The organism is Acidovorax sp. T1 (genome assembly GCF_002176815.1).
GTDB lineage: Bacteria > Pseudomonadota > Gammaproteobacteria > Burkholderiales > Burkholderiaceae_C > Acidovorax.
This window is the reverse complement of the sequence record NZ_CP021648.1, coordinates 3,406,776-3,631,329: the sequence shown is the minus strand read 5'-3', so window position 1 is coordinate 3,631,329 and position 224,554 is coordinate 3,406,776. Positions and strand designations below refer to the sequence as shown.

The 224,554-nt window shown below is 65.2% G+C and carries 212 protein-coding genes and 4 pseudogenes (2 of these 216 only partly in view); 103 read left to right on the top strand and 113 right to left on the bottom strand.

What is annotated here, in order from left to right; all coding sequences use genetic code 11:
- The 7 genes in view from CCX87_RS16920 to CCX87_RS16890 are tightly spaced (at most 16 nt apart) and all read right to left on the bottom strand, a layout consistent with a single transcriptional unit that may run on beyond the window.
- Positions 1-796 carry the 5' portion of a TIGR03752 family integrating conjugative element protein gene (locus CCX87_RS16920; RefSeq protein ID WP_003050111.1) on the bottom strand. 623 nt of this gene lie to the left of the window's left edge, so only the first 796 of its 1,419 coding nucleotides appear in the window; it begins with the start codon at positions 794-796; the stop codon falls past the left edge of the window.
- A complete protein-coding gene (locus tag CCX87_RS16915; RefSeq protein WP_003050114.1) occupies positions 786-1,697 on the bottom strand; it encodes a TIGR03749 family integrating conjugative element protein in 912 nt (303 codons plus the stop codon). Before CCX87_RS16915 ends, CCX87_RS16920 begins: the two co-directional genes overlap by 11 nt.
- The gene (locus CCX87_RS16910; RefSeq protein ID WP_003050116.1) at positions 1,694-2,386 is read right to left on the bottom strand and encodes a PFL_4703 family integrating conjugative element protein; all 693 of its coding nucleotides are present in this window, start codon (positions 2,384-2,386) and stop codon (positions 1,694-1,696) included. Before CCX87_RS16910 ends, CCX87_RS16915 begins: the two co-directional genes overlap by 4 nt.
- The gene (locus CCX87_RS16905; RefSeq protein WP_003050133.1) at positions 2,383-2,781 is read right to left on the bottom strand and encodes a TIGR03750 family conjugal transfer protein; all 399 of its coding nucleotides are present in this window, start codon (positions 2,779-2,781) and stop codon (positions 2,383-2,385) included. Before CCX87_RS16905 ends, CCX87_RS16910 begins: the two co-directional genes overlap by 4 nt.
- A gap of 11 nt (positions 2,782-2,792) precedes the next feature.
- Positions 2,793-3,152 carry a TIGR03745 family integrating conjugative element membrane protein gene (locus CCX87_RS16900; protein WP_020307818.1) on the bottom strand — a complete coding sequence of 120 codons (360 nt, stop codon included), beginning with the start codon at positions 3,150-3,152 and terminating at the stop codon, positions 2,793-2,795.
- A gap of 16 nt (positions 3,153-3,168) precedes the next feature.
- A complete protein-coding gene (locus CCX87_RS16895) occupies positions 3,169-3,402 on the bottom strand; it encodes a TIGR03758 family integrating conjugative element protein (RefSeq protein WP_003050225.1) in 234 nt (77 codons plus the stop codon).
- Positions 3,399-3,782 carry an integrative conjugative element protein, RAQPRD family gene (locus CCX87_RS16890; protein ID WP_003050229.1) on the bottom strand — a complete coding sequence of 128 codons (384 nt, stop codon included), beginning with the start codon at positions 3,780-3,782 and terminating at the stop codon, positions 3,399-3,401. Before CCX87_RS16890 ends, CCX87_RS16895 begins: the two co-directional genes overlap by 4 nt.
- 203 nt (positions 3,783-3,985) lie before the next feature.
- Between CCX87_RS16890 and CCX87_RS16885 the strand changes: the two genes are divergently transcribed.
- The 8 genes from CCX87_RS16885 to CCX87_RS16850 are packed head-to-tail and all read left to right on the top strand — an operon-like array spanning position 3,986 to position 11,222.
- Positions 3,986-4,456, top strand: coding sequence for a helix-turn-helix domain-containing protein (locus CCX87_RS16885; protein WP_003050245.1), 471 nt, complete (start codon positions 3,986-3,988; stop codon positions 4,454-4,456).
- A complete protein-coding gene (locus tag CCX87_RS16880) occupies positions 4,453-5,028 on the top strand; it encodes a PIN domain-containing protein (protein ID WP_003050248.1) in 576 nt (191 codons plus the stop codon). Before CCX87_RS16885 ends, CCX87_RS16880 begins: the two co-directional genes overlap by 4 nt.
- Positions 5,029-5,045: 17 nt before the next feature.
- Entirely contained in the window at positions 5,046-5,960 is a 915-nt protein-coding gene (gene cap6, locus CCX87_RS16875; protein WP_003050256.1) for a CBASS system CD-NTase-associated protein Cap6, read from the top strand.
- Positions 5,957-6,427 carry a type III CBASS phage resistance system CD-NTase-associated protein Cap8 gene (gene cap8 / locus CCX87_RS16870; RefSeq protein WP_003050260.1) on the top strand — a complete coding sequence of 157 codons (471 nt, stop codon included), beginning with the start codon at positions 5,957-5,959 and terminating at the stop codon, positions 6,425-6,427. The genes cap6 and cap8 overlap by 4 nt, the downstream gene beginning before the upstream one ends.
- On the top strand, positions 6,424-6,924 hold the full coding sequence (gene cap7, locus CCX87_RS16865) for a type III CBASS phage resistance system CD-NTase-associated protein Cap7 (RefSeq protein WP_003050262.1): 501 nt from the start codon (positions 6,424-6,426) through the stop codon (positions 6,922-6,924). Before cap8 ends, cap7 begins: the two co-directional genes overlap by 4 nt.
- On the top strand, positions 6,924-7,826 hold the full coding sequence (locus tag CCX87_RS16860; RefSeq protein ID WP_003050264.1) for a CBASS oligonucleotide cyclase: 903 nt from the start codon (positions 6,924-6,926) through the stop codon (positions 7,824-7,826). Before cap7 ends, CCX87_RS16860 begins: the two co-directional genes overlap by 1 nt.
- 36 nt (positions 7,827-7,862) lie before the next feature.
- Positions 7,863-8,588 (top strand): CBASS effector endonuclease NucC, encoded by a 726-nt coding sequence (gene nucC / locus CCX87_RS16855; protein WP_003050273.1) that lies wholly within the window; start codon positions 7,863-7,865, stop codon positions 8,586-8,588.
- 9 nt (positions 8,589-8,597) lie between these two features.
- Positions 8,598-11,222: an ATP-binding protein gene (locus CCX87_RS16850; protein WP_003050276.1), complete on the top strand. Its 2,625-nt coding sequence runs from the start codon at positions 8,598-8,600 to the stop codon at positions 11,220-11,222.
- Positions 11,223-11,262: 40 nt separating this feature from the next.
- On the opposite strand, the gene CCX87_RS16845 is transcribed toward CCX87_RS16850, so the two are convergent.
- Genes CCX87_RS16845 through pilL2 form a run of 7 tightly spaced genes read right to left on the bottom strand, consistent with a single transcriptional unit; the run spans position 11,263 to position 17,313 of the window.
- Entirely contained in the window at positions 11,263-12,012 is a 750-nt protein-coding gene (locus CCX87_RS16845; RefSeq protein ID WP_003050279.1) for a TIGR03747 family integrating conjugative element membrane protein, read from the bottom strand.
- The gene (traD, locus tag CCX87_RS16840) at positions 12,009-14,201 is read right to left on the bottom strand and encodes a type IV conjugative transfer system coupling protein TraD (protein ID WP_003050282.1); all 2,193 of its coding nucleotides are present in this window, start codon (positions 14,199-14,201) and stop codon (positions 12,009-12,011) included. The genes CCX87_RS16845 and traD overlap by 4 nt, the downstream gene beginning before the upstream one ends.
- Positions 14,202-14,205: 4 nt before the next feature.
- The gene (locus CCX87_RS16835) at positions 14,206-14,754 is read right to left on the bottom strand and encodes an integrating conjugative element protein (protein ID WP_003050285.1); all 549 of its coding nucleotides are present in this window, start codon (positions 14,752-14,754) and stop codon (positions 14,206-14,208) included.
- Positions 14,751-15,341 (bottom strand): transglycosylase SLT domain-containing protein, encoded by a 591-nt coding sequence (locus tag CCX87_RS16830; protein WP_003109780.1) that lies wholly within the window; start codon positions 15,339-15,341, stop codon positions 14,751-14,753. Before CCX87_RS16830 ends, CCX87_RS16835 begins: the two co-directional genes overlap by 4 nt.
- Positions 15,323-16,060 (bottom strand): TIGR03759 family integrating conjugative element protein, encoded by a 738-nt coding sequence (locus tag CCX87_RS16825; RefSeq protein ID WP_003050292.1) that lies wholly within the window; start codon positions 16,058-16,060, stop codon positions 15,323-15,325. Before CCX87_RS16825 ends, CCX87_RS16830 begins: the two co-directional genes overlap by 19 nt.
- 12 nt (positions 16,061-16,072) lie before the next feature.
- Positions 16,073-16,717 carry a hypothetical protein gene (locus CCX87_RS16820; RefSeq protein WP_003050295.1) on the bottom strand — a complete coding sequence of 215 codons (645 nt, stop codon included), beginning with the start codon at positions 16,715-16,717 and terminating at the stop codon, positions 16,073-16,075.
- Complete coding sequence (pilL2, locus tag CCX87_RS16815; protein ID WP_020307822.1) at positions 16,714-17,313, bottom strand: PFGI-1 class ICE element type IV pilus protein PilL2; 600 nt, start codon at positions 17,311-17,313, stop codon at positions 16,714-16,716. Before pilL2 ends, CCX87_RS16820 begins: the two co-directional genes overlap by 4 nt.
- Positions 17,314-17,556: 243 nt before the next feature.
- On the opposite strand from pilL2, the gene CCX87_RS16810 reads away from it, so the two are divergent.
- A complete protein-coding gene (locus CCX87_RS16810; RefSeq protein WP_228480065.1) occupies positions 17,557-19,323 on the top strand; it encodes an ATP-dependent nuclease in 1,767 nt (588 codons plus the stop codon).
- The gene (locus tag CCX87_RS16805) at positions 19,307-21,124 is read left to right on the top strand and encodes an ATP-dependent helicase (protein ID WP_023656982.1); all 1,818 of its coding nucleotides are present in this window, start codon (positions 19,307-19,309) and stop codon (positions 21,122-21,124) included. The genes CCX87_RS16810 and CCX87_RS16805 overlap by 17 nt, the downstream gene beginning before the upstream one ends.
- 66 nt (positions 21,125-21,190) lie before the next feature.
- Here the strand turns inward: CCX87_RS16805 and CCX87_RS16800 are convergent, their stop codons facing one another.
- The 33 genes from CCX87_RS16800 to CCX87_RS20950 all read right to left on the bottom strand — a co-directional run bounded on the left by CCX87_RS16800 (position 21,191) and on the right by CCX87_RS20950 (position 48,974).
- Positions 21,191-21,964 carry a competence protein CoiA gene (locus CCX87_RS16800; RefSeq protein ID WP_003050307.1) on the bottom strand — a complete coding sequence of 258 codons (774 nt, stop codon included), beginning with the start codon at positions 21,962-21,964 and terminating at the stop codon, positions 21,191-21,193.
- A 144-nt stretch (positions 21,965-22,108) separates the two neighbouring features.
- Positions 22,109-24,388 (bottom strand): helicase-related protein, encoded by a 2,280-nt coding sequence (locus tag CCX87_RS16795; protein WP_003050309.1) that lies wholly within the window; start codon positions 24,386-24,388, stop codon positions 22,109-22,111.
- A gap of 132 nt (positions 24,389-24,520) precedes the next feature.
- Positions 24,521-24,826 carry a hypothetical protein gene (locus tag CCX87_RS16790; protein WP_003050312.1) on the bottom strand — a complete coding sequence of 102 codons (306 nt, stop codon included), beginning with the start codon at positions 24,824-24,826 and terminating at the stop codon, positions 24,521-24,523.
- An 89-nt stretch (positions 24,827-24,915) separates the two neighbouring features.
- Entirely contained in the window at positions 24,916-25,236 is a 321-nt protein-coding gene (locus tag CCX87_RS16785) for a hypothetical protein (RefSeq protein WP_033972366.1), read from the bottom strand.
- 49 nt (positions 25,237-25,285) lie between these two features.
- The gene (locus tag CCX87_RS16780; RefSeq protein ID WP_257789735.1) at positions 25,286-26,434 is read right to left on the bottom strand and encodes a DUF6094 domain-containing protein; all 1,149 of its coding nucleotides are present in this window, start codon (positions 26,432-26,434) and stop codon (positions 25,286-25,288) included.
- A 25-nt stretch (positions 26,435-26,459) separates the two neighbouring features.
- Positions 26,460-27,110 (bottom strand): hypothetical protein, encoded by a 651-nt coding sequence (locus tag CCX87_RS16775; protein WP_003050322.1) that lies wholly within the window; start codon positions 27,108-27,110, stop codon positions 26,460-26,462.
- Between the two features lie 76 nt (positions 27,111-27,186).
- Positions 27,187-27,447: a hypothetical protein gene (locus tag CCX87_RS16770; protein ID WP_003050326.1), complete on the bottom strand. Its 261-nt coding sequence runs from the start codon at positions 27,445-27,447 to the stop codon at positions 27,187-27,189.
- A 16-nt stretch (positions 27,448-27,463) separates the two neighbouring features.
- Entirely contained in the window at positions 27,464-27,871 is a 408-nt protein-coding gene (locus CCX87_RS16765; RefSeq protein WP_003050329.1) for a hypothetical protein, read from the bottom strand.
- A 106-nt stretch (positions 27,872-27,977) separates the two neighbouring features.
- On the bottom strand, positions 27,978-28,316 hold the full coding sequence (locus tag CCX87_RS16760; RefSeq protein WP_003050341.1) for a hypothetical protein: 339 nt from the start codon (positions 28,314-28,316) through the stop codon (positions 27,978-27,980).
- A gap of 94 nt (positions 28,317-28,410) precedes the next feature.
- Positions 28,411-29,100, bottom strand: coding sequence for a DUF3275 family protein (locus CCX87_RS16755; RefSeq protein WP_003050344.1), 690 nt, complete (start codon positions 29,098-29,100; stop codon positions 28,411-28,413).
- A 94-nt stretch (positions 29,101-29,194) separates the two neighbouring features.
- The gene (locus CCX87_RS16750; protein WP_003050347.1) at positions 29,195-30,022 is read right to left on the bottom strand and encodes a DUF932 domain-containing protein; all 828 of its coding nucleotides are present in this window, start codon (positions 30,020-30,022) and stop codon (positions 29,195-29,197) included.
- Between the two features lie 144 nt (positions 30,023-30,166).
- Positions 30,167-31,072, bottom strand: coding sequence for a DUF3577 domain-containing protein (locus tag CCX87_RS16745; protein WP_003050351.1), 906 nt, complete (start codon positions 31,070-31,072; stop codon positions 30,167-30,169).
- Positions 31,073-31,300: 228 nt separating this feature from the next.
- Positions 31,301-31,837: an XF1762 family protein gene (locus tag CCX87_RS16740; protein ID WP_003050355.1), complete on the bottom strand. Its 537-nt coding sequence runs from the start codon at positions 31,835-31,837 to the stop codon at positions 31,301-31,303.
- Between the two features lie 150 nt (positions 31,838-31,987).
- A complete protein-coding gene (locus tag CCX87_RS16735; RefSeq protein ID WP_003050357.1) occupies positions 31,988-32,341 on the bottom strand; it encodes a DUF3085 domain-containing protein in 354 nt (117 codons plus the stop codon).
- 124 nt (positions 32,342-32,465) lie between these two features.
- Positions 32,466-33,290, bottom strand: coding sequence for a hypothetical protein (locus tag CCX87_RS16730; protein ID WP_003050359.1), 825 nt, complete (start codon positions 33,288-33,290; stop codon positions 32,466-32,468).
- Positions 33,291-33,578: 288 nt separating this feature from the next.
- Complete coding sequence (locus CCX87_RS16725) at positions 33,579-33,857, bottom strand: hypothetical protein (RefSeq protein ID WP_003050361.1); 279 nt, start codon at positions 33,855-33,857, stop codon at positions 33,579-33,581.
- Between the two features lie 96 nt (positions 33,858-33,953).
- On the bottom strand, positions 33,954-34,685 hold the full coding sequence (locus CCX87_RS16720) for a DUF5983 family protein (RefSeq protein ID WP_003050363.1): 732 nt from the start codon (positions 34,683-34,685) through the stop codon (positions 33,954-33,956).
- Between the two features lie 83 nt (positions 34,686-34,768).
- Positions 34,769-35,455 carry a hypothetical protein gene (locus CCX87_RS16715; RefSeq protein WP_003050366.1) on the bottom strand — a complete coding sequence of 229 codons (687 nt, stop codon included), beginning with the start codon at positions 35,453-35,455 and terminating at the stop codon, positions 34,769-34,771.
- 180 nt (positions 35,456-35,635) lie between these two features.
- Positions 35,636-36,028 (bottom strand): hypothetical protein, encoded by a 393-nt coding sequence (locus CCX87_RS16710; protein ID WP_003050375.1) that lies wholly within the window; start codon positions 36,026-36,028, stop codon positions 35,636-35,638.
- 21 nt (positions 36,029-36,049) lie between these two features.
- A complete protein-coding gene (locus CCX87_RS16705) occupies positions 36,050-36,271 on the bottom strand; it encodes a hypothetical protein (RefSeq protein WP_003050378.1) in 222 nt (73 codons plus the stop codon).
- Between the two features lie 333 nt (positions 36,272-36,604).
- On the bottom strand, positions 36,605-37,162 hold the full coding sequence (locus tag CCX87_RS16700; protein WP_003050381.1) for a hypothetical protein: 558 nt from the start codon (positions 37,160-37,162) through the stop codon (positions 36,605-36,607).
- Between the two features lie 929 nt (positions 37,163-38,091).
- On the bottom strand, positions 38,092-40,125 hold the full coding sequence (locus CCX87_RS16695) for a DNA topoisomerase III (RefSeq protein WP_003050384.1): 2,034 nt from the start codon (positions 40,123-40,125) through the stop codon (positions 38,092-38,094).
- A gap of 276 nt (positions 40,126-40,401) precedes the next feature.
- Positions 40,402-40,854: a single-stranded DNA-binding protein gene (locus tag CCX87_RS16690; RefSeq protein WP_003050391.1), complete on the bottom strand. Its 453-nt coding sequence runs from the start codon at positions 40,852-40,854 to the stop codon at positions 40,402-40,404.
- A gap of 73 nt (positions 40,855-40,927) precedes the next feature.
- Positions 40,928-41,455 (bottom strand): DUF3158 family protein, encoded by a 528-nt coding sequence (locus CCX87_RS16685; protein WP_003050393.1) that lies wholly within the window; start codon positions 41,453-41,455, stop codon positions 40,928-40,930.
- Complete coding sequence (locus CCX87_RS16680) at positions 41,452-42,246, bottom strand: PFL_4669 family integrating conjugative element protein (RefSeq protein ID WP_003050396.1); 795 nt, start codon at positions 42,244-42,246, stop codon at positions 41,452-41,454. The genes CCX87_RS16685 and CCX87_RS16680 overlap by 4 nt, the downstream gene beginning before the upstream one ends.
- Before the next feature lie 419 nt (positions 42,247-42,665).
- On the bottom strand, positions 42,666-43,898 hold the full coding sequence (locus tag CCX87_RS16675) for an STY4528 family pathogenicity island replication protein (protein ID WP_003050398.1): 1,233 nt from the start codon (positions 43,896-43,898) through the stop codon (positions 42,666-42,668).
- A 3-nt stretch (positions 43,899-43,901) separates the two neighbouring features.
- Entirely contained in the window at positions 43,902-44,462 is a 561-nt protein-coding gene (locus CCX87_RS16670) for a DUF2857 domain-containing protein (RefSeq protein ID WP_003050401.1), read from the bottom strand.
- 14 nt (positions 44,463-44,476) lie between these two features.
- Complete coding sequence (locus tag CCX87_RS16665) at positions 44,477-46,150, bottom strand: ParB family protein (protein WP_003050404.1); 1,674 nt, start codon at positions 46,148-46,150, stop codon at positions 44,477-44,479.
- The gene (locus tag CCX87_RS16660; RefSeq protein ID WP_003050422.1) at positions 46,143-46,412 is read right to left on the bottom strand and encodes a hypothetical protein; all 270 of its coding nucleotides are present in this window, start codon (positions 46,410-46,412) and stop codon (positions 46,143-46,145) included. Before CCX87_RS16660 ends, CCX87_RS16665 begins: the two co-directional genes overlap by 8 nt.
- Positions 46,396-47,271 carry a ParA family protein gene (locus tag CCX87_RS16655; RefSeq protein WP_003050424.1) on the bottom strand — a complete coding sequence of 292 codons (876 nt, stop codon included), beginning with the start codon at positions 47,269-47,271 and terminating at the stop codon, positions 46,396-46,398. The genes CCX87_RS16660 and CCX87_RS16655 overlap by 17 nt, the downstream gene beginning before the upstream one ends.
- Before the next feature lie 42 nt (positions 47,272-47,313).
- Entirely contained in the window at positions 47,314-47,526 is a 213-nt protein-coding gene (locus CCX87_RS16650; protein WP_003050427.1) for an AlpA family transcriptional regulator, read from the bottom strand.
- A 119-nt stretch (positions 47,527-47,645) separates the two neighbouring features.
- Positions 47,646-48,392, bottom strand: a complete 747-nt coding sequence (locus CCX87_RS16645; protein WP_003050429.1) for a hypothetical protein — start codon at positions 48,390-48,392, stop codon at positions 47,646-47,648.
- Positions 48,393-48,620: 228 nt separating this feature from the next.
- On the bottom strand, positions 48,621-48,974 hold the full coding sequence (locus CCX87_RS20950) for a hypothetical protein (protein ID WP_128457255.1): 354 nt from the start codon (positions 48,972-48,974) through the stop codon (positions 48,621-48,623).
- A gap of 540 nt (positions 48,975-49,514) precedes the next feature.
- Between CCX87_RS20950 and CCX87_RS16640 the strand changes: the two genes are divergently transcribed.
- The 4 genes from CCX87_RS16640 (at position 49,515) to CCX87_RS16625 (ending at position 52,827) form a co-directional block, all read left to right on the top strand.
- Positions 49,515-50,099, top strand: coding sequence for an anthranilate synthase component II (locus tag CCX87_RS16640; RefSeq protein ID WP_087747797.1), 585 nt, complete (start codon positions 49,515-49,517; stop codon positions 50,097-50,099).
- Between the two features lie 85 nt (positions 50,100-50,184).
- On the top strand, positions 50,185-51,216 hold the full coding sequence (gene trpD / locus CCX87_RS16635) for an anthranilate phosphoribosyltransferase (protein WP_087748436.1): 1,032 nt from the start codon (positions 50,185-50,187) through the stop codon (positions 51,214-51,216).
- 20 nt (positions 51,217-51,236) lie between these two features.
- Entirely contained in the window at positions 51,237-52,037 is an 801-nt protein-coding gene (trpC, locus tag CCX87_RS16630) for an indole-3-glycerol phosphate synthase TrpC (protein WP_087747796.1), read from the top strand.
- Between the two features lie 58 nt (positions 52,038-52,095).
- A complete protein-coding gene (locus CCX87_RS16625) occupies positions 52,096-52,827 on the top strand; it encodes a uracil-DNA glycosylase (RefSeq protein ID WP_087747795.1) in 732 nt (243 codons plus the stop codon).
- Positions 52,828-52,891: 64 nt separating this feature from the next.
- Here the strand turns inward: CCX87_RS16625 and CCX87_RS16620 are convergent, their stop codons facing one another.
- From CCX87_RS16620 to purU, 3 genes are all read right to left on the bottom strand, one after another.
- Positions 52,892-54,391, bottom strand: coding sequence for an FAD-linked oxidase C-terminal domain-containing protein (locus CCX87_RS16620; protein ID WP_087747794.1), 1,500 nt, complete (start codon positions 54,389-54,391; stop codon positions 52,892-52,894).
- 153 nt (positions 54,392-54,544) lie between these two features.
- On the bottom strand, positions 54,545-55,450 hold the full coding sequence (locus CCX87_RS16615) for a LysR substrate-binding domain-containing protein (protein ID WP_087747793.1): 906 nt from the start codon (positions 55,448-55,450) through the stop codon (positions 54,545-54,547).
- Between the two features lie 10 nt (positions 55,451-55,460).
- Positions 55,461-56,309, bottom strand: coding sequence for a formyltetrahydrofolate deformylase (gene purU / locus CCX87_RS16610; RefSeq protein WP_087747792.1), 849 nt, complete (start codon positions 56,307-56,309; stop codon positions 55,461-55,463).
- A gap of 51 nt (positions 56,310-56,360) precedes the next feature.
- On the opposite strand from purU, the gene CCX87_RS16605 reads away from it, so the two are divergent.
- The 16 genes from CCX87_RS16605 (at position 56,361) to CCX87_RS16530 (ending at position 79,915) form a co-directional block, all read left to right on the top strand.
- On the top strand, positions 56,361-59,024 hold the full coding sequence (locus CCX87_RS16605) for an EAL domain-containing protein (RefSeq protein ID WP_087747791.1): 2,664 nt from the start codon (positions 56,361-56,363) through the stop codon (positions 59,022-59,024).
- A 109-nt stretch (positions 59,025-59,133) separates the two neighbouring features.
- Complete coding sequence (locus CCX87_RS16600; RefSeq protein WP_087748434.1) at positions 59,134-61,059, top strand: type IV pili methyl-accepting chemotaxis transducer N-terminal domain-containing protein; 1,926 nt, start codon at positions 59,134-59,136, stop codon at positions 61,057-61,059.
- On the top strand, positions 61,059-61,760 hold the full coding sequence (locus tag CCX87_RS16595; RefSeq protein ID WP_369825302.1) for a response regulator: 702 nt from the start codon (positions 61,059-61,061) through the stop codon (positions 61,758-61,760). The genes CCX87_RS16600 and CCX87_RS16595 overlap by 1 nt, the downstream gene beginning before the upstream one ends.
- A 157-nt stretch (positions 61,761-61,917) precedes the next feature.
- Positions 61,918-63,210, top strand: a complete 1,293-nt coding sequence (locus CCX87_RS16590) for an MFS transporter (RefSeq protein ID WP_087747790.1) — start codon at positions 61,918-61,920, stop codon at positions 63,208-63,210.
- A 17-nt stretch (positions 63,211-63,227) separates the two neighbouring features.
- The gene (locus CCX87_RS16585) at positions 63,228-64,640 is read left to right on the top strand and encodes a NarK family nitrate/nitrite MFS transporter (protein ID WP_087747789.1); all 1,413 of its coding nucleotides are present in this window, start codon (positions 63,228-63,230) and stop codon (positions 64,638-64,640) included.
- Between the two features lie 171 nt (positions 64,641-64,811).
- Entirely contained in the window at positions 64,812-68,615 is a 3,804-nt protein-coding gene (locus CCX87_RS16580) for a nitrate reductase subunit alpha (protein ID WP_087747788.1), read from the top strand.
- Between the two features lie 17 nt (positions 68,616-68,632).
- Positions 68,633-70,156, top strand: coding sequence for a nitrate reductase subunit beta (narH, locus tag CCX87_RS16575; RefSeq protein ID WP_087747787.1), 1,524 nt, complete (start codon positions 68,633-68,635; stop codon positions 70,154-70,156).
- Between the two features lie 21 nt (positions 70,157-70,177).
- Entirely contained in the window at positions 70,178-70,879 is a 702-nt protein-coding gene (gene narJ, locus CCX87_RS16570; RefSeq protein WP_087747786.1) for a nitrate reductase molybdenum cofactor assembly chaperone, read from the top strand.
- Positions 70,876-71,607, top strand: coding sequence for a respiratory nitrate reductase subunit gamma (gene narI / locus CCX87_RS16565; protein WP_087747785.1), 732 nt, complete (start codon positions 70,876-70,878; stop codon positions 71,605-71,607). The genes narJ and narI overlap by 4 nt, the downstream gene beginning before the upstream one ends.
- Before the next feature lie 25 nt (positions 71,608-71,632).
- Positions 71,633-72,574, top strand: coding sequence for a peptidylprolyl isomerase (locus CCX87_RS16560; RefSeq protein ID WP_232476427.1), 942 nt, complete (start codon positions 71,633-71,635; stop codon positions 72,572-72,574).
- Positions 72,575-72,599: 25 nt separating this feature from the next.
- Positions 72,600-73,280, top strand: a complete 681-nt coding sequence (locus tag CCX87_RS16555; RefSeq protein ID WP_087747784.1) for a carbonic anhydrase — start codon at positions 72,600-72,602, stop codon at positions 73,278-73,280.
- Positions 73,281-73,337: 57 nt separating this feature from the next.
- Positions 73,338-76,913, top strand: coding sequence for an LAGLIDADG family homing endonuclease (locus CCX87_RS16550; RefSeq protein WP_087747783.1), 3,576 nt, complete (start codon positions 73,338-73,340; stop codon positions 76,911-76,913).
- Between the two features lie 68 nt (positions 76,914-76,981).
- On the top strand, positions 76,982-77,653 hold the full coding sequence (locus CCX87_RS16545; protein WP_087747782.1) for a nitroreductase family protein: 672 nt from the start codon (positions 76,982-76,984) through the stop codon (positions 77,651-77,653).
- 33 nt (positions 77,654-77,686) lie between these two features.
- On the top strand, positions 77,687-78,100 hold the full coding sequence (locus CCX87_RS16540) for a ribonucleotide reductase subunit alpha (RefSeq protein ID WP_087747781.1): 414 nt from the start codon (positions 77,687-77,689) through the stop codon (positions 78,098-78,100).
- 8 nt (positions 78,101-78,108) lie between these two features.
- Positions 78,109-78,651, top strand: a complete 543-nt coding sequence (locus CCX87_RS16535) for a hemerythrin domain-containing protein (protein ID WP_087747780.1) — start codon at positions 78,109-78,111, stop codon at positions 78,649-78,651.
- A 193-nt stretch (positions 78,652-78,844) separates the two neighbouring features.
- A complete protein-coding gene (locus CCX87_RS16530; protein ID WP_087747779.1) occupies positions 78,845-79,915 on the top strand; it encodes an AbrB family transcriptional regulator in 1,071 nt (356 codons plus the stop codon).
- 103 nt (positions 79,916-80,018) lie between these two features.
- Here the strand turns inward: CCX87_RS16530 and CCX87_RS16525 are convergent, their stop codons facing one another.
- On the bottom strand, positions 80,019-80,315 hold the full coding sequence (locus CCX87_RS16525) for a BTH_I0359 family protein (protein ID WP_087747778.1): 297 nt from the start codon (positions 80,313-80,315) through the stop codon (positions 80,019-80,021).
- A 179-nt stretch (positions 80,316-80,494) separates the two neighbouring features.
- Positions 80,495-81,697 (bottom strand): DUF3108 domain-containing protein, encoded by a 1,203-nt coding sequence (locus tag CCX87_RS16520; protein WP_232476600.1) that lies wholly within the window; start codon positions 81,695-81,697, stop codon positions 80,495-80,497.
- A gap of 199 nt (positions 81,698-81,896) precedes the next feature.
- On the opposite strand from CCX87_RS16520, the gene CCX87_RS16515 reads away from it, so the two are divergent.
- From CCX87_RS16515 to CCX87_RS16505, 4 genes and pseudogenes are all read left to right on the top strand, one after another.
- Complete coding sequence (locus CCX87_RS16515) at positions 81,897-82,931, top strand: fumarylacetoacetate hydrolase family protein (protein WP_087747776.1); 1,035 nt, start codon at positions 81,897-81,899, stop codon at positions 82,929-82,931.
- A gap of 110 nt (positions 82,932-83,041) precedes the next feature.
- A complete protein-coding gene (locus tag CCX87_RS16510) occupies positions 83,042-84,205 on the top strand; it encodes an iron-containing alcohol dehydrogenase (RefSeq protein WP_087747775.1) in 1,164 nt (387 codons plus the stop codon).
- Positions 84,206-84,218: 13 nt separating this feature from the next.
- Positions 84,219-84,314, top strand: a pseudogene (locus CCX87_RS20945) (type 1 glutamine amidotransferase domain-containing protein); the annotation flags it as partial.
- A 149-nt stretch (positions 84,315-84,463) separates the two neighbouring features.
- Complete coding sequence (locus CCX87_RS16505) at positions 84,464-85,549, top strand: IS630 family transposase (protein WP_087748270.1); 1,086 nt, start codon at positions 84,464-84,466, stop codon at positions 85,547-85,549.
- Between the two features lie 76 nt (positions 85,550-85,625).
- Here the strand turns inward: CCX87_RS16505 and CCX87_RS16500 are convergent, their stop codons facing one another.
- Positions 85,626-87,731: a molybdopterin-containing oxidoreductase family protein gene (locus CCX87_RS16500; protein ID WP_087747774.1), complete on the bottom strand. Its 2,106-nt coding sequence runs from the start codon at positions 87,729-87,731 to the stop codon at positions 85,626-85,628.
- Positions 87,732-87,851: 120 nt separating this feature from the next.
- On the opposite strand from CCX87_RS16500, the gene CCX87_RS16495 reads away from it, so the two are divergent.
- From CCX87_RS16495 to CCX87_RS16480, 4 genes are all read left to right on the top strand, one after another.
- Positions 87,852-89,000: an ABC transporter substrate-binding protein gene (locus CCX87_RS16495; RefSeq protein WP_087747773.1), complete on the top strand. Its 1,149-nt coding sequence runs from the start codon at positions 87,852-87,854 to the stop codon at positions 88,998-89,000.
- 149 nt (positions 89,001-89,149) lie between these two features.
- Positions 89,150-90,355, top strand: coding sequence for a M20 aminoacylase family protein (locus tag CCX87_RS16490; protein ID WP_087748430.1), 1,206 nt, complete (start codon positions 89,150-89,152; stop codon positions 90,353-90,355).
- A 105-nt stretch (positions 90,356-90,460) separates the two neighbouring features.
- Entirely contained in the window at positions 90,461-91,561 is a 1,101-nt protein-coding gene (locus tag CCX87_RS16485; protein ID WP_087747772.1) for a M14 family metallopeptidase, read from the top strand.
- A gap of 86 nt (positions 91,562-91,647) precedes the next feature.
- Complete coding sequence (locus CCX87_RS16480) at positions 91,648-91,902, top strand: acyl-CoA-binding protein (RefSeq protein WP_087747771.1); 255 nt, start codon at positions 91,648-91,650, stop codon at positions 91,900-91,902.
- A gap of 78 nt (positions 91,903-91,980) precedes the next feature.
- Here the strand turns inward: CCX87_RS16480 and CCX87_RS16475 are convergent, their stop codons facing one another.
- The 3 genes and pseudogenes from CCX87_RS16475 to CCX87_RS16465 all read right to left on the bottom strand — a co-directional run bounded on the left by CCX87_RS16475 (position 91,981) and on the right by CCX87_RS16465 (position 94,244).
- Positions 91,981-92,697, bottom strand: coding sequence for a nitroreductase (locus CCX87_RS16475; RefSeq protein ID WP_087747770.1), 717 nt, complete (start codon positions 92,695-92,697; stop codon positions 91,981-91,983).
- 1 nt (position 92,698) lies between these two features.
- Positions 92,699-93,103 carry a polyhydroxyalkanoic acid system family protein gene (locus CCX87_RS16470; RefSeq protein WP_087747769.1) on the bottom strand — a complete coding sequence of 135 codons (405 nt, stop codon included), beginning with the start codon at positions 93,101-93,103 and terminating at the stop codon, positions 92,699-92,701.
- Positions 93,096-94,244: pseudogene (locus tag CCX87_RS16465) on the bottom strand (aminopeptidase). The gene CCX87_RS16470 and the pseudogene CCX87_RS16465 overlap by 8 nt, the downstream one beginning before the upstream one ends.
- Before the next feature lie 108 nt (positions 94,245-94,352).
- Here CCX87_RS16465 and CCX87_RS16460 point away from each other — a divergent pair.
- Complete coding sequence (locus tag CCX87_RS16460; protein WP_087747768.1) at positions 94,353-95,012, top strand: DNA-3-methyladenine glycosylase I; 660 nt, start codon at positions 94,353-94,355, stop codon at positions 95,010-95,012.
- Positions 95,013-95,036: 24 nt separating this feature from the next.
- Here the strand turns inward: CCX87_RS16460 and arsC are convergent, their stop codons facing one another.
- Positions 95,037-95,513, bottom strand: coding sequence for an arsenate reductase (glutaredoxin) (arsC, locus tag CCX87_RS16455; RefSeq protein WP_087747767.1), 477 nt, complete (start codon positions 95,511-95,513; stop codon positions 95,037-95,039).
- A gap of 307 nt (positions 95,514-95,820) precedes the next feature.
- Here arsC and CCX87_RS16450 point away from each other — a divergent pair, with 307 nt between their 5' ends.
- Entirely contained in the window at positions 95,821-97,140 is a 1,320-nt protein-coding gene (locus CCX87_RS16450; RefSeq protein WP_087747766.1) for a class I SAM-dependent methyltransferase, read from the top strand.
- Positions 97,101-97,418: a DUF1840 domain-containing protein gene (locus CCX87_RS16445; protein ID WP_087747765.1), complete on the top strand. Its 318-nt coding sequence runs from the start codon at positions 97,101-97,103 to the stop codon at positions 97,416-97,418. Before CCX87_RS16450 ends, CCX87_RS16445 begins: the two co-directional genes overlap by 40 nt.
- 152 nt (positions 97,419-97,570) lie before the next feature.
- Here the strand turns inward: CCX87_RS16445 and CCX87_RS16440 are convergent, their stop codons facing one another.
- From CCX87_RS16440 to CCX87_RS16405, 8 genes are all read right to left on the bottom strand, one after another.
- On the bottom strand, positions 97,571-98,557 hold the full coding sequence (locus CCX87_RS16440) for a tripartite tricarboxylate transporter substrate-binding protein (protein ID WP_087747764.1): 987 nt from the start codon (positions 98,555-98,557) through the stop codon (positions 97,571-97,573).
- A 240-nt stretch (positions 98,558-98,797) separates the two neighbouring features.
- Positions 98,798-100,045, bottom strand: coding sequence for a phenylacetate--CoA ligase family protein (locus CCX87_RS16435; protein WP_087747763.1), 1,248 nt, complete (start codon positions 100,043-100,045; stop codon positions 98,798-98,800).
- Between the two features lie 223 nt (positions 100,046-100,268).
- Positions 100,269-101,081 (bottom strand): ABC transporter ATP-binding protein, encoded by an 813-nt coding sequence (locus tag CCX87_RS16430; RefSeq protein ID WP_087748428.1) that lies wholly within the window; start codon positions 101,079-101,081, stop codon positions 100,269-100,271.
- A gap of 222 nt (positions 101,082-101,303) precedes the next feature.
- Positions 101,304-102,632 (bottom strand): ABC transporter substrate-binding protein, encoded by a 1,329-nt coding sequence (locus CCX87_RS16425; protein ID WP_087747762.1) that lies wholly within the window; start codon positions 102,630-102,632, stop codon positions 101,304-101,306.
- A gap of 46 nt (positions 102,633-102,678) precedes the next feature.
- Positions 102,679-103,755: a branched-chain amino acid ABC transporter permease gene (locus CCX87_RS16420; protein WP_087747761.1), complete on the bottom strand. Its 1,077-nt coding sequence runs from the start codon at positions 103,753-103,755 to the stop codon at positions 102,679-102,681.
- Between the two features lie 31 nt (positions 103,756-103,786).
- On the bottom strand, positions 103,787-104,716 hold the full coding sequence (locus CCX87_RS16415) for a branched-chain amino acid ABC transporter permease (protein ID WP_087747760.1): 930 nt from the start codon (positions 104,714-104,716) through the stop codon (positions 103,787-103,789).
- 16 nt (positions 104,717-104,732) lie between these two features.
- Positions 104,733-105,518, bottom strand: coding sequence for an ABC transporter ATP-binding protein (locus CCX87_RS16410; RefSeq protein ID WP_087747759.1), 786 nt, complete (start codon positions 105,516-105,518; stop codon positions 104,733-104,735).
- Between the two features lie 17 nt (positions 105,519-105,535).
- Positions 105,536-107,470, bottom strand: coding sequence for an AMP-dependent synthetase/ligase (locus CCX87_RS16405; protein ID WP_087747758.1), 1,935 nt, complete (start codon positions 107,468-107,470; stop codon positions 105,536-105,538).
- A gap of 266 nt (positions 107,471-107,736) precedes the next feature.
- On the opposite strand from CCX87_RS16405, the gene CCX87_RS16400 reads away from it, so the two are divergent.
- The 8 genes and pseudogenes from CCX87_RS16400 to CCX87_RS16365 all read left to right on the top strand — a co-directional run.
- Complete coding sequence (locus CCX87_RS16400; protein ID WP_087747757.1) at positions 107,737-108,459, top strand: Crp/Fnr family transcriptional regulator; 723 nt, start codon at positions 107,737-107,739, stop codon at positions 108,457-108,459.
- Between the two features lie 262 nt (positions 108,460-108,721).
- On the top strand, positions 108,722-109,615 hold the full coding sequence (locus CCX87_RS16395) for a DUF4394 domain-containing protein (protein ID WP_087747756.1): 894 nt from the start codon (positions 108,722-108,724) through the stop codon (positions 109,613-109,615).
- On the top strand, positions 109,612-110,265 hold the full coding sequence (locus tag CCX87_RS16390; RefSeq protein WP_369825232.1) for a methylamine utilization protein: 654 nt from the start codon (positions 109,612-109,614) through the stop codon (positions 110,263-110,265). Before CCX87_RS16395 ends, CCX87_RS16390 begins: the two co-directional genes overlap by 4 nt.
- A gap of 44 nt (positions 110,266-110,309) precedes the next feature.
- Entirely contained in the window at positions 110,310-112,595 is a 2,286-nt protein-coding gene (locus CCX87_RS16385) for a putative bifunctional diguanylate cyclase/phosphodiesterase (RefSeq protein ID WP_087748425.1), read from the top strand.
- A gap of 338 nt (positions 112,596-112,933) precedes the next feature.
- Positions 112,934-113,800 (top strand): pseudouridine synthase, encoded by an 867-nt coding sequence (locus CCX87_RS16380; protein ID WP_255378688.1) that lies wholly within the window; start codon positions 112,934-112,936, stop codon positions 113,798-113,800.
- A gap of 138 nt (positions 113,801-113,938) precedes the next feature.
- A complete protein-coding gene (gene htpG, locus CCX87_RS16375; protein ID WP_087747754.1) occupies positions 113,939-115,912 on the top strand; it encodes a molecular chaperone HtpG in 1,974 nt (657 codons plus the stop codon).
- Between the two features lie 44 nt (positions 115,913-115,956).
- The gene (locus CCX87_RS16370) at positions 115,957-116,376 is read left to right on the top strand and encodes a hypothetical protein (protein ID WP_232476426.1); all 420 of its coding nucleotides are present in this window, start codon (positions 115,957-115,959) and stop codon (positions 116,374-116,376) included.
- A 290-nt stretch (positions 116,377-116,666) separates the two neighbouring features.
- Positions 116,667-116,776: pseudogene (locus tag CCX87_RS16365) on the top strand (transposase domain-containing protein); the annotation flags it as partial.
- A gap of 156 nt (positions 116,777-116,932) precedes the next feature.
- Here the strand turns inward: CCX87_RS16365 and CCX87_RS16360 are convergent.
- On the bottom strand, positions 116,933-117,820 hold the full coding sequence (locus tag CCX87_RS16360) for a LysR substrate-binding domain-containing protein (RefSeq protein ID WP_015913025.1): 888 nt from the start codon (positions 117,818-117,820) through the stop codon (positions 116,933-116,935).
- Between the two features lie 189 nt (positions 117,821-118,009).
- Here CCX87_RS16360 and phnC point away from each other — a divergent pair, with 189 nt between their 5' ends.
- Genes phnC through CCX87_RS16340 form a run of 4 tightly spaced genes read left to right on the top strand, consistent with a single transcriptional unit; the run spans position 118,010 to position 121,486 of the window.
- On the top strand, positions 118,010-118,831 hold the full coding sequence (gene phnC, locus CCX87_RS16355) for a phosphonate ABC transporter ATP-binding protein (protein ID WP_035242057.1): 822 nt from the start codon (positions 118,010-118,012) through the stop codon (positions 118,829-118,831).
- On the top strand, positions 118,825-119,700 hold the full coding sequence (gene phnD / locus CCX87_RS16350; protein WP_082763075.1) for a phosphate/phosphite/phosphonate ABC transporter substrate-binding protein: 876 nt from the start codon (positions 118,825-118,827) through the stop codon (positions 119,698-119,700). The genes phnC and phnD overlap by 7 nt, the downstream gene beginning before the upstream one ends.
- Positions 119,697-120,497, top strand: a complete 801-nt coding sequence (phnE, locus tag CCX87_RS16345) for a phosphonate ABC transporter, permease protein PhnE (RefSeq protein WP_066698153.1) — start codon at positions 119,697-119,699, stop codon at positions 120,495-120,497. The genes phnD and phnE overlap by 4 nt, the downstream gene beginning before the upstream one ends.
- 20 nt (positions 120,498-120,517) lie before the next feature.
- Entirely contained in the window at positions 120,518-121,486 is a 969-nt protein-coding gene (locus CCX87_RS16340; RefSeq protein ID WP_232476424.1) for a phosphonate dehydrogenase, read from the top strand.
- A gap of 503 nt (positions 121,487-121,989) precedes the next feature.
- Here CCX87_RS16340 and CCX87_RS16335 read toward each other — a convergent pair.
- From CCX87_RS16335 to CCX87_RS16310, 6 genes are all read right to left on the bottom strand, one after another.
- Positions 121,990-123,030 carry a serine/threonine protein kinase gene (locus CCX87_RS16335; protein ID WP_087747752.1) on the bottom strand — a complete coding sequence of 347 codons (1,041 nt, stop codon included), beginning with the start codon at positions 123,028-123,030 and terminating at the stop codon, positions 121,990-121,992.
- A gap of 221 nt (positions 123,031-123,251) precedes the next feature.
- The gene (locus CCX87_RS16330) at positions 123,252-124,688 is read right to left on the bottom strand and encodes a serine/threonine protein kinase (protein WP_087747751.1); all 1,437 of its coding nucleotides are present in this window, start codon (positions 124,686-124,688) and stop codon (positions 123,252-123,254) included.
- Positions 124,685-125,452 carry a metallophosphoesterase family protein gene (locus CCX87_RS16325; protein ID WP_087747750.1) on the bottom strand — a complete coding sequence of 256 codons (768 nt, stop codon included), beginning with the start codon at positions 125,450-125,452 and terminating at the stop codon, positions 124,685-124,687. Before CCX87_RS16325 ends, CCX87_RS16330 begins: the two co-directional genes overlap by 4 nt.
- Positions 125,453-125,583: 131 nt before the next feature.
- On the bottom strand, positions 125,584-126,000 hold the full coding sequence (locus tag CCX87_RS16320; protein ID WP_087747749.1) for an organic hydroperoxide resistance protein: 417 nt from the start codon (positions 125,998-126,000) through the stop codon (positions 125,584-125,586).
- A gap of 67 nt (positions 126,001-126,067) precedes the next feature.
- Positions 126,068-126,529 (bottom strand): MarR family winged helix-turn-helix transcriptional regulator, encoded by a 462-nt coding sequence (locus CCX87_RS16315; protein ID WP_087747748.1) that lies wholly within the window; start codon positions 126,527-126,529, stop codon positions 126,068-126,070.
- A gap of 142 nt (positions 126,530-126,671) precedes the next feature.
- Positions 126,672-127,520, bottom strand: coding sequence for a 3-hydroxybutyryl-CoA dehydrogenase (locus CCX87_RS16310; RefSeq protein ID WP_087747747.1), 849 nt, complete (start codon positions 127,518-127,520; stop codon positions 126,672-126,674).
- 116 nt (positions 127,521-127,636) lie between these two features.
- Between CCX87_RS16310 and CCX87_RS16305 the strand changes: the two genes are divergently transcribed.
- Positions 127,637-129,226: a GMC family oxidoreductase gene (locus CCX87_RS16305; protein WP_087747746.1), complete on the top strand. Its 1,590-nt coding sequence runs from the start codon at positions 127,637-127,639 to the stop codon at positions 129,224-129,226.
- 334 nt (positions 129,227-129,560) lie between these two features.
- Positions 129,561-130,325, top strand: a complete 765-nt coding sequence (locus CCX87_RS16300; RefSeq protein ID WP_143218319.1) for a hypothetical protein — start codon at positions 129,561-129,563, stop codon at positions 130,323-130,325.
- A gap of 73 nt (positions 130,326-130,398) precedes the next feature.
- Here the strand turns inward: CCX87_RS16300 and CCX87_RS16295 are convergent, their stop codons facing one another.
- On the bottom strand, positions 130,399-131,238 hold the full coding sequence (locus tag CCX87_RS16295) for an ABC transporter permease (protein ID WP_087747744.1): 840 nt from the start codon (positions 131,236-131,238) through the stop codon (positions 130,399-130,401).
- A 92-nt stretch (positions 131,239-131,330) separates the two neighbouring features.
- Here CCX87_RS16295 and CCX87_RS16290 point away from each other — a divergent pair, with 92 nt between their 5' ends.
- From CCX87_RS16290 to cynS, 6 genes are all read left to right on the top strand, one after another.
- Complete coding sequence (locus CCX87_RS16290; RefSeq protein ID WP_087748423.1) at positions 131,331-132,539, top strand: sensor histidine kinase; 1,209 nt, start codon at positions 131,331-131,333, stop codon at positions 132,537-132,539.
- On the top strand, positions 132,536-133,231 hold the full coding sequence (locus tag CCX87_RS16285; RefSeq protein ID WP_087747743.1) for a response regulator: 696 nt from the start codon (positions 132,536-132,538) through the stop codon (positions 133,229-133,231). The genes CCX87_RS16290 and CCX87_RS16285 overlap by 4 nt, the downstream gene beginning before the upstream one ends.
- A 146-nt stretch (positions 133,232-133,377) precedes the next feature.
- Positions 133,378-134,784, top strand: coding sequence for a CmpA/NrtA family ABC transporter substrate-binding protein (locus CCX87_RS16280; protein WP_087747742.1), 1,407 nt, complete (start codon positions 133,378-133,380; stop codon positions 134,782-134,784).
- Between the two features lies 1 nt (position 134,785).
- Positions 134,786-135,655: a nitrate ABC transporter permease gene (ntrB, locus tag CCX87_RS16275; RefSeq protein ID WP_087747741.1), complete on the top strand. Its 870-nt coding sequence runs from the start codon at positions 134,786-134,788 to the stop codon at positions 135,653-135,655.
- The gene (locus tag CCX87_RS16270) at positions 135,645-136,508 is read left to right on the top strand and encodes an ABC transporter ATP-binding protein (protein WP_087747740.1); all 864 of its coding nucleotides are present in this window, start codon (positions 135,645-135,647) and stop codon (positions 136,506-136,508) included. The genes ntrB and CCX87_RS16270 overlap by 11 nt, the downstream gene beginning before the upstream one ends.
- 174 nt (positions 136,509-136,682) lie before the next feature.
- The gene (gene cynS, locus CCX87_RS16265) at positions 136,683-137,126 is read left to right on the top strand and encodes a cyanase (protein WP_087747739.1); all 444 of its coding nucleotides are present in this window, start codon (positions 136,683-136,685) and stop codon (positions 137,124-137,126) included.
- A gap of 508 nt (positions 137,127-137,634) precedes the next feature.
- Here cynS and CCX87_RS16260 read toward each other — a convergent pair.
- The 5 genes from CCX87_RS16260 to CCX87_RS16240 form a co-directional block, all read right to left on the bottom strand.
- Entirely contained in the window at positions 137,635-138,966 is a 1,332-nt protein-coding gene (locus CCX87_RS16260; protein WP_087747738.1) for an FAD-dependent oxidoreductase, read from the bottom strand.
- Positions 138,963-140,120, bottom strand: coding sequence for an acyl-CoA dehydrogenase family protein (locus tag CCX87_RS16255; RefSeq protein WP_087747737.1), 1,158 nt, complete (start codon positions 140,118-140,120; stop codon positions 138,963-138,965). The genes CCX87_RS16260 and CCX87_RS16255 overlap by 4 nt, the downstream gene beginning before the upstream one ends.
- Positions 140,121-140,168: 48 nt before the next feature.
- Entirely contained in the window at positions 140,169-140,738 is a 570-nt protein-coding gene (locus tag CCX87_RS16250; protein WP_008905298.1) for an OsmC family protein, read from the bottom strand.
- Positions 140,739-140,828: 90 nt separating this feature from the next.
- The gene (locus CCX87_RS16245; protein WP_087747736.1) at positions 140,829-141,734 is read right to left on the bottom strand and encodes a sulfurtransferase; all 906 of its coding nucleotides are present in this window, start codon (positions 141,732-141,734) and stop codon (positions 140,829-140,831) included.
- Between the two features lie 233 nt (positions 141,735-141,967).
- Positions 141,968-143,593 carry a sigma-54 interaction domain-containing protein gene (locus CCX87_RS16240; protein WP_232476423.1) on the bottom strand — a complete coding sequence of 542 codons (1,626 nt, stop codon included), beginning with the start codon at positions 143,591-143,593 and terminating at the stop codon, positions 141,968-141,970.
- A 108-nt stretch (positions 143,594-143,701) separates the two neighbouring features.
- On the opposite strand from CCX87_RS16240, the gene purT reads away from it, so the two are divergent.
- A complete protein-coding gene (purT, locus tag CCX87_RS16235; protein WP_087747734.1) occupies positions 143,702-144,904 on the top strand; it encodes a formate-dependent phosphoribosylglycinamide formyltransferase in 1,203 nt (400 codons plus the stop codon).
- 119 nt (positions 144,905-145,023) lie between these two features.
- Here purT and CCX87_RS16230 read toward each other — a convergent pair whose 3' ends face one another.
- Together CCX87_RS16230 and CCX87_RS16225 are read right to left on the bottom strand one after the other, a co-directional pair.
- On the bottom strand, positions 145,024-145,959 hold the full coding sequence (locus CCX87_RS16230) for an ATP-binding cassette domain-containing protein (protein WP_087747733.1): 936 nt from the start codon (positions 145,957-145,959) through the stop codon (positions 145,024-145,026).
- 240 nt (positions 145,960-146,199) lie between these two features.
- Positions 146,200-147,681, bottom strand: a complete 1,482-nt coding sequence (locus CCX87_RS16225; protein ID WP_087747732.1) for an AMP nucleosidase — start codon at positions 147,679-147,681, stop codon at positions 146,200-146,202.
- A gap of 111 nt (positions 147,682-147,792) precedes the next feature.
- Here CCX87_RS16225 and CCX87_RS16220 point away from each other — a divergent pair, with 111 nt between their 5' ends.
- From CCX87_RS16220 to mgtA, 5 genes are all read left to right on the top strand, one after another.
- Positions 147,793-149,067 (top strand): MgtC/SapB family protein, encoded by a 1,275-nt coding sequence (locus CCX87_RS16220; RefSeq protein WP_087747731.1) that lies wholly within the window; start codon positions 147,793-147,795, stop codon positions 149,065-149,067.
- 56 nt (positions 149,068-149,123) lie between these two features.
- The gene (gene dbpA, locus CCX87_RS16215; RefSeq protein ID WP_087747730.1) at positions 149,124-150,533 is read left to right on the top strand and encodes an ATP-dependent RNA helicase DbpA; all 1,410 of its coding nucleotides are present in this window, start codon (positions 149,124-149,126) and stop codon (positions 150,531-150,533) included.
- A complete protein-coding gene (dtd, locus tag CCX87_RS16210; protein ID WP_087747729.1) occupies positions 150,530-150,997 on the top strand; it encodes a D-aminoacyl-tRNA deacylase in 468 nt (155 codons plus the stop codon). The genes dbpA and dtd overlap by 4 nt, the downstream gene beginning before the upstream one ends.
- A 96-nt stretch (positions 150,998-151,093) precedes the next feature.
- Complete coding sequence (locus CCX87_RS16205) at positions 151,094-151,540, top strand: universal stress protein (RefSeq protein ID WP_087747728.1); 447 nt, start codon at positions 151,094-151,096, stop codon at positions 151,538-151,540.
- 69 nt (positions 151,541-151,609) lie between these two features.
- On the top strand, positions 151,610-154,168 hold the full coding sequence (gene mgtA, locus CCX87_RS16200) for a magnesium-translocating P-type ATPase (RefSeq protein ID WP_087747727.1): 2,559 nt from the start codon (positions 151,610-151,612) through the stop codon (positions 154,166-154,168).
- Between the two features lie 18 nt (positions 154,169-154,186).
- Here the strand turns inward: mgtA and CCX87_RS16195 are convergent, their stop codons facing one another.
- The 8 genes from CCX87_RS16195 to cyoA all read right to left on the bottom strand — a co-directional run bounded on the left by CCX87_RS16195 (position 154,187) and on the right by cyoA (position 161,937).
- Positions 154,187-154,927, bottom strand: a complete 741-nt coding sequence (locus CCX87_RS16195; RefSeq protein ID WP_087747726.1) for a sulfite exporter TauE/SafE family protein — start codon at positions 154,925-154,927, stop codon at positions 154,187-154,189.
- A gap of 167 nt (positions 154,928-155,094) precedes the next feature.
- On the bottom strand, positions 155,095-155,628 hold the full coding sequence (locus CCX87_RS16190; RefSeq protein WP_087747725.1) for a response regulator transcription factor: 534 nt from the start codon (positions 155,626-155,628) through the stop codon (positions 155,095-155,097).
- A complete protein-coding gene (locus tag CCX87_RS16185; RefSeq protein ID WP_087747724.1) occupies positions 155,618-156,955 on the bottom strand; it encodes an ATP-binding protein in 1,338 nt (445 codons plus the stop codon). The genes CCX87_RS16190 and CCX87_RS16185 overlap by 11 nt, the downstream gene beginning before the upstream one ends.
- Positions 156,939-157,718, bottom strand: coding sequence for an SURF1 family protein (locus tag CCX87_RS16180; protein WP_087747723.1), 780 nt, complete (start codon positions 157,716-157,718; stop codon positions 156,939-156,941). The genes CCX87_RS16185 and CCX87_RS16180 overlap by 17 nt, the downstream gene beginning before the upstream one ends.
- 70 nt (positions 157,719-157,788) lie before the next feature.
- Complete coding sequence (gene cyoD / locus CCX87_RS16175) at positions 157,789-158,229, bottom strand: cytochrome o ubiquinol oxidase subunit IV (protein ID WP_232476422.1); 441 nt, start codon at positions 158,227-158,229, stop codon at positions 157,789-157,791.
- Entirely contained in the window at positions 158,230-158,865 is a 636-nt protein-coding gene (gene cyoC / locus CCX87_RS16170) for a cytochrome o ubiquinol oxidase subunit III (RefSeq protein ID WP_087747722.1), read from the bottom strand.
- Positions 158,858-160,861 (bottom strand): cytochrome o ubiquinol oxidase subunit I, encoded by a 2,004-nt coding sequence (gene cyoB, locus CCX87_RS16165; protein WP_087747721.1) that lies wholly within the window; start codon positions 160,859-160,861, stop codon positions 158,858-158,860. Before cyoB ends, cyoC begins: the two co-directional genes overlap by 8 nt.
- A gap of 8 nt (positions 160,862-160,869) precedes the next feature.
- A complete protein-coding gene (gene cyoA / locus CCX87_RS16160; RefSeq protein WP_087747720.1) occupies positions 160,870-161,937 on the bottom strand; it encodes a ubiquinol oxidase subunit II in 1,068 nt (355 codons plus the stop codon).
- Positions 161,938-162,224: 287 nt separating this feature from the next.
- Here cyoA and CCX87_RS16155 point away from each other — a divergent pair, with 287 nt between their 5' ends.
- The gene (locus CCX87_RS16155) at positions 162,225-163,559 is read left to right on the top strand and encodes an MFS transporter (protein WP_087747719.1); all 1,335 of its coding nucleotides are present in this window, start codon (positions 162,225-162,227) and stop codon (positions 163,557-163,559) included.
- Between the two features lie 71 nt (positions 163,560-163,630).
- Here the strand turns inward: CCX87_RS16155 and ybeY are convergent, their stop codons facing one another.
- Together ybeY and CCX87_RS16145 are read right to left on the bottom strand one after the other, a co-directional pair.
- Entirely contained in the window at positions 163,631-164,089 is a 459-nt protein-coding gene (ybeY, locus tag CCX87_RS16150) for an rRNA maturation RNase YbeY (protein ID WP_087747718.1), read from the bottom strand.
- Positions 164,090-164,143: 54 nt separating this feature from the next.
- Complete coding sequence (locus tag CCX87_RS16145; protein ID WP_087747717.1) at positions 164,144-165,103, bottom strand: PhoH family protein; 960 nt, start codon at positions 165,101-165,103, stop codon at positions 164,144-164,146.
- Between the two features lie 81 nt (positions 165,104-165,184).
- Here CCX87_RS16145 and ruvA point away from each other — a divergent pair, with 81 nt between their 5' ends.
- The 3 genes from ruvA to ruvB are packed head-to-tail and all read left to right on the top strand — an operon-like array spanning position 165,185 to position 168,383.
- The gene (gene ruvA / locus CCX87_RS16140) at positions 165,185-165,757 is read left to right on the top strand and encodes a Holliday junction branch migration protein RuvA (RefSeq protein WP_087747716.1); all 573 of its coding nucleotides are present in this window, start codon (positions 165,185-165,187) and stop codon (positions 165,755-165,757) included.
- 33 nt (positions 165,758-165,790) lie between these two features.
- Positions 165,791-167,284 (top strand): trypsin-like serine peptidase, encoded by a 1,494-nt coding sequence (locus CCX87_RS16135; protein ID WP_087747715.1) that lies wholly within the window; start codon positions 165,791-165,793, stop codon positions 167,282-167,284.
- Positions 167,285-167,321: 37 nt separating this feature from the next.
- Positions 167,322-168,383: a Holliday junction branch migration DNA helicase RuvB gene (ruvB, locus tag CCX87_RS16130; protein WP_087747714.1), complete on the top strand. Its 1,062-nt coding sequence runs from the start codon at positions 167,322-167,324 to the stop codon at positions 168,381-168,383.
- Here ruvB and CCX87_RS16125 read toward each other — a convergent pair.
- From CCX87_RS16125 to CCX87_RS16095, 7 genes are read right to left on the bottom strand one after another with little or no spacing between them, the layout of a single operon-like run.
- On the bottom strand, positions 168,340-170,139 hold the full coding sequence (locus CCX87_RS16125; protein ID WP_087747713.1) for a lysoplasmalogenase family protein: 1,800 nt from the start codon (positions 170,137-170,139) through the stop codon (positions 168,340-168,342). The two genes, ruvB and CCX87_RS16125, sit on opposite strands and share 44 nt — an antisense overlap.
- Positions 170,140-170,176: 37 nt before the next feature.
- Positions 170,177-171,364 (bottom strand): DSD1 family PLP-dependent enzyme, encoded by a 1,188-nt coding sequence (locus tag CCX87_RS16120; protein ID WP_087747712.1) that lies wholly within the window; start codon positions 171,362-171,364, stop codon positions 170,177-170,179.
- Positions 171,348-171,986, bottom strand: coding sequence for a histidine phosphatase family protein (locus CCX87_RS16115; protein WP_086926488.1), 639 nt, complete (start codon positions 171,984-171,986; stop codon positions 171,348-171,350). Before CCX87_RS16115 ends, CCX87_RS16120 begins: the two co-directional genes overlap by 17 nt.
- 17 nt (positions 171,987-172,003) lie before the next feature.
- Positions 172,004-172,591, bottom strand: a complete 588-nt coding sequence (locus CCX87_RS16110) for a DUF4136 domain-containing protein (RefSeq protein WP_087747711.1) — start codon at positions 172,589-172,591, stop codon at positions 172,004-172,006.
- Between the two features lie 37 nt (positions 172,592-172,628).
- Positions 172,629-173,573: a tRNA 2-thiocytidine(32) synthetase TtcA gene (gene ttcA / locus CCX87_RS16105; RefSeq protein WP_198314806.1), complete on the bottom strand. Its 945-nt coding sequence runs from the start codon at positions 173,571-173,573 to the stop codon at positions 172,629-172,631.
- A 14-nt stretch (positions 173,574-173,587) separates the two neighbouring features.
- Positions 173,588-173,959, bottom strand: a complete 372-nt coding sequence (locus CCX87_RS16100; RefSeq protein ID WP_087747710.1) for a dihydroneopterin aldolase — start codon at positions 173,957-173,959, stop codon at positions 173,588-173,590.
- 21 nt (positions 173,960-173,980) lie between these two features.
- Positions 173,981-174,766 carry an SDR family oxidoreductase gene (locus CCX87_RS16095; RefSeq protein ID WP_087747709.1) on the bottom strand — a complete coding sequence of 262 codons (786 nt, stop codon included), beginning with the start codon at positions 174,764-174,766 and terminating at the stop codon, positions 173,981-173,983.
- Between the two features lie 9 nt (positions 174,767-174,775).
- Between CCX87_RS16095 and CCX87_RS16090 the strand changes: the two genes are divergently transcribed.
- From CCX87_RS16090 to trxC, 3 genes are all read left to right on the top strand, one after another.
- The gene (locus CCX87_RS16090; RefSeq protein WP_087747708.1) at positions 174,776-175,891 is read left to right on the top strand and encodes a class I SAM-dependent methyltransferase; all 1,116 of its coding nucleotides are present in this window, start codon (positions 174,776-174,778) and stop codon (positions 175,889-175,891) included.
- A gap of 21 nt (positions 175,892-175,912) precedes the next feature.
- Positions 175,913-176,107, top strand: a complete 195-nt coding sequence (locus CCX87_RS16085; protein WP_087748420.1) for a DUF2905 domain-containing protein — start codon at positions 175,913-175,915, stop codon at positions 176,105-176,107.
- A 74-nt stretch (positions 176,108-176,181) separates the two neighbouring features.
- Positions 176,182-176,622 carry a thioredoxin TrxC gene (gene trxC / locus CCX87_RS16080; RefSeq protein ID WP_087747707.1) on the top strand — a complete coding sequence of 147 codons (441 nt, stop codon included), beginning with the start codon at positions 176,182-176,184 and terminating at the stop codon, positions 176,620-176,622.
- An 8-nt stretch (positions 176,623-176,630) separates the two neighbouring features.
- Here trxC and CCX87_RS16075 read toward each other — a convergent pair whose 3' ends face one another.
- Positions 176,631-177,938: a multifunctional CCA addition/repair protein gene (locus CCX87_RS16075; protein WP_087747706.1), complete on the bottom strand. Its 1,308-nt coding sequence runs from the start codon at positions 177,936-177,938 to the stop codon at positions 176,631-176,633.
- Between the two features lie 46 nt (positions 177,939-177,984).
- On the opposite strand from CCX87_RS16075, the gene CCX87_RS16070 reads away from it, so the two are divergent.
- The gene (locus CCX87_RS16070) at positions 177,985-178,446 is read left to right on the top strand and encodes a hypothetical protein (RefSeq protein WP_087747705.1); all 462 of its coding nucleotides are present in this window, start codon (positions 177,985-177,987) and stop codon (positions 178,444-178,446) included.
- Positions 178,447-178,458: 12 nt separating this feature from the next.
- Here CCX87_RS16070 and CCX87_RS16065 read toward each other — a convergent pair whose 3' ends face one another.
- Positions 178,459-179,142 carry a glutathione S-transferase family protein gene (locus CCX87_RS16065; protein ID WP_087747704.1) on the bottom strand — a complete coding sequence of 228 codons (684 nt, stop codon included), beginning with the start codon at positions 179,140-179,142 and terminating at the stop codon, positions 178,459-178,461.
- 162 nt (positions 179,143-179,304) lie between these two features.
- Here CCX87_RS16065 and CCX87_RS16060 point away from each other — a divergent pair, with 162 nt between their 5' ends.
- Positions 179,305-180,504, top strand: coding sequence for a hypothetical protein (locus tag CCX87_RS16060; protein ID WP_087747703.1), 1,200 nt, complete (start codon positions 179,305-179,307; stop codon positions 180,502-180,504).
- Positions 180,505-180,552: 48 nt separating this feature from the next.
- Here the strand turns inward: CCX87_RS16060 and CCX87_RS16055 are convergent, their stop codons facing one another.
- On the bottom strand, positions 180,553-181,125 hold the full coding sequence (locus tag CCX87_RS16055; RefSeq protein WP_087747702.1) for a 5-formyltetrahydrofolate cyclo-ligase: 573 nt from the start codon (positions 181,123-181,125) through the stop codon (positions 180,553-180,555).
- A gap of 14 nt (positions 181,126-181,139) precedes the next feature.
- On the opposite strand from CCX87_RS16055, the gene CCX87_RS16050 reads away from it, so the two are divergent.
- Entirely contained in the window at positions 181,140-183,125 is a 1,986-nt protein-coding gene (locus CCX87_RS16050; protein ID WP_087747701.1) for a lytic transglycosylase domain-containing protein, read from the top strand.
- Positions 183,126-183,249: 124 nt separating this feature from the next.
- On the opposite strand, the gene CCX87_RS16045 is transcribed toward CCX87_RS16050, so the two are convergent.
- The gene (locus CCX87_RS16045) at positions 183,250-184,176 is read right to left on the bottom strand and encodes an MBL fold metallo-hydrolase (protein WP_087747700.1); all 927 of its coding nucleotides are present in this window, start codon (positions 184,174-184,176) and stop codon (positions 183,250-183,252) included.
- A gap of 26 nt (positions 184,177-184,202) precedes the next feature.
- Complete coding sequence (locus CCX87_RS16040; protein WP_087747699.1) at positions 184,203-185,888, bottom strand: AMP-binding protein; 1,686 nt, start codon at positions 185,886-185,888, stop codon at positions 184,203-184,205.
- 269 nt (positions 185,889-186,157) lie between these two features.
- On the opposite strand from CCX87_RS16040, the gene CCX87_RS16035 reads away from it, so the two are divergent.
- Complete coding sequence (locus tag CCX87_RS16035) at positions 186,158-187,075, top strand: esterase/lipase family protein (protein ID WP_087747698.1); 918 nt, start codon at positions 186,158-186,160, stop codon at positions 187,073-187,075.
- Positions 187,076-187,145: 70 nt separating this feature from the next.
- On the opposite strand, the gene phhA is transcribed toward CCX87_RS16035, so the two are convergent.
- A complete protein-coding gene (gene phhA / locus CCX87_RS16030; protein WP_087747697.1) occupies positions 187,146-187,997 on the bottom strand; it encodes a phenylalanine 4-monooxygenase in 852 nt (283 codons plus the stop codon).
- A 13-nt stretch (positions 187,998-188,010) separates the two neighbouring features.
- Positions 188,011-189,132: a 4-hydroxyphenylpyruvate dioxygenase gene (hppD, locus tag CCX87_RS16025; RefSeq protein WP_087747696.1), complete on the bottom strand. Its 1,122-nt coding sequence runs from the start codon at positions 189,130-189,132 to the stop codon at positions 188,011-188,013.
- 252 nt (positions 189,133-189,384) lie between these two features.
- On the opposite strand from hppD, the gene CCX87_RS16020 reads away from it, so the two are divergent.
- The 6 genes from CCX87_RS16020 to fabB all read left to right on the top strand — a co-directional run bounded on the left by CCX87_RS16020 (position 189,385) and on the right by fabB (position 195,313).
- Complete coding sequence (locus CCX87_RS16020; protein ID WP_087747695.1) at positions 189,385-189,867, top strand: Lrp/AsnC family transcriptional regulator; 483 nt, start codon at positions 189,385-189,387, stop codon at positions 189,865-189,867.
- Positions 189,868-190,047: 180 nt separating this feature from the next.
- A complete protein-coding gene (locus tag CCX87_RS16015) occupies positions 190,048-190,776 on the top strand; it encodes a GNAT family N-acetyltransferase (protein ID WP_087747694.1) in 729 nt (242 codons plus the stop codon).
- A gap of 100 nt (positions 190,777-190,876) precedes the next feature.
- A complete protein-coding gene (locus CCX87_RS16010) occupies positions 190,877-191,752 on the top strand; it encodes an HlyC/CorC family transporter (RefSeq protein WP_087747693.1) in 876 nt (291 codons plus the stop codon).
- A complete protein-coding gene (lnt, locus tag CCX87_RS16005) occupies positions 191,752-193,344 on the top strand; it encodes an apolipoprotein N-acyltransferase (RefSeq protein ID WP_087747692.1) in 1,593 nt (530 codons plus the stop codon). Before CCX87_RS16010 ends, lnt begins: the two co-directional genes overlap by 1 nt.
- A 215-nt stretch (positions 193,345-193,559) precedes the next feature.
- Positions 193,560-194,099, top strand: a complete 540-nt coding sequence (gene fabA / locus CCX87_RS16000; RefSeq protein WP_087747691.1) for a 3-hydroxyacyl-[acyl-carrier-protein] dehydratase FabA — start codon at positions 193,560-193,562, stop codon at positions 194,097-194,099.
- Positions 194,096-195,313: a beta-ketoacyl-ACP synthase I gene (gene fabB, locus CCX87_RS15995; protein WP_087747690.1), complete on the top strand. Its 1,218-nt coding sequence runs from the start codon at positions 194,096-194,098 to the stop codon at positions 195,311-195,313. Before fabA ends, fabB begins: the two co-directional genes overlap by 4 nt.
- 110 nt (positions 195,314-195,423) lie before the next feature.
- On the opposite strand, the gene CCX87_RS15990 is transcribed toward fabB, so the two are convergent.
- The 4 genes from CCX87_RS15990 to CCX87_RS15975 form a co-directional block, all read right to left on the bottom strand.
- Positions 195,424-196,377 (bottom strand): N-carbamoyl-D-amino-acid hydrolase, encoded by a 954-nt coding sequence (locus CCX87_RS15990; protein WP_087748419.1) that lies wholly within the window; start codon positions 196,375-196,377, stop codon positions 195,424-195,426.
- An 87-nt stretch (positions 196,378-196,464) separates the two neighbouring features.
- Entirely contained in the window at positions 196,465-197,703 is a 1,239-nt protein-coding gene (locus CCX87_RS15985; protein WP_087747689.1) for a Zn-dependent hydrolase, read from the bottom strand.
- Complete coding sequence (locus tag CCX87_RS15980; protein ID WP_087748417.1) at positions 197,700-198,932, bottom strand: diaminopropionate ammonia-lyase; 1,233 nt, start codon at positions 198,930-198,932, stop codon at positions 197,700-197,702. Before CCX87_RS15980 ends, CCX87_RS15985 begins: the two co-directional genes overlap by 4 nt.
- Before the next feature lie 65 nt (positions 198,933-198,997).
- A complete protein-coding gene (locus CCX87_RS15975) occupies positions 198,998-199,870 on the bottom strand; it encodes a MurR/RpiR family transcriptional regulator (RefSeq protein WP_087748415.1) in 873 nt (290 codons plus the stop codon).
- 329 nt (positions 199,871-200,199) lie between these two features.
- Between CCX87_RS15975 and CCX87_RS15970 the strand changes: the two genes are divergently transcribed.
- From CCX87_RS15970 to CCX87_RS15955, 4 genes are all read left to right on the top strand, one after another.
- Complete coding sequence (locus CCX87_RS15970) at positions 200,200-201,000, top strand: transporter substrate-binding domain-containing protein (RefSeq protein WP_087747688.1); 801 nt, start codon at positions 200,200-200,202, stop codon at positions 200,998-201,000.
- Between the two features lie 111 nt (positions 201,001-201,111).
- Positions 201,112-201,774, top strand: a complete 663-nt coding sequence (locus CCX87_RS15965) for an amino acid ABC transporter permease (RefSeq protein ID WP_087747687.1) — start codon at positions 201,112-201,114, stop codon at positions 201,772-201,774.
- A 14-nt stretch (positions 201,775-201,788) separates the two neighbouring features.
- Entirely contained in the window at positions 201,789-202,439 is a 651-nt protein-coding gene (locus CCX87_RS15960; RefSeq protein WP_087747686.1) for an amino acid ABC transporter permease, read from the top strand.
- A 58-nt stretch (positions 202,440-202,497) separates the two neighbouring features.
- On the top strand, positions 202,498-203,289 hold the full coding sequence (locus CCX87_RS15955; protein WP_087747685.1) for an amino acid ABC transporter ATP-binding protein: 792 nt from the start codon (positions 202,498-202,500) through the stop codon (positions 203,287-203,289).
- A gap of 195 nt (positions 203,290-203,484) precedes the next feature.
- Here the strand turns inward: CCX87_RS15955 and CCX87_RS15950 are convergent, their stop codons facing one another.
- Together CCX87_RS15950 and CCX87_RS20940 are read right to left on the bottom strand one after the other, a co-directional pair.
- Positions 203,485-205,299 (bottom strand): choice-of-anchor I family protein, encoded by a 1,815-nt coding sequence (locus CCX87_RS15950; RefSeq protein ID WP_442857474.1) that lies wholly within the window; start codon positions 205,297-205,299, stop codon positions 203,485-203,487.
- 99 nt (positions 205,300-205,398) lie between these two features.
- Positions 205,399-205,608: a hypothetical protein gene (locus CCX87_RS20940; RefSeq protein ID WP_143218318.1), complete on the bottom strand. Its 210-nt coding sequence runs from the start codon at positions 205,606-205,608 to the stop codon at positions 205,399-205,401.
- Here CCX87_RS20940 and glyQ point away from each other — a divergent pair.
- From glyQ to CCX87_RS15915, 8 genes and pseudogenes are all read left to right on the top strand, one after another.
- Positions 205,607-206,527 carry a glycine--tRNA ligase subunit alpha gene (glyQ, locus tag CCX87_RS15945; RefSeq protein ID WP_087747683.1) on the top strand — a complete coding sequence of 307 codons (921 nt, stop codon included), beginning with the start codon at positions 205,607-205,609 and terminating at the stop codon, positions 206,525-206,527. The genes CCX87_RS20940 and glyQ overlap by 2 nt on opposite strands.
- Before the next feature lie 11 nt (positions 206,528-206,538).
- Entirely contained in the window at positions 206,539-208,680 is a 2,142-nt protein-coding gene (gene glyS, locus CCX87_RS15940) for a glycine--tRNA ligase subunit beta (RefSeq protein ID WP_087747682.1), read from the top strand.
- 43 nt (positions 208,681-208,723) lie between these two features.
- Positions 208,724-209,341, top strand: coding sequence for a D-glycero-beta-D-manno-heptose 1,7-bisphosphate 7-phosphatase (gene gmhB, locus CCX87_RS15935; protein WP_087747681.1), 618 nt, complete (start codon positions 208,724-208,726; stop codon positions 209,339-209,341).
- Positions 209,342-209,409: 68 nt separating this feature from the next.
- On the top strand, positions 209,410-210,156 hold the full coding sequence (locus tag CCX87_RS15930; protein WP_087747680.1) for a lysophospholipid acyltransferase family protein: 747 nt from the start codon (positions 209,410-209,412) through the stop codon (positions 210,154-210,156).
- A 10-nt stretch (positions 210,157-210,166) separates the two neighbouring features.
- Complete coding sequence (locus CCX87_RS15925; protein WP_087748413.1) at positions 210,167-211,153, top strand: M48 family metallopeptidase; 987 nt, start codon at positions 210,167-210,169, stop codon at positions 211,151-211,153.
- Positions 211,154-211,247: 94 nt separating this feature from the next.
- Positions 211,248-211,952 (top strand): annotated as a pseudogene (locus CCX87_RS21390) (MBL fold metallo-hydrolase); the annotation flags it as partial.
- Positions 211,950-212,360, top strand: a complete 411-nt coding sequence (locus tag CCX87_RS21385) for a rhodanese-like domain-containing protein (RefSeq protein ID WP_335622393.1) — start codon at positions 211,950-211,952, stop codon at positions 212,358-212,360. The pseudogene CCX87_RS21390 and the gene CCX87_RS21385, both read left to right, overlap by 3 nt.
- Positions 212,361-212,470: 110 nt before the next feature.
- A complete protein-coding gene (locus CCX87_RS15915; protein WP_087747679.1) occupies positions 212,471-213,235 on the top strand; it encodes a type III pantothenate kinase in 765 nt (254 codons plus the stop codon).
- A gap of 134 nt (positions 213,236-213,369) precedes the next feature.
- Here CCX87_RS15915 and CCX87_RS15910 read toward each other — a convergent pair whose 3' ends face one another.
- The 3 genes from CCX87_RS15910 to CCX87_RS15900 all read right to left on the bottom strand — a co-directional run bounded on the left by CCX87_RS15910 (position 213,370) and on the right by CCX87_RS15900 (position 215,674).
- Positions 213,370-214,146, bottom strand: coding sequence for a tetratricopeptide repeat protein (locus CCX87_RS15910; protein ID WP_087747678.1), 777 nt, complete (start codon positions 214,144-214,146; stop codon positions 213,370-213,372).
- Between the two features lie 37 nt (positions 214,147-214,183).
- Positions 214,184-214,846 carry a TetR/AcrR family transcriptional regulator gene (locus tag CCX87_RS15905; RefSeq protein ID WP_087747677.1) on the bottom strand — a complete coding sequence of 221 codons (663 nt, stop codon included), beginning with the start codon at positions 214,844-214,846 and terminating at the stop codon, positions 214,184-214,186.
- Between the two features lie 240 nt (positions 214,847-215,086).
- Positions 215,087-215,674 carry a phasin family protein gene (locus CCX87_RS15900; protein WP_087747676.1) on the bottom strand — a complete coding sequence of 196 codons (588 nt, stop codon included), beginning with the start codon at positions 215,672-215,674 and terminating at the stop codon, positions 215,087-215,089.
- A 352-nt stretch (positions 215,675-216,026) separates the two neighbouring features.
- Here CCX87_RS15900 and rfbB point away from each other — a divergent pair, with 352 nt between their 5' ends.
- From rfbB to CCX87_RS15865, 7 genes are all read left to right on the top strand, one after another.
- A complete protein-coding gene (rfbB, locus tag CCX87_RS15895) occupies positions 216,027-217,100 on the top strand; it encodes a dTDP-glucose 4,6-dehydratase (protein ID WP_087747675.1) in 1,074 nt (357 codons plus the stop codon).
- On the top strand, positions 217,097-217,987 hold the full coding sequence (gene rfbD / locus CCX87_RS15890; protein ID WP_087747674.1) for a dTDP-4-dehydrorhamnose reductase: 891 nt from the start codon (positions 217,097-217,099) through the stop codon (positions 217,985-217,987). The genes rfbB and rfbD overlap by 4 nt, the downstream gene beginning before the upstream one ends.
- Before the next feature lie 8 nt (positions 217,988-217,995).
- Entirely contained in the window at positions 217,996-218,892 is an 897-nt protein-coding gene (gene rfbA, locus CCX87_RS15885; RefSeq protein ID WP_087747673.1) for a glucose-1-phosphate thymidylyltransferase RfbA, read from the top strand.
- 7 nt (positions 218,893-218,899) lie between these two features.
- A complete protein-coding gene (gene rfbC / locus CCX87_RS15880; RefSeq protein ID WP_087747672.1) occupies positions 218,900-219,442 on the top strand; it encodes a dTDP-4-dehydrorhamnose 3,5-epimerase in 543 nt (180 codons plus the stop codon).
- 2 nt (positions 219,443-219,444) lie between these two features.
- Positions 219,445-220,608 (top strand): DUF1972 domain-containing protein, encoded by a 1,164-nt coding sequence (locus CCX87_RS15875; RefSeq protein ID WP_087747671.1) that lies wholly within the window; start codon positions 219,445-219,447, stop codon positions 220,606-220,608.
- A complete protein-coding gene (locus CCX87_RS15870; protein ID WP_087747670.1) occupies positions 220,605-221,543 on the top strand; it encodes a glycosyltransferase family 2 protein in 939 nt (312 codons plus the stop codon). Before CCX87_RS15875 ends, CCX87_RS15870 begins: the two co-directional genes overlap by 4 nt.
- 76 nt (positions 221,544-221,619) lie before the next feature.
- Positions 221,620-224,554 carry the 5' portion of a glycosyltransferase gene (locus CCX87_RS15865; protein WP_198314727.1) on the top strand. Its footprint extends 101 nt past the window's final position, so the window shows 2,935 of its 3,036 coding nt (coding positions 1-2,935); its start codon is at positions 221,620-221,622; its stop codon lies off the right edge, out of view.

Sequence of the window (224,554 nt, the reverse complement as noted above, 5' to 3'; positions counted from 1 at the left end):
TGAACGGATAGGGATCGTTCACCGTGCCGTCGATCGGCACACGGCCGATCAGCGCCGTCATCGCGACCGAGCCCATGAGCGTGGAGTTGGTCGGCACGGTATAGACGGGCTTCGCGGTCTTGACGCCCGCGACTTGCGCGCCCGCGTTCGCCACGGTTTCCGCGGTGGTTTCGAGCGTGCTCTGCGCCGGGCCGAAGCTCGTGGGGAAGCTCATTCCGCCGCTCGCGCCACGACCGGCGTTGCGCCCCTCGGCGGGCTTTGCGTCGTCCGGCTCGACCCACCGCACGCCGCCCTCCATGCCGGCCTCGTCGCCGCCCTGCAGCCCCAGGCCCACGGGCAGGTCCGCATGGCCGCCGCCGCGCCCGCCGATGCTGTCCAGGCGCCGCTGCAGGTCGGCGAGCAGCCCTTCGGTCTGCTGGCGCGCGCTGGCCGCCTGCTCCTGGTCGCGGCGCAGGTTGGACCGCTCGGATTCGAGCGCCGAGTTGATGCGCTGGTCGATGGAGTTCTCGCGCTGGCGCAGCCGCTGGTTCTCTTCACGCTGCGACTTGTTGTCCGAGAGCGCGGTCTGAAGCTCGGTGCGCAACTGCTTCACTTGGGCAACGAGCGTCGCCACGGTGTCGCGCGGGGTGTCGCCTTCGATGCCCAGCGCCTTCATTTCCTCGGGCGTGAGCTGGGCGCCGTTGTCCGCCGCGGGTGGCGCCGTGCTGCCGCCACCCGAGAACAGCCGGATACCGACGAACAGCACCAGGATGGCGACAGGGATCATCAGCCACTTGAGCAGGCCGTTACTGCGCATGGCGGGCCTCCTCGACGTTCTCGTCGCCGTCCGGCTGCGGCAGATGCACGGCAGGGTCGAAGCGGTGAATCGCCGGCAGCAGCGACTGCGCGAGGCCGCGGCCGCGCGTGACCAGGTAGAGGACGGTCGTGTCCTCGGGCGTGCCGCGCGGACCCAGCGCCTCGTGCTGGAAGGTGGCGGTGAGGAAATCGCCTTGCAGCACGCGCGGGTCGAGCGCGACCCAGTCGGCGCCGGTGTTGGTGAGGCGCACGGCAGTCACCCATTGGTCTTCCAGGCGCCACGACGCGAGCGCGACCGCGCGCACCGGCAGCGTTGGCATCAGTGTGTCCAGGTCGAGGTCGCGGGGCAGGTTGGCCCGCATGACGCCCGGAAGCGGCTCGACGGTGCGCAGCGGTGCGTAGAGGTTCTGCGCGGCGAAGCGCGTCAGCACGACAGGGACCGGAGTTTCGCGCCGCGCGGTCCGCGCACCTGCCTGGCCCTGGGCGCGTGCCGGGGCCTCGGCACTGTCGGCTTGCTCGCCATAGCGTCCCGGTGCGCTGTCACCCTCGACGATGCGCACCGGCTCCAGCTCGGCTTCCCCGTCCTTGGGCAGTTCAGCTGCGATGTCCAGCAGGATCAGCGCGCCCGTGTCGGCGTCCTGCAGTTGCAACCGCGTGGGCTCGATCGGCTCGCTGGCGCGCAGGTACACCGCGCCGCCCGCACTCTGCACGCGCAGGCGTTCGCCCACGCCCGCGGGCACGCCCACGCGCACGTTCCGGTTGATGAACACGATGCGTTCCTGACCGACCTTCAGCGGCACTGCCAGTGGCATGCGTTCCCAACGCAGGATCTCCACCGCCTGGGCGACGGGTGCCGCGGCCACGGCCAGTAGCCCCAGCAGCGCGAGTACAGGATGCTTCATGGGGTGTTTCCTCCTTGAGGCGCTTGCGGAGAAAGGCCACTCGGCGCCGGGCGCGCCGGCTCCGGTGCACTGATGCGCTGGGGCGCGCCCTCATAGCAGTCCAGCGCCAGGCCGAACGGGTTGCGGGCGGGATCGACGTCCACCCGCGTGACCTTGATCGGATAGCGCACCAGGGCGCGTTTAACCTGCTCGGCGCCGTAGTACTCGTCCGCCGTGATGTCCAGCGTCACCACCCAGTCGCGATCGGATACGGTGCGCACGCGCGCCGTGGGGTCGTCGCCATAGCCGCGGCCGGGAATCTCGTAGATGCCGCGCACGCGCTGACGCAGCTCGCCCGTGGAGCGGCGGTAGTCATAGTCCGCCCGCAGGAAGGCCTGGCAGGACGGGGTGAGGTACGGCGAGAGCGTGTGGAGGTTGCGCGAGTAGTCTTCTTCGCCATTGGTCGGCCAGCGGTTCAGCGTCTGGAACACGTAGAACGTGAACGCATAGACCGATTCGGGCGGCACTTCCCACCACTTGCGGGTACTGCCAGAGCGCAGGTCGGGCGGGACGTGGATGGTCAGGTCGCGCGGCGCGCTCCACCAGCCGCCGCCCATGACCAGGGCGACGACGACCAGCGCGCCCGCGCCCAGCCGCAAGGTCTTGATGTGCGCCTGCAGGTGGGTAACCTCGTTTTTGAAGCGGCTCATCGCATGCTCCTGCGGGTGGACCAGAAGCCCGAGCGCGAGATCAGCACATGGCCACCGACCCAGCCAGCCATCAGCGGATGGCGCGTGGCGATGCGCCATTGCAGTTGCCGATACAGCCAGGTGTCGGGGCGCCCACGCTTGAGGCGGCGCAGGATGCCGCCGCCGATGAACACGCCCAAGGCCACGCCCAGGACGACGAACGTCGGCGCCAGCGCGATCGTGCGGAACACCCAGGACAGCGGCGCGCCGACCAGCAGGCCGGCGGCGCCGGACAGGCCGCAGCAGATCCACAGCTCGTCGGCGGTGAGGCCGCGCACGACAACGGGATGGCGGTTGAGCCGGTGCGGAAGGAAGGTGACCGTTCCGTCCGCACGGACGTGCTGCTGCTCGGACATACCGGCCTCGCTTACAGGATGCCGGTGGCTTCGGTGAGCAGCCAGATGCCGATCACGAGCAGCACGGCGCCGATGGCGACCGTGAGGCCGAACTGGCCCCAGGTCTTGCGGCCGGTGTGGATTTCCGCGTAGGTGCCGTAGGCGTGGTAGCACACGCCGATGAACATCGACGCCACCACCAACAGGGCCACGAGCATGATGATGTCGTAGCCGTAGTTGCGGATCGTCTCCATGATGCCGTTGCCGGTGCCGCGCGTCGGGTTCTCCAACTGCGGCAAGCCTTGCGCGAACGACAGCGCGGGCAGCGCGGCGGCGCCCAGGGCCACGGCGGCGCGCTGGGCAAAACGGGAAGTGAAGATGCGGTTGTGCATGGTCGGGCCTTTCAGGTCAGGACAGGAGGAAGAAACTCAGGACGAGGTACATCGCGACGAAGCGGATGCAGACGCCGAGGAACTGGCGCTGGTTGAGGCGGCTCTCGGACCACCCCACGTAGGCCGTTCGGATGGCCCAGACGCCCCACACGAGCAGGACCGCGAACACGACGCCGACCAGGACGGTCGCCATCGCGGAAGGCGCGATGCCGCTGTTGGCTTGAAATGCTGAGACCTGGGCGCCGTTCATGGCTTGCCCTCCGCAGTCGTCGCCGGCAGCGGCTCGGTCGCCCGCTCGGTGCGGTAGTCGCCGGCCAGTTCGGAGGGGTCGCGCGGCTGGGCGCGCGATGGCGTCAGATGGAACTGGATGCCGGCGCGAACACGCGCCAGGTCAGCCAGCAGCCGCGGGTAGTCGAAGTGGTAGCGCTCGCCCGGCTGGATGGGGGCATGCGCGGCGCTGTCCGCGACGGTGCGCTCCAGCGCGTCGAGCTGGCGCAGTGCGGCGACCAGCTCCTGGCGCTGCGCAGGGGACTCGGCCAAGGCCATCGGGGACTGACCCAGCAGGAGGGCCGTCACGAGAAGAGTGGGTACGCCGCGATGCGCGGCGCGCAGCCAGATCGAAGCCACCATCGCGCCATTCCTGTGTGATCAGCAATGGGGTGATCGTGGAGATCAGGGCTGTTTTAGGCCGCAAACAATAGGAACTGGCGGACGACCGGATTGGGCATGCCGCGAGCGAACCTACAAAAGCCCGGGTCGCGTTTCGATTATTGCGTTTTTCGAGTGTTTCGAATATGATCGGCTCTGCAACCGTTTTCGCTTAGGAGCTACCCATGACCACCGCCACTGCCCAATCCAAGATGACCCTTCCCGCCGCGGGAGAGGTTAAGGCAGCCGTCCAGGGTCAACGTGCCTTGGCGGCTTACCTCGCAACCCAGTTCGAGACGCAGCACATCCAGATCTTTGATGACCACAAACAGGCTCATCAGGTGGAACTGCCTACCTCGGCGTTGCGCCTGCTGGTCGACATCCTGGCCGAGTTGGCCGATGGCAATGCAGTAAAGGTGGTGCCCGTCCATGCAGAGCTGACGACCCAAGAGGCGGCGGACTTGCTCAACGTGTCCCGTCCCCATTTCGTCAAGCTGCTAGAAGATGGGGTGTTGGCATTTCATCGCACCGGCAAGCACCGCAGGGTGAGGTTCGCCGATCTGATGCAGTACAAGGAAGCGCGCGAGCGCGCCAGTGAGCAGGCGATGGCCGAACTCGCTCAGCAGTCGCAAGAGTTGGGAATGGGATACGAATGAGGCATTCCCCATTCACCGCCGTCTACGACGCGTGCGTTCTATATCCCGCGCCACTGCGGGATTTCCTGATGTGGCTCGGCCTGTCTGGCCGCTTCCGGGCGCGGTGGAGCCAAGCCATTCATGAGGAGTGGAAACGCAACCTGTTGATCAACCGCCCCGATCTCACCCGGGTTCAGGTCGACAGGACGTCGGATCTCATGGACAGGGCCATTCCGGACGGCTTGGTGGAGGGCTACGAAGCGCTCGTGGCAGGCCTGACATTGCCCGATCCGGACGATCGGCACGTCCTGGCTGCGGCGATTCGCTGCGGTGCGAGCGTGATTGTGACGTTCAACGAACGGGATTTCCCGAACGATCTGCTGGCTCCGTACGGCATCGAATCGCAGCACCCCGATGAGTTTGTGGACAACCTGCTGGATCTGGATGCGGCCGCCGTAGTGTCGGCTGCGCAGCGCCAGCGTGCCCAACTCAAGCATCCGCCGATCGATGTGGACCGCTATCTCGAAATCCTGCTGCGCCAAGGCCTTGTGCAAACGACCAAGGTGCTGGCGACCTATCGCACCATTCTCTGACCCGCCGAGAGCCACGGATGACCAAGAATCCTTCATCAGACGCCACTTTGCCGAAAGGCATCCATCGAAGCTGGAAGCTGCCGGACAAGTCGCTGGGTGACTTGTGGGATTCGATCGTGATGGACGAAGCCATCAAAAAACAGTTGCTGTCACAAGCGATCGTCAACTTCACGGTGCGCCCCAAGGTGGAGCGCACGGTACTCCCCCTGCACGGCGTGATCTTGTTGGTCGGCCCACCGGGGACTGGGAAGACCTCCTTGGCACGGGGCTTGGCGCATCGTGTGGCCGAATCTTTTTCTTCTGCGAAGTTTCGATTGCTGGAAGTGGAGCCTCACACGCTGACGAGCTCTGCAATGGGAAAGACTCAACGCGCCGTGGCAGACCTGTTCTCGCAATCGATCGCAGAATCCGCAGCGGCGGGCCCGACGATCGTCCTTCTGGACGAGGTCGAAACGCTTGCGGCTGATCGAGCCAAGCTCAGCCTGGAAGCCAACCCGGTTGATGTGCACCGGGCCACCGATGCGGTGTTGGTGCAGTTGGACATGTTGGCCGAACGCAACCCGCATCTGCTGTTCGTGGCCACCAGCAACTTCCCACAGGCCGTCGACAGTGCCTTCCTGTCTCGTTGCGACATGGTGATGGAGGTGCCACTGCCCGGCAAGGATGCCTGCAAGCAGATCCTGGTGGACTGCCTGAATGGCCTGGCAAAGACATTTCCGGGGATTGGCAAGCTTTCCTCGGCTCACCAGTTCGACGCGTGTGCTGGCGAGTGCGTCGGATTGGATGGTCGGGCCATTCGCAAGGTCGTAGCCAACGCCCTCGCGGCCGACCCGCAAGTGGCTATCGATCCGAACAAGCTTTCCGTAGAGCACCTGCGCAGTGCGATACGACAGGCAAAGCAAATGCGCCTTCAAGGAGGGAAGCAAAAATGACCACCGTTGTCAGCCGGACGTTTCGCAGTTCGCCGCACCGCGATGCGTTGCAGACGTGGGATGCCATTGTCGAACTGCTCACTCAGGGCAAGGACGGCACGGCTCGCTCTGAACTCAGGGCCGTGGCGGGCGTGGCCGCCAGCTTGATCGCCGACCAGGCACCCAAGAGCGCGCCCATCGTTGCGACATGCGATGGACCACGGACCAGGATCTACTGCCTCTTCGACGAAGACGCGATCGATGGTGATGATGCCAACGAAGAAGTCTTGGGGTTCGAGCCGTTGAAGGGAGACTGGGGAGTCTCGCTGCCGTGTCCGAAGGAGCAGCTCGGCTGGGTGCAAACCGCGCTCAAAAAGCACTGTTCTCGCATCATTGCACGGGACTTGAGCCAAGGAATTGCCACGCAGGCGCAGGACGATGCTGGGCAAGCGCTGTCGCTCGACCTCGGAGGTTTCCTCAAGTCATGAGCACCGTCGCCACCTACTCGTACACGCACTCGGTTACCTATGTGACCGACAACATCCTCAAGAGCTTGAAAGACATCATCCTGCTCAGTGGGCTGGACCCTGAGCACTTTGCGGATCGCTGGGAGAGCAATACCCGAGCCATCAAGACGTGGCTCGGGACCGGTGATCTGCGCAAGGTGATTCTGGAGATCTACAACCCGGCAACCGACAAGCTTGTGACCCGATGGGATATCGACATCGTGTATGGGTGGTCCGATGGCGACGGCAGCTTCTGGACAGATACCGAGCAGTTGAAATACGCGATCAAGAAGGCTGGGCTGTTGCCATCGCAGGCTAAGTACAAAGTCATGCTTGATACAAAGCCCGGGCGGCCTGACGTGGATGGGTGGAGCAAAGGAAGCTATCGCTCGACGGATGGGATGGTCAAGCAGAGCCTGGGCTCGACTGTGGAACACAGCGGCCTGGCGGGTCAGGCTGGATATTGGAGGCAACGCTGATGCTGTCGATCGATGAAGCTTTTCGCAAGTTCAAGTCGCGCCTGGAACTCAACGAGCGCGAGCAGAAGAATGCCTCGCAGCGCCAGAACGAAGTGCGAGACTACCTGCAGACGAAATTCGGTATTGCGCGCAGCTTCCTGACCGGCTCCTATGCTCGATACACGAAGACGAAGCCGCTCAAGGATATCGACATCTTCTTCGTGCTGAAGGACTCGGAGAAGCATTACCACGGCAAGGCCGCATCGGTAGTGCTGGATGATTTCCACTCTGCATTGGTGGAGAAATACGGTTCGGCAGCCGTGCGCAAACAGGCGCGCTCGATCAACGTGGATTTCGGTGTTCACATCGACGCGGAGGACAACACGGACTACCGGGTGGTCAGCGTGGATGCGGTGCCCGCATTCGACACCGGCGACCAGTATGAGATCCCCGATTCGGCGTCCGGAAAGTGGATCAAGACGGACCCGGAGATCCATAAGGACAAGGCGACCGCAGCGCACCAAGCCTATGGCAATGAGTGGAAAGGTCTCGTGCGCATGGTGAAGTACTGGAACAACAATCCCAAGCACGGCGATCAGAAGCCGGTGAAGCCCTCATTCCTTATCGAGGTGATGGCACTGGAATGTCTCTACGGCGGCTGGGGTGGATCGTTCGATCGCGAGATCCAGTCATTCTTTGCCACGCTCGCTGATCGTGTCCATGACGAGTGGCCTGACCCGGCCGGCCTCGGGCCGGCGATCAGCAACGACATGGACGCTGCGCGCAAGCAGCGCGCGCAGCAACTGCTGTCGCAAGCGAGCCAGGACGCAAGTGTCGCCATCGACCACGCGCGTCGCGGTCGCAATCTCGAAGCGCTTCGAGCCTGGCGTGCGCTGTTTGGCCCCAAGTTCCCGCTTTCCTGACCCCGTCGGCTGCCATACGTCCAATCGAGGTACAACATGTCCCAGTGGTCGCTTTCCCAACTCTTGTCGTCCTTGCACGAGGACATCCAGCAGCGCCTGTCCGTAGTACGCAAGACCTTCGGTCACCCGGGCACGAAGGGGGATGCGAGCGAGAACGTCTGGATCGACATGCTGGATACCTATCTGCCCAAACGGTACCAGGCGGCCAAGGCGCATGTGGTGGACAGCCTGGGGAACTTCAGCCAGCAGATCGATGTGGTGGTGTTTGATCGGCAATATTCGCCTTTTATCTTCACCTACGAGAACGAGACGATCATCCCAGCCGAAAGCGTGTACGCCGTGTTCGAGGCCAAGCAGACGGCTGACGCGGGGCTTGTGGCCTATGCCCAGGAGAAGGTCGCCAGTGTGCGCAGGCTGCACCGCACGAGCCTGCCGATCCCGCACGCTGGCGGGACCTACCCAGCGAAGCCGTTGATTCCGATTCTGGGTGGCTTGCTCACCTTCGAGAGCGAATGGAGTCCAGCATTGGGCCCATCCATGGACAAGGCGCTGAACGCAAACCTCACCGAGGGGCGTCTGGACATCGGATGCGTTGCCGCCCACGGGCACTTTTTCTATGACCAAGCCAGCGGCGCGTACAGCTACACCAACGAAAACAAGCCGGCGACCGCGTTTCTTTTCAAGCTGATCGCGCAGCTTCAGTTCAGTGGAACGGTCCCCATGATCGATGTGGAGGCTTACGGTCAGTGGTTGACCAAGTGAGGGGTCGCTGTGGCAAGCATACGTTCGGAGTACCACCGGTTCCTAGCGCACTTGGCGCAGCGGCACGTGCACGACGACGTGCGCCGGCTGGCGCACCTGGTGCTCGATCACCTGCAGCCACTGGCCGAGGTCGGTGCTGCACGCCGGGGGCGCTCCACGCGCTTGGCGCCGCTGGCCATCGCGCATCTGGCGCAGATGCCTGTCGCCTACAACGGGGACGCGCGCGGCCCCGAAAACGGGCCGGCGCTCGGGCGACTGCACCAGCTCGAAGTCGGGCCGTTTCGAGGATTCATGCGGCAGGAGACGTTCGACCTCAGCCATGACATCACCTTGGTCTACGGTGCCAACGGCACCGGCAAGAGCAGCTTCTGCGAAGCCTTGGAAGTGGCGATGCTCGGTTCGATCAGCGAAGCGCAGGCCAAGCGGGTCGACCAGCGGACGTACTGCAACAACGCTCGCCTGCGCCGTCATGTCGCGCCTGTCCTATCGTCCCGGGCGGAAGACCAGCCCCAGGCCGTCCAGCCAGATGAAGCCGAATACCGCTTCTGCTTCATCGAGAAGAACCGCCTTGACGACTTCGCCCGCATCGCCGCGCGGACGCCGGGCGACCAGCGGCAACTGATCGCAACCCTGTTCGGCGTGGACCAGTTCAGCGAATTCGTGCGGGGCTTCAACCCTTTGCTTGATCAGGACCTGATGCTCACCGGTGTCCAAGCTGCGCAGCTGGCACAACGCCGCGTACAGTTGGCGAACTCCGAGCAGACGATCGCCGCCTATCCGCAGAAGATTGCTGCGGTCGAGGCCCTAGAGCAGGCCTTGGCGCAGCGCATGTGGCCTGGCGCGACCTACCAGGCCTGCGTCGACTGGCTGCTCGGCACACCGCAGCAACAAGGGCGGCTGCCGTACGTCCAGGCACAACTGGACGCCAACCCGCCTGCCATTTATGAAGTGACGCAGGCCCGTCTGCAGGCGTTGCTGGCAGAGGCTTATCGGATCCAGGGACTGTGGCGGGCGTCTTCCGGGCAGCTTGCCGCCCGCGCCGGCGAGGTGTCATACGCGAAGCTCTACGAGGCCGTGTTGGCGCTGGCGGACGGGGCGACGGCTTGCCCCGCCTGTGGAACTGCACTGGCCGCTGTGGCGCAGGATCCGTTCGCGAAGGCACGCGCGGGCCTGGAGCAGCTTGCTCAACTGGCTGCCCTCCAACAGCAGGAGACCGGACATCGCACGCAGTTGAGCGAGGCGGTCCGAGTTCTGTGGGAGGAGATGCGCCGCGTGGTAACGGCGGGTGCCGTTGCCTGTCCGGCCGAATCACAGGGTGCTGGCCTGCCGCTGCTGCCTCCCACTGCGGCCGGCAATTGGCTTGGTGCCTGGGTCGATGGAGATCGACGTGCCTGGAACGCTCTGCTGCGGATCGCCGAGATCATTGAAGGGGTCGACGCGCAGGCGCGGGAAGTGCATGCCCAGCGCGGCGCATTGGCACAGGAGCGAGATGGCCTACAGCAGCACCAGTTGGAGGTCCAACGACTGCGCACCTTGCGGGGGGCGGCCGATCAGGATCTGGCCACTGCCCGCCAGACCGTCGCCCAGTTCGACGAGGCGAACCGCGAACTGATCGAGGTCGTTGCTGCGGAAGTGGCGGTGGTGGCGCACCATCAGCGGGTCAAGGTTGCCTACGACGGCTTTTTGCCCGAGATTCAGGCCTACCTTGCCGCACTTCCAGGTGTGCTGCTCCAAGGGCTGGGAGAGCAAGCGCGCCAGCTCTACAACGCATTCAACCGGGCCGATCCGCCCGGCGATCTGCTGCACGCGCTGTGGCTGCCAGTGGCCGAGAACGGCAAGATCGAGGTGGAGTTCGCTGGGGAGCCGGGTGTCCGTTACGACGCGCTAATCGTGTTCAGCGAGGGGCACATCAAGTGCCTCGGCCTGGCGATACTACTCGCCAAAAATATCGCGCAGGGTTGTCCCGTCGTCATCTTTGATGACGTCGTCAATGCGATCGACGATGACCACCGCGACGGCATCTGGCGCACCTTCTTCGAGGATGGCCTGCTCGACGGTAAGCAGGTCATCCTCACCTCGCACGCCGAGGAATTCCTGCATCGCATCCAGCAGGAGCTGGGCGCCCGGCGCGCTGGCGCCATCAAGCGCTACAAGTTTCTCCCGCATCAGGGAGAGCACGAACTGCGGGTCGACAGCGACCCGCCAGCGAAGAACTATGTTCTTCTGGCCCAGCAGGCGTTGGCGGCTGACGAGAAACGCGAGGCACTGCGTCAGGCCCGGCCGGCGCTGGAGAGTCTGACGGACCGCCTGTGGACGTGGCTGGGTCGGCGGACGGACGGCCGGATCGACATCAAGCTGAGCGGGCCCCGCGCGCCTTGGGAGCTGAACAATAAATGCACCAAGTTGCGGTCGGCCGTCGAGCGTATCGCGGCGCAACACGCGGGTGCGCCGGATGCCGTGGGGGCGTTGGTCAGGCTGCTCAATGTCAGCGGTACGAGTATTGAATGGGGTTACCTCAATAGCGGTGTGCACGACGCTCAGCGCGATCATGAGTTCGATCGGGCGACGGTAAGAACGGTCGTCGAGGCGGTTACGGCGTTGGATGCTGCTCTTGATACCCTGCAGAACCGATGAACGGCACACGGCTTTGCAGAGCAGTGCCGCCCGTGTCACCTCATAAGTACTTCTTGAAGCTGCCTGCGGTCAGGCTAACTGCCATCCCCAGCAACGCCGCGCTGGGCAGCAGGATGACCAGAGGATGCACCGATATGGGCAGAGCGAGATAGGTGACCCAAGGCAGCACGGCCAACGGCATCAGGCTGGCCTTCGCGCGGTGGTAGATGAAGCCGGATTCGCGGCCCGCGCCGAACCGGCGCACATCCCGTCGCACCAGGCCGTCAATCAGGCCGACGAATGCCGCCGTGAGGATCAGCGGCAGCGTGAGCACCAAGACCAGCAGGCGCACCAGGAAGGTGAGCGTCGTGAAGGCCGCAGCGATCAGGTAGCTCTCGGTCCAGACATAGACCTGGCTGATCCAGTAGCGGAAGTTGTGGGTCTGCCCGTGGCTGGGCGCTCGGGCGCGCTCGGCGGTCTGGCTCATGTGCTCCAGCAGCCCCGAGCGCACGAACACCCATTCGTATCCGGTGTCCACCAGCTCGTGCGCCGTCCGTCCCGGCTCCTGTACGACCACGCTGCGCGTGAAGTGGCTGGACAGGTGCCCGAGTTCGTACTGCAGCATCTGCTGGGAGTGGCGCCAGCCCTGGTCCTTCCAGAACAGGTGCATGCCGACGCACTCCACCACGATCGAGAACAGCAGCGAGCCGATCAGCACCCCGAGTAACCGGAACGGTAAGGTGAGGGTGCCGACGATCAAGCCTTGGCGTTGGTTCTGCTCCCGCTGCGCGGTCGAGGCGGCATCCTTCATGGCACGGCCTCGTTGCCCGCGCCATCGTCGGCGCCGGTGGCCACCGCGTCGGGCTCGGCCGCAGCGGCATCGTCCAGCAGGTCGTCGGGCAAGGCCGCATCCTGCAAGGCCGGCGAGCTGGTGAACTCCCACCACTGCGTGGCCTCGCTGTAGCTCTGGCGCATGTACCCGGCCAGTTGCTGCAGGTCCGCCGGCATCACTTCATCCGGGTCCGGCGCCGGCAGCGGCATGCGTACCTTCCAAAGCTGGCCGCCCTGCAGCAGCGCGAAGCATTGGCCTTTGGGCAGTCCAACGACGTGCGACGGCTCGATCATCGGCACGCTGGACATGCTGATGCGGTCCTGCGTGTTGCTGGTGAAATCCGTCGCCCCACGGATGTCCGAGCTATCGGTCGCGCCGGAGACGATGGTGGTGGTATAGACCTCGACCTTCGGCAACTGCCTCGTCAGCAGTTCGGCCGTGGCCGTCTCCCTGACCCTGAGCATGAACAGGTTGTTGAAGTTACCGATCACCTGACCGGCCTTCGCGCGGTTGCCGATGCGGGCCTCGATGTCCGAGAGCGTCTGCGTGTACGCCGTGACTTGCAGGCCGGCACCGCCGCCCTTGTTGATTAGCGGGATGAATTCATCGCCCATCAATTCATTGAATTCATCGGCATGAACGTTGATGGGCACGCGCGCACCGGCCGTTGCGCCCGGGAGGCCATCGTCGATCCCGTGCTTGTAGATGTGCCCGGCGACCGACACGAGATCGCTGAACATCGAATTGCCGACCGCTGCGGCAACCTCGGCGTCGGATAGCGCGTCCAGACCCACATAGACGACTGCGCGCTTTCGGATGACCTGCATCCAATCGAAGATCGGGCGCGGGTCGGCCAGGTCGGAATAATTTGGGGCCAAAAGCTGGGAAATCTTCCCGCTGGTGAGCTTCTCCAGCAGCGGCAGCAACGACGCGACGATCTTGTCGAAATACGTCTTGTCGTAGCGAACCGCCGAGCGCAGGCCGTCGAGAACCGGGTCGTAGTTGCGGGCCTGGGAGAGGTACTGTTCCAGCGCCACCACGCGCTTCTCGCGCCCGATCATGTTGCGCGGGATGTTCTTCTCGTTGAGCTTGGCCTCGATCTGGACGATCACCTCCCAGGCTTTGGGCTCAGTCTTGGCGAAGTAGTGCTGGGCGTACTCGATGAACAGCGCGTCGATGTTGATGACGTGCCGCTGGATCAGCATGTAGTCCGGGCGCTGCCCCAGCTCCACCAGGGCGCGGGCAATGATGTTCACGAAGCGCCATGCGAACTCGCGGAACGCCGCGCTGTTGCCTTCGCCGGAGAGCTGCCCCGCCACCCGGGTCGCCACTTCGCTGATGCGGCCGAAGCGGCCCACCGCGTTGTAGCGCGCCGAAATGTCCGGCCAGCCCAAGTGGAAGACGTAAAACTCGCCTTCACGGCCCGCGCGCTGGGCCTCGGCATACATCCGCTTGAGCAGGTCCGCGTCCCCCTTGGGGTCGATGACGATCACGACCTCGTGCTCGCCTGCGGCGTTCTTGCGGCGGATGTCCTGCGTGACGAACAACTCGGCCAGCCGCGTCTTGCCCACCCGCGTGGTGCCCAACACCAGCGAGTGTCCGACGCGCTCCCCCAGCGGCAGGCTGACGTCCACCTCGTCGGGCTCGATGCCATGCAGGCGCGGCAGGCCGCCGACAGGCGGCAACGGGCGCACGGGGTTGAAAGGCACGTCCCAGCCCGTGAGCGCGGGCAGCCGGGACAGCGGGAACGGCGCGAACTCCAGCCGTTCCTCCAGGCGCCTGGCCAGCCGGTAGGCCGGCGTCGGCTCGACGTAGCGGCGAAACTCCGGCCGGTACGTCTGCATCAGCCTATGGGTGTGCTTCTGCTCCCAGAGAAACCCGCGCCCCACGAACAAGCGCTGCTGGCTGACCGGCACGTCCTTGCTCGTCATCACGTACCGCGGCAGGCGGCGGATGTTGTGCCGGTAGCGCAGAATGACGCGGGCATCGCGGTAGCGGATCGCGCCGTAGGCACCGAATGCCAAGGCGCTGCCGACGCCCATCGAAGGGCTCAGCGCGAGCGACCATGGGGCCACCAGGCACAGAAACGCGGCGCCTGCACACGCCGCGATGGTGTATAGCTCCACCGCTGGGCGTAGCAGAACCTCGACCGGCTGTTTCCCCGACATGGCTTCATTGCTCGATGCCAGTGGCCGTGATCAGCGCCGGGTAGTGCCGCAGGCCCAGGCGATCGGCCAGGTCGTCGCTGGCAACGGGGGCGAGCGGCAAGCCTGGCGCCAGCGCGCGCAGCCGCGCCAGGCCCTGCGCGGTCTCGACGTTGACCACCAGGCCGACCGCGCCACGTTCGCGCAAAGCGGCGGCGCGGCGCTGCAACCAGGCCCGGGAAGCCTCGTCGTCGCCGATGACCACGAACGGCCGCAGGCCGGGCGCTTCAATCACACGCCGCGCGACGGTGCCAGGCGTGAGCTTGGCGCTGCGCACCGGCAGCATCGCGGCTTCGTCCGCCGGTGTGGCAGGAAGCTGGGGCGTCGGGATGGACGGCCGCGCCGGTGCGTTGGCGCGCGGCTGGAGATTCAGGGCTTCGTAGTACGGCAATGCCGACGTGCCGCCACGGTCCTCGACAACGATCAGTGGCTCGCCGGCACGCGAGGCCAGCGGCAGGCCTGACAGCAGCATGAGTAGGCCCGTGAACGCGAGATGGGCGGGATGGGGTTTCGTCATGGGGAGGTCTCCTGGCGCGCCGCGAGGACCGCGGCGGCTGGTCGCGTGCCCTGCACGCGGGCAAGGTGGCGCGACACGCTGCGCCGATAGCGGGCGGCGGGCTCGCCGCCTGCGGGGCGGTGGTAGCGGCCGATCGCCAGCAGCCAGTCCTCGCCGGGGGTGTGCTGCTCCTTCAGGATCTCGGCGGCAACGGCCAGGTTGCGATACGGATCCAGCAGGTCGCACGCGCCGGTAAAGCGGTGCTTGTGGTAACCGAGGTTGATCTGGCCCAGGCCCGCATCAATGCGCGTGTGCGGCGTGGCGCGCATCGCCTGCTGCAGGCCAGCGCAGGCGTCGGCGCGCGTGGCGAAGCGGCGCGACTGGCCGGCGACGTTGAGGGACCACGGCCACGGCACCAGGCGCCCGTTGCGCCGGATGCCGCTCTCCTGCAAGGCCACGGCGTAGAGCACGGTCGAGGGGATGCCTGCGCGCTGGGCGGCAAGCTGGTAAGCCGGTGGCGGAACCTCCTGGGCCAGGGCGGCAACGGCATACAGGCCGGCAGTGAGCACCAGTGCGCGCAGGGGCATGGCTACGGCTGGCGCTGCCATTGGCCGTTCACTTCGCGCACGGCGGCGGGCAGATCGCCGGGCAGGCCCAGCGACAGCCAGCGGCCGCCGTCGTGGTTGAGCGTGATGCTGCCGGCGCGCACGCGCGCCGGGTCGATCTGCGCGCGCTTGGCCCAGTCGCGGATGCGCGCGTCATCCTGGCGGCTGCCCACCATGTACAGGTCGAACTCCGCGCCCGAGGATTGCAGGCGCTGCACGAGCTGTCCGCAGGCTGCGCAGCCGTCCTTGACGAACACCGCCATGCGGCCGCTGCCGCGCAAGGGACTGCTGGATGTGCCGGCGCCCGGCTTGTCGTCGGGCAGGTTCACGCGCTGCATCCCCGGATTCAGGCGCTGCCAGGCCTCGTCGTAGGCGCGCTGGTAGGCGAGCAGCTTCTCGACGCGGCGCGCTTCCACCTGCACCTGCAGTTCCGCATAGCGGCGCCGTTCTTCGTCCGTGCGAGCTTCGATGCCCAGGGCGGACAGCGGGTCCAGGTTGGGCGAGTAGATACCCAGCGGCCCATCCATCAGCTCGCGGTAGCGTGCCCATTCTTGTGGCTGCAAGCCCCATTCGGTTGCCACCCGGTCGTCCAGCACGCGGGCGGCCAGCGGGCGCTCCTGGCTCTGTGCGTTGCGCGCCGGGGTCGTTGCGGGCTGCTGCGCCCAGGCGGGCCATTGCGACGACGCCACCAGGACCGCGAAAAGGAGGATCGACGGCTTCATGGGGTGCTCCGGTCAGGGAATCGCCACGCGGCGGGTGTGGTTGCCGGCCTGGAACACTGCGGTGTTGCCCTCGATCGCCTGCAGGCGCCACGGGCCGACCGCATCCCCGGGCAGCAGCACCTGAAGTTGGGCGGGCGTGAAGTCCCCGGTGCTCGGCGCGACGGACACGCTGCGCTGGCCGGCGCGCAGTTCGGCGCCGACGACGCGGAATGACAGCGGCGACAGCTCGGTCTTGGAGGCGGCGGACGTGCGCGATGCGCGCCGCTGGGCGGGTGCGGTGGCACGTGCGGCGGCTTGGCGCGCCTTGATCTGCTCGACCTCCGCGCGAAGCGCCTGGAGGTCGTCGGCCGCTGCGTAGCCACTGAGAGATTTCTCGACCTGGGCCGCGCGTGCTTCCAGGATCTGGCGGGTGTCTTTGAGGTCAGCGTCCGTCGCGACGGCCGGGCGCTGCTGGATGGCCTCGATCGTCTCGGCCAAGCCAGTTGCCTGCACTTCCAGGCGTTGCAGGCGGGAATCCAGCCGCTCCTGGTCGGCCTGGTCGCTGAGGGCCTGGTAGCCCAGGGCCACCAAGACGCTGAGGAAGACCAACCAGAGCCACAGAAGGCTCTGCACCACCACGACGGCGCCCGGGCGCCGGGCAGACTGTGGGGAGCTCATGGCTGGCCTCCCGAAACCGAAGGCTCCAGCGGGAACGTCTGCACCGCCTCGGCGGCGGGTGGCTCGGATGCGGGTTCGATGACCGCGCTGTCGGCGGGCCGTTCGAAGCAGATTTGCCGTGCGCGGTCATCCGCGTGCAGTTCCCAGGCCGGGCCAGCCAGCGTGAGCAGCGCATCGCGCAAGGTCATGGGGCCGAGGTGCAGGTGCGCCGCCGGCAGCGGCAGCGCGTACAGCTCGATTACCGCGTGTGCCGTCTGGCACAGGCTGTAACCGCTACGCTTGAGCACATGCCGCAGCCCATCGCCGACGGTGGCACGGGCATCTTCGGGCATGGACACGTCGATGGTCTGCAACAGCAGGTCGCGCTGCGCCGCTCTGGGTGCCAGCTCGACCAGCGTGTAGCGACCGTAGCGCACGACGGGGATGTACTCGGGCGCCTCGGGTTCGGGCGCGGCCGAGACTTCCTCGATGGCATCAGGTGCGGGCGGCGCAGTCGTCGTAGCGCAGCCGCCAGCCAGCACCGACCAGAGCAGGCCGAGGACTCCAGCCAGCAGGCGGCGTTCGGGATGGTGAAACCAAGGTGGAGAGGGGCACATAAGCTCGGCGTCCTGAAACATCGAGCCCTCACCATCGCCGCTAAGACCCGGGGCAGCAGCAAACAATGCGAACCACGCTGCGTCCGATTTACCGGCAGCGGTCTAGTCGAACAAAAGCGGCCTTGAGGGGGCCGTAACGGAAAAGCTCGGTCGCGGTCGGCGGATGGAGGCCGGCCGCTTGACTGCTACTATTTGTTAAAACACCAGTGGACGGGGGCGTAAATGAGGGTTTCTCGGGTCAGGTTGATCAATTTCGCCAATTTCTCGGATGTTGATGTCGAGACGGGGGAAAGTATCGTCATCGTGGGAGAGAACAAGGTTGGCAAGAGCAATTTCATTCGCGGCCTGCAGTTGATCCTTGATCCGGGCTTGTCTGAGCGCGATCGACAACTGGGGCTTGAACATTTCTGGGACGGACTTGGCGAAGACAAGGTTGGTGCGACCATTGAGGTCTCTGTGGATCTAACGGACTTCACAAACGATCCCCGACTGATGGCTCACCTCAACGATTGCGTGATTGATCCTGGCCCACCCATGGTGGCCCGACTCACCTACCGCTTCCAGCCTAAGGCGGGCCTGGGGCGCGCTCCGGAATCGTTGAAGGACTATGAGTATGTGATCTTCGGTGGCGACGATCCCGACATGCGTATCGGCGGCGCACTCCGCCGGATGTTGCCAATAGATGTTCAGGTAGCCCTGCGTGACGCTGAGAAGGACCTTGCGAGCTGGCGCAATTCGCCATTGAGGCCGCTCATTGAGGATCTTGCCGCGTCGTTGGATGATGACGCCCGTGAGGAGATTCAGGATCAGGTCGACCAAGCACAGCGAGAGCTGGCTGGACACGAGGAAGTGGTAGCGACAGCAGAACGGATCAGCGAACGGCTGATCGCCATCGCTGGGGGGCAACATGCCGTTCCGGTATCGCTCGGACTTGCACCAACTAGAGTCGACGCGTTGCTGCGCAGCCTGCGGCTGCTGATCGACAACGGCGTACGCGGAGTCGGCGATGCCAGTTTGGGAACCGCGAACCTGATCTTCCTGGCGCTGAAGAGTCTCGAACTGGACCGCCTCGTTTCCGATGGAGAGCGCGACCACACCTTCTTCGTAGTCGAGGAGCCCGAAGCGCACCTGCACCCGCACGTGCAGCGTCTAATCTATCGTTACTTCCTTGGCACGGGGGCGGAAGATGGTGAGGAACAGCCACCGCTTACGACAATCCTCACAACCCACTCGCCACATATCGCAAGCGTTGCGCCGATCAGATCTATTGTTCTGCTGCGCCATGACACAGCGGAAGGCAAGACTGTCGCGGTCTCGACAGCAAACGCACCTTTCACGCAGCGGGATGAAGAGGATCTTCAACGTTACATTGACGTCACTCGCGGCGAGATTTTCTTTTCTCGGGGGGTGATTCTGGTCGAAGGCGACGCCGAGCGCTTCATCGTTCCCGCGTTTGCCGAGGTACTCGATATTCCCCTCGATATGCTTGGAATCACTGTGTGCTCGGTGGGGGGGACTAACTTCACCCCGTATGTGAAGCTACTGGGCCCTGAAGGACTCAACATTCCCCATGTGATCCTGACGGACCGGGATCCAACCAATGGTAATCATCCATTGGTTCGCAGGCGGCTTATCAATGTCCTTGACGTGATTGAGGGCGGTGTCGATCACGAAAACTTGGATGCGGATGAAGTGATCGAGCTTGCCGAGCAGTACGGATACTTCGTCAACGAGAACACGTTGGAGCCCGAACTATTTGCAGGTGGACTGGCGCAGGACATGCAGGAGGTAATTCGGGAGGAACTGCCGCGATTAAGGAGAGAAACTCTGAATGCCTTGCAGCAGTGGGTGGACGATCCTGATCAGGTTGATGAAGACTGGCTGCTCAGATTGATCGAGAGGATCGGAAAGGGGAGGTTTGCGCAGGCACTTGCACCGTCGGTGTCACAGGACGTTTGTCCGGCTTACATTCGTTCCGCTCTGGAGCATATCCGTGACGCCATCGCGTAGTGTCAGCACAGCCTACTTGGCTCAGGCTGCCGAACTGGCTGGGAATCCGGGTCAGTTGGCAGCCTACAACTCTCAAGGACATTGTGTGGTACTCGCCGGTCCCGGGAGCGGTAAGACCAAGACACTCGTCCTAAAGCTCGCCCGCATCCTAGCCGAAGACGTCGAGGCCCCTCGTGGCGTTGCGTGCATCACTTATAGTCAGGAGTGCGCTCGCGAACTCGCTCGCCGAATTGAAAGCTTGGGACTTCAGCAGGCACCTAATCTTTTCATTGGTACGGTCCATGGGTTCTGTCTGCGTCATCTCTTGATGCCGTATGGACGCCTGGCCGGCCTGCCCATATCTTTCCCACTTTCGGTGGCCACTCAACGAGTCAGTGATCGGTTGTTGAAGCAAACTGGAGATGCGCTTTTCGGCCAGAACCATCCGTACAAAGTTATTGACCTCGGACGGCATCGCCGTTCCGTGCTCAATCGAAATAGCGTCGCTTGGCGTAGCGAGGAGGAACTCGCTGCCTGGGCCGAGACCTACGAGGCCGCTCTGCGCGACGAGGGGCTGATTGACTACGATGACATGGTTGTCTTCGGCCAACGTTTGATCGCCGAGCACGACTGGGTACTACCTCTGGTTCAGGCAAAATTCCCCGTGCTCGCGGTGGATGAGTACCAGGATTTAGGTGTAGCACTGCATCGCATCGTCAAACGCCTTGCCTTCGACGGGGGTGTCCGACTTTTCGCTGTCGGGGATGCGGATCAGTCGATATATGGATTTACGGGGGCTGATGGCGCGTTGCTCATGGAATTGGCGGCTCGCAGAGACATTGAGCCTGTCCAGCTTCAATTAAATTACCGTTCTGGTGCAGGGATCGTGACTGCGTCAGAGATGGCGCTTGGAGAAGCCCGAGGCTATCAAGCGAGCGATCCTGCGCGACAAACGACCATCGAATTTGTCCTGCGCCCGGGTGGTACGGCGGACCAGGCTGCGCACGCCGTCGCGCAGATCATTCCGGCGGCCTTAGCCTCCAAGCCGGGACGAACACTGGGCGATATCGCGATCCTATACAAAGACTATCGCGCAGGCGATATCGTGGCTAAAGCTGTGGCAACCGGCGGTCTCGATTACATCCGTGTGGATACCGCAGCACCTTACCGCAAGGTTGCCCTAACAAGTTGGGTAGAAGATTGTGCGGCGTGGTGCGCGGGTGGCTGGCGTGTTGGACGCCCACAATTGCGTGGACTACTCGACCGCTATCGCGCATTTCATCGGGCGAGCTTGGACGATTCACAGGCCAAGCGCGAAGAGCAAGAGCTAACCGCCTTGCTATGGGAGCTGCGCGCTGACCAGCAACCTGCGCGAGAATTTGTTGCTTCGTTGCGCAACGGTGTAGTGGATCATCTGCTGGCGGCTGAATTGGCGCTCGCTGATCAGAAAGAGCAACTGGATCGCATGACGGCAGCGCTCGCCGAAGGCGGTGCACTGGCTTCGCTAGACATCACTAGTTTGGGCGGTCGGGACGGTTCGCCCGATCACCTGAATCTGCTGACACTGCATTCCGCAAAGGGCTGTGAGTACGACGTCGTCATCATGGTTGGACTCGACCTCGGAAATCTGCCGTGGCGCAATGAAACTCCAGAGAAGTTGCGCGAAAGTCGCCGGCTCTTCTATGTGGGACTCACACGTGCTCGCGACGAGGTCCACATGCTGTATTCGGGCTTCGTTGATGGCCGCTATGGCCCTATGCGCTTTGGGCGCTCGCCATTCCTTGATGAGCTGGAGGCGCGAATGCGTGCCGCTGGCATTTGAGTGTGAACCAGGGAATCTGGAGTGTCGGTGCTGCGTCGGCGCATGTCGAGCAACACCACAGTCGAGCTACATCTTTGCAGCCAAGCGATTGGCTGCAAAACGCTCGCGCGAGAGTCTGGCGGCGTTATTCATCGAGTCTAGGTTATCGATACACCATAGACCGTTGATGCAAAGAAAGCGCTCACTAAGCACTGCTTCAAGTATGTTTGGAAGGGTTGCGTTGAAGAATCCGGCACCCTTGACCGTTGGGGCCGGATCTAGCTCAAGCATCGCGACCGGCAGGTCAGAAAGGCACGGGCCGAAGTGGCCGGCCGAAGGGAACTTGCCCCCAAACTCGGTGCGCAGACGCTCCTTTCCCATGCTCTTGGTGAGTGTGCTATATCGCTCCTGCCGCAGCAACCAAAGAGACTTGACGCCCGCCTCGCGGTACCGCTCTTGGCGTTTACGGTAGTCACGGAGCGACTGATACGATCTTTGGATCTCGACAGCCAACCTAACCCCATTGCGCTCACCCCAGACATCAGCCTGCCAGCGACCTGCATCACCCGAACCCGGCATTTCAACCGAGGCACGGCATCCAAGATCTTCAAGCACGCTGCGCACAAGTATCTTGGCCGCCAGGTGCCATTGGCTTTCTTCGGAAGTACTGCACGCACCTCCTAGATGCGCAAAGAAGGGGTACCCATTAGCACTAACCTTGGGAATCGCTGGAGCGTTGCAGCAAGGCATCAGCAGATCACCGACGCAGTACGCCCGTTGCAACTCTTCCCACTGCGCCTGAGACATATGCAGTGCGTTGGCTGCACCAGTACCATCTGCATATGCTGCTTCGATCACCATAGCCACAGTGCCTCCTTGAATCTCGGTATTGTCTAATCAGTTTAGCCTTCCCCGCGCTGGGAGCGGGGCGGTGATCGAATCCTCCGAGCAGCAATTTCCTAGAAAAATGCCGGCACCCCCGAAAGGATGCCGGCAGACAGCAGATCACGCAGTTACCAATTGCCGGGCCAATGCGACCTCCACGGAATCACCATCCTGGTTCAGGACATCGAGCCCCGATTCGGGTACATCGCCCGAAGTGGACTGCGAGACCATGATCTTCTTGGCCATCAGCTCCAGGCAGGTCATCTGCGAGGAGCCGGCGTAGCCCAGGTACATCACGCGCACGGACAGCTTCTGCCCGATACGCCAAGAGCGGCGTGCCGCCTGCTGGAGCGAATACACGTTGTAGCCCGACTGCATGAACACGATCGTCGGAAACTCCAACAGGTCCAATCCCGTCTTGACAAGCTCCGGATTGGTGATGAGCACGTCGATGCCACGGTCCAACTGCTCGGCGATCCAGTCCTCGCGGCGGCTGGCATCCACGCTTGCGCGCAGTACCGCCACTTTGAAGCCTTCCTGCTCCAGCAATACCTTCAACCGGCTAGTCGTGTCGCGCGTGCCGGTATAGACGGTGTAGGCCAGAACCTTGCGGCCCTGTGCTTTCTCTTCCCTGCAGATGTCGATCAGCTCACGCTCCTTGGGGCTGATCTCGAACTCGTTGAACTGAGCCGGGACAAACGCCAGGGTGTTGCGCGTACGCGGATGCACAACGGTCTCCGACCGGAAGCAGCAATCCGGCCAGGCCAGCAGCACATTGAGGACTACACCGAGCAAGGTAGTATCGCGTCGCGCCAGAGCCTGTTTCAGCTCCGCGGTCAGCCGACCTGCCAGATCGCGGTAGGCCGCGGCTTGCGCCGTGTCCATCGCGACTTCACGAAACTCTTCGTCATACGGCGGCAGGACATTGCCGCCGATGTCTCTGAGCTTGAGGAAGATCGTGAACGGCAGGATGCAGCGCAGCACACCCTTCGGGCCGAAGCCCGGGGCCTTGACCGTTCTGACACTGACTTTCGTGCCTTTCGCGGTCTTGTGCGCCGTCCCGGTGCTCTCGGAATAAATGTCCTTCAGGACACCGTGATCGCGCATGAACGCCATCGCGGCCGAGGTCATGCTGCCGCTCGTGGTCGGGCGATAGCCGTCTTCGATCATCCGCCCGGGAAGGGCTCGGAACAGCAGGTAGAACAGATCGTCGCCGTAGCCGCCCATCAACGTGCCGGTCAGCAGCAAGGTCTTGCGAGCCTTCGCCGCCAGCACGCCCATGGCCTGGCCCTGGGCGCTGCCGCCGTTCTTGTACTCGTGGGCCTCGTCGGCGATGAGCAGGTCGAACGTGCCTTGCGGCAGGTAGCGCTTGATGAACTCGGACGGTTGATAGCCGCCCTCGCCAAAGCCGAACTCCATGTTGGCCATCGCACGTTCCATGCGCGTGGCTTGACGGTCGGAAAACACCAGCTCGCCGTTGCCATCCATGAGGTTGATGAACTCGTGAATGTTGTCGCCGAGCATCGAGGCCAGGAAGCCGTCGCCGAACTTCTGCATCAGCTTCTGCGCGGTGACTTCCCCGATCGTCGGGATGCGCTTCAAGGCTTTGAGCACGGCCGAGGACTGGTCGCTGCCGGACAGGCTGCGCGGGCGGATCAGTGTCCACAGGGGCGCAGCGCAATGGCCGCACTTCCTGCGGGATTCCTCGGCTTCGAGCGCGACCGGGTTGACCGGCTCGCCGTCGAGGTCGGTGATGACCGTGCCGCAGTCCGGGCACGCTGCCACGTCGCCGTGGCGGGTGCGCCGCGTGGTGAAAACGGGCTTCCAGTGGAAGCCCATCCGCATCCTCACGCGGCCCAGGACGAAGAACTCCTGACCCGTGGGCTGGACACCCAACTGCTCACGCAGCTTGATGAGCTTGACGAGCGTATCCGGCCCGTTGAGCACCCACACTTTGGCGCCCGCTACCGTCTCCTGGATCTCGCGCCGCCACTTGTAAACCAGGTGCGGTGGCGAAAGCACCAGAGTGCGGCGGTAGCCTTCGGCGTTGAGCACGACAGCCGTGGCGATGCCGACGGTCGTCTTCCCGCAACCCATCTCGCCGTTGACGATCGCGGCGCGTTCGCCACGGTCGATCAGCAGCTCGGCAGCAGCGTGGACGACTTCGGCCTGGGCCGGGAACAGCTTGCGCTTGAGGCTGGCGACGATGAGTTGCCGGTGCGCCTGCGGTTGGCCGGTATAGACCGGCGGATTGGCGCTGTTGAGGGCGTCGAGCAGTTCGTCGCCGAACTCGCCAACGAAATCCTGAAGGCTCAGGGTCAGAGGGTTGGATTCCGCGTCGAGCAGTTCGCCCTGCACGGGTGTGGCTTCAGCGGTAGTGGTGTCGAGATCGAGGGACATGGTGATGCTCCAAAGAAAATGGGGCATGCACCACCCCCAACGGGGCTATGGCATGCCCCGGAGTGGGAAGAGAATCGGCGCGTGGCCGAAGGTTGAAGGTGCGGGCCTGGGTGGCCTGCGAGTGAACCGTGCTCAGTCCTCGGACGGCAACACGATGACGGTGGCGCTGCGCTGCGCGTCGGTAACGATGCGAATGGCCAGCCCTGGGTGGATCACGTAGTGCGACTCCAGCGAAGCACCTGATTGAAGCGCGGTGCTGTTGGCCTGCCATTGCTGGACGTTGACGTCTCCCCAGTCGCCACGGGTGTGGCGCCTGAAGTACGGGATTGGGTCGAGGCGACCCGCGCGGACCAGGCGGTCAACGGCTCTGCTGAAGATAAGCGCCCCGATGGGGAACGCCAGCCTCTGGCAGTAGGTTTCGATGCGATGTGATGCCATGGGCTCCTCCTTGAAAGGTTATTGAGCCACGACACCCCTGGCGGAGTGAAGTGGCTCCGTCAGGTGGATGGGATGACGAGGTGGTGCCTTCAGATCAGGTCGCGCTCTTCGGGAAGCTGGACCACCGTGGTCTGGTGGTCTTCGCTGGTCTTCACGATCAACACCAGTTCCGGCGTGATCCGGTACTGGGAGATCATCAGGTTGTCCTGATCGAGTGCGACATCGTTGGCCTGGCGGGTGGCCTCGTCGATCTCGCCCCAGTCGCCGCGCACGTGGCGCTGTACATAGGACAAGGGATCGATGAGACCTCGGCGGGCCAGCCAGTGCACCTTTTCGCTCAACTGCAACGAGGCCGGTGCGAACAAGGGTTGCTTGTGCGGCGCGGGCCGCTGGAACAGACGTGAGAGCATGGTGTTTCTCCTTCGATGAAGTGCAGCAGGACGTCAGGCGTCCGGGGGATTAGCGGATGGTCAGCACCTCGCCCCGTGTCGGGGAGCCAGGCGTCATGTCCCACGCGCGGATGACGGGCACGAACTTGTCGGTGAGGATGCGGGTCTCGGCGATGGAGCCGTCGTCGCGTTCGGTGAATTCCCGCTGGAGCGTCTTGTCCTTGTGGGTGTCACCCTTGACGACGAGCACGCGCCCGGTCTTGGAGCGCACAACCCCCGAGATCGCACCCGCGGCCAGAGCCAGGGCGAGATGCCAGTGGGACAAGGCACGCGCCGGCGGACGCAGCGACTGCTGCGCGGCCCCCAGGTGCGTGTCCAGCGACGGCCAGAGGCCTTGCAGCCGGCCGACTTCATCGGCGAACTGCTCCGGCTCCATCGTCACGCGGAAGAAATGCTCCGGCTCGGCCGGACTGGCGGGGACGATGTACGGCAGGAACGGCCAATCGCTCGGCAGCTCCTCGGCTTCGACTTCGCCAAGCCCAACCTGCAGCAGCAGATTGCGCACGGCCTTGACGCCATCGGGAGCCTGTTCACGCTGTCGCACCCTTCGGCCGAAGATCACCACCTGCTTGAACTGCGTCTCCACCGCTCGGTAGATGCGCAGGTCCGTGTAGTGGCGTGTCAGCCAGCCGACCAGCTCCGCATCGAGCACGTAGGCGGGGACGATGAAGACCAGCACGCCGCCGTACTGCAACAGCGACAGCGAACGCTGATAGAACAGCTTTTCGAGGCGGGCACGGCCCTGGCCCTGATAGCCGATGTTGCCGTTGACGTCCTTGGACAAGTCGCCATACGGCGGGTTGAGCCAGAGCAGCCCGAACGACTGCTTGGAGACCATCGTGTCCATCAGGTCCGCGTGCAGGCAGTGATCGACCAGGCCGCGGGCATGGCGTGCCCGCTCCGCGTCGAACTCGACCGCGAACGCCTTGGCCTGCTCGCGCCCGAGGGCATGGGCGGCTTCGGCGATCGCCACGCCTTCGCCGGCGCAGGGATCGAGGATGCACATGGGCCCGTCGCTGGGCATCAGTGCGTTGAGGGCTCTTTCGAGCGTGGGTTCGTCAGTCGGGTAGTAACCGTTCTTAGCGAAATTGCGGGCGAGCCGCGGGAACATGAGGGCCATGGAAGTCTCCTGGTTGGCGGGGAGGAAACACGGAAGCACGCCAAGGCGTGCCTCCGTGGGTGGGTCAGGCCGCTACCACTTCCGGCGTCCAGATCTTGGCCGGGTATGGATAGGCGGTGAGCACATCACTGCGGATCAGCGAACCCAGCGCCAAGGTCAGCGCCGGCACGTCGATGGCTAGCCGATGGCCTTCCAGCGGCCCGAGGGCGAACGGAAGGCGGGCCAGCATCTCGCGGCTTTGCAGCAGTTCCAGCACGGTCTCGCGCCAGTGGTCGAGCAGCGGCAATGGGCAGGTGTCCCGCACCAGCATCCACAGGCGGTCGAGCCGGTGGGCGCTGTCGCGCGGCAGCAGTGCCAGTGCGCTGGCGTTGGCCTTGTCGGGCTTGACGCAGCGGCGGTCGAACAGCCACACGTTGGACAGCGAACCGAACAGCGTTCGCCGATAGGCGCGCGTGACGCGCTTTTCCAGGCGATCGACGTTGCCGATGAACACCGGGACGCTGCCGCCCTGGTCGGTGATGATGTGGAACTGGTCCAGTCCCTGCTCGTCGCGCCCGAGGGTCAGGCGAGCCAGGAACTGCTGGACGGCGGTGTCGCGCGCCCAGATGGACAGGAAGATCAGGTTGCCCTGGTCATCGCCGACGCAAGCGTCGGCCATCACGTCCGGGCATTCGTCGATGCGGTACAGCGTGGTGGAAGAAGTGTTTGCGAGCATGGTGGTGTCCTCGGATTAACGGGAACAGCACCGCCCGCTGGGGCAAGTACTGCCCCAGGGGGTGGAAGAAAATCGCTCAGTCCGGCTCGAACTGCCGGGTGTGCGGGTTGAAGTGAAGCGCCTCGTCCACCGCGGTGATCGGCGTGAAGCCGTCCAGGTAGATGTTGTTGAGGTACTGGTCGCGGTAGGTCAGTGCCTGCCGTGCCTGTTCCTCGGTGAGGCCGTTGCTGATGAAGTACTCCAGCATCTCCTCGTCGGAGGACACTTCGTCGTTGGACAAACTTCCTTCAACGAGTGCCAGCAGCGAGGGTGAGAGCGCAGCCAGGATCGGGTCCATGTTGGTTCCTCCTGGCTCAGGCCATCAGCGTCGCGGCGGGAGCCGTGACAGCCGTGGGTGTGCGCCGCCGTGCGTGGTAGGCGCGAACGCCTGCACGCCAGTCGGCGGACTGCTCCGGTGCGAGGTCCAGATAGGACAGCGGGCACGAGTAGTAGTACGGGTGCATGGACTCTTCCAACGGCTTGTAGCCCCACTGGTTGCCGCTGCGTTCCAGCAGATCGCAGCGGATGTAGCGCAAGGACTGGCCCGGCGCGAGATCACGATGCACACCTTCGACCTTGGCGGTCAGTTCGACCACTGACCACAGCACGTTGCCGCGCAATGCGTGAGCGATAACCTTCGCGCTGACGCGCTCGGTCTGCTGTGGTGCGATCAGTTCCGCGATCAGTTCAGACCGCGATTGGGGAGAGAAATACCAGCCCATGAGAGGCCTCCTCGAAAAGTTGAGCTGGAGGCCTCCCCGTGGGGAAGAACCCCCAGTGGGTGATGGAATGCCGCAGGTGCAGCGAAGGAAAACCTATGCCTTACCCTTAGTCCCAGTCGTCATCGTCGCGATCACAACCGGCCGGACAGCAGCCGAACTCGATCCCATGCGAGCAATAGCCATGCTCCGCATTCCAGTCCTGGGTTTCCTGCCGTTCGGCCGGTGTTGCGTAGTCCCATTCCTGTGCGATCTTCAGCGCCTGTGCGCGCTGTTCTTCCGGCAATCGACCGAGTTGCGCGTCGATCGCCGAACTGAAGCGTTCGACGTAGTAGTCGTGAGACAGTCCGCAACCCTTGGTGGCTTGTGCGGCTGCCGTCTCGCAGAGAGCCCGCCACGCGGGTTCATCCAGCGCGGAGCGGGGGATATCGCAAGCGATGGTGGACATGATGAAGACCTCCAGAAGATGGCCAGGGCCTCCCCCGCATGGGGAAGGAACCCCGGCGGGTGGATGAAGAACACCGCGCATGCGGCGTCTACGATCACGCAGGTTGCAGTTCGGCCTGGCGGCTCCACTCCTGCGTCTTGAAGTCCAGCGCGTAGCCCAGCTCGCCCAGGCGGGCGATCTGTGCACGCAAAGCGCGGCGGTCGATGGTCGAATCCAGTTTCACGGACTCGCCCAGCGGCCACAGCAGGCCGAAGAGCGCGGGGTCACCGTCTTGGGTGCTGCCGGGGGCAGCAGCCTCAGCAGGTGGCGGCGCATCCACGCCAAAGGGCGTGGTATCGACCATCGGGTCCGCGGACGCCTGCACGGGTGCGGGCTTGGCGGGCCTGGACGCTTTGGTCGGCTTGGCCGGCGTTGTCGCAGGCTGCGCCCCTTGCTCTTCATCGAGCGGATCGACGTCCTGGGTGGCGAAGCTGCGGGCTTCGTCGCGGCTGAGTTTGTCGATGCCGTTGAGCGTCATGCCGTCGAGGCTGGCACGGATCTCGAACCGCATGCCGCCGCCGACCGGATAGGACTTCGGGAAGATGTACCTGATGATGAATTCCCCGTCGTACTTGCCTTCGGGGTACTGCTCCAGCTCCGGGTCTTTGACCTCGAAAGTACCGAGGTGCGTGGCGAGGCGGCCAACCGTGAACGGGCCGTTCTTGCCGCGGATGGTACGCAGCGTGAGCTGGCCGGGGACGACGATGGGCGCAACCGATTTCTCGGAAGCCGATGGGGTTGCCATGATGGTTCTCCTGATGATGAATGACGGGCCGCCGACGGCACCCGGTGGATGAGAGGAAATGGCCTCGCCCGAGGTGGGCGAGGTCCGCGTGGCATCACGCCTTGAGCTGGCGCATGCCTTCGGCCAGCAGCCACAACGCCCGGTTCAGGCGCAGGTTCTGGTCGATGCCTTGCACCGGACGGGTGCGCTGATTGCGGCCGTTGGCCGTGCGTCCGTTCAGGCCCCCTTTGACGAGGTTCTCCTGGACGCGGTTGAAGACGGCCCACAAGTCGTTCTTGCGGTCGTCCCATCGCCGGGGTGCCAGCAGTTGGCTCTCCGTGACAGGCGTGGACTTGGCTGGATCGTCGTACTTGAGTGCGAGCGCGGAGTTTGCAAAGACCTCCGCTTCGCCCTCATCGAGGGTGATGGTGCGCATCGCATCGCGCGCGTTCTGCACGCGCTCGAAGCCTTCGAGGACTCCGTAGGCACCTTCGATCACCTGGCTGGCCACGTCGCCCTTGTGGGGAACGCGGATGTCGGCGGTGGTGTCACCGCAAACCAGGCCGTTGTGGCAGACGAACCGGAACATGCCGGCGAGCATCTGATAGCTGCTCGTGCCGTCGTGGCTGTTGAGCAGGATGATCTCGTTCGCCTCGTCGCCGTTGATCTGGCTCGCATGGCGAAGTCGGATGAGGTGCTTCGTGTACTCGCGCCGGTCTTCGTTGCGCACGCGTGTCTGGCACACCATGAAGGGCTCGAAGCCCTCCTGGCGCAGCTTGGTCAGCACGGTCGAGGTCGGTATGTAGGCATACCGATCGGACCGGCTCCCATGCGGAGCGTCGGCGAAGATCGACGGAACGACGGCACGAATGCGGTCGTCCGAGAGTGGACGATCGGAGCGCAGGATCGGGGATTGCGGAGCAAAACGGGATGCCAGAGACATGGCTGATCTCCTTTGAGAAATGCGGTAACCGCGCGGCGGTGAGACCACGCGGAACTCGGGGGATGAAATGCGCAAGCGCGCGTCATGGGGACGCGGCGGATGCGGGAAGAGAAGCGACAAGGCCCCGTGAGGGGCCATGCCGTATCAGAACGAAGCAGCCAATGCCGGCTCCTGCTCCTCGACTTGCGCCTCGGGCTCGCGCTCGGCGGGCTCGGTGGCCGTGTCGATGGCGTCGTCGGCTTCGGACGCGGATGCGTCTTCGGCCGGCGGCGCCTCGGGTTGCGCCTGGCTCGTCGGATAGACCTGGGTGCCGTCGATCTTGATCAGACCGATGTGGACCAGCGTCGATTCCAGGCTTGCGGCCGGTTCCCCGGCGTGCTCGCCCTTGGTGCGGATGTACGGATCGATCTTCATGTCGTTCAGACGGAAGGCGATCAGCACCTTGCGGTCACCCTCGATGGCCTGAACGCACCGGCGAACCAGATGCTCGGCTTCCGGGGTGGCGACGATGGTGTCGAAGTACCGATACTCCGGTTCATCGACAGGCCCGGCCAGTGCTGCGACGGTGCAAGAGAGGAACGAGTCGCCAGCCTTTGGGGTGACGTCCTTCACACGATTGAGATAGCCGATGCCGCGGGTGATCAGCTCGTGCTGCTCGATCGAAGCCAGTTCGGCCCGGTCGATCAGTTCGGCCTTGAGCAGTCGCGCCTTGAGGGACGCGGCGGCCTGACCCTTCTGCTCACCCTTGTCGCGGATGTACGCATCGCCCCACAGGTCACCGAGGCGAAATCGCACCAGCGGGCGCTGCTTGGGATCGTCAACGCCGATGTAGCGCTGAACGAGCTTCTTGGCCTCGGCACCCGAGACCTTGACGTCGAAGTAGCGGTAGCTGGGGTCCCGGGCGGGGCCGACCAGCGCGGCGATGGTGCAAGCAAGGAAAGGCTGCGCACGGCGGCCGCCCCGGACGGGCACTTCACGGACACGCTGGACGTAGCCGATGCCCGAGGTGTGGAGGTCGAAATACGATTTCTCGTTGGACGTGGTGTTCATGGTGAATCTCCATTGGGATGAAGCGGAGACACACCGGCCCACGCATGCGGGGAAGGTGCGTAACCCCGCGGTGGGTTGATAAGGCGAAAGCATCCGCCACCAGAGGCTGGTGGCCGCTCGCGGATGGATGCGGTGCGAGCTGGCTCGGTCACGCAGTGGGAACTGCGCCGCAACCTCGAAGACCGATGGTTGCCTGGCATGTCGCTGACAACGTCAGCAGGCATGGGGTCAGCATGGCCGGGCCTCGCGCGCGCGGCAGCAATCAATCGGCATCCGGGTGCTTCCCTTTGTCCGCGCCGCCCGGCGCCTGCCACAGGCATTTGGGGCGGCGCAGGTGCTCGGGGTATCGGCGAGGGGGCGGCTGGGACGGCTCCAGGCGCCGCCGCCGCGCGCGCCAATCAGCCGCCAGCCGGCGGCGCGCGGGCTGGCGCCGCCTTCGTCGGGTAAGGTGTAGGTGATCAGGCGGATGTAGCCCAGCGACTTTGCCGCCTGCCAGGCCGCGCCGTATAGCTTGCTGCAGGCGTTGGGTGTGCTGTCGGTGCACAGCCGTGTGACTTCCCGCGTCCAGCCATCGTCCAGGTGCCGCGCGACCGGCCGGCCGACGATGGCCACGCCGCGGATCAGGTCGCTGTCGACCAGCGTGACGGCCAGGGCGAACTTCGCAGCCTGGACCGGACGGTGATGGTGTGCCAGCACGAAGACGTTGGCCGTGCGCAGCGACACCGGCAGCAGGTGCAGCCTCGGCGAGGTCGATGATGTGTTCATGCGGTCGTCTCCGGTGGCATGCCGGCGCTGTGGCCCGCGGGGCGTGCCTTGGCGGCTGGAGACGAACGCGCATGCGCGGCGATGGCCGCGGTGCGAACAAAAGAAAGCCCCCGGTGCGGGGGCTGCGAGGGCTGCGCGGCGGTTGCCGCTTCAGGCGGGAGGCACCACGGCCAAGGACAGGTGCGTGGCGGTGGCGGACAGCACGAGATCGTCCGCCGAGTGCAGGAGGCGCGTGAACAGGCCGTCCTTCGGGTCGAAATACTCCGCAAAATCGTCGCCACCCAGCTCGCGGCCGGCGAGGTGCCACCAGTCATCGAACGGGTCGGTGTCCGGGTTGCAGCCGACGGCGTAGGCGAGCAGTTGCTGGCGTCCATCCGGGCGACGCTCCCCACGCTCGGCGAGGAAGTACACGCCCTGGTCCTTGACCAGGACGATGCGGCACTGATTGGCGATGGCTTCGGTCAGCACGGGGCGCAGGTCGGCGCCTTTGAATCGCAGTGACATGGATGAAATCTCCTGTGTTAAAAAAAGAGAAAGGCCCTCCACCCGATGGGATGAAGGGCCTGTAGGTCACGCGGCCGGAATGGCTGGAACGCCGTGGCGGGTGCCTCGGGTCAGCCGAGGGGCGTCATGCCGGGACGGCTTGGCGCTTACGGGCCGCCTTCGCGTCGAGGATGCTCACGTCGATCTGGCGCCAGCGCCCGTCGTCGATGAGCCGCTCCAGCACTTCGCCGAGCATGTCGAAATACACCTCGTCGTGCCGATCGACCAGTTCGACCGATTCACCGTTCTGACGGTGCAGTTCCACCACGTAGGTGTCTCCGCCGCGGTCGTAGAGGATCGTCACCCGGCCCTCGAACTTCGCGGTCGAGACCGTGAAGCTGATCGCCGGCGGGGTCTCGATGATCTTGGAGGGCGTGGGATCGACCCAGGTGAAGTCGCGGGCACCGGCATCCACCAGCATGTGGGTGATGCGCCGGAAGCGATCGGGGGCCGGCATCTCTTCCAACTGCTCGATGAGCTGGCCCAACTCCATGCACTGCGGCGTGGGAATGGGCAGCTTGGCCGGCGCCGAGCCGAGGATGTGCCTCGTGATGGTGTACGGCGTGCCGTCCGAAGTCTTCTCGGTGATGACCTCCGGCGTGTCCGCGCGCAGTCCGTCGAAGCGACGACGGGCATAGGGTTGGACATGCACCTTGGCGCCTTCGGCAGGAACCGTGGTCACCAGGCTGGGATCGAGCACCGCGAACTCGGAAGGCTTGAGCTTGACGACGATGGCATCGTCGGTCGCAGCGACCACCTTGCCGTCGAAGGGTTGGGGGTCGATGGCAAAGCCCAGCGTTGAGGACAGCGGCTGATCATCGAACACGCGGTACTTGAACGATCGCACGTTACGGGGCACATGGCCTGCGACCAGCGAAGGCATCATGGATTTGATGAGGGAACGGTCCATGGGGAAACTCCTTGAGAAATAACAAGGGATTCCCCGCCCGCAAGGGAGAGGTCCCTTGTGGGTGGCGTGGATGGACGCGGTAGGTCCGTAGGAAGAAACGACCAGCACGGTTTCCCGTGCTTGCAGCCTCGAAGGTCTCGACTGCCTGGGCATGTGTCGGCAGCGCCGACGGACATGGGGTAAGCATGGCCCCGGGGTGGTCGGCCTGCCCGCAGGAAACGGCACCGCAACATGCCCGCATTCCTGTGCTGCGTACAAGAAAAAGCCCCTCGAAAGGGGCCGGAGGGGTCAGGCTTGGTACACGAAGTAGTGCTCGCGCTGACGCGGAAAGAACACGTGCTTCCACGTGTCCCCGCTTGTGTTGCCACCGTCGAAGATGACCATTTCGTAGTCGTCCACGTCGGTGTCCATCAGGTCGGCGCTGGCGATATGGCGCATGTGCAGCATGCCGCTCATGCGCTCGACTACCAGGATCTGGCCGATGGCATCGTCCTGGCTCATGGCATTGAAGCAGGCTCCAAGCTGGTGCTCGAAGTCCGATACGGGCGAGATGAGATCGGGGAACATGGGATCGCTCCTATGAAAGTGAACCGGCCCGGCTCCCTGGCGGGAGACGGGCCGGCATGCGGTGAGGAAAAGGTAGGCTGGGGATGTGTCTGGCAGTTATTCGCCGGCCAACGGCAGGCCCGGCAACACGGGTGCGTCGGCATCGAGAATGAGGATGCGCACATCGGCCTGGCCGGCCAGTGCAAGGATCTGTGCCAGGTCGTCCGGCATGCCCTTGCTGCAGTGCTCCTGCCGAAGCTGCTCGGCGGAGATCTCCTCGACGTCCTGCAGGTGCTGGCCCGTCCAGGGCGTGGAAATCAGCTTGACGCCGATCGCCGGGCTGTAGGGAACCCGGAACGCAATGAACAAAAAGGCTTCCGGCGTCGCGAGGTCAGCCAGGTTGGCCAGGTACTGGCCGGTTTCGTGGCTGATGTGCGCGCTGCTGATTTCCCAGCACCGGCTGTAGTAGCCGGTCTCGAAGCTCAACCGCTGCACGACTTCCCGTGCGGCCTCGGCCGAATAAGTGTCGCCAATGTGGACGGGGAGGCCGTCGAAGTCGTCGCCGTGGATCGCGTACACCACGGCACCCACCACGCCGTAGGCGCCTTCACCGGCATCGCGTTCGGCCAGCACCTCGGCACTCACGGAGTCTGGGCCATTGCTGACTACGGCGAAATCGCTGGTGACGATGCAGGATGCTGAAACCAGCTCCTCATCGGAGAGGTGTTCTTGGCTCTGGTGGATGTTTCGCCAGACATGCGGGCTTCCGTCCTCGTGGCTGATGGACAGCGTGCGGACGATTTTCAGATTCCAGTAGCCGCGTAGAAAGGGATTGGGATTCTGGGACATGGGATTTCTCCAACAGAATAATGATGGAGCCAATCCCCGCCACCGGGAATTGACCCCGGTGGGTGGAAAGAAAGGAAACAGCGTCAGGTGACGCTGATCGTTGGCGTTTGGGCCAATCGCTCGGCGACGCGTCGGCGCAAATTCATGCGGAATGGCTCGTCGCTGACGCCCGCCAGCAGATTGATGGTCTCCAGCGCAATCAGGGCCGAGGCCTCTTCGATGTCGGCGGCCACAATGGCCTTGCGCAGTTGGTCGCCGAGCTGGAGGGCCTGCGAGGAGGAACTGATGACGCGGACCTCGCGGCTCAGGTAGCAGCCGTTGCCGCCGAACTCGAACAGCCGCGGCTTGCTGCAATACCAGCATCCCTCGAACTGGATGGCGGTCAGGTGGTGGCCGTCATCGAATCGGGTGGCGATCAGAAACAATGCGTCGAGATCGGCGGTGTCCTCGAACGAATGACGCTCGATCAAGTTCCCCAGCTCTTCGTCCTCATCGGCACCGAAGTGCACGGCGAGCAGTTCGAGCAGCGGCGGGATCGAAAGCCCTTCGTCGTCCGGCATCGGAATGCCGAGTTGCGTGGCCAGGTCTTCCAGGCCATCGAGCACGTCCGGCCATTGCGGATTGGTGGTCTCGGCGATCTGGGCGATGTAGGCCTGCCCGTTGCCGGGATGGCTCTCGTCCAGCGCGAAGGCGCCGAACAGCGCCTGGATGACGGGCGTCACACGGTCGAGCACGAGAACGCCGGTGGCTTCGTAGTAATTGTTGGCCATGAAGGCTCCTTTCGATGAATGAACGGAGCCAGCCCTTGCGGACGATGGCATCCGCAGGGGAACCGCCTGATGCCGGATGGCACTGGGCGGGGAGAAACGCGAGGGACATGGCCTCGGGCGAGGCGCATGTCCCTCATGGGGTCGCGTGAACGCAGTGATGAAGGTGTGCCGGGGACCGGCTCACCAACCGCTGTAGTTCAGCAGGAGGTCGGCGATCACCTGGCGACGAGGCAGATCGAGGCCGTCGAAGTCCGACAACCCGTTGAAGTGGCAGCGCTTGAGCATGGCACCGCCCTCGCGCGCGTTGTAGAAGCTGACCATCGCGGACAGGAACATGCGTTCCCCGCTGCTCAGGACGCCGAGGGCGTCGTTGAGGCGCAGCATGTCGGGGCGCAGATCCCACTTGCTCTTGGCCTGGTTCAGACCTTCACGGGTGCCATCGCCAAACCATTGCGGGCCGGCGATCTCGACACCACGCTTCCATGCCTCGAAAAAGGCTTGGGGCGCGGCGCTGAAATGCCGTTCTTCCCGAACGATCTGATCGACGACTTCCTGCGGCAGTAGCTGGTTCATGACGTGATTCCTCCAGTTGGATCAGGGAACGGCGAGCTGGGACCAGCCGCCTCTTTCGAGGGCACGTTGAGCCGCGGCATGGCTGCGGAAGTACTCACGAGATTCCCGCGAAACGGGACCTTCGGTATCGCGCGTGCCGATGTAGTGGCCGGCGGCGCTGTGCAGGACTTCGAGCGGCAGGAACTTGCCGCAGTAGGTCAAGGCCAATTGACCGAATCGGCCGAAAGAGGCTTGCTGGGACATGGATGGGCTCCTTGGAAAAGCGGGGCCCTGTCCCTCACGGGATGGCAGCTCCCGCACGCGGTTGAAAAAAAGCATCAGCGTCTTGGCGACGCGCGTCCGCGCAATGGATGCGATGCGGACTGGTGGGTTGCGCGGGGAGAACCCCGCGGCAGCCTGAAACCCTGGCTGCTGGCATGTGCTGACGAATCAGCGAGCATGCGGGCAGCTTCGTGGGGGGGGCGCGCCACGTCAGTTGGAAATCGGCATCTGGTCCAGCCCCGATTGATGTACGCAGAGACAAAGAAAAGCCCCGCAGCAAGTGCGGGGCGGTCATGACGGTGCGGTGAGGCTGGATCAGCGGGGCTTGTCGCCCAGGACATGCTGCTTCCAGATGGCGAATGCCTCGTCCGCTGGCAGCTCGGCCAGGATGACGATGGGCTGGTCCTGTCGGCTGCGCAGCTTTGCGAAATACGCTGCGCGGTCGGCAATGGCCTTGAGCTTGATGCCCTTGAGGAACAGCAGCCTGCCGTCCTTGATGAACAGCACCTTGTTGCCGATGTCGCGGTTGAACGCGGTGCGCAGCTTGCGCTCCGCGTGCATGGCATCGGCCAATTGGTCCACTAGGAAGTCGAGCGTCATGTCGATGAGAAGCGGCTCGTCGTCTTCGCGTTCGACGTCGAGCGATGCCGGCGGCAGGCTCTTGGCGAATTCCTCGGCCTGGGCCAGCAGCGCGGCCTGGCCTTGCAACGCGCGCACGAACGTCGAGCCGCCGTGTCCGTCGTTGCGGGCTTCGGCGATGGGCCTGCCGTCGAACATGACGGTGGCGGTGAAGCACAGCGTTTCCTCGCTCGCGAAATCCGCGACCTTGAGGTTCTTGAGGGTGATGCGGTCTTGTCGGGTGATGGTGTCCATGGGAAGTCCTGATATCGACCGGGTTGACGACACGCCCCTGACGGGACGCGGCATACATCCCGTGGGTTGGAGGAAGGTGGCATCGATGCCCGGTGGGCAGCGTTCGCCGGAGAGATGCCGGGGCGAACTGGCGGGTGGCGTGGGCGGAACCCACGGCAGTCTGGACACCCTGGCTGCTGGCTGTTGCCGATGCGTCGGCAATGCAGGAGGGAGGATCGCGCGACCCGCCGGCCGCGTCTTGCATCAATCCGAAGCGATCGATCCCGTCTTGTGCAGGTACTGCACCAGCCGGCGTCCCCAGCCACGCGACGCACAGCACGGCCATGGAATTGCCGATCGCCTTGCAGTTCGGTGCATCGGCGGTGCGTAGTGAGGCGGATTGCAATGTTGGCGGTCATGTGGGTCTCCCGTTCGTGTGGCGCAGGGCCATCGCCCTGGCCGGGGCGTTGAAAGGCAGGAGAAAGGCGCCGAAGGCCCCAGGGGCCTTCGGCTCGGGAGGAAAGAAGAACCACCCGTGGGCTGATTGGCAGGCCCGGTCGTCGCTAGAACCGTCTGCTCATCCAGCAATCACACCCGGCCCATGTCGTGGCTGGGGCCGGCATCGTCTGGCGCACATCCGCGCACAAAGGGAGCCCGTTTTTGCGCCGGCGGGCACCGGCACCGAATACCGCTGACCGCGAAGGGTCTCCGGATGGCTCGCACAGGCAAGCCATCGGGGGACCCTTCGCAGCGGCGGAAGGAATGCAGACGAGGAGAACGCGCGGGGTGCGGTTCGCGGAGAAGCCACCTTCAGGTCCCGCGGCCGGGGCCGGCCGGACGGGACGCGCACACGGAGCAAGAAGGCGTTGCGCGCTGGGGCGTCCCGCAGGGCATGCGGGACACGGGCCACGCCGCCGATGGCGGGCATGGCTCACGGGGAACGGGGGCGGTCAGGCGCCTTTGCGGCCACCGCCACTGGTACGGCGTGGACGCGAGGCACCACGCCTGGACGTGCCGGTTGCCACCGGCAGCGTGCCTTTGCAGTCGGGGTAGCGACTGCACGACCAGAACGGGCCGCTCTTGCCGGTTCGCTGGCGCGTGGGTGCGCCGCACTGCGGACAAGCCGGTCCTTGGGGAACCTTGATGGACAGGGACGTGCTGCCGTATTGCGCGATCAACTGCGAAATCCAGGCGGCCTGCTTGCCGATGAACACATCCAGGGTGAGTTGTCCGCCCTCGATCATGTCCAGCGCCTGTTCCCAGACGGCGGTGGTGCCGGGGTCGGCAATCGCCGCGGGCACGGCGTCGATCAGCGTGAACGCCGCATCCGATGCGCGGATGGAGCGCCCCTTCTTCACGATATAGCCGCGGGCGATCAGCCCGCTGATGATGTTGGCCCGCGTCGCCTCGGTGCCGATGCCCGTCGTGTCCTTGAGCTTCTGCTTCAGGCGCGGGTCGGTCACGAAACGCGCAACGCCCTTCATCGCCTTGACCAGTTCGCCCTGGGTATAGGGCTTGGGCGGCATCGTCTTGAGGGCCTTGATGTCGGCCCCGGCGACCTGGCATGCCATCCCGTCACGCAGCGCAGGCAGCACCTGGGTGCGCACGGGGGCGTCGCCATCCTCATCGGCGCTGCCTTCACGTTCGGACTCGGCCAGCACCAGGCGCCAGCCGCGGGCGACGACCTGCTTGCCCGTAGCCACCAGCTTCTGCTGGCCGCAGGAGAGATCCGCCACGGTGCGGTCGAACTCGTGGTGCGGGAGGAACTGGGCCAGGTAATGTGCCCGGATCAGCCGGTACAACGCCCGTTCCTTCTCGCTCATGGCGGAGAGATTCGCGGGTTCGAGCGTCGGGATGATGCCGTGGTGCGCCGTCACCTTGCCGTCGTTCCAGGCGCGCGAGCGCTGGGTGCGGTCGAGCTGGCCCATGATCTGGGCCAGCGTGGGATCGGTCTTGAGCAGGCTGTCCAGGACCGTGGGCACTTCGGCGAACATGCTTTCGGGCAGGTAGCCCGAATCCGAGCGCGGGTACGTCGTGGCCTTGTGCGTCTCGTACAGGGCCTGGGCGATCTCCAAGGTTTCCTGCACGTCCAGCCCAAGCTGCTTGGAACAGACTTCCTGCAAGGTGCCCAGGTCGAACAGCAGCGGCGGGCCTTCGCGCACGCGCTCGGTCTCGACCGACACCACCTGGGCACTGCCCGCGGCGCGGATCTGCTGCGCGGCCTGCTGTGCGACGGGCTGCCGCAGGCAGCGGCCGGCGTCGTCGGTGCTGGCATCGGGTGCCACCCACTGCGCGGTGAACGTCTGACCGCCTGCGGACAGCGACACGTCGATGGCCCAGTACGGCACGGACACGAAGGCCGCGATCTCTCGGTCGCGGTCCACCACGAGTTTGAGCGTCGGGGTCTGTACACGCCCGACCGACAGCACGCCATCGTAGCCGGCCTGCCGCCCGAGCACGGTGAACAGCCGGCTGAGGTTCATGCCCACGAGCCAGTCGGCGCGCGAGCGCGCCAGCGCCGAGTAATACATCGGCAGCGTCTCGGCCGAGGGCCGCAGCTTGGCGAGCGCGGTGCGGATGGACGCATCGTTGAGCGCCGACAGCCACAGGCGTTCGATGGGACCGCGGTAGCCGCACAGGTCGATGATCTCGCGTGCGATCAGTTCGCCTTCGCGGTCGGCGTCAGTGGCGATGACAAGCTGGGTCGCCTTCGCCAGAAGCGCTTTGACGACCTTGAATTGCGTGGCGGTCTTCGGCTTGACCTCGACCCGCCACTGCTGGGGAATGATGGGCAGCTGTTCCAGCGACCAGCGCTTGAGCGCCGCGTCATAGACCTCGGGTGCTGCCGCTTCGACGAGATGGCCGATGCACCAGGTGACCGTGACACCGGAGGCGTTGAGGCAGCCTTCACCGCGCTGCGTGGCGCCGAGAATCCGGCCGATGTCTTTGCCCTGGGAGGGCTTCTCGCACAGAAACAGCCGCATGTCCGTCCATCCGCTTCCCGTTGTTCATGGAGTTGCTGGGATCGAGGATGCCGAGCGCCTGTTGGGGCAGCAGCAAACAAGCTGCATGCGGCAGCGACCGCTTTCACGCCGATGGAACGGCTTGGGCGGGATGGCGTGCGGCCGGCGGTGTGCGAGCCGGGAGCCGCGATGTTCGGGAGCGCGCGGAAGCCGGTGGACGCTGATGGAGCTATCCCCTGGGGATAGCTCGCGAGGACATGGGGGGCGGCAACGTACTGCGGCCGCCCCCACGCCGGATCACTTCCTGCGCTTGGGCTCCTTCGACGCTGCCGGTTCCTGGGCGGCCTGGGGCTTGGGCTGCGCGTCCTGTGCGGTCTCCTGCGATTTGGGGCTCAGAACGACGGACTCGATGCGGAACGGCAGGATGCCGACGCTGCGCGCGTTGATCTGCCAGGTCTCGCGCGGCTGATCCTCGTTGTCGGTCCAGGGTTCGCGCTCCATGCGGCCGACGACCAGCACGCGCATGCCCTTCTGGTAAAGGTCCTTCCAGTGTGCGGCGTCGCGGTGCCAGATTTCCACCGGCGCCCAGAAGCCGCCGCGGTCCTCGAAGTCACCGCCCTTGGTGGGAACGGGGTTGTCGAAATACACGTTCAGCCGCAACAAGCGCCGCGGTTCGTCGTTGCCGTTGGGGAACTCCCGGTACTCGGGGGGCGAGCCGATGTTGCCTTCGCCCGAAAAATGCGTGCTCATGGTGCAATCTCCTTGGTGGTTGAAATACCCGTGCCATGTCGGCGTCGGGCGCGTGCTGGGGTGCCCGACGCGATCACCGATCGCGCACTCCGGGGGGTATGGACGCGAGCCGGCGCAGGTAGGCGTCTTCCGCCTCGGCGGCCTTGCTGGCGCACTCCTGGGCCTGCCTACCCAGGGTGTGCAACAGGCTGATCTGCATGTTCAGCGTGATGCGCTGCAGCTCGATCGCGTGCAGGTCGGCCAGCAGGTTGACCGGCGTGCTGGTGCTCGCCATCAGCTCCTGCCACAGGGCCACGCCCATGGCCGAGCGGTCGTTCCTGCGCCAGCGCAGGAACGTCGTTCCCGCGCCAGTGGTCTGCTGGGCCAGTTCCACGGGCAGCAGATGGAAGGGATGCCCACCGGCCTGTTGCAGCACTTGTCGCTGCGCCAGGCCGATCAACTCGTCGCGCATGGCGAAGCACTGGCTGGCCCAGGCCTCCAAGTCCCCTTTACCTTTAAAAGGCTTTAAAAGGCCTTTTAGAGAGGCCGCGTGTTCCAGGCGCATGAAGGCTCCCTGTTGCAGGCCCCGGAAGTAGCGGGTCGGCTGGTTCAGATCGCTCATGCGGATTCGTCCTCGCCGGCAGTGGCTGCGCCTTCGGACGGGTCGGCAGCAGCGGCCGCATCACCATCGACGCTGGTAGCGGCTGCGGCAGGATTCTCACCGCGCTGTTGCAGACCACGGCGCACCATGGGTGGCGCAAACGTCGAGCGGCGCGTGCCTTCGAGGACGTCCTGCGGCAACTCGCCGAACTTCTCCAGCGCGACCCGCGCTGCGGCATTCTTCGCCGCGAAATCGTCGCGGGTGCAGCCCGAGTAGCGGTACTGCTGGGCCAGCGAGAACAGGCTGCGCAGCGCGTGCGCGCCCTCGTTGAGCCAGCGCTCCAAAGTGCTGCGGTCGATCAGCGCGGTGTGGTGGGCGAGGATCAGCTTGCGCGCGATGTCGTCGTAGTCGGCCAGGAGATAGACGGCGGCAAAGCCCAACTGCGCATTGACGAACAGCGGCAGCTTGACGGGCTGCACGTTGAGGTTCTCGCCCAGGCTCAATGCCGCAGGCACGCCCGCCAGTGCCTGGTCCACTTGTTTGCGCAAGGTCTGCAGCGTGGTCCTGGTCTGGTCGAGCTTGTCCTCGATGCGCAGCATCCACCAGTCGCTGTAGGGGTCGTCCTGCTCCGAGCCGCGCTTCATCTTATTCATCACCGCGATGTAGCCGTTCAGGCCGACGATGCCGGGTCGCCCTTCGGCGGCGGCGCGGCCGTGCCAGATGCGGGAAGCGTGATGCGTGTGCAGCGTCAGCGACATCGCGCTGCGCAGGGAGCCGAGGTTGAGTTGCAATGGTTCGTTGCTGGTTGCCATGGTGAGCGCTCGCAGTTGGACAGGGAGCCGCCAGCATCCGCATGCAGCGGAAGGCAGTCAGTCAACAAACCGAAATGAGCCGGCCCCCGGTTCTATGCGCGCTGGCGGCGCAGCGCGCAACGGTCCCTTGGAGGCCGGAGCATTCACGTTGGCGCTCCGTGCCTCGGTCGTTGACGGTATGCGTACTGCACCGCACGTCGCGCTGCCGTTCGACACGATCCTTCGCCGCGCAGCCGTCCCCAGTGGACCGTTCCGTTGAGCGCCATGGAGGTCTGCTTCATGGTCTTGCAGGCGCTCTACTCAGGTTTTGCGCAGCATGTCGCGCCGTCGTCCGGCGTTTCACCACACAGCCGTCCCCTGGGGACCGTTTCTGCCGACCGCCAAGGAGGTCTGCTTCATGGCCTTGCCAGGCCCTGCGCTCAGGATTTGCGCAGCAGATCGCGCAGGCGCTCGATGTGCTGCCGGGCCACCGCGGGCGGCACGACGTTGCGCGGCGGCTCGGGCGGTGGCGCTCGCGCCGCCGATGGTGTTGGCGCTGCCGGGCTGGTCTGCTTGGCCCACGCATTGAACTCGCCGCGCATGGCGCGCTGGATGATGCCGAACAGGTACCCGGCGGGGTTGCGGATGCCATGCTTGCCGCACCGTGCGGCCCACTCGTCCAGCACAGCCTGCCGCAGGGCAGCGTCCACTTGCTGCAACGCCATCCTGGCGCCGGCTTGCTGTTCCGCCTTCAGTTCCGCGAAACGCTTGGGCCATTGCAGGTCGCCCAGCGCGCGCGCCTGCGCGGTAGTACGTACTTCATCAATACGACTACTACGTACTGTACGGTCCTGCTTCGGATTCCGAAGAGCGCCGTCTGGCGCGGGTTTCGGCCCTGCTTCGGATTCCGAAGAAGGGCGTTCGCCATTCCGAAGAAGGCTGGCGGGCCCTTCTTCGGAATCGTGGATCGCATCCTCCTGTGGATAACTTGCGGTGGCGGTGATGCCCTGGTCGGCCAGGCGCTCGGCGAGCACTTGCAGCCGCGACGGCAAGGTGCGTCCGGACAACATCGGGTCGTCCGCGATCTCCTGGAGGGTGTTGAGTCCCACCACCTGGACGGCCTTGGCGGAATGCCCCAGCGACTGGCTGACCAGGGCCAGGTAGTCGGCGTCGAGCTGCATGGCCTCGAACAGTGTCAGGGGTTCGTCGTGCAGGACGTAGAGGTTTCCGAGGATGCGGCCGGTCTTGGGGTCGCGCCGTCGTCGCACGAGGCTCAGCCAGCGCGTCAGGCGCAGCAGCGTCAGCGCCCGCGCGACGGTCTCGTGGGAGGCTTGTCCCGCGCAGGGCATGGACGCCAGCCATGGGCGCAACTGCTCATAGGTCGGGAACGTCGTGACGCCGTCGTCGTTGAGCATCAGCCGGAACACCTGCCAGGCGTTGCGCTCCAGCGGTGTCAGGCGGCGGTCGACGAACAGCCGCCGCGGCACGCTCTCGTGCCGATTGCCACTGAATAGGAAGGCGTCGCCGGACGCCGCAGGCGTGGGCACTGCCATGGGCGCTGGCGCGCGGGGATTTGGATTGGGCGTGAGGTCCTTCAGCGCAGCGTCGAACAGGTCGGCGAGTGCGATGGGGCCTTGACGCGGGGCTCGTGGGGCGGTGTCGTCCACGGCCATGGCCTAGTCCAATCCCTGATCGACCCAGTTCCTGATCGCGGCCCAGACCACCGAGAGCGGCAGTGACATGCCCTCGGCCAGGTCCATGGCCGCATCGAGAATCGAGGTCTCATCCTCCAGATCGACGTTCCTGCTGCTGGTCACGGCTTTCCATTGCCGCCAAAGTTCGGTGTCCTGGGTCTCGTCCAGGACGGGGTGGCGCCCCTTGCGCTTGGGCAGGCCGAGGATCTCCCGCCGCAGGGCGACTTCCTGATGGGTCAGGCCATAGAAGCGGCTGACCATCTCCGTGCTGGCCCCCAGCCGCAGCATGCGATCGACCGTGGCGATTTCCTTCTCCACGTCCTGTGCCTGGTTGAGCAGGCGCTGCAGCACTTCGCGGTTGACCGTGACCGAGCACCACGAGACGCTGGCGTTGGCCAGCACGCTGATCAGCGCGGGGTGCTTGAGCGCATCCAGCTCGGCCTCGCCGAAGCCCATGGCCTTGCAGCGGCGCAGTTGGCCGTTGCGAAGGTCATACAGCGCCTGGGCAATCACGGCCTGGTTGAGCGGATGCGATGTGGACATGCGGCCTCCCTCGCTCACGTCCCGGGCGCCGTGGTGCCGGCTTCCAGGTCCAGCAGACGCCGGGCCAGGCGGAGCAGCCGAAATAGCTTGACCAACGCCGTGTCGCTCAAGCGCCTTGTGCAGTCGCCGTGGTGTTGACCCTGGCCGTGCAGCAGTGCTGGCAAGTCGGCGGCGAGCTGCGCGCCATCCACGCCCGCTTCAGCAGTGGGCTGACCCGTCAGAGTGATGAGCAGCGCCAGCACCGCCCGGCCGAGCGGCGATGGTGCATGGGCGGGCGCGCAGCAAACGAAGCCGATGCCATCGGAGCGATCCTCGATGCACTCGTCCAGGGCTGCCTCCCCGGCGATCTCGCGCGCGAACTGCGCGATGTGGATGCGCAGCCGATCGGGCGTGTCCAGGCCGGCGTCGATGTACCAGACGTCGGAGATCGGATAGAGCCCGCCGGCTTGCACCGGGATGGACTGCAGCACGCTCGCCGAGAAGTCGGGCGGCAGCGCATCGCCCAACTGGTCGGCAACCATGCGCTGGATCGACTGCAGCCGTTCGGTCGTCGGTGCCGGCGAGACGATGTGCTCGAGAAGCAGATCGCCTGGTGCGGCCGTGGGGCTTTCCGTTGTCGTCTCTCGGGCCGTATCCTCGCGCAAGGTGGGCTCGGACGCCGGAGGGCTGGCGGGTGGAGGACTGGCCGCCGCTGCAGGCTTGGCGATGGACGATGCTACGCCCGGGGGAGGCGGCGTGCCGGCGGTGGGCGAAGGCAACGCCGGCGGCGCCGCAGGTGGCGTCGGGTCACTGACCAGCGCCCGGTGGCGGCTTTCCGATTCGGTCAGGTCCAGCGCCAACACGTCGTAGCCGATGCCCAGCAGCTCGGACATCTGGCCGATCAGCTCGTCCTGCACGCGCTGCGGCGCGAACTCGTCGCCCTGCGTGTCGAACTGCGCCAGCACCTCCTGAAAGAAGCTGTCGAAGTCCAGCGGCAGCGTGCGGTCCTTGGCATAGTGCTCCCAGGTGCGCTTGCAGGCCGTCCGCATGACCGACAGCCGCTCGACCTGGTGGCGCCCCAGGCCGCCATAGAGCACAGTGGGAATGGCGGGCAGCAGGTAGCGCACCGCGTCGGCCATGCGGGTGATGTGCGACCGCTGGACGGGGAACCCATCGGCCGCCAGGCGGCGGGCCAGTTCCGACTGGCTCAGGGCGGCGCTACTCTCCTGCTCGTAGAACTCGCGTGCTTTCTCGACGCCGAGCGCGCGCTCGATGAACGTGAGGCCACCGCGCAGTTCGTTCTCGGCAAGATGCCCGGTCAGCGCGACGATTTCACCGCGCTCCGGCCATGGCCGAAACAGGCACGATATGCGGAAGAAGCGTTCGTCCTTGGTCTCCGACCAGAGTTCGCGCAGGATCGCCAGCCGCGTGTTGCCGCCGTTGCGGATGATGTAGTGGTCCTCGCCGGGCCGGCGGGTGATGGCTGGCGCCGCGTCCAGGCCGCGCTCGCGGATGGACGCCTTGATTTCCTCGTAGGCGGGGTTGCGCTTCATGCGCGGGTCATGGTCGTAGGGCCGCAGCTGGTCCAGCGTCACGACCATGGGCGTGTCCGCGATCGGGTCGCTCAAGGCCGTAGCCGCTGGGCCGCTGCGCTCGAAGCCGGCCGCGAGCAGCTTGCCGGCCATGTCCTGCGAGGTCATGTCAGCCATGGCCGCACCCCTCGCAGTCCCCACGACCGCCGGCCGGCGCCATGCGGGCCTCTCGCTCGGCGCGGCGGATCTGCGCACGGGCGTTCAATTCGGCCCGGTGGTCGCTCGCGGTCGAACTGGTGTAGATCGCCGCGCAGCCGGCCTTGGTGAACTTGAGGTGCCCGCCCGGCGTGCGCTTGACGTGCCAGCCTTCACCGACCGCGAACTCGATCAGCGCGCGCAGCCGCTTGTGGCCGCGGGCCAGTTCATGTGCGTTCGCCATGGGACCTCCCGGCATCAAGAGGACGTGGCGGGCGACCGGACATTGCGGCAAATCTGTCCTGCCATTGCGGGAACAGCTCGCTTGCGAGCGCGCGCATCGTGTCGAGCGAGGCCGGCGCGACCCTGCCGGGCGGCTGGCGGTGCTCGACCCGATGCACCGGCAGGCCGCGCGTCGCGGCGCGCGGATAGGCTTCGATGGCTGGCACGTCGGTGGCGAGCACGCGGATGCCGGCATGGTCTTGGAACAGGTCGCGCAGGGCCTGCTGGATCAGTCGGGCGTTCGCCGACACCGGGTGGACGCGGTTGATGAGCAGGTGCAGCGGCGGCGGTTCGATGCCCAGGTGCCGGTACGGCGCGATGTCTTCGAGCAACTGCATGGTGCCGCGTCGAAGCTCCCGGGCCGCGAGGATTTCCGGCGTGACGGGCGACAGCGCAAGGTCGGAGGCGAGCACCGCCATCTCCAGCAGCACGGAACGCGCGCCCTGGGTGTCGATCAGCACCAGGTCGTAGAGGGGAGCAAGTGCTGGCAGCAGATGCCGCAGCCGCAGGCGGCCATCCGGCGCATGCAGCAATAAGGTGTTCAGCTCGCCCCGGTGGTCGTTGGACAGCACCAGGTCCAGGCCCGCGATGATCGTGCGGGACACGAGCTGGCCAAGGTCGCGCTCGTTGAAGGCCAACAGCTCATAGATGCCGCCCGGCGCGCGCTGGGTCAGTTCGTAGTAGGAGGACAAGGTGGGCTGCACGTCGAGATCGAGCAGCAGCACGCGCAGGCCCGCGTCCGCGGCGAGCCCGCCCAGGTTGGCGGCCGTCGTGGTCTTGCCGACGCCGCCCTTCGTTGAAATGATGGATACGACCTGCATGGCGCTCTCCGGCTGGGAATGGGAAGTCCGCGGGAGAACGGGTCAGGTCCGGTGGTTGAGGCGCTCGGCGATCCACTGGTCGATTTCGATCGAATCCCAGCCGACGGCGCGCACGCCCAGGCGCAGCGCCTGGGGAAACTGGCGCTTCTTCATCAGGTTGTAAATGTGGGCGCGTTTGAAGCCGGACTTGGCTTCGACTTCATCGAGCCGCAGGATGCGGCGCTCGTTCGGCGGGAGTACAGGGGGCTGCGACATGGCGGTCACTCCTGAACGCTCGGTGGCGTTTGTTGGCGTGACCTTTATTCAATAGACCTGGCTGCGGAAAGACATTGCAAATGCAATCTCCGCGGTTGCACATACAAGCTGGAAAAACCTCATGCGCTTGCGCTACGGACGTACTTCCTGGCGTTGGCGAACTTGCCGTTCAAGGTTCGCTCCGTGATGCCCATGGTGCCGCCGAAGTGGGCGACCAATGCCGAGACGAGTGCCTCCTGTGTTTTGAAGCTGGAATAGGGCACACCCGAAGGGGACTGGCCCAGCATCAGCGTCAGCATCCCGCCGATGATGTTGAGATACGTCGTCTCCGCTCGCTCGCTGATCTCGCATTGCTTGGAAGCCAGCAGCGCGGTGGACTGCTTGAGCAAGGTGTCGCGCTGCTCCTGCAATTCCTGCATCTGGCGACGCGCATGCTCCAGGGCCGCCTGAAGGGCCAGTCGCTCGATCAGGATCGCCTGTCCTGTTTCCAAGGTGATAAAAGGATGCGCCATGCGTTCGCCACGGCTGAACAGGAATCCTGGCCGGTGCTCGGGATAGTGGTTGCGCATCCAGCGCTTCAGATCGACATGGCGAACGGTCAGATCCGGCGACTGCAGCAGCTTCGGATCATTGAGCGTGATGCCGTTCTGGCCGTAGGGCAGCTCCCCGTTGAGGATGCCGTCATAGATACGCTCCGAGTACAGCCGGCACTCATTCCATCGCGGGCAATTCAACGATGGAGGCAGGAAGCGCGGTGACGCGATCGCAGCCAGGATCATCGGCAGGTACCGCAGCAACCCGGCCCACCGTATGGCAGCCTCGATGGGACGATAGAACACCTTCGATGTTGGAATGTCCTTGTGCATGTCTTCGTCTCCTTTCGGAAGCGCTACATCACCGGCTCCTTTCTTGCCCTGCCAAGGGCTGCTGTGTCGTTATGACCTTCCGCGGGTGCCTGGGAAGATGCCCTGAACGTAGACGGGCGAGGTGATTGGTTTGGCGTCCGCTGTAGGTGGCCTCGTCTTGCTCGTTGTGCAAGAATCGATCGGTTGCCGGCCCATCGAGCGATGAGGACGAAAGCTCGATATTGGCGCTCACGGTACCAGCGTCATGCGCTGCGCTGTTCCCCGCAAAACCGATTTGGTATGGTCTGATACGGCGATGGTTTCAGAAGCTGCGATCAACGGCTTCTGTTCTCCGGGACCTAGGGTCGGCAGAGAAAATCCGGCGGTGTCATATCTGCCCCGGATGCTGATATAGCGATATAGCATCACCCGCGCAGGTCCAGATGACTGCCAACCTGAGATTCGATGCTCACAAGTCCGTAGCAGTTGGTCTACTTGCTCTCTGGTTTCGAGACTGGAAGTGTTGTCGTCCGGTCCGAGGTAGATGGGCGGGGTGATGAATGCCCTGGCATTCCAGGAAGTGGCTTTGCCTAACATGCTCATGGTAAAATTCCCCAGGCTTACTTTGGAATTCCGTTCGGGTGTACTCGGGCCGAGTTCTGGCTTTTAAATTCAACACTTTGGTCTGTCCATGACCCGTACCGCTTCGACCAACATCGCTCTGTGGTGGCGCTTCCAATAGGAAGCGGCATGTCGTTGCGGTCTTGACCGCACCTTGCCGCCGTACCGGCAGGCAAGGTTTCAAGAAGGCTCCCCGGCACGGCGGCTCCAAGATTTGAGGAGATTGCCCGATGCCCTTGGCACCCCAGCCCCGTCGTAGAACTGATGCCCCGCGCGCTGTGTCGCCGCGAGGGGTAGGTCTGTCCGCCCAGTCTCAGCACTTGGCCCTGGCATGCGGGCGCCGTCGCTGCGTCAGTACACCGCACTGGCGCACGCCAAGACATCTCTCAGGAGCCCTTGCTACCTTGAGCCAGCACATGCTCGCGCTTCGTCCATCGCAATCAACTGTCGATGTGTGTAATAAAGTGGGTAATGGAGGTTGTGTGTAATGGAAAACATTAATGAAATCAAGGACTTAGAATCATGAGACTCCTGATGGTCGACAACTACGACAGCTTCACCTACAACATCGTCCAGTATTTCGGCGAACTCGGCGCGCAGGTGGAGGTGTTCCGCAACGACGAAATCACCGTGGCCGAGATCGAAGCGCGCCTGAACGCCGGCCAGCTCGATCGCCTCGTGATCTCGCCCGGCCCCTGCTCGCCCGCAGAGGCCGGTATCTCGGTGGCTGCCATCCAGCACTTTGCCGGCAAGCTGCCCATTTTGGGCGTGTGCCTGGGCCACCAGGCCATTGGCGCGGCGTTTGGCGGCAGCATCGTGCGGGCCCAAGAGCTCATGCACGGCAAGACCAGCGTCATCACCACCACGCAAAAAGGCGTGTTTGCCGGGTTGCCCGCGCAGTTCACGGTGAACCGCTACCACTCGCTGGCCATCGAGCGCGCCACCTGCCCCGAGGTGCTGGAAATCACCGCCTGGACGGAGGACGGCGAGATCATGGGCGTGCGCCACAAGACGCTGCCGATTGAAGGCGTGCAGTTCCACCCCGAGAGCATCCTCACCGAGCACGGCCACGCCATGCTGCGCAATTTTCTGGAGCAGGCGGCTTGATTGCTATTTTTTAGATAGCTGTTGCCGCTTGCCTGTATTGGGCTTTCGGCCAATTTCATTGAAAACGCACACCGGAAAGAACACCATGCCCATCACCCCCCAGGAAGCGCTGCAGCGCACCATCGAACACCGCGAAATTTTCCACGACGAGATGCTGCACCTGATGCGCCTGATCATGCGCGGCGAGCTCTCGCCCGTCATGACGGCCGCCATCGTGACCGGCCTGCGCGTGAAAAAGGAAACCATCGGCGAGATCACCGCCGCCGCGCAGGTGATGCGCGAGTTTTCCACCCAGGTGCATGTGCCCGACACCACGCACATGGTCGATATCGTGGGCACGGGCGGCGACGGCGCCAACACCTTCAACATCTCCACCTGCGCCACCTTTGTCATCGCGGCGGCGGGCGGCAAGGTCAGCAAGCATGGCGGGCGCAGCGTCAGCAGCAAAAGCGGCAGCGCCGACGCCATGGAAGCCCTGGGCGTGCACATCAACCTGTCGCCCGAAGCCATTGCCCAGTGCATTGCCGAGGTGGGCATCGGCTTCATGTTCGCGCCCAACCACCACCCGGCCATGAAGAACGTGGCGCCCGTGCGCAAGGAACTGGGCGTGCGCACCCTCTTCAACATCCTGGGGCCGCTGACCAACCCGGCGGGCGCCCCCAATATCCTCATGGGCGTGTTCCACGAAGACCTGGTCGGCATCCAGGTGCGCGCCCTGCAGCGCCTCGGTGCGCAGCACGCCCTGGTGATCTATGGGCGCGACGGTCTGGACGAAATCAGCCTGGGTGCCTCCACCCTGGTGGGCGAGCTCAAGGACGGCGCCATCCGCGAATACGAAGTGCACCCCGAAGACTTTGGCCTGGCCATGACCAGCACCCGCCAGCTGCGCGTCGAAAACCCCGAGCAGTCGCGCGCCATCGTGCTGGATGTGCTGGACGGCAAGCCCGGCCCCGCCCGCGACGTGGTCTGCCTGAACGCAGGCGCCGCGCTGTATGCGGCCAACGTGGTGGACAGCATCGCCGCGGGCCTCTCGCGTGCGCAGCAGGCCATCGACAGCGGCGCCGCCAAGGCCAAGCTGGGCGAGCTGGTCACCCGCACCCATGCGCTGGCCGCTTAAACCGTTGCGAGGTTCGAACCATGAGTGACATCCTGAACAAAATCGTCGCGGTCAAGCACGAAGAAGTTGCCGCCGCACAAAAGCGCATGCCCCTGGCCGCCATGCGCGCCGACGCCGAGAGCCGCGTGCTCACCCGCGACTTCGAAGGCGCGCTGCGCGCCAAAATCGCCAAGGGCCAGGCCGCGGTGATTGCCGAGGTCAAGAAAGCCAGCCCGAGCAAGGGCGTGATCCGCGCCAATTTCATCCCCGCCGACATCGCCCAAAGCTACGCCGATGGCGATGGCACCGTCAGTGCGGCCTGCCTGTCGGTGCTGACCGACAAGCAGTTCTTTCAGGGCAGCGTGGACTACCTCAAGCAGGCGCGGGCCAGCTGCCAGCTGCCGGTGCTGCGCAAGGATTTTTTGGTGGACGCCTACCAGGTGTACGAAGCGCGCGCCATGGGCGCCGACGCGATTTTGCTGATCGCCGCCTGCCTCGATGATGCGCAGATGGCCGACTTCGAAGTCATTGCCCGCAGCCTCGACATGGCCGTGCTGGTGGAAGTGCATGACCGCCCCGAGCTGGAGCGCGCCTTGAAGCTCAAGACCCCGCTGGTCGGCATTAACAACCGCAACCTGCGCACCTTCGAGGTGACGCTGCAGACCACGCTGGGCATGCTCAAGGATGTGCCGGCCGACCGCTTGCTGGTCACCGAGTCGGGCATCCTCACGCCTGTGGACGTGAAGACGATGCGCGACGCCGGCGTGCACGCCTTTCTCGTGGGCGAGGCGTTCATGCGTGCGGAAGATCCGGGTCTGGCGCTGGCCAAGCTGTTTGCCTGAATATCAAAATTGATAGCTGCTTGCGCTTTCTGTATAAGCGCTGGAGGCCATTTTGACTATGAATGACCTGTTTGCCGACCCAGCGACCGCCCCTGCGCAATTGCAGGGTGCCGACCCCGCCGACTGGCCTGTGGCACCGGGCTGGCAGCCGCTGGTGGATGGGTTTTTTGCCAGCGCGTCCGGCCAGAAGCTGCGGTCATTTCTGCAAGCGCGGCTGGACGCCGGCGCCACCATCTTTCCCCCGCGCCCGCTGCGCGCACTGGAGTTGACGCCGCCCGAAGCGGTGCGCGTGGTCATCCTGGGCCAGGACCCCTACCACGGCCGGGGTCAGGCCGAGGGGTTGGCGTTTTCAGTGGCGCCGGGCGTGCCGCTGCCCCCGTCGCTGCGCAACATTTTCAAGGAGTTGCAGCGCGACCTGGGCACGCCACCGCCTGCGTTTCCGCAGCCTGGCGGCAGCCTGGTGCGGTGGGCGCGTAATGGCGTGCTGCTGCTCAATACCTGCCTTACCGTGGAAGAGGGCCAGCCCGCCAGCCACGCGGGCAAGGGCTGGGAGGTGCTGACCGATGCCGTCATCCGCCAGGTGGCCGAAGGGCCGCGCCCGGTGGTGTTCATGCTGTGGGGCGCGCATGCGCAAACCAAGCGGGTGGTCATTCCTGGTGATCGCGGGCACCGGGTGTTGTGTGCCAACCATCCCTCGCCGCTGTCGGCGTTGCGTCCGCCGGTGCCGTTCATCGGGTGTGGGCATTTTGGGCGGGCGGGGGTGTTTCGGGAGTGGTTGGCTCAGGGGTGAATTCGTGGTTTTTGCTTGGTAGATAAGCACCAGCAGCCAATTCCTCGCAAAAACGGCGCCACCCTCAAAACCTCGGCAACTCCGGATGGCTGATCTGCCCGCCGCGCACCAGCATCTTCCCGTATTCCGCACAGCGGTTCAGCGTAGGAATCACCTTGCCGGGGTTCAACAGCCCCGCTGGATCGAACGCATGCTTGAGCCCCAACATCTGCGCGTTCTCTTCCGCCGAGAACTGCACGCACATGCTGTTGAGCTTCTCCACCCCCACCCCGTGCTCGCCCGTCACCGTGCCCCCCATGGCCACGCTGGTCTCCAGGATGTCCGCGCCAAACAGCTCGCAGCGGTGCAGCTGGTCGGCATCGTTGGCGTCGAACAAGATCAGCGGATGCAGGTTGCCATCGCCCGCGTGGAAGACGTTGGCGCAGCGCAGCTGGTACTTTTTCTCCATCGCCTGGATGGCCAGCAGGATGTCGGCCAGGCGCTTGCGCGGGATGGTCGAGTCCATGCACATGTAGTCGGGGCTGATGCGGCCGCTGGCCGGGAAGGCGTTTTTGCGGCCGCTCCAAAAGCGCAGGCGTTCGGCCTCATCGCGGCTGACCGAGATGGCGGTGGCGCCGGCGGCGCGCAGCACGTCGCTCATGCGGCCAATTTCTTCTTCCACCTCTTCGGGCGTGCCGTCGCTTTCGCACAGCAGGATGGCCTCGGCCGACAGGTCGTAGCCCGCGTGGACAAAATCTTCCACGGCGGCGGTCATGGGTTTGTCCATCATCTCCAGGCCAGCGGGGATGATGCCGGCGGCGATCACGGCGGCCACCGCGTCGCCGGCTTTGCGCACGTCGTCAAAGCTGGCCATGATGCAGCGCGCGAGCTGGGGCTTGGGGATCAGCTTGACGGTGACCTCGGTGGTGACGGCCAGCATGCCCTCGCTGCCGATCACGGCGGCCAGCAGGTCGTAGCCGGGGGCGTCCAGTGCTTCGCTGCCGAATTCGACGGGTTCGCCCTCCACCGTGAAGCCGCGCACCTTGAGCACGTTGTGCACCGTGAGGCCGTATTTGAGGCAGTGCACGCCGCCCGAGTTCTCGGCCACGTTGCCGCCGATGGTGCAGGCGATCTGGCTGCTGGGGTCCGGCGCGTAGTACAGGCCATACGGCGCTGCCGCCTCGCTGATGGCCAGGTTGCGCACACCACACTGCACCACGGCCGTGCGGCTTTCGGGGTTGATGTCGAGGATGCGGTTGAACTTGGCCAGTGACATCGTCACACCCATGGCGTGGGGCATGGCGCCGCCGGACAGGCCTGTGCCCGCGCCGCGTGCCACCACGGGCACCTGCAGCTGGTGGCACACCTGCAGCACGGCCTGGACTTGCGTCTCGGTCTCGGGCAGGCACACCACCAGCGGGCGCTGGCGGTAGGCGGTGAGGCCGTCGCATTCGTAGGGCGTGGTGTCTTCGGTGTGCCAGAGCAGTGCGTGTGCGGGCAGCACACGGCCCAGGGACTGGACAACTTCGGCCTGGCGTGCGGCGCGCTCGGACAGGGCTGCGGTGGGGGCGGCGGCAGTATTCATGGCTGTCACTGTAGGGGATGGCCATGCGCCCAGGCTTGAGCTTTTTTGCGCGTGGCCGTGAAAAATAACGATGGAATGGCTTGAATGCTATCTTAATAATAGCTGTCGGCGATTGCCCAGAAAGCGCCAGAGATGTATTTTGCTTGGAAAATCTTATGCCATGGTTTTGCGCAGCCATTCCGCAAACGCCGCGCACTCCCACCGATCCATGGTGCCGGTGCGCCAGCACAGGTAGTGCGCGTGCGGGCTGGCGGTGTCGGTGGCAAACAGGCGCACCAGGGTGCCGTTTTCCAGCCAGGGCGCGCCGAGCTTGAGGCGCACCAGCGCCACGCCCATGCCGGCGGCGGCGCCGTCGCACATCAGGCCGATGTCGTTGAACTGCGAGCCCTCGCTGGGCTCGGCCCAGTTCAGGCCCGTGGCGGCAAACCAGGTGCGCCAGGGCTCCAGCGGGCTGCGCAGCAGGGGCACGCCTTCGAGGTCTTCGGGGCGCTCGAAAGGCCCGTGCTCGCGCACGAAGGCGGGGGATGCCAGGGGCGTGACCACATCGCGGGCAATTTCCACATGCTCCACGTCGGCATAGTGACCGGGGCCAAAGCGCACCATCAGGTCGGCGTCTTCGGCCACCACGTCCAGCAGCGGAATGGACACCTGCAGCGCCAGGTCGATCTCGGGGTAGGCCGCGGTGAACTGGCGCAGGCGCGGGATCAGGATGGCGCGCGCAAATGTGGGCGTGACGGCCAGCTTGAGCCGCCGCCGGCCCGGTGCCGAGGCAGCGCCCGGAAAGCGCTGCAGCGCGCCCAGGCCCTCGCGCACATGGGCCAGGTAGGCGCTGCCCTCGGTGGTCAGCGAAAAATCGGCCCGGCCAAACAGCCGCACGCCCAGGATCTGTTCGAGCTGCTTGACGCGGTGGCTCACGGCGCTGGGTGTCACACAAAGTTCGTCGGCCGTCTGCGTCACGCTGCGCAGCCGGGCCAGCGCTTCAAACGTCAGCAGGCACTGGATGGGTGGAATGCGCTTTGCGGCGCTGCTGAGGAAGAAGGACGGGGCTGCAGTGGCCATGGGTGGCCGGCTAACGGAAGACAACCGTCTTGTGGCCGTTGAGCAGCACCCGGTGCTCGCTGTGCCACTTCACGGCGCGGGCCAGCACCTGGCTTTCGGTGTCGCGGCCGCGGGCGGTGAGGTCTTCCACCGTGTCGGTGTGGTCGGCACGGGCCACGTCTTGCTCGATGATGGGGCCTTCGTCCAGGTCGGCCGTCACATAGTGGGCGGTGGCGCCAATCAGCTTCACGCCCCGGTCATGCGCCTGGTAATAAGGCTTGGCGCCCTTGAAGCTCGGCAGGAAGCTGTGGTGGATGTTGATGGCCCGTCCGGCCAGTTTTTGACATAAGTCAAGAGAAAGTATCTGCATGTAACGTGCCAGCACCACCAGCTCGGCTTCTTCGGCCTCGATAATCTCGTACTGTTTTGCCTCGGCTTGCGCCTTGGTGCTGCCGGTGAGCGGAATGTGGTGAAACGGCACGTTGTAGCTGGCCGCCAGCTGATAAAAATCGCGGTGGTTGCTGATGATGGCGCGGATGTCGATGGGCAGCAGGCCGCTTTTCCAGCGAAACAGCAGGTCGTTCAGGCAATGGCCTTCCTTGCTGACCATGAGCACGGTTTTGACGGGCTGGGCCGTGGCATGCAGGCTCCAGCGCATCTGGTGTGGCTCTGCAAAGCTGGTCAGGCGGGCCTGAAGGGTGGCGTGGTCGTGCTGGTCGCACGCAAACTGCACGCGCATGAAGAACAGGCCCGTGGCGTGGTCGTTGTACTGCGCGGCTTCTTCGATGTTGCCGCCGTGCTCCAGTAAAAAGCCCGAGACGGCGTGCACCAGCCCCAGGCGGTCGGGGCAGGACAGGGTAAGGATGTAGGCGTTGGTCATAGCTGCGCCATTGTCGCAGCAAGGGCCGTAGGTGTTGGAATAAGGAGCTTTATGCGAATCACGGGTTGCATCCCGAAACTGGCGCCTTGGTGGGGTGTGGTGCTTTACCTCGTTTTTGGCGTGGCATGGGTGTTTGCGGGCGACGCATTGTTGGCCCGGTGGGCCGGCACGCCCGAGCAGATCACGCATTTGCAGACCTGGAAGGGCTGGCTGTATGTGCTCGTCACCAGTGCGATGGCCGGCTGGCTGCTGGGGCGCATGCGCAAGGTGGAGCGGCAGCGCTCGGCGGTGGCGCGCGAGCTGGCGCAGATCGTGCACCACGCGCCGGTGGGCATGGCGCGGGTGGCACTCGACGGGCGCATCCTGTGGGCCAACGGCTGCCTGTGCAGGATGCTGGGCGAGGACCTGCAGGCCTTGCAGGCCCTGAATTTTCGTGACGTTGTCCAGGCCTCAGACCTTGCCCACGCCATGCAGCAGATCAAGCGTCTGCTGGCCGGCGAGATCGACCATTACCTGGGCACGCGGCAGTGCCACCGGCCGTCCGACGGGCGCATCGTGCATGTGCTCAACACCGTGACCTTTGTGCCCGCAGAAGGCGACGAACCGGCCCATCTGGATTGTGTGCTCCAGGATATGGGCGAGATCCAGGCCGCGCGCACCGCGCTCGAGCGCAGCGAGACGCGCCTTCGCCTGGCGGTGGAGGGCAGTGGGGGCGGCATGTGGGACCGCGATTTGCAGAGCGCCCACACCACTTTTTCGCCCAGCGTGGCGCGCATGCTGCGCTACCAGGGCGATGATTTCGCGCGGGATTTCCGCATGCGCGAGCGCCTCCATCCCGACGACAGCGAGCGCGTGCGACTGGCCGTGCGCTACGCCCTGGCCTCGGGTGAGCCCTTTGTCGAGAAGGCCCGCCTGCGCTGCTTTGACGGAAACTACCGCTGGTTCATGGCCCGTGGTGTGCGCCACCTGAACGAGGCGGGGCAGCCCGAGCGCTTTTCGGGCATCCTGACCGACCTGACCCGCGAGCGCCAGGTCGATGAGCGCCAGCGCCTGGCGTCCACCGTGATGGACCACATGAGCGAAGGCGTGATCGTGACCGATACGCACAACCGCATTCTCTCGGTGAACGCTTCGGTCACGCGGATGCTGGGCTACACCGAGGACGAATTGCTGGGCAAGACCCCGCGCGTTTTCAAGTCGGGCCGGCACGACCGGGCGTTTTACGAGGCGATGTGGGAGTCGATGAGGCGCACCGGGCGCTGGCAGGGCGAAATCTGGAATCGGCGCAAGAGCGGCGATGTGTTTCCAGAGCACATGTCGCTGAGCGTGGTGCGCGATGCCGCTGGCACGGCCACGCACTATGTGTGCATGTTCACCGACATCTCCGACGAGAAGGCGCAGCACCAGCGCATGGAGTTTCTGGCGCACAACGACGCGCTCACCGGCCTGTCCAACCGCCTGTGGTTCTGCGGGCAGCTGGAAGACGCCGTGGTGCAGGCACGCGGCAGCGGCGAGCGCATGGCCGTGCTGCACCTCAACCTGGACCGGTTCAAGGACGTGAACGACAGTTATGGCCATGCCATGGGCGACCAGGTGCTCAAGGACATCGCCCGCCGGGTGCAGGCGGCCATGCGGCCGGGCGACCTGCTGGGCCGCATGGCCGGGGATGAGCTGGCTGTGGTGGTGCGCCATCTGCACCACGCCGATGGCGCGGCGGCGGTGGCACAGCAGCTGATCGCCGTGGTGGCGCAGCCCTGGCACTCGCCCGACGGGTTCGAGGTGGTGGCCGGCGCGAGTGTGGGTATTTGCATGTTTCCGGAGCATGCCGCCACGGCTCAGACCCTGTTGCAGGGCGCCCATACTGCCGTCTATGGGGTCAAGGCGCTGGGGCGCGGGGCCTGGTGTTTTTACACCGAGGAAATGACCCAGTCCGCGCGCGACCGGTTAGCGCTGGAGTCGCGCCTGCGCCTGGCGCTGGCGCACGGCCACATGGTGCTGCATTACCAGCCGCAGATCGACATTGCCACGGGGCGCATCGTGGGCGCCGAGGCGCTGGTGCGCTGGAATGACCCCGAGGAAGGCCTGATTTCGCCAGCCCGCTTCATCCCCGTGGCCGAGGTGTCGGGCATCATCGGCCCCCTGGGGGAATGGATCATCGGCGAGGCCTGCCGCCAGGGGCAGCGCTGGCGCGACGAGGGGCTGCCTGCGCTGACGCTGGCGGTGAACGTGTCGCCGCGCCAGTTTCAGCTGACCGACCTGGTGGGTTGCACCGCGTCGGCGCTAAAGGAAACCGGATTCCCGGCCGCGCTGCTGGAGCTGGAAATCACCGAGAGTGCGCTCGCCGAGCGCGAAGACGAGGCACGGCTGACCATGCGGCGCCTGCGCGAACTGGGCCTACGGCTGGCGGTGGATGATTTCGGCACCGGCTATTCGTCGCTGGCGCAGCTCAAGCGCTTTCCCATCGATGTGCTCAAGATCGACCAGGGCTTCATCCGCGACATTCCGCGCAGCGCCGACGACATGGCCATCAGTGCGGCCATCATCGCCATGGGCCACAGCATGGGCCTTCAGGTGCTGGCCGAGGGGGTTGAGACGGCGGAGCAGCTGGTGTTTTTGCGCGAGCGCGGCTGCGACAGCTATCAGGGGTATCACTGCAGCCGTCCCCTTGCGGCCGAGGCGTTTGCCGCGCTGGTGCGGGCCCGGCAGGCCGTGTAGGCGCGGGCCGCCGGGGTCTGGGCGTTGTCGGCGGCAGGGGGGCATGCTGCGCGCCCTGGTCTTGATTCAAGTCAAGGCATGGGGCGCGCGACCTTCCTACACTGCGCCCATGCGCACCAAGTCCCCGCTGACCTTCAAGCTGCTGGCCATGGGCGGGGGCTTTCTGTTGGTGGCCCTGGCATCCATCGGCTTGACGCTGTGGGTGGCCTGGAAACTCGAAGGGGGCGCCGCAGCCGTCAACGAGGCCGGGCGCCTGCGCATGAACATGCTGCGCATGGTTCTGGTGCAGCAGACTGAGTCGCCCGAAGCGGTGCAAAGGCATGCGCGGCAGTTCGACGCCAGCCTGGAGTTGCTGCGCACGGGAGATCCCTCGCGACCCCTGTTTGTGCCCTGGGGGGCAGATACGCGGGCGCGCTTTGAAGAAGTCCGCACCACCTGGGCGGCATTGCGCAAGGAGTGGGCTGCTGGCTTGCCGCCAGACCGCGCCCGCTCGCTGGCCCAGGCCGACAGCTTGGTGCAGAAGGTGGACGGCTTTGTCGAGGCCATAGAAATCCAGATCGCCGGTTGGACGGCCGTGTTGCATGTGTTTCAGCTGATCATGATGGCGGTGGCCATTGCGGCTGCGGTGACCTTCATGGCGGTGAGTTATCTGCTGGTGCTCAATCCGGTGTCGCAACTGCAGCAGGCGCTGGCACGGCTGCGCCAGGGCGAATGGGGGGCGCGGCTGCCGGTGGAGACTGACGACGAATTCGGCCAGCTCTCGGCGGGCTTCAACCAGATGGCCCATGCATTGCAGGCCTCGCACGACGATCTGGAGCAAAAGGTGCGCGAGAAGACCGCCAGCATCGCCGTGCAGAACCAGCGCTTGGCGGCGCTGTATGAAGTGAGCGCGCTGGCCTCCACGGCGACCGGGCTGGACGCCCTGGCGCAAGGCTTTGTCAAGCAGATCCGCCGTGTGGCGGGTGCCGATGCCGTTGCGGCGCGCTGGTCCGACGAGGCCAATGAGCGCTATGTGCTGCTGGCTGGCGACGGTATGCCGCGCGCCATGACCGAAGAGGAGCATTGCCTGCACACGGGCACTTGCATGTGTGGCCAGCCGCAGAGCCAGGCACACACCCGCGTCATACCGATCATGGCGTCCACTACGCTGGCGTATCCGCATTGCCGCGATGCTGGCTATCAGACCCTGGTGGCTATTCCCGTGCAGATGCAGCAGCGGATGCTCGGCGAGGTCAATCTGTTCTTTCGCTCCTCGGTAGAGCTGACCGATGAGGTGCGTGAACTTCTGGAAGCCATGACGCGCCACCTGGCCAGCGCCATGGAAGGCTTGCGCGCCACCGCCCTGGAGCGTGAGGCCGCCGTGGCGCAAGAGCGCAGCTTGCTGGCGCGCGAGCTGCACGACTCGATTGCCCAGTCGCTGGCTTTCCTCAAGATCCAGACGCAGCTGCTGCGCGATGCCGTGGCCAAGGGCGACATCGCGGCGCGGGACCGCAGCATGGGCGAGCTCGATGTGGGCGTGCGCGAGTGCTATAGCGATGTGCGCGAACTGTTGCTGCACTTTCGCACGCGCACCAGCGAAGAAGACATTGAGGCGGCGCTGCGCACCACCCTGTCCAAATTCGAGCACCAGACCGGCATCGCCACCACGCTCACGATGGTGGGCCATGGCCTGCCCCTGCCGCCAGATGTGCAGATTCAGGTCCTGCACATGGTGCAGGAAGCATTGACGAACGTGCGCAAGCATTCGGGTGCCACCCGGGTGGAACTGCGCGTGCACCGGCATCCCCGCTGGCGCTTTGAAGTGCAGGACAATGGGACGGGGTTTGAAGTTCGGGCCGTGCCGCCCGACTCCGTGCATGTCGGCCTGGGCATCATGCGCGAGCGTGCACAACGCATCGGTGCGGTGGTGCAGGTGGAGTCGGCGCCGGGCGCTGGCACCCGCGTGTGCATCGAGCTTCCCACCCTGTCCACCGCGCAGGAACCCCGCGAGCCGCCCCTGCCCGTCATTGCCGATCCTGCCCATTCCGTCCATTGATGCCCATGCCTACTTTTGCGCCTGTCAGCTTGCTCGTGGTGGACGATCACAACCTGTTTCGCCGGGGCCTGGTGGCCTTGCTGGGGCAGGACCCGGGCCTGCAGGTGGTGGGCGAGGCGGGCGACGCCGCGCAGGCGCTGCGCCTAGCCCCCGCGCTGCGGCCCGACGTGATCCTGCTCGACAACCATTTGCCCGGGGTGACGGGGGTGGATGCGATCCGGGGGCTGCGCGAGGCCTCGCCGGCTTCCCGCGTGCTCATGCTCACAGTGAGCGAAGACGCACAGGACTTGGCCACGGCGCTGCGCAACGGCGCGCAAGGCTATCTGCTCAAGACCATTGACGGGGATCTGCTGGCGCAGGCCATTCGCCGCGCTGCTGCCGGCGAGCCCGTGGTCAGCCCCGAGCTGATGGGCAAACTGGTGGCAGCCTTCCAGTCGCAGGGCGCGCCGGAGGCGGACGACGCACTGGCCTCGGCCCTGCCCGGCAAGGCGCCTGCGCCGGCAGAGCCGAGCACACCCCTGTCGCCGCGCGAGGAAGACGTGCTGCGCGAGATTGCACGCGGCGCCAGCAACAAGGAAATCGCGCGGGCGCTGGACATTGCCGAGACCACCGTGAAGATCCATGTGCAGCACATCCTGCGCAAGCTGGGGTTGAGTTCGCGCGTGCAGGCCGCCGTGTACGCCTCTGATCGCCAGCGCTAGCGCGCATCCCCCGCTTCCTGCTTCCCCATAGTTCTTTCGAACGATGGCGGCGTAACCCCCTCGTTCTTTTTGCCACGCTGACCCCTCCTGAAGAGGGATGGGCAAACCCCTGCCCATGCGGGACGATGCATGCCATACAGGAAAGAGGGAACAACCCATGGCAAACGCATCGCTTTCGGTGGGCGACAGTCCGCAACGCAGCCGACAGGCCTGGTCGGTGCTTTTGGTGAGCACGCTGGCCTTCACCGTCTGCTTCATGGTGTGGATGATGTTCGGGGTGATCGGCATTCCCATCAAGAAAATGCTGAACCTGAGCTCCACGCAATTCGGCCTGCTCACGGCCATGCCGGTGCTCACCGGTTCGCTGGTGCGCGTGCCGCTGGGCATCTGGACCGACCGGTTTGGTGGGCGGATCGTGATGGCGGTGCTCATGGCCATTACGGTGCCGGCGATCTGGCTCATGAGCTATGCCACCGAGTACTGGCATTTCCTCACGATCGGCCTGTTTGTCGGGCTGGCGGGTGGCTCGTTCTCGGTGGGCACGCCCTATGTGGCGCGCTGGTTCCCCAAGAACCGGCAGGGCATGGCGATGGGTGTTTATGGGGCGGGCAATTCGGGCGCGGCCGTGAACAAGTTTGTCGCGCCGGTGCTGCTGGTGGCCTTTGGTTGGGCCATGGTGCCGCAGGTGTATGCCGCCATCATGCTCGGCACCCTGGTGCTGTTCTGGCTGTTCAGCTACAGCGACCCGGCCCATCGGGTGCCCAGCAACGTCAAGTTCACCGACCAGCTCAAGGCGCTCAAGGACCCCAAGGTCATCAAGTATTGCCAGTACTACAGCATTGTGTTCGGTGGCTATGTGGCGCTGTCGCTGTGGATGGTGCAGTACTACGTGGGCGAGTATGGCCTGGACATCCGCGTGGCGGCGCTGCTGGCAGCCTGCTTCTCGCTGCCGGGCGGTGTGCTGCGCGCCATTGGTGGTGTGCTCAGTGACAAGTATGGCGCCCACAGTGTCACCTGGTGGGTGATGTGGGTGAGCTGGATCTGCCTGTTCCTGCTGAGCTATCCGCAGACCGATTTCACCATCCTCACGGTCAACGGCCCCACCACGTTCCACATCGGTTTGAACGTCTATGCCTTCACCGCGCTGATGGGGGCGCTGGGCGTGGCGTTTGCCTTCGGCAAGGCCAGCGTCTTCAAGTACATCAGTGACGACTATCCGGAAAACATTGGCGCCATCAGCGGCATTGTCGGCCTGGCCGGTGGTTTGGGGGGCTTTGTGCTGCCCATCCTGTTTGGCGCCTTGATGGACCTCACTGGCATCCGTTCCAGCGCCTTCATGCTGATGTATGGCGTGGTCTGGGTCTCGCTGATCTGGATGTATTTCACCGAAGTCCGTCGCACCGATGTGATGGATCCGACCGGTGCTTCGGCGCACCAGGCCGCCCACTAAATTTTTAAGGGAACACCATGTCTGCCAACCCACACAGCAGCGGCCGCCAGGGGCGTCTGCTCACCATCTGGTCACCCGAGGACAAGTCGTTCTGGGAGCGTGAAGGCGAAGCCGTCGCCAAGCTCAACCTGTGGATCTCGGTGCCTGCATTGTTCCTGGCCTTTGCCATCTGGCAGGTCTGGAGCGTCGTGGCCGTCAGCCTGCCAGGGCTGGGGTTCAAGTATTCGACCAACCAGCTGTTCTGGCTGGCTGCGGCGCCTGCGCTCAGCGGTGCCACGTTGCGCATTTTTTACTCGTTCATGGTGCCGTTGGTGGGCGGTCGCCGCTGGACGGCCATCTCCACTGCAACCTTGCTCATCCCCGCCATCGGCATCGGCTACGCGGTGCAGGACAACACCACCAGCTATCCGACGATGCTGGTGCTGGCGCTGCTGTGTGGCCTGGGGGGCGGCAATTTCAGCTCCAGCATGGCCAACATCAGTTTCTTTTTCCCGAAGGAGCGCAAGGGTTCGGCCCTGGGGGTGAATGCGGGCCTGGGCAACCTGGGCGTGTCGGTGGTGCAGTTTCTGAGCCCGCTGGTGGTGACGGCAGGCATCTTCGGCATCTTTGGCGGTGACCCGCAGACGATCGTGAAGAGCGGCCAGTCGGTCGAGGTGTGGACGCAGAACGCGGCCTTCATCTGGGTGCCATGGATCGCGCTGGCCTCGCTGGCCGCATGGTTCGGCATGAACGACATTGCCGACGCCAAGGCGTCGTTTTCCACCCAGGCCGTCATTTTTCGGCGCAAGCACAACTGGCTGATGTGCGTGCTGTACCTGGGCACGTTCGGTTCGTTCATCGGCTATGCCGCCGGTTTCCCCTTGCTGATCAAGAGCCAGTTTCCCGGCATCAACCCCCTGGCCTACGCCTGGCTGGGGCCGCTGGTCGGTGCCGTGGTGCGCCCCTTTGGCGGCTGGCTGGCGGACAAGCTCGGGGGCGCGCGCGTCACGCTGTGGAACTTCATTGTCATGGCGCTGGCCGTGGTGGGCGTCACGTTCTTCCTACCCTCGGGTGGCAACGAGGGGCAGTTCACCGGGTTCTTCCTGTGCTTCCTGGTGCTGTTCCTGACCACCGGCATCGGCAATGGCTCCACCTTCCGCATGATTCCCGTGATTTTTCTGACCGAAGCCATGCGCGGTGTGGACCGCAACAACACCGCCGCGGTGGCGCAGGCCAACAAGGAGGGCAACACGCTGGGCGCTGCCACCCTGGGTTTCACGGCCGCCATGGCCGCCTACGGTGGGTTCTTCATCCCCAAGAGCTATGGCAGCTCCATTGCGCTGACCGGTGGCCCCGACGCCGCACTGTGGACCTTCGTCGCCTTCTACGTCATCTGCATCGTGATCACCTGGTGGTACTACGCCCGCAAGCACGCCGAGATGCCTTGCTGAAAAAAATGGAACACCCCCTGAGCCACTTCGTGTCTTCCCCCTCCAGGGGGACGCCGCCAGCGGCCTGGCAAAGCCAGTTCCGCGGCGACTGCTGGCTTGGAGCGTGCCGGTTTCACACGCGGTGCGCTGCGTATAAGAACCATGGACAACTGAAAAATTAAGGAGCCCCCGATGAGCCATTTCCTCGATCGCCTCTCGTACTTCTCGCAACCGCGCGAAACCTTTGCCCAAGGCCACGGCCAGACCAACGGTGAAGACCGCACCTGGGAAGACGCCTACCGCGACCGCTGGGCGCACGACAAGATCGTGCGCAGCACCCACGGTGTGAACTGCACGGGTTCGTGCTCGTGGAAGATCTACGTCAAGGGCGGCATCGTCACCTGGGAAACCCAGCAGACCGACTACCCCCGCACCCGGCCCGACCTGCCCAACCACGAGCCCCGTGGCTGCGCACGCGGTGCCAGCTACAGCTGGTACCTGTACAGCGCCAACCGCGTGAAGTACCCCATGGTGCGTGGCCGCCTGCTCAAGCACTGGCGCGCCGCCATCGCACTGGCCAAGAGCCCGGTGGACGCCTGGGCCAGCATCGTCGAAAACGATGCCTCCAAGCGCGAATGGCAAAAGCAGCGCGGCCTGGGCGGCTTCGTGCGCAGCACCTGGGACGAAGTCAACCAGATGATCGCCGCCGCCAACGTGTACACCATCAAGAAACACGGGCCCGACCGCATCATCGGCTTCTCGCCCATTCCGGCCATGTCGATGATTTCGTACGCTGCAGGCAGCCGCTACCTCAGCCTGATCGGCGGCGTGTGCATGAGCTTTTACGACTGGTACTGCGACCTGCCTCCCAGCAGCCCGCAGACCTGGGGCGAGCAGACCGACGTGCCCGAGTCGGCCGACTGGTACAACAGCTCGTACATCATTGCCTGGGGCTCCAACGTGCCCCAGACACGCACGCCTGACGCTCACTTCTTGACCGAAGTGCGCTACAAGGGCACCAAGGTCGTGTCCATCACGCCCGACTATTCCGAAGTCGCCAAGCTGGGCGATTTGTGGATACACCCCAAGCAGGGCACCGACGCTGCCGTGGCCATGGCCATGGGCCATGTGATCCTGAAGGAGTTCTACTTCAAGGACGGTGGCAAGGGCCGCAGTGCGTACTTTGACGATTACGCCCGCCGCTACACCGACCTGCCGCTCTTGGTGGTGCTGAAGGAAAAGACGCTGCCCGATGGCCGCACGGTGATGGTGCCCGACCGCTATGTGCGCGCCAGCGACTTCCCCGGCCAGCTCGACCAGTCGAACAACCCCGACTGGAAGACCGTGGGCTACGACGAGCTGGGCCAGGTCACGCTGCCCAATGGCTCCATCGGCTTTCGCTGGGGGGCGGACGGCCGCCCCGACCAGGGCCTGTGGAACCTGGAGAACAAGGAAGCACGCACCGGCAACACCGCCCGGCTCAAGCTGTCGGTGATCGAAGACGGCGCGCAGGCCCATGACATTGCCGATGTCGCCTTCCCGTACTTTGGCGGCGTGGCAACGCCCAACTTCACGGCCAACGAGCAAGGTGGCGACGTGATGGTGCGCCGCGTGCCGGTGTCCCATCTGGAGCTGGCCGGGCACGAAGCCCAGGGCCGGGTCATGGTGGCCACCGTGTTCGACCTGCTGGCCGGCAACTACGGCATTGACCGGGGTCTGCCTGGCGAAGAGCAGGGTGTTACTTACGACAGCGACCGCCCGTACACCCCCGCTTGGCAGGAAAAGATCACCGGCGTGCCGCGCGAGCAGATCATCACCGTGGCGCGCCAGTTCGCCGACAACGCGAACAAGACGCATGGCAAGTCCATGGTCATCATCGGCGCGGCCATGAACCACTGGTACCACAGTGACATGAACTACCGCGGCATCATCAACATGCTGATGCTGTGCGGCTGCATTGGCCAGAGCGGTGGCGGCTGGGCGCACTATGTGGGCCAGGAAAAGCTGCGCCCACAGACGGGCTGGACGGCGCTGGCCTTTGCGCTGGACTGGATCCGCCCGCCCCGTCAGATGAACAGCACCAGCTTCTTCTACGCTCACACCGACCAGTGGCGCTACGAGAAGCTGGGCGTGGAGGAAATCCTCTCGCCCCTGGCCGACAAGAAGGCCTACCACGGTGCGCAGATCGACTACAACGTGCGCGCCGAGCGCATGGGCTGGTTGCCATCGGCCCCCCAGCTCAAGACCAGCCCGCTGCAGGTGGCCAAAGACGCCGCAGCCAAGGGCATGGACGCCAAGGACTACGTGGTTCAGTCACTGAAAGACGGCAGCCTGCAGATGAGCTGCGAAGACCCGGACCATCCGTCCAACTGGCCGCGCAACATGTTCGTGTGGCGCTCCAACATCCTGGGCTCGTCGGGCAAGGGGCATGAATACTTCCTCAAGCACCTGCTGGGCACCACCCACGGCGTGCAGGGCAAGGATTTGGGCAAGGACGAAGCCAAGCCCGAAGAAGTGCAATGGCACGCCAATGCGCCAGAAGGCAAGCTGGACCTGCTGGTCACGCTCGACTTCCGCATGAGCACGACCTGCCTGTACTCCGACATCGTGCTGCCGACAGCCACCTGGTACGAGAAGAACGACCTCAACACCAGCGATATGCACCCCTTCATCCACCCGCTGTCCACGGCGGTGGACCCTGCCTGGCAGGCCAAGAGCGACTGGGAGATCTACAAGGGTTTTGCCAAGGCCGTGAGCGAGGTCAGCGTGGGCCACCTGGGCGTGGAAAAGGACGTGGTGCTCACACCCATCATGCACGACACGGCGGGCGAAATGGCCCAGCCCTATGGTGTGCACGACTGGAAGCGAGGCGAGTGCGAACTCATCCCCGGCAAGACAGCACCGCAGGTCACGGTGGTCGAGCGCGATTACCCCAACCTCTACAAACGCTTTACCGCGCTGGGCCCGTTGATGGAGAAGGTGGGCAACGGCGGCAAGGGCATTGGCTGGAACACGCAAACTGAGGTGGGCCAGCTGGGTGACCTGAACGGCCGCGTGAAGGAAGAGGGCGTGACGCAGGGCATGCCCCGCATCGTGACCGACATTGACGCCACCGAAGTGGTGATGATGCTGGCACCCGAAACCAATGGCCACGTAGCCTGCAAGGCCTGGGAAGCCCTGGGCAAGCAGACCGGACGCGACCACGTGCACCTGGCGCTGCACCGCGAGGACGAGAAGATCCGCTTCCGTGACATCCAGGCGCAACCGCGCAAGATCATCAGCTCACCCACCTGGTCAGGTCTGGAAAGCGAGAAGGTCAGCTACAACGCGGGCTACACCAATGTGCACGAGTACATCCCATGGCGCACCCTCACGGGCCGCCAGCAGTTTTACCAGGACCACCCGTGGATGCGTGACTTTGGCGAAGGCTTTGTGAGCTACCGCCCACCCGTGCACCTCAAGACGCTGGAAGAAGTGGAAGGCAAGAAGCCCAACGGTAACCGCGAGATTGCGCTGAACTTCATCACGCCGCACCAGAAGTGGGGCATCCACAGCACGTACAGCGACAACCTGATGATGCTCACGCTGAACCGGGGCGGCTCGGTGGTGTGGCTGAGCGAAGACGACGCCAAGGTCGCCGGCATCGTGGACAACGACTGGGTCGAACTCTTCAACGCCAATGGCGCCATTGCGGCCCGCGCGGTGGTGAGCCAGCGCGTGAAACCCGGCATGGTGATGATGTACCACTCGCAAGAGAAGATCATCAACACCCCCGGCTCCGAGATCACCGGCACCCGTGGCGGTATCCACAACTCGGTCACCCGCATCGTGCTCAAGCCCACCCACATGATTGGTGGCTACGCACAGTACAGCTACGGCTTCAACTACTACGGAACCATTGGCACCAACCGCGACGAGTTCGTGCTGGTGCGCAAGATGGACCGCGTGGACTGGCTCGACGACGAGCCCGTGTCCAGCACCGCAGCCCACGCCTGAAGCCAAGGAGAAACACGATGAAAATTCGCGCACAAATCGGCATGGTGCTGAATCTGGACAAGTGCATCGGTTGCCACACCTGTTCCGTCACCTGCAAGAACGTCTGGACCAGCCGCCCCGGGGTGGAATACGCCTGGTTCAACAACGTCGAGACCAAGCCCGGCATTGGCTACCCCAAGGAATGGGAAAACCAGGACAAGTGGAATGGTGGCTGGGTGCGCAACCCCGACGGCTCCATCGCTCCCCGCCAGGGCGGCAAGTGGAAGCTGCTTATGCGCATCTTCGCCAACCCCAACCTGCCGCAGATCGACGACTACTACGAGCCCTTCACGTTCGACTACGACCACCTGCAGTCGGCCCCTGAAAGCAAAGCCGCACCCACGGCCCGCCCGCGCAGCCTGATCACCGGTAAGCGCATGGAGAAGATCGAATGGGGCCCGAACTGGGAAGAAATCCTGGGCGGCGAGTTCATCAAGCGCAGCAAGGACAAGAACTTCGACGATGTGCAAAAAGACATCTACGGCCAGTTCGAAAACACCTTCATGATGTACCTGCCGCGCCTGTGCGAGCACTGCCTGAACCCGGCGTGCGTGGCATCGTGTCCCAGCGGCTCGATCTACAAGCGCGAGGAAGACGGCATCGTGCTGATCGACCAGGACAAGTGCCGTGGCTGGCGCATGTGCGTGAGCGGCTGCCCCTACAAGAAGATTTACTACAACTGGCAATCGGGCAAGGCCGAGAAGTGCATCTTCTGCTACCCGCGCATCGAAGCGGGCCAGCCGACCGTGTGCTCCGAAACCTGCGTGGGCCGTATCCGCTACCTGGGCGTGCTGCTGTATGACGCAGACCGCATCCAGGAAGCCGCCAGCGTGGAGCGCGACCGCGACCTGTACCAGGCTCAGCTCGACATCTTCCTGGACCCGAACGACCCGGACGTGATCAAGCAGGCCCGCATCGACGGCATCCCGGACAGCTGGATGGACGCTGCCCGCAACAGCCCCGTCTACAAGATGGCTGTGCAATGGAAGGTGGCTCTGCCGCTGCACCCCGAATACCGCACGCTGCCCATGGTCTGGTATGTGCCACCGCTGTCGCCCATCACGGCCGCTGCCAACGCAGGCCATGTGGGTGTGAATGGCGACATCCCCGATGTTTCGCAACTGCGCATCCCCGTGCAGTACCTGGCCAACCTGCTGACCGCTGGCGACACCGGCCCCGTGGTGCGGGCGCTGGAACGCATGCTGGCCATGCGCACCTACCAGCGCGACAAGCATGTGGAGCAGCGCCAGAACCTGTCGGTGCTCAAGCAGGCCGGCCTGTCGATGGCCGAGGTGGAGGAGATGTACCACGTGATGGCGATTGCCAACTACGAGGACCGCTTCGTCATCCCGACGGCCCACCGCGAGTACGCCGAGAACGCGTTTGACATCCGTGGCGGCTGCGGCTTTTCGTTCGGCAACGGTTGCTCCGATGGCGCCACCGAGGTCAGCATGTTCGGCGGCAAGAAGCCCCGCACGATCCCGATCAAAGCCACGGTCTGAAGCACAGGCAAAGGAATCACCATGTTCAAGAAGAACCCGACCTCCGTGCGCCTGACCCTGCGCGCCCTGGGCTACCTGCTGAGTTATCCCGATGCGCAGCTGCGCAGCGTGATGCCGCAGCTCATCGATGCGCTGCAGGCGGAGCAAGCCCTGACGGCCGAACGCATGGATGAATTGAAGGCGGTGTGCGAGCACCTGGCGGCACTCGACCCGCTCGAAGCCGAAGCCCGCTACGTGGACAACTTCGATCGCGGCCGCCAGACCTCGCTGCACCTGTTCGAGCATGTGCACGGCGACTCGCGCGACCGGGGCCCGGCGCTCATCGATTTGCTGCAGACCTACGAAAAGGCTGGCCTGCAGTTCCAGGCCGACGAGCTGCCCGACCACCTGCCCGTGGTGCTGGAGTTCGCCTCCACCCAGCCGCCCGAAGTGGCCAAGGAATTCCTGGGCGAAATGGCCCACATCCTCAACGCCCTGTTCAGCGCGCTGGTGGCCAGAAGCAGCCCCTATGCCAGCGTGATTGCCGCGGTGCTCGAAGTGTCGGGCCAGCGTGTGCAGTCGGTGGCGCTCACCCCCGAGCCGCCCATGGACGAGGTCTGGGCCGAGCCCGAAGCGTTTGGCGGCTGCAGCACCCAGGGCCAGGCCAAGCCTGACCAGCCGCAACCCATGCATTTTGTTCGTACCCCCCGCGCCGAGCGGGCACCCGAAGGAGTCTCAGCATGACCGCCTGGCTTGACACCCTGTTGTTTGGCATCTATCCCTATATTTGCCTGGCCGTTTTCTTCATTGGCAGCTGGGCGCGGTTTGACCGTGACCAGTACACCTGGAAGAGCGATTCGTCGCAGCTGCTGCGCACCGGCCGCCTGCGCTGGGGCAGCAACCTGTTCCACATTGGCGTGCTGTTCCTGTTCTTTGGCCACACCGTGGGCATGCTCACGCCGCACTTCTTGTACGAGGGTTTCATCAGCGCGGGCAACAAGCAGCTGATGGCCATGGTGACGGGGGGGATCGCCGGGCTGCTGGGTTTTGTGGGCGTTTCCATCCTGCTGCACCGCCGCCTGTCGGACCCGCGCATCCGCGCCACGTCCAAGACCAGCGACATCGTTTTGCTGGTGCTGCTGTGGCTGCAACTGGCCCTGGGCCTGGCCACGATTCCGTTGTCGGCCCAGCACCTGGACGGCTCCATGATGATGTTGCTCGCCGAGTGGGCGCAGCGCATCGTGACCTTCCGTTCTGGCGGGGTGGAACTGCTGGCCGGTGCCGGCTGGATCTTCAAGGCGCACATGGTGCTGGGCATGAGCATCTTCCTGATCTTTCCGTTCACGCGCCTGGTGCATGTGTGGAGCGGCTTTGGCACGCTGGCCTATGTGCTGCGCCCCTACCAGGTGGTGCGTGCGCGCCGCCTGAACCTGCCGCCCGGACACATGCAATCGCAAGACCGTCGCGCCTGAAGCGAAACAACCCAAGGAGCACAGCATGAGCGGATGCGGAACCGGGAGCTGCGGATGCAGTTCCACCGAAACAAGCAGCAAGAGCGCAGGCCACAGCGTGCTCTCCCCCGAGCAGGCGGCTGCGTACGAGGCCCTGGCCGCCACGGTGGGCGTGCCCTCGCTGACCGATGGGCCCGTGCCGCCAACCCGGCAACCCATCGGGCAAGCGCCGGTGGCGCGCATCAATGGCGTTGCCCTGAATGCGCCCCATGAACTGCTGGACGAAGAAGCCTTGCGCCAGCGCGCCTGCACCGAGCTGCTGCGCCAGGCGGCCCAGCAAGGTGGTTTGCTGGCGCAGGACGATGTGCCGGGCGTCGAAGGCGCCATCAGCGCCGCGGCCTCGAACGCCATCGAGCAACTGCTCGAGCGCGAGCTGCCGATTCCCGATCCGTCGGAAGAAGCCTGCCGCCGTTACCACGAGGCCCACCCGGCGGCCCATGCCCAGGGCGAGCGTGCCCAACTGCGCCATGTGCTGTTTGCCGTGACGCCGGGCGTCGATGTGAAACAGTTGCGCCTGCGTGCCGAGGCTTTGCTGATCGAGCTGCGCTGCGCGGACGACGGCGGTGCCCAGTTTGCCAAGGCCGCCGCCCAGTGGTCCAACTGCCCCAGCGGCCAACAGGGTGGTGACCTGGGCTGGCTGACCCGCGCCGACTGCGCCCCCGAGTTTGCCCGCGAGGTGTTTGGCAGCGCAGAGATCGGCGTGCTGGCGCGCCTGGTGCACAGCCGCTTTGGCCTGCATGTGGTGGAAGTGGTGGCGCGCGAGCAGGGGCAGGAGCCCGCGTTCGAGCAAGTGCGCCAGGCCATCGCGCTCACGCTGCGCCAGCAGGCCTGGGTGAATGCATTGCGCCAGTATCTGCAATTGCTGGCAGGCGTGGCCGTGGTGGACGGCGTGGCGCTGGACGCGGCCGAATCTCCGCTGGTCCAGTAGCGCCCACGGAGCACGGACGCATCCCATGCCAGATGAACTGCTGGATCGCCTGCGCCGTTTCCACGACGACGCCTTTCCCCAGTACCGCGAGCAGTTCCAGACGCTGGTGGACGAGGGGCAGCACCCCACCACCCTGTTCATCGGCTGCTCCGACTCGCGCCTGGTGCCCTACCTGCTGACCGGGGCGGGGCCGGGCGAGCTTTTTCTGGTGCGCAACGTGGGCGCGTTCATTCCGCCTTACGACGGATCGCACGGCCACCATGGCACCACGGCGGCCATCGAGTTCGCGGTGCTCAATCTGCAGGTGCGCCGCATCGTGGTGTGTGGCCACAGCCACTGTGGGGCTATCAAGGCGATGTATGGTGAGGTTTCGCCCGAGGCGCCCAACCTGAACCGCTGGCTGGACCTGGGCCGCGAGGCCTTGCTGCCCATGCAGCCCGTCCCCGAGGTGCTCCGTCGCACCGAGCAGCGGGCCGTGGTGCTGCAGCTGGAGCGGCTGATGGAATATCCTATGGTCCGTAGCCGAGTGCAGACGGGCCAGATCAGTCTGCACGGCTGGCACTACGTGATCGAGGAGGGGGAAGTGCATGTGTTCGATGTCAAGACGGGGGGCTTTGTGCCCGCGTCGCTGGCTGACAACAGTGGTACGGGGCCGTACCACCCCTATGTGGAACATGACGGGCAGGTTCTTTTGGACGGGCTTTGACTCCTTCTTGACAGTGCGCAATGCCACGCGAAGGCGAACATCCAATCATCCGAACCCATGAAGCGCGAACCCCATCCCACCATGAACTCCACCTCTGCGTCGCAGCCCATCAGCCTGGATGTGCTGCGTGAAAAATACCTCAAACCCGGCGAAACCAGCGCCGAAGACCTCTACCGCCGCGTGGCCCGCGCCCTGGCCTCGGTAGAAGCCCCCGACCTGCGCGAAAAGTACGAAACCCTGTTCCTGGACAACCTGCATGCGGGCGCCATTGGCGCGGGCCGCATCATGAGCGCAGCGGGCACCGACATCCAGGCCACGCTCATCAACTGCTTCGTGCAGCCCGTGGGCGATTGCATCCAGGGCGTGGACGACGAGGGCTTTCCCGGCATCTACGAAGCCCTGCGCGAAGCCGCCGAAACCATGCGCCGGGGCGGCGGCGTGGGCTATGACTTTTCGCGCATCCGGCCCAAGGGCGCGCAGGTCAAGGCCACGGCTTCCATGGCGTCGGGGCCTTGCAGCTATATGAACGTGTTTGACCAGTCCTGCTCCACCGTGGAGAGCGCGGGCGCGCGCCGGGGCGCGCAAATGGGTGTGCTGCGCATCGACCACCCCGATGTGCACGAGTTCATCACCGCCAAGCGCACACCGGGGCGCTGGAACAATTTCAACGTGTCGGTGGGGGTGTCGGACGAGTTCATTGCCGCCGTGCAGGCCAACGCCCCCTGGGAGCTGGTGCACAAGGCCAAGCCCGGGGCCCACCTGCTGGCCCAGGGCGCCCGCCAGCGCGCGGACGGCCTGTGGGTCTATGCCACCGTGCCCGCGCGCGAGCTGTGGGACACCATCATGAAGTCGGCCTACGACTTCGCCGAGCCGGGCATCCTGTTCCTGGGGCGCATCAACGAGGACAACAACCTCAATTACTGCGAAGACATCGCTGCGACCAACCCGTGCGTGACCGCCGACACCTGGGTGATGACTGCCGAGGGACCCGCGCAGGTGGCCGACCTGGTGGGGCGCCCGTTTGCCGCCGTGGTGGATGGGCGCTCCTACCGGGTGGAGAGCCAGGGCTTTTTCAAGACCGGCACCAAGCCCGTACTGCAGTTGCAAACCCGTGAAGGGCATGCACTGCGCCTCACGGCAGACCACCGCGTGCGCCGCGTGGCGCGCAAGACCCGCTACTGCCTGGAAGTGGAGTGGACCGAGGCCGCGCAGCTGCAGCCCGGCGATGAGGTGGTGCTGCACGACCACCGCGCATTTGCCGGCTGGGCTGGCGCGGGCACGCAGGCGGAGGGCTATCTGCTCGGCCTGCTGATCGGCGATGGCACCCTCAAGGCCGACAAGGCCGTGATTTCGGTGTGGGCGCCCGAACTCAAAGCCGTGGGACAGGGCGCGGTGGCCTATGCGGCGTCAGGCGCTGACGGCATCATGCAAGCCGCCATGGCCGCCGCCGCCACCTTGCCGCACCGTGCCGATTTCAAAGGCTTCCAGCGTCCGGTGGCCGGGCGTGGCGAGGCGCGCATGGCCAGTGCCGCGCTGTGGCGGCTGGCGCACGATCTGGGCATGGCGCCGGGGGCCAAAACCATCACGCCCGCGATGGAGCGGCAGTCGTCCGCGTTCGCACAAGGCCTTTTGTGCGGGCTGTTTGACGCCGATGGCTCGGTGCAAGGCGCGCAAGACAAGGGCCTGAGCGTGCGCCTGGCGCAAAGCGATGAGGCGCTGCTGCAAACCGTGCAACGCATGCTGCTGCGCATGGGCATTGCGTCCACGCTGTACCGCAACCGCCGCCCGGCCTCGGTCAGCCAGCTGCCCAATGGCCAAGGTGGCACCCAGCCCTATGCCACCCGTGCCCAGCACGAGCTGGTCATCAGCGGCGACAACCTGCTGGTGTTTGCCGAGCGCGTGGGCTTTTGCGATACCGAAAAATCGGCGCGCCTGGAAGAGGGCCTGGCGCAGTACCGGCGCGCGCTCAACCGTGAACGCTTTACCGCCACGGTGCAGGCGCTGGTCGATGCGGGCGTGGAGGATGTCTATGACGTGACCGTGGCCGATGTCCATGCTTTTGACGCCAACGGCCTGGTGGTGCACAACTGCGGCGAGCAGCCGCTGCCGTCCTATGGCTGCTGCGACCTCGGCCCCGTCATCCTGACCCGGTTTGTGCGCCATCCGTTTGGATTTGACGGCCTGCCGTCGTTTGACTTTGAAGCTTTCGAGAAGGTGGTGGCCCTGCAGGTGCGCGCGCTCGACAACGTGCTGGACGTGACCTTCTGGCCCCTGCAGCAGCAGCGCGACGAGGCCATGGCCAAGCGCCGCATTGGTGTGGGCTTTACCGGCATGGGCAACACGCTGGCCATGCTGTGCCTGCGCTACGACATGCAGGAAGGGCGCGCCATGGCGGCGCGCATTGCGCAATCGATGCGCGACGCGGCTTATCTCGCGTCGGTGGAGCTGGCCCGCGAAAAGGGGGCCTTCCCCAAGTTCGAGGCCGAGCCCTATCTGGCCGCCGGCACCTTCGCCAGCCGCCTGCCCGAGCCGATCAAGGACGCCATTCGCACGCACGGCATCCGCAACAGCCACCTGCTGTCGATCGCCCCGACAGGCACCGTGAGCCTGGCCTTTGCCGACAACGCCTCCAACGGCATCGAGCCGCCGTTCTCGTGGATGTACAAGCGCAAGAAGCGCGAGGCCGACGGCAGCACCAGCGAATATTCGGTGGAAGACCACGCCTGGCGGCTGTACCGCGATCTGGGCGGTGACGTGAATGCGCTGCCCGACTATTTCATCTCGGCGCTGGCCATGCCTGCCGAAGGGCATATCGCGATGATGGAAGCGGTGCAACCCTATGTGGACACGGCCATCTCCAAGACCGTGAACATCCCGGCCGATTACCCCTACGACGATTTCAAGGACCTGTACCTGCAGGCCTGGCGCGCCCGCCTCAAGGGCCTGGCCACCTACCGGCCCAACGCCATCCTGGGTTCGGTGCTCGAAACCCATGCCGCACCGGTGGTCGCACAGGTGGCCGCACCTGCGCCATCGTCCGTGGACCCCATGCGCACGGTGATCGAGAGCCGGCCCCAGGGCGGTCTCTCGGCGGTGGCCGAAAAGCTGGAGTACTGGACGCAGGAAGGCCACAAGACGCTGTACCTCATCGTCTCGTTCCTGCCGGTGCCCACGGGCATCGGCAATGGCACGGTCGATCGCGCCATCGAGTTCTTCATGCCCGTGGGCCAGAGCGGCGAGTCGCAGCAGTGGATCACCGCCAGCATGCGCCTGCTGTCGCTGGCGGCCCGTGGCGGCTTTCTGGAGCGGGCGCTTTCTGACATGCGCAAGGTGGCGTGGGACCGTGGCCCCGTGCGCCTGGGCACGCACCAGAAGGACGACGGCACCCGCGTGCCCATGTGGCACGACTCCGAGGTGGCGGCCATGGCCTATGCCATCCAGAACATCCTGGCGCGGCGCGTGACCGATCCGGTGCAGCAGCAGCTGCCGCTGGAAGAGCCTGCAGCGCAGCCCAGCGGCATGCCCCCCGCCATGGCCGGCAAGAAATGCACCGAATGCGGCGCGCACGCCGTGATCCGCAAGGACGGCTGCGACTACTGCACGCAGTGCGGCCACCTGGGAACCTGCGGGTGAGCTCCCGGCCTGTTCTGGATGTTGTGCCGGATGCGCAAGGGCGGTCCGGCTGAGCCAAGGACCTGCACATGGCGGCCATTCCCTCTACCTTGAACCACGCGCCCGGCGCAGCGCCCTTTGCCGCCCCGGACGATGGCGCCGTGGCCGCCATGGCCGCAGCGCTGATCCAGTCGCGCCAGACCATCCTGCCCAAGCGCCTGGGTGCACCCGGGCCGGATGCCGCCGAGCTGGCCGCCATCCTGAATGCCGCGGCCCATGCGCCCGACCATGGCCAGTTGCTGCCCTGGCGCTTTGTGCTGGTGCCCGAGGCCGCGCGCCCCCCGTTGGCCGAGGTGTTTGCCCAGGCGCTGCTGGAGCGCGACCCTTGCGCCACGCCCGAGCAGTGCGGGCAGGCGCGCGAAAAAGCCTACCGTGCCCCGGTGCTGACGCTGGTGGTGGTAGATGGCGAGCGCGGCGACCCCGACATCGATCTGGCCGAGCGGCTGCTGTCCGCCGGCTGCGCCGTGCAAAACATGCTGCTGGTGGCCACCGCGCAGGGCTATGGCTCGGCGCTGACCAGCGGCAAGGCCCTCAAGGCGGCCAGCCTGCGCGCGTTGTTCCAGCTGACGGCCTCCGAGCAGGCCCTGTGCTTCATCAGCATCGGCACCGTGCTGTCGCGCAAACCGGCGCGGGCGCGGCCCGTGGCAAGCGCTTATGTCAGCACGCTGGACCCGGACCGGGGCGTGGTGCCCGGGATCTGACGCTGGCCAACTTCTTTCACAACGAGAATTTTTATGGACATTTCCAGCTTCGACGATCTGCTGCAAGCCGCGCGCCTGCAACCCGAACCCCAGCGCCTGTTGTTTGTGTTTGCTGCTATTGAGCTGCCCGACGACGCCACGCCCGCGCAGCGCGAGCGCTTTGCCGCCGGGCAGGGCGGCGCCCTGGTGCCGCTGATGTGTGTGGACAAGACGCCGCAAGAGCTGCCCTCGTTCAACGCGCTGGTGGAAGAGGCCCGCCAGTTCACTGCCCCGGGCCACGACTGGGCCATGGTGTTTGCGGCGGCCCTGTCGGGCAGGCTGAACCAGGCACCCAGCAGCGCCGATGCCCAGGCGCCCCTGCAGCGCATGGTCGATGCCATCAAGGGCGGCGCGCATGGCGCCTACATTCCTTTTGACCGGCAGGGGCAGCCGGTCCGGTTCGGGTAGTCGCGGCCATGGGCACTTCCTCGGCCCTGCCCGGTTTCAACGCGCCTGCCGTGGGGTTCGAGCAGCCCTTTGCCATGCTCGAAGCCTGCCACGAGCGCGTGCAGCGCACGCTCACCCTGCTGCAGCGGCTGCGCGCCCATGTGCTGGAGCACGGCGCAGACGTTGCCGCGCAGCAGGCGGCGCGCGACGTGCTGCGCTACTTCGACATCGCGGCGCCACTGCACCATGAAGACGAGGAGCTGCATGTGTTTCCGCTGCTTTTGGCGCAAGGCACCGCCGACGTGGCTGCGCTGGTGGCGCGCCTGCAGCACGACCACCTCTGCATGACCGCCGACTGGGCGGCCGCACGCCTGCCGCTGCAGGCCCTGGCCGATGGCCGGCAGGCCGGGTTCAGCGAGGCCGATGGCGCGGCGTTCGACCGCTTCATCGCCCGTTACGACCGCCACATCGCCGACGAAGAGGCCGTGGCCTATCCTGCAGCGCAAGCTTTGCTGGCCGCCCCGGCGCTGCAGGCAATGGGCAGCGAGATGGCGATACGCCGCAAGGGATGACCTGCATAGCCCGTGTGCGTGGGAGACGGTGCTTCAAAAAGCATAGCTGCTCGCGCTTGCTGCATAAGCGCTTCGGCCTGATTTGACTAAAAACCCCACGCAAAGTGCGACACCCACCATGCCCCACCAGCATGGGCCCGACCGGCGCTTACGGCGGTGCGGGCGGAGAGCCGCACGATACTGGCAGGCTTGTATGCGTAGTCACCTGCTTTTTATCGCCCGTGTGGCCTTGACCTTGGCCCTGGCCTGGGCCGCCGCAGCCGCCTGTGTGGCGCTGCACACCCCGTTGCCCTGGATGATTGGCCCGCTGCTGGCCACCTCGCTGCTGTCCATCGGTGGTGCGCCCACCGAAAGCTGGGCCCCGCTGCGCAATGCCGGGCAGTGGTCGATCGGCGCCTCGCTGGGGCTTTATTTCACGCCGCAGGTGGTGGCGCTGGTGGCCAGCCTGTGGTGGGCCATTGCGCTGGGCATTGTGTGGGCGCTGGTGCTGGGCTGGCTGTTTGGCGCCTGGCTGTACCGGCTGCACGCGCCGCGCATGCATGGCGTGCCGGCGCCGATGATGCGGGCCACCAGCTATTTTTCGGGCGCCATTGGCGCGGCGTCCGAGATGACGCTGCTGGCCGAGCGCGAAAACGCCCGCACCGATCTCGTGGCCGCCAGCCACAGCCTGCGCCTGTTGATCGTCACGGTGACCATTCCCTTTGCGCTGCAGTGGAGCGGGCTGCATGGCCTCGATATCCTGCCGCCCACCGTGCGCGCAGTGAACGGGCCGGGACTGGCGCTGCTGGCGCTCCTGACCGGGGCCGGAGCGCTGGCCATGGACCGGCTGGGCCGCGCCAACCCCTGGTTCATGGGCGCGCTGGTGGTCTCGATGGGGCTGGCCATGGCGGGCCTTACGTTGACGGCGGTGCCCCAGGGGCTGGTGAACGCGGCGCAGTTGGTGATCGGCGTGAGCCTGGGCGTGCGGTTCCGGGCCGATTTTCTGCGCGCTGCGCCGCGCTGGCTGGCGTCGGTGGCGGTGGGCACCTTCGTCCTGATGGTTTTGTGCGCCCTGTTTTCGGCGTTGCTGGCCTGGGCCACCGGGCTGCCCTGGGTGACCCTGCTGCTGGGCACCTCACCGGGCGGTATCACCGAAATGGCCATCACGGCCAAGGTGCTGCAATTGGGCGTGCCGGTGGTGACGGCGTTCCAGGTGTGCCGGCTGATGGCGGTGCTGGTGCTGGTGGAGCCCTTGTTTCGGCGCATTTACCCGCGAGCGGCTTGAGCGACCCTGCAACACATCGGTCCCTTATCGTGGTCCGGCGGGCAGTTCCCGGCAGAAAAAAAAGGGGCAATGCCCCTTTTCCTCAGTGTTCGCCTCAGCACTCTCAGTGCACTATCACCGGGTTTTGCGCTAGACCGGCATAGCGGTCGAGTGCGTCTTCCACTTCTTCCTGGGTCGGGGTGTCGCGCTGCCAAGCCAGGATCTGCTGCTGGAACATCTCGGCCCAGGAGCCATCCAGATAGACCTCTTTGCCCGAGCGTTTGTCCACGATTTCAAAGCCGTGGCGGGCCAGTTGGGGTGCGGGCGGCGCAGTGTCGTGCAGCCGGGTGCCTTTTTGCTCCACGGCGTCGGGCAGCATGTGGACGACCACAAAGGAGTCAGAGTCGTAGAGCATTTGCATGGTGTTCCCCCAGTCGATATGTGAATCAGATGACAGCGGGTGGCCAGAGTTCAAGTCCCACAGCTTCCTGGCACCTGATGCTTTGCAGTATTTCACGAAAAAGGGCCTGTTTTGGGTTGGCGCGGGCTTTTCGCCGTTATGGCGCACGCAAGCAACACTGGAATGCCGCCCTCGGGTGATCAGGGCGGGCTGCTGCTGCGCAGGCGCAGGTCGGCAAAGTCACCGTTGGCCTGGGTCAGGCGGATGCGCACGGGCATGTAGCCCAGTTCGGGGGCCAGCCACAGTTCGGCTTTCTGGTCGTAGTCGCGGCGCGGCAGGCGCTGCAGTTTCCAGGCAAGCAGGGGGCCTGCGGGCAGGTCCAGGTTTTCTTGCCCTTCGATCGAGAAGGTCCAGCGGTCGGCGCTGCGGGCGCTGACGGTGGTCAGCGTGACCTGGGTGCCCGGCACAAACCGCCCAGGGTCGGCCGCCAGCATCGCGCCGAGCTGGATGAACACGCTCAGGCGGTCTTGCGCGCCAGGCCCGGCCGCTGCCGGCGGGGTGTTGGCGCTGAAGGTGACGCGGCCCTGGGCGTGGTCAAAGTGCGCGGCCCGCTCGCTGCGCGAGCGGTCGGCAAAGCGCTCGGGCTGCAGCCCCTGCGCGGTGATCTGGCCCACGCTGCTCTGGGAGCGGCTGCCCACCAAAAAGGCGCTGATCTCCTGCCGCGCTTCATAGCGGCTGCCGTCGTGCTGCCACAGCAGTTCGGCGTTGGCGCTGTAGTTGAACTTTTTCGCCTGCCCGCTCACGTCAAACGCCAGCCGCACCGGCGCGGGCAGGCGCACTGCCGGCGCTGCCGTGCTGGCCGCAGGGCCCGCAGCCCCCCCGGGGGGGCGGATGTCCACGCCCGCACCCATGTCGTTGTCGGGCGCCGTGGCGGGGCTTTCGGGGCTGGACGATGGCGGTGTCGCCTCGCTGGCGTGGGGCTGTGGGGCAGCAGCAGCCACCTCGGCTGTCTCCGTGGCGACTGTGGATTCGGTGGTTTCGGGTGGTGCCGGAGGGGCTGTCTCCGAAGCCTCCGCCGCCGGGGTGGCTGGGACGGCTGGGGTGGGTGCCTCGGGATCGGCAACCCCTGCGGTCGGTGCTGCCGGCGGCTCTGCGGGCGGAGGCGTATGGGCTGCCTGGGCTGCAGTTTGCGACGCCGGGGCCGCAGCGGGTTTCTTGCGCGCGACTTGGGGGCGCGGGGGCGCGGGGGGGGTTGGGGGCGCCACTGCCGCTGCCGGTGGTGGCGGCGGGGCAGGGGCAATGCTGCGCGTGCTGAAAACCTGTGCTGCGGGGGCCGTGGACGGGTGGCCGTCCCAGGCCATGGGTATCCCTTGCAGCACCAGCCAGTGCAGTGCCAGCACCATGGCGGTCAGGGCCAGCAGTGGCCAGCGAGCGCGAGCCAGCCCGTCCGGCCGCGCAATACCGCCGTCCACCAACGGGGATCCTGCCCGTTTTTTATCCATGTGCACTAAAGTTCGCGAGTTTTAAGTTCAACCAGATTTACCCAGCGCAGTGGGCGCACGGTGCGCACCATTTCCACCCAAGACAAAAATCCCTGCCCCCATGAAACTTGCCACCTATAAAGACGGTTCGCGCGACGGCCAACTGCTTGTTGTCTCCCGCGACCTGGCCACGGCCCATTATGCGACCGGCATTGCCAGCAAGCTCCAGCAAGTGCTGGACGACTGGAACTTCCTCTCGCCCCAGCTGCAGGACCTGTACGACCAACTCAACGCCGGCCGCGCACGCCACGCTTTTCCCTTTGATCCGCAGCAGTGCATGGCGCCGCTGCCCCGGGCCTACCAGTGGGCCGATGGCTCGGCGTACATCAACCATGTTGAACTGGTGCGAAAAGCGCGCAACGCCGAAGTGCCGGCGAGTTTTTACACCGACCCGCTGATGTACCAGGGCGGCAGCGACGACTTCATCGGCCCCTGCGACGACGTGGTGGTGCCCAGCGAGGCCATGGGCATCGACTTCGAGGCCGAGATCGCCGTCATCACCGGCGACGTGAAGATGGGCGCCAGCCCCGAGCAGGCGCTCGACGGCATCCGCCTCGTCATGCTGGCCAACGACGTGAGCCTGCGCCACCTCATCCCGGCTGAACTGGCCAAGGGCTTCGGCTTTTTTCAGAGCAAACCCGCCACCGCCTTCAGCCCCGTGGCCGTGACGCTCGATGAGCTGGGCGACGCCTGGAGCCATGGCCGCCTGAACCTGGTGGTGCAATCCACCTGGAACGGCCGCAAGGTGGGCATGTGCGATGCCGGCCCGGAGATGACCTTCCACTTCGGCCAGCTCATCGCCCATGTGGCCAAGACGCGCAACGTGCGCGCCGGCTCCATCGTGGGCAGCGGCACCGTCAGCAACCAGGGCGTGGAGCAGAACGGCCGCATGGAATGGCCCAAGGGCTACAGCTGCATCGCCGAAAAGCGCTGCATCGAAACCATCCAGGACGGCAAGCCCAGCACCGAGTTCATGCAGTTTGGCGACACCATCCGCATCGAGGCCAAGGGCCCGGACGGCGCCAGCATCTTCGGCGCCATCGACCAGGCCATCGCATCGCCTGCGGACGCATCGGTGGTGGCGAAGGGTGAATAAATGAGGCTGGCACGCGCGATCACGCGGACAATGAACCACCCGCACGACGGGCTTTTTACGCGCCTGTCGGCTGATCCAACGCTGTTCCGCCCACTACCCCACACATCGCCATGCTGAATTTCGACTTCCACAACCCCACCCACATCGTTTTCGGCAAGGGCCGCGTGGCCGACCTGGCCAAGCTGGTTCCCGCCGCAGCCAAGGTGCTGATCCTGATCGGCGGCGCCAGCGCCGAAAAAACCGGCACGCTGGCCGAGGTGCGCGCCGCGCTGGGCGAGCGCCAGCACGCCACCTTCAGCGGTATCGAGCCCAACCCGAGCTACGAGACCTCGATGAAAGCCGTGGCGCAGATCCGCGCAGGCGGGTTCGACTTTTTGCTCGCCGTGGGCGGTGGCTCGGTGATCGACGCGGTGAAGTTCATCGCCGCCGCCGTGCACTTTGAAGGCGACGACGCCTGGGCCATCCTCGAAAAGCGCGGCCGCAACATCACGCAGGTCGTGCCGTTTGGCGCGGTGCTTACCCTGCCCGCCACGGGCTCGGAAATGAACAACGGCGGCGTCATCACGCACCGCGGCAAGGGCGCCAAGCTGGCCTTCAGCAGTGTGCACAGCTTCCCCCGGTTCTCGGTGCTCGACCCCACCAAGACCTACACGCTGCCGCCCCAGCAGCTGGCCAACGGCGTGGTCGATGCCTTCGTGCACACGGTCGAGCAATACCTGACTTACCCCGTCAACGCCCCGTTGCAGGACCGCTTTGCCGAAGGCATTTTGCAGACGCTGATCGAAGTCGGCCCGCGCCTGCTGGCCGCGCCCGAGCCCGTGTACGACGACCGCGCCAACCTGATGTGGGCGGCCACCATGGCGCTCAACGGGCTGATTGGCGCCGGTGTGCCGCAAGACTGGGCCACGCACATGATCGGCCATGAGCTGACGGCGCTGCACAACATCGACCACGCACGCACGCTGGCCATCGTGCTGCCTGCGCTGCTGCACGAGCGCCGGGGCCCCAAGCGCGCCAAGTTGCTGCAATACGGCGAGCGGGTGTGGGGCATCACCACCGGAACCGAGGACGAACGCATCACCGCCGCCATCGCGCGCACCCGCGACTTCTTTGAAAGCATGGGCGTCGCCACGCGCCTGTCGGGCTACGGCCTGGGCGCGGACACCATCGACACCGTGGTGGCGCAGCTCGAAGCGCACGGCATGGTGCAACTTGGCGAACAGCGCGAGGTGACGCCGGCCGTGAGCCGGCGCATCCTCGAAGCGGCGCTGTAAACCGCCGGAACACAAGGATGGCCAATCGGTGGTCAAGGGCAACAACGTGACCGGCTTCACCAACACCAAGGAAGCCGCCGTGGGGTTGACGGAGGTGGTTCCGTTTCTGAAGACGCTGGGCTGACGTCAGCAGTCGCCAGACGTGGGTGGCGAAAATTTGAATGAAAATGGCTGCTAGTGTAGTGTTTGATTCTTAATGAAACTTAATTGAGCAACCACGCTCCAATGCTCTACTACGGTTTGCATTGGAGTGAAAAATTGCGAGTTGCCCCGACGATTGTGTTGACGGATGAAGAGGAAAGCGAGCTGAGCCGGCTGGCGCGCTCCAAGCGCACCAGCGTCAGATTGGCCCAGCGCGCCCAGATCGTGCTGCTGGCCGCGCAGGGGCTGCAAAACAAGGATATTGCCGAGCAGCTTGGCATTGGGCGCGTGCAGGTGGCGCGCTGGCGTGAACGCTACCTGCAATTGGGGCTGCAAGGTATCGAGCGCGACTTGCCGCGCGGCGCACCGCCGGTGAAGGTGGATGTGGCCAAGCTTGTGAAGCTAACCACACAGACCAAGCCCGAGGCGGCCACGCACTGGAGCACGCGCACGATGGCCGCTGAGTTGGGCGTCAGCGCCAGCACCGTGATGCGCCATTGGCAGGCCCACGGTCTCAAGCCTCACATCGTGCGCGGCTTCAAGGTCTCGCGCGATCCGCAGTTCGTGCAAAAGCTCGAAGACATCGTGGGGCTTTACATGTCGCCGCCCGAGCATGCGCTGGTGCTGTGCTGCGACGAAAAGAGCCAGGTGCAGGCGCTGGACCGAACGCAGCCCGGGCTGCCGCTCAAGAAGGGGCGCGCGGCCACCATGACGCACGACTACAAGCGCAACGGCACAACCACCTTGTTCGCTGCGCTCAACGTGCTCAACGGTCAGGTCATCGGCCAGTGCCAGCAGCGCCACACCCACATCGAGTGGCTGAAGTTCCTGCGTCAAATCAATCGGGAGACGCCCAAGGACAAGACGCTGCATCTGATCGCCGACAACTACGCCACGCACAAGCATCCAGCTGTGCAGGAGTGGCTGGCCAAGCACCCCAGATTCAACATGCACTTCACGCCAACCTCGGCATCGTGGCTGAACATGGTCGAGCGCTTCTTTCGCGACATCTCCGAGAACCGGCTACGCCGCGGGGTGTTCACCAGCGTGCCCGAACTCGTCTCGGCCATCGATGAGTACATCGCGCATCACAACACCAACCCCAAGCCGTTCATCTGGACCAAGAACGCTCGCGACATCCTGCAAAAGGTCATCCGCGCCAATAGCCGATTAAGTTCCAAACAGAATGCAACACTACACTAGCGCTTATCCAGAAAGCGCTAGCAGCTATTGTTTTTGACGCGATGTCTGGGCGGTCCTGGCGCCTCAATTGGCCGCTTTATCCAGCTGCTTGCGGGGTGACCGCCGCCTCTGGGTGGGTGCAGGTCTCCACCTCCACCAGGCAGTCGTAAAACGTGGGTGCGCGGCCCAGGTCCGTGAGGGCCTGGCTGGTGACCTCGTTCACGTTGGTGCCGTTCAGCCCCAGCTTGCGCCACCAGATACCCAGGCCGTTGACCACGCCAGGGCGCGCACGGGGGGACACCACCGCATGGCACTCGTAGCTGCCCCGGTCGTTGAACACGCGCACGGTGCTGCCGTCGGCAATGCCGCGCGCCTCGGCGTCGTCGGGGTGGATCTCCAGCACCGGGCGGCCTTCGATGTCGCGCAGGCTTTTGACGTTGACGAAGGTCGAATTCAAAAAGTTGCGCGCAGGCGGCGAAATCATCGCCAGCGGGTAGCGGGCGTCGGTGCCCTGCAGCTCGTGGTTGGGTACATGGTCGGGCAGGCCGTCCAGGCCCTGCGCGGCCAGGCGGGCGCTGTAGAACTCGCAGCGGCCGGAAGGTGTGGGGAAGTGGCCCTCGGCAAACGGCGCATCGGGCAAAGCCAGCGTGGCAAAGCCCTGGGATTCGAGCAGCGCGTAGTCCACGCCGCTGCCAAAAGCCTGGCGGCACAGGGCTTCGTCGCTGTCGGCAAAGCAGGGGTCGGTCAGGCCCATGCGGGCGGCCAGGTCGCGGAAGATCTGGGCGTTGCTGCGGGCCTCGCCCACGGGGGCGATGGCGGGGCGGTTGAGCATCACGTCGGTGTGGCCGTAGGCCAGGTGCACATCCCAGTGCTCCAGCTGCGTGGTGGCGGGCAGGATGTAGTCAGCGTAGTCGGCCGTGTCTGTGCGAAAGTGTTCCAGCACCACGGTGAACAGGTCTTCGCGCGCAAAGCCCTGCACCACCTTGCTGGAATCCGGCGCCACGGCCACGGGGTTGCTGTTGTACACCACCAGTGCCTCGATGCGGGGACCAAAGTGGGGCGAGGCTTCGCGCAGCAGGTCGTCGCCGATGGTGGACATGTTGATGGTGCGCGGCACCCCGGCGGGCACCAGGTCGGGCCGCTGCAGCACGGCGCGCTGGGCCGGGAACTGGCCCGAGCTCGACAGCAGCATGCCGCCCGCGCGGTGACGCCAGGCGCCCGTCAGCGCGGGCAGGCAGGCCACGGCGCGCACGGCGTTGCCGCCGCCGCGCACGCGCTGCATGCCGTAGTTCAGTCGGATGGCGGCGGGCTTTGTGGTGCCGTAGTCGTGGGCCAGCTGGCGGATCTGCTCCACCGGAACGCCGCACACCTCGGCAGCGCGTTCGGGCGGCCATTGCAGGGCGCGTTCGCGCAGCGCCTCCCAGCCCAGTGTGTGGCGGGCGATGTAGTCGTGATCCAGCCAGTCGTTGGTGATCAGCTCGTGCATCAGAGCCAGGGCCAGCGCGGCATCGGTGCCGGGGCGCAGGGCTATGTGTTCATGGCACTTGTCGGCGGTTTCCGTCTTGCGAGGGTCGATGCACACCAGTCTGGCGCCATTGCGCTTGGCCTGCTGGGCGTAGCGCCAGAAATGCAGGTTGCTGCCAATCGCGTTGCTGCCCCAGATCAGGATGAGCCGTGATTCAGCGAAGAACTCCACCCGCATGCCGACCTTGCCGCCCAGCGTCTGCACCAGGGCTTCGGCGCCGGCCGATGCGCAGATGGTGCGGTCGAGTTGCGATGCGCCCAGGCGGTGAAAAAACCGCCGGTCCATGCTCTCGCCCTGCACCATGCCCATGGTGCCGGCGTAGCTGTAGGGCAGGATGGCCTCGGGGTTGCGCGCCACGATGGTGGCAAGGCGCTGCGCAATCTCGGCCAGGGCTTCATCCCAGGAGACGGGTGCAAACTGGCCGCTGCCCTTGGACCCCGTGCGTCGGAGTGGCGTGAGGATGCGCTCGGGGTGGTAGCTGCGCTCGGTGTAGCGCGACACCTTGGCGCACAGCACGCCATCGGTGTGCGGGTGATCGGGGTTGCCCTGCACGCGGGTGGCTACGCCGTTGTCCACCGTGGTGAGCAGGGCGCAGGTGTCGGGGCAGTCGTGCGGGCATGCCCCGCGCACCTGCATCGGTGCAGACAGTGGCAATTCTGTGACAGAAGATGTGGTCATGCGTTGGGTTGGTCGCTAGACTGCAAACAGGGATGGAAGCAGTGTGCAGTCAACGCATCTCTTCCAGAGGGCAGCACAGAGGGATCGCCCTCTTTTTTTGACAAGGGCACAGATTTCACCATGAACCAAACGGCACTGGGGCGCAGACAATTTTCCGTGGGCCTGGGCGCGGCAGCGCTGGGTGGATTCAATCTGGCACGCGCGCAGGGCGAGGGCCGTATCGTGCTGGGGCAGTCGGCGCCCTTCACGGGCCCTGCTGCGCAGCTGGGTATCCAGTTCCATCAGGGCGCCAAGCTCTTTTTTGACCGGCTCAACGCCCAGGGCGGCGTGGGCAAGCGCATGGTGGAAATCCGCACCATGGACGACGGCTACGAGCCCGACCGCTGCGCCGAGAACACCCGAAAGCTCATCGCCGACGACGTGTTCGCGCTGTTTGGCTACATCGGCACCCCCACCAGCCTGGCTGCCCTGCCCGTCTTCACCAAAGAACGTGTGCCGTTTTTTGGGCCGTTCACCGGTGCCGAGGCCCTGCGCCAGCCGTTCAACCGCCTGATTTTTCATGTGCGCGCTTCGTATTACGACGAAACGGCGCTCATCGTGCGCCAGCTCACCAACCTGGGGCTCAAGAAGATCGCGGTGTTCTACCAGAACGACGCCTACGGCAAGGCGGGGCTGGACGGGGTGACGAAGGCGCTCGCCGGGCTCAAGCTGGCCCCGGTGGCCACGGCCACGGTGGAGCGCAACTCGACCGATGTGCAGGCGGCCGTGGATAAGCTGGTGCCCGCCATGCCCGACGCGGTGGTGCAGATCTCGGCCTATGCGGCCAGTGCCGCATTTGTGCGCGCTGCGCGCAAGGCGGGCTTTGGCGGCACCTTCTACAACGTATCGTTTGTGGGCACGCAGGCGCTGGCCGACGAACTGGGCAAGGACGGAGCGGGCGTGGTGGTCTCGCAGGTGGTGCCTTCGCCCTACCAGCCCTCGCGCCCCATCACGCGCGAGTTTCTGGAGGCCATCAAGAAGGGTGGCGACAAGGTGCAGGCCAACTATTCCAGCCTGGAAGGTTTTCTGGCGGCGCGCATTTTCACCGAGGGCCTGCGCCAGGCGCTGGCCGGTGGCAAGCTCACCCGCGATAGCTTCATCACAGGCCTCGAATCCCTGGGTTCGCAGGTGATTTCCGGGTTTCCTGTGTCGTTCAGCGCCAGCAGCCATGCGGCTTCGAAATTTGTGGAAATGTCCATGTTGACCGGCGACGGGCGCGTCAAAACTTGATGCAACCATTGATGCGCTTCGCGCCCGCCGAGCCGAGGCGTCGTGCCAGTGCAAAGGCGTGGACAGAAACCATGGCGTAGGGGTGCCATCGCTCGGGCTGCAGGCCTCGGGATACCGGGCTAGACTGTCAGATCGTAAGGATGCACACCATGAACGTTATCGATTCCATCGTCACCCAGGCCGCCAGTATTGCTGTTGTGCGCCGCGATATCCACGCCCATCCCGAGCTGTGCTTTGAAGAAGTGCGCACCGCTGACCTGGTGGCACAAAAGCTCACCGAATGGGGCATTCCCATCCACCGGGGGCTGGGCAAGACCGGCGTGGTCGGCATCGTGAAGGGGCGCGACGGCGGCGCCAGCGGCCGTGCCATCGGCCTGCGTGCCGATATGGACGCGTTGCCCATGCAGGAGTTCAACACCTTCGCGCACGCCAGTCAGCACCACGGCAAAATGCACGCCTGCGGTCACGATGGCCACACGGCCATGTTGCTGGCGGCGGCGCAGCACTTTGCCAAACACCGCAATTTCGATGGCACCGTGTACCTGATCTTTCAGCCAGCGGAAGAGGGCGGTGGCGGCGCGCGCGTGATGATCGAGGACGGCCTGTTCGAGCAGTTTCCCGTGCAGGCCGTGTTTGGCATGCACAACTGGCCGGGCATGAAGGCGGGGCAGTTCGCTGTGAGCCCGGGGCCGGTAATGGCGTCCAGCAACGAATTCAAGATCACCATCCGCGGCAAGGGCAGCCACGCAGCCATGCCGCACATGGGCATCGACCCCGTGCCCGTGGCCTGCCAGATGGTGCAGGCCTTCCAGAGCATCATCAGCCGCAACAAGAAGCCCGTGGATGCCGGCGTGATCTCGGTCACCATGGTCCACGCGGGCGAGGCCACCAACGTGGTGCCCGACAGTTGCGAGCTGCAGGGCACGGTACGCACCTTCACCATCGAGGTGCTCGACATGATCGAGCGACGCATGAGGCAGGTGGCCGAGCACACCTGCGCCGCGCACGAGGCCACCTGCGAGTTCCAGTTTGTGCGCAACTACCCGCCCACCGTGAACTCGGCCGCCGAGGCCGACTTTGCGCGCCAGGTGATGGCGGGCATCGTGGGCGAGGCCAATGTGGTGGTGCAAGAGCCCACCATGGGCGCCGAGGATTTCGCCTTCATGCTGCAGGCCAAGCCGGGCGCCTATTGCTTCATTGCCAATGGTGATGGCACGCACCGCGACATGGGCCATGGCGGTGGTCCCTGCACGCTGCACAACCCGAGCTACGACTTCAATGACGACCTGATTCCGCTGGGTGCCACCTACTGGGTGCGGCTGGCCGAGGAGTGGTTGGCCGCGGCCCACGCCTGACCGGCGCAATGCCAGTGGCGCCTTGGCTTTTTCACGGCCTGGGCGCTCGTGTCTTGCGTCGGCATCCCCGCGCACGCTCCATCCGTCAGCTGTTCAGGAAATTCCATGATCGGTATCGTCCAGGCGTTTGCTTCCACCTACGCGCGTGCGCGCACGCAGTTTTTGGAGGCTGCCGCCATGGCCAGCCTGCCGATCGAGTCGCACCGCCATCCGCTCCTGGGGCGCGATGGCGAAGACTTGGCCATGGATGTGGTGCGGGATGGCCCGCCAGACGCTGACAAGTTGCTCATCGTGAGCAGCGGCTGCCATGGCGTGGAGGGCTATTGCGGCAGTGGCGTGCAGGTGTTTGTGCTGCATGACCAGGAGTGGCGCGACCTCGCGCATGCGCAGGGCGTGGCCGTGCTCTACATCCATGCGCTCAACCCCTATGGGTTCTCGCATATCCGCCGCACCACGCACGAGAACGTGGACCTGAACCGCAATTTCCACGACTTCAGCCAGCCCCTGCCCGTCAACGCCGCCTACCGCGAGGTAGCGCCGCTGCTGTTGCCCGATGCATGGCCACCGCAGGCGGACAACGTGCAGGCCGTACAGGCCTACATCGCCACGCACGGCGCAGCTGCCTGGCAGGCGGCCATCACGCGCGGGCAGCATGAGTTTGCCCAGGGCCTGTACTTTGGCGGCACGGCGCCGACCTGGAGCAACCAGACGCTGCGCGCGGTGCTGCGCCAGCATGGTGGCCGTGCAGCGCGCGTGGGTTGGATTGATCTGCACACGGGCCTGGGGCCCAGCGGCTTGGGCGAGCGCATCTACTGCGGGCCAGACGAAGCCGCAGCCGTGCAGCGCGCGCGCAACTGGTGGGCGGGCGATGGCGCCACGCCCGTTACGTCCATCTACGACGGCTCGTCCACCTCGGCCTTCCTCACGGGGCTGATGTGGACCGCGATCCGGGACGAATGCCCCCAGGCCGAATTCACCGGCATGACCATGGAATACGGCACGGAGCCCTTGGAGGATGTGCTGCAGGCCCTGCGTGCCGAGCACTGGCTCTATCTCCATCCCGAGGCTCCCGCCGCACAGGCCGCGCAGATCAAGGCGCAGATGCTGGCCGCGTTTTACACCGACACCGATGCATGGAAAGGCCAGGTCATCAGCCAGGCGCGGCAGTCGATGTTCCAGGCGGTGCAGGGGTTGGGCAGGCCGTAAGATCGTGAACCCGTATCTCAGATACTGCGCAGTAAGCTCGTACCGACACCGTTCTCTTCCCAACTTTTCCAACAAGGACAACCGACATGGCCGACTTGAACGCCACTTTCGAAGCCGCTGTGGCCCATTCCAAGAACCTCAGCGAGCGTCCCGACAACGTCACGCTGCTCAAAATCTATGCGCTGTACAAGCAGGCCACGGCGGGCGACAACACCGACAAGAAGCCCAGTTTCTCCGACGTGGTGGCCCGCGCCAAATGGGACGCATGGGAAAAGCTCAAGGGCACCGATCTCGACGCTGCCAAGCAGCAGTACATCGACCTGATTGAATCGCTGAGCTGAGGGGGTAAGGACTGGCTTAGGAAACCAAGCGGCTTCACGGCCGCTTTTTTCATGGGAGCCGGTGCGTCAATCAGTGCCTCAGTCGCGCCAGGTCACGCTGTCGCCCGGAGCTGCGCGTTGCGTGCGAAACCGGTTGGCCGGGCGGCCTGCTTCGGCCAGGCCGAACGAGATGCCGCAGACGATGCTGCGGTCGGCGCCAATGCCCAGCACCTCGCGCAGCACGCCGGGGTAGGCGGCCAACGCGGCCTGCGCGATGGCCGCCACGCCCAGGCTGTGGGCGGCCAGCAAAAAGTTGCCCACGTAGGCGCCGCAGTCCACCGCGCCATACACGCCCAGGGCTTCGTCGCTGCTGACGATGGCCACATGCGGTGCTCCAAACATGGTGAAGTTTTCGGCCGCCTGCCGGGCGGAGGCCTCGCGGTCGCCTTTGGCAATGCCCAGGGCTTCGTAAAGGCCCCAGCCGCATTCGCGCCGCCGTTCCTGGTAAACACCCCGGTATTCGCGCGGCCAGGGCAGATCAGGCGCGGGGGGCTCGGCGGCCGCATGGGCCTGCAGGGCGCTGCGCAGGCGCTCCAACGTGGCGCCGCTGGCGATGGTGAGTTGCCACGGCTGCGCATTGCACCACGAGGCCGTGCGCTGGGCGGCCGCCAGGATGCGGTCGATGGTGGCGCGGTCCAGTGCCTGGGGCCGGAAAGCGCGGCAGCTGTAGCGGGTGTGCAGCAGGGTGGACAGGGTTTCGTAGGCGGGCGTTGTCCCGGCGGGTGCGGTGGGCGGCGGTGTGTGTGGTGATGTCATCTCAGGCTTTCTGGGCCGCTGCCTTGGCGGGTGCGCGGGCGGCAGTCTTGTGCTCCGCGCCATCGTTGGCGGGCGCCTTCCTTTTGGCTGGCGCGGCTTTGCGCGCAGCGGGGCGGGGAGTGTTGAGCAGCGCATCGAGCTGCTCGCCGATTTCGGCTTCGATGCGTGCCTTGAAAGCGCCAAACAAAAAGCCCAGCTCGGCCTTCATTTCAAACTGGCGGGCATCCACCAGCAGGGTGCCTTTCACGCCGGCGCGGCTGAAATACAGGGTGTCCTGCGCATCGCCTTCTTCGTAGGTGCATTCCATGTCAAATTTTCTTTGGGCCTTCTCGGCCCAGGAATAACCGACGTTGCGGGCTTCGGTGAAGCCCAGGCGGTGTTGGCGGTGGATGTGGATGTCAGGCACCGGAGGGCTCCTTGGGAGTGGTGAGTGCGCGCAGGCGCTGGTGGCGTTGCGCTTCGGGCTGCTGCGCCAGTTGTCTGACGGCATCATAAAACCGGGGCCACTGGCGGCCCTCGCGCTCGAACAGTGCTTGGAAAGCGGGCACCAGTTCGTCGTAGGCGGCCTGGGCGGCAAAGCTGGCATTGTTGGCCTGGGCCACCCAGCGGTCGTAGCCCGCCAGTTGCGCGGCATTCACGGCGGCGGGGCGGTCGCGCCCGGCCTGCAGCCAGCCGGCGCGCAGCGTGGCGTAGTCGGTGCGAAACACTTGCATTGCTTCGTTTTTCATAGCTGCTAGCGCTTTCTCATCAAGCGCTAGAGCCTATTTTTGTTCATAAATTGCCGCCAGCCGTGCCCTGGTGGCACGCGCCAGGGCGCGGAAGGCGCTGCGCCGTTCGCTGCTTTCGGCAAAGGCCTCGCGGGCCTGCGGGCTGGCTTCGGTGGCCAGCCACTGCGCGCTGCCCAGCCGGTCCACCGCCGTGGCAAACGATTCGTTGAACAGCGTGTCGCCCTGGGCGTAGACCACCTGGTGCGCCAGCTCGTGGAACAGCAGGCGCACAAATTCGCCCTCGGGCCAGGCGATGAAGGTGGAGAGCAGCGGGTCGCCGCCGGCCCAGTTCATGTAGCCCAGCGTGGAATAGGCGGGCACGCCATACACCTCGACTTCCAGGCCTTGCCCGGCCAGCTGCGCGGCCTCGGCCCGCGCGTCGGCTTCGGCAAAGTAGCCGCGGTAACCAATGCAGCCCGTGACCGGAAAGCACCAGCGGTGCAGTGTGAGCGCATACGGCGGCGCGGCCACCACGTTCCACACGGCATAGGGGCGCTGCAGGTCGGCATAGCGGCGGTAGCTGGCGTTGTCGGGCAGCCTCAGTGTGGTCACGGCAAAGGCGCGGGCGCGCTGCGCCAGTTGCAGGCGCTCGCGCAATGCAGACGGGATGTCGGGGCGGGCGATCCAGTGGTCAATCGGCTCGGCCGCCTGTATGAGTTGCAGGTGCCCCTGCACGGATTGCCAGTAATAGCCCAGCGTGCTGCCCTGGCTGGCGCAGCCCGGTAGCGCCAGCGCCAGGAGGCTCAGCCGTGCAAGGCGTTGCAGAAACGAGAATTGCATGTCGGCAAGGAAAACGGGGGTGGTCTGCAGTGTAGATACAAAGCCCGGCCAGGGTTCACGGCGGGCCTTGCCTGTGGCGTCCGGTGCGGACAGTTTCTAGAATGTGCCATGCCCCATGTTGTTCTTGAGCCGACCGCTGATCTGCCCACTGGCCTGTTTGTGGATGAGGGCGGGTGCCCACGCTGCAACTGGTGCCGGGCAACACCCGCCTATCGCCACTACCACGACCATGAATGGGGTTTCCCCGTGGCAGACGACGGACGCCTGTTCGAAAAGCTGTGCCTGGAGGGCTTTCAGGCGGGCCTGAGCTGGCTCACCATTCTGAACAAGCGCGAGGGCTTTCGTGCCGCGTTCGCCAACTTCGATGCCGAGCAAGTGGCCGCGTTCGACGAGCGCGATGTGGTCCGCCTGGTGCAGGACGCCGCCATCGTGCGCCACCGGGGCAAGATCGAATCCACCATCAACAACGCGCGCCGCGTGCTGCAGTTGCGGCGCGAGTTTGGCTCGCTGGCGCACTACGTGTGGCGCTACGAGCCCGCAGCCACCGACCGGCCCGAACGCATCACCCGCGAAGTGGCGCGCACCCTGTCCACATCGCCCGCGTCGATCGCCATGTCCAAGGACCTGAAAAAACGGGGCTGGAGCTTTGTGGGGCCCACCACGGTGTACGCCTTCATGCAGGCGATGGGGCTGGTGAACGACCATCTGCAAGGCTGCCATGCGCGCACCATGGCTTTGCAGGCCAGGGCGCAGTTTGTGGTGCCGTGAAGGACTTGCCGTCTTGCGGGCCTGTCATGGCGCGCCGACGATCCACCTTGCTCGATGAAGCACATTGCTGGTCAATCGTGCGGCCCGCTGGCCGTTCGCGTCGACGACCACCTCGCCGTCTTCCTTGGTGAACGCGCCTTGTTGGGGCTGGGGCAGGATGTCCAGCACGGCCTCGGACGGGCGGCACAGCCGCGTGCCCAGCGGCGTGACCACGATGGGTCGGTTGATGAGGATGGGATGCTGGACCATGGCGTCGATGAGCTGCTCATCCGTCACCCCGGGGGCGCCCAGGTTCAGCGCGGTGAACAAGGCCTCCTTGCTGCGCACTGCATCGATCGCCGGCCTGCCCGTGGCGGCGATCAGCGCCACCAGGGTTTCGCGCTGCGGCGGGGTCTTGAGGTATTCAATGATCTCGGGCTCCATGCCGCTGTTGCGGATCATGGCCAGGGTGTTGCGGGAGGTGCCGCATCGCGGGTTGTGATAGATGGTGATAGAGGTCATGCGTCGGCAGTGTGTCAGGGCGATGGTGCCATGGCAAGGGCGTGGTTCACAGGGGCCAGCCGGGCAGCTGCTGGCGCCGGAGGCCGCTGAGCGCCCTGGCTCCAGTCCTGGTGTGTCGGACTTCCGTGATGGGCTTGCCGACATGCGCAGGGAGTGTGGCGTGCCTGGTCGCGAAGAAACCGAAGGTAAGAGGGGCGAACTCTTGCTCCAATGCCGCGAGATAGCCGCCGCGTTGGCGGCCCGAGCGTGCACCACCGGGCTGAGGGGCGGTTGACGTATCAACGAGCCCATTCAAGAATGCGCCACCATGAAGAACTTGCTGCACATCCTGGAGGGGCGGCTGCAGGCACTGCCGGTCCGCATGGCGGTTCAGTTGCCTGCGGGGCCGTGGCTGGGCGCGCGCAACGCGGCTGTCACGCTGCGGTTTCGGGATCGCATGGCGCTGCTGGCCCTGGCTTCGGGGGAAATTGGCAGCGTTGGCGCGGCGATCGTTGAGGGCAGGGTGACGCTGGAGGGCAGCATGCGCGAGCTGATGGCTGCTGCCGCCGGGCTGCTGACCGGGAACCCCGCGCAGGAGCCAGACCATCTTGGGTGGCGCCGCGTGCTTGCGCGCGCCAGATCGATGGCGGTGCACACGCTGCAGAACGACGCGCGCCATGTGCGGTTCCACTACGACCTGTCGGACGATTTTTATACGCTGTGGCTGGACCCGCGCAGGGTGTATTCATGTGCCTATTTTTGCGACCCCGGCATGACGCTGGCGCACGCCCAGGAGGCCAAGCTGGATCTGATCTGCCGCAAGCTGCGGCTGCAGCCGGGTGAGCGCTTTTTGGACATCGGCGCCGGCTGGGGTGCATTGCTGCTGTGGGCGGCAGAGCACTATGGCGTGGACGCGACGGGTATCACCCTGTCGCGCAACCAGCACGCGCATGTCCAGCAACTTATTGCGGAGCGCGGTTTGAGGGGGCGGGTGCGCATCGAACTGCGCGACTACCGCGAACTGCAGGTCCAGGAGCCCTTCGACAAGGTGGCATCGGTCGGCATGTTCGAACATGTCGGGCGGGCGAAGATGAACGCCTACTTTGCCACCGTGCGCAACCTTCTGCGCCCCGGCGGCCTGCTGCTCAACCATGGCATCACGGCCGGTGGCGTGGACAACGCGCAACTGGGCGCCGGCATGGGCGATTTCATCGAGCGGTACATCTTTCCGGGCGGTGAACTGCTGCACGCCAGTGCCGTGCTGCACGACATGGCGCAGGCCGGGCTGGAGATGGTGGACACCGAGAACCTGCGCCCCCACTACGCCCGCACGCTGTGGGCCTGGTCGGACGCGCTGGAAGCCGCACAGGAACCTGCCCGCCAGGTGCTGCTGGCGCAGGCTGGGCCGGAGCGCGCGGACAAGGCGCTGCGAGCCTATCGCCTGTATCTGGCAGGCAGCGCCCTGGGCTTTGAGCACGGCTGGATGGCCTTGCACCAGATACTGGCGGTGCGCCCTGATGGCGACATGGGCTCGGGCACGATGACCGGCGCACAATCGGTCTATCCGTTCACGCGCGATTACATGTACACCACCAAGGACCGCACGCCATGCTTTACAAGTTCAAGTCCCGATCCGCGCCCGACCTGATCATGCTCGAACCCCACGGGCGCCAGATCCTTCAAATCGTTGGCAAGACGCCCGGCCCCAGCGGCATCATCACGGCAGCCCAGATCCCCGGTGCCATGGCCGCGCTGGAGGCGGCCGTTGCCGCCGACGAGGCGCTTGCCGCCGATGCACAGGAACAGGCGGACGAAGATGGCGCGGAGCGGCCCGACTCCGTGCGCCTTCGCCAACGCGCGGCGCCGTTTCTCGAAATGCTGCGCCGCTCCGTCGCCGAGGCGCACGACGTGGTGTGGGGCGTCTGAGGCGGTGCCCGTTTTATAGCGCCCGCAAGCCCCACCAGGAACTGGTTGCATTGCCCCCCTGCGGGTGCCATTGCCGCACCGGTAACCCATAAAAAAAGCCGCCTGGCCTCCAAGAGGCAGGCGGCTGGTCGCGCATGGGCAAAAAGCCCAGCTTAGTCGGCGTAGGTGCCGGCGGCCTTGATGACGGCGCCCCATTTGTCGATTTCAGCCTGCACGAACTTCTTGTGCTCGGCGGGCTCGATGCGCTTGTCGGTCACCACCACGGCGCCCAGGGCCTCTTGCTTTTTGATGAATTCGGGGTCCTTCAGGGCCACCTTCAGGGCGTCGTTGATCTTGGTCACGATGGCGGCGGGCGTGCCCTTGGGCGCATACAGGCCGTGCCAGATGGACACTTCAAAGTTCTTCAGACCCGACTCGGCCAGGGTGGGAAGGTCCTTGAGCGCCGGGGTGGTCAGGCGCTTGGTGGTTGTCACGGCATAGGCCTTGACCTTCTTTGCCTCGATCTGCTGCGTTGTGTTGGTGGTCTGGTCGCACAGCAGGTCGATCTGCCCGCCCATCAGATCGGTGATGGCGGGGGCTGCACCCTTGTAGGAAACCGAGGTCATATCGACCTGCATGGCGTTTTGGAACATCAGGCCGCACAGGTGCGAAGCGGAGCCCACACCGGCATTGCCCAGGTTGATCTTGCCCTTGTTCTGCTGAATCCAGGCGCTCAACTCCTTGACATTGTTGGCAGGCATGGTGGGCCGCGCGACCAGCGTCATCGGCACTTCATTGAGCAGGCCCAGGTATTCGAAATCGTTGGGCACGCTGAACGGCAGCTTGCGGTACAGCGCGGGCATGGTGGACATGCCGATGTGGTTGAGCAGCAAGGTGTAGCCATTGGGGGCGGCGCGGGCCACACGGGCTGCGCCGATCGAGCTGCCGGCACCGGCCGTGTTGTCCACGACCACGTTGGCGCCCAGTGGCTTGCGCAAGGCTTCCGCGAGGTCACGCGCGACGCGGTCCGTTGGGCCGCCTGCGGTGAAGGGCACGACCAGGGTGACGGTCTTGTCCTTGGCCGGATAGTCCTCGGCGTGTGCGCCCAATGCTGCGATGGCTGCGGTGGCGACCAGCGCAAGTTTCAGTATCTTTTTCACGGAATGCTCCTGTAATCAGAGGCGCGATGATAGCGAGTCTCCATCCAGCGGGTATGCAGGAAAGCACTGAACGCTTGTCAAGGATGAATTTTATTAATATTGGCCTCTAGCGCATATCTGGCAAGCGCAAGTAGCTATCAATAAAAGAGCAAAATAAGGGTAAACCCCAGTCGGATTGTGGGGGTGGGTTGCCATCCCGCACGGTTGTTGCGCTGGCTCCAGCGCGCCGGGGGCGCTTTTTTAGCGATAGCTGCGCGCGTCCTCAATCACGCGGCCATCGTTGGGCAGGGTGCCTGGGGCCACCATCTGCACCTCGCTGCGCAGCTTCGTCACTTCGCGCACGACCTCGGCGAGCTGGCGCGCAAAGCCCTCGGCGGTTTCATGGGTCTCGACCTGCAGCACCATCTGGTCGCTGGCCATTTCGCCGCTGACCACCAGCCGGGCCCGCAGCACCTGCGGAAACCGGCGTGCGATGGTGGCAATCTGGGCGGGATGCACGAACATGCCGCGCACCTTGGTGGTCTGGTCGGCGCGGCCCATCCAGCCCTTGATGCGGGTGTTGGTGCGGCCCGTGGGGCAGGGGCCTGGCAGCACCGCCGAGAGGTCGCCGGTGCCGAAACGGATCAGCGGGTAGTCGGGGTTGAGCGTGGTCACCACGAGTTCGCCCACTTCGCCTTCGGGCACCGGGTCGCCGGTGCCGGGGCGCACGATCTCGACGATCACGCCTTCATCGAGCACCAAGCCTTCACGGGCCGAGGTTTCATAAGCAATCAGGCCCAGGTCGGCTGTGGCGTAGCACTGGTAGCCCGCAATGCCGCGCTCGGCAAACCAGTCGCGTAGCGATGGCGGAAAGGCCTCGCCCGACACCAGCGCCTTGGTCACTGTGGGCAGCGCCACGCCCATCTCGGCAGCCTTTTCGACGATGATTTTCAGAAAACTGGGCGTGCCGATGTAGCCCGCAGGCTGCAGCTCGGCCATGGCCTGCACTTGCTGCTCGGTCTGCCCGGTGCCGCCGGGGAAAACAGTGCAGCCCAGCGCGTGTGCGCCGGTTTCCATCATCGAGCCCGCGGGCACGAAGTGGTAGCTGAAGCTGTTGTGGATCAGCTCGCCGCTGCGAAACCCCGCCGCGTAAATGGCCCGCGCCATGCGCCAGTAGTCGCGCCGCGTGCCCTCGGGCTCATAGATGGTGCCGGGGCTGGCGAACACGCGGGTCATGCCAGGCCCAAAGCCCAGCGCGCTGAACCCACCGAATACGCTGGCTGCGCGGCCCGCCTGCTGGCGCTCCAGCAGCTCGTACTTGCGGGTGACGGGCAGCTGCGCCAGGGCTGCGCGGCCGGTGATGGTGGTTGCATCCACACCAGCCAGGATGCCGGCAAAAGCGGGCGATGCCTTTTGGGCATGGGCGATCTGCTGCGGCAGCGCCGCCATCAAGGCCGCTTCGCGCTCGGCGGGGCTGCGCGTTTCCAGGGCGTCATAGAACGTGCTCATGCCTGGGTTTCCTTGTGAGGTGGTTGAAGTGAAATTGGCCTCTAGCGCTTATCCATCAAGCGCAAGCAGCTATGAAATTGAGAGTGAAATCGTCCGAAGCCTGAAAAAGAACATGGCCCTCGTAGCCCGCGCTGCCCCACCAGCGCGCCCGTGGAACTGGCTCTGCCAGGTCACTGGGTGCGTCCCCCTGAGGGGGAAGGCGCGCAGCGCCACAGGGGGCTCCTCAAGCCAACCAGCGCTTGCGGCGCTTGTAGCTCTTGACGTCCTTGAAGCTCTTGCGCTCACCGCCGCCCACGCCCAGGTAGAACTCTTTCACGTCTTCGTTGTTGGCCAGATCGCTGGCGGCGCCATCCATCACCACGCGGCCGCTTTCCATGATGTAGCCGTAGTCGGCATATTTGAGGGCCATGTTGGTGTTCTGCTCGGCCAGCAGGAAGGTGACCTTCTCCTTGGCGTTCAGGTCTTTGACGATGTTGAACACCTCTTCCACGATCTGGGGCGCCAGCCCCATGGACGGCTCGTCGAGCAGCACCACGCTGGGGTTGGCCATGAGCGCGCGGCCAATGGCACACATCTGCTGCTCGCCGCCCGAGGTATAGGCCGCCTGCGAGGTGCGGCGCGTTTTCAGGCGCGGAAAATAGTTGTAGACCTTCTCCAGGTTGGCCGCGATCTCGGCCTTGCTGGTGCGGGTGTAGGAGCCCGTCATCAGGTTCTCTTCGATGGTCAGGTGGGCAAAGCAGTGGCGCCCCTCCATCACCTGCACCACGCCGCGCTGCACCAGGTCGGCCGGCGAGAGGTTTTCGATGCGCTCGCCGCGCAGCTCGATGGTGCCTTTGGTCACCTCGCCCCGCTCGCCCTTGAGCAGGTTGGAGATGGCGCGCAACGTGGTCGTCTTGCCTGCCCCGTTGCCGCCCAGGATTGCCACAATCGCGCCCTGCGGCACCTGCAGCGAGACGCCCTTGAGCACCAGGATCACATGGTTGTAGATGACCTCGATGCCGTTGACGTTGAGAACGATATTGCTGTTGGAGTCCATGGTGTTGCCTTCCTGTACCAATCCAAAGAGCTGTTGCACAACCCTTTGGATTGGCGGCTGCCAAAAAAGCAACCGCTGTTCACTGGCCACAAAAACTGTCGCGGCCCAGGCGAGGAACGCCGCGCAAGGGCCGCCCCGCCGCGCTGGCGTTGTCCCCCTTCCCGCAGCGTGAAGCGCTAAGAGAGAAGGGGGAAGGCGCGTCAGCGCCTCAGGGGGATGTACTTAGCTCTGGCAGTCCGCCGCATCCCTGCGCGTCATCTTCTTGTCGGCCAGGTACTTGTCGGCGCCGGCCTTGATCATGGGCTTGAGGATCTGCTCATCGGCCTGGTACCAGTCGGACGAGAAGTTGAACTTCTTGCCATCCCAGGTGTGCACCCGTGCCCAGGTCGATCCCATGTGGTCGGCGCAGCTGGTGGACAGCGGACGCATCAGGTCCTTGAAACCCGGCGCATCCAGTTTCTTCTGGTCGAGGGCCAGGTTTTCCATGCCCCAGCGCACCTGCTCGCCGGTCATGACCTTGCCCTTGCCAAAGCGCTCCTGCGCACGGCGCACGGCTTCGACGGCCAGCATCTGGATGATTACGCCGCGCGTGTAGAGCACGGAGCCCACTTCATCCTTGGGGCCCGTGCCCTGGCCCTTGTCGTGCACGTTCTTGAGGATGTCCTGGATGACCTTCGATTGCGTGCCGTAGCCGTTGAGCGCCAGGGCGTGGTAGCCCTTGGCGCCTTCGCCCACATCGCGCACATCAGGCTCGGCGCCGGCCCACCACACGCCATACAGCTTGTCGCGCGGGAAGCCCGTGGCCTGCGCTTCCTTCAAGGCGGTGGAGTTCATCACGCCCCAGCCCCACAGCAGAACATAGTCCGGGCGGCTCTGGCGCACCTGCAGCCAGGTGGCCTTTTGCTCCACGCCGGGCGCGGTCACGGGCAGCATCTGCAGCTCAAAGCCGTGCATCTTGGCGCGTTCCTGCAGCAGTGGGATGGGCTCTTTGCCGAACGGGCTGTCGTGGTAGACCAGTGCGATCTTCTTGCCCTTGAGCTTGTCCAGGCCGCCAGCGGTCTTGCCGATATGCTGGATCAGGATGTCAGCACCGGTCCAGTAGCTGCCCATATAGGGGAAATTCCACTTGAACGCCTGGCCGTCCTGCGCCACCGACAGGCCGTAGCCCAGCGTCATCAGCGGGATCTTGTCCACGGGGGCTTTTTCGGTCAGTGCAAACGTGATGCCGGTGGCCTGGGGGTCGAACAGCGACACGCCGGGGCGGCTCTTGAGGCGCTCGTAGCATTCCACGCCACGGTCGGTGGCATAGCCGGTTTCACATTCTTCAAAGGTGAGCTTCACGCCGTTGATGCCGCCGTCGCGGGCGTTGATCATCTTGATGTAGTCCTGCTTGCCGTTGGCCCATGGCACACCGTTGGGTGCATAGGGGCCGGTGCGGTACGACAGCAGCGGGAAGAACTGCTCCTTGGCTTGCGCGAAGGCGCTCGTCGCAATGGACGAGGCGCCGGCAGCAACCACCGCAGCGGCGATCACGATTTTCGAAAGCTTCATGGATGTCTCCTTTGGATGAATGTGTTGAAGCACGGGGGGAAATCAATCAATGCGGGAAGGGCCACAGGCGCAGCTTTTGCTTGGCGGTGGACCACAGCTTGGCCAGGCCATGGGGCTCCACGATCAGGAACCACACGATCAGCGCGCCGAAAATCATCAGCTCGGCATGCGACACCCCGGCGGTGGATATCTCGATGCCAAACATGCCAACCAGGGCGGGCAAAAACTGGTTGAGCACGATGGGCAGCACCACGATGAATGCCGCGCCAAAGAAGCCGCCCATGATGGAACCGAGGCCGCCAATGATCACCATGAACAGCAGCCGGAACGAAATTTCCACCGAAAATGCGGCCGGCTCCCAGGCGCCCAGGTGCACAAAGGCCCACAGGGCGCCAGCCATGCCGATGATGAAGGAACTCACGGCAAACGCACTGAGCTTGGCGTACATGGGGCGAATGCCGATCACGGCGGCGGCCACGTCCATGTCGCGGATTGCCATCCATTCGCGGCCAATCGCGCCACGCACCAGGTTTTTGGCCAGCAGGGCGACGACCACCAGCAGCGCCAGGCAGAAGATGTATTTGCTGGTGGCGCTTTCGATGGGCATGCCCAGCACCTGCAGGTTGTTGACCGACACCGAACCTGAGTCGGAGTTGTTGGTGAACCACTTGATGCGCAGGAACATCCAGTCGCTGAAGAACTGCGCCGCCAGCGTGGCCACGGCCAGATACAGGCCCTTCACCCGCAGGCTGGGCAGCCCGAACAGGATGCCGAAGAACGTGGCGCACAGCCCGCCCAGGATCAATGCCGGAATGAGCGGCATGCCCGGAAAGCGCACGAAGAAGTTGTAGGCGCCATAGGCCCCCACGGCCATGAAGGCGCCCGAGCCCAGCGAGATCTGGCCGCAGTAGCCCACCAGGATGTTCACCCCCAGGGCCGCCAGCGCCATGATGACGAAGGGGATCAGGATGGCGCGGAAGATGTAGTCGCTGGCCAGCATGGGCACGGCGATGAAGGCAATGGCCAGGATGATGCCGATGGCGATGCGGTCCTGCGCGATCGGAAAGATCTGCTGGTCGGCGCGGTAGCTGGTCTTGAACTGGCCGTTTTCGCGGTAGAGCATGGTGTGTCCCCTGTGTTCTTGTTGTTATGGCTTACACGCGGTCGATGATCTTCTCCCCGAACAGACCCTGAGGCCTGAACAAGAGAAACACCAGCGCCAGCACATACGCAAACCAGATCTCGATGCCCCCGCCCACGAACGGGCCCAGGTACACCTCCGAGAGCTTCTCGCCCACGCCGATGATCAGCCCGCCGATGATGGCGCCGGGCACCGAGGTCAGGCCGCCCAGGATCACCACCGGCAAGGCGCGTAGCGCCACCGTGGTCAGCGAGAACTGCACACCGAGCTTGCTGCCCCAGATCATTCCGGCCACCAGGGCCACCACGCCCGCCACGCACCACACGATCACCCAGATGCGGTTGAGCGGAATGCCGATGGATTGCGCCGCCTGGTGGTCGTCTGCCACGGCGCGCAGCGCGCGGCCGGTGGAGGTCTTCTGAAAGAAAACGCTGAGCAGCGCCACCAGCGCAGCGGCAATGGCGGCGGCAATGATGTCTTCCTTGTTCACCAAAATGCCGCCTTCAAAGATTCCATCGAAAACGAAGATGGGTTCCTTGGGCATGCCGATGTCGATCTTGTAGATGTCGCTGCCAAACAGGGTCTGCCCCAGGCCTTCGAGAAAGTAGGTGATGCCCAGCGTGGCCATCAGCAGGGTGGCACCCTCCTGGTTCACCAGGTGGCGCAGCACCAGTTTCTCGATCAGCCAGGCCACCAGAAACATGCAGGTGCCCGCGATCACGAAGGCGATCAGGGTGGTTGCTATTGCGTTGTCGATGCCGGTCCAGGCGGGGACCAATTCGGCAAAGCGGGCCATGGCCAGGGCTGCGAACAGCACCATCGCGCCCTGCGCAAAGTTGAAGACGCCCGAGGCCTTGTAGATCAGCACGAAGCCCAGCGCCACCAGCGAATACAGCATGCCGGCCATCAGGCCGCCAATGAGGGTTTCAAGAAAGAATGCCATGTGTTTTCTCCGACCCTTAGTGGCTGGTGCCCAGATAGGCACTGATCACGTCTTCGTTGTTGCGCACTTCATCGGGCGTGCCGTCGCCGATCTTCTTGCCGTAGTCGAGCACCACCACGCGGTCCGAGATGTCCATCACCACGCCCATGTCGTGTTCGATCAGGACGATGGTGGTGCCGAACTCGGCGCTCACGTCCAGGATGAAGCGGCACATGTCCTGCTTTTCCTCGACGTTCATGCCCGCCATGGGCTCGTCGAGCAGCAGCACCTGCGGCTCCATGGCCAGGGCCCGGCCCAGGTCCACGCGCTTTTGCAGGCCGTAGGGCAACTGGCCCACGGGCGTCTTGCGATAGGCCTGGATTTCAAGGAAGTCGATGATGTGCTCGACAAATTCGCGGTGGCGGATTTCCTCGCGCTCGGCAGGGCCGATGCGCAGCGCCTGCAGCAGCAGGTTGCTTTTGATCTTGAGGTTGCGGCCGGTCATGATGTTGTCGATCACGCTCATGCCCTTGAACAGCGCCAGGTTCTGGAAGGTGCGCGCCACGCCCATCTCGGCCACTTGGCGGCTGTTCATGTGATCAAAAGTCTTGCCGCGAAAGGTGATGGAACCTTCGGACGGCGAATACACCCCGTTGATGCAGTTGAGCATGGAGCTCTTGCCGGCACCGTTGGGGCCGATGATGGCGCGGACCTCGTGCTCGCGCACGTTGAACGAAATGTCGGTCAACGCCTTCACGCCGCCAAAGCGCAGGCTGATGTTCTTGACGTCCAGGATGACGTCGCCAATCTTTTTTTGGGTCATGGGCTGCTTCCGGTGGGTCAGGCGGCGGCCTTGGCGGGCGCATGGGTCTTGGCGTTCAGGATCTTGAGCGTGGCGCTCACGCTGCCGGTGCGGCCATCCTCGAACTTGACCTGGGTTTCAATGAACTGCTCGGCTTTGCCGGTGTAGAGCGCTTGCACCAGCACGGCGTATTTCTCGGCAATGAAGTTGCGGCGCACCTTGCGGGTGCGGGTGAGCTCGTCGTCGTCCGGGTCCAGTTCCTTGTGCAGCACCAGAAAGCGCGCCACCTGGGTGTCGGCCATGCCGGCCTCGGCGGCCAGGTCGGCGTTGACCTGGGCAATGCAGTCGGCAATCAGCTGCAGCACCGGCGGCTTGGAGGCCAGGTCCACATAGCCGCCGTAGGGCAGTCCCTGGCGCTCGGCCCAGTTGCCCACCGCTTCGTAGTCGATGTTGATGAAGGCGCACACCTGATCGCGCCCATGGCCAAAGCACACCACTTCCTTGATCTGCGGGAAAAATTTGAGCTTGTTCTCGATGTAGTTGGGCGCGAACATCGCGCCGCCAGTGAGCTTGCCCACGTCCTTGGCGCGGTCGATGATGCGCAGATGCCCGTCTTCATCGAGCACGCCCGCATCGCCGGTGTGAAAGTAGCCCTCGGCATCGATCACCTCGGCGGTGGCGTCGGGTCGCTTGTAGTATTCCTTGAGCACCGATACGCCCTTGACCAGAACCTCGCCGTTGTCGGCAATCTTGAGCTCGATGCCCGGCGCGGCCTGGCCCACGGTGTTGAGCTTGACCTGGCGGTTCTTCTGGATGCACACATAGGCACAGGTCTCGGTCTGGCCATACAGCTGCTTGAGGTTGATGCCAATCGAGCGAAAGAAGCGGAACAGATCGGGGCCGATGGCGGCGCCGGCCGTGTAGGCCACCCGCAGCCGCGACAGGCCCAGCACATTGCGCAGCGGCCCGTAGATGGCGAAATCGCCCAGGCGGTACAGCACGCGGTCCCACAGGCCCACAGGCTTGCCGTCGAGGATGTCGGAGCCCACGCGCCGGGCCAGGGCCATGCACTTGGCATACAACCAGCGTTTGGTGGGCGCCGCGTCTTCCATGCGAATTGAGACCGATGTCAGCATGCCTTCGAACACCCGCGGGGGCGCGAAGTAATAGGTGGGGCCGATTTCACGCAGGTCGATGGTGACAGTGCTGGCCGACTCGGGGCAGTTGATGGTGAAGCCCGCCACCAGCCATTGCGCCAGCGAGAACAGGTGGTCGCCCACCCAGGCCGGGGGCAGGTAGGAAATCACGTTGTCGGCGGGGTTCAGTCCGTCGATCTCGACGCCGCCCTGGGCCGAGCCGATGAAGCTGGCGTGCGTCTGGCACACGCCCTTGGGCTTGCCGGTGGTGCCCGAGGTGTAGAGGATCACCGACACGTCGTCGGGCTGGTTCTGGGCCACCATGGCCTCCCACGCGCCGGGGTGGGCACGGTCCCATTCGGCGCCCATGGCCTTGAGCTTTTCGGTGCTGATCAGGCCGGGCTGGTCATAGTCGCGCAGCCCGCGTGGATCGTCGTAAATGATGTGCGCGATGCCGGGCAGGGCTTCGCGCACTTCGAGCAGCTTGTCCACCTGCTCCTGGTTTTCGGTGAACACGAACCGGACTTCAGCGTCCTCCATCACGAAGGCCATCTCGGACGCCACCGCATCCTGGTACAGCGGAATCGGCACGCCGCCGAGGCTTTGTGCCGCAATGAAGCCCATGTAGAGGTGGGGGCGGTTGTCGCCGACCAGCGCGAGGTTCTGGCCCCGCTGAAAGCCCAGCGCCGCCATGCCGCAGGCCATGAGGCGCACGGTCTGTGCGGCATCCATCCAGCTCCATGTTTGCCAGATGCCGTATTCTTTTTCGCGCAGCGCCGGGGCCGTGGGGCGCTCGGCGGCGTGCTTGAGCAGCAGTTGCGGGAACGTGGTCTTCATTCCGGTTCCTAATAATGGTGAGGTATCCACCCGGTGGGCGCCGGGCGCACCGCCCTGAGGCAGTGCATTGGGGTCCATGCTAGGACTGCCTTTGACGTTGTTATGTCTTTCGGACGACAATTTGCGGGAAAGTCCTCATGGGGTTGAACCCTCAGTGCCCCCGGCTATCGGGTAAGGCGGCGGTCTTGCGCCAGCCGCGCCAGTGGTCCCCGCTGGCCCGCGGTCGCCTCTTCATCGTTCATCTTTCCGCGTCCTGAAGCCAGCGCATGACCCACGATCTGTCTCTGCACCAGCGCCGCCGCCCGCCCACCGGGGAGGAGCTGGGCGGTATCCCGTGGCTCGCCCCGCTGCAGAGCGTCGAGCGCGAGCGCGCCGTGGCCTCGCTGCTGGTGGGCGACGCGATGGCGGGCGACTTTGTCTGCCGTGTCGGGCGGCCGGTGACCTACTGGTTTGGCGTGGTCGAGGGGCTGCTGAAGATGAGCAGCGACAACGCCCAGGGCCAGACCATGACCTTCACTGGGGTGCCACCTGGCGGCTGGTTTGGCGAGGGCACGGCGCTCAAGCGCGAGCCTTACCGCTACAACATCCAGGCCTTGCGCAAAAGCGTGGTGGCGGGGCTGCCGATCGACACCTTCCACTGGCTGCTGGACCATTCCATCGGGTTCAACCGCTTTGTGATGAACCAGCTCAACGAGCGCCTGGCCCAGTTCATTGCGGCGCGCGAGATCGACCGGTTGAACAACCCCGATGTGCGGGTGGCGCGCAGCCTGGCTTCGCTGTTCAACCCGGTGCTGTACCCCGGCGTGGGCGAGGTGCTGCGCATCACGCAGCAGGAGCTGGCGTATCTGGTGGGGCTGTCGCGCCAGCGGGTCAACGAGGCGCTGGCTGCGCTGGAGCGGCAGGGGGCCATTCGCATCGAGTATGGCGGGCTGAGGGTGCTGGATGTGTCGGCCCTGCGCTCCAGCATCTTTGCGCGCAATCTGGGTTGAGCGTAGCCGCCCTGCCGGTTGCGCCGGGCACGCTGGCGCCCGCGCACTGTTACAAATGAGAAGGCCTGTTGGTGGCCTGGGCGGCCGCCATGGTCGGGCCGTGGCGCGCCTTGATTTTGTGTCAAATAGTGCTGTAGCGCTTATGGGATAAGCGCTAGCAGCTATTGTTTTTGATTTTCTGGCGCGGACCGTGCGGCGCAGTGCATTGCCACGAAGGCCGGTGGCATCGGGTATAAACCCGTTACATCTGTGGGAGTGTTTGATGCCTTTGTTTCGTTGTCGCCAGCGCCTGCTGGCCTGGGTTGCTGCCGCAGTGCTGCTGGCGGGATGCGCCGGCGTTGCCGAGCCACAGACCGGTGCGGGGCAGGAGATGGTCTATGCCATCACCGACTCCCAGGAGCTGATCCGGTTCGTGGCCACGCAGCCGCGCCGGGTGATCGAGCGCAAGCCCGTCACCGGGCTGGCGCCGGGCGACACGCTGATTGGCATGGATTTCCGGGTGGCCCGTGGCGTGCTGTATGGGTTGTCCCGCTCGGGGCGCCTGTACACGGTGGACCGTGCCAATGGCGCGCTGAACCCGGTGGGGGCTGCGCCCGCCGTGCTGCCGCTGGACGGGGCGGTGATCGGTTTCGATTTCAACCCGACGGTCGACCGCATTCGTGTGGTAATGCCGTCCGGCCACAACCTGCGCCTGCACCCGGACACCGGAGCCCAGGTCGACGGTGACCCCGCCCGCGAGGGCGTGCAGCCCGATGGGGCGCTGCACTACGTGGCGGGCGACCCGCATTTCGGCCGCATGCCCAACATCGCCGGCGCCGCCTACACCTACAACACCCGCGATGAAAAAATCACCACCAATTACGCCATTGACCGCGCAATGGGCACCCTGGTCATGCAGGGCTCGCGCGAGGGGGCGACGCCCGTGGTCTCGCCCAACACCGGGCAGCTGCGCACCGTCGGGGCGCTGGGCCTGGGGCCCCTGACCGATGTGGCCTTCGATATTTCCGACGTGGCCAACACGCCCCTGATCGCGGTGCGCACGGTGGCCGAGCCACGCACCCGCCTGCACCGGGTGGATCTGGCCACGGGCCAGACCACCGACCTCGGCCAGGTGGGCGATGGCCGTGCGCTGATTGGCCTGGCCATCGAGCCATGAGCTGGCGCGCGACGGGACTAACGGGGCGCAGCGCCGCGCTGCGCGCGATGCGGCCCCTGGCGCTCGGCTTGTCGCTCTGTCTTGCGGCGGGCGCGCAGGCCACCACCGTGCAGATCGAGGTGCAGGACGCGGCCGGCAAGCCCCTGGGCGATGCCGCGGTGTTTCTGGAGTCGGCCCAGGCGCGCCGCCAGGTGCGGCCCTTGACCGGGCTGGAGATGGCGCAGCAGAAAAAGCAGTTCCTGCCCGATGTGCTGGTGCTGCCGGTGGGGTCCGAGGTGCGCTTTCCCAACCACGACACGGTGCGCCACCATGTGTATTCGTTCTCGCCGGCCAAGAAGTTCGAGCTCAAGCTCTACACCGGCACCCCTGCCAACCCCGTGCTGTTCGACCAGCCCGGCGTGGTGGTGCTGGGCTGCAACATCCACGACCAGATGGTGGGCTGGATCCTCGTCGTGGACACCCCCTATTACGCCCAGACCCTCGCGACCACGGGCAAGGCGCAGATCGACAACGTGCCGGCGGGCAGCTACCGGCTGCGCACATGGCATGCCCGCCTGTCCGTGGGCGCGCCCGCGCTCGAGCAGGAGCTGAGCGTGCCGGCCACCGGTGCGGTCGCGGTGACGGTGCGCATGCCGGGGTTGCAGCCTTGAAACTGGCGGTGCTTCGGCGGAGCCTGATCGTGCGGCTGGTCGGCATGTCGCTGCTGCTGCTCTTGGTGGTGCAGGCCGCCGGGTTCGCCGTGGTGCGCGCCACCATCGACCGCAACGCCCGCGGCCAGATTGCACGGGCCCTGGACACCGACGAGAACGTCTGGCGGCGGTTGCTCGAGCAGAACGCCGACAGGCTGCGCCAGGGCTCGGCCTTGCTGGCGGCCGATTACGGGTTCCGGTCTGCCGTGAACTCCGGTGACGAGGAAACCATCCAGTCGGTGCTGGAGAACCATGGCAGCCGGATCGGTGCCGAGGTCACCGCGCTGCTCGACACCGGGCTGCGCCTGCGCTCGCTGAGCACACCCGCCGGTGCCGGCGATTTCCAGGCCGCCGTGCAGCAGGTGGCGCCGCTGCTGGCCAGCCAGCCGCAGGGCAGCCGCATCGCCGTGATCGGGGGCATGCCCTACCAGTTCGTCATGGTGCCCATGCGGGCGCCGGTGGTCATCGGCTGGGTGTTGATGGGGTTCCCCGTCAGCCAGAGCCTGGCCGACGAAATGCGCCAGCTGCTGTCGGTGCATGTGGCCTTGCTGGTGAAAGCATCGGATGGCAGGCTGTCCGTGCCGGTCAGCACCTTGCCCGCCGAGCCGCTGGCCCTGCTGCGCCGCAGCGGTAACCCCACGGGCGAACTCGATACGGGCCAGGGCGTTCTGCTGGCGCGCGTCAGCCCGCTGGACACAGTGGGGGGCGAGGTGCAGGCGCTGCTGCTGCGCTCTGTGGACGAGGTTGTGGCGCCGTATCGGCAGCTGCAGGTGTTGCTGGCCTTCATCACAGTGGCCGGTGTGCTGCTGTTCGCGATGGGCAACGGCGTGATGGCGCAGCGTGTGACGACCCCCCTGCGCTCGTTGCTGGCCGCCACGCGGCGGCTCTCGCGCGGGGAGTACGACGTGCCACTGGAACATTTGGACCGCGCCGATGAAATCGGCAACCTGGCGCGTTCCTTTGACAAGATGCGCGTGGATATCGGCGCGCAGCAAAGCGAGATCCGGCGGCTGGCTTATTGGGACCGCCTCACAGGGCTCCCCAACCGCGAGCGCTTTCGGGAAGCCGTGCTGACGGCCACCTCCGGCCATGCCGGGGCGGTCCAACCGCTGGCCGTGCTGACGCTGGACCTTGACCGTTTCAAGCATGTGAACGACGTGCTCGGCTATGCCTTTGGTGACCGGCTGTTGCAGGCGGTGGCCGCCCGCCTGCGCGAACAGGTGGGCGCGCCCCAGGACATGGTGGCCCGCATGGGCGGCAACGAGTTCGCCGTGCTGCTGCAAGGTGCCGATGCCCCGGCGGCCCACGAGCTGGCGCGCCGCATCCACCAGTCGTTCGAAGAACCGCTGGTGTTCGAGGACCAGAGCGTTGACCTGAGCGCCGGCATCGGCATTGCCTGCTGGCCTGGCGATGCCGACGATGCCGACACCCTGCTCAGCCGTTCCGAGATCGCCATGTATGCCGCCAAGCGCCAGCTCAGCGGGGCGCTGCGCTACGACCCCGCCCTTGATCTGGCGAGCGCCCAGACCCTGTCGTTGCTGACCGAGCTGCGCCGGGCGGTAGAGCACAACGAATTGCGCCTGTACCTGCAGCCTAAGCTGGCGCTGCACGGCCAACCAGGGCTGGCGGCCGAGGCGCTGGTGCGCTGGCAGCATCCGCAGCGGGGGCTGGTTGCGCCCATGCATTTCATTCCGTTTGCCGAGCAGACGGGGTTTGTGCGCCAGCTCACGCTGTGGATATTCGAGGAGGTGGCCCGCCTGCTGGCTTCGCAAGAGGCGCGGCACCTGCCGCTGCGCGTGTCGGTCAACCTGTCCACACGCGATTTGCTGGACCCCGAGCTCAGCACGCGGCTGGCGGCCATCCTGGCCCGCCACGGCGTGCAGGCCAGCGCCTTTTGCCTGGAGATCACCGAAAGCGCCATCATGGACGACCCCCAGCGCGCCGAGGCCATGCTCAACCGCCTGTCGCAGCAGGGGTTCAAGCTCTCCATCGACGATTTCGGCACGGGTTATTCGTCGCTGGCCTACCTCCGGCGCCTGCCGGTGGACGAGCTCAAGATCGACAAGTCGTTCGTGATGGGTATGCAGGCGGGCGAGGACGACGCCATGATCGTGCGCTCCACCATCGACCTGGCGCACAACCTGGGCCTCACGGTGGTGGCAGAAGGGGTGGAAACCGCCGCCATTCTGGAGCGCCTGCGCACCCTGGCGTGCGACGAGGCGCAGGGTTATCACATTGCGCGGCCCTTGCCGGTGGATGATTTTCTGGCCTGGCAGGCGCGCCAGGGGTAAGCTCTTTTTCTGTTCTTTTCGGGCCCTCGCGCCCCCCGATGCAGGGGCTTGTCGCCCCGCAGGCGAAAATACCCGCAATGACATCTTCCAGTTCCCGCCCGCCTTCCGGCCCTGCTGCGGCCCCTGCCTGCGCGCCCGGTGGCGCTGCGTCCCCAGTGCCCGCGCCCCGTCCGGTGCTGCGCCGCCCTGCCGTGACGTCCAAACCGGCACCTCCAGCCCCGTCTGCTGCCCGGCGCGGTGCGGCACCGGAGCGGCCCTCACGAACCCCTCCGCCCACGGGCTACCGTACGTCGTCGGGCGCGCCCTATGTCGTCCCGGTGCGTCAGGCGCCGCCCAAGCTGGTGCCCGCCACCGCAGCGGCGGGAACGGCGGGAAACTCAGGCACCTCCCGCCTGAACAAGCGCATGGCCGAGCTGGGCCTGTGCTCGCGCCGCGAGGCCGACGACTGGATCGCCCAGGGCTGGGTCAAGGTCAATGGCGAGGTCGCGCCCATGGGGCTGCAGGTCACGCCCCTGGACCGCATCGAGGTGGACAAGGTGGCGCAGGGCTTTCAGGAGCAGCGCGTCACCATCCTGCTGAACAAGCCCATCGGCTACGTGAGCGGCCAGGCCGAGGATGGCCACACGCCCGCCGTGGCGCTCATCAACCCCCGCACCCACTGGCGCGATGACCCCAGCCGCAATCGGTTTTCGCCGCCGCAACTGCGCGGGCTGGCGCCCGCGGGGCGGCTCGATATCGACTCGGTGGGCCTGCTGGTGCTCACCCAGGACGGCCGCGTGGCGCGCCAGCTGATTGGCGAGGACTCCACGGTCGACAAGGAATATCTGGTGCGTGTGGTCTACCAGGCACCGGGTCAGGCGGCGCCACGCCATCCCAGTGAGCGCTCCGCGCCGCTGCAGGAAATTGACGAGCGCGATCCTGTCAGTACCAATGTGCAGGCCGTGTTTCCGCCCGAGTTGCTGGAACGCCTGCGCCATGGCCTGAGCCTGGACGGTGAGCCGCTCAAGCCCGCCAAGGTCGATTGGCAAAACCCCGAGCAGCTGCGCTTTGTGCTGACCGAGGGCAAGAAACGCCAGATCCGCCGCATGTGCGAACTGGTGGGCCTCAAGGTGGTGGGACTCAAGCGTATCCGCATCGGCCGCGTGACCCTGGGCAATTTGCCGGTGGGCCAGTGGCGCTACCTGGCGCCGGGCGAGCGGTTCTGAGACCTCGCTGGCTCGCAGATCACCGTGGGGGCTTGAAACTCCCCAACCCGCCCACAACTGCCGGCAGCCGGTATCGGCAGCGGTGCATTTGTGCCCTGCCGCGCATATTTCATTGATTCCAACGCGAGAAACATTCCCATGAGCAAACAAACCCTGTCGTTTCAGGCCGAAGTTGCCCAACTGCTGCATCTGGTCACCCATTCGCTCTATTCCAACCAGGAAATCTTCCTGCGCGAACTGGTCTCCAATGCGTCGGACGCCTGCGACAAGCTGCGCTTCGAGGCGCTGAACAACAACGCGCTGTACGAGGACGCCCCCAACCTCGAAGTGCGCGTGACGTTTGACAAGGCCGCAAAGACGCTCACCATCACCGACAACGGCATTGGCATGAGCGAGCAGGAGGCCATCGACCACCTGGGCACCATTGCCAAGAGCGGCACCAAAGACTTCATGGGCAAGCTCTCGGGCGATCAGAAGCAGGACGCGCAGCTCATCGGCCAGTTTGGCGTGGGCTTTTACTCGGGCTTCATCGTGGCCGACAAGATCACCGTCGAGTCGCGCCGCGCGGGCCTGAAGGCTGAGGAAGGCGTGCGCTGGACCAGTGGCGGCAGCGGCGATTTCGAGGTCGAAACCATCACCCGCCCCGCGCGTGGCACCAGCGTCATCCTGCACCTGCGCGATGACGCCGAGGAATACCTCAACGCCTGGAAGCTCAAGCAGGTCATTGCCAAGTATTCCGACCACATCAGCCTGCCCATCCTGATGGAAAAGGAAGAGTGGAAAGACGGCGAGCTGATCACCCCCGGCGACGAAAACGGCGGCCGCCAGCCCGGCGGCATGGTCAAGACCGGCGAGTGGGAAACCATCAACAAGGCCAGCGCCCTGTGGACGCGCCCCAAGAAGGACATCACCGACGAGCAATACGCCGAGTTCTACAAGACCATCAGCCACGACCACGAGGCACCGCTGACCTGGGCGCACAACCGCGTCGAGGGCAACACCGAATACACGCAGCTCTTGTACATCCCCGCCAAGGCGCCGTTCGACCTGTGGAACCGCGACAAGAAGGCCGGTGTGAAGCTGTATGTCAAGCGCGTCTTCATCATGGACGACGCCGAGGCGCTGATGCCCAGCTACCTGCGCTTTGTGAAGGGCGTGATCGACTCGGCCGACCTGCCCCTGAACGTGAGCCGCGAGCTGCTGCAGGAAAGCCGCGATGTGCGCGCCATCCGCGAAGGCAGCACCAAGCGCGTGCTCAGCATGCTCGAAGACCTGGCCAAACACGACAAGCACGACACTGCTGCGGGCGCTGACGGTGTGACCGATGTGGTGGACGCCGACGACAAGGCCAAGGAAGGCAAGTACACCGCGTTCTACAGCGAGTTTGGCGCCGTGCTCAAGGAAGGCCTGGGCGAAGACTTTGGCAACCGCGAGCGCCTGGCCAAGCTGCTGCGTTTTGCATCCACCACCAGCGACGCTGTGACGGTGGGCTTTGCCGACTACAAGGCGCGCATGAAAGAAGGCCAGGAGGCGATTTACTACATCACCGCCGACACCCTGGCCGCTGCCAAGAACAGCCCGCAGCTTGAAGTCTTCAAGAAGAAGGGCATCGAAGTGCTGCTGATGACCGACCGCGTGGACGAGTGGGCGCTGAACTACCTGCACGAATTTGACGGCACCCCGCTGCAGAGCGTGGCCAAGGGCGCGGTGGACCTGGGCAAGCTGCAAGACGAGGCCGAAAAGAAGGCGGCGGAAGAAGCCGCCGAGGCCTTCAAGCCCGTGTTGGCCAAGCTGAAAGAAGCGCTGAAGGACAAGGCCGAGGACGTGCGCGTGACCACCCGCCTGGTCGATTCGCCCGCCTGTCTGGTGGTGCAGGACGACGGCATGAGCACCCAACTGGCCCGCATGCTCAAGCAGGCCGGCCAGCAGGCGCCCGAGACCAAGCCCGTGCTGGAGGTGAATGCCGAGCACCCGCTGGTGAAAAAGCTGGACGGCAGCGTGCACTTCCACGACCTGGCCCACATCCTGTTTGACCAGGCCCTGCTGGCCGAAGGCGGCCTGCCCGAAGACCCGGCCGCTTACGTCAAGCGGGTGAATGCGCTGCTGGCGTAAGCAGCACTGCGCAAAGCCTGGCCATGCTGACCGTGTCCCACGCAATGCCCCGTGTCGCAATGGCCCTGGCGCAGGCCGCCTTGCTGGCTGGCTGCGGGGCGGTGGGTGGGGGCGTTGGCATTGGCATCCCCGTCGGCCCGGTGTCTGTGGGCGTGGGGGTGGGTAGTGGCGGGGTCAGCGCCGGCGTGAGTGCGGGCGCAGGGCCGGTGGGCGTGGGTGTCGGAGTCAACCAGCGCGGGCAGGTGGTGGGCGGTGCGGGCGTAGGCGCATCCACCGGCGTGGGTGGCGCCCGCGTTGGGGCAAGCGTGGGCACATCGACCGTGCTGCATGACCCGCAGCGGCCTGCAGCGGCCCCCGATATGCCTGCCGAGGCACCCGCGCCAGCGCCCGATGTTGACCAGATCCAGTGGCGCGACTCCAGCGGCCGGATCGTCCCTGCCTGCCGGGTGCACGGGGGTTGCTGAAACGCTGCAAGTACACCCAGGCACATCGTCCTGCGGGTGGAGAAAGAAGCCGTGGAGATCATCCACTCCTCATTCAGGCCTTTTGCCATGCGCTGGTGCAGGCTCTCGTGCCGTTGCTTTCCTCCAGCCATCATGGTGAATTACCGGTTAGCAGCGGTTGCTGTCGGTCGCGGCCGTGACCTGAGTTCACGGTGCCTGGCACAAAGCTGTCATTGGCTCACCCAGCAGCGCGGCAGCATCGATGACCGGTATCGAGGGAGCTGCAGTCATGGTCTAGCACACGTCTCCCCATGAACGGGCACGACCCTACGCCTACCTGCGCGATGTCATGGCACGCCTGCCCATGCAGCCCGCCACCCAGATCGGCGAGCTGCTGCCATACCGCTGGCAGTCAGCCTGACAGCGCATATTCAGATACACGACCGCGCCCCGCAGTCAAGATGGGATCGCCGCGCGATTACGGGCGTCCTACAACCCTTAACTTAAGTCGGCCTACAGGCGAACAGTTGCCCCTCGGTCCCATGCCCCACGGCTGCATGGAATCCAAGTTCCATACCTAGGCAATTTTCTGACTTACGCTATGCGCCAAACCCAGGAAGGTCGAGATCAGAGGAGCTTGATGCCGCTCCTTTCTACAGATGAAGTGCACCTGTGTCGCCATGCTGGTGTCTGAAATAGTTAACTTAACAAGGCGAGGATCCGGCCTGTAGGCTGTTTCCGCCACGACGCCTAGGCCCAGCCCCTCCGCCACCGCCTCTCGAACGGACTCGCGGCTGCCCATCTCCAGAGCCACCTGCACCTCGACGCCTCGCTCCTTTAGTTCTTGTTCAAACACGCGTCTGGTCGTCGATCCTTCCTCTCGGATGACGAACCTCTGACCCTGCAGATCACGCAGTTTGAGAGTGGCCCGTTGCGCGAGTGGGTGTTGGGTGTTGCCGAATATCACCAATCGCTGGGTACGGTAAGCCGCGCCAAATAGATCTGGGTGAGCGACGTGATTGAGCACCATGCCCACGTCTCCCTGGTAGTCAAGAATCTTTTCGGTGATGGTTCGCGAGTCGCCTACGCCAACAGCCACGTTGACCTGGGGGAACTGTTTCATGAACAGCTTCAACACGGGCAGCACGTTGTGCGGCCCGATGGCATGGATGACCAGTCGCCCTACGTATTGATTTTTCGCAGCAGCGAGCAGTGCGTGCGCATCTTCCTCGCCACTGAAGGTACGCCGGGTGTAGTCCAACAGAGTGCGTCCAAAGGACGTGAGTTCAAGCCGCCGCCCGCGCCGATGAAAAAGCTCCACGCCGAAGTCGACCTCCAGGCGCTGTATGTGTGAAGAAACAGTCGGTTGTTGAATAGCGAGCACTCTCGCGGCAGCGGTCATGCTGCCGGCTCGGGCCGTTGCGTCAAAGGCCTTCAAGGCTGCGAGGAGGCTGAGTCCAGACATTGATGTGATCTATGGGTGCCCTCATTTTTAGGGATGAAAGTTTCATATTCATGACACCTTGGTCACCCAGACTTGAGCTGTGCTTCCACTGAAGCTGTTTCTTCCAGAACCTCCTCTTTCCCGAGAGATACCTCTGACCACTTGAGTCCTGGTGTGCGTCTAGCGCACCACAACAAATGAAACCGAGCTATGAAAACTGCAATTCGCGAGAGCCATCTGAGCTTGCGGGGTATCACGGTGACCTATGCCGATGGTCACACAGCGCTTGCGCCCACCTCGCTGGAGGTACAGCATGGCGGGTTCCTTGTGCTGCTGGGCGCGTCGGGCGCGGGAAAGTCAACGCTGCTGCGCAGCATCAATGGCTTGGTTAGCCCCACAGACGGAGAGGTGTCGGTGGCCGATCTGCCGGGCGGCACCGTCTCAAAACGCAACCTTCTTGAGCATCGGCGCCACTGCGGCATGGTGTTCCAGCAGCACCACCTGATCGGGCGGCAAAGCGTGCTGGCCAATGTGTTGATGGGCAAGCTCGCCACCCGCGGATCTCTGGCGTCGTTGTGGCCTTGGAGCAAGGCTGACAAGCTGGAGGCGCTGGCGGCCATTGACCGCGTAGGCCTGCTTGAGAAAGCCCTAGCACGGGCAGACACCTTGTCTGGTGGGCAACAACAACGCATTGGCATTGCGCGTGCCTTGGTGCAAAAGCCCCGCCTGCTGCTGGCCGATGAGCCGGTGGCCAGCCTCGACCCGGCGACCGCGCAGAGTGTGTTGACCCTGCTTCACGACATCTGCAAGAAAGACCGACTCACGGCCATCGTGAGTCTGCATCAAGTCAACCTCGCGCGCATGTTCGCCGACCGCATTGTGGGCCTTCGCCAGGGCCAGGTGGTGTTCGACGGGACAGCAGCGCAGTTGACGGAAGAAGCCCAGTCTGCCCTGTACGCGAAGTCGTCACCTGCCAACATGGGCAGTCAATTTGATTCCCCCTCTCAATCCAAGGAGTTTTTACCGTGCTGAATCGTCGCCGTTTCCAATTTATCGCTGCCGTCACTTTGGCCGCCCTGTTGCCACTTGGCGCCCATGCCGAGGGCAAAAATCCTTCCAAGCTTCGCGTTGCACTGTTGCCGGACGAAAACGCCGCCACCATCATTCAGAACGCACAGCCTCTGAAGCGGTATCTGGAGCAGACCCTGAAGAAGGAAATCGAGGTCATGGTGACCACGGACTACTCGTCGATGATTGAAGCCATGCGCTTCGGCCGCATCGAGGTCGCCTACTTTGGACCGTTCTCTTACGTGCTTGCCAAGTCCAAGGCGCCCAACATTGAGCCATTTGCCGTTGGCGTGGAGCGCGGCTCGCCGACCTACCAGTCGGTTCTCATCGCCACGGCAGGCGGCCCGGTCAAGACCCTGGCTGACGTTCGTGGAAAGCCTTTTGGCTTTGGCGATCAGGCTTCGACGTCCGGTCACCTTGTACCGCGCGCGCACTTGCTTAAAAACCACCAACTGAACGGCGAGACTGACTACCGCCCCGTTCACCTGGGCACGCACGATGCCGTGGCCCGAGCTGTTCAGGCAGGGCAGGTTCCCGCCGGCGCTCTGTCAAAAACCATTCTGGACAACCTCATCGCAAAGGGCATGGTGGATGCCAACAAGATTGTGCAACTTGAACTGTCGGCACCCATTCCGAACTATCCCATTGCGATGCAAGGTAATCTCACGCCGGAGCTCAAGGAAGCCATCCGAGCCGCCTTTCTTCAGATGAAGGACGCCGAGATTCTCAAATCATTCCGTATCGAGGCCTTTGCCGCGACCGATGACAAGGCCTACGACATTATTCGCGACACAGCACAGATTCTCAAGCTTGATCTGGGACGCATGAAATGACATCGGTAGCCTTGGAATCCATCATTGCCATTGACGGACAGCGGCGACTCAGACGGCTGGGCGCAGCCTGCGTAGTCCTGCTCGTTTGCACGCTGGCATTGTTTGTCACCGGTTTCTTTGACGCGCAGCGTTTCATCGAAGGGGCTCCTGCCATTCAGCAGTTGGCCTCTGAGATGGTGCCGCCGAATTTCGAGCGCTGGGAGCACTGGGTCATTCCATTGCGTGACACCTTAGCCATGTCGATCGCAGGCACGGCGCTGACCGTTCTGGCGTCGTTGCCGCTGGCCCTGGTGGCGGCGCCCAACACCGCGCCGAATGCGGTGGTTGGGCGAATCGTCAGAACCATCTTGGCTGCATTTCGGTCTGTGCCTGAAATCATCCTGGGCATTCTGTTCGTCGCGGCCGTGGGCTTTGGGGCATTGCCTGGTGTGCTGGCGTTGGCCCTGCATTCCACGGGCATGGTGGCCAAGTTCTACGCCGAAGCCATAGAGCACGTGGACCCGAAACCTCTGGAGGCCGCTAAGGCCGCGGGCGCAAGCCGGTTTCAGGTCATCACCCATGCTGTGTTACCGCAGGTTTTGCCCCAGTTGGCGGACATCACCATCTACCGATGGGAATATCACTTTCGCGCATCGGCAGTGATGGGCATCGTGGGTGCGGGCGGCATTGGCTTTGAACTCATGGCGGCTCTGCGCCTGACCAAGTACGACGAAGTCTCCGCCATTTTGCTGTCCATCCTCATATGCGTGCTCGTGGTCGACGGCATTGGGTCGGCGCTTCGCAAACATCTGAAATAGAAAGAGAGAGGAAGGTAATGATGCCGAAAATTGTGGTGACGCAGCCCATTCATGAAGAGGTACTGGCGCGTCTTATGCAGGTTGGTGAAGTGGTGATGAATCCCGGTCCTGAGCCGTGGAGCGAGGCCGAGCTCCACCGTCATCTGAAGGATGCCGACGCAATGATGGCTTTCATGCCTGACCGGGTAGATCAGCGAACCCTGTTGCACGCTCCCAGGCTCAAGACCATCGCTTGCGCCCTGAAGGGGTATGACAACTTTGACCTCAAGGCATGTGCGCAAGCCGGTGTCAGCGTGAGCTTCGTTCCTGACCTGCTCACAGAACCCACGGCAGAACTCGCCATTGGGCTGGCCATCGCCGCCGCGCGCCATGTGCTGGCAGGTGACGTCAGTGTTCGCAAGAGCTACGCAGGATGGCGTCCCCAGCTGTACGGAATGGGGTTGCACGGCTCGATCGTGGCGGTCGTCGGACTTGGCGCCGTTGGGCGGGCCATTGTGGACCGTCTCTGTGGCTTCGGGTGCGCTCAACTGCTGGGCGTGGACCCGCATGGTGATGACGAACGCCTGACCATGGTGAGCCTGGGTGAGGCCCTGTCGCAATCCGACTATGTCATTCTGGCCGTTCCGCTGCTGGACGTAACGCGTCACCTCGTCAATGACACCATGCTTGAAGGTGTTCGGCGGGGGCAGATCCTGGTCAACATTGGGCGAGGCTCGGTTGTGGACGAGGCTGCCGTGGCACGGGCGCTCAAGGACGAGCGCCTGGGTGCATACGCCGCCGATGTCTATGAGATGGAGGACTGGCTGCTTGCAGATCGCCCTCGCCAGATTCATCCGGAACTCTTGCAACACCCCTCCACGGTTTTCACACCCCACATTGGTTCGGCGGTGAAGAAGGTTCGCCGAGCCATCGAGTTGCAGGCTGCTGAAAATTTGCTCGTTGCGTTAAATGGTAATGAGCCGCTTGCACACTACGAGGCATCGCACTGAGCGGCTCATGTGGCAGCTTCGCACTGCTCGGTGCAGCCATGAGGTCACCACACCAGAGAATGCTTTTGGACGTTCTATGGTTCTGGCCGATCTAATTCTTTGAGAAGACCTTGGCTACGTGTTTCGGACCCGCGGGCCAACTGCGGATGCTCTTCGCAATGGTTCCGATAAGCCGTGCCGCCAAGTATCCGGGGTGGGATTCCCCCGGTTTCTCGGACGGTTTTCTGGGATCGTTGCCTACATCAACACCGACCGCAGCGGGTCGGGAGAACCAATTCATCCTTGGTGTGATCAGTTGCTCCTGCTACCTTGCCCGGCTCGCATCAATAGAGTGACCGGTCTGAGCAACAAAGCGGTCGCTTGAGACCCTGCTCGGCCAATGACCAGTTGCGCAACACGCGAACTTTCAGGCGTTAGGTTCGAGTGTCGGAGATCAGCCTGAAGCCGCCTTTGGCGCTGCTGCCTAGTGAGCCCGCTCCTGGCCGCGTCCCGCCACCCAACCCTCACCCCACCAGCGGCTCTTCCTGCATCGCCTCGATCTGCTCGTGCAGCATGTCCACCTGGCCGCGCCAGTAGTCGCTGGTGCCGAACCACGGGAAGTTGATGGGGAAGATCGGGTCTTGCCAGCGGCGGGCCAGCCAGGCGCTGTAGTGGATCAGGCGCAGGGTGCGCAGCGGCTCAATGAGGGCCAGCTCGCGCCGGTCGAACGTGCGGAACTGTTCGTAGCCGTCGAGCAGGGCGCCGAGCTGGTGGGTGCGCTGGCGCCGGTCGCCCGACAGCAGCATCCACAGGTCCTGCACGGCCGGGCCCATGCGGGCGTCGTCCAGGTCCACAAAGTGCGGGCCGCCGCGCCTCCATTCGTCGAGCGGCGTCCACAGGATGTTGCCGGGGTGGCAGTCGCCGTGCAGGCGCAGCAGGGTGGCGTCTTTCAAGAGAAATTGGCCTGTAGCGCTTGTGTGGTAAGCGCTATTAGCTATCAAATCAAGAGCAATCTTGCAGGCGTCGCGCCAGGCCGATTGCATGTCGAGCGGGATCAGTTCGTGCTGCAGAAGCCAGTCGCGTGGCTCTGCGCCAAAGCTTTGCCAATCGAGTGCGGGGCGGTGCGTGAACGGGCGCGCCGCGCCCACGGTGTGGATGCGCGCCAGAAAGCGGCCTATCCATTCGAGCACCTCGAAGTCGTCCAGTTCGGGCTGCCGGCCGCCGCGCCAGGGGCTCACCGAAAACTGGAAACCGCCGTGGGGGTGCAGTGTGCGGCCGCCCAGCACCAGGGGGCCTACGGCGGGCACCTCGGCGCCCATGAGTTCGGCGGCAAATGCGTGTTCTTCCAGGATCTGTGCTTCAGTCCACCGGCCGGGGCGGTAAAACTTGGCCACCACACGCTCGCCGTCTTCCAGTGTGACCTGGTAGACGCGGTTTTCATAGGACGACAGCGCCATCAGCCGCCCGTCACCGTGCAGCCCCACGCTGGCCAGTGCGTCCAGCACCACATCGGGCGTCAGGGTGGAAAAGGGGTGCAGGCCAGGCGCTTCGGGGGAAATGTTCATCGGCCCATTGTCTCCCGCCAGCGGGGCGCGCCCGACGCCGACGCGGCACGGCGCGGGGCGCGGTGCCAAATTTCGCATCAACCGCCCCTGGCGGCCCGCGGTATTGCGTGACCCGCTACGAAGTCAGGCACCCCCGGGAATGCCAGGGTGCCGCCTTGGAGCCTGTGGAACGCCACTGTGCGCCTCGGGGGCTGCGCGGGCGTGCTGCCCGGTGCCTTGGCTTATTCGCTGTATTCGCGCGCCAGCTGGGCAAACGGCAGCGCCTGCTTGACGAGGATGACGGTGCAAGGCGCGTCGCGCGCCACGCGCATGGGCACGGTGGCGATGAAGCGCTGCGTTTGCAGGCCGTGCGTGGCAGCCCCCAGGATCATCATGCTGACCTGGTTGCCCTCGGCGTAGCGCACCAGCGCTTGCGCCACGTCGCCTGATTCGAGCACGTGGTAGCTCACGCTGTGGCCCGCCAGGTCGAGCGGTTCGGCCCATTGCCTGAGCCGTGCGCGGTGCTGGCGGTGCAGCGCGGTTTCGCTGCGTTCGCTGTCGGTGCTGCTGCTGGCCGAGGGCGAGATCACGGTGACGCAGGCCAGCCGCGCCCCCGGGCGGATGCCCAGCGAGCGCCCCACGGCCTGGCGCAGCGAGTACATGGTGGCGTCGGTCACGTCGTCGTGCGGCACGGCCACCATGACGATGGGCACCTCTTCGATCTGGCGCGTGGGCAGCGGGCTGGGCCGGTAGTGCATGCCGGCGGCCTTGATCCAGCGCTTGAAGTGGGTGCGCAGGCGCGGGCCACGCATGCGCTGGCCGCGTGCGGTGATCTGCACCTGTTCGGGGTTGGCCAGGTCAAAGGCCAGGTGAGCGGCCGACGGGTGGCGCTTGGCGGCCTCGGGTTCCAGGCAGCGCAGGATGGTCTCTTGCAGCCACTCGGGCAGGTCGGGGCGGTGCTGGCGCGGCGGCGCGGGCGACATCCACAGGCGTTGGCGCAGGCCGCCCTGTGTGGTGGGCGCGCCAAAGGGCAACTCGCCCGTGGCCAGCTCATACAGCATGACGCCAATGGCAAAAATGTCGCTGCGCGGATCGCCGCGCACGCCCACCACCTGCTCTGGGGCGATCCAGGCCGGCGAGCCCACGGCGCGGCGCAACTCCTCGGCCAACAGGTCGGGGTAGTGCGCATGGCACGACAGGCCAAAGTCGAGCAGCACGGCATGGTCGTCGTGGGTGAACAGCACGTTGCCGGGTTTGAGGTCGAGGTGGCAGACGTTTTGCTGGTGCAGGCTGTGCGCGGCACGCCCCATGGCGGCGCCCAGGCGGGCTATTGTGGCAACGTCGGGGCGCTCGGCGGCATCCAGCCAGTGCTGCAGGGTGTGGCCGCTGCAATATTCCATGACCAGGTAGGGGATGCGCTCCAGGTCGCCCGCGGCGACAAAGCGCGGCACATGGGGCCCGGTGAGCGTGGGCAGGATCTGCAGCTCGACCTCGAAACTGACGATGTTCTCGGCGCCATCGCCCGCCGTCATGCGCGGGATCTTCATGGCCAGCGGAAACCCGGGGTTGGGCGGGCCCACGGCGTATTCCACGCGGTAGATATGGGCCATGCCGCCTGCATGGATGCATTCGAGCACGGTGAAGCCGTCCACCTCGGTGCCCGGTTCGAGCAGCTTCATCGGCCCACCTCCAGGCGCTGGGCAAAGTAGTCGGGCATGGCGCCGGTGGCGCGGATGGCGGCGGCAGCGGCGGCATGGTCGTAGGGCACGCGTTCAAAGCGCAGCAACCAGGCATCGGTGTCGAGCAGGGCATACATGGCACGCGGGTCGCCGTCGCGCGGCTGGCCCACCGATCCGATGGTGGCCACCCATTGCCGGCGTGGCGCCACCGGAATGGCCACGCCCGGCTGCGGCGCAAAGCGCATGAGCCCGCGCCCGGTGCCCCGGTAGTACAGCGTTTGCTGATGCACATGGCCGCAAAACACATGGCGGATGCCGGGGCGCTGGGTGGCGGCATCCAGGCATTGCTGCGCCACGGCCGCGTTGTCGACATAGCGCCAGCGCTCGGGCGCGTCGGCGCTGGCATGCACCAGCAAGACGCCGCCCACTTCGGCGACCAGGGGGCGTGCCGCGAGAAAGTCGCGCTCGTTGGGCGTGAGCTGCGCGTGGGTCCAGCCGGCCCCGTGTGCGGCCACGCTGCTGGCGGCCTTGTCGCCCGGTTGGGGCGGGTGTACGGCCAGGGCGTCATGGTTGCCGCCAATCACGCAGTGGCCGTCTGCCACCAGCGCCATGGCCTGCTGCACCACATAGCCCGGGTCGGCGCCATAGCCCACCAGATCGCCCAGCCAGGCAAAGCGCTGCGCGCCTTGCGCGCGGGCGTGGGCCATGCAGGCGTCGAGTGCCTGGCGATTGGAATGGATGTCTGACAGCAGCGCCAGCTTCATCAATGTCTCCTGGATGACGCCATCCTAGCCCAGACCCTGGTGAAGCCGGCCCGTGAATCCGCGCGATGGATTCGTCGGTTCGTCGCTAGAAGGGCCGGCAGGGCCCGCACCCTGTCGGCTCTGCCGGTGCTTCAGACCAGCGTGAGCGTCACGTCGATGTTGCCACGCGTGGCGTTCGAGTAGGGGCAGACCTGGTGGGCTGCATCCACCAGGGCTTGCGCTGCTGCGCGATCCATGCCGGGCAGGCTGATGGCCAGGCGCACGGCAATGCCGTAACCCGCACCGACCTTGCCCAGGTCCACGCTGGCGTCAATGGCCAGGTCCTGCGGCAGGGTGATTTTTTGCATGCCGGCCACGGCCTTCATGGCGCCGATGAAGCAGGCCGAATAGCCGGCGGCAAACAACTGTTCGGGGTTGGTTCCGGTGCCGGCCGTGCCGGGCGAAGACAGTTTGACGTCCAGGCGGCCATCATCGGTGCGCGAGGCGCCGTCGCGGCCACCAGTGGTATGGGCGTGGGCGGTGTAGAGAACTTTTTCGAGCGAGGCCATGGTGTCTTCCTTTGGAGGTGATGCCCGCAGCGCGGGACGGTGGTGGAAAGCAAACGGTTGGATAGCGTCAGGGCGCGTTGAGCCGGTCGCGCAGTGTCTTGAGCTGGCCGGTGAGTGCCGCCAGTTCGGGCAGCGTGCACTGGCTGCTTTGCAGCACGCAAGGCGGAATGCGTTCGGCGGCATCGCGCAGCGACTGCCCCACGGGCGTCAGGCTGATGCGCACGCGCCGCTCGTCCTCGGCGTCGCGCAGGCGGGCAATCAGCCCCGATGTTTCGAGCCGCTTGAGCAGCGGGGTGAGCGTGCCTGAATCCAGATAAAGGCGTTCGCCCAGGGCGCTCACCGTGATGCCATCGCCCTCCCACAGCACCAGCATCACCAGGTATTGCGGATAGGTCAGGCCAATGGCATCGAGCAGCGGCTTGTATAGCTTGGTCATCGCCAGCGAGGCGGAATACAGCGCAAAGCACACCTGGTTGTCCAGTTGCAGGGCTGCGGGGCTGGGCGAAAGGGGCGAAGGTTTGCGTGGCATGGGTTGAATTATTGTCGACAATTAAATTGTGCAAAATTTAATTGAGAGAAACCTTTTGGGGTAGGGGGTTTTTGCGTCTGGCCACGCCATCAAAAAAGGCGCCCTCGGGCGCCTCGTGTTGTACGTGGCGTTGCCGCCGTGCTCAGTAGCTGTAAACGCCACGGCCAGTCTTGCGGCCCAGGCGGCCGGCGGCCACCATTTCGCGCAGCAGCGGGCAAGCGCGGTATTTGCTGTCGCCAAACTCGGCCAGGTACACGTCCATCACGGCCAGGCACACGTCCAGGCCCACCATGTCGGCCAGGGCCAGCGGGCCGATGGGCTGGTTGCAGCCCAGCTTCATGCCCGCGTCGATGTCCTCGGCGGTGGCCAGGCCGTCGGCCAGCACAAAGAAGGCCTCGTTGATCATGGGCACCAGGATGCGGTTGACCACAAAGCCCGGGGCGTTCTTCACGGTGATGGGGCTCTTGCCCAGCGCGAGCGCCATGGCCTTCACGGCGTCGTGCGTGGCGTCGCTGGTTTGCAGGCCACGGATGATTTCCACCAGCGCCATCATCGGCACGGGGTTGAAGAAGTGCATGCCGATGAACTTGTCGGCGCGGCTGGTAGCGGCGGCCAGCTTGGTGATGGAGATGGACGAGGTGTTCGACGCAATGATCACGTCGGGGCCGACGATGCCGTCAACCTGCTTGAGGATCTTGAGCTTGAGTTCATAGTTCTCGGTGGCGGCTTCGATGACGAGCTGGGCGGCCTTGAGGTCGTCGTAGCTGGTGGACGTCTTGATGCGCGCCAGCGCCGTTTCCTTGTCGGCGGCCGTGATTTTTTCCTTCTTGATCAAGCGGTCCAGGCTGCCGGCCACCGTGGCCAGGCCCTTTTGCACTGCGGCGTCGGAGATGTCCACCATCACCACGTGGATGCCTGACACGGCGCACGCCTGCGCAATGCCATTGCCCATGGTGCCAGCGCCAATGATGCCAACGGTTTGAATCGTCATAGTGAGAGCTCTCTTGGAAGTGGAAAAAGTAACCGACATGGTAAAGGGATCGCATGTCCGGTCGGTTATCGTGCCTGCACACCGCTGCATCGCATGGCGGAAGAGACAAGGGCGACATGTTCGACTACATCGTGATTGGTGGGGGATCGGCCGGCTCGGTGCTGGCGGGGCGGCTGACCGAGGATCCCTCCGTACGCGTGTGCCTGCTGGAGGCGGGGCCCGCCGACCAAAGTGTTTTCATCCATTGCCCGGCCGGGCTGGCCGTGATGGCCAAGTTCGAGCTCAACGGCTGGGGGCAGAACACCACGCCGCAGCCAGGGCTCAATGGCCGCCAGGGCTACCAGCCGCGTGGCAAGGTGCTGGGCGGCTCCAGTTCCATCAACGCCATGGTGTATGTGCGCGGGCAGCATGCCGATTACGACCATTGGGCCGCGCAGGGCAACCCCGGCTGGGCATGGAACGATGTCAGGCCCTATTTCCTGCGCGCCGAGCACAACGAGCGCCTGCGGGATGAATGGCATGGCCAGGGCGGCCCCCTGAATGTGGCCGACCTGCGCGCCCCCAACCGCTTCAGCCAGCTGTTCACCGAGGCGGCGGTGCAGGCAGGTTTTCCGCACAACACCGATTTCAATGGCGCCACGCAAGAAGGCGTGGGCATTTACCAGGTCACGCACAAGAATGGCGAGCGCCATAGTGTGGCCAAGGGCTATCTCACCCCGCACCTGGGCCGCCCCAACCTGCAGGTCATTACCCAGGCGCATGCCACGCGGGTGCTGTTGCAAGGGCGGCGGGCCGTGGGTGTGGAATACAGCCAGGGCGGCCAGCTGCACCAGCTCAGGGCCGCGCGCGAGGTGCTGCTGAGCGCTGGAGCGCTGCTGTCACCGCAACTGCTCATGCTGTCGGGCATTGGCCCGGGGGCGCAACTGCAGCGCCACGGCATTGCGGTGCAGCACGAATTGTCCGGCGTGGGCGAGCATCTGCACGACCACCCGGATGTGGTGCAGGTGATGGATGCACCGGGGGTGACCGATCTGTTCGGACTGTCGCCGCGGGGCATGGTGAACGTGGCGCGCGGCATGCGGGAGTGGCGCCGCGCCCGCACCGGCATGCTCACCACCAATTTCGCCGAGGCGGGGGGCTTCATCAAGAGCGATCCATCCGAACCGGCGCCCGATCTGCAGCTGCATTTCGTGATCGGCAAGCTCTTGGACCATGGCCGCAAGACCGTGCTGGGCCATGGCTATTCCTCGCATGTCTGCCTGCTGCAGCCGCGCAGCCGCGGCACCGTATCGCTGGCCAGCAACGACCCCCTGCAACTGCCGCTGGTGGATCCGCAGTTTTTGCGCGATCCCGACGACATGGTCCGCATGGTGCGGGGCGTCAGGCGGATGCGCACTATCCTGAGTCAGCCGGCGCTGGCCCAGTTTGGCGCCAGGGAGCAGGCCGCATCCGCCCATGCCCAGACCGATGCGCAGATCGAGCAGTTCATCCGCCAATACGCCGACACCATCTACCACCCCGTGGGCACCTGCCGCATGGGGCCGGGGACGCTGGACGTGGTGGATGCCCAGCTGCGTGTGCATGGCATGCAGGGATTGCGGGTGGTGGATGCGTCCATCATGCCGCGCATCGTCAGCGGCAACACCAACGCGCCGGTTGTCATGATTGCCGAAAAGGCGGTGGATTTGCTCCGCGCAGCAGCATAAAGAAGGACACGCCAAGGCGTGCTGGGCGGGAACCCATGAAGGTGTTCAAGCCTGCCTCAACCGTTTGGGACGGCCGAGAGGTCAGCGCCTGGCGTTGAAAAGCCACCGGTCGTGTCCGTCCGCAATGCCAGCTTGTTGCGCCGCCTTCATGCCATCAAACATCGGGCAATAACGGTGTAAGCCTTGAGCCCTGCGCTCGCGGGGCATCCCACGATGCCGTCATTTCCCTACAATTGACGCGTGCCAAACGGTGCACAGTCGATCAGACGAACTCACTCTCTGCATGGAGGCGGCGATGTTCAGACCCATGATGATGCGTACCAGGGACGCCGCCATGGCGTTGCTCGCGGGTTTGGCGATGTGCGGCGGCGCAACCACCGCGAGCGCGCAGGCCGATTGGCTGGCGCTTTGCAGCAAGTGCGTCAACCCGACGGTCTTTTCAAAGTCGGGCATCGGCACCGCCAACGCAGTGGCCGAGGCGCGGATCACGAGCGCCGAGGTGCAGGGCTGGTGTGCCAACTGGCAGCCTGGTGACAAAAACTGTGTGAAGCAGCAGCTTGCGGCTGAAGACCTGAACAAGGTCTATCGGGCCACAGCCAATTGCCCGGCCGGCCGCATCACGCCGATTGACGGCAAAACCTACCGCCTGGCAGGCGTCTGGGACAACCGCGACATTGGTGCAGGGCGCAGCAAATGGCGCGATGCCGCGGGCAGGATTGTCGGGCGGGATAATGCCAGCGGTGGTCTGGGCATTTCGCAGCAGTGGGAGCTGTTGTGTCCGGGCAAGGGCCAAGGCGCGAAAAGCGCGCCTGCGGCGCCGCAGGTTGCCCGGAACCTGCCTGCCCCAGAGTTTGCGGTGGGCCAGATCGTCCAGGCCCGATACGGCCGTGAATGGGTTCGGGCGCGCGTGAATCAGGTCCGGAGGGTCAACGGCCCCGGGGGCCGGAGATTTCCTATGACGTCAGTCTGGAGAACGGCAAACGCGGCATCGTGTCGGCGCGGATGCTGCGGGCGCAATGGCCCGGCTAGCCCGGCGGCTGCGCTCCGGGGGGTGTCGTGCACCGTCACTGCAAGAGGTGTTTTGCTTTTAAAAATATAGCTATTTGCGCTTGTCCTGATTGGGCTGGAGCCTGTTTTTATGCAAAACCCGGTGTGGACGGCCGCTGTCCGTCTCAGCCGCGAAAGCGCCGCCGCGTAAGCGCCAGGGCCACCCAGAAAGCCACCACGGTGGTGACCACCAGCACCAGGCCATGCCGCCATGGGTGGGCGGGCCACTCGTCCATGAACAGCGGCCGCACCAGTTCGACCGCATTGGTCAGCGGCAGCCAGTCGGAGATGGCGCGCACGATGGGCGGCAACTGCTCGCGCGGAAAGAACACGCCCGACAAGAACATCATGGGCGTGAGCACCAGCGTGAAGTAGTAGGTGAAAAAATCGTAGCCCTTGGCCAGCGCGTTGAAGATGAGCGCAATGCTGGAAAACATGAGGCCCACGAACAGCAGCACCGGCCAGGCCACCAGCAGCTTGGGGCTGTGGCTGATGCCCAGCGCCAGCATCACGCCCAAAATGGCGGTCACGGTGAACAGCGCTTTGAATGCGGCCCACAGCATTTCGGCCAGCACCACATCGTCCAGGCTGATGGGGGCGTTCATGATGCCGTCCCAGGTTTTTTGCACATGCATGCGCGAAAACGCCGAGTACAGCGCCTCAAAGCTCGCCGCGTTCATGGCGCTCATGCAGATTGAGCCGCTGGCCAGGAACAGGATGTAGGGCACCGCCTGCCCGCCCACATGGATCTGCCCCACCAGCGCGCCCATGCCGTAGCCAAAGGCCACCAGCCACATCAGCGGCTCGGCGATATTGCCCACCAGGCTGGGAATGGCCAGCTTGCGCCACACCAGCAGGTTGCGCAAAAACACGGGCCACCAGCGCACAGACAGGCTGGGCGCGCGCCATACCGAGGGAGGGGGCGGGCCGGCAGTGGCCGAGGCGGATGGGACGGTGGTGGACATGCGCTTATTGTGCGATGTTGGCGGACGGGCGCACAGCTCCCGATACGCTGTTGCCCAGCCAGCTGGGCACGGCCATTGCTTGGGCATTGCCCATGTCCACCCATGTCCTGAACCTGCCCGCCGGTGCCAGTGCCCTCTGGCAAAACCGACTGGGGCTGTTGCTGGAGTCCACGGGCGAGGGGGTGTTTGGCATCGACCTGGCGGGAAACTGCGTGTTCATCAATCGGGCGGGTGCGCAGATGCTGGACTTTGCGGCCGATGAGGTGATGGGGCGCAATATGCACGCGCTCACCCACCACAGCCATCCTGACGGCAGTCCCTACCCAGATTGCGACTGCCCCATCTTCAACGCGTTTCGCCAAGGCCTGCCCTGCCGGGTGGATACCGAGGTGTTCTGGCGCCGCGATGGCTCGGCGTTTGCTGTGGAGTATTCGAGCCACCCTATTTTGGAAGGCAACCAGGTGCAGGGCGCCGTGATCGCTTTTGTCGACATCACCAGCCGCAAGCGTGCTGCCGACGAACTACAGCGTGCGCACGATGAACTGGCCCGCGCCAACGACGAGCTGGAGCGCCGCGTGGCTACCCGAACTCAAGAGCTGTCGCAGGCGCTGGCGCAGCTGCGCGAGCTGTCGGCCTACTCGGAGCAAGTGCGGGAGGACGAGCGCACCCGTATTGCCCGCGAAGTGCATGATGAACTGGGTAGCTTGCTGGTGGCTCTGAAGATGGATGTGAACTGGCTGCACAAGCGCCTGGGCGAGCAGGGTGAGCGCACGCCCGAGGCGGCGGGCGACATGCGCACCCAGATGCGCTGCAAGTGCCAGAACATGAGCCGCCTGATCGAAAGCGCCGTGGACAACGTGGGCCGCATCATTACCGACCTGCGCCCCAGCATCCTGGACCATCAGGGCTTGTGGGCCGCGCTGGAGTGGCAGGCGCAGGAGTTTGTGCAGTCGGCCGAGCTGGAACTGGAGTGGCAGATGGAGGTGCCTGCCACCTTGCTCCTGCCTGAGCCTGCGGCGATCGCGGTGTTTCGCATCTTCCAGGAGATGCTGAGCAATGTGGGCCGCCACGCGCAGGCCAGCGCCATCGACATTGCCATTGATGTGCAGGACGAGATGCTGCAACTGCGCGTGCGCGATAACGGGGTAGGCGCTACCCGCCAGGCCCTGGAGGCGCCCACCGCTTATGGGGTGATGGGCATGCGCGAGCGCGCGCGGCAGCTGGGTGGCCAGCTGAGCATCACCAGCGAGCCGGGGCAGGGCTTGTGCCTGCAATTGCTGATTCCTCTGGAGCTGTCGTGAATTCCGTGGTTCGTGTATTGATCGGGGATGACCACCGCATCGTGCGGGAGGGGCTAAAGCAGGTACTGGGCGACCCCTCCAACGGTGCACCCGAGATCGCCGTGGTGGCCGAAGCCACCCAGGGCAGCGAGGTGCTGGAGCAGGTCTCGGCACTGGAGGGGGTGACGGGCGCATCGGGGCTGGACCTGGTGCTGCTGGACATTGCCATGCCGGGCATGGATGGCCTCGAAGTGCTGCAGGAGCTGCGCAAGACGTGGCCCGCGCTGCCGGTGCTGATGCTCAGCACCTACCCCGAGCGGCAATACGCGGTGCGCTGCATCCAGATGGGCGCGGCGGGCTACCTGCACAAAAGCGCCGACCCCGACGACATGGTGGCCGCTGTGCGCAAGGTGGCGGCGGGCGAGCGCTATCTGACCGAGGCCACGGCGCAAGCTCTGGCGGGCGCGGTGGAACGCACCGGGGTGGTGCGCACAGTCCAGCAGGGCGCGCCCGCTGGGGTGGATGCGCTCTCCTACCGGGAGCACCAGGTGTTCCGCCTGCTCACTGCCGGGCAGAGCGTGAGCGAAATTGGTGCGCAGCTCAAGCTCGCGCCCAACACGGTGAGCACCTATCGCGCCCGCATCCTCGAAAAGACCGGCGCGCGCAACGACGTGGAGCTGGCGCTGCTGGCGCGTGGCGCGCCGACAGAGTGAATCCGGTGCGTTGCGTGACCGATTTGTAGTGCTGGCCCTACACGCTGTAGACACCACACCCACGAATTCATGACAGAGGGCCGGCACCGGCAAAAACTGGCCCGCGCTTTGCGTAACGCCTGGCACCAACTTCTTCGAGGTGTGCCATGTCCGAATTCTTCTCGCCCTACGATGCCGACCGCCCGTTGATGCTGAAATGCAGCTGTGGCCGCGACCACACGGTGGCAGACCACCACGCCGAGGTGTCGGCCGATGCCGCCGCAGCTACCCTGCGCCAGCGCAGCGAGACCCGCGAGTTCGAGCTCTACAGCAACGAGTTCATCGAAGCCACCCTTGTCAAGGCGCTGTTTCCGCAAGACGCAGTGCGCCGCCGCTTCATCAAGGCGGTGGGCAAGGGCACTGCCATGGCGGCCATCGCCAGCGTGCTGCCCGTGGCCAGCATGCAGGCCATGGCGCAAGAGAAACAGGGCGCACTGGAGAAGACCAACCTCAAGATCGGCTTCATTCCGATCACCTGCGCCACGCCGCTCATCATGGCCCACCCGCTGGGCTTCTACAGCAAGCAGGGCTTGAATGTCGAAGTCACCAAGACGGCCGGCTGGGCGCTGATCCGAGACAAGATGATCAACAAGGAGTACGACGCCACGCACTTCCTGAGCCCCATGCCGCTGGCCATCTCCATGGGCCTGGGTTCCAACGCCACGCCCATGAACGTGGCCACCATCCAGAACGTGAACGGCCAGGCCATCACGCTGAGCCTGAAGCACAAGAACAACCGTGACCCCAAGAACTGGAAGGGCTTCAAGTTCGCGATTCCCTTCGAGTACAGCATGCACAACTTCCTGCTGCGCTACTACCTGGCAGAAGCGGGCCTGCACCCCGACACCGACGTGCAGCTGCGCGTGGTGCCGCCGGCCGAAATGGTGGCCAACCTGCGCGCGGGCAACATCGACGGCTTCCTGGGCCCGGACCCCTTTAACCAGCGCGCTGTGTTCGAGGAGGTCGGCTTCATTCATCTGTTGACCAAGGACCTGTGGAACGGCCACCCTTGCTGTGCCTTTGGCACCAGCACCGAGTTCATCCAGAAGAACCCCAACACATTTGCCGCGCTCTACCGCGCGGTGCTCACCTCGGCCGCCATGGCGCGCGACCCGGCCAACCGCGAGCTCATCGCCAAGGTGATTGCGCCCCAGGCGTACCTGAACCAGCCCGAGGCAGTGCTCAACCAGGTGCTCACCGGAAAGTTCGCCGACGGCCTGGGCAAGATCCAGAGCGTGCCCGACCGCGTGGACTTTGACCCCATGCCGTGGCAGAGCATGGCCGTGTGGATGCTCACGCAGATGAAGCGCTGGGGCTACATCAAGGGCGATGTGGACTACAAGCAGATCGCCGAAAAGGTGTTCCTCATCACCGATGCGAAAAAACAGATGAAGGCGCTGGACCAGAAGGCGCCCGAAGGCGCATACCCCAAGTTCAAGATCATGGGGCGCGAGTTCGATGCCGCCAAGGCGAGCGAGTACGCAAAGAGCTTCCCTATCCGCAAGGCGGCATGACATGACTCCCGCCAAGAACCTCAACCTGCGCGCGGGCCTGTTGTCCGTGCTCATTTTCCTGGCTCTGCTGGGCATCTGGTACATCGCCACCGCTTCTTCGGGCGCGGGCACCAGCACGGCAGGCATGACCGCCGAGCAGATCGAGTACGCCAAGATGATGGGCAAGGACCCAGGCGCCAGCGCCAAGGGCAGCGGCTTCCCATCACTGGCAGAGATGGGCCGTACCGTGTGGGGGCATGTGTCCAACCCGTTCTATGACAACGGCCCCAACGACAAGGGCATCGCCATCCAGCTCGCGCATTCGCTGGGCCGCGTGGCGCTAGGGTTCGGCCTGGCCTGCTTGGTGGCGATACCGCTGGGCTTCGTCATAGGCATGTCGCCGCTGCTGCGGCGCGCGTTCGACCCGTTCATCCAGGTGCTCAAGCCCATCAGCCCGCTGGCGTGGATGCCGCTCGCGCTCTACACCATCAAGGACTCATCCATCTCGGGCATCTTCGTGATCTTCATCTGCTCGGTGTGGCCCATGCTGGTGAACACAGCGTTTGGTGTGGCATCGGTCAAGCGCGAGTGGCTCAATGTGTCGGCCACGCTGCAGGTCAACCCGCTGCGCAAGGCCTTTCTGGTGATCTTGCCCGCCGCAGCGCCCACCATCCTCACGGGCATGCGCATCAGCATGGGCATTGCGTGGCTTGTGATCGTGGCCGCCGAGATGCTGGTAGGCGGCACGGGGATTGGCTACTTCGTGTGGAACGAGTGGAACAACCTGTCGCTTACCAATGTGATTTTCGCCATCCTGGTGATCGGTGTGGTGGGCATGTTGCTCGACCTGGCGTTTGGCCAACTGCAGAAGGTGGTGACCTATGTGGAGTGATGTCGCCCAGCGTCCCGCTGTTTCCAGCTCCAATGCCCTGCAACGAAAGGCCTATGCCGTGACCCAAGGCTTCCTCCAGATCGACCGACTCAGCAAGGCCTTTGTGCCCGCCAAACCGGTGTTTGCCGACGTGTCGTTCACGCTCGACAAGGGCGAGTTCGTATGCATCATTGGCCACTCGGGCTGCGGCAAGACCACCATCCTGAATGTGCTGGCGGGGCTCGACACTGCCACCTCGGGCACCGTCATCATGGACGGTCGCGAAGTGGCCGGCCCCAGCCTGGACCGGGGCGTGGTATTCCAGAGCCATGCGCTCATGCCCTGGCTCACCGTGCGTCAGAACATCGCCTTCGCCGTCAAGTCGCGCTGGCCCGACTGGAAGAAGAGCCAGGTCGACGCGCATGTGGAGAAGTTCGTGGCGCTGGTGGGCCTGTTGCCAGCGATAGATAAGAAGCCCTCGCAGCTGTCGGGTGGTATGAAACAGCGCGTAGGCATTGCGCGCGCTTTCTCCATCCAGCCCAAGATGCTGCTGCTCGATGAGCCATTCGGCGCGCTCGATGCGCTTACGCGGGGCACCATCCAGGATGAGCTGATGACCATCGTGCGTCAGACCCAGCAGACGGTATTCATGATCACCCACGATGTGGACGAAGCCATCCTGTTGGCCGACCGCATCTTGCTCATGAGCAACGGCAACGAGACGCCCGACGGCTACCGCCCCGGTGGCATCGCCGAGGTGGTCGTCAACCCACTGCCGCGTGAACGCACGCGTACCAGTCTGCACCACCTGGATGGCTATTACGCGCTGCGCAACCACATCGTGGACTTTCTGGTGACGCGAGCGAAAGCGTGAAACACCCCCGAGTCACATCGCGCCTTTTCCCTTTCAGGGGGACGCCGCCAGTGCGGCGGGGCGGCCCTTGCACGGCGGCCCTGGCCTGGGTAGCGCCAGTTTCAGCCACTGCATCCAAAGCCCGGCCGAAATACGTCTCCCTTTTAACCCACTCTTTTTCAAGGAGCCATCACCATGAACCGCAACGACGTTACCGAAAAGATCATTGGCACCAAGGTCGCCAAGGGCCTGCAATGGGACGCCATTGCCAAGAAGGTCGGCCAGTCCAAGGAATGGACCACGGCCTTGTGTCTGGGCCAGATGACGGCCACGCCCGAGCAGGCAAAAATCTTGGGCAAGATATTTGGCCTTACCGTCGAGGAGCAGAAGTGGCTGCAAGTGGTGCCCTACAAGGGCTCGCTGCCCACGCCCGTGCCCACCGACCCGCTGATCTACCGCTGGTACGAAGTGGTGAGCGTGTACGGCACCACCATCAAGGAATTGATTCACGAGGAGTTTGGCGACGGCATCATGAGCGCCATCGACTTCAGCATGGACATCCAGCGGGAAGCCAACCCCAGCGGTGATCGCGTGAATGTGGTGCTGTCTGGCAAATTCCTGCCGTATAAATCGTATTGATCGACCCCTTGAGGCGCTTTGCGCCTTCCCCCGAGGGGGCACCGCCAGTGCGGCGGTTACTGGTTTGGGCGGTGCGAGTGTGTCGCCATAGCCCCTGCCGGGTTGCCCGGCAGGGGCGCATCCAGCTGTTACCAGGCGGGTTACAGCTGCAAGGCCTTTGAACAGGCGCTTACGCAGCCTTCCTAAAGATGCAATTGACCTGGTGCTTCACGATCTGGCGCTTGACCTTGTTGGCCGTGGTGCATGCGGTCGCGGGGCCACGCAGCCCTTCAAAACCTCATCGAGCAGCAGCTGGTCGAGCAATATGGCGGTGGCAATCGTGCTGGCCAGGGGATCAGGCCGGAAACGGTGGACGGGGTGATGTTCATGGCGTTTTGTCTGTGCCGGTGGGTTGAAAAGACAGCCGCATCTCGTGCTGCTGCCATGAGCACTCACCACAATGCCGTTTTGAAAGCCAGCCGGGCGCAAAAAAATTTCGCGCCCGGCACTTGGGAACGGAGTCCCTTTTTCAATGAAGCGTCAGCGGCCGGGTGGTGGTCTTCACTCGCACCACTGCAGCCCGGTGTTCATAAGGGCTGGCATCTTGGCCCAGCACAGCAGCAGCCAATGTGCGCGCCTGGCGGGCAATCGGTTCGATGAATCGGCTGCATTGCCCGTCGATGCTGATGCAATCGCCCAGCGCATGGATGCGGGGCACGCTGGTTTGCAGGGTTTCTGCGTTCACCGCAATGCCATTGGCCCAATCGAGTCCTGCACTCTGCGCCAGGCGATGGTGGGGCAGCAGGCCTGCGGCTACCACCACTTCGTCGGCAGCAAATCGTGACCCGCTGGTGGTGCTGACGCGGTATTGAGAGCCTATGCGTTCCACCTGCTGCACTTGTAGGCCGCCCTCAAAGCGGATGGAAAGGTCCTTCCAGGCGTCAAGCAGCTGAGGCCCCGCTTGCTGGCTCTGCCAGCGCGCCAGCGGTTCTGCGGCTGTGTCCAGCAGCGTGATGCGGTGGCCGCCCAGGGCCAGGTCGTTGGCCAGCTCGCTGCCTACCAGGCCCGCGCCAATGATGAGCACGTCCTTGGGCTGGTCGCCCAGCTGCTGGCGCAGGCGCTGGTAGGCGTCCAGGTGGTTGATGCGCCAGCACATCTGGGGTGACAGTCCAGGGGGCAGGGCCGCTTGCGCACCATGGGCCAGCACAAGGTGGCCGTAGTGCAGTGCGCCCCGGGTAGTGCGCAGCTGTTGCGTATCGGCACAGATGCGCACCGCATGGGTGTGGGCCAGCAATGTGATGCCCAGGCGCTGCGCCGCATCGCGTCCGGTTTCGGACACCAGCGCCTGCGGGTCCAGTTGGCGCGCCATGGCGACCGATAGCAAGGGCTTGTCGTACCGGTCGCCCGCACATGCGGTGACCATGGTGATGGGCAGCGTGGCGCTGTACAGGCGCAGGGTTTCGGCCAGTTGCCAGCCGGCGCGACCCGCGCCGACGATGACCACACCCGGTTCGCCACGCAGGCGGATGGTGGGTGGCGCCGCGCTGGCCAGCGCACGCAGCGCTTCCAGGGTGGGTGCTTCATACGGCGAAAAGTCCGCCTTGGTCACACCGCACAGCGGGCAGGCCCAGTCGTCGGGAATGTCTGCCAGCCGCGTGCCGGGTGGCAGGCCGCCATCGGGGTCGCCGTCGACTTCGTTGTAGATGTAGCCGCAGGCGTTGCAGATGTAGCTTTTCCAGGGCGCTGTAGCAGCTCCATCGGCCACAGCGGCTGTATCGGCGAACGCTTCGCACAGCGCCAGTGACGCTGCGCTCAATTCAAACTTGGAAGTAGCCAGTGGCGTGGTGGTAGAGGGGGTCATGCGGGCATCTCCTCGGTGCTGAGCCGGGCAATTTCTTTGCGCAGGTGCTTGATGGCGGGCGTGACGATGGCCACAAAGTGTGATTCGCGCACGCGCCGCTGCACGTCCGAGCTCATGAGGTAGCCGCGCGCGCCCTGGTGCATCAGGGCCGACTGGGCAGCGCGCAGGCACAGCTCCGCGCCATGGGCGCGGGCGTCCAGCACGTCGATGAAGAAGTCAGTGTTGGTGTCGAAAGGGGTTTGAGCCAGTTGCATGACGCGTGCGGTCAGCGCGTCCAGCTCGGTCTGCAGCGCATCGGGCCGGTCTTCCAGGAATTGGTTGACGTGGCCCAACTGGGCTTCCACCGCCCACATCGAGTCGATGGCGCCCTGGGTGATGCCAACGGCCATGCCGCATTGCAGCATCACAAACGCAGCACGGATGCGCGCGATGAAGGGGCGGGTGGGGGCGGCCATGATGTCGGCCGTGCTGATGAAATGGTCCTTGAGCCGCAACGCATAGGTGCCCGTGCCTTCCATGGCCGAGAAGCTGGGGCATTCGCGCATCTCCACGCCAGGGGCATTGCAGCGCAGCAGGAACATCACCTCGCGCTGGCTGGCCGCGCCATCCGCCTCCACCACCGCCGCAATCGCACCGCAGTAGTGGTCAGGACCCAGGTTGCTCACCCAGGGCAGGGTGCCGTTGATGAGGTAGCCACCCTCCACGGGCGTGGCTTTGAGCAACAGGCTTTCGATTTGCGCGTAGCTCTTCATGGGGTTCGACAGCGCCGTGCCGCCCATGCCTGCGCCGCTGGCGTGGCGCTGCAGCACATCGCCCACCAGCGCGGGGTTGCCCGACTGCTGCAGGTACAGCCCGCACACCGCCTGGCACCACATCATGAAGCCGGTGGCGCCGCACACGCGCGAGGCCTCGGCCATGGCGCGGATGGCCAGGCCGTAGTCGGCCGGGCCGGCCGTGCTGTCCAGGTGCGCACTCATCGCGCCCACGGCGGCCAGCTGCTGTAGCTCGGCGCAGGGGTAGTAGCCGGTGCGGTCAATCGCCTCCACCTGCGCGGCCAGCGGGCCCTGGGCAATCTGGCGCACGGCGGCCAGCAGCGCATCGCCCCGCAGGGCGCCGTTCAGGTGGAGTTGAGGAGGGAGATCGGCGGGGTTCATGGGGCTCCTTGGGTGCGCGGGGAACGGTTGGTCAGGTATGGGGCGCCCTCAATCAGCCAGGCTGATCTCGAAGGGGATGGGGTTGCGCATGCTGTTGGCCACGGGCGAGTAGAAGTTGGCGTGCTGCACGATCTCGTCCAGCACCTCGCGCGGCGCATCGCCCTCCACCAGCACCTTCACGCGGATGGCCTGGAAGCCCATCTCGGGTGGCGTCTTCTGCAACGCACCACCCGCACCCCAGGCGGCCGGGTTGCCGATGTCGCCTTCCATGAAGACCTCGATCTTGCTGAGCTTGACCTGCTTCCAGGTGGCCACGGCCGTGATGCCTACGGCCAGGCAGCCGCCCAGGCCCGACAGCACGATTTCGCCAGGAGCCGGTGCCGTGTCCTGCCCGAACAAGTGCAGAGGCTCGTCCACCACCACTGGCGCATGGTTGCCCACATAGCTCAGCGAGCGGTACTGTCCTTCCATCACCGTGTGGACCTTGTTGGTGCCCCGGCTCGCAGGGTTGTTGCGGCCCTTGTCGGCAAAGGCCATGAGCCCGTCGCGGTCGATGGGGCGCAGGTGCGTGTGCACGGTGGTGACGGGGGCAGAGGGTTCCAGCAGATCGGTGGACATGGTATTCCTTAAAGAAAAAAGAGTGGAGGCAGAGAAAAATGAAATGGAGGGATCGCAGCGGGCCACGCCCGCTGCAAAGGCACACGGGGCTCAGGCTGCCAGTGCCAGCGCAGGCTTTCTGGGGAACTTGACCAGCGGCAGCCCGCTTTCAATTGGCAGCTTGTCGTCGCGCGACCATTCGTTCCACGAGCCGAAGTACATGCGCACATCGGCAAAACCTGCCTGCTTGAGCGCGAGGAAGGTGTTGGACGCACGCGCGCCTTTAAAACAGTACAGATACACCGTGTCCGCAGGGCTGATGCCCGCCGTGGCGCATTCAGCGCGCACTTCGTCGGGCGACTTGAAGACGGGGCCCTGGGCCGATGGCTTCATAAAGCGGTACCACTCCAGCCACTTGGCGCCCGGCAGGCGGCCCTTGCGCGGCGCAAAGTCCTTGCCATAGGGGCTGGAGCTGTCGCCAATCCACTCGTCCACATCGCGCACGTCCAGCAGCACGGTGTCGGTGCCCAGGGCCTCGATCACGTCCTCCTTGGTCAGCATCACATCGGTGGTGGCCAGGTCGGTGGGGAAGATGGCCGGTGTGGGCACCACGTCTTCGGTGGAGGTGGGCAGCTCTGCGGCCTTCCAGGCCGAGTAGCCGCCATTGAGCACCTTGACCTTGGGGTAGCCCAGCCAGGTCAGCAGGTAGTAGCCCCGGCACGACTGGCCATAGCCGCTGTTCAGTGCATCTTCATAAAACACCGCCGTTTCCGCACCCGACAGGCCGATGGCGCCTAGGTGTGCGGCAAAGGTGTCCTTGAGTTCTTGCAGCCCCTGGGGTGTGGAGGTGGCCAGGTAGGTGAAGGTCTCGCGCAAATTGACTGCGCCGGGGATGTGCCCCAGGGCATAGGTATCAGCGTCGCGGGTGTCGATCAGTACCACAGGCTCCGCGGCTTGCAGGGCCTGTAGCTGGGTGGGCGAGATGAGGATGGCGTCGGAGGCGGTAATGGTGCTCATGGGAAACCTTTCGATGCGGTGGTGGGCGGGATGCCTGCCCTCCTTATCGCAACAGGCGTGCCAGAGCGCTTTGTATGGGGGAATTTGAATAAAAATGGCCGGTAGCGCTAGTGGAATATGCGCTGAGAGCTATCAATTTAATAGTGAGTGGCGTGCTGCCATGTGTGGGAGGCCTGCATGGAGCAGGCCGCGCCAGACACTGTGTCTACAAATTGTCGACACAGTGTCTGGCGTCACTTCAATCCCGCTTTATGCAGCCGGTAGCTGAATTGCCGGAGCGTCAGCCCCAGGCTCTGCGCCGCGCGCGACTGGTTGCCGTGGTGTTCGGCCAGTGCGGTCTGCAGTACTTGGGCGCTGTGGGACTGGGCCGGGTGGTAGTCGCGCACCAGCGGCGCTGCAGGGGGAGCCGGGGTTACTGCCGCTTCGTACGGCGCTGCGGGCAACCCAGCGGGAGGCAAAGCCACAGACGTGGCAGCGGGCAGAAACCGGTCCAGCTCAGCCCGCGCCACCAGCGTGTCGTTGGCTAGCAGCACCAGGCGTTCAATCACGTTGCCCAGCTCGCGGATGTTGCCGGGCCAGGGGTGTTCTTCAAGCCGGGCAAGTGCGTCGGGTGACAGGTTTACGTTGCGCTGGTGTGCCTGGTTGGCGCGGCTAACAAAGTGCAGCGCCAGCGCACGGATGTCCTCGCGCCGCTCGGCCAGCGATGGCAGGCGGATGGGAATCACGTTGAGCCGGTAGTACAGGTCCTGCCGAAAGTTTCCGGCCTCCACCTCCTGCGCCAGATCGCGGTTGGTGGCCGCCACCAGGCGCACGTTCACCTTCACCTCGCGCTGCCCGCCCAGGCGTACCAGCGTGCCCTCCTGCAGCGTGCGCAGCAGCTTGGACTGCAGGGCCAGCGGCAGCTCGCCAATCTCGTCGAGAAAGATGGTGCCGCTGTCGGCCTGCTCGAACCAGCCCGCGCGGGCTGTGCTGGCGCCGGTGAACGCGCCTTTTTCGTAGCCAAACAGTTCGGATTCGAACAGCGCGTCCGGAATGGCCGAGCAGTTGACCTTGATGAAGGGCCGGTCGCGCCGCCCGCTGGCCAGGTGCACGGCGCGTGCGAACAGCTCCTTGCCCGTGCCCGACTGGCCCAGCAGCAGCACGGTGGCCTGGGTTTGCGACACGCGCTCCAGTTCGCTCAATGCCTGCAGCAGCGGCGGCGAGCTGCCGATGAGCCCGTAGCGCGCGCTTTTGGTGTTGAGCGCATTGGCCAGAACGGCGTTGCGTGCCTGGAGTTGCCGCGTCTGCTCGGCCACCAGGGCTTCCAGCTGCAGCAGCTGCCCCACCAGCGTGGCCAGCACACGCAGCACGGCCAGGTCGTCGTTCAGGTGGCGCTGGCGGCTGCGGATGCGGTGGCAGGCCAGCACGCCGATGGGCGCGTTGTTGACCTCGATGGGGAGGGCGATGAAGGCCACCGTCTCGGGTGGCAGCTGGCTGCGTGCCACTGCTCGTGCCAGGAACAAGGGCTCGGCATCGATATCCTGCACGATGGCAGGCTGCCCCGTGGCCAGCACGCGGCCTGTGATGCCCTCGCCCCAGGCGTAGTGTCCACGCTGCACCTCGGCCTGGGTGAGGCCGTAGGCGTGCTGGATGGAGGCGGTGCGCGGCGCACCAACGGCGGAAGGGGCTTCGTCCACCAGCACGATGCGCCCCCGGTTCAGGCCCAGCAGCTCGCTCATCAGGTGCAGCATCTCGCGCAGCACCAGGCCAGGCGCCAGGCTGCGACCGATGAGGCGCATCACCTCGCGCATCAGCAGCAGCTCCTGGGCGTGCCAGTCGGTGGGGCTGTGCGAGCGGGCCGTGCTGGGAGGGGAGGGCATGGGCGGTGGGGGCATGCCAGGGCGATTGCAAGTTCTGCGCCCGGGTGCATTAAAGTCGCCTGCGTCCAGCCACCTACCGACTTTTTCACCTTCTCGAAAGCCCCCACCATGACCACCCTCGGAACCCCCCTGTCCCCCCATGCCACCAAAGTCATGCTGCTGGGCTCGGGCGAGCTGGGCAAGGAGGTGCTGATCGCGCTGCAGCGCCTGGGCGTGGAAACCATCGCGGTGGACCGTTACGAGAACGCGCCCGGCCAGCAGGTGGCCCACCACGCGCGCACCATCACCATGAGCGACCCGTCCCAGCTCAAGGCCTTGATCGAGGCCGAGCGCCCTCACCTGGTGGTGCCCGAGATCGAAGCCATCGCCACCCCCATGCTCGAAGAGCTGGAAGCCGCTGTCACCGTGCGCGTGATCCCCACCGCCCGCGCCGCCCGCCTGACCATGGACCGCGAAGGCATCCGCGTGCTGGCCGCCGAAACCTTGGGCCTGCCCACCAGCCCCTACAAGTTTTGCAACTCGCTCGAAGAACTGCAGGTCGCCATTGATGCGGGCATCGGTTATCCCTGCATCGTCAAGCCGGTGATGAGCAGCTCCGGCAAGGGCCAAAGCAAGATCGACGGCCCGGCTGACGTGCAAAACGCCTGGGACTACGCCATGGCCGGCGGCCGCGTGAGCCACGGCCGCGTGATCGTCGAGGGCTTCATCGACTTCGATTACGAAATCACCCAGATCACCGTGCGTGCGGTGGGCGCGGACGGCCAGATCGAGACCCACTTCTGCGACCCCATCGGCCATGTGCAGGTGAGCGGCGACTATGTGGAAAGCTGGCAGCCCCACCCCATGCACCCTGCCGCGCTCGAAAAGTCGCGCCAGATCGCCAAGGCCGTGACCGACAACCTGGGCGGCCAGGGATTGTTTGGCGTGGAGCTGTTCGTCAAGGGCCAGGACGTCTGGTTCAGCGAAGTGAGCCCCCGCCCGCACGACACCGGTCTGGTCACGCTGTGCACCCAGCACCAGAGCGAGTTCGAGCTGCACGCCCGCGCCATCCTGGGCCTGCCGGTGGACACCAGCCTGCGCAATCCCGGCGCCAGCGCCGTGATCTATGGCGGTGTGGAAGCACAGGGCATCGTGTTCGACGGCGTGGAAGAAGCCCTGCGGGTGCCGGGCACCGACCTGCGCCTGTTCGGCAAGCCCGAGAGTTTTGTGAAGCGCCGTATGGGTGTGGCCCTGGCGCGAGCGGCCGATGTGGACACGGCGCGCACCAACGCCAAGCTGGCCGCCAGCAGGGTCAAGCCACGCAAGGTATGAGGCGAAATCTAAGTGAAATTGGCCTCTAGCACTTATTCCATAAGCGCTAGTAGCTATTGAATCAGGAGTGATTGAAGGCCCGATGAGCGGCGTTCCCCCAGTGCCAACGCATCACTCCCTCACTCCCGGATCTGCCGCCCGGTGAGCTTGAGGAACAGGTCTTCCAGGTTCGCCGGCCGGTGCAGCGTGCGCAGGTGGCCATGCTGCCCCAGCGCCTGCAGCAGCGGCTGCGCGTTCTGTGTGTAGAAAAACACCGTCTCGCCGCTGACCTCCACGCGGGCGGCCAGTACGCGCAGGGCGGCGTCTTCGGCCAGGGCCACGGCGCCCACGCCATAGACCTCGACCACGTCGGGCTCCAGGTGCTGGGCGATCAGCTCGCGCGGGCGGCCTTCCGCGATCTTGCGGCCGTGGTCCAGCACCAGCAGGCGCGAGCACAGGCGCTCGGCCTCGTCCATGAAATGCGTGGTGAGCAAGATGGATTTACCCTGCTGCAGCAGCAGCTGCAGCCGCTCCCACATCAGGTGGCGGGCCTGCGGGTCCAGGCCCGTGGTGGGCTCGTCCAGCAGCAGCAGGCGCGGGTCGTTGACCAGCGCGCGGGCCAGCGACAGGCGCCGTTTCATGCCGCCCGACAGTTCGCCGGGCTTGGCGTTGGCCTTGTGCGTGAGCGCGGCAAATTCGAGCAGGCGGGGCACACGTTCGTCCATCACCGCACCCTTCAGGCCGAAGTAGCGGCCGAACACGCGCAGGTTCTCGGCGCAGGTGAAGTCGGGGTCGAGCGTGTCAAACTGCGTGACCACACCGAGCTGCGCCTTGATCGCCAGCGCGTCGCGGGGCATGTGCAGCGGGGCCGCGCCGGCCCCGGGGAAGAACTGCACGCTGCCGCTGTCGGGGGCGGTGTGCCCCAGGCACATGCGGATGGTGGTGGTCTTGCCGGCGCCATTGGGGCCGATCACGCCCAGGCATTCGCCGGGGGCAATGGCAAAAGACACCTCGTTGACCACCGTGGTGTCGCCATAGCGTTTGCTCAGCTGCGAGGCTGCGAAGAGGGCCGTCATGGGTTGATTGTGTGCGATCTGGCGGGTGCCCGAGGGTTGTGGCCAAAGGCTGCACCCAGGTCGTGCCACGGCTTCGACAGGCTCCGCCCAAACGGATGGGTGGGGTATCTCCGCCCGAACGCATGGGGGGCCTGGGGTGTGTCGAAAATCAGGCGAAATTCGCTTCTAGCGCTTGCTGCATAAGCGCTAGTAGCTATCAAAAATGAAGTTTTTGACGATGGCGCCACCGCCCCGCGCGGCTTATTGGAACGCCACCTCGGCAAAGCTGCGCAGCTTGCGGCTGTGCAGGCGGTGCACGCCGCCTGTGCGCAGGATTTCAACGGCGCGCATGCCGATGCGCAAATGCTGATCGACGCGTTCGCGGTAGAAGTGGTTGGCCATGCCGGGCAGCTTGATTTCGCCGTGCAGGGGCTTGTCGCTCACGCACAGCAGGGTGCCGTAGGGTACGCGAAAGCGAAAGCCGTTGGCGGCGATGGTGGCGCTTTCCATGTCCAGCGCCACGGCGCGGCTTTGGCTGAAGCGGCGCTGGGGCGTGTTGTCGGGCAGCAGCTCCCAGTTGCGGTTGTCGGTGCTGGCCACGGTGCCGGTGCGCATCACGCGCTTCAAGTCTGCGCCGCTGATCTGCGTGACGTCGGCCACGGCCTGCTCCAGCGCCACCTGGATTTCCGAAAGCGCCGGGATGGGCACCCACAGCGGCAGGTCTTCGTCGAGCACATGGTCCTCGCGCACATAGGCGTGGGCCAGCACGTAGTCGCCCAGTTGCTGCGTGTTGCGCAGGCCGGCGCAGTGGCCCAGCATCATCCAGGCGTGCGGGCGCAGCACGGCGATGTGGTCGGTTATGGTCTTGGCGTTGGCCGGGCCCACGCCGATGTTGACCATGGTGATGCCGCTGCGGTCGGCACGCACCAGGTGGTAGGCCGGCATCTGCGGCAGGCGCGGTGGCGGCGCGCCCAACTCGTCGCCCGGCTCGGCGCTCAGGCCCGCACGGCGCGTGACCGCGTTGCCGGGCTCGATGAAGGCGATGTATTCGCTGTCGGGTTTGGCCATTTCGGCATGGCCCAGGCGCACGAACTCGTCGATGTAGAACTGGTAGTTGGTGAACAGCACGAAGTTCTGGAACCACTCGGGCGCCGTGCCCGTGTAGTGGCGCAGGCGGTGCAGCGAGTAGTCCACGCGCGGCGCGGTGAACAGCGACAGCGGCAGTGCCTCGCCCGGCTGCTGTCGGTGCGTGCCGTTGGCGATGCCGTCGTCCATGGCGGCCAGGTCGGGCAGGTCGAACAGGTCGCGCATCAGCATGCGGCGCTCGGGCGTCAGGGTGCCTTCCACATGGTCGTGCTCGGCAAACGAGAAGTGGATGGGAATGGGGTGCGCGCTGGTGCCCACTTCCAGCTCGACGTTGTGGCTGTGGCGCAGCAGGCGGAATTGTTCGGCGTAGTAGTCGGCAAACAGGTCGGGGCGTGTGAGCGTGGTTTCGTAGCGTCCAGGGCCTTCGACAAAGCCATAGGCCAGTTTGCTGTCGGCGCGCGCCACGGTGGTGGTGTGCACGCGCACGAACGGGTAAAACGCCCGCACGGCGCCATCCGGCGTTTCGCCGGCCACAAAGCGCTGCATGGCGGTGCGCAGGTGGCCAATCTGTTGCTGGTAGATGCGCTGCACCTGGGCCAGTGCGTCGGCCGGGTCGGTGTGGCGGGTGGGGGCGATGAAGTCGGGAATCTGGGGCATGGGGCTATTGTCCACATGCGCACGGCGCAGCGTGTGACGGCGCGGTGTAGACGCCCTTTCTCTTTCTGTCACCATGCGGCAAGGGGCTGACAAGAAAGGCACAAAACCACTATGCAGCATGGGGCAGATTTTTTGACAGCGCTGGCCGTGCTGGCCAGCGCGGCGGGGTGCGGATTGCTGATGGGTATCGAGCGCGAGCGTCGCAAGGGTGCAGGGCCTTACCGGTCGTTGGCCGGGGTCCGGTCCTTCACTCTGGTGTCCATCGCCGGTGCCGCTGCCGCGCTGATCGCCATTCCAGCCCTGGTGGTGGTAGGGGCTGCCTTGGTGGCAGTCCTGACCGTGGTGGCCTATGCACGGGACCGCTCGGGCGACCCGGGGGTGACCACCGAGGTCGCCTTTTTGCTGGCCTACCTGATCGGGGTGACCTGCGCGCGTGACCAGTTGCTGGCCGCCGCCCTGGCCGTGGTGGTAACGGGGCTGCTGGCGCTGCGCGAAGTCTTGCACCAGTTTGCCAATCAGTGGCTGCAGCCTGGCGAGGTGCGCAGCGGGCTCATTCTGGCCGCGTTGGCCTTGCTGGTGTATCCGCTGGCCCCCAACGCGCCCCTGTGGCTAGGGGTGTTGAACCCGCAGGTGGTGGTGCGCCTGGTCATCGTCTTGCTGGTAATCCAGTCGCTGGCGCATGTGGGCCGGCGCCTGATGCAGGCGCGCCATGCCGTGGCGCTGTCGGCGCTGGCGTCGGGGTTTGTGTCGAGCACCGCCACCATTGCCAGTCTGGGGATGGAGGTACGCGCCGGGCAGGCCACGCCACGCGTCCATGCGGGGGCGGCTTTGCTGTCGTGTGTGGCCACCATGGTCCAGATGGTGGTGGTTGCCGCCACGGTGCAGCCGCAGTGGCTGGCGCGGCTGTGGCTGCCGGCCCTGGCAGGAGGGGGTGTAGCGGCGGCCCTGGGGTGGTGGGGCGGTCGGGGCGGCGCAGCACAGCGGAGGGCGCCCGCGCCTGGCACCGAGGCGGTTTCCGGCATGCTGCCCGACACGCCCATGTTCAAGTTGCGCCACGCGTTGATCATCGCCGCCTTGCTCACGGGCATTCAGGTGGGGGTGCATCTGCTGACGGCCTGGCAAGGCGATGCGGGCATGCTGGCCGGCGCCCTGCTGGCGGCCCTGGCCGATGTGCACGCCGCCACGGCCGCGGTGCTGGTGCGGGGCGGCCCGGACAGCGCAGCGGGGCCGGCCATCGCATCGGCCCTGATGGCCGCGCTGCTGGTGCATGCTGGCAGCAAGTGCGTGGTGGCGCTGGCCAGTGGTGGCTGGCGCTATGCGCTGGCCGTGGCGCCGGGCATCGTGGCGCACACGCTGGCTTTTGTGGGTGTGTTGGCGTTGCAGTAGCCATCTGGCGGGTGCCGGCATCGCATGACCGTTGGGGTGCACCGGATAATCGGGCCATGACCTCCAAAGAAAACGCCGCCAGCACTGATTTCAGCGCGCTGGCCTTGAGCCCCGCCCAGCTTTCCAATTTGCAGCAGCTGGGTTATGCGCAGATGACGCCCATCCAGGCGGCCAGCCTGCCGCCCGCCTTGCTGGGCAAGGATTTGATCGCTCAGGCCAGCACTGGCAGCGGCAAGACGGCCGCCTTTGCGCTGGCCCTGCTGGCCAACCTCAACCCGCGCCGCTTTGCGGTGCAGTCGCTGGTGCTGTGCCCCACGCGCGAGCTGGCCGACCAGGTGACCACCGAAATCCGCCGCCTGGCGCGGGCCGAAGAAAACATCAAGGTCGTGACCCTGTGCGGCGGCGTGCCCTTGCGCGCGCAGACACTGAGCCTGGAGCACGGCGCGCACATCGTGGTGGGCACGCCCGGCCGCGTGATGGACCACCTGGAGCGCCAGCACCTTTCGCTGGAAGCCCTCAACACCCTGGTGCTCGACGAAGCCGACCGCATGCTCGACATGGGCTTCTTTGACGACATCGCCACCGTGGCGCGCCAGTGCCCCAAAGAGCGCCAGACCCTGCTGTTCTCGGCCACCTACCCCGAGGGCATCGCCAAGCTCAGCGCCCAGTTCATGAAGACCCCCGTGCAGATCACGGTGCAAGCCCAGCATGCCGAGGGCAAGATCGAGCAACGCTGGTACGAAGTGAAGAACAGCGAGCGCCTGCATGTGGTGTCGCAACTGCTCAACCATTTCCGACCCGAATCGTCGATTGCCTTTTGCAACACCAAGCAGCAATGCCGCGACCTGGTGGGCGTGCTGCAGGCCCATGGCTTCAGCGCCCTGGCGCTGTATGGCGAGCTGGAGCAGCGCGAACGTGACCAGGTGCTGGTGCAGTTTGCCAACAGGAGCTGCTCGGTGCTGGTGGCCACCGACGTGGCTGCGCGCGGGCTCGACATTGCCAACCTGGCCGCCGTCATCAATGTGGACGTGACGCCCGACCCCGAGGTGCACATCCACCGCATCGGCCGCACCGGCCGGGGCGACGCCGAGGGCTTGGCGCTCAACCTCGCCAGCATGGACGAAATGGGCAGCGTGGGCAAGATCGAAGTGCTGCAGGGCCGCGAGTCGCGCTGGTTTCCGGTGGCCGAGCTCACGCCCACGGGCAGCGGCCCGCTGGTGCCGCCCATGGTCACCATCCAGATCATCGGCGGCCGCAAGGAAAAAATCCGCGCGGGCGACGTGCTGGGCGCGCTGACGGGCGAGATGGGCTACACCCGCGAGCAGATCGGCAAGATCAATGTGAACGATTTTTCCACCTATGTGGCGGTGGACCGCGCCATTGGTGCGCAGGCTGCACAGCGGCTGAATCAGGGCCGGGTCAAGGGCAAGGCCGTGAAGGCGCGGCTGGTGACTGGCGACGAATGATCAGCCTGTTGCAGCGCGTGCGACAGGCGCGCGTGGAGGTGGACGGGCAGGTCGTGGGCGCCATTGGCACCGGCCTGCTGGTGCTGGTGTGCGCCGAGCGCGGCGACACCGAGGCCGAGGCCGACAAGCTGCTGGCCAAGATCCTGAAGCTGCGCATCTTCTCAGACGACGCCGGCAAGATGAACAAGAGCGTGCAGGACCTGGACGGCCACGGCGGGGCCGGCGGCCTGCTGCTGGTCAGCCAGTTCACTTTGGCGGCCGACACCACCGGCGGCAACCGCCCGAGCTTTACGCAGGCGGCGGCCCCGGATGAAGGGCGCAGGCTCTATGACTACCTGGTGGAACGGGCCCGCGCTGCCCATCCCGAGGTGGCCACCGGTCAATTTGCAGCCGACATGCAGGTGCACCTGGTGAACGACGGACCCGTGACGATTCCACTGCGCGTGGCGCCTGCCGCCGGTTAGTGGCTCTCGTTGTTCTCGGCGCCCGTGACAATGCTATTCCTGTCATCGTGATGGGGAAGGACGGGGCTACCATGCGTTTTTTCGGAGGAGTTTTCCATGTACGAAAAGATTCTGGTTCCTGTGGATGGCAGCGCCACCTCGCTCGCAGGCTTGCAAGAGGCGATTGCACTGGCGCGGGTGATGGGCTCGACCATCAAGGTGCTGCATGTGGTCGATGAAATCTCGTTCATGACGAGCTTCGAGTCCAGCATGGCACTGACGGCGGAGGTGTTCGAGACGCTCAAGAAGGCCGGCCAGGAGGTGCTGCAGGATGCCCAGAACCGGGTGCGTGCCGCCGGGGTGCCGGTGGAAGCCGAGCTGTATGAAAGCTACTCCGGGCGCGTCAGCGATTTGGTCATCACCAAGGCCAGGGAATGGGGCGTGCAGCTCATCGTGCTGGGCACCCATGGCCGGCGAGGCGTGGGCCGGATGCTGCTCGGCAGCGATGCCGAGCAGGTGCTGCGCCAGTCGCCGGTGCCGGTGTTGCTGGTGCGTGGCGCCTGAGCGCCGTATGCGCCGGCCGTTGGACAAGCGTTCCGTGGGCTGTCCCTGGCCTGCAGTGAAAGCGGGGCCATGACGCATCCGTCAGGCGTCGCTCCGCACAGTTTCTGGAATCTGTCTGCGCAGGCACTGTGTACCCAGTTGCAGTGCAGTGCCGAGGGCCTGACAGACACCGAGGCGCAGGCCCGGCTGGCGCAATACGGGCCCAATGCCGATGCCCCGCCGCAGGCCAAGGGGCTGCTGGCGGCAGTCGGCCGGCGGCTGCGCGAGCCGTTGTCGCTGATCCTGCTGGGCGCTGGTGCGGTCTCGGTGGCCACGGGCGACGGCGTGGGTGGCGGCATCATCGTGACTATTCTGGGTCTGTCGATCGGGCTTGACACCGTGCAGGAAGGGCGGGCCAACCGCGCGGCCGAGATGCTGCGCCGTTCGGTGGCGCTGCGTGCCGAGGTGCTGCGGGGCGGCGTGTTTCGCCAGGTGCCCGTGGAAGAGGTGGTGCCCGGCGACGTCATGCGCGTGCGCGCGGGTGACATCATCGCCGCCGATGCCCTGGTGCTGGAAGGCGATGCCTTCACGGCGGGTGAGGCCGCCCTGACTGGCGAGCCCTATCCCGTGGAGAAGCGCCCCGGCGTGGTGACTGCCTCCGCGGCGGGCGAGGCCAGCAATGCCTTGTTTCGCGGCGCGGTCGCGCAGACGGGCGAGGCGCGGGCGCTGGTGGTGGGCACCGGCCGCAACACGTTGTTTGGCGCCGCCGCCGCTGTGCTGGGCGAGGGACAGGAGGTGTCGGCCTTCCAGCGCGACATGCATGCCTTTGGCCTGATCACCGCCCGCCTCACGCTGGCTCTGGTGGTAGTGGTGCTGGCCACGCACATGCTGTTTGGCCGCCAGGTGCTCGAATCGCTGATGTTTGCGGTGGCGCTGGCGGTGGGCCTCACGCCCGAGCTGCTGCCCATGATCACCACCGTGACGTTGTCGCGTGGCGCCTTGCGCATGGCGGGGCGCAGGGTCATCGTCAAGCGGCTGGCGGCCATTCACGACCTGGGTGCCATGACGGTGCTGTGCACCGACAAGACGGGCACGCTGACCAGTGCCGAGATTGCCCTGTCACGCAGCCTGGATGCGGCGGGGCAGGACGACCCGCAGGCCGCCTGGTTGGGCGCCATTGCCGCCAGCCTGGGCGGCGACCGGGGGGCGCTGGATGCGGCGCTGCTGGCCAGCCACCCCGAAGCGGCGCAGGGCTGGAAGATGCTGCAGCGCCATGCGTTCGATTTCACCCGCCGCGTCGGAAGTGTCTGGGCCGAGGGGCCAGACGGGCGCCTGCTGATCGTCAAGGGCGCGCCCGAGGCGGTGCTGGCCTTGTGCACGGCCCACCGCGTGGGCGGCGCGGTGCAATCCTTCGGCGACGTCGAGCAGGCCCAAGTCCGTCAGCGCTTGCAGGCGCTGGCCCAGCAGGGGCTGCGCGTGGTGGCCGTGGCCTCGCGCAACCAGCTCGACATCGCCAGTGCTGCACAGGCATTGACCGCAGCCAACGAGAAGGACCTGGTCTTGGAGGGGCTGTGTGCCTTTGCCGACCCGGCCAAGCCCACGGCGGCTGCGGCCATTGCCCGGCTGTCGGGGGCTGGCGTGCGCCTGAAGATCCTGTCGGGCGACGACCCCGTCGTGGTGCAGCGGCTGGCGCAGCAGGTGGGCTTGCCCGCCGACCGGGTGCTGACCGGCGCCGACGTGGCCGCCCTCACGGACGATGCCCTGGCGGTGCAGGTGCAATCGGTGGACATCTACGCCCGGCTGGCGCCCGACCAGAAGGCGCGCCTGGTGCGGGCGCTGCAGTCGCATGGCGCGGTGGTGGGGTTTCTGGGCGACGGCATCAACGACGCCCCCGCGCTCAAGGTGGCCGACATCGGGCTGTCGGTGGAAGGCGCCAGCGGCGTGGCCCAGGCGGCGGCTGACATGATTTTGATGGCGTCGGACCTGGAGGTGGTGGCTGATGGCGTGGAGGAGGGGCGACGCACTTTTGTCAACATCCTCAAATATGTGCGCATGGGCGCCAGCTCCAACTTCGGCAACATGTTGTCGATGGCGGTGGCATCGTTGTTCCTGCCGTTTTTGCCTATGCTGCCCACGCAGATTCTGTTGAACAACCTGCTGTACGACTTTTCGGAAATCGGTATTCCGCTCGACACGGTGCGCCCCGAGGCCATCGCGCAGCCCCAAGTGTGGGACATGCAGGGCCTGCTGCGCTTTGCCGGCACCATGGGGCCGCTGTCGTCGCTGTTCGATCTGGCCACGTTCGGTGGGCTGCTGTGGCTGTTTCAGGCCACGCCTGAGGAATTTCGCACGCTGTGGTTCATGGAGTCGATGGCCACGCAGATCCTGGTGATCTTCATCATCCGCACCCGTGCCCAGCCGTGGCGCGATCTTGCGCACCCGGCGCTGGTGGCGTCGTCGCTGATCGCCTTGCTGGTGGCCATGGTGTTGCCGTTCACGCCGCTGGGGGGCTGGTTCGGTTTTGTGGCGCCCCCCGCCGACATGTTGGTGGGCATGGGCGCGCTGGTGCTGGGCTATCTGGTCTGTGCGCAGTGGCTCAAAGCCTACACGCTGGCGGGTCGCTCCAGCTCCCTGGCGCCGGGGCGTTAGCCTGGCAACCGTCCGAGCCTATTGACGCCAGAAAAACAGCCCCGCCATCACCAGCCCTGTGGCCACGATGCCCCAGCGCAGCCTGGGCGCCGGAATGCGCCGCGCGACGCGTGCACCGCCATAGCCGCCGGCCGTGGCGGCCAGCATCATCAGCAGTGCCTCGCGCCACAGCACCACGCCACCTGCGGCATAGATGAGCACGGCAATGGCGGTGAGCAGGGCCGAAACCCAGTTCTTGAGGCCGTTCATGGCATTCAGGTTCGTCTGGCCCAAAAGGCCGAACAGGGCCAGCAGCAAGATGCCCAGCCCGCCGTTGAAGTAGCCGCCATACGCCGCCACCGCCAGCACGCCCACGGTGGCTTTGGCGGTGGACGGTTTGCCGCCTGCCAGCAGCCGGCGCAATTGCGGCCCGAACGCAAACAGCGCCGTGGCCGCCAGCAGCAGCCAGGGCACCACGCGGCGGAAGGTGGCGTCGGGCGTGACCAGCAGCAGCGCCGCACCTGCCGCACCGCCGATGAGCGCAAGCACCACCAGTCGCCGCATCGACAGCCCGGGCGGCGGGGCCGTGTCTTCGCGAAAGCCCCAGGCGCCGGCCATGTAGCCGGGCAGCAGCGCCACGGTGCCGGTGGCATTGGCCACCACGGGCGGTACGCCGGTAAAGACCAGGGCGGGCAGCGTTAGAAAGCTGCCGCCTCCTGCAACGGCATTGAGGGTGCCGGCCGCAAAGGCGGCGGTGAGCAGCAGGGCAATCTCGAACATGTCTCTCCTGATGGTTTGGGGCAAAAAACTCAACGTGTTCAGGGCGGCTTGCACCGAAGGGAGGATAGTAGGGGCTGGCGCCGTTCGCGCCCCCACTGTTCTGTGAATCTGCTGTGCGCAAACGTGGCGCAATCGCGGCGCGGCCCTGGCTGGGGCAAGAGTCAGGGTCAGACGCGCTGCTTGCCCAGTTTGCGGCTGAGCGTGCGGCGGTGCATGCCCAGCCGGCGTGCGGCTTCGGAGATGTTGAAGTCGGTTTCTGCCAGCACCTCGTGGATGCGCTCCCATTCCAGGGTTTTGATGGAGCTGGAGCGGTTGCTCAGTTCGACGTCGGCATTGCCTTCGTGCAGGCCGAAGGCGGCTTCGATGTCGTCGGTGTTGGACGGCTTGGCCAGGTAATGCGCAGCGCCCAGTTTGATGGCCTCCACCGCCGTGGCAATGCTGGCGAAGCCGGTCAGCACCACGATGCGCATGGGAGCGTGGTGCGCATGGAGCTTGCGCACGCAGGCCAGGCCCGATGCCTCGCCCTTGAGTTTGAGGTCCACCACCGCATAGTCGGGGCGGTGTTCGGTCAGCAGGTCTTCCATGCGCGCCACGCTGTCGGCCTGCAGCACCCGGTAGCCGCGCCGCTCGAACGAGCGTGCCAGGGTGCGGGCAAAGGCTTCGTCATCTTCCACGATGAGCAGCAAGCGTTCAGTGTCCATGGGTGCCTTGTCCGGTGTCCTGCAGTGCGATGGTGGCCAGTGCCATTGTGATGGTGACCTCCGCGCCGCCCTCGGGGCGGTTGCGCGCCACCAGGCTGCCGCCCAGGGTGCGGGCCACGTTCATCGACAGGAACAGGCCCAGCCCGCCGCCAGGGCGCCCCTTGGTCGATTGGTAGGGTGTGCCGATCTGCGCCAGCACCTCGGGCGAAAACCCTGGTCCCCGGTCGGTCACCACGATGCGCAGCGTGTCGTCATCGCGCTGTGCCCGCACGGCCACCCAGTGGGGGGATGCGTCCCGGGCATTGTCCAGCACATTGAAAACCATTTGCTGGAGCGCGGTATCCGCCACCATGGGGCTGTCGTGCTGGATGCGGTTGTCATAGACCAAGGTGTCGATCGAGCGCGTGGCGCGCCAGTCGGTGACCAGGGTGTCCAGAAACTGGCAGACCGTGGTCTGGCTGGAGTCTTCGCCGCGCGTTTCGCCCGCGGTCAGCAGGATGCCGCTCACGATGGCCTTGCAGCGCTGCACCTGGGTTTGCATCTCGGCGATCTCTTCCTGCAGCACCGGGTCTGTGGTCAGGGCCGGGATGCGCCGCCAGTCGCCCAGGATGACGGCCATGGTGGCCAGCGGGGTGCCCAGCTCGTGCGCCGCCCCCGAGGCCAGCAGGCCCATGCGCACGATGTGCTCTTCCTCGGCGGCCCGCTGGCGGGCCGCCGCCAGCCGTGCATCGCGCCGGCGCAGGTCGTGGCTGATGCGCGTGATGAAGATGACCACCAAAATGGCGTTGATCATGAAGCACACCAGCAGGCCCAGCACATACGGGCTGGCCCAGCCTTCGTGCAGGTTGGTGGCCAGGGGCAGTGGCTGGCTGTGCTGCGCCAGCAGCACCACGCACGACGAGGCAACCAGCACGATGAACCACATGGTGCCGCCTTGCAGCAGCATGGCGCTCACGGCAATCTGCAGCAGGTACAAAAATACAAAAGGGTTGCCGATGCCGCCGCTCAGATACAGCTGGGCGGTCAGTGCGGCCACATCCACCAGCAGCCCGAGGAAGATTTCGAAGTCGGGAACGTTTCGCCGGGTGCGCCAGCGCAGCAGGCTGGCCAGGTTGAACAGCACCATGCCCGCCACGATGGAGCGCATGGCCTGCAGCGGCAAGGGCATGCCCAGGCCGTAGTGGGTGGCCTCGATGGTGAGCAGCTGGCCCACCACGGCGATCCAGCGCAGCTGGATCAGCTGGTGCAGGTTTCTGAGCCCTGCGGAGGCATTGGCCGGCGTGGCGGGGTTCCGGGTGGTGTGGAAGGGTTCAGGGCTGCGGTTCATGGGCGGGGTGTTGGCGGTGGGCTGCACGCAGCTTCGCCTCGTAGCGTGCCACAAGCACCGCAGCCCCTGCCACCATGAGTGCCAATCCAAACCAGGTGATCGCATAGACCAGGTGGCTGTTGGCAAAGCGCACCACCGTCAGGCCCTGGCGCGGCCACGGGCCCTGCGCTGCAGGGGGCCGTTCTGCCGTGGCGGCGCTTTGCCGATCGGGGATGCCAGCATCCACAAAGAACGGGGCGGCGCGCGGCAGTTGCCGGGCCTGGGCCATGGCGGCCACGTCGCGCGAATACCAGCGTTGCTGCGCCGGGTCATTGCGGCGCAGAAAGCCGCCGCCAGGCTCGCTCATGCGCAACAGGCCTTCCACCGTGACGGGTTCTGTGGCCGTGCCGGGTGGGGTGGCGGGGCGCGCTTTCCACTGCGCGCGCTGGCCTTGCGGCACGAACCCGCGGTTGACCAGCACCTGTGTTCCGTCAGCCTGCTGCAACGGGGTCATCACCCAATAGCCCGCACCGAGCGCGGTGCTGGCCTGGGCCAGCACGGTTTTGTCGGCCAGCCACTGCCCCTGCAGGCGCACGGGCTGGTAGGCGTACCCGGTGGCGTCCACCTGCGGCCACTGTGCTGGCGGCGGCAGTGCGCCGGGCGGGGCCTGGATGCGCTGCGTGACGCGCTCGATGAGGTCGAGCTTCCAGGCGCGGCGCTGCACCTGCCATACGCCCAGCGCGATGAACCCCACGAAAAGCGCGATGCCCACCAAGGTGAGCATCGCCAGGGTTGCAGGGGAGTGCGGGCGCTTGCGGCCCACCTGCGGTGTTGGCACGGTGCGGTGGTGCCGGTCAGGGGGTGGCGCTGTGGGCTGTGCCTTGCCCGGGCGCGTGCTGCTGCGCCGCAGCCGGCGCCTGGGGGTGCTCGGGCATCATGTTGGTGTTCATGTGGAACATCACCCACAGCGTGCCAGCGATGGCAATGGCCACGAACACCACCGTGAAGATGGTGGACAGAAGGGTCCAGCCGCCTTCGACCTTGCCGTTCATGTGCAGGAAGCACACCATGTGCACCAGGATCTGGGCCACGGCAAAGCCACCCAGCACCAGCACTGCAGTGTTACGGTCGGCAATCACCTTGGCCATGACCAGCCAGAAGGGAATGGCGGTGAGGATGATTGACAGCACGAAACCGGTCATGTAGCCCGACAAGCTGCTGTGCGGGCCTGCGTCGTGGTGGTGATCGTCATGCCCATGCGCATCGTGCGCGTGTGTTGCGTGTTGTGCGCTCATTTACAGCACCCCCATCAGGTACACAAAGGTGAAAACGCCGATCCAGACCACGTCCAGAAAGTGCCAGAACATGGACAGGCACATCAGCCGGCGCGTGTTCGCCGGAATCAGGCCATGCTTGCCAATCTGCACCATCAACACCACCAGCCAGATCAGGCCGAAGGTGACGTGCAGGCCGTGGGTGCCCACCAGCGTGAAGAAGGCCGACAGGAACGCGCTGCGCTGCGGGCCTGCGCCCTGGTGGATCAGATGCTGGAACTCGTACAGCTCCAGCCCCAGGAAGCACAGGCCAAACAGGCCCGTGATGCCCAGCCACAGCAGCGTGCCTTTGACGTCGCCCAGTTGCTTGCGCAGCATGGCAAAGCCGAAGGTGATGGATGACAGCAGCAGAAAGGCCGTGTTGATGGCCACCAGGGGCAGGTCGAACAGCTGCGCGCCCGTGGGGCCGGCCGCATAGCTGCGGCCCAGCACGCCGTAGGTGGCGAACAGGGCAGCAAAGATGAGGCAGTCGCTCATCAGGTACAGCCAGAAACCCAGGGAGGTACCGTTTTCGGGGTGGGGCTCGTGCGCGAGGTGGTACTCGCGCGGGGCCAGGGCGCCTGCTGCGGCGCCAGCGTGGATGCGGATATCAGACATGGCGGGCCAGTTGGAGTGTGCGGGCTTCTTCGGTGGCGACCACTTCGGCCGCCGGGATGTAAAAGTCACGCTTGTAGTTGAAGGTGTGGACGATGGCGGCCAGCAGCAGCGCGGCAAACGACACGCCTGCCAGCAGCCACATGTGCCAGATCAGCGCAAAACCGAAGACCAGCGACAGGGCCGATATCACCGCGCCCGAGCCCGTGTTGGCGGGCATGTGGATGGGTGCAAAGCCAGTGAGCGGACGCTGGTAGCCGTGCTTCTTCATGTCCCACCAGGCGTCGATCTCGTGCACCACGGGCGTGAAGGCGAAGTTGTAGTCGGGCGGGGGCGAAGAGGTGGCCCATTCCAGCGTGCGTGCATCCCAGGGGTCGCCCGTGTGGTCGCGCAGCTGCTCGCGCTTCAAGTAGCTCACCACCAGCTGGATCAGGAAGCAGGCGATGCCCAGTGCAATCAGGAAGGCGCCGAACGCCGCGATCTGGAACCAGATCTGCAACGACTGGTCTTCAAAGTGGTTGGCGCGGCGCGTGACGCCCATCAGGCCCAGCACATACAGCGGGCCGAACGCCACCCAGAAGCCCACTACCCACAGCCAGAAGGAGCGCACGCCCCAGGTGCGGTCGAGCTTGTAGCCAAAGGCCTTGGGGTACCAGTAGTTGATGCCGGCAAACAGGCCGAACAGCACGCCGCCGATGATCACGTTGTGAAAGTGCGCGATCAGGAACAGGCTGTTGTGCAGCACGAAGTCGGCCGGGGGCACCGCCAGCAGCACGCCGGTCATGCCGCCGATGGCAAACGTCACCATGAAGGCCACGGTCCACATCATGGGCAGCTCAAAGCGGATGCGGCCCTTGTACATGGTGAACAGCCAGTTGAAGATCTTCGCGCCCGTGGGGATCGAGATGATCATCGTCGTGATGCCAAAGAAGGTGTTTACGCTGGCACCCGAGCCCATGGTGAAGAAGTGGTGCAGCCACACCAGGTACGACAGGATGGTGATCACCACCGTGGCATAGACCATGGAGGTGTACCCAAACAGGCGTTTGCGGCAGAACGTGGCCACCACCTCGGAGAAGATGCCAAAGCACGGCAGGATCAGGATGTACACCTCGGGGTGGCCCCAGATCCAGATCAGGTTCACATACAGCATGGGGTTGCCGCCCAGCTCGTTGGTGAAGAAGTTCGTGCCCACGAAGCGGTCCAGCGACATCAGCACCAGCGCGGCCGTCAGCACGGGGAAGGACGCGACGATCAGCGCGTTGGTGCACAGCGCGGTCCAGGTGAATACGGGCATCTTCATCAGGTTCATGCCCGGCGCGCGCATCTTGATGATGGTGACGATCAGGTTGATGCCCGACAGCGTGGTGCCCACCCCGGCAATCTGCAGCGCCCAGATGTAGTAATCCAGCCCGGTGCTCGGGCTCTGCGCCCCCAGGTTCGACAACGCCAGCCAGCCCGAGGTGGAGAACTCGCCCAGGAACAGCGACACCATCACCAGGATGGCGCCGGCGGTGGTCATCCAGAAGCTGAAGTTGTTGAGGAACGGGAACGACACATCGCGCGCACCGATTTGCAGCGGCACCAGGTAGTTCATCAGGCCTGTGACCAGCGGCATCGCCACGAAGAAGATCATGATCACGCCGTGGGCGGTGAAGATCTGGTCGTAGTGGTGCGGCGGCAGGTAGCCCATGTTGTCGCCAAAGGCCATGGCCTGCTGCAGGCGCATCATCACGGCGTCGGCAAAGCCGCGCAGCAGCATCACCAGGCCCAGGATCATGTACATGATGCCGATCCGTTTGTGGTCGATGCTGCAGATCCAGTCGCGCCACAGGGGGCCCCACAGGCGGAACTTGGTGATGCCGGCCATGACGGCAATGCCGCCCAGGACCACGGCAATGAAGGTCCACAGCACGATGGGCTCGTGCGCCATGGGAACGGCGTCCCAGCTCAGGCGGCCCAGCGCCCAGTGGGATGGAGAAAGGGTTTCGGAGGTCATAGGGAGACTTATTGGCGGATGCTGGCGCCGGATGTGGATGCCGGTGCGTTGCGGGTTTCAAGTGCTGCTACCACCTGTGCGGCGTTTTGCACGGTGCAGACGTCCTGGGGCAGGTTCAGGCCCGCGGCGCGCATGTAGGCGTCGCCACCCTGGGCGTCAATGGCCATCATGTGGTGCATGCACATCTTTCCGTCTTCCACGCAGCGGTTGAGCACCTTGTCGTACAGGCCTTCTTCCACCGTGGCAAAGCGCTGCACGGGGTCGCGCTCGCTGGGCTTGACCAGGTTCAGGTAGGTGCTCTTGTCCAGGGGCTTGCCTTCGGTCTTGGCCTTTTGCACCCACTGGGCAAAGTCGCCATCGCTCAGGCCGTGGAACTTGAACGTCATGCCCGAAAAGCCCGCGCCGCTGTAGTGCGACGACATGCCCTTGTACACGCCGGGCTGGTTGATCACGGCGTTCAGCTCGGTCTGCATGCCGGGCATGGCGTAGATCATGCCGGCCAGGTCGGGCACGTAGAACGCGTTCATGGTTGATGTCGCGGTCAGCTTGAACAGGATGGGGCGGTCCACCGGTGCAGCCAGCTCGTTCACCGTGGCAATGCCCTGCTCTGGGTAGAAGAACAGCCATTTCCAGTCCATGGCCACCACTTGCACTTCCAGCGGCTTGACATTGGCCGCCAGCGGCCGCTGGGCGTCGATGCGGTCCAGTGGGCGGTAGGGGTCGAGCTTGTGCGTGCCGATCCAGGTCAGTGCCCCCAGGGCAATGATGATGAGCAGCGGCACGGTCCAGATCACCAGCTCCAGCGTGGTGGAGTGGTGCCACTCGGGGTCGTAGTCGGACTCGGTGTTGGCTGCGTTGGACTGGCGGTATTTCCAGGCAAACCACAGGGTGAGCGCAATCACCGGCACGATGATGAGGAGCATCAGCAGCGTGGCGGTGATGACCATCTGGCCCTGTTGGGCGGCAATATCGCCGGCCGGGTTGAGAACGACCGCCTTGCTGCAGCCGGCCAAGCCGGCGGTCATGGCGATCGCTGCAAGCCAGGTGGGCCTGCGGAGTTCCTTGTTGTTGAGCATGCTAGGGGTGCGACCAAAAGGCGCTTAGGTGTAAACGCGAATGACTGAGGTTTCGGAATGTAGTACAGCCAGTGAAATTGTCGATTGGACATTTTGTCCAAGATCAATGGCGACCCGGTGGTTTTGTGTTTGTCTGGGTGGATTTTTGGCTGTCTGCTCCCGGAAATTTGCCCGCTTTGGGGGTGGCTATCAGGGTTTTCCTGTGCGCCCCGCCTGCAAAAACGCAGCGGCGGGGCGGTTTTCGGGTGTAAAAAAGAGCCGTCGCATCCGTTGCTTGAGGAGTCTTTATGGTTAATCAAAGTGCTGCCGCACTGCCCGTGCCCAGTTTTGAGAGTTCGATGTCTCTGGCGCGCGCCCATACCGATGAGGATGTGACACCCGGCGAGATCGCGGTGGGGGTGATCATTGGGCGGTCCTCCGAATACTTTGACTTTTTTGTCTTCGGCATTGCCTGCGTGCTGGTTTTTCCCTCGCTGCTGTTCCCGTTCCTGTCGCGGCTGGACGGCACCTTGATGGCTTTTGCCATCTTTGCACTGGCTTTTGTCGCCCGGCCGGTGGGCACGGCGATTTCCATGGCGGTGCAGCGGCGCTGGGGGCGCGGCACCAAGCTGACGCTGGCGTTGTTTTTGCTGGGCGCCTGCACCGCAGGCATGGCTTTTTTGCCCAGCTATGCCTCGGTGGGGAGCAAGGCCATCACCGCGTTGGTCATCTTGCGCATCGGTCAGGGGCTGGCGCTGGGCGGCACCTGGGATGGCCTGCCGTCGCTGCTGGCCATGAGCGCCCCCCCGGCGCGGCGCGGCTGGTTTGCCATGATCGGGCAGCTGGGCGCCCCGGTGGGCTTCATTCTGGCGGCCAGCCTGTTTGCCTATTTGTATAGCAGCCTGAGCGTGGCGGAGTTTCTTGACTGGGGTTGGCGCTTCCCCTTCTTCGTGGCCTTTGCCATCAACGTGGTGGCCCTGTTTGCCCGGTTGCGCCTGGTGGTGGGGCAGTCGTATGCCGAATTGCTGCAGCAGCTTGAATTGCAGCCGGTGAGCGCGACCCAGGTGGTGCGCCACGAAGGCGGCAATGTGCTGCTGGGTGCCTTTGCCGCCCTGGCCAGCTTTGCGCTGTTCCACCTGGCCACGGTGTTCCCCTTGTCGTGGATTGCCATGTATTCCGAGCAGTCCATCACCGAAGTGTTGGGCGTGCAGATTGTCGGGGCTTTCCTGGCCGCCGCTGCCATCGTGTTGTCCGGGTGGCTGGCCGACCGGGTGGGGCGGCGCAACCTGCTCGGGTCCATGGCGGTGTTGATCGGGCTGTTCAGCTTCGCGGCGCCCTGGCTGCTGGGCGCAGGCTCTGTGGGCAACAACGTGTTTTTGCTGGTGGGGTTTGTGCTGCTGGGGCTGTCGTATGGGCAGGCATCGGGCACCGTGACCGCCAATTTCTCGCCCCGATACCGTTACACCGGGGCGGCGCTGTCGGCCGACCTGGCGTGGCTGCTGGGGGCCGGGTTTGCGCCCCTGGTGGCTTTGGGGCTCTCGGCCCGGTTTGGCCTGGGGGCTGTATCGCTGTACTTGCTGTCGGGGGTGGTGTGCACCTTGGCGGCGCTGCGCATCAACCGGTTGATAGAGCGCAAGGAGTAATGCCGCCGCTGGTGCCGCCGCTGGTGCGGTCCCGGTGGGGCCCCATCAGCGGATGCGCTGAGAAGCCGCCTTCACTTGGCGTAAGGGTCGGCAAACCCCAGCGCCTGCAGGATGGCGGTTTCGTAGGCCTCCATCTCGTCGGCGTCGGCGGCGCTGGTCTCGTGGTCCCAGCCCTGGGCGTGCAGCGTGCCGTGCACCAGCAGGTGGGCGTAGTGTTCTTCCAGACTTTTGTTCTGCTCGCGCGCTTCGCGCTCCACCACAGGGGCGCAGAGCACCAGGTCGGCGGTTACCACCGGCTCTTGGGTGTAGTCGAAGGTGAGCACGTTGGTGGCGTAGTCTTTCTGGCGATAGTCGCGGTTCAGCTGCTGGCCCTCGTCGGCACCGACGATGCGCACGGTGATCTCGGCATCGGTTGCCAGGGCGTGGCGAATCCAGCGCGTGACCTTGTGGCGCGGCAGCACGGCGCGGTGGGTGGCAGCGCCGTCAAAACGGCCAAACTGCAGCGACAGGGAGAGTTGATTCAAGGTCATTTATGCCTCTGGCGCTTATGTGGTAAGCGCTGATAGCTATTAAAAAGGGAGCGTTCAGGTGGTGCGGCCACGCGGGGCCGGCGCGCGGCGTGGCGCGTCATAGGCGTCCACGATGCGCGCCACCAGCGGATGGCGCACCACGTCGGCACTGGTGAAGCGCGTCACGGCGATGCCTTTCACGCGCTTCAAGACGCGCTCGGCGTCGATCAAGCCGCTCATCGCGCCCTTGGGCAGGTCGATCTGGCTCACGTCGCCCGTCACCACCGCTTTGGCGCCAAAGCCGATGCGCGTCAAAAACATTTTCATCTGCTCGGGCGTGGTGTTCTGCGCTTCATCGAGGATGACGAAGGCGTTGTTCAGCGTGCGCCCGCGCATGAAGGCCAGCGGGGCGATTTCGATGGCGTTGCGCTCGAACGCCTTTTGCACCTTGTCGTAGCCCATCAGCTCATACAGCGCGTCGTACAGCGGGCGCAGATACGGGTCCACCTTCTGCGCCAGGTCGCCCGGCAGAAAGCCCAGGCGCTCGCCCGCCTCCACCGCGGGGCGCGTCAGCACGATGCGCTGCACGGCGCTGCGCTCCAGCGCATCCACGGCGCAGGCCACGGCCAGATAGGTCTTGCCCGTGCCGGCAGGGCCGATGCCGAAGGTGATGTCGTGCGTGGCGATGTTTTCGAGGTACAGGTTCTGCGTGGGCGTGCGCCCGCGCAGGTCGGCCCGGCGGGTGTTGAGCACGATGGCCCCTTCGGGCGCTTCCACCAGAGAGCTGTCGCCCGCCAGCATGAGCTGCAGATAGTCTTCGGTGATGGGGCGCTCGGCCATCTCGTACAGGGCCTGCAGCAACTCCATGGCCTGCGTGGCCTTGGCCTTGGGGCCATCGACCTTGAACTGCTCGTGCCGGTGCGCAATGCCCACTTGCAGGGCCACCTCGATGGTGCGCAGGTGCACGTCGGCCGGGCCGCACAGGTGCGTGAGCCGGGTGTTGTTGTGGGGGGTGAAGGTGTGGCGCAGGATCACGCGGATAATTCCAGTCAGGCAACGGAAAACACGGCAAAAAGACGGCGCTGCAATTGGTGCGTTCGCCGGCAAAGGACATCCATGATAGGCAAATTGACCGGCACCCTGCTGGAGAAGAACCCACCCGAGGTGCTGCTGGACTGCCACGGCGTGGGCTACGAGGTGCATGTGCCCATGAGCACCTTCTACAACCTGCCCGCCGTGGGCGAGCGCGTGAGCCTGCTCACACAGTTCATCGTGCGCGAGGATGCGCAGCTGCTGTATGGCTTTGCCACCGCGCCCGAGCGCCAAGCGTTTCGCGAGCTCATCAAGATATCGGGCGTGGGGCCGCGCACGGCGCTGTCCATCCTGAGTGGCATGGGGGTGGCTGATCTGGCACAGGCCATCACGCTGCAGGAGGCGGGCCGCCTGGTCAAGGTGCCGGGCATCGGCAAGAAGACCGCCGAGCGCCTGCTGCTGGAGCTCAAGGGCAAGCTGGGCGCCGACATGGGCGCGCACGCACAGGTGACCAGCGATGCCCAGGTGGACATTTTGCAGGCGCTGCTGGCACTCGGTTACAACGACAAGGAAGCGGCGGCAGCGCTCAAGGCCTTGCCGCCGGATGTGGGCGTGAGTGACGGCATCAAGCTGGCGCTCAAGGCGCTGGCGAAATAGCCCCCAAGCAAACGAATCCAGGACGAAGTTGCCATGAAGTTTCGACAATCCATGCAGTGGGTGTGCGTCGCCGGTGCGGCGTTGTTTGTGATCGCCTGCGGCGGTGGTGGCGGTGGCGGCTCGCCCGCGCCAGACACATCCGCGGCCGACCGGATCGAACCGTTTGACCCGAGCTTGGGCAAGGCACTCAAGGCAACCCCCTCGTTGCCGCGTGCCGCCGGCCGTGCACCAAAGGCCACGCCGGTGCAACTGGGGCCGCTGGCGGCGCCGGCGCTGCAATCGCAGCAAAAAAAGGCAGCGCTCACCCCGGGCAACGGCATGCGCCAGCAAATCGGCCTGTCCCGGGATGTGCCTGCCACGGCCACTTCGTCGGGCCTGCGGGCGCAGTTGCAGTGGTCCGCCACAGAGCGGGGCACGCAGCGGGCCGCCATCAGCTTCACGGCGCAAGGTGCGCTGGGTGTGCGCCTGGGGCTGCTGGTGCGCGCGCTGCCGGCGGGCAGCACGCTGCGCTTTTATGCGCAGGCCGATGAGGCCGTGTTCGAGGTGTCGGGCGAAGATGTGCTGGGCGCCATTGCGCGCAATCTGCAGGCGGGCGACACCGGCGACGCGGCGCGCACCTACTGGAGCCCCGATTTCGGCGGCGCTGAGACCACGCTGGAGGTGGAGCTGCCGGCCAATGCCGACCTGACCCTGCTCGACATTGCCGTGCCCACGCTGTCGCACTTTTTTGTTTCACCCAAAATTGCGGCGCAAAGCAGGCTGCCTGAGAAGGGCAATGCTGACACCTGCAACATCGATGTGTCGTGCCGGCCCGAGTACAGCAGTGAAAGCCGCTCGGTTGCGCTCATGACTTTCGAGGAGAACGGCGCGGGCTACCTGTGTACGGGCACGCTGCTCAACGATGCACAGTCCAGCACCACCCCGTATTTCCTGACCGCCAGCCACTGCGTTTCCACGCAGACGGCGGCATCTTCTGTGGAGACATATTGGTTTTACCGCTCGGCTGCGTGCAATAGCAGCCTGCCGAACCCTGGAACGCAGCAGTTGAGTGGTGGCGCCACCTTGCTGTCCGCACAGCCGGCTACCGACACATCCTTCATGCAGCTCAACGCTGCGCCGCCGGCCGGTATTGTGTTTGCCGGCTCCTATTTCGGCGCCGTGGCCGAAGGCGCCGTCACTGCTGGCCTCCACCATCCTCAGGGCGACATGCAAAAGCTTTTTGAGGGCGCAGTCAAGCAGTTTGCCAACTGCACTTTTGGCACAGCCGTGAACACAGACATGTTCACCTGCCTGGTGAGCGCGCCGCAGGACTCGCGTTTTCTGACCGTGGGGTTGACTGTTGGCACGACGGAGTTTGGTAGCAGCGGCTCAGGCCTTTTCCTGCCCATTGGCAGCAAGCGCTACGTTGTCGGACAGCTGGCGGGCGGTGCCGCAAGTTGCCAGAACCCCACCGACTACGACTACTATGGCCGTTTTGACTTGGCCTTCCAGACTGCCCTCAAAAACTGGCTGAAACCGGCGCCATGAGTCCGCACGCACATCGCCCCCAGGGGCCGCACATGGCATGAGCATTCAAACCGACGACTTCGCCCCCGCGCCCGCAAAGCGCGTCATCTCTGCTGTCCCGGCATCGCCCCAAGAGGAGGCCATTGAGCGCGCCCTGCGCCCCAAGCTGCTGCAGGAATACGTGGGCCAGGCCAAGGCGCGCGAGCAGCTCGAGATCTTCATCGGCGCCGCCAAGAAGCGTGGCGAGGCGCTCGACCATGTGCTGCTGTTTGGTCCGCCCGGCCTGGGCAAGACCACGCTGTCACACATCATCGCGGCCGAACTGGGCGTGAACCTGCGCCAGACCAGCGGCCCGGTGCTCGAAAAACCCAAGGACCTGGCGGCGCTGCTGACCAACCTGGAGAAGAACGACGTTCTGTTCATCGACGAGATCCACCGCCTCTCGCCCGTGGTCGAGGAAATCCTCTACCCCGCGCTGGAGGACTACCAGATCGACATCATGATCGGCGAAGGGCCGGCGGCGCGCAGCATCAAGCTCGATCTGCAGCCCTTCACGCTGGTGGGCGCCACCACGCGCGCGGGCATGCTCACCAACCCGCTGCGCGACCGTTTTGGCATCGTGGCGCGGCTGGAGTTTTATACGCCCGAAGAGCTGGCGCGCATCGTCACCCGCAGCGCGGGGCTGCTGGGTACGCCCATGGACGACGAGGGTGGCTTCGAGCTGGCACGGCGCTCGCGCGGCACGCCGCGCATCGCCAACCGGCTGCTGCGCCGCGTGCGCGACTACGCCGAGGTCAAGGGCGATGGCCGCATCACCAAAGCCATCGCCGACAAGGCGCTGGCCATGCTCGACGTGGACCCGCAGGGCTTTGACGTGATGGACCGTAAGCTGCTCGAAGCCCTGATCCATCGCTTTGACGGTGGCCCTGTGGGCCTCGATAACATCGCCGCCAGCATTGGCGAGGAAAGCGGCACCATCGAGGACGTGATCGAGCCGTATCTCATCCAGCAAGGCTACCTGCAGCGCACGCCGCGCGGGCGCATTGCCACACTGGCGGCGTATCGCCACTTGGGGGTTACGCCGCCGAAGGCGAGCGGGCAAGATCTGTTTGGGGTGTAAGGGTGGCGGCGGGGGCTGGCTCTGCGAGGGCTGCACCCCGCAGTAATCCCGCCACGATCAGTGCTTGCGCTGCGTAATACGTTGCCAGCACCCAGACCTGCGCCATGGGCAAGGGGTGCACAAACCGGTTGGTGGCCAGCAGCGAGTCACTGAGCATGAAAAACCCGGCGCCGATGGCGACCAGCAGCGAAGGCGTGTCGCGCAACATTTTCGCCCGGCCGATGGCCTGGGCCGCCATCAGCGCGATCACCAGCACATAGGCCGCGACCGGTACGCGCAGCGCAGACGGCAGGCCGCCCGCCCACAGAAAGGCATACATGGCCACGCCAATGCCCAGCGTAGCGGCCAGTGCGCCCCGGTGCGGAAACCACGCCTGTCCACGTTTGAACAGCGCCACATAAAACAGATGCGCCACCAGAAAGCTCACCAGGCCGGGAATGAAGAAGCCCGGGAACATCAGGAACACATCCCCGGCCAGCGATCCGGCCAGTGCAGCAGCAAGAAGAATCAGGGATTTAGAGCCAAATTGGCCTCTAGCGCTTGATGGGTAAGCGCTGATAGCTACCAAAAAAATAGCGAATACCATCGTCAGCGGCTTGAACAGCCAATGCCATTGCGTGAACCCCAGCGCACTGGTGGCCGTGGCCAGCGCAGCGCTTTGCAGCATCAGCGCCATCAGCATGCCAATGCGCCCCTGCATCACCGCGCCCAGCGACCATTGCACCGTCAGCAGCACCGCAAACCAGATGGCGTTGTGCGCCAGCGGCGTCGCATCGGCCTGCCACAAAAAGGCCGCCACGCCCGCGAGCAGCAGCACGAACTGCACCAGCGCAAACCATTGCACGGCGCGCGACATCGGCGGGTGGTAGAGCGCCATCCGCGCCATGCTGAAGGCGGGCTTGGGAAAGCGCGCGGCCACATCGGCCGGCCGCCAGCCCGGGGGCTTGAGCCACACGCGCAGCTTGTCGCCCCAGCGCCGGGTGTGCCAGCTGTCGTGCGCCAGCCCGGAATACACCTGCGCGTTGGCCCACAGCGGGTCCCAACTGTTGAGCAGGCCGCGCGTGCCGTACACACATTTCTCCTGCGCGTCTTCGTCCTTGAAGGTGCCGAACATCCGGTCCCAAAGGATCAGGATACCGCCGTAGTTCTTGTCCAGATACGCATCGTTGACGGCATGGTGCACGCGGTGGTTGCTGGGGCTGCAGAACCAGCGGTCAAACCAGCCGAGCTTGCCCACCTGCTCGGTGTGCACCCAGAACTGGTAGAGCAGGTCGATGAGCGCCACCACGCCAAACACCAGCGGCGGCACGCCCGCCAGCGCCATGGGCACATAAAAAACCCAGCCCAGCAGCGCGCCCGAACTGGTCTGGCGCAGCGCGGTGGACAGGTTGTAGTCCTGGCTCTGGTGGTGCACCGCATGCGCCGCCCACAGCACCGCCGACTCGTGCCCCATGCGGTGCAGCCAGTAGTAGCAGAAGTCGTAGAACACCAGCGCCAGCAGCCAGCCAGGCAGGCTGGTCCAGAACGCATCGTTGCGCCACAGCGCCACCTGCTCGAACAAGGCGGTGTAGATGCCGATGCGCAGCAGCCGCGTGAACACGGCGCTGGTCTGGCTCAGAGCCCCAAGGCTGATGCTGCTGACTGCATCGGCCAGCCGGTAGGTGTTGCGCTGGCGCCGGATGCCGATGGCCAGCTCGATGGCGATCAGCACGAGAAAGACCGGGGTGGCAAGAACAATGATCTGGCTGGGGCTCATGGGATGACACCAAAATGTCCACCGATTCTTGCCCCAATCAGGTCAGCGCGCCTCTGGCATCAACCCTGATGATGCGTTCCACCACGCCCAGGGCCAGCCCGCCGCGCACGCCGATCAGGAAATCGTGCAGGTTCACCGTGGGGTCGCAGTGCCCCGGCACCAGCCACAGCATGAGGCCCAGCGCGGGCAGGCGGGCCTTGGGGCCGTCGGCATAAAGCACGCCATGCTCGTCGCCGCCGTTGGCATAGCGCAGCGCGCGCTCGGGCGGCAGCAGGGCCACGGTGGGCAGGCCCGAGTCGATGGCGTGGCTTTTGTGGCCCGCGTCACACACCGCATGGCTGTCGCTCACCGAGATGACTTGGGTCTTGACGAACAGCGCCTGCTCGAACGCGGGCTGGGCGGGCTCGCGCTCGTTGCGGGCGTAGTCGGCATCCATGAACAGGAACGAACCGGCCTGCAGCTCGCCATACACGCCGCTGGCGGCTTCGTGCACCAGCGTGCCGGTGCCTGATCCGGTCACCAGTGGCACGGGCAGGCCCGCCGCCACGATCAGCGCGCGGGTGTGCTCGGCCGCGCGCACGGCGGCGGCGATGGCCTCGCGCCGCTCGGTCGCGCTAACGAAGTGCTGGGCGCGGCCATGGTAGGCCTGCAGCCCGGCAAAGCGCAGTCGCGCATGGTGGGCCACGGCCAGCGCCAGGGCCACCGCCGGCGCGCCGGGCGGCACGCCGCAGCGGCCCTGGCCCACATCGATTTCCACCAACACGTCGATGCCGTGCGTGCTGCCGGCCAAGGCCATGGCCTCTGCAAGGCGCTCGATGCCTTCCGCGCTGTCCACCGCGATGGCCAGGCGCCCGCCGCGTGCGGCCAGCTGCGCAGCCAGGCGCGCCACCCGCAGCAGCTTGGGTGCGGCCACCACCTCGTTGCTGATGAAGATGTCGTTCACCCCGCCAGCGGCCAGTGTTTCGGCCTCGGCCACTTTCTGCACGCAGGCGCCGGTGGCTCCGGCGCGCTGCAGCAGCAGCGCGATTTCGGCGCTCTTGTGCATCTTGGCGTGGGGGCGCCAGCGCACGCCGTGCTTGCGGGCGAAGTCGGCCATGCGCTGGATGTTGCGCTCCATGGCGTCCAGGTCCACCACCAGCGAAGGCGTGTCGATCCGGTCCACACGTTGGCCGATGCTGGCCAGCAGCGCGCCAGGCAGATCAGTCAGATCAGGCAGTGGTTTCATCGCGGGCGGCGTTGTCCAGATGCTGGGTGTCGGCCCAGCCCACCAGGCTGAGGCCTTGCGGCGTCCACAGCAGCCGGTTGATGGCCGCGTTGGCCAGCTGCCAGGTGCGCGGCGCCTGGATCTCCTGGCCGGTGGCCAGGCGGTACAGCACATCCAGCACGCCGCCGTGCGCCACCAGCACCACCAGCTCGCCGGGGTGGCGGGCCGCCAGGCGGTGCACGGTGTTGTCGATGCGGGTGCGCAGCGCTGTCAGCGATTCGCCGCCCTCGGGCGCATAGTGCGGGTCGCGCTTGCGCCAGCGCAGGGCGTCTTCGGGCAGCTCGGCCTCGATTTGCGCGAAGGTGCGGCCCTGAAAGTGGCCAAAACTGCGTTCACGCAGAGCGGGCTCGGGCGTGAGCGGTGCGCCCGTGGCGTCCGCCACCGCCTGGGCCGTGGTCCGGGCGCGCTGCAGATCGCTGGTGTAGATGGCGGCCACGGGCTCGTCGGCCAAGGCCCGCGCCAGCTGCCGCGCTTGCCACAGGCCGGTGTCGTTGAGCGGAATGTCGAGATGCCCCTGGATGCGGGTGTCCACGTTCCAGGCGGTTTCGCCGTGGCGAATGGCAATGATGCGGGTGGCGTTCATGGGGCAGGGTGCACGCCTTAGCGCGGAATTTCGAGGACGATGCGGCGTAGCCCTGTGGGTGGCGTGGGAAAACCGTTCAGGGCGGCGTCGAACATGGCGGCAAACACGGCCGGGTTGTCGGTCCACACCCCCTCGTGCACGGCGCGGGTCTCGTACACCACGGTGCCGCTGGCCGCCTCGCGCAGGACCAGGCCGACTTCGCGCCGGTACAGCGTGGGGGGCGGAAAACGCATCGACAGGCCGCCATGAAAACCCCGGCCACCGCCCCAGCCACCCCAGCCCCAGCCGGGGCCATCCCAGTAGTCCGGATAGGCCTGAAGGTCGGTGCGGGCATGCACCTGCACGCGGTAAAACGGCGCCGCGCTGTCCTGGCGCAGGTCCACCTTGGCCAGCGCCTGCCGGGCCTGTTCTTCCGCGGCCGACTGCTGGGCGCCCAGGGCTTGCTGCGACGGCAGGCGTTCAAAACGGTAGGTGGGATGCGCGGGCGCGCCGGCGAGCTGGGAGAACGATTGCACATCGCTGTCCACCAGGCGGGTGCTGGCGCAGCCGGTCAGCCACAGCGCCGCGCACAGCAGGGGCCAAGTGATCCATCGCATGGCAGTCATGGCAGCTCCTTGAAAAAAAGCGCCGGTGGCGGCGCTGTCAGCCGATGCGCACCACCTGCACGCCGGGCAGCGCAGAGGGCGCGGGGAAATCCTCGGTGTCAAAGGCCTTGTCGCCGTTGTCGTCGGCCACGCCGGTGGCGCGCGCTCCCTTGAAATCGTACAGCGCGCCATCGAGCAGGTGGCTGGGCACCACGTTTTGCAGCGCGTTGAACATGTTCTCCACGCGGCCGGGGTATTTTTTCTCGCACTCGCGCAGCATCTCGCCCACCTGCTTGCGCTGCAGGTTTTCCTGGCTGCCGCACAGGTTGCACGGAATGATGGGGAAGTTGCGGTGCTGCGCCCAGCGCGCGGTGTCTTTTTCGGCCACGAAGGCCAGCGGGCGGATCACCACATGGCGGCCGTCGTCGCTGACCAGCTTCGGCGGCATGCTCTTCATCTTGCCGCCAAAGAACATGTTGAGCAGCAGCGTCTGCAAAATGTCGTCGCGGTGGTGGCCCAGGGCGATCTTGGTGGCGCCAAGCTCGTCGGCCACGCGGTACAGAATGCCCCGTCGCAGGCGGCTGCACAGGCTGCAGGTGGTCTTACCCTCGGGAATCAGGCGCTTGACGATGCTGTAGGTGTCCTCGTTCTCGATGTGGAACGGCACGCCGGTGGTTTTGAGGTAATCGGGCAGCACATGCTCGGGGAAGCCGGGCTGCTTCTGGTCGAGGTTGACGGCAATCAGATCAAAGTGAATCGGCGCGCGGCGTTTCAGCTTGAGCAGGATGTCCAGCAGCGCATAGCTGTCCTTGCCGCCCGACATGCAGACCATGACCTTGTCGCCCTCTTCGATCATGTTGTAGTGCACGATGGCCTTGCCCACCTCGCGGCACAGGCGCTTTTCGAGCTTGTGGGTCTCGCGCTCGATCTTGAAGTCGGCCGGTGCGCGCTCGGGGGCCGCCGCTGCTGCGGTGTCTTCGCCCGTCCAGGCGCTGCTGTCCATTGCATTCATCGCGTTCACCACTGTCCTGTCTCCATGCGGATCGCCACTTCGCAGTCGTCAAAAATTTCGAGCTTGGCGATTTTCACGCGCACGCCCAGCACGCCGGGCAGCTGCATCAGCCGCTGCGCCAGCTTGCCGATCAGGCTTTCGAGCAGGTTCACATGCTCTGCCGTGCACTCGTCGATGATGATCTGGCGCACCTTGCGGTAGTCGAGCACATGCGCGATGTCGTCGTCGTGCGGCGCCAGCGGCTGCGCGCCCAGGCTCAGCTCGGCATCGACCTGGATCGGCTGGGGGGCTTTTTTCTCGTGCGCCAGGATGCCCAGGTTGGCATCAAAGCGCAGCCCGGTGAGGGTCAGGGTCTGGAGACCGGTGGCTTGGTTCATGGTGTGGGGGTGAGCATGGGCTCACATCAGGGAAAAGTCGCGCTCGAACTTCATCAGGTGCTGGCCGCCATCGACGAGCAGCGTGGTGCCGGTGATCGACCGGTTCTCCAGCGCAAAGCGCACGGTGGCCGCCACGTCGTCGGCGGTGGACGAGCGGCCCAGCGGGCTCAGGGCGTGCAGTTGCTGGAATTTTTCGTCGCTCAGCAGATGGCTGGTGAGCGTGAGGCCGGGCGCCACGCCCACCACCCGCACGCGCGGCGCCAGCGCCAGCGCCAGCATGGTGCCAGCGGCTTCGAGCGCGGCCTTGGAAAGCGTGTAGCTCAGAAAATCGGGGTTCTGGTTCCAGAGCTTCTGGTCCAGCAGGTTGACCACGGCGCCGTGCGCGTCGGCATCGCCGGCGGCGGCGCGCTCCTGCAGATGCTGGTGCAGGGCCTGGGCCAGCACGATGGGGGCGCCGGTGTTGCTGCGCAGGTGCTTTTCGAGCGCGGCAAACCCGAACGACTGGGCGTTGTCGTGCTCGAACAGCGAGGCGCTGTTGACCACAGCATCCACGCTGCCAAAGTGGGCGATCACCCGGGGCAGCAGGGCGCGCACCGACGCCTCGTCGTCAAAATCTGCATAAAAATGGGCGCTGGCGCTTGTCAGCTGTGCGCAGGCAGCTACTGTATCGATAGCGTCTTGCTGCGATGAGCGGTAATGCACTGCCACCTGCCAGCCGCCTGCCGCCAGCGCCAGCGCAATGCTGCGGCCCAGGCGCCGGGCGGCGCCGGTGACCAGGACGGTACGCGGACGGGGGGTGGTGGACATTCGGGGACAATGCAGGCCGTGACGACAGAACCCACAAGTTTAACGACCGCCCTCCAAACCCACATCGCCCAGGCCATTGCCGAAGCCGGCGGCTGGATCGGGTTTGACCGCTTCATGGCGCTCGCCCTGTACACCCCGGGCCTGGGCTATTACGCCAACGATTCCACCAAATTCGGCGCCATGCCCGAGTCGGGCAGCGACTTCGTGACCGCGCCCGAGCTCACGCCGTTGTTCGGCCAGACCCTGGCCCTGCAGGTGGACGAGGCGCTGGTGCAAACCGGCACGCACGAGGTGTGGGAGTTTGGCGCCGGCTCGGGCGCCCTGGCTTTGCAACTGCTCGATGCGCTGGGCGACCGCGTGCAGCGCTACACCATCGTCGACCTGTCGGGCAGCCTGCGCGCGCGCCAGCAGAACTTGCTGGCCAGGCATGCGCACAAGCTGCAGTGGGTGGATGCGCTGCCCGCGCAGTTCGAAGGTGTGGTGGTGGGCAACGAGGTGCTTGATGCCATGCCCGTGCAACTGCTGGCCCGCCATGGCGGCCAAGAGGGTGGCGTGTGGCATGAACGCGGCGTGGTCGTGCATGAAGGCGCATTCGTCTGGGCCGACCGGCCCACCGAGCTGCGCCCGCCCGTCGAGATCGAAGGCCCGCACGACTATCTGACGGAAATCCATGCCCAGGGCGAAGGTTTCATCCGCACCCTGGCCGACCGCTTGGTGCGCGGTGCCATCTTCTTGCTGGACTATGGTTTTGGCGAGAGTGAGTACTATCACCCGCAGCGCCATATGGGCACGGTGATGTGCCACCAGGGCCACCTGGCCGACGGCGACCCGCTGGTGGCGGTGGGCCTGAAAGACATCACCGCCCATGTCAACTTCACCGCCATGGCGCTGGCCGCGCAGGAGGCCGGGCTGGAAGTGCTGGGCTACACCACGCAGGCGCACTTTCTGATCAACTGCGGGCTGCTTCCAAAAATGGAGCAGCTTCCGCAGGCGCAACGGGCAACAGCGGCCAAATTGATCATGGAGCACGAGATGGGCGAGTTGTTCAAGGTACTGGCGCTGGCCAAGGGCGAACCGTGGGATGCGCTGGGTTTTGTGCGCGGCGACCGCTCGCACCGGTTGTGAGTGCATGAACAAGGCCTTGCCATGATCCGCTGGCTTGTCGTCGTATTTTTGGCGCTGGTGCTCATCAACGGCCTGTCGCCCTGGCTGCAGCGCATGGGGCTGGGGCGCTTGCCGGGGGATTTCCGCTTTCGGCTGTTCGGGCGCGAATGGTTCATTCCGCTGGCCAGCACGGTGCTGCTGAGCTTTGTGCTCAGCCTGGCCGTGAAATGGCTTTGAAGCGCCACTTCTCGGCGCCTTGAATTTCGCGGCCCACGGCCCGATGTCCAAAGCCATTGCCCTGAAAGCCCGCCATGACCGAAGCCCTGCACATCGTCTGCCCGCACTGCCACACCACCAACCGCGTCCAGCCGGCCCAGCTGGCCAGCGCGCCCGATTGCGGCAGCTGCCACCAGCCGCTGTTCACGGGCGCGCCGCTGGCGCTGGACGCCACCAGCTTTGGCAAACATGTGCAGCGCAGCCAGATCCTGGTGCTGGTCGATTTCTGGGCCCCCTGGTGCGGCCCCTGCCGCCAGATGGCCCCCGCGTTTGCACAGGCCGCGCGCGAGCTGGAGCCCGGCGTGCGCCTGGCCAAGCTCGACACCGAGGCCAACCCGCAGGTGGCCGCGCCCTACAACATTCGCAGCATTCCGACCATGGTGCTGTTCAAAGGCGGGCGCGAGCTGTCGCGCATTTCGGGCGCCATGGGCGCGGCTGACATCGTGCGCTGGGTGCGCTCGGTGCAGGCTGCTTGATTGCTTGATCAGGCGCCGGGCGCGGGCGCCAGCCCTGGCCAGGCGGCCACGGCCTGCACCCGCGCTGCGTGGATCATTTCACCCACTTTTTGGCCTGTAACGCCCGCCTGTGCTGCGCGTGCAGCTATCACACTGGTAGCAACCGACTGCACCGCGGCGAGTGCTTCGCGCAGCCGCTGGCGCTGCGGGTAGGGCGCTTCCTCAAAGCCCAGGCGCCCGCGCGCGTCGCACTCGCAGGCCAGCAAGATTTCGTCAAAGCGCGCCGGCTTGCGAATGCCGTCGCAGCGCTCGATCAGGCGCACCAGGGCCGCTGCGCCCAGCTCGCCGCTGCGGTGGATGTTGCCGTGCTCGCGCGCCACCACGTCGGCGGTTTCGCGGCATTCGGTGGGCACGCGCAGGCGCTCGCACAGGGCCTGGAGCCGTTTGGCGCTGCGCTGCCCGTGGCCGATAGGGAAATTGGGGTCAGAGGAGAAATTGGGGTCAGACTCCAATTTGTTTAAATTGGAGTCTGACCCCAATTTCTCCTCCAATTTCTCACCCAGCTCGTGCGTAAGGCAGGCAAAGCGCACGGCCAGTGGCGCCTGCAGCCGCGCCGCCATGTCCAGCACCCGCATCAGGTGCACGCCGGTGTCTGCTTCGGGGTGGTATTCGGCGCGCTGGGGCACGCCCCACAGGCGGTCCACCTCGGGCAGCACCACGGCGAGGGCGCCGCATGCGCGCAGCACCTCGAACATGCGCGAGGGGCGCTCCTCCATCAGCCCGCGCGCCAGCTCTTGCCACACGCGCTCGGCCACCAGGTGGTCGGCCTCGCCGTGCGCCACCATCTCGCGCATGAGCTGCATCGTCTCGGGCGCCACCGTGAAGTCGGTGAAACGCGCGGCAAACCGCGCCACGCGCAGGATGCGCACCGGGTCTTCGCGAAACGAGTCGGTGACGTGGCGCAGCACGCGGTCGTGCAGGTCGCGTTCGCCGCCATAAGGGTCAAAATGGCCTGTAGCGCTTGATGGGTCTGCGCTAGTAGCTATCGCATTGATAGTAAGGTCGCGCCGCGCCAGGTCTTCTTCCAGCGTCACATCGGGTGAGCTTTGCACCACGAAACCCCGGTAGCCGCGCCCGCTTTTGCGCTCGGTGCGCGCCAGCGCGTATTCCTCGCGCGTTTCGGGGTGCAGAAAAACCGGAAAGTCGCGCCCCACCGGCAGATAGCCCAGCGCCCGCATCTGCTCGGGCGTGGCACCCACCACCACCCAGTCGTGGTCATTCACGGGGCGGCCCAGTAGCTTGTCGCGGACGGCGCCGCCTACCATGTAGATTTGCATCGGCGTAGTTTAGGCCGGGCCCCCCGGCCGTATATTCCAGCCCACCATGTCCCTATCGTCTGACCTCACCATTGCCCAGCTCAACCCCGACGGCAGCGTGCCCGTGCCCACCGCACCCGACGCCGCAGCCAACGCCGCCGCGGCCGCCCTGCAGCGCGAGGCGCAGTTCGAGGCCTTGCAATCCAGGGTGGACGACCTGCAGGAGATCCTGGCCAAGCCGCTCAGCAGCATCCTGGCCGAGCACGACAAGTTCAAGGAAGCCGCCGCAGCCTGGGACGCCTTTGGCGCCATGTGGATGCTGTCGCAGCGCGCCATGAAGCGCGTGGCGCTGGATCTGGCCGCGCAGCAGGGCGTGGGCGACGAAGAGGTGGTGGCGCGCGCGCTGGCCTATGCCAACGAGGTGCTCAACGGCGATGGCGTGGACCTGGGCGGCACCATTGCCCCCGCGCAGATGGCGCACATTGCGCGGCACAAGCCGTTTTTGCGCAAGCAGTTTCGGCCGGGCTGAGGCGTTTCTGGCTCAGCGCTGGAGCCGGTAAGGCTCCTCGAATGCGCGGAAATCCTGCTCGGCCAGGGCGTCATCGATCCAGGCCTTCACGCCCGGCAGTTCGCGCACGCGGTCCACATAGGCGGCGATGTGCGCGGGCACCGGCAGGCCGTAGGTGGCAAGGCGCATGCACACGGGGGCGTAGAAGGCGTCGGCGATGGTGAACGCGCCAAACAGCATCGGCCCGCCGTATTGCGCGAGCAGGCCGCTCCACATGTCCACCAGGCGCTGCACGTCGGCGCGCACGGCGCTCTGGTCGCGCCAGATCAGGGCCCCGGTGTCGGCAAGATTTGCTTCGATGTTCATGGGGCAGTGGCCGCGCAGCGCGGTGAAGCCGCTGTGCATTTCGGCGCAGACGCTGCGGGCGCGCGCGCGGGCCGCCTTGTCCTGGGGCCAGAGCTGTTTCTCGGGGTAATTCTCGGCCAGGTATTCGGCAATCGCCAGGGTGTCCCACACCACCAGGTCGCCATCGACCAGCACCGGCACCTTGCCCGTGGGGCTGACAGCGCCGAGGGTGCGCTTGAACTCCGAGCCGGCCTCGAAGCTGTCAAAGCGCACGCGCACTTCGTCGAATGCAATACCTGCCTGGCGCAGCAGCACCCAGGGGCGCATGGACCACGAGGAATAGTTCTTGTTGCCGATGTAGAGCTGGGGCATGGGGCACCTGTGATGGGAAAATACACGGCCACCATGCTAGCGCCGACACCCCGGTGGGCGCGAGCCTTCTCGGGATCGGCCACCCTTTTCCGGGGCGCCTGCGCTGGGTTGCGGTGCTTTCCCCTGGCATCGGACGCATGGCTCTTGAAGGTTGCACGAACGATGAACACCACCCCCTCTCTCGATCTGTTTGGCGAAGTGCCAGCCGCTGAGCCCGCCCCGGTCACCGACAGTGTGGCGCGCCTGAAAGTGAAAAAAACCGCGCAGGGCAAACTCAGCCCCGCACAGCAGCGCTTTAACAAGCTGCTGGCACGGGTGGACAACCTGGGCCGCCAGATGCAGGACATCGAACAGTTGGCGGCCAGCGTGCGCGGGCCGCATCTGGCGCAGCTTTCGGAGCTTGAGCGCCGCATTGCGCAGACACAGGCGCAGATGCTGCTTTATCTGCACGAGCGGCTGCAGCGCAAGGGCTTGTCGGCGGCCCAGCAAAAATCGGTGCGCGGCCTGGTGCAGAGCCTGTTGCTGGTCGTGCAGCAGGAAATGGACGAGGCGCAGTGGACGGCGTTGCATGCGCAGTACTTTCCGCCCGAGGCCCAGGCGCAGCAGGCGCAGGAACTTCAGGACGCCAAGCAGCAGGTGCTGAATGCAATGGAGCAGTTTCTGGGGCGACCGCTGGATCTGGATGGCGTTGACGACCTGGATTCGCCCCAAGACTTGCTCGAAGCCGTGATGCGCCAGGTGCAGGCCGACCGGGAGGCCGAGCAAGCGCGCCAGGCCGAGCGCAAAGCCAAGCGCCCGCCCACTGAAAAGCAGCGCAAGGCCGAGCAGCACGCGCTGGATGCCAAGGCCGCCATGCGCGCCATTTACCGGCAACTGGCCAGCGCCTTGCACCCGGACCGCGAGACCGACCCCGCAGAGCGCCAGCGCAAGAGCGCGCTGATGGCCCAGGCCAACGCCGCCAACGAGCGTGGCGACCTGGTCACGCTGCTGCGCCTGCAACTGCAGGCCGAGCAGGTGGACGAGGCCCACATTGCCCGCATGGCCGACGAAAAGCTGGCGGCGCTGTCGCTGCTCTTGAAGGAGCAAGTGGCGGTGCTGGAGTACGAGGTGGCCGAGGCGGAAATGCGGCTCAGCGATGAATTGGGCGTGATGGTGACCGCCACCACGAAGGCGCCTGTGCTGGCAGCGCATCTGCAACAGCTGCAGCATGAGATGGCCCACACCGCACAGACCATGCAGCAGGATCTGGAGCGCGTGCGCGACGACGCCGAACTCAAGCGCTGGTTGCGCGAACAGGCGGCCCTGGCCCGACAGCAAGAGCGCGAAGAGGCCATGCTCATGCGTTTTGGCGGGTTGTATTGAACCTGGGTTTGAACCGGCTTGCGCCGCGCCCGCGTGCTGCGGCGCCGGCTACACCGGCCAGACCACGCCGTTGTCGTTCAGGATGGCGTCGAGCGGCAGGTCGAACGCTTCGGGCTCGAAGTCGTCCAGGTAGCCGTGCGTGTACCCCAGGCCCACGGTGAAGGGCCTGGGTTGCAGCGTGGCCAGCGTGCGGTCGTAAAAGCCGCCGCCATAGCCCAGGCGGTAGCCGCCGGGGGCATAGCCCACGCAGGGCACAAACAGCAGCGTGGGCACGATGACCTCGGTGTCCTTGGGCTTGGGGATGCCATAGGCGTCTTCTTCCATGGGGCAGCCGGGGTGCCAGGCATGAAAGGTGAGTGTTTTGTGCTGCTTGTTCACCACCGGCAGGCCGATGCTCCGGCGCAGGGGCTCGTCCAGCAGTTCGCCGTCTTCCTTCCAGCGGTGCAGGGCGGGCAGGGGGTCGAACTCGCCCTTGATGGGCCAGTAGGCGCCGATCACGGTGTCGGGCCGGTTCACCAGCCAGATGCGCATCACCTGCTGTAACAGGTCGGCGCGCTGTAGGCGATCGGGCAGGTTGAGGCGTTCTTCTATCAATGCGCGCCGAAGGGCTGCTTTGTCCATCAGATAATTCCCCCATGCAATTACTCAGAGCCATTCTGACACCCCTTGTCGCCGCCGCCGTGCTGGCCACTGCTGCGCCCCTTGTCCAGGCGCAAAACCGGGGCGACGACACCCTGCTGGAGATGCAACAGGCGTTCCGCAAGGGCGACCGCAACAAGCTCGCGCAGCTGCTGCCCGCCGCACGCGGCCACGCGCTCGAGCCCTGGGCCGCCTATTGGGAGCTGAAACTGCGCCTGGACGAGGCCCCGCCGCAGGAAGTGCAGGCGTTTTTGCAACGCTACGCCGGCAGCTACCAGGAAGACCGCCTGCGCAACGACTGGCTGCTGCTGCTGGGCCAGCGGCGCGACTGGGCGCAGTTTGCCGAGCAGCACCCCAGCTACCGCATGTCGGACGACCGCGAGGTGCACTGCTACGCCCTGCTGATCGACCAGATCAAGGGCGCGGCCCCCGCCAGCGCCGCCGGCGATGTGCGCCGCAACTGGTATGCGCAGCGCGATGCGGACGACGGCTGCACCCACGCGGCCAGCGAGTTCTACAGCGACAAGAAGCTCTCGGCCCTGGACGTCTGGCGCAAGGCCCGCCTGGGCGCCGAGGCCAACCGCCCGCGCGCGGTGCGGGCGGCGGTGGAGATCGTTGCGCCCGAGGCGCTGGGGCAGCTCAAGGAGGTGCTGGATTCGCCCACCAAATACCTGTTGGCGCGCAACACGGCCGGTGGCAGGGTGCGCCAGGAACTGGTGCTGCTCGCGCTGATCAAGCTGGCCGCAGGCGACCCCGACAACGCTGCGCACCAGCTCGACAGCAAATGGAGCGAGTACCTGTCGGCCGAGGAGCGCAACTGGGCCTGGGGTGTCATTGGTAAAGCCGCTGCGCAGAAGCTCTCGGGCAGCGCACACGGCTATTTCTCCAACGTGACGCGCAACAGCCATCTGAACGACGACCTGCTGGGCTGGAAGGTGCGCGCCGCGTTGCGCGCCGGCCAGTGGAAAGCTGTGGGCAACACCGTGGACGCCATGAGCGACGAGGCCCGCCAGGAAAGCACCTGGGTGTACTGGAAAGCCCGCGCCCTGCTGGCCGCCAAGCCCAGCGAGGCCGAGCGCGCCCAAGCGCGGCAATGGCTGGAGGGCATTGCCGGAACGCGCGGCTTTTATGAACAGCTGGCCCTGGAAGAGCTGGGCCAGCGCATCACCACGCCCCCCGCGCCCGCGCCGCTCACGGCCGAGGAAAAGGCCGCCGCCCGCGCCAACCCGGGCCTCAACCGCGGCCTGTATGCCATCGAGCTGGGCCTGCGCAGTGAAGGCGTGCGCGAGTGGAACTACACCACCAACCTGCACACCCCCGGCGGCATGGCCGACCGCGAGCTGCTGGCCGCCGCCGACCTGGCCTGCCAGCGCGAGGTGTGGGACCGCTGCATCAACACCAGCGAGCGCACCAAGGCCGTCACCGACACCGCGCAGCGCTTTCCCACGCCGTTTCGCAACGCCGTGGTCGAGCGCGCCCAGGGCATCGGGCTCGACCCGGCCTACGTCTATGGCCTGATCCGCCAGGAAAGCCGCTTCGTGATGGATGCGCGCTCGGGCGTGGGCGCTTCGGGCCTCATGCAGGTGATGCCGGCCACGGCCCGCTGGACGGCCCGCAAGATCGGGCTGACCGGCTTCACGCCCGACCAGATCACCGACCGCGACACCAACATCACCATCGGCACGGCCTACCTCAAGCTGGCGCTCGATGATTTCGCCGGCTCCATGCCCATGGCCGCCGCGGCCTACAACGCCGGCCCCGGCCGCCCGCGCAGCTGGCGCAACGGCCCGGTGCTCGATGCGGCCATCTGGGCCGAAAACGTGCCCTTTGCCGAAACGCGCGACTACGTGAAAAAGGTGCTGGCCAACACCACCAATTACGCAGCCATGCTGACGGGCCAGCCGCAGTCGCTCAAAAGCCGCCTGGGCACGGTGGGCCCGCGCGAAGCCGCTGCACCTGAAGTCAACAAGGATCTGCCGTGATGCCCCGCGCGCTGGCATGTGGCGGCTGTTTGCTATTGATTAAATAGCTGCTGGCGCTTTCTGTATAAGCGCTAGCGCCTGTTTTGGCGTGCAAAGCGGATATGGATGAAAGACTTTCAGTCTCTCAGGCGTTGTGCAGCCACTCGCCCTGGCGCACGGCAGCACCAGACCGCACCAGATCGTCGGCCAGGCTGTGCAGCCACGGGGCCTCGGCCTGGTCGGCAAAGTAGCGGGCGTGCAACATGCCGAAATATGGCGTGGTCTGCGCCCAGGCGAGCAAGTCTGCCAGGGCAATTTTCTGCCACTCCAGCAGCTTGTATTTGAGCAGCACCTTGGCGGCGTAGAGCGCATGTTTGGCTGGGTTGCGGGCGAAGCCGTCCAGGCGGCGGCGGGCGCCTTCCAGGGCGTGGTCCGCGTCGGTAAACACCGGCCCGTGGCCCGGGATCACCACCTTGGGCGCGAGCTTCTTGATCACATCCAGCGTGGCGGCCACGTCGGCAAAGGCGCTTTCGCCCTCCAGCTCGGGGAACACCACGCCAAAGCCGTTTTCCCACAGCGCATCGGCCGAGATCAGGATGCCGTTGTGCGGCTCGAACAGCACCACCGAGTGCGGGTCGTGCCCCGGCGCGGCGTGCACCTGCCAGGCCCTGTCGCCCAGTAGCGTGGTGGTGCCGGGCTGCAGCAGGGTGTCGCAGCGAAAGGGCGGGCATTGCTGGCCGGTGGGGGTGTAGCTCAGCGCGTAGGCATCCCAGTGGCGCACCTGCGCGGCCTGCCCTGGCGGGATGGCGGTTTCTGCGCCCGGCCAGGCCTGCTGCAGCGCGGCGTTGCCGCCGCAGTGGTCGCTGTGCAGGTGGGTGTTGAGGATGCGGTCGAGCGCGCGGCCCGCCAGCGCGCCGTGCACCAGCGCCACCGTCTGGTCGGCGTGGCTGCAGTAACCCGTGTCCACCACCGCCGTGCCGTGCCGGCCGCTGAAAACAATGTTGTTGGCCGACAGCCAGCCGCGCTCCAGCACTGTGATATCTGGCGGTAGCGCAGGCTGGGTGTGCGGCATCTGCTATGGATAAATGAGTGAGCGAATTATTTGGCCGTGCGCAGCTCGCGCCGCAGGATTTTGCCCACATTGGTCTTGGGCAGGTCGTCGCGGAACTCGATGTACTTCGGCCGTTTGTAGCCGGTGAGGTTGGCGTGGCAGTAGTTGGCCACCTCGTCCTCGGTCAGTGCCGGGTCGCTCCTCACGACGAAGACCTTGATCGCCTCGCCCTGCTTCTCGTCGGCCACGCCCACGGCCGCGCATTCCACCACGCCGGGGCACAGCGAGATGACTTGCTCCAGTTCGTTGGGGAACACGTTGAAGCCGCTCACCAGGATCATGTCCTTCTTGCGGTCGATGATGCGCGTGTAGCCCTGCGCATCCATGATGCCGATGTCGCCCGTGCGCATGAAGCCGTCGGCCGTGAAGGCCAGGGCGTTTTCGGCGGGCTGGTTGTAGTAGCCCGTCATCACGTTGGGGCCGCGGATGCAGATCTCGCCCGATTCGCCGAGCGGCAGATTGCAGCCCGCGTCGTCCTTGATGGCGATGTCGATGCCCGGCAGCGGCAGGCCGATGGTGCCGCTGAACCCGGTGTTGGTCACGGGGTTGTTGGTGCCGATGGCGCAGGTCTCGCTCATGCCCCAGCCCTCGATCATGGTGCTGCCCGTGACCTTTTGCCATTGCTTGGCCGTGCCTTCGCTGGCGGCCATGCCCCCGGCCTGCGATACGCACAGGTGAGAGCAGTCGATCGACTTGAACTGCGGGTTTTGCAGCAGCGCGTTGAACAGCGTGTTGACGGCCGGCAGCATGTGAAAGGGGCGCTTCTTGAGCACCTCGATGAATTTCGGAATGTCGCGCGGGTTGGGAATCAGCGTGAGGCTGGAGCCCTGGCGTATGGCCAGCAGACACAGCGTGAGCGCGAAGATGTGATACAGCGGCAGCGCGGCAATGCTGTTCGCCTTACTCAGGTCGCCCACCTTCGACAAAGCGGGTGTGAACCAGGCCTCGGCCTGCAGCGTGGCGGCCACGATATTGCGGTGGGTCAGCACTGCGCCTTTGGACAGGCCCGTGGTGCCGCCGGTGTATTGCAAGAAGGCGGTGGAATCGAGCGTGGCCTGGCTGGGCGCCAGCGTGCGGCGCTCGCCCAGCGCCAGCGCCTTCTTGAAAGAGACGACCTTGCGCCCGTTGGACAGGGGCAGCTCGTAGGTGGGCACCATCTTGGCCAGATGGCGCACGGCAAAGGTGATCCACGGGCCATACACCGCGCCCAGCAGGTCGCCCATGGACGCCATCACCACCTGCTGTACGGCGGTGTGCTCGATGATCTCGCTCAGGGTGTGGGCAAAGTTCTCCAGGATCACGATGGCCGTGGCGCCCGAGTCCTTGAGCTGGTGCTCCAGCTCGCGGGCGGTGTAGAGCGGGTTCACGTTGACGCAGGTGTAGCCGGCGCGCAGCACGGCGGCCATGGTCACGCCAAACTGGGGCACGTTGGGCAGCATGATCGCCACGCGCGCGCCAGGCTCCAGCCCCAGGCCCTGCAGGTAGGCGCCCAGGGCCGCCGACAGGCGATCGAGTTCGCCGTAGGACATCCACTGGTCCATGCAGACCGAAAACGGGCTCGAGGCGTGCTTGCGAAAGGATTCTTCCAGCAGGTGCGCCACCGAGCGGTATTGCTCGGGCTGCACATCGTGGGGAACCCCCGGGGGGTAGCTTTTGAGCCAAATCTTTTCCATGCGGTGTCCTCGGGTGTTCCGGTGGGCAGGTTCTCGGAACGTGTTCACGATCTAAGGTGTGTGGGCCCAGATTGTCGGAGCAGGGGCGCGGGCTCGGCTACCGGGCTTGTCCTAGGGTGCGCGCCAGTTCCGTCTCGCAGGCGACAGCGCTGGCGCAGGGCGTTCACAGCGGCAATGCAGCCGCGAATGGTGTGGGCCACGTCCATCGCAAGTCCTCCTGGGGCTGGCCGCACAATGCGGACTGTTTCATTGCTACACCCCCTGAATCCATGAACGCACGCTGGCAGCAAGCCGTGGTCCTCTTCAACCTATTGGCCACGATCGCCTGGCTGGCATGGCAATGGCCCCGCTCGCCGCTGATGGCGCTGGCGGGCGTGGCCGTCGCGCTGGCATTGTTCGGGCTGGTGCTGGGGCTGCAGTTCGTGACCATGCTGCGTGTGAACCGCGCTGACCCCGCGCCACGGCCGTCATGGCGGCAGCTGGCATCGGCCTGGTGGGCCGAGGCACGGTTGGCGCTGGCGGTGTTCGGCTGGCGCCAGCCCTTTCGCCACAGCGCCGTGCCCGACTGGTTGCCGCCCCTGGCGCCCGGCCAGCGGGCCACGCGCCGGGGCGTGGTGCTGGTGCATGGCTTTCTGTGCAACCGGGGGTTCTGGTTGCCGTGGCTGGCTGCGCTGCGCGAGCGCGGCCATGCCTATGTGGCGGTCACGCTGGAGCCCGCCTTTGGCTCGATGGACGACTACGCGGCCACCATCGACGCCGCAGTGCAGCGCGTGACCGAGGTCACCGGCATGGCGCCGGTGGTGGTGGGCCACAGCATGGGCGGGCTGGTGGCCCGCGCCTGGCTGCGCTCCTTGCCTGCGGACCGCGCTGCGGCGCGCGTGCACCGGGTCATTACGCTGGGCACACCGCATGGCGGCACCTGGGCCGGGCGCTTCAGTCGCTCGGTCAATGGCCAGCAGATGGCGTTGGGGAGTGACTGGGTGCAGCAGCTACAGCAGGACGAGCCCGCTGCCCGAGCGGCCCGGTTTATTTGCTGGTATTCGAACTGCGACAACATCGTTTTTCCTGCGGGTACGGCGATGTTGATGGGCGCGGATAACCGGTTGGTGGAGGGGGTGGCGCATATGCAGATGGCGTTTGATCCTGCGGTGATGCGGGCGTGTCTGAAGGAGATGGCGCGGGGGTGAGGGTGGTTTTTGGTGTTTTTAGGCTCTAGCGCTTGATGGATATGCGCTCGCAGTCAATTTCATTCAAAATTCAACCCGCAACCACCTCCCGCTCATCCGCCGCAAACTCCGGCAACCCCCGCAGCCGCTCATAGATCGGCGCAAAGTCCGCCGCTGTCATGTCAAACAGCTGCTCAAAACTGTCGATCACAAAATACGTCTGCTGGTAGGTATCGATCTTGTAGCGCGTGCGCATCGTGCGCTCCAGTTGCAAGGGCCGGCGTTGCGGTTCCGGGCTTTGCACCGAATACGCCAACTCCCCCGACGAACTCAAAATCCCCGCGCCATACGCCCGCAACCCGCCCGCCTCGCGGATCAAGCCAAACTCGATGGTGTACCAATACAATCGCGAGAGCATCTCGCACGCGCCCAGGCCCTGCGCCTTCAGGCCGCCCTGGCCGTAGCGCTGCACATAGTCTGCAAACACCGGGTTGAACAGCAGCGGCACATGGCCGAACAGGTCGTGAAAGATGTCGGGCTCGACGATGTAGTCAAACTCGGCGGGCGTGCGGATCCAGTCCGTTACCGGAAACTTGCGGTTGGCCAGCAGGGTGAAAAAAGGCACTTCGGGGATCAGGCCCGGCACGCCCACGATCTCCCAGCCTGTGGCCTTGACCAGGCGCTCGTTGATCTCTTCAAAACGCGGAATGTGGTCCTGAATGCCCAGTGCGGGCAGTGCTGCGATGAACGCCTCGCTCGCGAGGCCCGGCAACAGGGCCAACTGGCGTTCGTACAGGCGCCGATAGGTGTCGTGGTCGGCGGCGGTGTAGGCGGCAATGTTCTGCGGACAGGTGTAGTCGGCGCCCGCGCGGCTGTAGTCGCCGCGCGGCGGGCGGGTGCTGGCGCCATACACAACAGGTGTGACAACGGATTCGACGGCCATGGCCTTCTACCGCTCAGGGCTTTTTGGCTTCGAGCACGCCGCGCTCGATCTGGTCACGCTCCAGCGACTCGAACAGCGCCTTGAAGTTTCCTTCGCCAAAGCCGTCGCGGTAATCGCCCTTGCGCTGGATGAACTCGAAGAACACCGGGCCCAGCATGGGCGTGGAAAAGATTTGCAGCAGCAGGCGTGGCGTGCCGTCGGCCGTGGTGCCGTCCAGCAGGATGCCGCGCGCCTGCAGTTCACTGACCCGCTGGCCGTGGCCGGGCAGGCGGGTGTCGAGCATCTGGTAGTAAATGTCGTTGGGGGCGGGCGCCATGGGCACGCCGGCCAGCCCGAGCTTGTCCACCGTGGCCAGGATGTCGTCGCAGATCAGCGCGATGTGCTGGATGCCCTCGCCGTTGAACTGCATCAAAAATTCTTCGATCTGTCCGCCGCCCTGCTTGGATTCTTCGTTGAGCGGGATGCGGATCTTGCCGTCGGGCGCGGTCATGGCCTTGGAGGTCAGGCCGGTGTATTCGCCCTGGATGTCGAAGTAGCGGATCTCGCGGAAGCCAAACAGCTTTTCGTAGAAATTGGCCCAGAAGCCCATCCGGCCGCGGTACACGTTGTGCGTGAGGTGATCGATCTCGTTGAGGCCATGGCCCACGGGGCGGCGGTCCACGCCGTCGATGAATTCAAAGTCGATGTCGTAGATCGACTTGCCGTCTTCAAAGCGGTCGATCAGGTACAGCGGCGCGCCGCCGATGCCCTTGATGGCGGGCAGGCGCAGCTCCATCGGGCCGGTGGGAATCTCGATAGGCTGGGCGCCCAGTTCCAGCGCGCGGTTGTAGGCCTTGTGCGCATCCTTGACGCGAAACGCCAGGCCGCAGGCCGAGGGGCCGTGCTCGGCGCCGAAGTAGGCCGCCTGGCTCTGGGGCTCGCGGTTGAGGATGAAGTTGATGCCGTTCTGGCGGTACAGCACCACGTCCTTGGAGCGGTGTTTGGCCACCAGCGCGAAGCCGAGCTTTTCAAACACCGCCTCCAGCACGCCCGGGGTGGGCGAGGTGAACTCGACGAACTCGAACCCCATCAGGCCCATGGGGTTGTCCCAGGCTTCGATTTGGGCGGCTGTTGGTTGCGGCAGGGCGGCGTTCATGGGGTGTCTCCGGCATTCGTTGTGGATGAATGTCATGGACTTTAGGTGCGGACTGGCTCATGTTTCTGGCGAAATCAAGAGGCTTTTGCCTTTGGTTTGCAGAAATTGTGCGAATGATCAAATGGTGGTGCAGGTTGCCAGCGTTGGGTGGCCTGGCTGTCCACTAGCAGCCGGGGCGTCCAATTCAGGGCATGCCTGGTACCCCGCGCCCTGGGGCGCCGGGCGCAAGCCTTGTTCGTAGAATCCTGCGCAATGAACGACGCCAATGCCCTCGACAAGCTGGACAAGGCCATCCTGCGCCGCTTGCAGGACAACGGGCGCGAAACCTACGACGTGATTGGCGAGCAGGTCGGGTTGTCCCCGAGTGCGGTGCTGCGGCGCGTGAAACGCCTGGAAGACAGCGGCGTGATCGCCCGCTATGTGGCCCTGGTGAAGCCCGAGGCCGTGGGGCTGGGGCTGACGGCCTACCTCAATGTGCGGCTCGAAAAACACACCGAAAGCCATAAGCGCAATCCCATGGACCTGTTTCGTGCCAGCGTGCAGACCTGGCCAGAAGTGGTGGAGTGCGCCGCGCTCACGGGCGAGATGGACTATCTGTTGCGCGTGGTGGTGGCAGACATGGCGCACTACAGCCGCTTCATCATGGACACACTGCTCAAACATCCCAGCGTGCAGGACTGCAAGACGAGCTTTGTGTTGGACCGGGTGAAAGCCACCACCGCAGTGCCGGTGTGAGGGCTGTGGGCGACTGGCTAGACACAATTTTGTAACAAACACTATTGAAAAAATAGCATCAAGCGCTTTGTTTAAAAGGGCTAGAGCCTGTTTTGTTTGTTTTTGGTGGGCGCACCCAATTTTGTTGCAGCGCAGCAAATTCGCGGGAAAATATAAGGGATAACCCTTAAGGTGACTTCCATGATCGCAACCAAAGACTGGCTCAAAGCTTCGTGGGACGCAGGCAAGGACATGCTGACGCCCTTTGCCGGCCATTCGCCGGACGATGCCACCGCGCCCACGCCACTGATGGTGCCCATCCGTGCCTTGGGCCCCTCTTACCGTGAGCGCATCACGCAGCACCTGCTGCAGCTCGATCCGGCAGACCGGTATCTGCGTTTTGGCTATTCGGCCACGGATGAGCAGATTCGGCGCTACACCGAGCAGCTCGATTTTGATCGCGACGAGATCTTCGGCATCTACAACCGCCGCCTGGAGCTGATTGCCATGGCCCACCTGGCGTTTGCCGAGCAAACCGAACACAAGCAATGTGCCGAGTTTGGCGTGTCGGTGCTCAAGAAAGCCCGGGGGCGTGGCTTTGGTGCGCGTCTGTTTGACCGGGCCATCATGCATGCCCGCAATGAGGGGGTGAACATGGTGTTCATCCATGCGCTGTCGGAAAACGCGGCCATGCTCAAGATCGCGCGCAAGGCCGGCGCCACGGTGCAGCGCGACGGCTCGGAATCGGAAGCCTATCTACAGATTCCGCCGGCCAGCTTTGACACCCGCATGGCCGAGATCGTCGAGCAGCAATTTGCCGAAATGGACTACCGCCTCAAGCGCCAGGCCAAGCAGTTCTGGGACTTTCTGGCCGGCGTGCAGGAAGTGCGCCAGGGCGTGCGGCACGCCCGCCACCAGTCAGCCGAATAGCGCCAGCATCGCGGTCACGGGCCTGCAATGCAAGCGTTGTCACGACAATCCGCTATCCTAGAGGGCTGTTTCACTACCGCACGTCCTGCACTCCAAGACAGTGTCTGACCCGCACCCCCAGCGCTTGCCCGAAAAGGAAGACAAGCGCACCTTCCTGCAAAAAGTGGCCGAGTTCATCCACCCCGGACCGGATTCCACCGAAGAGCTCATCGAAACCCTGGCCGAGGCCGAAGACAACCAGGTCATCGGCGCCGACTCCCGCGTGATGCTTGAACGCGTCATCCGCATGGCCGACATGACCGCCGGCGATGTGATGGTGGCCGCTCCGCGCATGGACCTCGTCAACATCGAAGCGCCCTTTGACGAGTTGCTGCGCCAGGTGATCAGCACCGCGCACTCGCGCTTTCCGGTGTACCAGGGCGAGCGCGAGAACATCATTGGCATCCTCATGGCCAAAGACCTGCTCAAGCTGCAGCGGGCACCCGAGCTGAACATCCGCGCCTTGCTGCGCCCGGCCGCCTTTGTGCCGGAAACCAAGGGCCTGAACGATCTGCTGCGCGAGTTTCGCGGCAACCGCAACCACCTGGCCATCGTGATCGACGAGTTTGGCCGCGTGGCCGGCCTGGTCACCATCGAGGACGTGCTGGAGCAGATCGTGGGCGAGATCGAAGACGAGTTCGATATCCCCGAAGACGAAGGCGACATCTTCGGCCTGGCAGACCAGACCTACCGCGTGAGCGGCGACACCCCCATCGAGCGCGTTGCCGAGGCCTTTGGCGTGGCCGTGCAGGGCAGCGATCCCGACGAATCCTTTGACACCATCGGCGGTTTGATCGCCCACGAAATGGGCCATGTTCCCAAGCGGGGCGAGCACCTGCAGCTGTGCGGACTGCACTTTGTGGTGCTGCACACCAAGGGCGGCGCAGTGCGCTGGTTCAAGGTGTCGCGCGTCGACGAAAACAGCGCCGCCGACTGATGGCCCGGCTGCCACGCCTGCCTGGGGCTGCGTTCGCCGTGCGCGCCTGCCTGGCCGCTGCGGCGGGTGTGGCGCAGGCGTTGTCGCTGGCCTGGCCCGGGAGTGGCGCGCCGCAGTGGTGGCTGCAAATCCTGTCGCTGGCGGTGCTGGCCTGGCTGGTGCGCGGCCCAACGACCTGGCGCCAGGCTGCCGGCCTGGGCTGGGTGTTCGCCACCGCCTGGCTGGCGGCCACCTTCTGGTGGCTTTTCATCTCCATGCACACCTATGGCGGCCTGGCGGCGCCGCTCGCGGTGGTTGCCGTGCTGGGGTTGGCGGGCTTTCTGGGCGGCTATTACGCTGTCGGTTTGGTGCTTTTTTCGCGTTTTGCGCCCGCCCACCGTGCGCTGGTAGCTATGCTTTTCGGAGCAGTCTGGTTGCTGGCCGAGCTGGCCCGCGGCACGCTGTGGACGGGTTTTCCCTGGGGCGCTGGCGGCTATGCACATGTGCAAGGGCCCTTGAGTGCGCTGGCGCGCACCGTGGGGGTGTATGGCGTCGGGTTCGTGGCCGCGGTGCTGGCCATGCTGCTGGCGCAGGCGCGCACCAGCGATTGGCGCAGCCTGCGCGCCTGGGCACTCGTGTCGGGGGGCGCGCTGGTGCTGGTGGGCGCGGGGCTGCAGCGCCAATGCGCCATCGAGTGGTGCCACACACCGGCGGCGGCGCAGCCTGCCCCCATCAGCCTGGCACTGCTGCAGGGCAATATTCCGCAGGACGAAAAGTTCCAGCCCGGCAGCGGCGTGCCGCTGGCGCTGCGGTGGTATGCCGATGCACTGCTCGCGGCCAAGGCGACCCTCGTCGTGGCGCCTGAAACCGCCATCCCGCTGCTGCCGCAGCAACTCATGCCGGGGTATCTGGAGAGGCTGGCGGCGCATTTCAGCCAAGGTGGGCAGGCGGCGCTGCTGGGCATTCCGCTGGGCGACGCCGAGCGCGGCTACACCAATTCGGTGCTGGGCATCCAGCCCGCCCAATCGTCGCCCTACCAGTACGACAAGCACCACCTGGTGCCGTTCGGCGAGTTCATCCCGCCGTTTTTCCGGTGGTTCACGGCCATGATGAACATACCCTTGGGCGACTTCAACCGGGGCGCCGTTGGGCAGCCTTCGTTTGCCTGGGCGGGGCAGCGCATTGCCCCCAACATCTGCTATGAGGATTTGTTTGGCGAAGAGCTGGGCGCGCGTTTTGCCGATCCGGCCAGTGCGCCCACGGTGTTTGTCAATTTCAGCAACATTGGCTGGTTTGGCAACACCGTCGCCATCGACCAGCACCTGCAGATCAGCCGCATGCGTGCGCTGGAGTTCGAGCGCCCCATGGTGCGCGCCACCAACACCGGGGCCACCGCCATCATCGACCACCGGGGCGTGGTCACCCATGCGCTGGCGCGCCACACCCGTGGCGTGCTGACCGGCGAGGTGCACGGGCGCGGGCTCAGCGCACAACAGGGCTGGGGCATCACACCGTATGCCTGGTGGGTGGCGCGCTGGGGTCTGGCGCCCTTGTGGGTGGCGGGCCTCTGCGTGGTTGTCGGGGCGGCGTTCGCGCGGCGCCGGCCGCGCTGAACAAAACACCACGGCACGCGGCCGCACGGCATGGCAGGCATTGATCCAGGTCATGCCGCGCGGGGCTGGCGTGGTCGGCCGGCAGGGCAATCGGCGGGGCTGCGGGTGTTCGGCCCGGATGTGCCTTGATAATGGAGCCCTGCAACCGGTAGCAGGGGGTTGCGAATAGTGAATTTTTGAAGCGGCACGGCCGCTGTTCTGGAGCACGACTGAAAATGGCAGATTCCTTTTCCTATGAACAACTGATTGCCTCGGGCGAGGGCCGGCTGTGCGGCGCTGACAGCGGGCGTCTGCCGCTGCCACCCATGTTGATGTTTGACCGCATCACCCACATCGACAGCGATGGCGGCGCCCACGGGCTGGGAAAAATCCGGGCCGAGCTCGATGTGCGTCCTGACCTGTGGTTTTTTGCCTGCCACTTCCAGGGCGATCCGGTCATGCCCGGCTGCCTGGGGCTTGATGCCATGTGGCAGCTCATCGGCTTTTACCTGACCTGGCTGCAGCTGCCCGGTCGCGGCCGCGCCCTGGGTGCGGGCGAGGTCAAGTTCACCGGCGAAGTGGGGCCTGACGTCAAACTCGTCACCTACGAAATCGACATCAAGCGCGTCATCAAGCGCAAGCTGGTCATGGCCATTGGCGACGCCCGCCTGCTGGCCGATGGCAAGGAAATCTACGTGGCCAGCGACCTGCGCGTGGGCCTGTTCAAGAAGGAAGAAGCGGCAAAAGACGGAGCACCGCAAGGAGAGGCAGCATGAAACGCGTGGTGATCACGGGCACGGGCATCGTCTCGTGCATTGGCAATGACATGGCTACGGTGGAGGCCTCGCTGCGCGAAAGCCGCTCGGGCATCCGCGCCATGCCCCAGTTTGCCGAGCTGGGCATGCGCAGCCGCGTGGCGGGTGTTCCCCAGATCGACCTGGAAGCGCTGATTGACCGCAAGCAGCTGCGCTTCATGGGCGATGCGGCGGCCTATGCGCACATTTCGCTGGCCAACGCCATTGCCGAGTCGGGCCTCACGCCCGAGCAGGTGTCGCACCCGCGCACCGGCCTCATCATGGGCTCGGGCGGCGGCTCGCCGGCCAACCAGATCGAAGCGGCCGACATTCTGCGCAGCAAGGGCATTCGCCGCGTGGGGCCTTACCAGGTCACGCGCTGCATGAGCTCCACCGTGTCGGCATGTCTTTCTACCAACTTCGGTATCAAGGGCATCAACTACTCCATCACATCGGCCTGCAGCACCTCGGCGCACTGCATCGGCGCGGCCGCCCAGCAGATCGCTTGGGGCATGCAGGACGTGATGTTTGCCGGCGGCGGCGAAGAAGTCACCTGGGGCATGGGCCTGCTGTTTGACGCCATGGGCGCCATGTCCAGTGCCTACAACGACACGCCCGAGAAAGCCTCGCGCGCCTACGACGCCAACCGCGACGGCTTTGTGCTGTCGGGCGGCGGCGGCGCGGTGGTGCTCGAAAGCCTGGATCACGCCCTGGCGCGCGGCGCCACCATCCTGGGCGAGGTCGTCGGTTTTGGCGCCACGTCCGATGGCGCCGACATGGTGGCCCCTTCGGGCGACGGCGCCATTGCCTGCATGCGCCAGGCCATCTCCACCGTGAGCGAACCCATCGACTACATCAACACCCACGGCACCTCGACGCCCGTGGGCGATGTGCCCGAGCTGCGCGCCATCCGCGAAGTGTTTGGCGACGCCATTCCGCCGTTCTCGTCCACCAAGTCGCTCACCGGCCACTCGCTGGGCGCCACGGGCGTGCAAGAGGCCATCTACTGCCTGCTCATGCTGCGCCAGGGTTTCATCGCCGGCTCGGCCAACATCGAAATGCTGGAACCCGCCGCAGAAGGCATGCCCCTGGTGCGCGAGACGGTTGACGCACCCATCCGCAACGCGCTGTCCAACAGCTTCGGCTTCGGTGGCACCAACGCCAGCCTGGTGCTGCGCCGCTGGGACGGTCAGTAAAATCGTATCGCCACCGCGCAGCGGGTGGACGGGGATTGCAGTGCGGTTCCAAAATCCATGAAAAAGAGAGCCGACGGCTCTCTTTTTTTATGCCCGCTGCCTTGGTGCAATCAATCCTGCCACGGGTTGCCATCTGCGGCCAGCGTCTCGCCCCTTTTCTGCACGATCAGCCCATAGCATTCGGGGTGGCGGTGCAGATCAAAGTTGAACGTGGTGCGCTTGTAGACGGCACAAAAGTCGAGGTCACAGCGCCCGAGCACCACCTCGTCGTCCTTGGTGGTGCAGCGCGCCACCACCTCGCCCGAGGGCGCCACCAGCAGGCTGCCCGCGATGCTGTCCACGCCTTCTTCGACGCCGCCCTTGGCCACGCTGGCAACCCAGCAGCCATTCTGGTAGGCGCCGGCCTGCACGGCCAGTTGGTTGTGGAAAAGTGACAGGTCGTCGTGCTGCGGCGCCGGTGCGTTGTGAACCGGGGTGTTGTAGCCAATGAAGATCATCTCTGCGCCCTGCAGAGCCATCACGCGGTAGGTCTCGGCCCAGCGGCGGTCGTTGCACAGCGCCATGCCCACGGTGCCACCAAAGGCCTGGTGCACGTCAAACGATTTGCCGGGGGTGAAATAGCGCTTTTCCAGGTGCTGGAATTTGCGCCAGGGTTCGTGCTCGAAGTGGCCCGGCACATGGATCTTGCGGTATTTGCCGACGATGCTCCCCGTGCGGTCCACCAGGATGGCGGTGTTGTACTGCATCAGCCGGCCCGCTTCTTCGGCCAGCTCTGCGTAGCCGAGGTAAAAGCCCACGCCCAGTTCCCTGGCCAATTCGAACAGCGGCTGCGTTTCGGCGCCGGGCATGCTGCGCTCGAAGTAGCGGCGGATCTCGGCCGGGTCTTCCAGGTACCAGCGCGGGAAGAAGGTGGTCAGCGCCAGCTCCGGATAGACGATGACATGGGCGCCCAGGCTGTGCGCCTCGCACATCATGGTGCACAGGCGCTGGACCACTGCGGTGCGGCTGTCGGTGCGTTGGATCGGGCCCAGCTGGCCCAGGGCGACGTTAATGATGCGGGACATATGGGGCGTGTTTTCTTCAAAAATCATAGCTACTAACGCTTTATAGATAAGCGCTGCCGGCATTTTTTATTCAAATAGTGGGTGTGATCATGCGCGGTTGGCCCGCTCCAGCATCACCTGCAGCAGCACGTTGGCGCCTTGCTCCAGCTGCTGCGCGTCGGTGTGCTCGCGCACGTTGTGGCTCAGCCCGCCGGCGCTGGGCACAAACACCATCGCTGTGGGGCACACGCGGGCCAGCATCTGCGCGTCATGGCCGGCGCCGCTGGGCATGCGCAGCGTGGACAGGCCGGCCGCCCGCGCGTGGCGCTCCACGCTGTCGATCAGTGCCGCGTCAAACTGCACCGGCGCAAAGTCGGCCAGCTGGCGGTGGCTGAACTGCACGCCATGCTCGGCCGCCACCCGCCGGGCGTGGGCCAGCATCTCTGCCTGCGCGGCATGCAGCAGCGCGCCGTCGGTGTTGCGCAGGTCCACGGTCATCACGGCGCGGCTCGGAATCACGTTGATCAGGTTGGGCTGCAGCGTCACAGCGCCCACCGTGCCCAGCTGGCGCCCGCCATAGCGCGCCACCAGTTCATGCACAAAGGCGGCGCAGCGCATGGCCGCCATGCCGGCGTCGCAGCGCAGCGCCATGGGTGTGGTGCCCGCATGGTTGCTGTGGCCGCTGAAGCTGAGTTCCATCCAGCAAATGCCCTGCACGCCTTCCACCACGCCGATGGCAATGCCTTCGCGGTCCAGCACCGGGCCTTGCTCGATGTGCAGCTCGATAAAGCTGTCCACGCGCGGCGCGCCCACGGGGGCCGGGCCGGCGTAACCAATGCGCGCCAGCTCGGCGCCCAGCGCGGCGCCGTTGTCCACCGCCACGCTGGCCAGCGCTTCAGCCAGCGGCATGCCGCCCACATGCACCAGGCTGCCTAGCATGTCGGGCTGAAAGCGCGCGCCTTCCTCGTTGGTAAAAAAGGCCACCTGCAGCGGGCGCCGCGTGCGCACACCGGCATCACGCAGCGTGGCCACCACTTCCAGCCCCGCCAGCACGCCATAGTTGCCGTCGTACAGGCCGCCGGTGCGCACGGTGTCGATGTGGCTGCCAGTGGCCACGGGGGGCAGGTCAGCGGTTCCGGCGTAGGTGGCAAACACGTTGCCGATGGCATCGATTTCCACGTCCATGTCCAGTGCGCGCATCTGCTGCACGGTCCAGTCGCGTGCCGCACGGTCGGCGTCCGACAGCGCCAGGCGGTTGGTGCCGCCGCCGGGCAGTGCGCCAAACTGGCCCAGTTCGGCGATGCGCTGCATCAGCCGTGCGCCATTGATCGTTGGTGTATCGCTCATGCGCGGGCTCCGGCGCGGGTGGCGACGGCCTCGGCGCTCTCGCCCACCAGCTGCTCGTACAGTTGGGGGTCGGTCGCTGCTTCGCTGCCAAAGAACAGAATGCGGCTGTCGGCCGTGAGGCCCAGCACCTCGCGGGCCGCTTCGCTCTGGCAGGCTGCCACGGCGGCGGCCACACCGGCCACCGCGGATTCGCCGGCCACGATCACGGGGTCGTTTCCGAGCGGGCGGGCCAGCAGGCGCATGGCCTCGACGGCGGCCTGGTCGTTGATTACGCAAAAGCCATCCGTGCCTTGTTCCAGAATTTCCCAGGCCAGGTGCGATACCTCGCCGCACGCCAGGCCCGCCATGAGCGTGTCGATGTCGCCGGTAACGGCGGTCAGCCGCCCGGCCTTGGCGCTTTGCGTCAGGCAATCGGCGCGGTCGGGTTCCACCACCACAAACACCGGGCGCTCGCTGCCGTCACGCTCCCAAAAATAGCCGCACACCGCAGCGGCGAGACCGCCCACACCGGCCTGCACGAAGATGTGTGTGGGGCGCTGCGCCAGCTGTCGCGCGGCCTCCTGCACCATCAGCTGGTAGCCCTGCATCACGTCGCGCGGCACGTCCATGTAGCCGGGGTACGATGTGTCGGAGATGACGAAGCGGCCATGCCGTTTGGCGTCGGCATCGGCCTGGCGCACGGCATCGTCGTAGTTGCCCGGCGTGCGCACCACCTCGGCACCGTAATGGGCAATGGCGGCCTGGCGGCCTTCGCTCACCGTGGCGTGGATGTAGATCACGCAGCGGCAGCCAAAGAGTTGCGCACCCCAGGCGACGGACCGACCGTGGTTGCCGTCGGTGGCGCAGGTGACGGTGATGTCGGCGCACAGTGCGCGCAGCTCGGGCGTCAGCAGGTCCTGCGTGGAAAGCGGGCGGCCCAGGCGGGCGCCCAGCTCGCGGCACAGCAGGCGCGCCACGGCATAGGCGCCACCCAGGGCCTTGAAGCTGCCCAGGCCAAAACGGCTGCCTTCGTCCTTGTAGTGCAAGGCGGCCACGCCCAGCGCCTGCGCCAGCGCGGGCAGGGTGTGCAGCGGCGTGGCCGCATAGCCCTGCCAGCCGGTCAGGTCGCGCTCGGCCTGCGCCAGCGCCGCAGCGCCCAGGATGGCGCTGCGGCGCTCGCTGTAAGGGGCCTGGCGGTCGGCGGCGGGGTTGCGCAGGCATTCAGCGGTGAGGGCGGGAAGTGGGGGCATGGTGTCTTTCAGGTCAAACAGAAGGAAAAGGATCAAGTCAATGGGAGTGGCCACGCGGGGCGCCCTTAAAGCTGTGGCTCCAGGTCGCCCAGTACCACATGCAACTGTTCGATGCGCTGCAAGCGCGCGTGGGTGCCGGTCTTGGACTGCGCGGCAAACGCGCCGGCCAGAAAGTTCATCAGGCTGATGGCGCAGACATAGGAGTCAAACAGTCCATCGGGGGCGCTGGCGCCGCAACGCAAGACCACCTGGGCCTGCATGGCCAGGGCGGAGACCGGCGCATCGGTCAGCAGCACCACCTGTGCACCCATGCTGCGCGCGGCCGCCAGCACGACGGGCAGGCGGGTGCTGCGGCGGCGAAAGTCCACGGCCAGCACCACGTCCCTTTCGCTGGCGCTGGCCAGCAGCTCGGCTTCGCGGCCACTGGCGTCATTGAGGCTGACCACATCGCTGCGCACCTGGGCCAGCAGGGCCTGGGCATAGCCAGCCGTGACCTGGCTGTGGCGGTAGCCCACCACCCACACCTTGCGCGCCTTGGACAGCAGGGCCAGTGCGCCCTGCACCTGCGCTTCGGGCAGGGCATCGGCCCAGCCGGCGAGGCGCTGGGCGTCCTGGCGCAGATGGGTATGCAGCTGCTGGGCCAGACTGTCCTTGCGCTGCACCTGCGCCATGCGGGCCAGCGGCGACTGGCGCGTGTGGTGGGCGCGAACCTGTTGGCGAAATTCGTCAAAACCGGCAAAACCCGCACGGCGGAAGAATCGCGCCGCCGTGGACTTGGATGTGCCGGCCAGCTGCGCCAGCTCGGTGGCGGTGTAGCCCAGCAATTCATCCTGCCGCGCCAGCACCACATCGGCCAGCTTGCGTTCGGCGTCCGAGAGATCGCCATACATGTGGCGCACGCGGGCCTCCATGGATGAAGGTACATCGGGCAAGGCCATGGTGACTGCTCCCTGTGTTTGGGCGCTGCGCCCCAGCTTGGGGCGGTGGCGCACGGTTATGAAACATGTGTGCCGAAATTCTGGAACAAAGAAACCATTGTTTCAATCGGCATGCACCCTGCACAGCAAAAAAGGTGCCCGCACGCTGCGCTGTGCGTTGGCTGTCGGGGTCGCTTCTATAGATAAAGGGTCATGGGCCGCCGGCGTTTCTGCCTGGCAATGGGGCGTTGGCGTGATGCCTGTCGGATGCCGTGCAACGGTTGTTTCATGCTGGCACGCAATGTGCTGATGAGGAGGCACCCAACCTTTTTTCTTTCACGGAGTGCCTCATGAAATTCAGTCGCAGAGCTTTCGCCGCCGGTGCCGTTGCCGCCGTTGCCATGACCTTGTCGTTCGGTGCCAATGCGCAGCAAGATGGCTCGCTCAAGGCCGTGATGGACAAGGGAAGCATCTCCCTGGGCATTCCCACCGACTACCCGCCTTATGGTTTCATGGGTCCTGACTTCAAGCCCACCGGTGTGGACGTCGCTGTCGCGCAGCTGATTGCCGACAAGCTGGGCGTCAAGGCCGACCTGGTGCCGGTCAGCACGCCCAACCGCATTCCCTACCTGCAGTCCAAAAAGATCGACGTCATCGTCTCCGCACTGGGCAAGAACGAAGAGCGCCAGAAGGTCATCGATTTCTCCACGTCCTATGCGCCGTTCTTCCAGGCCGTGTTCGGCCCGAAGAACGTGGAGCTCAAGAGCTTTGACGATCTGGCCGGCAAGACCCTGGCTGTGACGCGCGGCACCATTCAGGACGACGCCTTGGTGCAACTGGCGCCCAAGAGCCTGAAGATCCAGCGCTTCGAGGACGACAACGCCACCATGGCCGCCTTCATGACGCAGCAGACCCAGTTTGTCGCAGTGGGCGCTGCCGTGGCCGCTGCCGCGCTGCAAAAAAATCCCAAGGTGCAGGCCGAATACAAGCTGCTGATCAAGGACTCGCCCAACTACACCGGCGTGCGCAAGGGCGAGACCGCGCTGCTGAACAAGATCAACGAGATCCTGCGCACCGCCAAGAAGGACGGCACGCTCGAGTCGTACTCGCAAAAGTGGCTGGGCCGCGGCACGGGCAACCTGCCGGACTGAGGGCCGCGTTCAACGGGCCCGTGTCACTGCGCGGAAGACGGCGGGCCTGTGCCCGCAAATGCCGCACCGTTGCCCAGGGCTTCTTTCTTTTTCTGATCACGGACTGCACGCATGGCAATGGATTTCGCAACGGTGCTGGGCCAATGGCCCATGCTCCTCAAAGGGCTGGTGCTGACGGCGGTGCTGACCGGCATCGCCATTCCGCTGGGCGTTCTGCTGGGCATTGCCTGCGCCTGGTCCCGGCTGTACGGTGGGGCAGCGCTGCGCTTTGGGGTGGCCGCCTATGTCGAGGTGTTTCGCAACACGCCGTTCATCATCCAGCTGTTCTTCCTGTTCTTCGGTCTGCCGTCCATGGGCGTGCGCCTCTCGCCCGAGGTGGCCAGCATTCTGGCCATGACGCTGAACCTGGGCGCCTATGCCTGCGAGCAGATCCGCTCCGGCATCGAGGCCACGCCGCACGGGCAGATCGAGGCCGCGCAGTGCCTTGCACTGTCGCCGTGGCAAACCTTCACCCGCGTAGTGCTGCCACCGTCGCTGGGCCGCGTGTGGCCGTCGCTGGTGGGGCAGACCATCATCGTCATGCTGGGTTCTTCGGTGTGCAGCCAGATCTCGACCGAAGAGATCTCGTACGCCGCCAACCTCATCTCCAGCCGCACCTTCCGCAGTTTCGAGTCCTACATCCTCGTCACCGTGGTCTATCTCGGCCTGGCCGTGCTGCTGCGCCAGTTGCTCAACTGGATCGGCCCGCGCTGGGTGTTTGGCCGCCGCGCCTGAAGGAGTGACGCACCATGGTTGATTTCACTTTCTGGGACATTGCCAAACAGCTGCTGCTGGCCCTGCGCTGGACGGTGGGCCTGTCCGTCATTGCTTTCGTCTGCGGCAGCGTGCTGGGCATGGCCCTGCTGGTGTTGCGCCTGGCCAAGCTGCCGGGGGCGCAGCGCTTTGTTGCCACCTATGTGCAGGTGTTTCAGGGCACGCCGCTATTGATGCAACTCTTTCTGACCTATTTCGGTATGGCCATGGTAGGCATCGACACCTCGCCGCTGCTGGCGGCCTGCGTGTGTCTCACGCTCTACTCCAGCGCCTATCTGTGCGAGATCTGGCGTGGCTGCGTGGAGTCCGTTCCCAAAGGCCAGTGGGAGGCATCGGCCAGCCTGGCAATGGGTTTTACCGAGCAGTTGCGTCACGTAATCCTGCCGCAGGCGCTGCGCATGGGCATTGCGCCCACGGCCGGCTTCAGCGTGCAGATCGTCAAGGGCACGGCGCTGACCAGCGTGATCGGCTTTATCGAAATCACCAAGGCTGGCCAGCTGATTGCCAATGCCACCTTTGAACCTTTCCTGATCTACGGCTGCGTGGCAGCGCTGTACTTTGCCCTGTGTTTTCCGCTGTCGCTATGGAGCCAGCGGCTGGAGCGGCGCTTGCGCCCGAGGCGCTGACTGCCCGCAATGTTCTGTTTGCTCGCCTGATTTGTTGACCTGACCTGGATTGCCCGCCATGACCACCGCCTCTGCTGCCTCTTTTTCCCCCGCATCCACCGCCCCAGCGCCAGGCATCTTTCCGCTGGTGCAGATAAAAGGCCTGCGCAAACGCTATGGCGACAACGAAGTGCTCAAGGGCGTTGACTTGCAGGTGCAGCGCGGCGAGGTGATTTCCATCATTGGCAAGAGCGGCTCGGGCAAGTCCACGCTGCTGCGCCGCATCAACGGGCTGGAGCAGTTTCAGCAAGGCGAGCTGAGCGTGCACGGCCAGCCCTTGAAGGCCGGTGACGCCCACGCCCTGCGCGAGTTGCGCAAGAACGTGGGCATGATCTTTCAGAACTTCAACCTGTTTCCGCACCTCACGGTGGGCCGCAATGTGATGCTGGCGCCCACACTCGTCACCAGCCAGCCCAAGGACGTGGCGCGCCAGAACGCCCAGCGCCTGCTGGCGCGCGTCGGTCTGGCGGAAAAGTTCGATGCCATGCCTGATCAGCTCTCGGGCGGCCAACAGCAGCGCGTGGCCATCGCCCGCGCGCTGGCCATGAACCCGGAGATCCTGCTGTGCGACGAGGTGACATCCGCGCTCGACCCGGAGCTGGTCGGCGAGGTGTTGCAAGTGGTCGAAGGCCTCGCTGACCAGGGCATGACGCTGATCATGGTCACCCACGAAATGGGCTTTGCCCGCAAGGTGAGCGACCGCGTGGTCTTCATGCACCAGGGCCGGGTGCACGAAATGGGCGCGCCCGAGCAGCTGTTTGGCGCCCCGCAGACACCGGAGCTGCGCCAGTTTCTGGGTCAGCTGCATTGACGTCTAGGGTTGAGGCGAAAACAGCCTCTAGCGCTTATTGGATAAGCGGAGGCTGCTATCAAAATTGAGAAGGGTAAGGAGTAGGCAAAAGTCAGCGGCACCGAAACCGTGGCGCGGGTCGCTTCCCCAACCTGGCTCCTGCCCCGCCAGAAGACCACCAGTGATCTGCTGACGGGGCTTTTGCTCAATGCTCGGTCAATAGCCCAGGTTGAGCTGAATCACCGCGGTGCTGCCGCTCACCTCGTTGCCCACCAGCAGCAAGGGTTTGCTGTTGGGCGACTGCTTGGCGGGGATGAACGCCAGGCCTTCGGGGCCCAGGTCGCCCACCTTGGACAGATCGGGCGGCGTCTTGTCGCTGAAGCTCGCGGTCCAGTCTTCACGGGTGTTGATGTAGTCCACGCGCTGGGGGGCCTTGGGGTCGGTGATGTCGAACACCAGCACACCGCCCATGCGCTCCAGGCCCACAAAGGCAAAGCTCTTGTTGCCGATCGTGCCAACGGCCAGGCCTTCGGGCTCGGGGCCTTTGGCCGAGCTGCGGGCGTCCAGCGCGGCGGTGGCATCGTGGCCGGTGTTGAAGTAGGTCTTGCAGGCAAGGTCGCGCTTGGCGCCGAGTTTGCACTCGTCGCTGGCCAGAAACTGCTCGATGGCCGCGCCTGAGTCCCACACCTGCTTGCCCTGGGCGTCCCAGATGGAGATGGAGCGGCCGCCGTAGGTGTAGAGCTTGTCGTACATCAGGCGGTTGCCGGCGGAGTCGGCCACGCCTGCGGTGTTGTACCACTTGGGGCTGCCGTCGGGGTTGGTCTGGTAGCCCTGGGTCCAGGTCACCTTCAGGCGGCCCAGCTTGTCGTCGTCGCGGCAGGTCTTGGGGTCGCCGGCCACGGCGCCGCACCAGGCGAAGTTGGCGGGGTTGAGCAGGGCGCCCGGAGTGGACTTGCCATTGGCCAGTTTTGTCAGATGGGCGGGGGGAGTACCAAATGCGCTGACTTTCGCAAGATCCTTGACGCGCATCTCTTCCAGGTAACCCTTGTTGAGGACAGTGCTGTCGCCCCACTCGCGAGCATCGCCCTCGTTGGCAGTCACCAGATAGGTTGCGCCGTCCTGGGCTTTGTAAGCGGCAATGGAGTCAGGCTGATACATGCCCAGAACGTTAGGCGCAGTGGTAGTCTTGATCGCTGCATCTTTGTCTGAAAAATCCAGCTCGTTACCAGCCTGGCCATGGTCCTTGTAGCCCAGCGGCACGATCTTGGTGACCTTGGCGCTGGCAATGTCCACGATGGCCAGGGCGTTGTTCTCCTGCAGCGTCACCCACGCAGTCTTGCCATCGGGGGCGATGGCAATGTATTCGGGCTCCAGATCGTTGGCGACATCAGCCGTGCCGCTGCCGTCTGCCGTGGGGCCAAAGATGCGTACGCCGGCTTTCAGCAGGTCGGCTTTTTGGCTGTTGAAGGCCTTGAAATCCGCGGTGCGCACGGAGGGGCTGGCGGGGTTGCTCACGTCCACGATGCTGATCGAGCCCTCGGGGTCCACCTGGTAGTCGTCGCTGGGTTCGGCTTCGTTGGCCACCAGCACGGTCTTGCCGTCGGGCGTGAAGGTCAGCATGTCGGGCAGGGCGCCCACGGTGGCAGAGCCCAGCAGCTTCAGGTCAGACGCCTGGTAGATCGCGATGCGGCCGGTGTCGGTCTTGGGCTTGGCCTGGATGGCGATGGCCACCAGGCCATCTTTCACGGCCACGCTGTTGACCTCGCCATTGAGCAGCACGCTGGTGCCATTGACTTCGCCCACTTTCTTGGGTTTCTTGGGGTCGCTCAGGTCCAGCACGTCGAGCTTGCCCGACTGGGCGTTGACCACGAAGGCGCGCTTGGAGGCAGCGTCGAAGGCGGGAATTTCTGCCGCGCTCTTGAGGAAGGTGCCGGAGGAATACCCGCCGATCTTTTCCAGCTTGAGGGTGCTGGGCGTGGGCTCGACGTCGTCATCGCCGCCGCCGCAGGCGGACAGGGCAGCGGCAGCCACCAGGGAGAGGCAAAAAAGATTCCGGCGGGAGGAGGTGAAGAATGAAGTCATGCGCAAGAGTTGGTGGTGATACACAAAAGGACAAACCGGCATTGAATGTCACGACTGTGACGAATTGGTGAAGGTGCAGGGCGTGAAAGGGTCTAGCAGCCCTTCGCATCCGCGTCTTTGCGCGTCGGCACAGGCGGCCGGGCGTTTCTTGCCCGCATCCGCACGGGCGGCGCCGTAAAATCGACGTTTGGGCAGCGCTGACTGCCCCTCTTTTTCATCGGCGCAGGCCCGGCCTGCGGCAAGCCAGAATCGATTCATGCTGACCTTCCAACAAATCATCTTGAAGCTGCAGTCCTACTGGGACGCCCAGGGCTGCGCGCTGTTGCAACCCTATGACATGGAAGTGGGCGCCGGTACATCGCACACTGCTACGTTTTTAAGAGCGATTGGCCCCGAGCCCTGGAAGGCCGCCTACGTGCAGCCCAGCCGCCGCCCCAAGGACGGCCGCTACGGCGAGAACCCCAACCGCCTGCAGCATTACTACCAGTTCCAGGTGGTGCTCAAGCCCGCGCCAGCCAACATCCTGGAGCTGTACCTGGGCTCGCTCGAAGCGTTGGGCTTCGATCTCAAAAAGAACGACATCCGCTTTGTCGAAGACGACTGGGAAAACCCCACGCTCGGCGCCTGGGGCCTGGGCTGGGAGGTCTGGCTCAACGGCATGGAGGTGACGCAGTTCACCTACTTCCAGCAGGTGGGCGGCATCGACTGCAAGCCCGCCACGGGTGAAATCACCTACGGCCTGGAGCGCCTGGCCATGTACCTGCAAGGCGTGGACAACGTCTATAACCTGACCTGGACCGAGGGTGCCGACGGCTCCCGGCTGAGCTACGGCGACGTGTACAAGCAAAACGAGGTCGAGCAGTCCACCTACAACTTCGAGCACAGCGACGCCGACTTTCTGTTCACCGCCTTCAATGCGCACGAAAAACAGGCCAAGTACCTCATGGAGCAGCAACTGGCCTTGCCCGCCTATGAGCAGGTGCTCAAGGCCGCGCACAGCTTCAACTTGCTGGACGCGCGCGGCGCCATCAGCGTGACCGAGCGCGCCGCCTACATCGGCCGCATCCGCAACCTGGCCCGCGCCGTGGCGCAAAGCTACTACGAAAGCCGTGAGCGCCTGGGCTTCCCCATGGCGCCGCGCGAGTGGGTGGAACAGATGACGAAGAAGGCTGCGTGAGAGAAATGACGATGACAACCCATAACCTCCTCGTTGAACTGTTTGTCGAAGAACTGCCCCCCAAGGCGCTGCAAAAGCTGGGCGATGCGTTTGCCTCCGTGCTGGGCGACCAGCTCAAGGCCCAGGGCCTGGCGACGGCCGCCTCGGTGGTGACTCCCTTTGCCTCGCCCCGCCGCCTGGCCGCGCACGTAACCGCCGTGGCCGACAAGGCCGCCGACAAGGCCGTGCAGCAAAAGCTGATGCCGGTGACCGTGGGCCTGGACGCCAGCGGCAACGCCACGCCCGCGCTGCTGAAAAAGCTGCAGGCGCTGGGGGCCGATGTGTCCAACCCCGCAGCCGCCGTGGCCGCGCTCAAGCGCGCACAGGATGGCAAGGCCGAAGCGCTGTTCTACGACAGCGTGGTGCCCGGTGCCACGCTGGCGGGTGGCCTGCAAAAGGCGCTGGATGAAGCCATCGCCAAGCTGCCCATCCCCAAGGTCATGAGCTACCAGCTCGAAACCGACTGCGAGCTACCCGGCTGGAGCAGCGTGAACTTTGTGCGCCCCGCGCACGGCCTGGTGGCGCTGCATGGCGCTGCCGTGGTGCCCGTCAAGGCGCTGGGCCTCACCGCCGGCAACAGCACGCAGGGCCACCGCTTTGAAGCCGCCGTGTCGCCCGTGGTGTTGGCAGATGCCGACAGCTACGCCGCCACGCTGCGCAAAGACGGCGCCGTGATCGCATCGTTTGCCGAGCGCAAGGCCGAGATCGCCCGCCAGCTGGATGCTGCCGCCGCCCAGGTAGGCAACGGCGCGCGCGCCATTGAAGACGACGCGCTGCTCGACGAAGTCACCGCGCTGGTCGAACGCCCCAATGTGCTCATCTGCCAGTTTGAGGAGCAGTTTTTGGGCGTGCCGCAGGAATGCCTCATCCTCACGATGAAGGCCAACCAGAAGTACTTCCCGCTGCTAGACGCCGCAGGCAAGCTCACCAACAAGTTCCTGGTGGTCAGCAACATCAGCCCTGAAGATACGAGCTTTGTCACGGGCGGCAACGAGCGCGTGGTGCGCCCGCGCCTGGCCGACGCCAAGTTCTTCTTCGACCAGGACCGCAAGAAGACCCTGGCCTCGCGCGTCGAAGGCCTGGGCAAGGTGGTCTACCACAACAAGCTGGGCACGCAGGGCGAGCGCGTGGAGCGTGTGCGCGCGATTGCGAACGCCATCGCCACGCAGCTGGGCGACGCGCAACTGGTGGCCGATGCTGACCAGGCCGCGCTGCTGGCCAAGACCGATCTCGTGACCGACATGGTGGGCGAGTTCCCTGAGCTGCAGGGCACCATGGGCGGCTACTACGCGCTCAACGACGGCCTGGGCGAGACCGTGGCGCACGCCATCGAAGACCATTACAAGCCCCGTTTTGCGGGCGATGCGCTGCCGCGCAACACCGCCGGTGTGGTGGTGGCGCTGGCCGACAAACTGGAAACCCTGGTCGGCATGTTCGGCATTGGCAACCTGCCCACGGGCGACCGCGACCCGTTTGCGCTGCGCCGCCACGCGCTGGGTGTGATCCGCATGCTGGTCGAAAAAGACCTGTCGCTGGATTTGAACGCGCTGCTGGCCGGTGCTGTGCCCGCCTTTGGCGACAAGATCACCGACGCATCGGCTGCGCTGGCCGATTTCATCTACGACCGTCTCGCTGGCAGCCTGCGCGAGCAGGGCTACAGCGCCCAAGAGGTGGACGCCGTGCTGGCCCTGCGCCCGCAACGCCTGGCCCTGGTCGAAAAGCAACTGGCCGCAGTGCGCGCCTTTGCCGCCTTGCCCGAAAGCCCGGCGCTGGCAGCAGCCAACAAGCGCGTCGGCAACATCCTCAAGAAGGCCGAGGTCGAAGGGCCGGTGGATGCGCACGTCAACCCGGTGCTGCTGCAAGAGCAGGCCGAGCAAGACCTGTACGCTGCGCTGCAGCGCTTTGTGCCCGAGGCCAATGCGCAGTTCGACGCCGGCGACTACACCGCCTCGCTGCAAACCCTGGCCGTGCTGCGCGCGCCGGTGGATGCGTTCTTTGACGATGTGATGGTCAACGCCGAGCAACTGGACCTGCGCCTGAACCGCCAAGGCCTGCTCAAAAGCCTGCACGATGCGATGAACCGCGTGGCCGATCTTTCGCGCCTGGCGGCCTGAGTCGTCTGCTAGGCTGGCTGCTGCAACCAGGCAAGGGCCCACCATGAAACTCGCCATCTTCGACCGTGACGGCACCCTCAACCTGCTGGGGGATGATTTCATCACCTCGCCCGAGGAGTGGACCGCCCAGCCGGGCGCGCTGGAGGCCGTGGCCCGGCTCAACCATGCGGGCTGGCGGGTGGTGGTGGCCACCAATCAGCCGGGGCTGGGGCGGGGGTTGTTCGACGTGGTCTCGCTCAACGCCATTCACGCCAAAATGCTGCGGCAGGCCGCGGCTGCTGGGGGGCGCATCGACGCCGTTTTCTATTGCCCGCACGCGCCCGATGAGGCCTGCCATTGCCGCGAGCCCGCGCCCGGCCTGCTTGAACAGATCTGCGACCGCTATGGCGTGGAGCCCTTCGATGTGCAGGTGGTTGGCAGTAGCGCCGAGCATCTGCAGGCGGGGGCTGCGCTGGGTGCGCAGGTGCATCTGGTGTGCACAGGCCGGTCGGCCCATCTGCAGCCCGGGCAAATTCTGCCCATCGACTTTCCCGCCACCACGCGGGTTCATGCCAGCCTGGCGGCGTTTGTCGAGCAACTGCTGCCCCCGGCGCCTGCACCGCAGCCCACGCCCGCACCGGATGCCGCCACCCTGCCGGGCACGCCACCCCTGGCGTACTGATGCTACTTATTTAATAGCTGGTTGCGCTTGATTGATAAGCGCTAGAGCCCCAAAAACATCCAAAAGATATGGCCTTGATCCGTTCCATCCTCCACATGCTCTGGATGGGCATCACCGTGGTTCCTTACACGCTGCTGATCCTGCTGGTGCGGCTTTTTGGCGCCAGCAGCCGCACGCGTTACCGCATTGCGCGGGCCTGGCTCAAGCTCAGTGTCGATGCCGCCCGCGTCATCATGGGCATCCGCCCGCGCATCACCGGCATGGAGCATCTGCCCACGCAGGAAAACCAGGGCGTGGTGCTGCTGGTCAAGCACCAGTCCACCTACGAGACCTTCCTCATGCCGGCCATCATGCCGCGCCCGCTGGCCTATGTGTTCAAGCGGGAGCTGCTGCGCGTGCCCTTTTTCGGCTGGTCGATTGGCAGCCTGGACATGATCCACATCGACCGCGGCCAGGGCGCGCGCGCCTTCGTCAAGGTGGTGCAGCAGGGCCGGGCGCTGCTGGCGCGCGGCACCTGGGTCATCATGTTCCCCGAGGGCACGCGCATCGAGCGCGGCCAGGCAGGGCAATACAAGAGCGGCGGCACGCGGCTGGCCATTGATACCGGCGTGCCCGTGGTGCCGGTGGCCGTCACCTCGGCCCGGGTCTGGCCGCGCAAGGCCTTCATCAAGCGCCCCGGGGTGGTGGATGTGTCGATCGGCCAGCCCATCCCCAGCGTGGGCCGCAAGCCCGACGAACTGATGCAGGAGGTCGAGGCCTGGATCGAAGCCGAAATGCGCCGCCTGGACCCTGAGGCGTATTCCGCCAACCCGTGAGGGCGCCATGATGCAGCGGCTGGTGCAACTGGCGCTCGACCTGTTCGACCCGCCCGGGCCGCAGGAGCGCGCCGCTGGCGCCTCGCCCACGGTGGCAGGGTCGCCTGCCGAGAAAATCAAGCCAAAACTGCCTGTAGCGCTTGTGGATAAAGCGCAAGCAGCTCCTGAAACAGTAGCAAACAACGCGCCCCCCACCGCTGCACCGGCACCGGCCTTGGCGTCGCTGCTGTCCCCTGCCGAGTTCCGCCATCCCCAGGCCAACCGCGAGGTGCTGCTGGGCGATGCCGTGGTGGCCTATGCGCTGCAGCGCGTGCGCCGGCGCAGCATTGGCTTCACGGTGGGGGCCGATGGCCTGGCCGTGCGGGCGCCCAGCTGGGTCACATTGCAGGCCGTGGAGGCGGCGCTGCGCGAAAAATCGGGCTGGATCCTGCGCAAGCTCGATGAAGCCCGCGCGCGCCAGCAGCGCAGCGAGGGCGGCCGCATTGCCTGGGCCCACGGCGCGCAATTGCCCTACCTGGGCGAGCCGCTCACCGTGGTGCTGGACCCCACCCACGGTTTCACCGGCCAGGGCGGTGCCTTGCACCCCGCCAGTGAAGGCGCCACGGGTGCCAGCCTGCGCATCGGCCTGCCCCACAGCGCCAGCCCGGCGCAAATCCGCGATGCCGTGCAGGCCTGGCTGATGCGCGACGCGCTCCGCCACTTCACCGCCCGGCTCGACCATTTCGCGCCGCTGCTCGGTGTGCGCTGGACCCGCCTGCGCCTGTCCAGCGCCCAGACCCGCTGGGGCAGCGCCAAGGCCGACGGCTCCATCCGCCTGAACTGGCGCCTGCTGCACTACCGCCCGGCCATCATCGACTATGTGGTGGTGCACGAGCTGGCGCACCTGCGCGTGATGGACCACAGCCCGCGTTTTTGGGGCACCGTGGCCACGGTAGTGCCCGACTACCCGGTGCTGCGCCACGCCCTGCGCGAGCAACCGGCCCCGCTGTGGGAATGAGCGTGCCGATAGGCTGCCCAGCGTTTGAAGGCAAGGGCAGTGCGCGGCACAATGGCCGCACCGTCCGCCCGGATCTATCACCTGGATGCCCACCATGATTCCCCTGCAGCTGTTCGACCCCGCTTCCAGCACCTACACCTACATCCTGCACGACCCCGCCACGCGCGATGCGCTGATCATCGACCCGGTGGACGAGCAGCTGGAGCGCGACCTGGCTGTGCTGCAGTCGCACCAGCTCACGCTGCGCTGGGCCGTGGAGACCCACGCGCATGCCGACCACATCACCAGCGCGGGCCGCCTGGCCGAGCACACCGGGGCGCGCACGGCGGTGCCCGCGGGCTGCGGCATTGGCACGGCGGCGGTGCAATTGCAAGACGGTGAAACGCTGGCCTTTGGCGGCGAAACCCTGCGCGCCCTGCACACGCCCGGCCACACGGCGGGCAGCATGTCGTTCCTGTGGCGCGACCATGTCTTTACCGGCGACACCTTGCTCATCAACGGCTGCGGCCGCACGGATTTCCAGTCGGGCAGCGCGGCCGACCTGTATCGCAGCATCACCGGTGTGCTGTTTGCCCTGCCCGAGGGCACCACCGTCTGGCCCGGCCACGATTACAACGGGCGCAGCCATTCCACCATCGGTGCCGAAAAGGCCGGTAACGCCCGCGTGGCCGGCCGCAGCCAGGAAGAGTTTGTGGCGCTGATGGAGTCGCTGCAGCTGCCGCGCCCGCGCCGCATCGACGAGGCGGTGCCGGCCAACCTGCACTCGGGCCTGCGGCACGACGCCGATGGCGCCAGCCTGCAGGCGCCGCGCGCGGCCGAGGGCTATGCGGGCGATGTGCCGGCGCAGCTGGCCTGGCGATGGGTGCAAGACGGCCAGGCCGTGCTGATCGACGTGCGCAGCGATGCCGAGCGCGAATGGGTGGGGCAGGTGCCCGGCGCCATTGCCGTGGCCTGGAAGCAATGGCCCGGCATGGCGATGAATGCCAACTTCGACGCCCAGCTGCGCGCCGCCGTGCCCGAAGGCGGCCGCGCCGTGCTGCTGTGCCGCAGCGGTGTGCGCTCGATTGCCGCCGCGCGCCGCGCCACCGAGCTGGGCATCACCGCCTACAACATCCTCGAAGGCTTCGAGGGCGACCCCGACAGCCATGCGCAGCGCGGCAAAAAAGGCGGCTGGCGCCGGCAGGGGTTGCCGTGGCGGCAGGGGTGAACGCCGCGCTGTGATTGGCGGGGCCCCAGCGCCGCTTCGGCTGGGGGGCTTGTCACGCGCCTTTGCGGCATGCGAACGGGCCCGCGTGAAAACTCGGGATAATCCGCCGCATGACATTTCTGGCCATCGACGTCGGCAACACGCGTCTCAAATGGGCGTTGTACGACGCTCACCGCCCGGGCGCAGCCTTGCTGGCGCATGGTGCCGAATTTCTGGACAACATCGACCGCCTGGCCGAAGGCTCCTGGGCCAACCTGCCGGTGCCATCCAGAATGCTGGGTTGCGTGGTGGCGGGCGACGCCGTCAAGCGCCGCGTGCAAGACCAGATGGAACTGTGGGATGTGCCGGCGCAGTGGGTGGTGTCGTCGGCGCAAGAGGCGGGCGTGGTCAACGGCTACGACCACCCCTCGCGCCTGGGCTCGGACCGCTGGGTGGCCATGATCGGCGCCCGCCACCATGTGCTGGCAAAAGGCCCTGCGCGCCCGATCGTGGTGGTGATGGTGGGCACGGCGGTCACCGTGGAATGCCTGGATGCGGACGGGCGGTTTCTGGGCGGGCTGATCCTGCCGGGCCACGGCATCATGCTGCGCGCCCTGGAGGCCGGCACCGCCGGCCTGCATGTGCCCACGGGCGAGGTGCGCCTTTTTCCCACCAACACCAGCGATGCACTGACCAGTGGCGGCACCTACGCGATTGCCGGTGCGGTCGAGCGCATGGTGCAGCATGTGATGGCCCACTGCGGCACCGAGCCTGCCTGCGTGATGACCGGTGGCGCCGGCTGGAAGATGGCGCCCAGCATGACGCGCCCGTTCGAGCTGGTGGACAACCTCATTTTTGACGGCCTGCTGGAGATCGCCGCGCGGCGTTTCGGCTGAACCGGGGCGCCCGTGCAGCGGTAAGGGGGGTGCATAGCGCTCTCACCCAGGGGGTGAACCCCATCGGAGCCATCAACCGTTGATTTCATGCAGCTTGGCAAAGCTTACGCAGCGGTCAACTGCCGTTTTTGGGCTCAGTCTTCCTGCAGTTCGATGCGCGCCATTTCCACGTCGAGGCGCTCTCTCGCATCCAGGGGTTCGATGGCCGCGGCCTTTTCATAGAGTTGCGTGGCTTCCTGCATCTTGGGGTCGCCTTCCAGCATCACCAGTGCATTGGCATATTCGATCAGGCCAATGGCAGAGCCTGGGTGGATCCGCAAGGCTTCGCGAAACAGCTGCAGGCCCTTTTCTTTCTTGACGCCATAGGTCATCCCGCCAATCAGCGCGCCCACCTTGTCGATCACCTCTGCGTGAAAAGTGCCCAGCGCAATGCGGGCATCGGCATGCCGGGGTGACAGGTCCACCGCTTTTTCCAGCGCGTTCCTGACCTTGCTGCTCAGCCCCTGCGCCAGCGCCTTGGCCACGCTGATGCCCTGGCTGTAGCGGCCCAGGCCGTAGGCATGCCAGTACCAGGCGCTGGCGTTCCCGGGCTCTTGTGCCGCCTGGGCCTCGGCGCGCACGGCCACCTGCATGAACAGATCAAGGCGCGTCTTCTCCCTGGGCTCAAGGTAGTTGGCGTAGATCGCGGTGGCCTTGTTGGCCACCGTGATGCCAGGCCCGCCTGCGCTGAGGCCCGCCGCCGTCGCTTGCTCGAATTCGCCGTTGTGAAAAAGTGCCCAGGCCTGCAGCACGGCGGCATCCTGGGGGCAGGGCTCGGCGTCGCCAGCGTGCAGCCGGCTCCACTGCTGCCTGACGCTGGCCGCATCAAACCGGTAGTCACCAGCGTGGGGGAAAGGGGTCCAATGGGCCATGGTGCGTCTCCTGGGTTTTATGGGTGGGCCATGGTGGTCAGCCGATCGCCGGTGCGTGGGCGCCCGCGATGCTTTGCAGATGCACCCGCTGTTCGTCTTCAAGGTATGGCATGAGCAGGTGCAGCACATGGTGCGCTCCCCGCTGCAGTGCTGTGTGGGTGCTCTCGGGCTCCAGTGCACGGCGCGGGTCCCGCACGTATTCAAAGCTGAGCCAGTAGGTCAGCACCACCACCATGCTGGTGGCGGTGGTCTCCTGGTCGTGGGCATCGATGCGCAAGGCGCCTGCGCGGCCCATGCGATCGAGCATGGCCCGCACCGCGCGGATCTTGTTTTTCAGGATGGTCTGGAAATGCGTTTCCAGGCGACGGTTCTTGGACAGCAAGTCATTGAGGTCACGGTACAGGAAGCGGTATTGCCAGATGATTTCAAACAGCGTGTGCGTGAAGAACCAGGCGTCTTCCACGTTGCGCACGTTGTCGCTGGCGCCGAGCAGGGCGTTCAGCGCGTGTTCATACCGGTCAAACAGCGCATTGATGAGCTCGTCCTTGGCCGGGTAGTGGTAGTAGAGGTTGCCGGGGCTGATGCGCAGCTCGGCCGAGATGAGCGTGGTGGAAACGTTGGGCTCGCCAAACCGGTTGAACAGGTCCAGGGAGACTTCCAGGATGCGTTCGGCAGTGCGGCGCGGCGCTTTCTTCACCATGGATGCGTGCCCCCTTCATGTCGTTGTTTCTTGCGCTCTCATGGCTACTCTACCCCAGCTTTTTTGCTGCAATGCAGCATCGGAGTGCAGCGCCGGTGCGGCCTGCGGGCGCATGCGTCCTTTCGCGGTGCTGCGGTGGCGCAATGTGAGGGCAAGAAAAAAGCGACTGCACGCAGGGGCGTGTCAGTCGCTTCCATCCAGATGCCGGGCCCCGGCGTGCGCACGGGGCGCATGAAGGGTTCAGGTGGCAGAAGATGCGTCCGGTGCAGCGGTTGCCTTGGGGGTGGCGGCAGCGCGGGGTTTTGCCGCAGCCTTCCTGGCGGACGTGGCTTTCGCGGCGGCCTTGGTTGCCACCTGCTTGACGGGTTTGGCTTGGGTGGCCGCCTTGGCAACCGGCTTCGCGGCGGTCTTTGCGGGGGCGGATTTGCCTGCCCCCTTGGCCAGTGCCTCGATGCGTGCATGAAGGGCCTCGATATCCCGGGCCGAAGGCACGCCCAGCTTGCCAAGAGCCTTGGCCACGCGCTCTTCAAAGATGTTCTCCAGTTTGTCCCACTGGCCCTGGGCTTTGGAGCCGATGTCGCTGGCCATGGTGGTCACGCGGCTGGTGGCTTCGGAAAGCTTCTCTTCGGCCACGGCCTGCGTCTTGCGCTGGATGGTCAGGCCTTCCTTGACCAGCGCTTCAAACACCTTGCCGCCTTCTTCCTGCGCCTTCGAAAAAGCCCCCAGCCCAGCCAGCCAGATCTGCTGCGCCGAATCCTTGACGGTGCTGGACAGTTGGGCGTCGCTCTTTTTCTTGTCGTTGCTGATCTTTTGCACTTTCTTGACCATGGAACCTCCGCTAAGGGTGTGAGTGGGTTGCCAGGGGCCCCTGGGATGACCTGCATGAATCCCTGCGGCCGGTGGCAGCGCGGCCTCGGGCGATCCGCACTGCCACCGGCGCGCGAGGGTGATGCAGGTCATCCCTTGCCGCTGGCACAAAATTGCACTTTACGCCGCACGGGGCTGCAGGTGCAGGCGTGTGCTCCTAAGAGCGTAAATACGCTCTAAAAGTGTAGAGGATGACGCCCGGTGACAGGGCGCGGCAAGCGCCGCACCCTGTGCAGCGCCTGGTTACGTGCGTGCCAGGAGTGGATGGGATAATCCAGGGTTTTGCCACCAGGCAGTCTTCTCGGGTCACTTCATGATTCTTGTCACCGGCGGTGCCGGCTTCATCGGCGCCAACTTCGTTCTTGACTGGCTCGCCACCTGCGACGAGCCGGTGCTCAATCTCGACAAACTGACCTACGCGGGCAACCTGCACAATCTGGAAAGCCTGCAAGGCGATGCGCGCCATGTGTTCGTGCAGGGCGACATTGGCGACACCGCGCTGGTGTCCCGCCTGCTGGCCCAGCACCAGCCGCGCGCCGTGGTGAACTTTGCCGCCGAATCGCATGTGGACCGTTCCATCCACGGCCCCGAAGACTTCATCCAGACCAACGTGCTGGGCACTTTCAGGCTGTTGGAGGCTGTGAGGCACTACTGGCAAGCGCTGTCAGCTATCAATAAAGAAGCATTCAAGTTCCTGCATGTGAGCACCGACGAGGTCTATGGCACCCTCACGGCCGATGCGCCGGCCTTCACCGAAGCGCACTGCTACGAACCCAACAGCCCGTACTCGGCCAGCAAGGCCGCCAGCGACCACCTCGTGCGCGCCTGGCACCACACCTACGGCCTGCCCGTGCTCACCACCAACTGCAGCAACAACTACGGCCCGCTGCACTTCCCGGAAAAACTCATCCCGCTCATGATCGTCAACGCGCTCGCGGGCAAGCCCTTGCCGGTGTATGGCGACGGCATGCAGGTGCGCGACTGGCTCTACGTGCGCGACCACTGCAGCGCCATCCGCCGTGTGCTGCAGGCGGGCCGGCTGGGCGAGACCTACAACGTCGGTGGCTGGAATGAAAAGCCCAACATCGACATCGTCAACACCGTGTGCGCCCTGCTCGACGAGCTGCGCCCCCGCGCCGACGGGCAAAGCTACCGCACCCAGATCACCTACGTGAAAGACCGCCCCGGCCACGACCGCCGCTACGCCATCGACGCCCGCAAGATCGAGCGCGAACTGGGCTGGAAACCTGCCGAGACCTTTGACACCGGCATCCGCAAGACCGTGCAGTGGTACCTCGACAATGCCAACTGGGTGGCCAACGTGCAGACCGGCGCTTACCGCGAGTGGGTGCAGACGCAGTATCAGGACGCGGGCGCCAGCGCATGAACATCCTTCTCTTTGGCAAAGGCGGCCAGGTCGGCTGGGAGCTGCAGCGCAGCCTCTCGGTGCTGGGCAACGTGACCGCGCTGGACTTCGACAGCACCGAGCACTGTGGCGATTTCAGCAACCCCGCAGGCCTTGCCGACACGGTGCGCGCGCTGCGCCCCGGCATCATCGTCAATGCCGCCGCCCACACTGCCGTGGACAAGGCCGAAAGCGAACCCGACTTTGCCCGCACCCTCAACGCCACCGCGCCGGGCGTGCTGGCCGAAGAGGCTGCGCGCCTGGGGGCCTGGATGGTGCACTACAGCACCGACTACGTCTTTGACGGCAGCGGCAGCCGCCCCTGGGTCGAAACCGATGCCCCCGCGCCGCTCAGCGTCTATGGCCGCACCAAGTGGGAGGGCGAGCAACTCATCCAGCAGTCGGGTGCCAAACACCTCATCCTGCGCACCAGCTGGGTGTATGCCGCACGCGGCGGCAACTTCGCCAAGACCATGCTGCGCCTCGCGCAAGAGCGCGAGCGTCTCACTGTCATCGACGACCAGTGGGGCGCACCTACTGGCGCCGACCTGCTGGCCGACGTCACCGCGCACGCCCTTCGGCAACTGCAGGCCCGCCCTCAGGATGCCGGCCTGTACCACCTGGTGGCCGGTGGCGAGACCAACTGGCATATGTATGCAAAATACGTGATAGCCAAGGCGCAGCAAGCGCAGGCAGCTATCAAAATAAAAGCAATTGATGTGGCGCCCGTGCCCACCAGCGCCTTCCCCACGCCGGCCAGGCGCCCGCACAACTCGCGGCTTGACACGCAAAAGCTGCAAGCCACCTTCGGCCTCACGCTGCCCCACTGGCAGCAGGGCGTGGCGCGCATGCTCACCGAGATTCTGTAAAGCACCCCATGACCGCACCAGAAACCACCCGAAAGGGCATCATCCTCGCCGGCGGCTCCGGCACCCGCCTGCACCCGGCCACGCTGGCCATCAGCAAGCAACTGCTGCCGGTGTACGACAAGCCCATGATCTATTACCCGCTCAGCACCCTCATGCTGGCGGGCATCCGCGACATCCTCATCATCAGCACGCCGCAAGACACGCCGCGTTTCGAGCAACTGCTGGGCGACGGCAGCCAGTGGGGCATTCGCCTGCAATACGCCGTGCAGCCCAGCCCCGACGGCCTGGCGCAGGCGTTCATCATTGGCGAAGACTTCATCGGCAAACACCCCAGCGCGCTGGTGCTGGGTGACAACCTGTTCTATGGCCACGACATGCACCTGCTGCTGGCCAACGCCATGCAGCGCCAAGAGGGCGCCAGCGTGTTCGCCTACCATGTGCATGACCCTGAGCGCTATGGCGTGGCCGAGTTTGATGCCGCCGGCAAAGTGCTCTCGCTCGAAGAAAAGCCCGTGGCGCCCAAGTCCAGCTATGCCGTCACGGGGCTGTATTTTTACGACAACCAGGTGGTCGAGCTGGCCAAGGCCCTGGCACCCTCGCCGCGTGGCGAGCTGGAGATCACCGATCTCAACCGCCTGTACCTCGAGCAGGGCCGGCTCAACGTGGAAATCATGGGCCGGGGCTATGCCTGGCTCGACACCGGCACACACGACAGCCTGCTCGAAGCCGGCCAGTTCATCGCCACGCTCGAGCGCCGTCAGGGGCTCAAGATCGCTTGCCCCGAAGAGATTGCGTGGCGCCAGCGCTGGATTGACGCAGTGCAACTGGAGCGCCTGGCCAAGCCCCTGAGCAAGAACGGTTACGGGCAATACCTGCTGCGCGTCGCCGAAGAAAAAATTTACTGAGACCTGTATGCAAGCCACTCGCCTCGCCATTCCCGATGTTGTCCTGATCGAACCCAAGGTGTTCGGCGACGCGCGCGGGTTTTTTTACGAAAGCTTCAACCAGCGCGCCTTCAACGAAGCCACCGGGACCGACCACCAGTTCGTGCAGGACAACCACAGCCGCAGCAGCAAAGGCGTGTTGCGTGGCCTGCACTACCAGATCCAGCAGCCCCAGGGCAAACTGGTGCGCGTGGTGCAGGGCGCCGTGTTTGATGTGGCAGTCGACATCCGTAAAAGCTCGCCCACGTTCGGGCAGTGGGTGGGAGTGGAGTTGAGCGCCGACAACCACCGCCAGCTGTGGGTGCCGCCGGGCTTTGCGCATGGTTTCTTGGTGCTTAGCGAGAGTGCTGATTTTCTTTACAAGACCACTGACTACTACGCCCCGCAGCATGAGCGGTGTATTGCGTGGAATGATCCGACGCTGGGCATCCAGTGGCCAGATGTGGGCACTGCCCCTCAGCTGTCTGCGAAGGACTTGACCGGCAAGACGCTGGGTCAGGCTGACCTTTGAGCATGTGCAATGGCTCAACGGACCAGCAAGGATGTCGCATCGCCATTTTGGGGACACGCGGCATACCGGCGAAGTATGGTGGCTTTGAAACTTTTGCTGAGCAGTTGTCCGTGCAATTGGTGCAGCGTGGCTTTGAAGTGACTGTGTACGCCGAATCCGACCGTGGCGACGAGAAAGTCCGCGTCTGGAAGGGGGTAAGCGTTCAACCCGTTCCCGTACCACGCTGGGGGCCTGCCTCCGTCATAGGATACGACGTACGTTGCCTCTGGCATGCGCGCCGTCGCTTCGATTTGGTGTACATGCTCGGCTATGGCGCAGCTTTTGCATGTTTCCTGCCGCGCTGGTATGGCATCTCGATGTGGATCAACGTCGATGGAATCGAATGGGCGCGAAGCAAGTGGAGTTGGCTGGCGCGCAGCTATTTGCGCACCATGGAATGGGTCGCCAGCCGCACGGCCACACGCATTATTGCCGATGCCCAAGCGATCGCTGAGCGTTTTCGCCGTCAGTACCCTCGTGGGGCCACATGCAGCTATCTGGCATACGGTGCACCCGTTGTGCCAGAGCCAAGCGCTGGGTCAGAGTCTCACGCACTGATTTTGGCGACCCAGGGATTGCAACATGACAGCTACTTTCTGGTGGTGGCCCGGCTCGAACCCGAAAACCATTTGCTCGAAATTCTGCAGGGCTACCAGCTGTATCGCCAGTGGGGTGGAAATCTGCCGTTAGCCATCGTTGGCGACAATACCCGCGCCACACCCTATTGCCAGGTCCTTCGGGCCTGTAAGGTAACCGGAGTAAAGTTTTTGGGCGCCATTTACGACGCCAACACTTTGCAGGCCCTGCGCCTGGGCGCTCGGGCCTATGTGCATGGGCATTCGGTGGGCGGCACCAATCCATCGCTGCTGGAATCTCTGGGGTGCGGCAATGTTGTCATTGCCCACGACAACCCGTTCAACCGTGAAGTACTTGGCGACGATGGGGCCGACTATTTCCGTCAGCCCAATGAAATCGCCTCAGCCATGGAGGCAATTGCCCACATGCCGCAAGTCGTCTTGCACCAACGTATGCAGGCCGCCCGGGAGATCGTCACTGCGCGCTACACGTGGGAGAACATCACGAACCAGTATGAAAAACTGCTGATCAACGATGTGCGCCGCGAATGATTATGGATGTGTGTCACACGAGTTCAGACCCTACAGTCGTTGCTGTAGTAGTCACCTACCAGCCAAAACTTGCCCTTCTGGCGCAGCAACTAACTAAATTGCAACCGCAAGTGCAAGCTATAGTGCTGGTGGACAATGGTTCCAGCACCGACCTGCCTGCATGGATTCGGCACTCTGCGCACAGTGCCATACAGGTTCTGGCCTTGGGGCAAAATTTCGGCATAGCTTGTGCCCAGAACCATGGGATTGCATGGGCCAAAGAACAGGGCGCTAGCCATGTCCTGCTCATGGACCAGGACAGTCAACCGGCTTCGGACATGGTGCCCGCATTGCTCCAGGGCCTGCTGCAGCATCCCGAAGCGGGAGCCGTCGGGCCCTGGTATGCAGACCCTCGCCGCGGTACGGCTTCCTCGCCTTTTGTGCGCATCCAGGGGTTGAGGCGGCGCAGACTTCACTGCAGCGCCGCGCAAGAGGTTTTGATGGTGGACCATCTCATTGCCTCCGGGTGCCTCATCCCCGTGCATGTGCTCGACCAGGTGGGTGACATGCGCGAAGACTTTTTCATCGATTTTGTCGATGTCGAATGGTGCTTGCGCGCCCGGCATGCGGGTTATTCAGTCTACGGCGTGTGCTCGGCCCGGCTGGAGCACCAGTTGGGCGATAGCCCAGTGCATTTTTTGGGACGCGAGTACCTTTCCCATGCGCCGGAGCGGCATTATTTTCACGTCCGCAACGCCCTGCTTACCTACCGGGAACCCTGGGTACCCATGAACTGGAAACTGGTTTCTGCTTGGCGACTGCTGCTCAAGATGGGGTTCCATGTGCTGGTGACTGCGCCGCGGCGGCGGCATCTTGGGCAGATACTGAAGGGCCTGATGGACGGATTGCGTGGCCGAGCAGGACCTCGTGGTTCTAAACAAGACCCGGTTTGCTGACAAGCTCTTCACACTTCAAAATAACATGACAGATACATTCCCGATAACCGCTGGCCCCACGGATACAGCACCGCTTGTGACCGTAGTCCTTCCCGCCTACAACCACGCCAGCTATGTGGTCGAGGCCATCGAGAGTGTGCGCGCGCAAACGTTCACCCAGTGGGAGCTCATCGTCATCAATGATGGTTCAACCGACAACACCTGGGCGGTTTTGCAGGACTACATTGGCCGGTGCGGCGATGCACGGATCCAGTTGCACACACAAGCAAACGCCGGCTCGCACGCCACCCTGAACCGCGGCCTGGCAATGGCCCAAGCGCCTTACCTTGCAGTCTTGAACTCAGACGACCGCTATGCACCGCACCGCTTGCAGCGCCTGGTGGATGTCGCCCAGACCGCAGGCAGTGACGTATTCATCGTCACGGGGTTGCGTCTCATTGATGCGCACGGTGAGCCCCTGCCGACAGAACACTGGTGGAACACCATGTACAAAGATGTTCTGCAACGCTGGTACGCGTGCCCGGCAAGCGCTCAAAATCCCGCGGTCGATGTCTTGCTCTGGGGCAACTTCACTGTCTCCACTTCCAACTTCTTCATGTCCCGTGCGCTCTGGCAGAAGATGGGGAATTTCCGGCGCTTGCGCTTTGTGCCCGATTGGGACTATGCGCTGAGAGTGGCAGGCGCAAAGCCAAAAGCCTTCCATTTTCTTGCCGATGAGCCGCTTCTGGACTACCGGCTGCACGGTCGCAACACCATCCTGGGTGGAGCCCTGCATAACCATGCCGAAGCCTACTGGATACTGCGCAGCTTTCAAAAAAAATGGGCGTCTGAAGGCCAGCGCATTCCCCCGGAAGCCATCGACCGGCTGCATTACCTTGCACGCTTTATTCGCCATGAGCATGCCCGACAGCAGCTGGAGCGGCAAAAAACAGGCTGGGTGCAACAGGTAGATGCCCTGCGCGCTGCCTTGGACGAGACGCAGGCCCATGAGTCTCACCTGTCAGAACAGGTCGAGCATTGGCAGGCGCAGGCGCAGGCGCAGGCGCAGGCGCAGCAGTCCCAGGCGCAGGTCGAGCATTGGCAGGCGCAGGCGCAGCAGTCCCAGGCGCAGGTCGAGCATTGGCAGGCGCAGGCGCAGCAGTCCCAGGCGCAGGTCGAGCATTGGCAGGCGCAGGCGCAGCAGTCCCAGGCGCAGGCCGTGCATTGGCAGGCGCAGGCGCAGGCGCAGTCTTGGCAATCCGTTGCCGAACAAATCCAAGCCTCGCGTTCCTGGCGCCTCACAACCCCTCTGCGTGCTCTAGGAAGGCATGTGCGCACTTTGCGCCGCAAGCCGCAGGCCTTGGTGCGCAAGCTTGTGAGGCGCAGTAAGCTGGCTCAAACAGCCAGCGCCACATCAGCCTACGGTCAATGGTTGCAGTCCGAAGCGGTCCATCTGAAAAGCTTGCACCAGCAGGCATCTCAATGCATTGCAGACCTTCCCAGCCAACCGTTGATATCCATCATCATGCCCGTGCACGACACGCCCATCGCATTTCTGCAAGCAGCGGTCGATTCTGTGCGCGCCCAGTGGTATGAAAACTGGGAATTGTGTATTTGCAACGACGCATCGGGGCGTGCAGACACCTTGGCATACCTCCAGGCGCTGCAAAATGGCCCCGAACGGCGCATCAAGCTCGTACACCGGAGCACATCCGGGCACATCGTCCATGCCACCAATGATGCATTGGCGCTTGCGCAGGGCGAGTTCGTCGTCTTTCTGGACCATGATGATCAGCTCGCCCCCCACGCACTGCTGCGCCTGGCGCAAGCCAGCAACGCACCATCAGCTCCCGACTGCATTTACTCCGACGAAGACAAGCTCGATGAGCAGGGGCAGCGCTGCCTGCCGCTTTTCAAGCCCGACTGGTCACCGGTGCTTGAATGGTCGCAAAACTATGTCGGGCACATCATGTGCGTGCGCCGCACTTTGCTCCAGTCCATCGGGGGCTTCTTGAAGGGCAGCCAGGGCAGCCAGGACCACGACCTCGTGCTGCGCCTGGCCTTGCAGGGCGCAAGATTTGCGCACATTCCGGAGGTGCTCTACCACTGGCGCATGCATGCCGCCTCCACAGCCTCCAGCCCCGAGTCCAAACCCTACGCCCACGAGGCGGGCAAGCAGGCCGTGGCGCGCCACCTTTCGGCCCGTTACGGCGCGCAGTTTGACCGGGTAGAAGACAGTGACTACACCTTTGTGTACCAGCCCAGGTTCTTGTTGCCAGAGGGAACGCTGGCCAGCATCATCATTCCCACAAAAGACAAGGCAGAGCTGCTGCAAGCCTGCATCCAGAGCATCCACCGCCACACAGTGGGGTTGGCTTATGAAATACTGGTGCTCGACAATGGCTCAACCGAGCTTGCCACCCAGGCCTGTTTCGAGCAACTCACGCAAGATGCCCGCGTGCGCGTGCTGCCTGCGGACATGCCCTTCAACTGGTCTCGGCTCAACAACATCGGCCGCAGCCAGGCCAAGGGCCAGGTGTTGGTGTTTTTGAACAACGACACCGAAATCATCTCGCCCGACTGGCTGCTGCGTTTGGCAGAACACGCGCTTTTGCCTGACGTGGCAACCGTGGGCCCACTCCTGCTGTACCCCGACCACACCATCCAGCATGCCGGTGTCGTTGTTGGCATGGGCGGCTGGGCTGACCATGTCTTCAAGACCGAGCAGGTACAGCATTACCCCACCCCATTCATTTCCAGTGTCGTGCCGCGCAATGTGTTGGCCAACACCGGGGCCTGCATGGTCATTGCCACCGAGCGCTTTGACGTGCTGGGTGGGTTTGATGAGGCGTTTGAAATCTGTGGAAGCGATGTGGAGTTGGGTATCCGTGCGCACAAGCAGGGCCTGCTCAATGTCTATTTGCCTGCCGCCAGGCTTTATCATTTCGAGAGCAAGACACGCAGTCCCCATGTGCCTGAGGTCGATTTCCAGCAGTCTGCGCTCAAGTACGCACCCTACCGGCTTGCGGGCG

What these genes read in the sequence shown, in the direction of transcription:
- CCX87_RS16915 (WP_003050114.1), bottom strand. Translation starts at nt 1,697, where the DNA reads ATGAAGCATCCTGTACTCGCGCTGCTGGGGCTACTGGCCGTGGCCGCG.
- CCX87_RS16910 (WP_003050116.1), bottom strand. Translation starts at nt 2,386, where the DNA reads ATGAGCCGCTTCAAAAACGAGGTTACCCACCTGCAGGCGCACATCAAG.
- CCX87_RS16905 (WP_003050133.1), bottom strand. Translation starts at nt 2,781, where the DNA reads ATGTCCGAGCAGCAGCACGTCCGTGCGGACGGAACGGTCACCTTCCTT.
- CCX87_RS16900 (WP_020307818.1), bottom strand. Translation starts at nt 3,152, where the DNA reads ATGCACAACCGCATCTTCACTTCCCGTTTTGCCCAGCGCGCCGCCGTG.
- CCX87_RS16895 (WP_003050225.1), bottom strand. Translation starts at nt 3,402, where the DNA reads ATGAACGGCGCCCAGGTCTCAGCATTTCAAGCCAACAGCGGCATCGCG.
- CCX87_RS16890 (WP_003050229.1), bottom strand. Translation starts at nt 3,782, where the DNA reads ATGGTGGCTTCGATCTGGCTGCGCGCCGCGCATCGCGGCGTACCCACT.
- CCX87_RS16885 (WP_003050245.1), top strand. Translation starts at nt 3,986, where the DNA reads ATGACCACCGCCACTGCCCAATCCAAGATGACCCTTCCCGCCGCGGGA.
- CCX87_RS16880 (WP_003050248.1), top strand. Translation starts at nt 4,453, where the DNA reads ATGAGGCATTCCCCATTCACCGCCGTCTACGACGCGTGCGTTCTATAT.
- cap6 (WP_003050256.1), top strand. Translation starts at nt 5,046, where the DNA reads ATGACCAAGAATCCTTCATCAGACGCCACTTTGCCGAAAGGCATCCAT.
- cap8 (WP_003050260.1), top strand. Translation starts at nt 5,957, where the DNA reads ATGACCACCGTTGTCAGCCGGACGTTTCGCAGTTCGCCGCACCGCGAT.
- cap7 (WP_003050262.1), top strand. Translation starts at nt 6,424, where the DNA reads ATGAGCACCGTCGCCACCTACTCGTACACGCACTCGGTTACCTATGTG.
- CCX87_RS16860 (WP_003050264.1), top strand. Translation starts at nt 6,924, where the DNA reads ATGCTGTCGATCGATGAAGCTTTTCGCAAGTTCAAGTCGCGCCTGGAA.
- nucC (WP_003050273.1), top strand. Translation starts at nt 7,863, where the DNA reads ATGTCCCAGTGGTCGCTTTCCCAACTCTTGTCGTCCTTGCACGAGGAC.
- CCX87_RS16845 (WP_003050279.1), bottom strand. Translation starts at nt 12,012, where the DNA reads ATGAAGGATGCCGCCTCGACCGCGCAGCGGGAGCAGAACCAACGCCAA.
- traD (WP_003050282.1), bottom strand. Translation starts at nt 14,201, where the DNA reads ATGTCGGGGAAACAGCCGGTCGAGGTTCTGCTACGCCCAGCGGTGGAG.
- CCX87_RS16835 (WP_003050285.1), bottom strand. Translation starts at nt 14,754, where the DNA reads ATGACGAAACCCCATCCCGCCCATCTCGCGTTCACGGGCCTACTCATG.
- CCX87_RS16830 (WP_003109780.1), bottom strand. Translation starts at nt 15,341, where the DNA reads ATGGCAGCGCCAGCCGTAGCCATGCCCCTGCGCGCACTGGTGCTCACT.
- CCX87_RS16825 (WP_003050292.1), bottom strand. Translation starts at nt 16,060, where the DNA reads ATGAAGCCGTCGATCCTCCTTTTCGCGGTCCTGGTGGCGTCGTCGCAA.
- CCX87_RS16820 (WP_003050295.1), bottom strand. Translation starts at nt 16,717, where the DNA reads ATGAGCTCCCCACAGTCTGCCCGGCGCCCGGGCGCCGTCGTGGTGGTG.
- pilL2 (WP_020307822.1), bottom strand. Translation starts at nt 17,313, where the DNA reads ATGTGCCCCTCTCCACCTTGGTTTCACCATCCCGAACGCCGCCTGCTG.
- CCX87_RS16800 (WP_003050307.1), bottom strand. Translation starts at nt 21,964, where the DNA reads ATGGTGATCGAAGCAGCATATGCAGATGGTACTGGTGCAGCCAACGCA.
- CCX87_RS16795 (WP_003050309.1), bottom strand. Translation starts at nt 24,388, where the DNA reads ATGTCCCTCGATCTCGACACCACTACCGCTGAAGCCACACCCGTGCAG.
- CCX87_RS16790 (WP_003050312.1), bottom strand. Translation starts at nt 24,826, where the DNA reads ATGGCATCACATCGCATCGAAACCTACTGCCAGAGGCTGGCGTTCCCC.
- CCX87_RS16785 (WP_033972366.1), bottom strand. Translation starts at nt 25,236, where the DNA reads ATGCTCTCACGTCTGTTCCAGCGGCCCGCGCCGCACAAGCAACCCTTG.
- CCX87_RS16775 (WP_003050322.1), bottom strand. Translation starts at nt 27,110, where the DNA reads ATGCTCGCAAACACTTCTTCCACCACGCTGTACCGCATCGACGAATGC.
- CCX87_RS16770 (WP_003050326.1), bottom strand. Translation starts at nt 27,447, where the DNA reads ATGGACCCGATCCTGGCTGCGCTCTCACCCTCGCTGCTGGCACTCGTT.
- CCX87_RS16765 (WP_003050329.1), bottom strand. Translation starts at nt 27,871, where the DNA reads ATGGGCTGGTATTTCTCTCCCCAATCGCGGTCTGAACTGATCGCGGAA.
- CCX87_RS16760 (WP_003050341.1), bottom strand. Translation starts at nt 28,316, where the DNA reads ATGTCCACCATCGCTTGCGATATCCCCCGCTCCGCGCTGGATGAACCC.
- CCX87_RS16755 (WP_003050344.1), bottom strand. Translation starts at nt 29,100, where the DNA reads ATGGCAACCCCATCGGCTTCCGAGAAATCGGTTGCGCCCATCGTCGTC.
- CCX87_RS16750 (WP_003050347.1), bottom strand. Translation starts at nt 30,022, where the DNA reads ATGTCTCTGGCATCCCGTTTTGCTCCGCAATCCCCGATCCTGCGCTCC.
- CCX87_RS16745 (WP_003050351.1), bottom strand. Translation starts at nt 31,072, where the DNA reads ATGAACACCACGTCCAACGAGAAATCGTATTTCGACCTCCACACCTCG.
- CCX87_RS16740 (WP_003050355.1), bottom strand. Translation starts at nt 31,837, where the DNA reads ATGAACACATCATCGACCTCGCCGAGGCTGCACCTGCTGCCGGTGTCG.
- CCX87_RS16735 (WP_003050357.1), bottom strand. Translation starts at nt 32,341, where the DNA reads ATGTCACTGCGATTCAAAGGCGCCGACCTGCGCCCCGTGCTGACCGAA.
- CCX87_RS16730 (WP_003050359.1), bottom strand. Translation starts at nt 33,290, where the DNA reads ATGGACCGTTCCCTCATCAAATCCATGATGCCTTCGCTGGTCGCAGGC.
- CCX87_RS16725 (WP_003050361.1), bottom strand. Translation starts at nt 33,857, where the DNA reads ATGTTCCCCGATCTCATCTCGCCCGTATCGGACTTCGAGCACCAGCTT.
- CCX87_RS16720 (WP_003050363.1), bottom strand. Translation starts at nt 34,685, where the DNA reads ATGTCCCAGAATCCCAATCCCTTTCTACGCGGCTACTGGAATCTGAAA.
- CCX87_RS16715 (WP_003050366.1), bottom strand. Translation starts at nt 35,455, where the DNA reads ATGGCCAACAATTACTACGAAGCCACCGGCGTTCTCGTGCTCGACCGT.
- CCX87_RS16710 (WP_003050375.1), bottom strand. Translation starts at nt 36,028, where the DNA reads ATGAACCAGCTACTGCCGCAGGAAGTCGTCGATCAGATCGTTCGGGAA.
- CCX87_RS16705 (WP_003050378.1), bottom strand. Translation starts at nt 36,271, where the DNA reads ATGTCCCAGCAAGCCTCTTTCGGCCGATTCGGTCAATTGGCCTTGACC.
- CCX87_RS16700 (WP_003050381.1), bottom strand. Translation starts at nt 37,162, where the DNA reads ATGGACACCATCACCCGACAAGACCGCATCACCCTCAAGAACCTCAAG.
- CCX87_RS16695 (WP_003050384.1), bottom strand. Translation starts at nt 40,125, where the DNA reads ATGCGGCTGTTTCTGTGCGAGAAGCCCTCCCAGGGCAAAGACATCGGC.
- CCX87_RS16690 (WP_003050391.1), bottom strand. Translation starts at nt 40,854, where the DNA reads ATGAGCACGCATTTTTCGGGCGAAGGCAACATCGGCTCGCCCCCCGAG.
- CCX87_RS16685 (WP_003050393.1), bottom strand. Translation starts at nt 41,455, where the DNA reads ATGAGCGATCTGAACCAGCCGACCCGCTACTTCCGGGGCCTGCAACAG.
- CCX87_RS16680 (WP_003050396.1), bottom strand. Translation starts at nt 42,246, where the DNA reads ATGGCAACCAGCAACGAACCATTGCAACTCAACCTCGGCTCCCTGCGC.
- CCX87_RS16675 (WP_003050398.1), bottom strand. Translation starts at nt 43,898, where the DNA reads ATGGCCGTGGACGACACCGCCCCACGAGCCCCGCGTCAAGGCCCCATC.
- CCX87_RS16670 (WP_003050401.1), bottom strand. Translation starts at nt 44,462, where the DNA reads ATGTCCACATCGCATCCGCTCAACCAGGCCGTGATTGCCCAGGCGCTG.
- CCX87_RS16665 (WP_003050404.1), bottom strand. Translation starts at nt 46,150, where the DNA reads ATGGCTGACATGACCTCGCAGGACATGGCCGGCAAGCTGCTCGCGGCC.
- CCX87_RS16660 (WP_003050422.1), bottom strand. Translation starts at nt 46,412, where the DNA reads ATGGCGAACGCACATGAACTGGCCCGCGGCCACAAGCGGCTGCGCGCG.
- CCX87_RS16655 (WP_003050424.1), bottom strand. Translation starts at nt 47,271, where the DNA reads ATGCAGGTCGTATCCATCATTTCAACGAAGGGCGGCGTCGGCAAGACC.
- CCX87_RS16650 (WP_003050427.1), bottom strand. Translation starts at nt 47,526, where the DNA reads ATGTCGCAGCCCCCTGTACTCCCGCCGAACGAGCGCCGCATCCTGCGG.
- CCX87_RS16645 (WP_003050429.1), bottom strand. Translation starts at nt 48,392, where the DNA reads ATGCACAAGGACATTCCAACATCGAAGGTGTTCTATCGTCCCATCGAG.
- CCX87_RS20950 (WP_128457255.1), bottom strand. Translation starts at nt 48,974, where the DNA reads ATGAGCATGTTAGGCAAAGCCACTTCCTGGAATGCCAGGGCATTCATC.
- CCX87_RS16640 (WP_087747797.1), top strand. Translation starts at nt 49,515, where the DNA reads ATGAGACTCCTGATGGTCGACAACTACGACAGCTTCACCTACAACATC.
- trpD (WP_087748436.1), top strand. Translation starts at nt 50,185, where the DNA reads ATGCCCATCACCCCCCAGGAAGCGCTGCAGCGCACCATCGAACACCGC.
- trpC (WP_087747796.1), top strand. Translation starts at nt 51,237, where the DNA reads ATGAGTGACATCCTGAACAAAATCGTCGCGGTCAAGCACGAAGAAGTT.
- CCX87_RS16625 (WP_087747795.1), top strand. Translation starts at nt 52,096, where the DNA reads ATGAATGACCTGTTTGCCGACCCAGCGACCGCCCCTGCGCAATTGCAG.
- CCX87_RS16620 (WP_087747794.1), bottom strand. Translation starts at nt 54,391, where the DNA reads ATGAATACTGCCGCCGCCCCCACCGCAGCCCTGTCCGAGCGCGCCGCA.
- CCX87_RS16615 (WP_087747793.1), bottom strand. Translation starts at nt 55,450, where the DNA reads ATGGCCACTGCAGCCCCGTCCTTCTTCCTCAGCAGCGCCGCAAAGCGC.
- purU (WP_087747792.1), bottom strand. Translation starts at nt 56,309, where the DNA reads ATGACCAACGCCTACATCCTTACCCTGTCCTGCCCCGACCGCCTGGGG.
- CCX87_RS16605 (WP_087747791.1), top strand. Translation starts at nt 56,361, where the DNA reads ATGCGAATCACGGGTTGCATCCCGAAACTGGCGCCTTGGTGGGGTGTG.
- CCX87_RS16600 (WP_087748434.1), top strand. Translation starts at nt 59,134, where the DNA reads ATGCGCACCAAGTCCCCGCTGACCTTCAAGCTGCTGGCCATGGGCGGG.
- CCX87_RS16595 (WP_369825302.1), top strand. Translation starts at nt 61,059, where the DNA reads ATGCCCATGCCTACTTTTGCGCCTGTCAGCTTGCTCGTGGTGGACGAT.
- CCX87_RS16590 (WP_087747790.1), top strand. Translation starts at nt 61,918, where the DNA reads ATGGCAAACGCATCGCTTTCGGTGGGCGACAGTCCGCAACGCAGCCGA.
- CCX87_RS16585 (WP_087747789.1), top strand. Translation starts at nt 63,228, where the DNA reads ATGTCTGCCAACCCACACAGCAGCGGCCGCCAGGGGCGTCTGCTCACC.
- CCX87_RS16580 (WP_087747788.1), top strand. Translation starts at nt 64,812, where the DNA reads ATGAGCCATTTCCTCGATCGCCTCTCGTACTTCTCGCAACCGCGCGAA.
- narH (WP_087747787.1), top strand. Translation starts at nt 68,633, where the DNA reads ATGAAAATTCGCGCACAAATCGGCATGGTGCTGAATCTGGACAAGTGC.
- narJ (WP_087747786.1), top strand. Translation starts at nt 70,178, where the DNA reads ATGTTCAAGAAGAACCCGACCTCCGTGCGCCTGACCCTGCGCGCCCTG.
- narI (WP_087747785.1), top strand. Translation starts at nt 70,876, where the DNA reads ATGACCGCCTGGCTTGACACCCTGTTGTTTGGCATCTATCCCTATATT.
- CCX87_RS16560 (WP_232476427.1), top strand. Translation starts at nt 71,633, where the DNA reads ATGAGCGGATGCGGAACCGGGAGCTGCGGATGCAGTTCCACCGAAACA.
- CCX87_RS16555 (WP_087747784.1), top strand. Translation starts at nt 72,600, where the DNA reads ATGCCAGATGAACTGCTGGATCGCCTGCGCCGTTTCCACGACGACGCC.
- CCX87_RS16550 (WP_087747783.1), top strand. Translation starts at nt 73,338, where the DNA reads ATGAAGCGCGAACCCCATCCCACCATGAACTCCACCTCTGCGTCGCAG.
- CCX87_RS16545 (WP_087747782.1), top strand. Translation starts at nt 76,982, where the DNA reads ATGGCGGCCATTCCCTCTACCTTGAACCACGCGCCCGGCGCAGCGCCC.
- CCX87_RS16540 (WP_087747781.1), top strand. Translation starts at nt 77,687, where the DNA reads ATGGACATTTCCAGCTTCGACGATCTGCTGCAAGCCGCGCGCCTGCAA.
- CCX87_RS16535 (WP_087747780.1), top strand. Translation starts at nt 78,109, where the DNA reads ATGGGCACTTCCTCGGCCCTGCCCGGTTTCAACGCGCCTGCCGTGGGG.
- CCX87_RS16530 (WP_087747779.1), top strand. Translation starts at nt 78,845, where the DNA reads ATGCGTAGTCACCTGCTTTTTATCGCCCGTGTGGCCTTGACCTTGGCC.
- CCX87_RS16525 (WP_087747778.1), bottom strand. Translation starts at nt 80,315, where the DNA reads ATGCAAATGCTCTACGACTCTGACTCCTTTGTGGTCGTCCACATGCTG.
- CCX87_RS16520 (WP_232476600.1), bottom strand. Translation starts at nt 81,697, where the DNA reads ATGGTGCTGGCACTGCACTGGCTGGTGCTGCAAGGGATACCCATGGCC.
- CCX87_RS16515 (WP_087747776.1), top strand. Translation starts at nt 81,897, where the DNA reads ATGAAACTTGCCACCTATAAAGACGGTTCGCGCGACGGCCAACTGCTT.
- CCX87_RS16510 (WP_087747775.1), top strand. Translation starts at nt 83,042, where the DNA reads ATGCTGAATTTCGACTTCCACAACCCCACCCACATCGTTTTCGGCAAG.
- CCX87_RS16500 (WP_087747774.1), bottom strand. Translation starts at nt 87,731, where the DNA reads ATGACCACATCTTCTGTCACAGAATTGCCACTGTCTGCACCGATGCAG.
- CCX87_RS16495 (WP_087747773.1), top strand. Translation starts at nt 87,852, where the DNA reads ATGAACCAAACGGCACTGGGGCGCAGACAATTTTCCGTGGGCCTGGGC.
- CCX87_RS16490 (WP_087748430.1), top strand. Translation starts at nt 89,150, where the DNA reads ATGAACGTTATCGATTCCATCGTCACCCAGGCCGCCAGTATTGCTGTT.
- CCX87_RS16485 (WP_087747772.1), top strand. Translation starts at nt 90,461, where the DNA reads ATGATCGGTATCGTCCAGGCGTTTGCTTCCACCTACGCGCGTGCGCGC.
- CCX87_RS16480 (WP_087747771.1), top strand. Translation starts at nt 91,648, where the DNA reads ATGGCCGACTTGAACGCCACTTTCGAAGCCGCTGTGGCCCATTCCAAG.
- CCX87_RS16475 (WP_087747770.1), bottom strand. Translation starts at nt 92,697, where the DNA reads ATGACATCACCACACACACCGCCGCCCACCGCACCCGCCGGGACAACG.
- CCX87_RS16460 (WP_087747768.1), top strand. Translation starts at nt 94,353, where the DNA reads ATGCCCCATGTTGTTCTTGAGCCGACCGCTGATCTGCCCACTGGCCTG.
- arsC (WP_087747767.1), bottom strand. Translation starts at nt 95,513, where the DNA reads ATGACCTCTATCACCATCTATCACAACCCGCGATGCGGCACCTCCCGC.
- CCX87_RS16450 (WP_087747766.1), top strand. Translation starts at nt 95,821, where the DNA reads ATGAAGAACTTGCTGCACATCCTGGAGGGGCGGCTGCAGGCACTGCCG.
- CCX87_RS16445 (WP_087747765.1), top strand. Translation starts at nt 97,101, where the DNA reads ATGCTTTACAAGTTCAAGTCCCGATCCGCGCCCGACCTGATCATGCTC.
- CCX87_RS16435 (WP_087747763.1), bottom strand. Translation starts at nt 100,045, where the DNA reads ATGAGCACGTTCTATGACGCCCTGGAAACGCGCAGCCCCGCCGAGCGC.
- CCX87_RS16430 (WP_087748428.1), bottom strand. Translation starts at nt 101,081, where the DNA reads ATGGACTCCAACAGCAATATCGTTCTCAACGTCAACGGCATCGAGGTC.
- CCX87_RS16425 (WP_087747762.1), bottom strand. Translation starts at nt 102,632, where the DNA reads ATGAAGCTTTCGAAAATCGTGATCGCCGCTGCGGTGGTTGCTGCCGGC.
- CCX87_RS16420 (WP_087747761.1), bottom strand. Translation starts at nt 103,755, where the DNA reads ATGCTCTACCGCGAAAACGGCCAGTTCAAGACCAGCTACCGCGCCGAC.
- CCX87_RS16415 (WP_087747760.1), bottom strand. Translation starts at nt 104,716, where the DNA reads ATGGCATTCTTTCTTGAAACCCTCATTGGCGGCCTGATGGCCGGCATG.
- CCX87_RS16410 (WP_087747759.1), bottom strand. Translation starts at nt 105,518, where the DNA reads ATGACCCAAAAAAAGATTGGCGACGTCATCCTGGACGTCAAGAACATC.
- CCX87_RS16405 (WP_087747758.1), bottom strand. Translation starts at nt 107,470, where the DNA reads ATGAAGACCACGTTCCCGCAACTGCTGCTCAAGCACGCCGCCGAGCGC.
- CCX87_RS16400 (WP_087747757.1), top strand. Translation starts at nt 107,737, where the DNA reads ATGACCCACGATCTGTCTCTGCACCAGCGCCGCCGCCCGCCCACCGGG.
- CCX87_RS16395 (WP_087747756.1), top strand. Translation starts at nt 108,722, where the DNA reads ATGCCTTTGTTTCGTTGTCGCCAGCGCCTGCTGGCCTGGGTTGCTGCC.
- CCX87_RS16390 (WP_369825232.1), top strand. Translation starts at nt 109,612, where the DNA reads ATGAGCTGGCGCGCGACGGGACTAACGGGGCGCAGCGCCGCGCTGCGC.
- CCX87_RS16385 (WP_087748425.1), top strand. Translation starts at nt 110,310, where the DNA reads ATGTCGCTGCTGCTGCTCTTGGTGGTGCAGGCCGCCGGGTTCGCCGTG.
- htpG (WP_087747754.1), top strand. Translation starts at nt 113,939, where the DNA reads ATGAGCAAACAAACCCTGTCGTTTCAGGCCGAAGTTGCCCAACTGCTG.
- CCX87_RS16370 (WP_232476426.1), top strand. Translation starts at nt 115,957, where the DNA reads ATGCCCCGTGTCGCAATGGCCCTGGCGCAGGCCGCCTTGCTGGCTGGC.
- CCX87_RS16360 (WP_015913025.1), bottom strand. Translation starts at nt 117,820, where the DNA reads ATGTCTGGACTCAGCCTCCTCGCAGCCTTGAAGGCCTTTGACGCAACG.
- phnC (WP_035242057.1), top strand. Translation starts at nt 118,010, where the DNA reads ATGAAAACTGCAATTCGCGAGAGCCATCTGAGCTTGCGGGGTATCACG.
- phnE (WP_066698153.1), top strand. Translation starts at nt 119,697, where the DNA reads ATGACATCGGTAGCCTTGGAATCCATCATTGCCATTGACGGACAGCGG.
- CCX87_RS16340 (WP_232476424.1), top strand. Translation starts at nt 120,518, where the DNA reads ATGCCGAAAATTGTGGTGACGCAGCCCATTCATGAAGAGGTACTGGCG.
- CCX87_RS16335 (WP_087747752.1), bottom strand. Translation starts at nt 123,030, where the DNA reads ATGAACATTTCCCCCGAAGCGCCTGGCCTGCACCCCTTTTCCACCCTG.
- CCX87_RS16330 (WP_087747751.1), bottom strand. Translation starts at nt 124,688, where the DNA reads ATGAAGCTGCTCGAACCGGGCACCGAGGTGGACGGCTTCACCGTGCTC.
- CCX87_RS16325 (WP_087747750.1), bottom strand. Translation starts at nt 125,452, where the DNA reads ATGAAGCTGGCGCTGCTGTCAGACATCCATTCCAATCGCCAGGCACTC.
- CCX87_RS16320 (WP_087747749.1), bottom strand. Translation starts at nt 126,000, where the DNA reads ATGGCCTCGCTCGAAAAAGTTCTCTACACCGCCCACGCCCATACCACT.
- CCX87_RS16315 (WP_087747748.1), bottom strand. Translation starts at nt 126,529, where the DNA reads ATGCCACGCAAACCTTCGCCCCTTTCGCCCAGCCCCGCAGCCCTGCAA.
- CCX87_RS16310 (WP_087747747.1), bottom strand. Translation starts at nt 127,520, where the DNA reads ATGACGATTCAAACCGTTGGCATCATTGGCGCTGGCACCATGGGCAAT.
- CCX87_RS16305 (WP_087747746.1), top strand. Translation starts at nt 127,637, where the DNA reads ATGTTCGACTACATCGTGATTGGTGGGGGATCGGCCGGCTCGGTGCTG.
- CCX87_RS16300 (WP_143218319.1), top strand. Translation starts at nt 129,561, where the DNA reads ATGGCGTTGCTCGCGGGTTTGGCGATGTGCGGCGGCGCAACCACCGCG.
- CCX87_RS16295 (WP_087747744.1), bottom strand. Translation starts at nt 131,238, where the DNA reads ATGTCCACCACCGTCCCATCCGCCTCGGCCACTGCCGGCCCGCCCCCT.
- CCX87_RS16290 (WP_087748423.1), top strand. Translation starts at nt 131,331, where the DNA reads ATGTCCACCCATGTCCTGAACCTGCCCGCCGGTGCCAGTGCCCTCTGG.
- CCX87_RS16280 (WP_087747742.1), top strand. Translation starts at nt 133,378, where the DNA reads ATGTCCGAATTCTTCTCGCCCTACGATGCCGACCGCCCGTTGATGCTG.
- ntrB (WP_087747741.1), top strand. Translation starts at nt 134,786, where the DNA reads ATGACTCCCGCCAAGAACCTCAACCTGCGCGCGGGCCTGTTGTCCGTG.
- CCX87_RS16270 (WP_087747740.1), top strand. Translation starts at nt 135,645, where the DNA reads ATGTGGAGTGATGTCGCCCAGCGTCCCGCTGTTTCCAGCTCCAATGCC.
- cynS (WP_087747739.1), top strand. Translation starts at nt 136,683, where the DNA reads ATGAACCGCAACGACGTTACCGAAAAGATCATTGGCACCAAGGTCGCC.
- CCX87_RS16260 (WP_087747738.1), bottom strand. Translation starts at nt 138,966, where the DNA reads ATGACCCCCTCTACCACCACGCCACTGGCTACTTCCAAGTTTGAATTG.
- CCX87_RS16255 (WP_087747737.1), bottom strand. Translation starts at nt 140,120, where the DNA reads ATGAACCCCGCCGATCTCCCTCCTCAACTCCACCTGAACGGCGCCCTG.
- CCX87_RS16250 (WP_008905298.1), bottom strand. Translation starts at nt 140,738, where the DNA reads ATGTCCACCGATCTGCTGGAACCCTCTGCCCCCGTCACCACCGTGCAC.
- CCX87_RS16245 (WP_087747736.1), bottom strand. Translation starts at nt 141,734, where the DNA reads ATGAGCACCATTACCGCCTCCGACGCCATCCTCATCTCGCCCACCCAG.
- CCX87_RS16240 (WP_232476423.1), bottom strand. Translation starts at nt 143,593, where the DNA reads ATGCCCTCCCCTCCCAGCACGGCCCGCTCGCACAGCCCCACCGACTGG.
- purT (WP_087747734.1), top strand. Translation starts at nt 143,702, where the DNA reads ATGACCACCCTCGGAACCCCCCTGTCCCCCCATGCCACCAAAGTCATG.
- CCX87_RS16230 (WP_087747733.1), bottom strand. Translation starts at nt 145,959, where the DNA reads ATGACGGCCCTCTTCGCAGCCTCGCAGCTGAGCAAACGCTATGGCGAC.
- CCX87_RS16225 (WP_087747732.1), bottom strand. Translation starts at nt 147,681, where the DNA reads ATGCCCCAGATTCCCGACTTCATCGCCCCCACCCGCCACACCGACCCG.
- CCX87_RS16220 (WP_087747731.1), top strand. Translation starts at nt 147,793, where the DNA reads ATGCAGCATGGGGCAGATTTTTTGACAGCGCTGGCCGTGCTGGCCAGC.
- dbpA (WP_087747730.1), top strand. Translation starts at nt 149,124, where the DNA reads ATGACCTCCAAAGAAAACGCCGCCAGCACTGATTTCAGCGCGCTGGCC.
- dtd (WP_087747729.1), top strand. Translation starts at nt 150,530, where the DNA reads ATGATCAGCCTGTTGCAGCGCGTGCGACAGGCGCGCGTGGAGGTGGAC.
- CCX87_RS16205 (WP_087747728.1), top strand. Translation starts at nt 151,094, where the DNA reads ATGTACGAAAAGATTCTGGTTCCTGTGGATGGCAGCGCCACCTCGCTC.
- mgtA (WP_087747727.1), top strand. Translation starts at nt 151,610, where the DNA reads ATGACGCATCCGTCAGGCGTCGCTCCGCACAGTTTCTGGAATCTGTCT.
- CCX87_RS16195 (WP_087747726.1), bottom strand. Translation starts at nt 154,927, where the DNA reads ATGTTCGAGATTGCCCTGCTGCTCACCGCCGCCTTTGCGGCCGGCACC.
- CCX87_RS16190 (WP_087747725.1), bottom strand. Translation starts at nt 155,628, where the DNA reads ATGGACACTGAACGCTTGCTGCTCATCGTGGAAGATGACGAAGCCTTT.
- CCX87_RS16185 (WP_087747724.1), bottom strand. Translation starts at nt 156,955, where the DNA reads ATGAACCGCAGCCCTGAACCCTTCCACACCACCCGGAACCCCGCCACG.
- CCX87_RS16180 (WP_087747723.1), bottom strand. Translation starts at nt 157,718, where the DNA reads ATGCTCACCTTGGTGGGCATCGCGCTTTTCGTGGGGTTCATCGCGCTG.
- cyoD (WP_232476422.1), bottom strand. Translation starts at nt 158,229, where the DNA reads ATGAGCGCACAACACGCAACACACGCGCACGATGCGCATGGGCATGAC.
- cyoC (WP_087747722.1), bottom strand. Translation starts at nt 158,865, where the DNA reads ATGTCTGATATCCGCATCCACGCTGGCGCCGCAGCAGGCGCCCTGGCC.
- cyoB (WP_087747721.1), bottom strand. Translation starts at nt 160,861, where the DNA reads ATGACCTCCGAAACCCTTTCTCCATCCCACTGGGCGCTGGGCCGCCTG.
- cyoA (WP_087747720.1), bottom strand. Translation starts at nt 161,937, where the DNA reads ATGCTCAACAACAAGGAACTCCGCAGGCCCACCTGGCTTGCAGCGATC.
- CCX87_RS16155 (WP_087747719.1), top strand. Translation starts at nt 162,225, where the DNA reads ATGGTTAATCAAAGTGCTGCCGCACTGCCCGTGCCCAGTTTTGAGAGT.
- ybeY (WP_087747718.1), bottom strand. Translation starts at nt 164,089, where the DNA reads ATGACCTTGAATCAACTCTCCCTGTCGCTGCAGTTTGGCCGTTTTGAC.
- ruvA (WP_087747716.1), top strand. Translation starts at nt 165,185, where the DNA reads ATGATAGGCAAATTGACCGGCACCCTGCTGGAGAAGAACCCACCCGAG.
- CCX87_RS16135 (WP_087747715.1), top strand. Translation starts at nt 165,791, where the DNA reads ATGAAGTTTCGACAATCCATGCAGTGGGTGTGCGTCGCCGGTGCGGCG.
- ruvB (WP_087747714.1), top strand. Translation starts at nt 167,322, where the DNA reads ATGAGCATTCAAACCGACGACTTCGCCCCCGCGCCCGCAAAGCGCGTC.
- CCX87_RS16125 (WP_087747713.1), bottom strand. Translation starts at nt 170,139, where the DNA reads ATGAGCCCCAGCCAGATCATTGTTCTTGCCACCCCGGTCTTTCTCGTG.
- CCX87_RS16120 (WP_087747712.1), bottom strand. Translation starts at nt 171,364, where the DNA reads ATGAAACCACTGCCTGATCTGACTGATCTGCCTGGCGCGCTGCTGGCC.
- CCX87_RS16115 (WP_086926488.1), bottom strand. Translation starts at nt 171,986, where the DNA reads ATGAACGCCACCCGCATCATTGCCATTCGCCACGGCGAAACCGCCTGG.
- CCX87_RS16110 (WP_087747711.1), bottom strand. Translation starts at nt 172,591, where the DNA reads ATGACTGCCATGCGATGGATCACTTGGCCCCTGCTGTGCGCGGCGCTG.
- ttcA (WP_198314806.1), bottom strand. Translation starts at nt 173,573, where the DNA reads ATGGACAGCAGCGCCTGGACGGGCGAAGACACCGCAGCAGCGGCGGCC.
- CCX87_RS16100 (WP_087747710.1), bottom strand. Translation starts at nt 173,959, where the DNA reads ATGAACCAAGCCACCGGTCTCCAGACCCTGACCCTCACCGGGCTGCGC.
- CCX87_RS16095 (WP_087747709.1), bottom strand. Translation starts at nt 174,766, where the DNA reads ATGTCCACCACCCCCCGTCCGCGTACCGTCCTGGTCACCGGCGCCGCC.
- CCX87_RS16090 (WP_087747708.1), top strand. Translation starts at nt 174,776, where the DNA reads ATGCAGGCCGTGACGACAGAACCCACAAGTTTAACGACCGCCCTCCAA.
- CCX87_RS16085 (WP_087748420.1), top strand. Translation starts at nt 175,913, where the DNA reads ATGATCCGCTGGCTTGTCGTCGTATTTTTGGCGCTGGTGCTCATCAAC.
- trxC (WP_087747707.1), top strand. Translation starts at nt 176,182, where the DNA reads ATGACCGAAGCCCTGCACATCGTCTGCCCGCACTGCCACACCACCAAC.
- CCX87_RS16075 (WP_087747706.1), bottom strand. Translation starts at nt 177,938, where the DNA reads ATGCAAATCTACATGGTAGGCGGCGCCGTCCGCGACAAGCTACTGGGC.
- CCX87_RS16070 (WP_087747705.1), top strand. Translation starts at nt 177,985, where the DNA reads ATGTCCCTATCGTCTGACCTCACCATTGCCCAGCTCAACCCCGACGGC.
- CCX87_RS16065 (WP_087747704.1), bottom strand. Translation starts at nt 179,142, where the DNA reads ATGCCCCAGCTCTACATCGGCAACAAGAACTATTCCTCGTGGTCCATG.
- CCX87_RS16060 (WP_087747703.1), top strand. Translation starts at nt 179,305, where the DNA reads ATGAACACCACCCCCTCTCTCGATCTGTTTGGCGAAGTGCCAGCCGCT.
- CCX87_RS16055 (WP_087747702.1), bottom strand. Translation starts at nt 181,125, where the DNA reads ATGGACAAAGCAGCCCTTCGGCGCGCATTGATAGAAGAACGCCTCAAC.
- CCX87_RS16050 (WP_087747701.1), top strand. Translation starts at nt 181,140, where the DNA reads ATGCAATTACTCAGAGCCATTCTGACACCCCTTGTCGCCGCCGCCGTG.
- CCX87_RS16045 (WP_087747700.1), bottom strand. Translation starts at nt 184,176, where the DNA reads ATGCCGCACACCCAGCCTGCGCTACCGCCAGATATCACAGTGCTGGAG.
- CCX87_RS16040 (WP_087747699.1), bottom strand. Translation starts at nt 185,888, where the DNA reads ATGGAAAAGATTTGGCTCAAAAGCTACCCCCCGGGGGTTCCCCACGAT.
- CCX87_RS16035 (WP_087747698.1), top strand. Translation starts at nt 186,158, where the DNA reads ATGAACGCACGCTGGCAGCAAGCCGTGGTCCTCTTCAACCTATTGGCC.
- phhA (WP_087747697.1), bottom strand. Translation starts at nt 187,997, where the DNA reads ATGGCCGTCGAATCCGTTGTCACACCTGTTGTGTATGGCGCCAGCACC.
- hppD (WP_087747696.1), bottom strand. Translation starts at nt 189,132, where the DNA reads ATGAACGCCGCCCTGCCGCAACCAACAGCCGCCCAAATCGAAGCCTGG.
- CCX87_RS16020 (WP_087747695.1), top strand. Translation starts at nt 189,385, where the DNA reads ATGAACGACGCCAATGCCCTCGACAAGCTGGACAAGGCCATCCTGCGC.
- CCX87_RS16015 (WP_087747694.1), top strand. Translation starts at nt 190,048, where the DNA reads ATGATCGCAACCAAAGACTGGCTCAAAGCTTCGTGGGACGCAGGCAAG.
- lnt (WP_087747692.1), top strand. Translation starts at nt 191,752, where the DNA reads ATGGCCCGGCTGCCACGCCTGCCTGGGGCTGCGTTCGCCGTGCGCGCC.
- fabA (WP_087747691.1), top strand. Translation starts at nt 193,560, where the DNA reads ATGGCAGATTCCTTTTCCTATGAACAACTGATTGCCTCGGGCGAGGGC.
- fabB (WP_087747690.1), top strand. Translation starts at nt 194,096, where the DNA reads ATGAAACGCGTGGTGATCACGGGCACGGGCATCGTCTCGTGCATTGGC.
- CCX87_RS15990 (WP_087748419.1), bottom strand. Translation starts at nt 196,377, where the DNA reads ATGTCCCGCATCATTAACGTCGCCCTGGGCCAGCTGGGCCCGATCCAA.
- CCX87_RS15985 (WP_087747689.1), bottom strand. Translation starts at nt 197,703, where the DNA reads ATGAGCGATACACCAACGATCAATGGCGCACGGCTGATGCAGCGCATC.
- CCX87_RS15980 (WP_087748417.1), bottom strand. Translation starts at nt 198,932, where the DNA reads ATGCCCCCACTTCCCGCCCTCACCGCTGAATGCCTGCGCAACCCCGCC.
- CCX87_RS15975 (WP_087748415.1), bottom strand. Translation starts at nt 199,870, where the DNA reads ATGGCCTTGCCCGATGTACCTTCATCCATGGAGGCCCGCGTGCGCCAC.
- CCX87_RS15970 (WP_087747688.1), top strand. Translation starts at nt 200,200, where the DNA reads ATGAAATTCAGTCGCAGAGCTTTCGCCGCCGGTGCCGTTGCCGCCGTT.
- CCX87_RS15965 (WP_087747687.1), top strand. Translation starts at nt 201,112, where the DNA reads ATGGCAATGGATTTCGCAACGGTGCTGGGCCAATGGCCCATGCTCCTC.
- CCX87_RS15960 (WP_087747686.1), top strand. Translation starts at nt 201,789, where the DNA reads ATGGTTGATTTCACTTTCTGGGACATTGCCAAACAGCTGCTGCTGGCC.
- CCX87_RS15955 (WP_087747685.1), top strand. Translation starts at nt 202,498, where the DNA reads ATGACCACCGCCTCTGCTGCCTCTTTTTCCCCCGCATCCACCGCCCCA.
- glyQ (WP_087747683.1), top strand. Translation starts at nt 205,607, where the DNA reads ATGCTGACCTTCCAACAAATCATCTTGAAGCTGCAGTCCTACTGGGAC.
- CCX87_RS20940 (WP_143218318.1), bottom strand. Translation starts at nt 205,608, where the DNA reads ATGAATCGATTCTGGCTTGCCGCAGGCCGGGCCTGCGCCGATGAAAAA.
- glyS (WP_087747682.1), top strand. Translation starts at nt 206,539, where the DNA reads ATGACAACCCATAACCTCCTCGTTGAACTGTTTGTCGAAGAACTGCCC.
- gmhB (WP_087747681.1), top strand. Translation starts at nt 208,724, where the DNA reads ATGAAACTCGCCATCTTCGACCGTGACGGCACCCTCAACCTGCTGGGG.
- CCX87_RS15930 (WP_087747680.1), top strand. Translation starts at nt 209,410, where the DNA reads ATGGCCTTGATCCGTTCCATCCTCCACATGCTCTGGATGGGCATCACC.
- CCX87_RS15925 (WP_087748413.1), top strand. Translation starts at nt 210,167, where the DNA reads ATGCAGCGGCTGGTGCAACTGGCGCTCGACCTGTTCGACCCGCCCGGG.
- CCX87_RS15915 (WP_087747679.1), top strand. Translation starts at nt 212,471, where the DNA reads ATGACATTTCTGGCCATCGACGTCGGCAACACGCGTCTCAAATGGGCG.
- CCX87_RS15910 (WP_087747678.1), bottom strand. Translation starts at nt 214,146, where the DNA reads ATGGCCCATTGGACCCCTTTCCCCCACGCTGGTGACTACCGGTTTGAT.
- CCX87_RS15905 (WP_087747677.1), bottom strand. Translation starts at nt 214,846, where the DNA reads ATGGTGAAGAAAGCGCCGCGCCGCACTGCCGAACGCATCCTGGAAGTC.
- CCX87_RS15900 (WP_087747676.1), bottom strand. Translation starts at nt 215,674, where the DNA reads ATGGTCAAGAAAGTGCAAAAGATCAGCAACGACAAGAAAAAGAGCGAC.
- rfbB (WP_087747675.1), top strand. Translation starts at nt 216,027, where the DNA reads ATGATTCTTGTCACCGGCGGTGCCGGCTTCATCGGCGCCAACTTCGTT.
- rfbD (WP_087747674.1), top strand. Translation starts at nt 217,097, where the DNA reads ATGAACATCCTTCTCTTTGGCAAAGGCGGCCAGGTCGGCTGGGAGCTG.
- rfbA (WP_087747673.1), top strand. Translation starts at nt 217,996, where the DNA reads ATGACCGCACCAGAAACCACCCGAAAGGGCATCATCCTCGCCGGCGGC.
- rfbC (WP_087747672.1), top strand. Translation starts at nt 218,900, where the DNA reads ATGCAAGCCACTCGCCTCGCCATTCCCGATGTTGTCCTGATCGAACCC.
- CCX87_RS15875 (WP_087747671.1), top strand. Translation starts at nt 219,445, where the DNA reads ATGTGCAATGGCTCAACGGACCAGCAAGGATGTCGCATCGCCATTTTG.
- CCX87_RS15870 (WP_087747670.1), top strand. Translation starts at nt 220,605, where the DNA reads ATGATTATGGATGTGTGTCACACGAGTTCAGACCCTACAGTCGTTGCT.